This window comes from Martelella mediterranea DSM 17316, assembly GCF_002043005.1.
Taxonomy (GTDB): Bacteria; Pseudomonadota; Alphaproteobacteria; order Rhizobiales; family Rhizobiaceae; genus Martelella; species Martelella mediterranea.
Map to the genome: position 1 here is coordinate 343,742 of NZ_CP020330.1, position 230,686 is coordinate 574,427.

The following is a 230,686-nucleotide window of genomic DNA, read 5'->3' on the forward strand; positions in this document are numbered from 1 at the left end:
GATCACCTTGCCATCGCGCATGATCGTGACCCGGTCGCAATTGGCGAGGATGTGATCGAGAAAATGGCTGACATAGATCACGGTGACGTCGCGCGCCTTCAGCCGCGCGATCAACTGGTGCAGGCGCTCGGCCTCGTCTTCGGTCAGCGACGAGGTCGGCTCGTCCATGATGATCACCCGCGCCTCGCGGGCAATCGCGCGCATGATCTCGACCTTCTGGCGCTCGGCGATCCGCATGTCGGCGATCCGGCTATGCGGGTTGAGGCCGAAATCGCAGGTCTCCTCCAGCGCGTGGAAGCGGGCGAGATCGCCCTTGCGCAGAAAACCGGCGGTATTGCTCTCCAGCCCCAGGAACACGTTTTCCAGTACGGTGAGTTCCGGGACGAGCTGAAGCTCCTGATGGATCATCGCGATGCCGCGGCCAAGCGCGTCGCGCGGCGAAAACCGGGTGACGGCCTCGCCGAACACCTCGACGACGCCTTCGTCCGCCGAATAATAGCCGCCGATGATCTTGCCGACCGACGACTTGCCGGCGCCGTTTTCGCCGACAAGCGCGTGAACCGAACCTTTTTCAATGTCGATATTGATGTCATTCAGGATGCGCATGCCGCCAAAGCTCTTGGCGACGCCCCGAAGCCGGATGGCGATATCGGTCATGGCTTTCCTTTTCATCTGCAGCGCGCCGGCCAGGCAGGCGCGCTGTGTGAAGTCGGGTTCCGGCGCGTCAGATGCGCACCGGGAAGATTTGGATCAGCCCTGCCATTCCGGCTCGAAATCAGGATTGGCGTCGAGCCATTCCTTGGTGACGATCTTCGGGGTCTGACGCAGGGAGTATTCGTCAATCCAGGTCGGGACCGTTTCGCCGTTCAGCGCCTTGACGACGGCGTCGAGCGCGGCCTCGCCCTCGGATTTCGGAAACTGCGCCAGTGTGCCGCTCCAGGTGCCGGCCTTGATGGCGTCAACGGCGATCTGGTTCAGCCCGCCGCCGATGGTGTAGAGCTCGGACATGTCGAGGCCCGCATCCTCGATCGCGATCTCCGCGCCCATCAGGTGCTGGTCGGCATTGGAGAGAACGACGTCGATGTCCGGATGGGCCTGCAGGATGTCCTGCATGGCGACCATCGAGGTCTGGGGCGAGTAGTTGCCCTCGCCGGTGGCGACGATCTCGATATTGTCGTGTTCGCCGAGAATCTTCTTGTAGGTGTCGTTGCGCAGATTGTCGAAGGGGTAGATGAGCTGGCCGATCAGGACAACGACCTTGCAGGGGTCCTTGTCGGCGCAGTAATCGACCACGGCATCGGCCTGCGCGGTTGCACCGACGACCGGATCGGAGGCGACGGTGACGGTGAGGCCGGGCACCTGCGGTTCCATGTTCGACAGTTCGGGGCCGACCGGGAACAGCGTCGTGCCAACCTTGACGCCGGCCTTGATGGCCTCTTCGAGGGCGGTCGCGATACCCACTGTGTCGTTCGGCGTTATGATGATCGCATCGAACTTGCCGCCGGCGGCGATATCCTCGACCTGCGAGAACTGCGCGGTGGCCGAAAACTCGCCGTCGAAGATCTGGGTCTTGACGTTGTCGTATTTGGCGGCCGCTTCCTCGATGCCGGCATAGATCGCCTGGTTGAAGCCGTTCTGCGACGAGGCGGCGAGGAAGGCGATGTTGTAATCCTCGGCCTGCGCGGCCAGCGGCGCGGCGAGCGCCGAGGAGAGGATCGCTGCTGTAAGTGCTGTTTTCATGGATCGGTTTCTCCGGGTTGAGATATTTTCATCGGGTTTATGCGGCCCTTTGAGGGCCATTCAGCGGGACTCTCCGGCCCCTTGGACATCCTTGGTCGGGTTGTTTCCGTCATGCCGGGTGAAATGTCGCCGTTTCGATGTCTTCAAGATGCAAGAGAAGGAATGCCATGGTCACCGCCGGCTGCCAGGCGAGGGCCCTTGCGACAGTCTCGGGCGTGAAGTGGCCCCGCTTACCCAGCATGTTGACTGTTCCGATCACGCGTCCGTCGGCTATCGCCGGAAGGTTCATGTTGGATTCGAAGCCGAGATCACGGATCTTTTCCCAGTCGAAAAACACCTCCGCGATCTCATCTATGCTGGTCGTGCTGAAATGCCGGTTGCCGGCGATGACCGTGTCGAAATAACGGTTTTTCTCAAGCGGCTTGAAGCCGCCGGGCTCATAAGCCTCGACATCCTCGGAAAACACCCGGCGCGAGCGCATGCGCGGCAGATCGTAGACCGAGGCGGTGGTCAGGCCCTTGCCGACATCTTCGTTGAGGCCGTCGAGCAGATAGGCGAAGACCCGCCGCGCCGCATCCGGCGCCGCCGCAAGGCGGAAGACTTTTTCCGTATCGCACGGCATCAGCTTTCTCCCTTCATGGCAGGCCCAAAGCACTCCGGCCCGCTGCCGCCGCGCGGAGACTTGACCGCTGCAAGCGCGATCAGAGCGATTTTCATGCGGGCGGGTTTCATGTTGGTGCTGTCCGTTTCAGCTTGCGATCATCGTGGAACAGGTCGTCACATTAATGCCGAAAATTTATTATGTCGACAAAAAAAATTTAAAGCGCAAGATGGATTGTGTGCATGGAGTGTTGCATATTGACCAAAATTACCGGAGAGCGGAGCATTATGGCCAAGACATCGTTGGAAAGCAGCGGACTCCAGAGCCAGCAGGTCAGGCGCGGCGGCGGCGTGGCGCACGTCTATGAAACCCTGCGCAACGAAATCATCGAGCTGAAGCTCGCGCCCGGCAGCCCGATCGACGAGACCGAGCTTTCCGAGCGCTTTGCGATGTCGCGCACGCCCATCCGGGAGGCGCTCGTCCGGCTTGCGGCGGAGGGGCTGATCACCGCGCTGACCAATCGCACGACGATCGTTTCCAACATCGATTTCGTCCAGCTCGGCGCATTTTTCGATGCCCTGACGCTGATGTACCGCGTTACCGCGCGGCTTGCGGCGATCCATTACAACGAGGCCGATCTGGCCGGGATACGCGCCCACCAGAGGCGCTTTGCCGAGGCGGTCGAGGCTCGCGACGTGCTTGGCATGATCGCGGCCAACCGCGATTTTCACATCGCCATCGCCGAGGCCGGCCGCAACAAATACTATACCGACCTGTTCCGGCGCCTGCTCGATGACGGACGCCGGATTCTTCGCCTTTACTATCGCTCCTATGACGACGACCTGCCGCGCCAGTATGTGGCCGAGCACGAACACATCGTCAGCGCCATGATCGCGCGTGATCAAGACGCATGCGACCGGCTTGCTACGGCGCATGCCGACCAGATCGTGCGTCAAATCCGGGCCTATATCTCTGCGGATTCCCGCAGCGTTTCCTCAATCGCGCTCTAGATTTCACGGGTTTCCCGAAAGGCGGAGAGGTGCGCTTCGCTTTTAAGTATTTTATTTGTCGACAAGATAGATTATCGGTGGTACTGAAATTGCAACCGACCGGCTCCGGGCCGCAGCGCCAGAGATTGCCAGCAGATTGCCCCGCCGAGACCAATTCCTTGTGCCTATGAAAGGACCCCAGATGAGCGACACGATTTTCACCGGCTGCATTCCGGCTTTGATGACCCCCTGCAAGGCTGACCGCACGCCCGACTTCGCCGCGCTTGCGCGCAAGGGCCGGGAACTGGTCGAGGCGGGCATGTCGGCTGTCGTCTATTGCGGATCGATGGGCGACTGGCCGCTTCTGACCGACGAGCAGCGCATGCAGGGCGTCGAGGCGCTGGTCGAGGCCGGCGTTCCGGTGATCGTGGGCACCGGCGCGATCAACACCAAATCCGCCGTGGCGATCACGGCGCATGCCGCCCGCGTCGGCGCCGCTGGCCTGATGGTCATTCCGCGCGTTCTCTCGCGCGGCAGCTCTGTCTCGGCGCAGAAGGCGCATTTCTCGGCTATCCTCGAAGCCGCGAACGGCCTGCCGGCCGTCATCTACAACAGCCCGCATTACGGCTTTGAAACCCGCGCCGACCTGTTCTTCGCCCTGCGCGCCGACTATCCCAACCTGATCGGCTTCAAGGAATTCGGCGGCGCGGCCTCCCTCTCCTACGCAGCCGAGCACATCACCTCCGGCAATGACGATCTGACCCTGATGGTCGGCGTCGATACCCAGGTCTTCCACGGCTTCGTCAAATGCGGCGCCACCGGCGCGATCACCGGCATCGGCAACGCGCTCCCGAAGGAGGTCCTGCATCTCGTTTCGCTCTGCAAGACCGCCGCCGAGGGCGACAGCGAGGCTCGCGTCAAGGCGCGCGAACTCGAGGAAGCCCTGATGGTGCTGTCGAAATTCGACGAGGGCGTCGATCTCGTGCTGTTCTACAAATATTTGATGGTGCTGAATGGCGACGCGGAATATACCCTGCACTTCAACGAGACCGACGCCCTGACGGCACCGCAGCAGGCCTTTGTCGAAGAACAGTACCGGCAGTTCAAGACCTGGTACGCCAACTGGGCGGCCTGAAACCGGCGGAGCGGGCCTTGCCAGGGAGCAGCGCATGCATGTGATTGACAGCCACACCGCGGGCGAGCCGACGCGGGTCATCCTCGACGGCTTTCCCGATCTCGGTTCGGGCCCGCTTTCCGAACGCGCGGCGCTGCTTGCGACGCGCTTTTACGACGACTACCGCGCCGTGGTGCTGGAACCGCGCGGCCAGGTCGCCATGGTCGGCGCGCTGCTGGTGCCGCCGGTGGACCCGACCTGCGTCACCGGCGTCATCTATTTCGATGTCGGCGCGGTTCTCGGCATGTGCGGTCATGGCACGATTGGCCTCGCCGTCACGCTTTACCACATGGGCCGGATCGGCACGGGGCTGCATCGCATCGAAACGCCCGCCGGCGTCGTCACCGTCGATGTGCAGGATGAAAGCACGGTCACCGTCACCAATATCGAAAGCCGCCGGGTTGCGGTCGGCGTTACGGTCGAGGTGCCCGAATTCGGCCCCATGACCGGCGATGTCGCCTATGGCGGCAACTGGTTTTTCCTGGTCGATCCGAGCCCGATCCCGGTGATCCCGGAGAATATCCGCCAGCTTACCGATCTCGCCGTCGCCACCCGGACCGCGCTCAATGCACAGAAGATCGGCGGCGAGAACGGCGAACCGGTCGACCATGTCATCTTTTATGGTCCTGCCGGCGATGCGGCGGCGCACAGCCGCAATTTCGTGCTCTGCCCGGACGACGCCTATGACCGCTCCCCCTGCGGGACCGGCTGTTCGGCGCGGCTCGCCTGCCTTGCCGCAGCCGGTCAACTGGGAGAAGGACAGGAAATCGTGCAGGAGAGCATTATCGGCTCCACCTATCGGCTTTCCTACAGGGCCGGACACAAGGGCGGCGTGATCCCCTCGATCACCGGCCAAGCCTATGTCATGTCGGTGGCCGAACTGGTATTCCACCCCAACGACCCCTTCCGCAACGGCATCATCCTCTGATCCACGACGATGGCGCGGCATTGAAATGACAAAAGGCCGCCCCGTTTTCGGGAGCGGCCTTCAATGTTTCGCTGTGGTCGCAGACTTGTGTCAAAAAACTATTTCGTCACCAGCCGGTAATAGACGAAGTCAGAGGTCGCGCCGTTGACGTAACCTTCGACGTCATCCTGCATGGCAACCTCGTAGGCGGCCTGGAACATGATGATGATCGGCGAGGTTTCCTGCACCTTCTTCTGCAGGTCGACATACATCTCAAGACGCTTGTCCGGATCGGATTCCGAAAGCGCGGCCATGGTTTCCTTGTTCATGTCATCCGGCACGGCCCAGGCATTCCGCCAGGTGGTGGTTGCCTGATAATTGTCGTCGGAATTATCGGCATTGTAGGCGAAGGCCTTGGCGTTCGAATGCGGGTCCATGAAGTCTGGCCCCCAGTAGAGCAGCATCGCCTCATGGGTGCGGTCGCGATACTTGGTGATGACCTGCGCGCCGGTTCCCGGAATGATGTCGAAATTGATGCCGGCTTCGGCGAAGCTTGCCTGCAGCGACTGCGCCATGTCGGTGAACGGCGCCGAATTGATGACGTCGAGCGTCACGTTGATCGGGGTTTCGACGCCCGCATCGGCGAGGATCTGCTTGGCCTTCTCGGGGTCGTAGGTATAGGGGTTTTCATCATAGGAACCCGGAAAACCCTTCGGCCAGAACGCCTGATGGATTTCCATCTGGCCCTTTAGGAAGCTGTCGGTCATGCCCTCGTAATTGACGAGATAGCGCGCGGCTTCCCAGACGGCCTCGGGCTGGAGCGCCTCGTCCTTCTGGTTGAAGGACAGGAAGTGGACGGCGGCCTGCGGGAAGGTCTCGACCTTGATGCCGTCGCCTTCGATGGAGGCGATCTGGTCCGGCGTCAGGTTGCGGGCAAGGTCGACATCGCCGGAGGTCAGCAGCAATTGCTGCGTCGCCGATTCGGCGACATGACGGATGATGACCGATTCCATCGCCGGCGCGCCCTTGAAGTAGTCCGGGTTGGCGGTCAGCCGGATCAGTTCTGCGGGACGGTAATCGGCAAGGCTGAAGGGGCCGGAGCCGGCGGTATTGGAATTCAGCCAGGCATTGCCCATGTCGCCGTCGGTCTCGTGCGCCATCACTTCCTTTTCGTCGACGATCGAGGCCGGACGGGAGGCGAGCACGTTGAGCACGAAGGCGGAAGAGAAATCACCATCATATTTGATCGTGACGGTGTTGCCGTCGACGGTCACCATGTCGTCGACATTCTCCGGCGTCCAGCCGAGCTGGGCAAGGATGAAGGCGGGCGTCAGGTTCAGCTTGATGACGCGGCCGAGCGAAAACGCCACATCCTCGGCACGGACAGGATTGCCGGAGGAGAAGGTGGCATCGTCGCGCATCGTGAAGGTGATGGTCTTGGCCTCATCATCGGCCGTCCATTCGCTGGCAAGGCCGGCCGAAAGCACGGTCGGGTCCTCGGCGTCATACTGCACCAGCCGGTCATAGGTGTTGGTGACGAGCTCGCCGGATGTGAATTCATAGGCCTGGGCCGGGTCGATGGCGACGATATCGTCGATGTTCTGAGCGACGACCAGCATGTTTGCGGGCGTGTCGGCCATGGCAGACCCCGCGCCCATCGGCAGGGTCAGCGCTGCCGCGAGCAATGCGGCTTTGAAGAGTTTCATGGTCAGTTCTCCTCTTTCTGGTTCGGTTTCGCCGTCTGTGCGGCTGGTTTCGGGGCGGCATTGGATCGGAAGAGCGCCAGCGTTCCCGCCCAGAGAAGCTTTGCCGGCCTGTCCGTATGGTTCGACCATGCATGCGGCTGGCTGCCGCGGAAATGCAGGCTGTCGCCCGCCGACATGATCATTTCGTCGTTGTCGACGCGCTGGGTGATCGATCCCTCCAGCACGTAGATGATCTCTTCGCCTTCATGGCTGACCACTTCCGAGCGATAGCCCGGCGGCACGGTCATCAGAAAGGAGGAGAGTGTATTGCCGGGGAAATCGGCGCCGAGGCGCTCATAGGTCACCGAGGAGCCGTCGACGGAAAACTTGGTGCGTTCGCCTTCCCGCGTCAGCGCATCACGCGGCGCCGGAGTGGCTATGAAATAGTCGATGCCGACCTTCAGCGCCCGGGCGATCTGCGCCAGCGTGCCGAGCGAGGGCACGGCCTGGTCGCGTTCGACCTGGCTCAGATAGCCGACGGAGACGCCCGATGCCTGGCTGAGCGCCGTCAGCGTCATCTGCATCTGCTGCCGGCGGGCCCGGATGATCGATCCGACCCGGGGTTGTGTCGTGTCCCGCATGGCGGCGAGCGTTTCGCGCATATTCCATCCCGATCAAAATTTTTTTGATCTAAGCAAAAATACTTGTATTATCCAAGCGAAAATATTCATCGCGCCGCGCCTTGCGGCGGCAGAGCCTCCCGCCAGACAAGGGAAAGACCCGAATTGAGTTTTGAGCCAGCCGGCCCGACAAACGAAACGATGCCCGTGGCCGGACCGTCGCGCATCAGGCGCGGCGGACGCATGCTGGGCGCCATCGCCTCGGTGCTGGTCACCATCGCGTTCACCTTTCTCGGCCTCCTCGCCATCACCTTCTTCATCGGCCGGGTGATCCCGATCGATCCGGTGCTTGCGGTGGTCGGCGATCGCGCGACGCCGGAAGTCTACGAGGCCGCCCGCGTGCAGATGGGGCTCGACCAGCCGCTGCCGGTGCAGTTCTTTCATTATGTCGTCAACGTGCTTTCCGGCGATTTCGGCCGCTCGGTATCCACCGGAAGGCTGGTCTCCGACGATCTCGCCCGCTTCTTCCCGGCGACGCTGGAAATGGCGACGATCGGCATTATTATCGGCGTTCTGCTCGGTGTACCCATGGGGGTTTATGCCGCGGCCCATCGGGGCCGCCCGCTCGATCAGGTCATCCGCGTCATCGGCATGCTCGGCTATTCGGTGCCCGCCTTCTGGCTCGGCCTCGTCGGGTTAGCGCTGTTTTATGCCCGCTTCGGCCTCGTCGGCGGGCCGGGGCGGCTCGATATCTTCTATGACGGGCTGGTGCCGCCAGTGACCGGGCTCATTCTGGTGGACAGCCTGATCGCCGGCGAAACCGACATCTTCTTCAACGCCATCTCGCATATCATCCTGCCGGCCTCGGTGCTGGGCTTCTTCAGCCTCGCCTATATCGCCCGCATGACCCGCTCCTTCATGCTCGACCAGCTCGGCCAGGATTTCGTCACCACAGCGCGGGTCAAGGGCGTTGCCGAATGGCTGGTGATCTGGCGTCATGCCTTCCGTCCGATCCTGGTGCCGCTGATCACCGTGATCGGCCTGTCCTTTGCCGGCCTGCTCGAGGGCTCGGTGATGATCGAGACGGTGTTTTCCTGGCCCGGCATCGGCAATTACCTGACGACCGCGCTGCTGAACGCCGACATGAATGCCGTTCTCGGCGCGACGCTGGTGGTCGGCGCGGTTTTCATCCTGATCAACAAACTCTCCGACGTGCTCTATCGCGTCATCGACCCGAGGGCCCGCCGATGACAACACGCGACTGGCTCCTGGCCGATTCTCCCACATCGCTGCTGCAGGCGCGGCTTGGCGCATCCTATCGCGCCGGTCTTGCGCTGCTTGGCAATCCGCTCGCCGCCATCGGGCTCGCGATCGTGTTGCTGCTGATCGTCATGGCTGTCTTCGCCCCGTGGCTGGCGCCCTATTCGCCCTTCGGCCAGTCGCTTGGCGAACGTCTGCAGCCGCCGAGCCTGCAACACTGGATGGGCACGGACGAACTCGGCCGCGACATCCTCTCCCGCGTTATCTACGGCGCGCGGATCACGCTGATGATCGTGGCTCTGGTTGCGATCATCTCCGCGCCGATCGGCCTTCTCGCCGGCGCGGTCTCGGCCTATTTCGGCGGCTGGACCGACCGGATCATGATGGGCATTACCGATGTATTCCTGTCGATGCCGAAGCTGATCCTCGCGCTTGCCTTTGTCGCCGCCCTCGGGCCGGGCATCGAGAACGCGATCATCGCGATCGCGATCACCGCCTGGCCGGCCTATGCCCGCATCGCCCGCGCCGAGACCATGACCTTCCGCAATTCCGAATTCATCGATGCCGTCCGGATGCAGGGCGCATCCTCGTCGCGGATCATCTTCCGCCACATCCTGCCGCTCTGCACCTCCTCGATGATCATCCGCGTCACCCTCGACATGGCCGGCATCATCCTGACGGCGGCGGGCCTCGGCTTCATCGGGCTTGGCGCACAGCCGCCGCTTCCTGAATGGGGCGCGATGATCTCGCGCGGGCGCGCCTTCATCCTGGATCAGTGGTGGGTGGCGACTATGCCGGGCTTTGCGATCCTGGCCGTCAGCCTCGGCTTCTGCTTCCTCGGCGACGGCTTGCGCGACGTGCTCGATCCGAAACAGGGGGCGGGACGATGACGGCATTGCTCGATATCGAAAACCTCCGCGTTTCCTTCCCGACCCATAAGGGCCGTGTCGAGGTGGTGAAGGGGCTCTCCTTCACGCTTGGTCGCGAGCGGCTTGGCATCGTCGGCGAATCCGGCTCCGGCAAATCGATGACCGGCCGCTCGATCCTGAGACTGATCGCCCCGCCGGGCCGCGTCACAGCCGACCGGCTCGATTTCGACGGCATCGACATTCTGGCGCAATCGCCCCGGCAGATGCGGAAAATCCGGGGCGCGCGGATCTCGATGGTGATGCAGGACCCGAAATTCTCGCTCAACCCGGTGCTGACCATCGGCGCCCAGATCGGCGAAGCGCTGGCCGCGCATTTCTCGCTGTCGCGTCACGCAATCCGCGAACGCAGCATCGCCATGCTGGAATCGGTGCGGATCGACGATCCCGAACGGGTGATGGGCCTTTATCCGCACGAGGTCTCCGGCGGCATGGGCCAGCGGGTGATGATCGCGATGATGCTGATCCCCGAACCGGACCTCTTGATTGCCGACGAGCCGACCTCCGCACTCGACGTTTCGGTGCAGGGCCAGGTGCTCGACATCATGGACAGGCTGGTCCGCGACAAGGGCATGGGGCTGATCTTCATCAGCCACGATCTCGATCTCGTCTCACGCTATTGCGACCGCATTCTGGTGATGCGCTCCGGCGAGATCGTCGAGGAATGCGTGGCCTCCGAGCTTTCGCAGGCGCGCCATCCCTATACGCGCGGGCTCTTGGCGGCGATGCCGCGCATGGACGAGGACCGCGATTTCCTGCCGGTGCTGGAACGGGGAGACACGTGATGAGCGCGCTTTCCCTGAACAATGTCGATATTTCCTATGGCGACACCAAGGTCGTCTTCGGTGCTGGCCTCGCCGTTGCCGAGGGCGAGAGTTTCGCGCTTGTCGGCGAGAGCGGATCGGGCAAATCGACCATCCTGCGCGCCATCGCCGGGCTTGCGCCGGACTGGACCGGCGATATCGCCGTTCTAGGCAAACCGCGCGGCAAGAAACTCGACAAGGATTTCGCCCGCATTTGCCAGATGGTGTTCCAGGACCCCTACGGCTCGATCCATCCGCGCAAGACCATAGACGCCACGCTTTCCGAACCGCTTGCCATCCACGGGGTCGGCAACCGTTCCGAACGGGTGGAGGCGATGCTGGTCGCCGTCGGCCTCGACCGCCGTTTCCGGTTCCGCTTTCCGCACCAGCTTTCCGGCGGTCAGCGCCAGCGCGTGGCGATTGCCCGCGCCCTGATGCTGGAACCGAAAATCCTGCTTCTGGACGAACCGACATCGGCGCTCGACGTCTCGGTACAGGCTGAAATCCTCAACCTGCTGAAGCGTCTGCGCGCCGAGCAGAACCTCACCTTCCTGCTCGTCACCCACAACCTGCCGGTGGTCTCGTTTCTCTGCGACCGGCTGGCGGTGATGCGGCGCGGACAGATCGTCGAGATCGCCGGCGTCGACAAGCTCAAGGCCGGCACGCTTACCCACCCCTACGCCCGCGAGCTCTATGCGGCGAGCGGCGGACATACCGAAGGACACTGACATGACCACCGAAACGGCGCTCGCCCGCTTTGCCACCGACATCGCGGCCGCCACCACAGCCGACGCCGCCTTCGAAGCACTTCAGGCGCTGACCGAGGCCACCGTCGGCGTGAAGCTGTTCACGGTGATGACGGTGGACATGGAGGCGGGACTTGCGCGCCGGGCCTATACCAGCGACCCCAAATCCTATCCGGCGACCGGCACCAAGCCGATCCACCGCGACGCCTGGTTCGACATCGTCCATATCGAACGCCGCCCCTTCGTCGCCAACACGATCGAGGACATCGCCAAGGTGTTCTCGGACTATGAGTTGATCGACTCGCTCGGCTGCCAGTCGGTGGTCAACCTGCCGGTCATTCTCGGCGGCGAACTGGTCGCCACGGTCAATATGCTGCACGAGACGGATCATTATACGCCGGAGCGCGTTGCCGCGATCGTGCGCGACCTCACCATCCCCGCTCAGCTCAGCCTGAGCGTTGCCCGAGGTTGAAGCCGCTTCCGTTCGCGCTGGCTTTTATTTCAACCCGAAGGACTTAGTCACGCGACCGTAGAAGGATTGGGCCATCGTCCGGTCGCCTCGCAACGCTTTCGCGCCGAACGAGCGAACACGGAAGCCGGATGATGCCCTTGTCGACCGGCTCGTTCCGGGTCAGCTGCAGCATCGCGAGGCCGGCGCGGTGACCGATTTCCTTGAGCTCCATATCGATGGTCGTCAGCGGCGGACGGGTCTGACGCGACACGACTTCCCAGTTGTCGAAACCGACCACCGAGACATCGTCCGGCACCGAAATGCCGTGGTCGCGCAATCCATCGAGGGCGCCGCGGGCGATTTCGTCGCTGCCGCAGAAGATCCCGTCGGGGAGCTTTTCGCGCGTGGCCAGCACCTGCTCGATCGCCGCGTGGCCCCATTCCTCCGACCATTCTCCGAACATCACCGGTGAGGCCGGCCGGCATCGTGCACGATAGGCCGCCGCGCGATGTCGGGCCGCAAGCCAGGTTTCAGGCCCGGTGATGTGGAGAATGTCGCGGCAGCCGGCCTCCTCGAGACAGGCGATTGCCAGCATTGCGCCGTGGGCGTCGTCGGGAACGAAACTGGTGCTGTGCGGTGGCCCGGCCGCGAAGGCATAAACGACTGGAATGTTAAGGGCGGTGAGATCGATGGGGGGATCGACGTCGAGGCGCGTCGCCGTCAGGATGATGCCGTCGACCTGCTTGTCGAGCAGCGCCTGAAGATGGAGCTCGGCGAGCCGCTTGTCGCCACTGGTGGCGCAGAGGAACGCCGAGACGCCGTGATCGACCAGAATCTCCGAGACGCCGGAACTGATCGGCAGGGTCAACCGGCCATAGGTATCGTCCGTGATGATGCCGATGGTGAGGCTTCGGCGACTCAATAGGCTGCGGGCGAGCGCGTTCGGCCGGAAGCCGATTTCCGTTGCCACCCGCAGCACCCGCTCGCGTGTCTCGGCATTGACACGACCAACGCCGTTCAGCGCATTCGACGCCGTCGACAGGCTGACATCGGCCGCCTTGGCGACATCCCTGAGGGTGCATCGGCGATGCTGAATGGGCTTTATCATGACGGTTCCAATTCCCTGATAAAAGCTTTTATCAAACAAAAACAATGTTGCAAAAAGGTTTTTGCAAGCAGATGAACACAAATTGTCGACAACGAAATTTTTCTCCCATACCGTTATCAAACGTCAAGAGGAATGACGAAAACGAGAAGGGGAATGACATGCTGAAAACCAAACTCATGCTTGCCGCAGTCGCGCTGGCGGCATCCGCTTCATGGGCCCAGGCGGAGGAGGTAAACCTCTGGGTTCGCACCTCGTCGGCCGCCGTGCTGCAGGCGCTCGCCGAGAAGTACAACGCCGCCCATGACGATACCGTCAACGTCACCGCGGTCATCGCCGAACAGATGGTCCCGAAGCTCGGCGCCGCGATCGCCGGCGGCGCGCCGCCCGAAGGCGCGGTGCTTGACCTGATCTATCTGCCGACATTCGCAGCCAACGACACGCTGGAAGACATGACCGGCTTCGTCGAGAGCCTGCCCTATGCCGATGCGCTCAGCCCGTCCCATATCCGGCTGGCCACCTATGACGGCAAGATCTACGGCGTTCCCGCCCTGCCCGACGCCTCGATCATCGCCTATAATACCGACCTGTTCGAACAAGCCGGCCTCGATCCCGAGAAGGCCCCCGCATCACTCGACGAGATCGTCGAAGACGCCGAGAAGATCAGCGCGCTCGGCGACGACATCTACGGCTTCTACTTCGTCGCCAATTCGGGAAGCTGGCTGATCTACGACTTCCTGCCGCATATCTGGGCGGCCGATGCCGATATCCTGACCGATGACGGCCGCGAAGCGACGATCGACACGCCGGCCATGCGCGAAACGCTGGAAGACTACCGCACAATGTGGCAGGCCGGCACGATCCACCCGACGTCGCGCTCCGGCAACGGCAACAATGCCGTCGAGGCCTTTGCCTCGGGCAAGGTCGGCGTGCTGATGACCGGGTCCTACATCGTCAACCTGCTCGACAGCAATTATCCGGATGTCAACTTCGCCGTTGCCCCGATCCCCGGCCCGACGGGCGGCCAGTCGAGCTTTGCCGGCGGCGACACGCTCGCCATGATCAAGGGCATCGCGCCCGAAAAGAAGGCCGTGATCGAGGATTTCGTGAAGTTCTACATGGAGCCCGAACAGCAGGTGTTCATCACGCAGGAAGCCGGCATGCCCTCGCGCACCGATCTGGCGGAAGAGGCCTATGCCAATTTCGACCCGCGCAACCTCATCGCCTATGACATCCTGTCCAAGGCGCGCACGCCCTACACCTACGCTTCGGACGAGCTTTTCGTCAGCCGCACCGGACCGTTCCTGAACCTGATCCAGAGCGCGGTCTTCGGCGATGATGTGGATGGCGCGATCGCAACCGCGCAGGAGGATTTCACCAAGATCCTCGACCGCACCAATCCGTGACGCCCGGCTGCGGGCGGCCCGCGCCGCCCGCGTCCCTCCCCCCGCAGGGGATAGCAGAGCCTCGGGAAAGCCCCGCAGACATCACCAAACTCAGGGATTTGACGTCTTGTTTCTCAAGCGCGCGTTACAGAAACGCCGGCAGGCGGGCAGCGATGAGCCGCATGGCTGGCTGGGCCTCGCCTTCATCGCGCCGAGCATGGTGTTCATCATCGGCCTGTTCATCATTCCGCTGGTCATGACGGTGTGGATGAGCTTCTTCCGCTGGCCGCTGCTCGGCCGCCGTAAGTTCATCGGCCTCGAAAACTATGCCGAGCTTCTGGGCGATAGCCAGCTCTGGCAGTCCTTCGGCTTCACCCTGCTCTATACGGTGCTGGTCACCACCGCGATCATGGCCGTCGCCCTGCCGCTGGCGCTTCTGGTCGACCGACCGCTGCGCAGTGTCGGTTTCTTCCGCACGGTGTTCTTCATGCCGGTGGTCATCGGCTTTGGTGCGGCCTCCACGCTGTGGCTCTGGCTGCTGAACCCCGATAGCGGCGTGTTCGCGCGGCTTCTGACCGGGCTTGGCCTTGTCGATCAGGCGCCGCGGCCGCTCGAAAGTTTCTGGCCGGCGCTCGCCGTGATCATTCTCATGGTGGTTTGGAAAACCGCCGGCTTCACCATGGTCATCCTTCTGACCGGCCTGCAGAGCATCCCCAATGATGTGATCGAGGCCGCCCGGATCGATGGCGCGAGCCCCTTCAGTCGCTTCCGCCGTATCACCCTGCCGCTGATGCGCAATTCGGTTCTGCTGGCGCTGATCCTGAACGTGACCTCGTCCATGCTCGCCTTCGACCAGTTCTTCATCATCACCCAGGGCGGGCCGAACAACAGCACGATCTCGGCGGTGTTCACCATCTATCTCGCGTCGTTCTCGTCCTATCGGCTGGGCTACGGTTCCGCCCTTTCCTTCGCCCTGCTGGTCGTTCTCGTCGCCATCAGCTCGATCCAGCTTTCCTTCATGCGCCAGCGGCCGGAGGACGGACGATGAAAGTCAAAGACCTGTTCATGGAAGCAGATGAAGGCTATGGCGCGGTTGCCGGCCGTCTCCTCATGCTTCTGGCGATGATCATTCTGGCGGTGTTCTTCCTGATGCCGATCATCTGGTCATTCGCCAATTCCTTCAAGCCGGCGGCAGAGGCGCTGGCCCATCCGGTGGCGCTGTTTTCCAAGGCGTTTTCGCTGGAGAATTACCGCCGTCTCGAAAATGTCGGGGCCGGATGGTATGTCTACGCGACCAATTCGGTGCTGATCGCACTCGGCACCATCGCCTTCACCGTGGCCGTCGCGGTGCCTGCCGGTTACGGGTTTTCCAAGTTCCGTTTCCCCGGCCAGACGCTGATCTTCGTTCTCGTCATGGCGACGATGATGATCCCGTTCCAGTCGATCCTGACGCCGCTGTTCCTGATCCTGAAGTTCCTGCATCTGCAGAACAGCCTTCTGGGCCTGGTGCTGATCTACACCACGTTCCAACTGCCGTTTTCGATCTTCATGATGCGCAACGCTTTCGATGCGATCCCGAAGGCGCTGGTCGAGGCCGCGCGCATTGATGGCGCGTCGCAATGGACACTGGTACGCCGCATCCTGATGCCGTTGGCGCTGCCGGGCGTGGCCACCGTCGTGATGTTCGCCTTCCTCAATTCCTGGAACGAGTTCCTGGCGGCGCTGATCTTCCTGTCGGACCAGAACAAGTTCACCCTGCCGATCATGCTGGTGAACGTCTCCTCCGGCATTTACGGCATCATCGACTGGGGCGCGCTCCAGGCCGGCATTTCCCTCACCATGATCCCCTGCATCGTGATGTTCCTGGCGCTGCAGCGCTACTATGTGCGCGGGCTGACAGCCGGGGCCGTCAAATGAATACCATGTCCCAAGGAGTTTCCATGTCATCGTCCGCGTCTCGCCGCTTTGACCGCTACGTGCCCGTCGATCACACCCGCGTCGCCTTTGATGGCGGTTTCTGGAAAAGCTGGCAGGAGACGGTGCGCGACGTCACCATTCCCACCCAGCACAAGCGGTTGGAGGAGGACGGCTTTCTCGAGGTTCTGGATTTCGACAACCCGCCCGGCCCGCTGGCGCGGCCGATCCAGCCGAGCGGCTTGTCGATGCAGCATTTCTTCGATTCCGATTTCGGCAAGTGGATCGAGGCGGCGAGCTATACGCTGAAGAACCATCCGAACCCGGATATCGAGGCCAAGATCGACGCTATCGTCGAAAAGCTGGAACACGGCCAGATGCAGGACGGCTATCTCAATAGCTGGTTCATCCGCCGCGAACCGGAAAAGCGCTGGTCCAATCTGCGCGACCTGCACGAGATGTATTCGATGGGCCACCTGCTGGAAGGTGCGGTCGCCTATTACGAGGCGACCGGCAAGCGCCGCTTTCTCGATGTGATGATCCGCGCCGTCGACCACATCATCGACACCTTCGGCCCCGAACCCGGCAAGCTTCGCGGTTACGATGCGCATGAGGAAATCGAGCTGGCGCTGGTGAAGCTCTACCGGGTGACCGGCGATCCGCGTCATCTGAAGCTCGCGACATGGCTGGTCGACGAGCGCGGCCAGATGCCCTCCTATTTCGATGACGAAGCCCGCCGCCGCGGCGAGGACCCGGCCGACTATGTGTTCGAGACCTATGCCTACAGCCAGGCCCACAAGCCGGTGCGCGAGCAGACCGAGGTCGTCGGCCATGCGGTGCGCGCCATGTACCTGCTCTCGGCGATGACCGATCTCGCCTTTGAAAACGACGACCCGACCCTGAAGGACGCCGCCGACCGGCTGTTTGCCGATCTCACCGGTCGGCAGCTCTATGTCACCGGCGGGCTCGGCCCCTCGGGGGCAAATGAGGGCTTCACCCGCGCCTTCGACCTGCCAAACGAGACGGCCTATGCGGAAACCTGCGCGGCCATCGCCCTCGGTTTCTGGTGTTCGCGCATGGCCGAGATCGATCTCGACGGCAAATATACCGATCAGCTCGAAACCGTGCTGTTCAACGGCGCACTATCCGGCATCGCCCGCGACGGGGAGCATTATTTCTACGAGAACGTGCTGGAAAGCCACGGCCAGAACCGGCGCTGGAAATGGCACTACTGCCCCTGCTGCCCGACCAATATCGCCCGGTTCATCACCTCGCTCGGAAAATATTTCTATACCACAAAGGGCAATGAAATCGCGGTGCATCTCTATGGCGCCAATGTCGCCGAATTCGATCTCGACGGCACCTTCGTGCGGCTCAGGCAGGAGACGGCCTATCCCTGGGACGGCGATATCCGCATCGCGCTCGGTCTTTTCGAACCGACCGACCTCACGCTGAAACTGCGCATTCCCGGCTGGTGCCGCAATGCGCGGGCGACGCTCAACGGGCGCGATATTCCGCTCGTTCCGGTCAAGGGCTATGCCGAGGTCAGCGGCACTTTCAAGGATGGCGACGAACTGCGCTTGAGCTTCGACATGCCGGTTGAACGGCTCTACGCCCATCCGGCCGTTGGCGAGGATGCCGGGCGGGTGGCGCTGCGCCGCGGCCCGGTGGTCTACTGCGTCGAGGAGGCCGATATCGGCATCGAGCCGCAGCGCCTGCGGATTGCGCCCGATGCCCGGCTCGAGCCGCGCTATGACACCGACCTTCTCGGCGGCGCAGTGGTGCTGGAAGGCGAAGGTTATGAGGCGGCGGCGGACGGCTTTGACGGCAGGCTTTACCGGACCGCGCCCCCTGACCTCAAGCCGAAGCCGTTCCGCGCCATTCCATACCACCTCTGGGCCAATCGGGAAGCGGGCGCCATGCAGGTCTGGCTCGCGGAAGAATAGGAGACGGACATGGCACGGCTGACACTGAAGAATGTGGTCAAGTCCTACGGCATCTACGAGGCCGTCCGGGGCATCAATCTCGATATCGAGGACAAGGAATTCGTGGTCTTCGTCGGCCCGTCGGGCTGCGGCAAGTCGACGACGCTCCGGATGATCGCCGGGCTGGAACACATCTCCGGCGGAGAAATCCTCATCGGCGATCAGGTCGTCAACCGCCTCGGCCCCGGCAAGCGCGATATCGCCATGGTGTTCCAGAACTACGCGCTCTATCCGCATATGAGCGTGCGCGAGAACATCGCCTTCTGCCTCGAACAGCAGCGTCTGCCGAAGGCAGAAATCGAAAAACGCATCACCGAGGCGACCGATACGCTTCGGATATCGGAACTGCTGGATCGCCGCCCCGGCGCGCTTTCCGGCGGCCAGCGCCAGCGCGTGGCCATGGGGCGCGCCATCGTGCGCGATCCGAAAGTCTTCCTGTTCGACGAGCCTTTGTCCAACCTCGATGCCAAGCTTCGCGTCAGCATGCGCACCGAGATCAAGCGGCTGCACCAATTGCTGCCGACGACGACCGTCTACGTCACCCACGACCAGGTGGAAGCCATGACCATGGCCGACCGCGTGGTGGTGATGAACCAGGGCCTCGTCGAACAGATGGGCGCGCCGCAGGAACTCTATTCGCGGCCGGTCAGCAAGTTCGTCGCCGGCTTCATCGGTTCACCGTCGATGAATTTCCTGCCGGTGAGCCTCGAAGAGGCGGACGGCACGCTTTTCGTCGTCTTCGAGGACGGCAACCGCATGGCGATACCCGAAGCAAGGGCCGCCGGGTTTCGCTCTCATGCCGGTCGCGGCGCTACCTTCGGCATCCGCCCGGAAGCGATCACGCTTCGGCAGGAGCGCAGCGGCTTTATCCCCTTCGACGCCGAAATCGATCTGGTCGAGCCGCTCGGCGCCACCACCATGGCCTATTTCAGCATCGCGGGGACGGAAATCTGTGCCAGCGTCGAGCCCGAGGAGAGCCTGCGCGCCGGCACCACCGTGCCGCTGTCCTTCGACCTCAACCGCATGCACCTGTTCGATCTCGAAACCGAACAGGCGCTCGCTGCTCACTAGCGCAGGCGCGGTTCAGGACGCGTAACCGTCTAAATCTGGGCGGTCATGCCGGCGGCGATGCGGCTTGGCGGATGGCCCGTAATGCGCTTGAAGGCGCGGCTGAACGCAGCCTGCGAGCCGTAACCGAGGCGATGGGCGGCGGTTTCGATCGGCACGCCCTCGCGGCTTATCCAGTCGGCGGCAAGGCGCATGCGCATTTCGGTGAGATAACGCACCGGCGTAACGCCAGTGACATCGAGGAAGCGCTCGGCGAAGACCGAGCGCGAAACGCCCATCTCGCGCGCGAGTTCGGCCACGGACCAGTTGCGCCCGGGATCGCGGTGGAGCGCCAAAAGCACGCGGCCCAGACGCGGATCGCGTAGCGCGGCGATCCATCCGGTGGCATCGCCGCAGCCGCATTCGACCCATGCCCGGACGATGCAGGCAGCGACCACATCGGCAAGCCGGGCGAGAATGCCGGCATAGCCGGCGCGGCCGTCCCTGGCCTCTCTGGCCATCGCCTCCAGCATCGGCAGGATTTCCGGGTAGCGGTCGGTCAGCGTGCCGACGCGCATCACCTCCGGCATCATCGCCACCAGCGGGTGCATGCTGCCGAGGTCGAAATCCATGCATGCGGAAAACAGCACGACCCGCTCTTCCGGCGGCGTCGCCTCGCAGGTCCTGATCTCCTTGACGCTCGGGCAGATCGGGGAGGATGGCAGGGCCGTCAGGTCGGCGCAGGGCGCGGGATTGTCGGGCGATGACGCCAGCCGGTGCAATCCGCCATGCGGCAACAAAGCCGCATCGCCGGCGCCCATGACATGGACCTCGCCGCCCGACGCGATGAGCGCGGTCCGTCCGCGCGCGACGAAGATGAATTTCGCGCGCAGGTCGTCCTGAGCGCCGAAGGAATAGGAAAACGGTTCGGCAAGCTCGATGCGGCGATAATCGATGCCGACAAGCCGCATGCCGAGCAGGAGCTCGCTGACAAGATCGGCATCGCGTGAACGCGGCGATGTTTCGGACGGATAATCATGCATAGCGGATTTACTGGCATAGAAAGTCCGGACTGTCCAGCCTAACTTCAGCCCATCCTCCTCCACCTCCCATCGCGAAGGATATCGCAATGAACCCTGTTATGAACGAGACGGCGGACGGCGCGCCCGCATGGGGCGCCGTGACGGCGATGACGCTGGGCGTCTTCGGCCTTGTCACCGCCGAATTCCTGCCGGCGAGCCTGCTGACGCCGATTGCCGCCGATCTCGGCATCTCCGAAGGCGCCGCCGGCCAGGCGGTGACGATGACGGCGATGTTCGGCTTCGCCGCGAGCCTGCTGATCTCGGCGGCCGCGCGCGGCGCCGACCGGCGCCACATGATGATGATCTTCTCCGTCCTGCTGATCGTCTCCAATCTGATGGTCGCCTTCGCCCAGGGCGTCTATATGCTTCTGGCGGGCCGGGTTCTGTTAGGTGTCGCGCTCGGCGGCTTCTGGGCGATGTCGACGGCGGTCACCATGCGTCTCGTTCCGCCGGGCCTGGTTCCGCGGGCGCTCTCCATCCTGATGAGCGGCGTATCCGCCGCGACGGTTTTCGCCGCACCAGTCGGCAGCTATCTCGGCGAGATTATCGGGTGGCGCGGCGTTTTCCTGCTGGCATCGCTTCTCGGCGCGATTTCGCTATTCGCGCAGTGGCGCAGCCTGCCCAGCATGCGACCTGCCGGCATGGCCCGGTTGAGAACGCTTGGCGAGGTGCTGCTGCGCCCCGGCATCGGCATCGGCATGATGGCGGTCCTCCTGGTCTTTGGCGGCCACTTCGTGTTCTTCACCTATCTCAGGGCCTATCTGGAAACCCGGGGCGGGTTTTCGATCGAGGCGATTGCCATCATCCTGCTCGGTTTCGGCATCGCCAATTTCTTCGGCACCGTCCTGGCCGGCCGCATGGCCCAACTGAGCCTTCGCCTGACCCTGGTGCTTGTGCCGCTTTCGATGGGGACGCTGGCGATGGTCATGGTCGTCTTCGGCGGCAATCCGATGAGCGACACCGTCTCGGTCGTGCTGTGGGGCATGATCTTCGGCGGCGTTCCGGTGGCCTGGTCGAGCTGGATCGCGCGCACCGTGTCGGATGAGGCCGAAAGCGCCGGCGGCCTGTTCGTCGCCACCATCCAGCTCGCGATCGCGCTCGGAGCCGGCCTCGGCGGCATCGTCTTCGACGCGGCGGGCGGCACCGGGACGGTGTTCGCAAGCGGCGTCCTCCTGCTGCTCTCCGCCACCACGGTGATGTTCGGCGTGCGTATCCGCGCATCGGCCGCTGCCCCGGCCTGAGCGTAGACACGTCGAAAGTCGTGAAAGCCCGGTTTCGTCCGGGCTTTTTTTTGCGCTGTCAGTCGGTGTTAGTGGTCTTCGAAGGGTGCAAATTGCCGCTGTTGGGATCTCTCCTCATGGCGAACCGGGCGCAATATCCGTCAAATGCCGACGGGCTTTGTCATCTGGGTCGCCATTGAGAAGCCGAAAACAGGGCTCAGCGGACCGAGCGACTCAACGGATTTCTCGACGAAGCCCTCCCGTTCGTAGAGGGCACGGGCGCGCGGATTGGTGTCGATAACGTCGAGGCGAACATGGCGCAGGCCCATCGACGCGGCGCGGGTCTCGATGGCCTTCAACAGGGCTTTCCCGATTCCCCTTCCTCGTGCGTGCGGTTCAACGAATATGCCATCCATAAGCAGCGTGTCCGGCTCGCAGTCACGCTCCAGAATGCCGATCAACAGACCGCGGAATGTCGCGCCGATCCATCCGAACGTCACCGCCAAGTCTCTGAAACCACCGCCGATAAACGCCCCTTCCGGCGACTTGAAACCGGCCACGCCAAGAAAATCGCCGTTTTGCGAGACCGCGCTGATCGCATGGTCGGGATCGATTGCGCGTTCAATGAAAGTGACCGCCTTCGCCTCGGGGCCAAGCGGGTAGCGCAGCTTGCGCGAAAATGCCCGCCAATATCCCCGCGCGGCGAGATGGCGGTGTTGAAACCGCAAGCCGGCCTCGATCCGGAAAGGCGCTGAATTCCGATCTTCACTCAATCCGTTGTCTCCTTCGATATCCTATCAGATGGGGAGACCCGGGAGCAGGTTCAATCGAGATCGCGCCCGCTACCGACAGTCGTGGCAACCGGGCGCGGCAGTTCGCAGCCGTTACCGGCGCAAAGAGTCGGGAAGCAGGTCCGCCGGCATGTCCTGATAGGAGATCGGACGGAGGAAGCGGTCGATCGCGAGCGTGCCGACCGAGGTTGAGCGCACGTCCGAGGTCGCCGGATAGGGCCCGCCATGGACCATGGCAGGCGACACCTCGACGCCGGTGCCAAACCCGTTGACGAGCAGACGGCCGGCCAGCATTTCGAGCTTCGGCATCAGTTTCGCCGCCGCCGGATAGTCCGCTTCGTCGATGTGAAGCGCGACGGTCAACTGGCCTTCCAGACCATCGACCACGGTTTCGAGCTCCGCCATATCGCGGCATCTGACGATCAGGCCCGCACCGCCAAAGACTTCGTCATGCAGGCTCTTGTCCTTGAGGAACGAGGCGGCCGTCGTCTCAAAAAGCGCGGCCTGGCCGTGAAACTCGTCGCCCTCCTGCCCTTCGGCAAGCTGAGTGACATCACTGTGGCTGACCAGTTTTGCCACGCCGTCACGATAGGCCTTGCAGATGCCGGCGGTCAGCATCGTCTGGGCCGGCACGGCCTTCAGCGCCTCGACGGCGCTCGCCTTGAAGGCTTCGAGCCCCTCGCCTTCGACGGCCAGAATCAGCCCGGGATTGGTGCAGAACTGGCCGGCGCCGAGCGTCAGCGATGCCGCGAACGCCGCGCCGATCTTGCCGCCGCGCGCCTTCAGCGCTTCTGGAAACAAGAGGACCGGGTTGATCGCGCTCATTTCGGCATAGACCGGGATCGGCATGGCCCGTTTCGCGGCGATATCCACCAGCGCCAGACCGCCCCGGCGCGAGCCGGTGAAGCCGACCGCGCGGATCAGCGGATGAGCCACCAGCGCGCCGCCGATCTCATAGCCGGTGTCATGCAGCATCGAAAACGTGCCCGCCGGCATGCCGCAATCGATCACGGCCTGCTGCAGCGCGCGGGCAACCAGTTCCGAGGTGCCGGGATGGGCCGGATGGGCCTTGACCACGACCGGGCATCCGGCCGCCAGCGCCGAGGCGGTATCGCCACCGGCCACCGAAAACGCCAGCGGGAAATTCGATGCCCCGAAAACGGCAACCGGGCCGAGGCCGACCTTGCGCAGCCGGAGATCGGGCTTCGGCGGCGTGCGGGCGGCATCGGCGGGATCGAAACGCAGGTCCTGAAACGCGCCTTCGCGCACCACACCGGCGAAGAGACGCAACTGGTTGACGGTGCGCATGCGCTCGCCTTCAAGGCGCCCGCGCGGCAGCCCGCTTTCGGCCATGGCGCGCTCGATCAGCGGCTCGCCGATGGCCAGGATATTTGCGGCCGCCTTTTCAAGAAACGCCGCCCGGTCTTCCAGCGCCGTCTCGCGATAGGCGAAGAAAGCCTGCCAGGTAAGTTGCGCCGCCTCGTCCAGATCGGTAACGCTCGCGCCGCCGAACGCGCCCTCCAGCGCCTTTCCGGTGGCCGCTTCCACAGCCGTCAGCGTGCCGTTTTCGCCCATGCGGGTCTCGTTGCCGATCAGCAATTCGCCGGTGATCTTCATTGGTGCATCCTCAGTCTGGTTCTCAAATCGTCTTGTTTTGATGTTTTGCGGCACGCAACCGCAACTCGTCGAGCACGTTCTTGCGCACCGGCATAACGCCGGCCCTGGTGTTGCGGGCCCGCGCCCGGTAGCGTCTGGCAGAGGGAAGGCGCGCGCCCTGCCCTTCGATCGCGTCAAACAGCGTCTCGCCGCGCTTCAGATTGTCACGTGCCGCCTGCCCCATGAAGGAGGCCGGATCGAGCGCGATGATCAGTTCACCGTGAAACGGCGTGACCTTGGCGCCATCGTCGAAAGCCATGGATTCGGCGCTGGTGAGATCGCCGATCAGCGGCCCGGCCAAGAGTTCGATCATCGTCGAAAGCGCCGAGCCCTTGTGGGCGCCGAAGGTGAGCATCGCTCCGTCCACCGCTTTGTCCGGATCGGTCGTGGGCTTGCCATCGGCATTGATCGCGGTTCCTTCCGGCAGAGGCGTCTTCATGCGGCGGTGCAGTTCGATATCGCCGCGGGCGATCGCCGAGGTGGCGAAGTCGAACACGAAGGGATGTTTGCCGGGGCGCGGCCAGGCGAAGGCAAACGGATTGGTGCCGAACACCGGCCTGCTGCCGCCCGCCGGCGCGACCCATGCATGACTGACCGTGACGGCGATGGCGACAAGGCCCTGATCGGCGATCCTTTCCACCTCCGGCCAGAGTGCGGAGAAATGAAAGCAATTGTTGATCGCAAGCGCTGCGAGCCCGCAATGCCGCGCCTTTTCGGCGATAACGGGAAGCCCGGCCTCAAAGGCTGACAGCGAAACGCCTCTGCGGGCATCGACGCGGACGATCGCCGGCGCGCGGTCCTCGACGACCGGCGTCGCGGCCGGATCGACCTTGCCGCGCTCGATCAGCTCCAGGCAACTGATCAGCCGGTAGAGCCCGTGCGAATGGCATTCGTCCATCTGCGCGCGCACGACGCAATCGGTGATCGTGCGGGCATGGTCTTTGGAATAGCCGGCCGCCGAAAGCAGGCCCTCGCCCAGCGCCCGCGCCTCATCGATCGCAATCGTTTCGAAATCGTCGCTCATGCCGTCTCCCTTCAGGCGTGGTGTCGCATGCGCGCCATGCGGAAAGCGCGCCGGAAGCAATCTGCCCCATGGATGAAGTCGATGGGAAGCCCGGCGCTCAGGCGAAGGGCTCGGTCGGGCCCTTGCCGGGCGTGGTGAACCAGACCGGCCCGTCTTCACCCATGTGAATGATGTCCTCCAGCCGGACGCCGAATTTTTCGGGCACGACGATCATCGGTTCGTTGGAAAAGCACATGCCGGGCAGAAGCGGCGCGGCATTGCCCCGCACGATGAACGGCGCTTCGTGAATATCCATGCCGAGCCCGTGCCCCGCTCTGTGCGGCAGGCCGGGCAGGCGATAATCCGGGCCGAGGCCATGAGCGGCGATCACGCGGCGGGCCGCATCGTCGAGGGTTTCGGCCGCAACGCCCGGCTTCGCCGCGTCGAACACGGCCTGCTGCGCCTCGCGTTCGATCATCCAGATCCGCGAAAATTCTGCCGAAGGCTCCGCCTTCACATAGGTGCGCGTCATATCCGACTGGTAACCGCCGACAATCGTGCCGGTGTCGACGAGAATGATATCGCCCTCGGCATAGGTCTGGTCGTCATCGACGCCATGCGGCAGCGATGTCGCCGCGCCGAAGGAGCAGATCGCGAAGGTGCTGCCCGAGCCGCTGAGCGCGCGGTGGGTCTCGTCAATGAAGCGCACGACCTCGGAAGCGCGGATGCCCGGCTCGATCAGCGCGTGAACGCGCTTGTGCACCTCAAGAGTGGCATCCATCGCATACTGCATCAGCGCGATCTCGGCGGGCGATTTCACCGCTCGGAGCGAAGAGATCATCGGCCCGCCGTCAACGAGCCGCTCCGGCGCGAGCTGCCGGACAAGCGCCGAATAGATGGCGAACGGCAGCGCGTCGTCGAGCGCCAGCGTCCGGCCCTGGCCAAGCAGCTTCGCCGTCAGCGCCGCGGGGTCTTCGTGCTCGTCCCACGCCGCGATGTCGCCGTCGAGGCGATCGAGCGTTTCGATCTTCGAGACTTCGAAGGCGGGCGCGATATAGGTCAGGCTGTCGGCGGTGATCAGCGCCCCGACCAGACGCTCGCTCTGGTGCCATACAAGCCCGGTGAAGTAGGCAAGGCTGGTGGTCGAGCCCAGCAGCACGGCATCGGCGCCGGCGGCCTGCATGGCCGCGCGCAGCCATGCGATCCGGCCCTTGCGTTCGTCTTTGCTGATCGGTTCAGGGCGGTTGGTCATCGCAGCGGTCTCTCCGTCTTCACTCGATCCAAGATCGAGATTTTTTCATTCACCAAATCCGCCTACCATATTTGTCGTCAGTTTGTCGACAGTGCGATCGGCGAGCTTTTGCAATCAAGAAAACCGTACCGGCCCCCAGCAGACGCCGGCCCCGGAACGACCGCGCGCCCTACCGGCCGGAAAACCGGTCGAAACGCAGGTTTTCGAGGTTCACGGATGGCTTCTGCTGGCCGGCCAGTTCCGCGATCAGCCGACCCGTGGCGGCCGACTGGGTCAATCCCAGATGCCCGTGGCCGAAAGCGTAGAGCACGTTCGGCGCGGCCTTCGAGCGGTCGATCACCGGCAGGCAGTCGGGCATGGAGGGGCGGAACCCCATCCACCGCTCGCCGCCCTCGGTCTCAAGGCCGGGCAGGAACCGTTTGGCAAGTGTCAACAGCGCCTCGGCGCGCTTGAAATTGGCTGGCAGGTCGAGGCCGCCGAACTCCACCGCTCCGCCGACGCGGATACCCGCCTTCAGCGGCGTGACGACAAAGGAATGATCGTTGAAATAAAGCTGGCGCTTCAGCGGGAAGGCCGTTGCCGGCAAGGTGGTGTTGTAGCCGCGCTCGGTATCGAGCGGCACCGCCTCGCCCAGGCTTTTCGCAAGCGTTTTGGACCACGCGCCGCAGGCAACCACGACGGTGCGCGCCTCGAGGACGCTTCCATCGGCAAGGCGGATGCGCGCGCCCGCATCGGTCGGTTCGATGGCGGCGGCTTCACCGATGGTGATCGTGGCGCCGTCCTCCCGCAGGCTTTCGGCGAGCGCACGGGTAAAGCCGGCCGGATCGGAAACCTGCAGCCCGTCCTCGCTGTAGATCGCATGTTCGAACTGCGTCGCGAGACCGGGCTGAAGCCTCGCGATCTCGCTGCGGCCAACGCGGTGGAAATCGAAGCCGGCTTCGCGCTTTCTTGCCCAGCCGGGTGCTGCGGCGGCAAAACTCTTTTCGCTGTCGTAGAGGTCGAGCGTGCCGGTATTGACGATAAAGGAAGCCAGCCGTGCGTCCTTGCGGACCGTTTCATATTCGGCGACCGCCAGCCGCATCATCGCCGCCTGAACCTTGAGCCCGCGCTCGAAACTGGCCCTGGAGCTCGCCTGCCAGAAATGCCAGAGCCAGGGTGCCAGCCTTGCCGCATAGGCCGGGCGAATGGCAAGCGGCCCCAGCGGACCGAGCAGCCATCCGGGCGCTTTCCAGGTAATGCCAGGCGCGGGGATCGGCACGATCTCGGGGAAGGCGAGAATGCCGGCATTGCCGGCGCTGGCTCCCGCCGCGATCGCGCTGCGCTCCAGGATCGTGACCCTTCGGCCGGCCTCCACGAGGTAGCGCGCGGCCATGCAGCCGATAATCCCGCCGCCGATCACGACGACGTCTGCTTCGGATTGGTCTTTCATCAAGTCCTCATGTTGTGCGGGCAGGTGGCGGCAATGCGCCATAATCATGAACCATGGCTCACCCTAGCGGCAGCGCGCGCGCCTGATCGGCTTCCCGCGCCAGATATTCCTGGATCTGGCGCACGATCTGCCCGGCATGGGCGACTGCCAGCCGGTCGGCCCTGTCGACATCCCCGGCTTCGATCGCCGCGATGATATCCTCGTGCTCGTTCACATATTGACGCGGAAGCTGGTCCTCGAAGGTGGAATAGTAAAGCCTCAGGATACGGCGTCCCTCATCCAGCAGCCGGGAGAAGAAACCGGTGTAATAGGCATTGCCGGCCAGCTCGGCGATGGCGACGTGAAACTCGCGGTTGGCCTCGATCATGGCAAACGCGTCCTGCGCTTCCACGGCGGCGACGAACTCGTCCTGTCGGCTGCGGATGTTCGCCATCATCGCCCGCTCATGCGGCGCGCGCGCGGCCGCGCCTCTGGTGCTGATCCGGTACATCAGCGTCAGGGCTTCGAAGTAATGCGGCATGGCTGCGAAGTTGATGGCGGAAACGATGGTGTTGCGGTTGGGCAGCGTGGTCACCAGCGTATCGCTTGCAAGCCTGAGCAAGGCCTCGCGCACCGGCGTGCGCGACATGCCGAAGCGCTCCGACAGCCTGACCTCGTCGAGCGGGCTGCCCGGCGTCAGCTCCATCGCCAGAATTTCGCGGCGCAGCGTCTCGTAGACCTTCTGGGTGCCCGACCCGCGCGTTTTCGTTTTTGCCGCCTCTACCGCTGCCGCCATTACTGCCTCATTTCTGGTTCTCGGGCTTCCACACAATCCCGCAGATACTGTATGCTATCCGTTCAGCCGGCTTGATCCGACCAGGCCGGCGACGTCCGGGCTTTGAGCATACGTCGCCGCCGGCAGGTTGTCGACAATTTGTGTTCAGAAAAATGCGCCCGCCTTGCGGGCTGACAGCGGCATTCTCGGGACGGTGAAGAATGCGTTCGCATGGAGAAGAGTGAGTTTAACGCCTGAACGGCCTGACGCGCGGCAAGCGCGCTTTCGCCAGGACTTACGACCCCGCTTGGACGCCGGGCCGCCATGTCAAAAATCCGTGTGCCCGGCCAATCCGAGCCCGATGTTCCAGGCGCCGGCGTTCGGATAGCTGCGCCGTTCTCGCCAATATGGACGATGTCCAGGTGCGCCGCCTCGTCGTACCGGACAGCGACAAGCGCATGTGCGGGATCGTTTCGCTTGCGGATGCCGCCCGCGGCAGCCATATGGCCGGGAACACGGTCCGGAAGGGCTGAAAGCGTTCGTCAACATCAAGTCGATCCGGATCGGCTGATCGGCCAGGACGCCGAAAAGGGCCGGAAAGCCGGCCCTTTTCTTTGCGACGCACCCGTTTTTTTCTGGCTCGCTGTCAGAAGCTGAGGCTGGCCTTGGCGGAGAACATGTGGCTCTCGAGGTTTTCCCGGAACTCGCCCTCATAGGCGGCTTCGAAGGTGAAGCGGTCATCGGCGAAGGCCGTCACAGAAACCCGGCCGATAAAGGCATCGGCGCCGATATCCGCGCCTGCGACATCGAAATCGCTTCCGAAAATGCCGAGCGTCGATGAACGGCCGGTATCGCCGTAATCATGCCGCCAGCCGGCGCTGATCGCGGGCAGAAGCCGCACGCCATTATCGAAGCTGATATCCTTGGAAAGCGCGACCGCCAGCGTGGTCTGGGTTTCGTCGAACGTCTGTGAGGGGATGGCGAGCGCGAAGCTGCTGCCGCTTTCCTGCATGCTGTCACGGTGAAACGCGCGGTATCCGAGCGTCGCCGAGGGCGTCAGCGTAAACGCATCCATATCGAGGTCCGAGAACGCCGCGGCCTCGATGAACCCGCCGGTGCCATGGCCGCTGGCAGACGCCGTGGCCGAATAGGCGCCAAGCGCGGTGATCCGGCTGGTCGACAGGTCGCCGTAACCGAGGCCGGCGCGGCCGGCAAAGGTCATCATGCCGGCGTCAAAACTGCCGTAGAGCGCCGCCTGATAGGTGCCGACATCGCCGGAGCCGCTGGCGCTCGCCGAGACATCGGCATATTCATAGGAGGCGGCGACGCCGGCGACGCCCTGGCCGAACCGCCAGTCGTAGCCGAAGACGCCGTTGCCGCCGGAGACATCGTAACCTGAAAGTCCGTTTGCCGAACCGACGCTGGTCGAGAGCGAATTGCCGCTCGCCCAGAGCGTTCCCTCGCCGGCGGAGCGGTCGCCCGTTCCGGCAAGACCGTTCGTCAACTGCATCTGTCTCGTGCCAACGGCATCCGCAAACCGGCCGACGGCGCGCACCGCGGTCGTTCCGATCTCGGCATGCAATTGTCCGGTCATCGACGGAAGACCGGCCGCCAGCGCAGCAAGGTCGGCCGCATAGAGCGTGTTGTAGGCATCGTTATAGGCCGCGTCCGGACGCACGCCGGCCGATGGCCGCGCCATGTCGATCGCGGTGCCCAGCGCGGTCTCGTTTACCGTGCCAGTAATGCCGAGGGCTGCCAGATCGCCATAGCGTTCCGGCGTTGCCGCCAGCGACAATGCTTTGTCGAAATAGAGCACATCGAAACGCGTGTTTGCCGCAAGGCCAGAGGCCGGCTGGGCGAGGCCGTCGAAACTGCCAGCAACGCTGCCGTCCGGGGCCGAAACGAAGGTGAAGAGCTCGCCCGGCTGAGGCGTGAAGCTGTTGGTGGCGGAACCCGAAATGCCGCGCAACTGCGGGGCAAGCGTGCCGCCCGCGGTGAACACGTTGCCGCTGCCGGCAAGGATCAGGCGGTCATAATTGCCGGCGCCGTTGCCGGTTCCGGTTCCGTCGACTTCGATCGTCGCGACAGCAGAAGAATTGAGCGTGACATCGCCGTAGACGGTCAGCGTTCCGGGCGAATTGCCTGGGGCCAGTTCCCCGGAAACATCGATGTCGCCGCGCACGACGCCAACGCCGCCGAGCGTGCCCTTGCTGCCGACCGTCAGAACCGGCGTTGCCAACGCGCCATCCACCGACAAGAGGCCCCCGGTGACCGAACTACCCTTCTTGAAGGCCGCGGCGCTGGCGATCTCAAGCGTGCCGCTGCCCTGCTTTTCCAGACTGCCGTCACTTTCGAAGGAAACGAGCCAGGTCGTATCGGCATTGCCCGCGCCAACCGTGTAGACCCCGTCCCCGCTCATGCCCACCGGTCCGACGGAAAGCGCGCGATCGAGCCGGAGCAGGCCATGGCCAAAGACGGCATCGACGCCTTCAGCGCCGAGATCCTCGGCGGTCATGAACAGGATGTCGACGATCTTCGCCGGCGAGAAGGTCGGATAGGCCTCCGTCAGCACGGCCACGGCGCCCGAGACGTTCGGCGCGGCCATTGATGTTCCGCTGTAGTTGTCATATCCGCCCATATCCTCGGGAACCGTGGAATAGATGCCGCTGTCGACGTGATTGGCCTGCCCGCCGCCGGGTGCGGCGATACACCATTCCATGGCGACGCCACAGTGACTGGAATAGTCGGCAATATGGTTATAGGCATCGAGCGCCACGACGACGACGATGCGGCCGCGCTCAATCCCGTCGGCCTTCTCGGCCGCGGCCAGCGCTTCGGCGGTTGTGAAGCTCAGATCAAGCCCGGCGCCGTGATCGTCATAGATCAATGCGCCTGCCGAATTGGTCGCGCCCTCGTTTTTCGGCTGAATGAAGGGGTAAAGGCCGCCGCCCGACGGATTTTCCGCGTAGACAGGAGCTCTGAGCATCTCATTGCCCGCTGCCACGACCAGGATCTGGCCGGCATCCATATTGGCCCTCAGCGCCTTGGCTTCGGCCATCACTTCGTCCGGATCCTCGATGTCCCAGTTCAGCTCGCCAGGATCGGCCCCTGGACCGTAGCTCATATTGATGACGGCAATGTCTTCAAACTGGGCCAGGTAGCGGCTGGCATCGATTGCAGGCTCCTGCATGTTCCCGGACAGGGGATCGCATTCGTCGTAGAGCACGTTCGGACCGCAGCCTTCAAGGTCGTCGAAGTCGAACTCCTTGTAAACGCCGCCGCCGAGATCGACTCTCACGGGACCGTCGCCATGGGGGATGGCCTTGACGGCCAAAATCCGCGCATCCGGCGCGACGCCTTCCATGCCGAACCCGTTGTGACCGGCCCCGATAATGCCCGCGACATGGGTGCCATGCCCGTTGACGTCGTAGGAATCCGTCCAGCCCTGCTCAAACCCGGCTTTGAATTCCTCAAGCGTGATGGTCTCGCCCTCGAGATCCCTGTCGACCCAGTAAAGATAGGTCTTCGACCGATCATCGACGCGGCCTTCAAATTCCGGGTGCATCGTGCCGTCGGGCCGCACATCGAGACCGGTATCGATAACGCCGACGAGGACATCCTTGCCGGTAAAGCCGAGCTCGCGCGCCGTCCTGGCGTGGATGGCATCGAGCGAATAATTGCGCTGGAACTCACTGAGCGCGCTTTTGGGAATATCGGGATTGCCGCCGGGATACGGCAAAGCCCGTTCACCCGGCGCAGACGTCAGCGACCGCGACGGATAGACCTGCGCCAGATGGCGTCCGCTGTCGACCGCGCGCGCGATGTTCTGCGCCAGATCCGGGCGCAGGCCGATGGCTGTCGCCTTGATCTGGTCTGCGCGAGCCGGCGTCAGCCGGGTGTTTTCCACAATGCTGGCGAGGAAGGACGTGGTGCCGTAGCCGGCGGCCTGACCGAGCGCATCCTCGATGGCCGATGCCGAGAACCAGGATTGCGCGCCAGCCGTAACGCCGGCCTCCGCGGCCTGGGCCGGGCTGAAGGCGGGCGCGATCAACGCCGAGGCCATCAGCAGAGCAAGCGTGCGGCAGCGCAGAACCTTGCGGCCACGAGCGTGTGAAGCAGTACCAGAAAACATTTTTGACCCCCAGTTTTTTTTCGAAACCCCACCTTGAAGATGCCGGTTTCGCTTTTTCGCGCAAACAAGCGCAGTTTCCCTGGATCTGGCCACCCCTGTCGCCAGTCCCGGACACGATCTCTTTTTCGGGAAGCGGCGACGCGCGCTGCCCGGATTGATCGTTTTTGACTAAAGGAAGGCAGAACGCTTGTATCGCCCGCACGTCCCCAATGATGTGCAGGACGTACCGAAATGGATTTCTTCCAGCGGAAGCCTGCCCCGCGTCAGACGCCTGCAAACCATGCAGGCCAGGTATATCTTGTCGGAGCGCCGGAAGCGGCGGACATCGAGGCCACGTGGCGTTGCCGCCTGGCCTCGCCCGGCGTCATGCCATAGCGGCGGCGAAAGGCCCGGATAAAGGCGCTCTCGGACTGGAACCCGACCGAGGCAGCGATGGCGTTGTTGTTGAGCGGCAGTGCATACGGATCGGTGAGCTTGTGATAGGCCGCGGCGAGCCGCCGCTCCCGCACGAAGGCAGCAACGCCGCCATAGGGTTCGAAATGGCGATAGAGCTTCGTCCGCGAGATGCCGAAGCGGGCGGCGATATCCTCCACCGTCAGGCTTTCGCTTTCGAGATTGGCGTCGATATGCCGGCGCACCTCCTGCAGCACGCTTTGTTGCAGCAAAGTCGTCTGCTCGTCCGAAAGATCGCGGCTGTTATTGATGACGGCGGCAAGAAAATGGACCAGCGCCGAAAACACCTGGGGTCCGTCCTCCGCGCGGATTGCAGGGGCCATGCGATAGACATCCAGAACATGGGTGCGGAACAGGCGGGCAAGTGGCGTGTCGCGGCGCACACGCCGGTAATGCAGCCCATCGGGCTCGCGCAGCAGCGGCGCGAGCCGGTCGCGCGGCACGGCAAGCGCCATGAGGTCGAAATCCTCGTTGACGGTGTCGAGCGGCTCGGCATTGTCGAAGATACAGATATCGCCTGCATCGAGAATGACATCGCCGCGGGCGGTGCGCGCGTGACAGCGCCCCTTGAGGAATATCTGGATCATGTAGTTGTCGACGCCATCGCGGCCGATCTGCGTGCGGCTGCGCGAAAAAGCCTGCTGCACGCTCGCGCAGCGCCCCAGCGTGCCCGCGCCAAGCAGGAAACCGTTCACTTCCGCGTGAAACGGTTCATCCGCGGCGGCATCCAATGTGGGCAGGTAGAGCTGGCTCATGGCGTCGCGCCATTCCTGGTAGTCGGTGCTCGCAAAGACGTCGTTAGGGACGGCGTCCTCCTCCACTGGCTTGACTGTGGTCTCTTCCGGCAATTTGCGTCTCCCCCAAGGCGGCGGTATCACCGCCGCTTGCTCCTTTCCAATCAACTCAATAAAGACCCACCCGGGCGCGAGGCCTTTGATGATCGTCAGCTAAAATACTGTAAAGCATTCTGCCGCTGTCCTCAAATCGCGTCGGTTTCCGCCGGTTTTTGGAGGGAATGCGAGCGCTTCCGCTATCGCGACGCCAGCATCATCTCAGCGGCCTTCTCCGCGATCATCGTCACCGGCGCATGGGTGTTTCCGGAGGGAATGGTGGGCATGATCGAGGCGTCGGCGATGCGCAGATTGGCGAGGCCACGCAGTTTCAACTCCGGATCGACCACGCTTGCGGGGTCGCTGCCCATGCGGGCCGTGCCGACGGGGTGGAAGATGGTGGTGCCGAGCCTACCCGCCGCCTTCAGGAGGTCTTCGTCCGATTGCACATCCGGACCGGGTTTGATCTCGCACGGGTTGAGCCCGACCAGACCGGCGGCGGCCATCAGGCGTCGGGCGTGGCGGAGACTGTCGACGGCGACGATCTGGTCGGCGCGCGCGGAGAGATAGCAGGGCCGGATTTCGGGCGGGCGATCTGGCACGGGCGCGGTGATATGGATCGTGCCGCGACTTTCCGGCCGCAGATTGCAGACGGAAACCGTAACCCCCGGCTCCTTGTCGAGCGGCTGGCCGAAGGCTTCCAGCGAAAGCGGCTGGATATGATATTCGAGATTGGCCCGCTCATGCTCGGGCGAGGACCGGGTGAAGATGCCGAGCTGGCTCGGCGCCATCGACATCGGCCCGGTGCGGCGAAAGGCATATTCGAGGGCAATGCCGGCCTTGCCCGCAAGCGTCGCGAGCCGATCGTTCAGGGTGAGCGCGCCGGTGATGCGGAACACGGTGCGAATTTGCAGATGGTCCTGAAGGTTTGCACCCACGGCGGGAATATCGAGCGCGACCGGAAGACCAAGGGATTGCAGCAGGCCGCCATCGCCAATGCCGGAAAGCTCCAGAAGCTGCGGCGTGTTCACCGCGCCGGCGGAAAGCACGATCTCGCCCCGGCAGGCGGCCCGTCTGACCCGGCCGTTCTGGCGGTAGATCACCGCCTCCGCCCGCCCCTGCGAAAGGGCAATGCGCTCAACCTGGGCCTTCGTCTCGATGCGCAGATTGCGGCGTGACCGGGCGGGGTTCAGGAACGCCTTGCGGGCGTTCCAGCGCAACCCGCCGCGCTGGTTCACCGGAAAATAGCCGACGCCCTCATTGTCGCCATCGTTGAAGTCGTCGGTCGCGGGAATGCCGATCTCTTCGGCTGCAGCCGCCAGCGCATCAAGCACGGGCCAGTGCAGGCGCTGTTCGCAGACGTCCAGCTCGCCGCCCTTGCCGTGGACGGCGCTCTCCGGGCCATAGTGATTTTCGGATTTGCGAAAAAACGGCAGCACATCGTCCCACCCCCAGCCGGTGCAGCCGGCCTGCCGCCACTGGTCGTAATCCGCCGCCTGTCCGCGCATGTAGATCATGCCGTTGATGGAGGAACAGCCGCCCAGCACCTTGCCGCGCGGATAGGCAAGCGCGCGGCCGTTCAGCCCCGCCTCGGGCTCCGTGCGATAACACCAGTCGAGCCGGGGATTGCCCATGGCATAGAGATAGCCGACCGGGATGTGGACCCAATGGTGGTTGTCGTGCCCGCCCGCCTCCAGCAGCAGAACCCGGTTGGCCGGGTTGGCGCTCAGCCGGTTGGCCAGCACGCAGCCGGCAGACCCCGCCCCGACGACGATATAATCGAATTCGCCCTCGTCGACGATATCCGTTTCAACCATGCTCATCACTCCAGGCACGCACGCCCATGCCTTTAGGGCCGATGCCTTTGGAGCGGCTCCGCGTTTCATCGAACGCAAACCCGCTCCAACACCATGCTTTATCATCTTGACGGTCGGCGGAAGCTTCCGCCGACTGAGAGACGCCCTACAGCGCTTCCATCGTGCCGCCGGTCGGAATCTCAGGCGCCGCGCCGTTTTCGACGATCACCAGATCATAGCCGCCATCATCCTTGATCCGCCACTGGCCGCCGGTGAGCGGCGTCTTGCAGACGTTTTTCGCGGCAAACGGCGGCACGCCCTTGCCGTTCCAGGCGATCGGGCCGACGACGCATTCCATCTCGGTGGCGGCGATCGCCTCGGCAACGACCTCTCCGTCGGTGGGGTCTTCGGCCCTGCCCATGACATCGGCGGCGACCTCGAACAGCGAATGCACGAAGCCGATCGGCTGGGTCCACGGACGGCCGGTCTTGGCCGTGAAGTCCGCGGCAAGCTCGGCCGAACTCTGCCCGGTCACGGAGGACGAGAACGGATGGTTCGGCGTCCACCACACTTCCGAGGACAGGTTGTTGCCCGCCTCGCCGAGCGCTTCCACCGATTGCGGGAACAGCAGCGCCTTGGCGACCGTGACGGCCTTCGGCTGCATGCCCTGCTGGCGCAACTGGTTCCAGAAGGTGGTGAAATCCGGCGGAATGAGAACGCCGGTGATGATATCGGTGTTCGCCGCCTTGAACGCGTTGATCTGGGCCGAGAAATCATCCGACAGGTTCTGGAAGCTGCCGGGATTGGTCAGCGCATAGCCGCGTTCGGCTAGCCCCGGCTTCAGGCCGGTCTCGGGGTCGCCCCAGGCATTGCCGTCGGCATCGTTGGGGAACAGGCCGCCGACGGACTTGTTGGTCTGGAGCTGATCCCACATGGCGGTGTAGACCGCGATGATATCTTCCATGCCCCAGAAATAATGGAACGCGAACTCGAAAGGCTGCCAGCTTGCCGGATCGCGCGGATTGGCCTGCTGCCCAATAAACCAGGGCTGCCAAGGCGCGACCGTCGAAAGCACTGGAATGCCCTCGGATTCGCACACGCCTGAAACCGGATTGGTGGTTTCGGGCGTCGAGGCGACCAGCATCAGATTGACCTCGTCGCTCAGGATCAGTTCCTTGGCAACGTCGGCGGCGCGGTTGGGGTTGGACTGGCTGTCCTTGACAATCACCTCGAAATTCTTGCCCACCGACGATGCCAGGAAGGCCTCGATATTGTAATTGTCGCTTTCGGCAAAGCCGGCCAGCGGCCCGGTCTGGGGCGAGACATAGCCGAGCTTGATCTTCTTGCCCTGGGCGATCGCGGGCGCGGCAAGCCCGGGTGCTGCAAGCATCAGCCCCGTGGCTGCGGTGGAGCGCAGAAACTTACGTCTGTTGATCATTTTTCCTCTCCCTTGTGTAACGAACCCTCCGCCCCGACCGCTGCCATCCGCATCGCGAACGCCTCCGCAGCGGCGGCTCGGGAAAATATGCAGCTAGCGGGCCGCTGCCATGCCAATGGACCCTCCGGCGGTCAGATCCTGCAGCAGATTTTGCAGCATGGCCACTTCCGCGTCCGAGACCTCATGGCCGCGACCGGGAAAAATGTCCGCGCGCAACCGGCCCTTGCCCGCGCCAAGTTCGCATGCGGCCTCGGCGAAGGCAGTGACCGGGATCCACGGATCGGCATCCGAGCCCGTCAGGTAGACAGGCAATTCGGGGGCCAGAAGGCGGGGCCGGTCATCGGTCGCAACGCCCACGCGGCAGCCGGTAAAGGCTGCAAGCGCCTGCGGGGCGGCAAGCCCCGCAAAGGCATATTCCAGCGCGAGACAGGCCCCTTGCGAAAATCCGGCGAGCAGCAATGGCAGTGCGCCGAAGGCGGCGCGCGCCTCGGCGACATCACCGGCAAGCTGATCCAGCGCCGCCTGGAGCGCGGTGCGCGTCCCGGCGGTCAGGGGATCAATGGCCCGGGCGTCATACCACGAACCGCTTTCGGCCCGCGGTAGAGCGAAAGCGACATCCGGCGCATCAAGGCGGGCCAGAACATGGGATTGCATCTCCTCGGGCGATTGCCCGCGGCCATGCACAAACACACAGATCGCTCTGGCCTGTTTTTCCGCCGCAAGATGAAGCGCGCTTGATGCCATCAGGCGAACTCGGCCTCTTCCAGCCCGGCGCGCAGCTCTTCTTCCCGATCCTTGAACCATGGCGGGAACACAAGCGTCTTGCCGATCTGGCCGGGAGGCTCGTCGCGGGCCCAGCCCTCCGGCGTGGTCCAGGCCAGTTCGAACAGCGCGCCGCCCGGCGAGCGGACATAGCAGGACTTGAAGTAGTTGCGGTCCTTCTGCTCGGAAATGTCGGTGAAGCCGAGACCCTCGATATGGGCGCGCAAGTTCATCTGGTTTTCCTCATCGCCGGTGTTCAGCGCCAGATGATGGATCGTGCCGCCCGACAGCGTCCAGGTGCCCTGCGGGCTTTCCCGGTCGGTGATCACCTCGACGCGCTGGATGATGCCATTGGCGTCCGGCACGCGGTAGACCGTGCCTTCATCCGTGTCGGCCTCCTTGGTCAGAGGCAGGGCGATGGTCATGAAATCATCCATTGCGCTACGGTCGAAGCAGGCGACCAGTGCGCCGTAAATTCCCTTGATGCCGTGCTCGGCGCTTACGCCCTGCGCCTCGTTGGCAATCGGCGTGCGGTTGTCGCTGTCGCTTTCCACCAGCTCATGCGGAATGCCGCAAGGATGGGCGAAAACGACGCGGTCGGCGCCGAAACGGGTGATCTTCTCGGCCTTGATGCCGCGCTCGTTCAGCCGGTCGACCCAGAAGTTCGCGGCGCCCTTCGGGATCGCCTGCATGATGGTGCGCGACTGGTTCGTGCCGCGGCGGCCATAGACGCCGGGCTTGCGGAACGGGAAGGTGGTGATGATGGTCGAGGCGTCGCCATCGGGCGAGCCGTAATAGAGGTGATAGACCGGGATCACGCCGTCAAACAGCACCGTGCGCTTGACCGAGTGAAGCCCCAGGGTCTTGGTGTAGAAGTCGAAATCCTCCTGCGCGCCATCCGTGGAAAGCGTCAGATGATGATAGCCGCTGATTTGTGCCAAGATACAATCCTCCCAAAATGCAGTCTGTTTGTGCGGCGCCGCATGAAGAACACTCCCCGCAGCGCCGTTTTCGTAAACACAAGCTTACGAAACCGTTCCGGCAGCAGCCACGCGCAAACATGGATGCTTCCGCAAAGTCGTCATCGATCTGAAAATAACGGCGTCGCAACGCCTCATCCGTGTGCGACAGCGCCCAAGCCAAAACAGCGAAAGAATTGAACCATCATCTCCCGGCGTCTTTAACGTCGGGCGAAGCGTGTTCAATTCGCTCGCATCATCGGCGTTTCCTCCAAACCGATCCTCCTGAAATCAGACTAACCCATGGCGAAAGCGCCGGTTATGCGATGTTCGAAAACTTGCATGACTTTTTGTTATGAAGTTTTTCAGATCCCGGCTGGAGCTGCTTCACATCAAAACCGTTCGCTTTCCGCCTCGGATTTTCCCTTGCCTACCGGGCCAGGATGCGTTTCAGCGCCCGGTGCAGTTCAGCCTCCGGATCGTCGACGGGCGAGGACACGCGCCAGCAGACGTGGTGGTCCGGACGCACCAGCAGGCAGCCGCTGTCGCAGATTTCCGCCAGCCTTGCCCATTCGCCGCTGTGGTCGACATATTCCCGGCGCGGCCCGATCACATGGGTCACGATCTCGATGCCGAGCGCATCCCCGACCCGGGCGGTCGCCTCGACCCAGGCCTCGCCGCCGAGCCCGGTCAGAATGGTGAACCGGCCGTGGCCGCAGAGATCGAGCGTCGAGACCTCGGCCCCGTTGTCGTGGCGGTAAAGCCAGGCATGCGGCAGCCGCGCGCCGGGCCATGTAGTCGGCTGGTAGTGAAGGTCGGCATCGAGCTGGAAGGCCGGCTCGATCTGACCGTCCGTCACCACCGCGTCCGAGCTGTAGCGCTGGTTCATCTCGACGCCGTGGGCGTCGAACTCGTATTTCTTGAAGGCAATCGCCTTGCGGATCGCCTCGCGCTGCGCCTCGGCCTCCGGCGTGCCATTGGTGCGCGCCTCGAGGTTCTTCTGCATCTGCTCCGGGTTCACCCCTTCGGCCATGCCGAGGGCTGCGAAGATCGGGCCGGTTTCGGCGATCGACTGGTTTGCCCGGGTGACGATCTGCTTGGCGACGGGCGCCCGCTCGGTATCGTAGCTGTCGAGCAGATGCTCGCCCGCCTGCCCCTTCAGGACCATGGCCAGTTTCCAGGCCAGGTTGAAGGCATCCTGGATCGAGGTGTTTGAGCCGAGACCGTTCGACGGCGGATGGCGGTGGATGGCGTCGCCCATGCAGAACACCCGGCCATTGGATGTTTTGGTGGCGTAGAAATTGTTCACCGTCCAGGTGTTGGCCGACAGAAGCTCGATCTCGAGCTCCGGATCGCCGATCAACTGCCGGGCGACGCCGGTGGCGAATTCCGGGGTCACGACAGGCTCGGGCTCGTTGATATCGTAGCCCCAGACGATCAGCCATTCGTTCCAGGGCCGCACCATGCGCACCAGCCCCATGCCGATGCCGCCGACATCCGCGCCGGGCTGCATCACCCAGTAAAGCACGGACGGGCGGTGGGCGACGTATTTCGTGAGGTCGGCCTTGAACAGGATGTTCATCGATCCGCCGACGCCCATCTTGCCCTCGAAGGGCAGGTTTTCATTCTCCGCGACCAGCGATTTGCCGCCATCCGCGCCGATCAGATATTTCGAGCGGATCGTGAATTCCTTCTGCGTCAGCCGATCCAGACAGGTGGTGGTCACGCCATCGGCGTCCTGCTGGTGGCGCAGATATTCGGTCGACATCCGCGCCTGGGTGCCGCGCGAGCATGCGGTCTTGAACAGCAGCGGCTCCATGAAGGTCTGCGGCAGGTCGTTCATCTTCGTCGGCGACGACATCAGATGCTCGGCCTTGGAGAGCGGATGATTGCCCCAGGCCTTCATCCGGCCGATTTCCTCGCCGGCAAGGCTCTCGCAGAAGATGTTCTCGCCCATCAGCTCCTGATGGGTGGCGAACATATAGGCTTCGTCCTCGACCTCGCGGCCGAGGTCGCGCAGCACCTCCATGGCGCGCTGGTTGGTTATGTGCGCGCGCGGCGTATTGGCAAGCCAGCGGTAGCGGTTCACCGCCATGTTTTCGATGCCGTAGGTCGAAAGCAAGGCGGCCGTCGCCGAACCAGCAGGTCCGGTGCCAATGATCAATACATCGGTTGTGATGTCTGGCATAAGTTCTCCTCCCAGGAACAGTATAGTGCGGGCGCGATCGCCCGAAAATCAAAAGGCCGGCATGTCTCCGCTCCACGCCGCCTGCAGCAGCGTCCGGATCGCATCCCGTTCGATCGGGCGCGGATTCCAGTAGGGATTGGCGACGGCAAGGTCGGCCGCCTTGTCGAGATCGGCCTCGCTCACGCCAAGATCGCTGAGCGCCAGCGGCGCGCCGATCTCCTTGGCGAAACGGTAGAGCCCCCTGCCCGGATTGTCGTCGTCGAAGAGCTCGGCGACCGGCGCCAGCAGCTCCGGGACCGCGCCGGCATTATAGGCCAGGGCATGCGGCAGGATGATCGCGTGGGTCTCGGCATGGGGCAGGTTGAAACTTCCGCCCAGCGTGTGGCAGAGTTTGTGATGCAGCGCCATGCCAACCTGGCCCAGCACCGTACCGCATAGCCATGCGCCGTAAAGCGTCTCGCCGCGCGTCGCAACGTCTTCGGGCGAAGCCAGAACGCGCGGCAGGCTGTCGCGGAACGCGCGCAGCCCCTCGACGGCCATCAGAGAGGAAATGGGAGACCGGTCGCGGGCATAAAGCCCCTCGGCCGCATGCGCCATCGCGTTGAGCGCCGAGGTCACCGTCATTCCGACCGGCAGGGTCGCGACCAGTTCCGCATCATAGAGAATGGTGCCGGGCTGCACCTTGGGATTGGTCTGGGTGGTTTTCACCCCATTTTCGGTCTGGCCGAGAATCGGCGTCGCCTCAGATCCGGCATAGGTGGTGGGCACGGCGATCTGCGGCAGGCCGGTCCTGAGCGCGATGGCCTTGGCCAGTCCGGTCGTCGAGCCGCCGCCAACCGCGACCAGCACGTCCGCGCCCAGTTCTTCGGCGTGTCGGACGGCCTCTTCCGAGACGTCGACAGGCGTATGCATCGTCGCATTGGTGTAGGTGCCGGCGGCGCGCGCGCCACAATACCCGGCAAACTCTTCGGCCAGCTCAGCCTGTTGCGGCGTGGTCAGGATCAATGCCCGCTCGGCGCCGAGCGTTTCCAGTTCCTCTGCGATGTTCTTGCGCACCCCGGCGCCGAAACGGACCCTGACGGCAGCGCTACGTGCGGTGAATTCCTCGCGAAAAAAAGACAATCGACTCCCCCCTCATGCTGGACTGAAAATCACGTTACCCCATTCAAAGGGAGATATTGATCTGATGATTGAAATAAAATATTCCTTTGGGTTATGAAAATAGACAGCGAGCATCTCGAAATTCTGGCGCTGATCGTCGAGAAGGGCGGTTTAACCGAAGGGGCGGAAGCGCTCGGGAAGTCGCAGCCCTCCGTCTCGCGCAGCATGACATTGCTGGAAAAAAGGGTCGGCATGCCGCTGTTCGAACCGGGCCGCCGACCGTTGCGCCCGACGGAGCTCGGCGCAAGCCTTGCCCGGCTCGGCAACCGGATCCGCACCGCCAACCGCGAAGCCAGTCTTCTTGTGCGGCGCTTCCGCCAGGGGCTGGCCGGCCGGCTGAGGGTGGGCGGCTCGCCGATCTTCACCGACGGCGTCGTGGCCAAGCTGATCGCGGAATTCCAGTCGCGCTATTCTGACGTCTATATCGATCAGTCCTACGGCTATCTGGACACGCTCGAGGCCGGGCTGAGGAATGGCGGCCTCGATATCGCCATCCTGCCGCTTCATCCCCGGCAGGTGCCGTCCGACATGGAGTTTCTGCCGCTGCTTTCGGGCCGCAATGTCGTGGCGTGCCGGCAGGATCATCCGCTGACGCGGATCAAGGCGATCACCTCCGATGCGATCGCACCCTATCCGTGGATCGCGCCGCCCTCCAACAGCCCGCTCTACCGCGACCTTGAGCGCGCGCTGAAGTCCATGGGACAGGAGAGTTTCATGGTCAATTTCTCGGGCGGAACGCTGGCGTCCATCCAGTCGCTTTTGCTGGGGTCGGATTCGCTGACCGTGCTTCCCTATTCGGTGGTGTTCCTGAACCGCCGCACCATCCCGCTTGTCGCCCTGCCGTTGAAGATCGACCATCCGAACCGCCAGTTGGGCGTCATGACCAAGACCGATGGCAAGAGACCGCCGGCGGCCGAGCAGTTCATCACCTTCCTGCAGACCGAAGCCCAGCGGCTGCAGGCGCGCATGGAGCACGACGAGCAGGTGACCCAGCGCCGCGGCTGAGCCCTACTTCAGCGCGACATAGGTCTCCGGATCCAGCATCGCGATGCGCACGGCGACCGACTGCCCCGTGGCGTGACCGATCTGCTCGCGAAGCTGCCCGGCGACTTCTGTGACCATCGCGCGCGTGCGATCCGGCCGCTCCAGCAAGAAAAGCTCGACATTGATCTGCGGCTGATCCGGCATGCCGAGCACCGGGATTATGGCGAGCTGGAAGGCTTCATTGCCGACCGAGAGACTGGAACACAGCGATGTGCGCATATCCGGCAGAAACGCCGCGAGACCGTCCCGCGCCGCGCCATATTGCGCCTCATCGATGAAGATTTTGACGTTGGGCATTCTGACCTCATTATGAAACGAGAACGAAATCGAAGGGGGAGCGCCACAAGGTCGCGCCGTTCTCGACCCGTTCATAGGGCGCAATCAACGTGTCCTTGACGCCGAAAACAGCATCGGATTCCAAATATTTATCGCCGCCGACAAAGGTGTGGGTGACCAGTTTCTGATAGCCCGGCGCGGTGACGAGATAGTGCATATGCGCAGGCCGGTAGGGATGGCGGCCGAGATGGCCGAGCATCTGTCCCACCGGACCGTCATCAGGGATCGGGTAGCTGACCGGCTTGATGCCGACGAAGCTGTAGCGCCCGTCCGCCCCGGTGATGAACCGCCCGCGATTGTTCCATTTCGGTTGAATGCCCGGCTGCTGGACGTCGTAATAGCCGTCGGCATTGTCCGACCAGACATCCACCGTCGCGCCTTCGATTGGGTTGCCGTCAATGTCGAGAACACGGCCTTCGAACAGGCAGCTCTCGCCCTTGCCATCCAGCGAAATAGTGTCCCCCATCTGCCGGATTGGCGCGCCGTCGACATGGAAGGGGCCGAAGACGGTGTTTTCCGTCGCGCCTTCGGGCCGGCGGTTGTTGATCGCGTCGACCAGCATCGAGAACCCGAGAACGTCCGACAGCAGAATGAACTCCTGCCGCTCCTCGGAGCACATCTGGCCCGTCTTCGTCAAAAAACCGATCGCATAGTCCCACTCTTCCTGGGTCAGATGGATTTCCTTGGCGAAATCATGAAGATGGCGAACGAGACAGGACATGACCTCCGCCAGACGCGCGTCTGTTTCAGGACCCATGCGCTCATTGACGGTGCTGGCGGAATTGTCTTCGGTGAAATAGCTCATGAACTTCTGCTCCTCAAAGGGGTCATGTGATTTTGCGATTGCGCGGGCCGGTTTTCGGCGGAAGATGTTCGAGCGGCAGGAAGTCGAAGCCGGTTTTCTGCACGACGCCTCCCCACAGTCCTCGTCTTTCGAACAGCATGATGGCAATGCCGATTATTCCCAGAATGATCAGATAGACGGTTCCATAGTCCGACAGCAGGCGCTGAAGCCCGTAGAAGACCAGCACCCCGATGATCGGCCCCGGCAGGGTGCCGATCCCGCCGATCACGACTATGAAGATGACGAAGGCGGTCCAGTCGATCACCGAAAAGGCGGCGTCGGGCGCGATCCGGCCAGTCTGGAGAAAGATGAGGCCGCCGCAAAGCCCGGTGCCAAAGGCGGTCAGCATGAAAACCAGCGCCTTGAGCCGCAGCGGATCGACGCCGACGGAGCGCGCCGCGACCGTATTGTCGCGCATCGCCTGCAGGCCGAGCCCCATGCGCGAGCGCAGGAACAGCCAGCTTGCGGCGAGCATGATCACGACGAGCCCGAGGGCGAGCCAGTAGGTCAGCACATCCACGGCCGCCGCTCCCGAAATATCGAGAAGATCGCGCAAGGTCTGCACGCCCGGCATTTCGCGCGCGGCCCCCCTGGGCAGCGCGGTGCCCGTTCCCCCGCCAAGCGCCCGCCACTGGCTGAAGGACAGCCGGGCGATTTCGGCAACGGCCCATGTGCCGATCGCGAAATAGGCGCCGTAGAGACGGAAGGTGAAGAAGGCGACCGGGACCGAAAGCGCCATGGCCACCAGCCCGCCGATCAGAATGCCCGTCAGCGGATCGATGCCCCACAGGATCGCGGCCGCGAACATCGAATAGGCCCCGACGCCGACGAAAAGCTGCTGGCCGACCGAGACCAGCCCGGCAAAGCCCGCCAGCATGTTCCAGTTCAGCGCCAGAACCAGCAGGCACAGCACCATGAACAGGTCCTGCACCAGGGCGCGCATGCCGAACAGCGGTATGATCGCCAGGATGACGACGATGACGGCGGAGAAGAAAAGTTCAAACGCGTTTCTCATGGCCGGTCCTCAATCATAGGCGCGCGGGAACAGCCCGCGCGGCCGCACGAGCAGCACGACGACAAAGGCGACATGGCCCGCCAGAATTTGCCATTGCGGGTTGATGGCGGCGCCGAAGGCCTGCGCCACGCCGATAATCAACCCGCCGATCAGCGTTCCCCACAGGCTGCCGAGCCCGCCGATGATAACCGCCTCGAAGGCGTAGAGCAGACGCGCCGGCCCGATCGACGGATCAAAATTGGCCCTTGCGCCAAGGTAAAGCGCGGCGATCGTGGCCACCACCATCGCGATGCCGGTGGCGACCGCGAAAACCCGTTGCGGACGGATGCCCATGAGTTGCGCCGTCACCGGATCGTCCGAGGTGGCCCGGAAGGCCCGGCCAAGGGCGGTGCGGTAGAAGATCCAGTTCAGACCGAGGATGACGAGAATGGCGGAAGCAAAGGTAATCAGCGGCATGACGCCGATATTCATCGTTCCGAGATAAACCGACTCGGCCTCGATGGGTCCGACCGGCAGTTTGCGGCTGTCGGCGGTAAACTGCTGCAGCAGCGCGTTCTGGATGACGATCGACAGGCCGAAGGTGACCAGAAGCGGCGGCAGGATATCCTCGCCCAACACCCGGTTCAAAAGCGCGATCTGCAGCACATAGCCAAGCGCGAACATGATCGGCATGGCGATCAGCGCGGCGATGAACGGGTTCAGCCCCAACACAGTGCCGACGCCGAGGATCAGATAGGCGGCCAGCACGATCAGGTCGCCATGGGCCAGATTGACCAGCCGCATGATGCCGAAGACAAGGCTCAGCCCGGCGGCAAACAGGGCGTAAAGACCGCCAAGCAACAGGCCCTGAACAAGCGTATCCAACCAGATCATGCGTGACTTACTCCGAAATAGGCGTCGTGGATGGCCTCGCGCGACAGTTCCGAAGGATGCCCCGACAGGGTGATGCGGCCTTCCATCATGCAGTGGACGACGTCGGCGATCGCCAGCGCCTGGCCGATATCCTGCTCGACGACGATGATCGCCGTGCCGCTCTCGCGGATTTTCGGGAAGGAGGCGTAGATTTCGCGGATGACGACGGGGGCGAGCCCCAGGCTCAGTTCGTCGCACAGCAATACCGACGGGTTCGACATCAGCGCCCGCCCGAGCGCGACCATCTGTTGCTGGCCGCCCGAAAGCGCGGTCGCCGGCTGGCTGCGGCGTTCCGCCAGAACCGGAAACAGTTCGAAGACCCGCGACAGGTTCCAGTAGCCGTTGCCCTTGCGGGCGTGCGCCCCAATCTCGAGGTTTTCCTCGACGCTGAGGCTCGGAAACAGGCAGCGGCCCTCCGGCATCATGCTGATGCCGGCACGCAGAATGTCCGGCGCTGCCAGCCGGTCGATGCGTTTGCCCTCAAGAGCGACCGTGCCCGCCGTTACCTTTGCGATGCCGGTGATGGCGCGCATCAGCGTGGTCTTGCCGGCGCCGTTCGCGCCGATGATGGCCAGCGCCTCGCCGTGCCTCAGCGTCAGATCGACGCCGAACAGGGCCTGGAAGTCGCCGTAATGGGCCGTCAGGTCGCGGATTTCCAGAAGCGCGCTCATGCCTCGATCCCCAGATAGATTTCGCGCACCTTCGGCGCTGCCATGACCGCGTCCGGCTTGCCGTCCATCAGCACCTCTCCGAAATTGAGCACCATCAGCCGGGACACGACCGCGTTCAGCGCGTGCAGCACATGCTCGATCCAGATGATCGCCATGCCCTCGGCATGGATGGCGCGGATCGTCGACACCAGTTCGCCGCATTCGCCATCGGTCAGCCCGCCCGCGATCTCGTCCAGCAGGATCACATGCGCGCGGGTGGACAACGCGCGCGCCAGTTCCAGCCGCTTGCGGCTGAGAAGCGGCAGGGTGCCGGCCTTTTGCGTGGCCAGATGATCGAGCCCCGTTCGGGCGAGAAGCTCCATGCAGAAATCCGGCGCTTCGGAGGCCTTGACCGAACCGCCGAACCGGGCCGCCACAAGCAGGTTTTCATAGACGGAGAGATGGCCGAAAGGCTGCGGGATCTGGAACGAGCGGCCGATCCCGCTGGCACAGCGCTGCATCGGGCTTTCGCGGGTAACGTCGCGGCCGTCCAGCATCACCTGTCCGCTGTCCGGCTTGAGATTTCCGGTTATGAGATTGAAGAGCGTGGACTTTCCCGCGCCGTTCGGCCCGATGATGCCCAAGGCCTCGCCGGCGGCCAGATCGAAACTGACATTGTCAGCGACCTTCAGCGAGCCGAAGCTTTTCGACATTCCCTTGACTGAAAGGACTGCCATACTTGTTCTCTCCCCTTGCGGACCGCCTCCCCGGAATTCCCCGGAATTCCCCGGAACAGTCCGCCTCCTCGCAATTTTCGGCCTGCAGACCGGTTTTCCCGAACCGTTCCGCGTGACCAGCCTCCGACCCTATCTTAGCCCGGCATGACGGACAGCGTGATCGGATAGCTTCGTCAAAATATCGCTCCGGGTTATACTAACCGGCTTCCGGCGCTTCCGCCGCGAACGGATCAGCGGAAAACGTCGCGATATTCCTCATCCAGCAAGGCCAGACTGGCCACGCCGCTGCTGTCCTCGCGCAACCGGTGCCAGCGGCGATCCAGATAGACCAGCGATTCCCGTTCGGGTGCGGCAAGATCGGCGGTCGCCCCTTCGAGCAGTTCCGCGGCCACCAGCGTTGCCCCCTCGACCGCAAGCGTTCCGCTGATACGCGCCCGGAACCAGGTCGACACATTGGTGTAGCGCGGCTCGCCGGTCGGAAGCCGCGTCCAGGCGATGCCCGGACCGAAACGGTCGGCGCCGGGCGTGGCGCCGAGCCGCGCCAGTTCCAGATCCGGATAGCGCAGCATATGGATAACCACGGTTTCCGCCTGCAATACCGTTGCCGTGGAGCGCGAGCGCGCCGAAAGCGAAAAGGCGATGGTCGGCGGCGACCCGCTGACGGAAATCAGCGAGGACACGGTCATCGCCACCGGTTGATCGCCAGGATCGGCGGTGATCACCGCAACGCCCGCGGGATGGCAACGGAAAGCCTCGCGAAAGGCTTCGGCGACGGTATGGTGTTCAGGCATCAGGCATTACTCCGGCAGTCTGTTTTGGCGGGGGCGCAGTGTTGCGCCCCCGCCTTTGCTTATTTCTTCTCGATCAGGTCATAGAACTGCCAGGTCCGGTCGGACCAGAGCCCGCCGATGTCGCGGCCGGCAGATGTCACGATCGACGGCGCGATGGTGAAGTGGTTCGCCGCCACCATCATGTCGCGGAGGGTGCGCTGGATCACGCCGGCCCTGAGCCCAGCCCCGCCGGATGCGCGATAGGCGAAATTGCAGACATCGACGCCGACCTCGTGAATCTGGGCCTTGGCCAGATGGACAAGGCTGACCTGGCGGGTGGTCATCATCTTGCCCGCCTCGGCGCTGGCTTCGATATCGCCCCAGACCTCCATGACGAAGGCGCGCGCGGCGCGATAATTGGCCTCCGCGCGGCCATAATCGTACCAGAACTTCTCGCTTTCCCCGAGCATGCCGGCCCGGCCGGACTTGCTGCGGGCAAATTTGGCGATTTCGTCCAGCATGCGCCGGCCAGTGCCCATCGCCCAGCCGGTATGGCCGATCGATGCAAGACCGACAATGCCGAGGCTGAACAGTTCCTGCAGGCGCTGCGGCGGCGCGGTCAGGATCGGAAACACCAGATCATCGGGAATGAACACGTCCTTGGCGGAATAGTCGATCGAACCGGTGCCCTTGAGGCCGAGCACATCCCAGTTGCCGAGCTGTTCATGCTCGCCGATCGGGGCGTGGGCGCACATGACGATGACGTTGCCCTCGGCATCCTTGGCCGGCTTGCCGTTGCCGTCATCGATGAAGCAGGCCGAGTGCGACCAGGTCGCATGGCTGAAGCCCGAGCCGTAGCTCCACTTGCCGGTCAGCTCGTAACCGCCATCGACCTTCTTGAGCATGCCGAGCGGCGCGCCCTGGCCCGAGAAGCGATTGTCGCTGCCGGGTTCGAACAGCCGTTCGACCGCGCTGTCGGGCAGGAACGCCGCCGACATCGCGCCGATGCAGCAATGCACCATCGACACCCAGCCGGCCGATCCCGACCACCAGGTCACCGCCTCGATCAGCTGCAACACTTCGGTCGGGCGCATCTGCGCGCCGCCAAGTTCTTCGGTTGCCATCAGATGCGAGAAGCGCAGCGGTTTCAGCGCCTCGAAGCTTTCCTTCGTCAGTTCACCGGCTTCCTCGTCCGCCGGCGCATTGGCTTCGAGCGTCGGACCGATTTCCTCGATCTTTTTCAGGATGTCGCGATAGTCGACGCTGTCGCCCCAGTATCCGGGCTTTACATGTTTGTTCATGTCATCTCCTCCTACGGTGTTTGTCCGGCGAGAAAATCGCCGATTTTTGTCACGCTATCGGGCTGCTCCTGAAGCAGCAGATGGCCCGTGCCCTCGATCAACAGAGCCTGGCCGTTCGGTAATTGCTCCACCCACAAGGGCATTTGGCTTGCCGGCAGAAGCCTGTCCTCCTCGCCCCAGACCACCAGCGCCGGATTAGCTATCCGGGCGAGCATGCGGCTGAGATTGGGATGCCCCATGCCGAAGGGCGCGCAGATCCGCCCGACGGTTTCACCCTCGCGGGCGCGATCGGCGCCGAACTTTTCGGCGAAAGCCGGATCGGACCCGTCGGGGAAATATTGCAGCGCCACCTTGGGGTCATGCGCCAGAAAGCCGGGAAGATCCTGCGGCGCGATCGATCCGAGATCGGTCGCGGGATGGTCGGGATCATTGAGCCCGGCCGGCGCGAGCAGCACGACACGGTCGAACCGGTCGCCGGCGACGGCAGCCAGTTCCGTGGCGAGCCAGCCGCCCATCGAAAAGCCGATCAGATGCGGCTTTTCCGGAAAGTCCATCGCGTCGAGCAGGTTCAGGTAATGGATGATGATATCCATCGACCCTGAAACATGCGGTGCATCGCCAGAATAGCCCATGCCCGGATGGCTAGGGCAATAGACCCGAAACCGGTCGGAAAGCCCTTCGGCGAAATCGAAGCCTTCCAGCGTCGCCGCGCCATGCAGGAACAGCACCGGCTTGCCCTTGCCGATGGCTTTCACCACCGTATGAACGCCGCCGATCTCGTATTCTGATGTCTCAAACTGAACAGTCATATCCTCTCCTTCAGACAAGTTCGGGCTGGATCAGCACCTTGCATTGCGTGGTGCGTCGGCGCAGGCCTTCGAAGACCGGCGGCACGGGCGAAAGGCCGATGCGGTCGGTGATGATCACCTGCGGCGCGACCACGGCTCCCTTGGCAAGCGCATCGAGCGCGACGCCGAATTCATTGGCCTGATGGAAAAAGGCCGAAAAGATCAGGTCGATTTCCTTGGAGAGCGCCACGAACGGGTCCCATTCATCGCCGCCGATGCAAAGTCCGACGCCGATCACCTTGCCCTGCAGCCGGACAGCCTCGACGGCCGCCTGCAAAAGGCCGGGCTTGCCGACGCATTCGAAAACGATATCGGGCGGGCCGCCGCACTGATCGTTCAGATTTTCGGAAAGGCCCGCGCCTGAAAGCGCAAAGCCCGTCGCCCCTAGAGCCCGGGCGCGTTCGGCCTGATGATCGTAGAGATCGGCCATCACCACGCTGGAAGCGCCCAGCCGCCGCGCCCAGAAGGCGACCAGCAGACCGATCGGCCCGGCGCCGAGAATGGCGACGCGATCGCCCGGCTTCATGCCGGAGCGGATGATGCAGTGCAGCGCCACCGAAAGCGGCTCGGCGAGCGCGGCGTCGCTTGCCGCAACGCCGTCCGGAAGTACGCGGCACTGACGCGCGGCAACGCAGACATAGTCCGCATAACCGCCGCCGATCAGCGTCATGTCCGGGCAACGCGCCGGATCGCCGGCAAGACAACGCGGGCAATGGCCGCAGCCGCGCATCGGCACCACGGCAACCAGATCGCCCGCCTTCAGCGTGTCGACGCCGCCGCCGGTCGCCACCACCTCGCCCGCGATTTCATGGCCAAACACAAAGTCGCCGGCAATGCCGAAAGGCTCGGGATCGACGCTCATATGCAGGTCGCTGCCGCAGATGCCGCAGGCGGCCACCCTGAGCACGACTTCGTCGGGCGCCGGCGTCGGATCGGGCCTGTCGCTGACGCGCAGCGGCTGACCAACGGCGTCGAAGATGACGGCCTTCATGGGCTCTCCTCCTTCTCGACGATCAGATGGCGCCGGATCGGGAACCACGGCGCGTCCCAGCGTTTGGAGATCATCCCCCAGATGCCGGTGCGGGCATAGAGCGCGACCAGCACGGTCATCACGCCGAGAACGATGAAGTAGCTCGCGCCATATTCGCCGAAATAACGATCCGCGATGAAATAGATGAGTGCGCCGATCAGCACGCCTTCGATCGTGCCGATCCCGCCGATCATCACGATGAAGATCGCGACATTGGACCACATCGGGTCAAAGGCCGAGGCGGGATTGATACGCAATTGCGCCATGAAATAGACCGAGCCGGCAAGGCCGCATCCCACGGCGGCCGCGATATAGACCATGAAGCGCAGCCGGCGGACATTGACGCCCTGGCTTGCCGCCGCCACGGGGTTGTCCCGCATGGCGATCAGCGCGAGACCGAAGCGCGAGCGCAGGAACCAGTAGCCCCCGCCGATGGCGACGAAGATCATCAGCGCGCAGAGAAGCGACATGGCGATGTTGCGCTCAAAGGTGGAATAGTCGCGCATCACGCCCAGGGACATGCCGGCCCCGGCATTGACCCAGCCAAGATTGGACGCCACGAGGCGGAACACCTCGGCGACCACCCATGTGCCGATGGCAAAATAGGGGCCGTCCAGCCGGTGCAGCAGCATGTAGCAGGGAACGGCCAGCAGGGCGGGCGCCAGCAGCGAGAGACCGATGGCGAGGAACGGGTTGATGCCGAAGGTCTGCGCCATGACGAACAGCGCGTAGCCGGCCGCGCCCATGAACGCCTGCTGGCCGACCGAGACCAGCCCGGCATAGCCGGCGAGCAGGTTCCACATCTGCGCCGCCAGAATATAGCAGCACAGTTCGAGAACCATGCGGATCGTGCCGGTCTTGGCCCACCACGGCATGGCCGCGAGCGCCACCAGGGCGAACACGAACAGGCTCAACGCGATGATCCCGGAGAGGGTCTGACGCCGGACCTTGATGTTGATCTGCGCTGCATCCGCGCCGGGTGCGATAGAATGAGAAGTCATGGTTCACGCTCTCCCGAACAGGCCCTGAGGGCGCACGGCTAGTATCAGCAGGAAGACGAGATGGCCGGCCAGAACGCCGAAGCCGGGATCCAGTCGGAACCCGACAGCCTGGGCAATGCCCAGCACCATCGAACCGGCGAATGCGCCCCAGACCGAGCCCATGCCGCCGATGATCACGGCCTCGAAGGCATAGATCAGCTGCGCGCCGCCATCGGCGGGCGCAACCGTCGAACGCAGTGCCTGAAACACGGCCGCAAAGCCGAGAATGCCGACCGCGATCGCCGTTGCCGTGGCGTAGACGGTTTTGGCGTTGACCCCGGTCATCGACGCGGCCTCAACATCCGCGGCGGCGGCCCGGAGCGCCCGGCCGAAACGCATGCGCTTCAGCATCAGGTCGAGCGCCAGCGTCAGGCCGACAGCAACCAGCAAAACGAGCACCGGCAGAAGGCCGATATAGATGCCGCCGATCTGGATCGACTGGCTTTCAATCCCGCCGCCCGGCAAGGAGCGGCTGTTCGCCGACCAGATCTGCAGCATCAGGTTCTGCAGCGCCAGCGACAGGCCGAAGGTCGCGATCAGCGACGGCAGCGGGTCCTCGCCCACCACCCGGTTCAGCACCGCGCGCTGGAGAAGCCAACCCATCGCCACCGCCAGCGGTACCAGCGCCGCCATCACCGTGAACGGACCGAGCCCGAAGGCAGAAGCCAGCGAGATGCCGATCAGCGACAGCAGGATCACCAGATCGCCATGGCTGACATTCACGATCCGCATGACCCCGAACATCAAGGCCATTCCAAGCGCGTATTGCGCATACATCCCGCCCAGCAGGATGCCCTGTACAAGTGCGTCAAACCACTGCATGGCCACCCCCGAAATAAGCTTCGCTGATCTGTTCGCGCGTGACATCATTGGAGCGTCCGCTCAGCGTCACGCGCCCTTCAAGCATGCAATAGAGCCGGTCGGACGCGCTCTTCGCCAGTCCGACATCCTGCTCGACCAGCACGATCGACGTCCCCTGCGCCCTGATTTCGGGCAGGACGGCATAGATCTCGCGGATGACCTTGGGCGCAAGTCCGAGGCTGATCTCGTCGCACAGCAAAAGGCGCGGCTGGCACAGCAAGGCCCGGCCGATCGAAACCATCTGCTGCTGGCCGCCGGAGAGGTTTTGAACCGGCACGCGCCCCTTCTCCACCAATATGGGAAAAAGCTGCTGCACCCTTTCCAGCGTCCAACCGCCCTTGCGGCCCCTGCTGCCGACCTGATCGATCGCCACCCGCAGATTGTCATTGACGGACATGCCGGTGAATAGCCGCCGTCCCTCCGGAACGATGGCGACCCCTTTCTGCACCATCTGGTCGGTGGGCGTGCCGCCGATGGGCCGACCATCGAGGCTCACCATGTCCGGCTTCACCGGCAACAGCCCCATGACCGCCCGCAGGAAGGTGGACTTGCCGGCCCCGTTGGCGCCGATCAGCGCGATGATCTCGCCTTCGTCGATGGCGACATCGACGTCGTAAAGCGCCTGAAAATCGCCGTAGCGGGCGACCAGACCATGTGTTGACAACAATTCCGTCATGCCTCGACCCCCATGTAAACCCGCATGACATCGGGGTTGGCGATGACGGTCTTGGGGTCGCCTTCCGCGATCTTCTCGCCGAAGTTCAGCACCAGAAGCCGATCCGCCACCGCCATCAGCGCATGCAGAACATGCTCGATCCAGATGATGGTGACGCCGCGATCGCGGATCTGCGCAATCAGGGCGACGAGTTCCTTCGATTCCTCGTCGGTCAGACCGCCGGCGATTTCGTCCAGCAACAGAAGCTTGGGCCCCGAGGCGAGCGCCCGGGCAAGCTCCAGCCGCTTGCGGTCCAGAAGCGGCAGGGACCCGGCCAGAACATTGGCCTTGTTCAGCAATTCGCAATCACGCAGCACCTGCGCGCAAAATTCATAGCTTTCGGCCTCGGACCGGCCGCCGCCGAAGGCCGAGGCGACGAGCAGGTTTTCGAAGGTCGTCATTCCCGAATAGGGCTGCGGAATCTGGTAGGTCCGGCCGATCCCCATCTGGCAGCGGCGGTGGGGCGGCTCGCCTTTCAGCAGCACCTCCCCCAGCCTGATCTCTCCGCCGGTTGGCTTCAGATCGCCGCTGATCATGTTGAACAGCGTGGTCTTGCCGGCGCCGTTGGGGCCGAGGATTCCCAGCACTTCGCCGCGATAAACATCAAAGTCGACATCATGCAGCACCCGGAACGCGCCGAAGCTTTTCGATACGTTCCGGGCCTGAAGAAGCCGCTGGCGTTCGCCTTTTGGCTGTTGCATCTGCATCCTACCAGTTCAGCGCCACGATCTTCTGCTGCGGCTCGAACAATTGGTTGACGCTGTTGTCCACGATCTTGAGGTCGTAAGGCCATTTCTCGCCCTTGACCCACTGGCCGCCGAAGATCGGCGTGGTGCAGACATTCTTGTGCGGCTGGCCCGAAAAGTTGATATGGCCGACCACGGTTTCGAGATCGGTCGACGCCAGCGCCTCGCGGTTGGCCTCGCGATCCAGGGGATCGGCCGAACGCTTGAGCACGTCGATCGCCACTTCCAGAACGCTGTGCGAATAGCCGAGCGGCTGCGTCCACTGACGGTTCTGCTCGCTTTCCCACTGATCGGCGATTTCCCGGCTGGTCTGCCCGGTAATCGAGGACTTAAAGGGGAAGGCGGGCGTCCACCACACCTCGGTCGTCATGCCGTTGCCGAGCGGACCCATGGCCTCGACGCTGCCGGGAAACAGCAGCGCCGCCGCCACCGTCACCGCCTTCGGCTTGAACCCCTGCTGGTTGCACTGGGTCACGAAGGTCTTGAGATCGTCGGGATAGGTAATGCCGCCGACAATATCGCAGCCCGCCTGCTTGAACGTGGCAATCTGCGCCGAGAAGTCATTGGTGCGCGGCTGGAAATAGCCGGGGATGGTGACCTCGTAGCCCGCGGCGCGGGTCGGCACGGGCAGGCCGTATTCCTCGTTGCCCCAGGTCTCGCCGTCAATGTTCTGCGGAAACAGCATGCCGACCTTGCGGTTGGTCTCCAGCCCGTTCCACAGGCCGACAAACGTGTTCAGCGCCTCGTCCAGACCCCAGAAGAAATGGTAGGTCCAGTCGAATTCGCCGCCGCCGCGCGGCATGATCACCGCCTGCCACGGCGCGCCCGCGGAGATCGACGGCGTCTCGTATAGCTCGGCCTGCTCCATGGCCGGCAGGATGGTATCGGTCGTCGATGCCGGCACGAGAAGATGGACTTCGTCGTTCAGGATCAGGTCGCCGGCGATTTCGGCCGCCTTGTTCGGGTTCGACTGGCTGTCGCGCTCGAGAATTTCAATCTCATAGACGTCGCCATTGGCCGATTGCAGCTTTCCGCCCAGCGCCTCGCGGATTTTCTGGACGGTGTAGCCGTCGGTTTCCCCGAACAGGCCGAGCGGCCCGGTTTCGGGCGTAATATACCCCATGCGGATCTTGCCCGCCGTCTGGGCGCGCAGCACCGCCGGCGACCCCAGCACGCTCGCCGCAAGGCCCGCCCCCATGCCGCGCAGCACGCCGCGGCGGGTGGGCCGGATCAGTTTGTTGATGTAAGCCATTTCTGTTCTCCTCTCCGATATGTTTCTGGCGCATCGCCTGCCGCTCCCTGGCAGGCGCACGCCCATTTGCCTGTCAGGTCATGCGGATCAGCGAGCCGCCATCGATGACCACCAGCGAGCCGGTCATGTACGATCCGGCCGGCGAGGCCAGCAGCAGGGCCAGCCCCTTGATATCCTCGACATCGCCGATCCGGCCGATCAGGGACTGCGCCTCGAAGGCCGCACGGTCCTCCTTGTTGCGCAGGCGGCCGCCGGCGATATTGGTGATGAACGGGCCCGGCAGGATCGCGTTGACGCGGATGCCGTAGGCGCCGAGCTCCATCGCCATGTGACGGACGAAATGGTTCACGGCGGCCTTGGCCGGCATGTAGGACGTTCCGACGATGCTCTCGTTGATTTCCGAGGCGATCGAGGAGGTCACGATGATCTGCCCGCCGCCGTTCGGCTTCATGTGGCGCACGGCATTCTTGACCGTGCTGTAGACCGAGGTGAGGTTGATCTCGATGCCACGGTCCCACTGCTCGTCGGGGATGTTCTCGATCGCGCCGTCGGGATTGCGCTCGCCCGTGGGCGTCATGAAACCGGGCCCCGGATCGATGCCGGCATTGGCGTAGACCGTGTCGATGCGGCCGTGTTTTTCGGCCACTTCATCGAAGGCCGCCGCCAGACCGGGACGGTCGGCGACATCGACCGTCAGGCCCCAGACATCGCCGCCCGTGGCCTTGATTTCGCTGACGGTTTTCTCGGTGCCCGCCTGATCCAGATCGAAGATGCAGACCCGCGCGCCCTGGGCGGCCATGATCTCGGCATAGGCGCGGCCGATGCCACTGGCCCCGCCGGTCACAATCACGGATTGACCGCGCACGTCGAACATCTGTTCAAGCATCGTCAAGACCTCCCTGCCTGCTGATATGTCAACAGGAGACCGCCCTTCATGCAGGGGCAGTCATCATCGATCCGACACGCCGGACCAACCTCCTCCTGTTTTCGCGTCCGCCCTTCTCCCTGGGGCAGGATCGCGCTCCTGAGGCACATAACGCCGTCATAACCGGGTCAAGTCAAATGCGGAAAACAGCGGAAAATATAACTCGCCGCTATATTGATCGCCGTGACCCGCTTCTGTCGCGGTTTTCAGAGGCGGACGGGTTCAACGGGCGGCGACAAGCGTGTGGTTTTCGCCTTCGCTGTTGAGATAGCGTCGGACGGGAAGCGGCAGTCTTGGCGATTTTTCCGGGATCAGACCGCACGCTTCCAGCAGTCCGCGTTTGTCGGGGTTAGGCCCGACCGCCCGCCAGATGGCGCGCGTGGAATAGGGCAGGTTCTCCTCGCGCCAGGAGACGCCGGTCGTCACGCCGCGCAGATAGGTGCGCTGGTGCTCGGCGAATGGCATCAGCGTCGTCTGGCAGAGGAAGGAATGCTCGCTCATGCCGCGTTCAACGATAAACAGCCGATTGCGCCAATAGGCGGCCAGCCCGACATATTTCGAGAACTGCCGGATCTCCTGGTCCCCGTCATGGATCCGTTCGATCGATTTCACCGTGATCTGGCCGCCCAGTTCTTCGATCCTGGTGCAGCTTCGGACGATCTTCCCGGGCCATGACAGGCTTTTGTGGTAAAGCTCGTAGTAGCCGACATACTGGCGCAGTTCCTGCAGGTCGCCGGGGAAGCCCTCCCGCAACACAAAATCCGGGCCGACGGTTTCCGCCGGCGCCTCGAGTATGCTCTGGAAGCGTTTTTCCGACGCCAGAAAATCCTGCGGCCTCACACCGAAATAGCGCGCGATTTTCCCCGTATTATAAGGCGACGGACGGGATTGTCCCGCGAGATAGCGGTTGAACTGCTGCCGGTTGATGCCGATCTCGCGGCAGATTGCCGTTATTGACGGGCGGGTATTGCAGGCAAACCGCAGATTGGCCGCAAAGGGACTGTTATCGCTTGATGTCATCGGGTCTCGAGCCTGACCTTGATAGCGTCAAATAGCTTCAAACCGCTTCAATACGCGAAGTTGTCTGGCTTCCGCAACCTGCTTATGTCTTCGCCCATGATCTTTGACGGTCTCGTCAACTGCGCCTTCAGGCATTCCGCCACGGCATTTTTCGACTATCATGGCCGCTTTCTTGCGGCGGCACGCACGCAATGCTTACAAACAGGGGAAACCATATGAAAAACAAGAAAGCCTCCATTTTGCAGACCGGCCTCAACCGCCGCGTCTTTCTCGCATCCGCGGCTGCGGCCGGATTTGCGGCGACCGCTTCCGGCCTTCTGATCCCGCGCGAGAGCCTTGCGGCCGACGAGCCGCAGCGCGGCGGTCACCTCGTTCTCGGCCTCGACGGCGGCCAGACCACCGATATTCTCGATCCCGGCACCTATGCCGGCAGCACCATGTTCCTGGTCGGCTTCACCTGGGGCGACCGGCTGGTGACCACCGATCCGGTATCCGGTGAGGCGCTGCCGAGCCTTGCCGAAAGCTGGACCTCGTCCGACGACGCGAAGACCTGGACCTTCAAGCTGCGCAAGGATGTGCGCTTTCATGATGGCACGCCGTTCACCGTCAACGACGCCGTGCAGACGCTGCGCCGCCATTCTGACAAGGATTCCACCTCCGCGGCTCTCGGCCTTCTCGAAGAGATCGAGACCATCGAGGAAAGCGGCGGCGATCTGGTGATCACGCTGAAGAACGGCAATGCCGACCTGCCGTTGATGCTGACGGACTACCATCTGCAGGTCCAGAAGAACGGCGGCATGGACGATCCTAACAGCGCCATCGGCACGGGCCCCTACAAGCTGGAAAGCTTTGAGCCGGGCATCCGCATCACCTTCTCGAAGAATGAGGATGACTGGAACGAGGATCGCGGCTTCGTCGACAGCGTCGAGGTTCTCGTCATCAACGACAACACGGCCCGCATCGCCGCGCTCTCGTCCGGCAAGGTGCATTTCATCAACACGCTGAGCCCGAAGACGATGTCCTTGCTGTCGCGGGCGCCGAATATCGAAACCATCAGCACCAAGGGCAAGGGTTTCTACTCCTTCCTGATGCATGGCGACACCGCGCCCTTTGACAATAACGACCTCAGGATGGCGCTGAAGCTCGCCATCGACCGCGAGGCGATGCTGAACACCGTTCTTGGCGGCTACGGCACGCTCGGCAACGACTATCCGGTCAACGATGCCTATGCGCTGGCGCCGACGGATATTCCGCAGCGCGCCTACGACCCGGAGGAAGCGGCGCACTATTTCAAGAAGTCCGGCCATGAAGGCCCGATCCTGCTGCGCACCTCCGATGCCGCCTTTACCGGCGCGGTCGACGCCTCCGTCCTGTTCCAGGCCAATGCCAAGGAAGCGGGCATCGACATCCAGCTCCAGCGCGAGCCGGCCGACGGATACTGGTCGAATGTGTGGAACAAGAAGCCGTTCTGCGCCTCCTATTGGGGCGGCCGGGCGACGCAGGATATCCGCTACACCACGACCCAGCTTTCGACGTCGACGTGGAACGACACCCGTTTCAAGGACCCCGAATTCGACAAGATGCTGCTTGAGGCCCGCGCCGAGACCGACCAGGACAAGCGCCGCGCGCTCTACCGCCAGATGGCGATCATGGTGCGCGACAATAGCGGCCTCATCCTGCCGGTGTTCAACAACTACCTCAACGCCCGCTCGGTGAAGATGCAGGGCTGGATCGACGATGTCGGCAACGACCTGTCCAACGGACAGATCGCCAGCCGCGTCTGGCTCGTCTCCTGATCCGAAGAAAAGAGGAAGCCGCGGGATCAAGTCGCGGCTTTCACACCCCCATGACAGAAACGCAACCAACACCAGCCGCCCCTGTCGGCGCGCCGCCGCCGGGCCCCATCGTCGTCCTGCGCGCGCGCTTTCCTATGGCAAGCCGCATCTGCGAACGGATCATCCTCGGCATCGGCCTGCTTCTCGCCAGCTCGATCCTGATTTTCGCCGGGATCGAAATCCTGCCCGGCGATTTCGCCGAGACCTATCTCGGCCAGGCTGCAACCCCGCAGGCGATCGCCAATCTGCGCGCCGAATTCGGCCTCGACCAGCCACTCATGAGCCGCTATTTCGACTGGCTCGTCGGCATATTGCATGGCGATTTCGGAACGTCCTGGGCGAGCGGCCAGTCCGTCAGCGGCCAGATCGCCGACCGGCTCGGCAATTCGCTGCTTCTGGCGGGCGCTGCGGCGGTCATCGCCGTTCCGCTTGCCGTCGGCCTCGGCCTTCTCGCCGTGCTTTATCGCGACCGTCTGGTGGATCGGCTGATCAACCTCGTCTCGCTTTCCGCCGTGTCGCTGCCGGAATTCTTCGTTGCCTATCTGCTGATCATGGTGTTCGTGGTCCAGCATCCGGTCGCGGCCTTTCCGGCCACGGTCTATGACAGCATGGGCCTGTGGGAGAAGCTTCAGACCATCATCCTGCCGGTGGCGACGCTGGTTCTGGTGGTTATCGCGCACATGATGCGGATGACGCGGGCCGCGATCATCAACGTCATGGCGTCGGCCTATATGGAAACCGCCGAGCTGAAAGGCATCGGCGCAATGCGGGCGATCGTGAAGCACGCAGCCCCCAACGCGCTGGCGCCGATCATCAATGTCGTCGCGCTCAACCTCGCCTATCTGATCGTCGGCGTGGTCGTGGTCGAGGTGGTCTTCGTCTATCCGGGCATGGGGCAGTATATGGTGGATGCGGTGACGGTGCGCGACCTGCCGGTGGTGCAGGGCTGCGGGCTGGTCTTCGCCGCGATCTACATTCTCCTGAACATGACCGCCGACATTCTGTCGATTCTCGTCAATCCGCGTCTGAGGCATCCGCGATGAATATCCGTTCCGTTTCGCTGACGGCGTGGATCGGCATGGCCGGCATCGCCATCGCCCTCTTCGCCGCAGCCTTCGCCCCCTGGCTTGCGCCCTACGGCGAGAACCAGGTTGTCGGCACGCCCTGGGAGCCGGCGAGCGCGGCCTTTCCGCTCGGCCTCGACAATCTTGGCCGGGACCTCTTGTCGCGCATGATCTACGGCGCGCGCATGACGCTGTTCGTGTCATTCTGCGCCACCCTTCTTGCCTTCTCGCTGGGGGTCATTCTGAGCTTCGTGGCCGCCGTCACGCGCGGGATCGTCGATATGGGTCTGTCGCGGCTCAACGACCTGATGATGTCGATCCCGACGCTGATCTTCGCGCTGATCGTGCTGGCGGCGCTGCCGCAGAACCTGGCGGTGCTGATCGGCGTCATGGCGGTGCTCGATTCAACCCGCGTCTTCCGCCTCGGCCGGGCGCTGGCGCTCGATATCGCGGTGATGGACTTTGTCGAGGCGGCGCGACTGCGCGGCGAGAAGACGCTGTGGATCGTGTTCCGCGAAATCCTGCCGAATGCGATGACGCCGTTGCTTGCCGAATTCGGCCTGCGGCTTGCCTTCGCCGTGCTGTTCATCTCGACCCTGTCGTTTCTCGGGCTCGGCATCCAGCCGCCGACGGCCGACTGGGGCGGCATGGTCAAGGACAACAAGGACGGCATCATCTTCGGCGTGTCCGCGGCCCTTGTGCCGGGGGCCGCGATTGCCGCGCTCACCATCTCCATCAATCTCGTCGTCGACTGGCTGCTGAAACGCACGTCCAGCCTGAAAGGAGGCCGCGGTGGCTGAGCTTCAAACACCGGACGAAACACCTCTGCTTCAGGTCCGCAACCTGCAAATCGGCGCGATGGCCTATCCGCCGGGCGAACGTCCGCATCCGATCGAGATCGTCAAGGGCGTGAGCTTCACGCTGGAACGCGGCAAGGTGCTTGGTCTGATCGGTGAATCGGGCGCCGGCAAATCCACGATCGGGCTTTCGCCGCTCGCCTACGGGCGCGGCGGTGTCACCATCACCGGCGGCGAGGTGCTGCTGGATGGCGTCGACATCCTGAAGCTCGGCAAATCCGGCACGCGGGCGCTGCGCGGCGCGCGGGTCTGCTATGTCTCGCAATCGGCGGCGGCCTCGTTCAATCCCGCCCACAAACTCGGCGATCAGGTGATCGAGGCGACCGTGCGTCACGGGCTGATGAGCCGTGGCGAGGCCCGCCAAAGGGCCGTCGAACTTTTCGGCATACTCGGCCTGCCGGACCCGGAAAGCTTCGGCAACCGCTATCCCCATCAGGTCTCCGGCGGACAGTTGCAGCGGGCAATGACCGCGATGGCGCTCTGCAGCCGCCCGGAACTGATCGTCTTCGACGAGCCGACCACCGCGCTCGACGTCACCACCCAGATCGACGTACTGGCCGCGATCAAGACCGCGATCGAAAAAACCGGAACCGCCGCACTCTACATCACCCATGACCTCGCGGTCGTGGCGCAGGTGGCCGACGACATCATGGTGCTGCGCAATGGCGAGACCGTGGAATATGGCAGCGTCGAAAAGATCATCGAAAACCCGGATGCCGAATACACCCGCGAACTGGTGAATGTCCGCGCAATCCGGCACGAGGAAGCCGCCGACCAGTCCGACCGCTTCTTCGAGATGACCAACATTTCGGCCTCCTACGGAACCATGCCTGTGCTGTTCGATGTGTCGCTGCATGTTCCCAGGGGGCAGACGCTTGCCATTGTCGGCGAATCCGGCTCGGGCAAATCAACGCTTGCGCGGGTGGCGACGGGCCTTCTGCCGCCGACCGCCGGCAGCGTGCGCTTTGGCGGGCAGGACCTGCCGCCGGCGCTGAAGAACCGTAGCCGCGAGGAGCTGCGCCGGCTTCAGCTGATCTACCAGATGGCCGACACCGCGATGAACCCGCGCCAGACCGTGGGCGGCATTATCGGACGGGCGGTGACCTTCTATGAGAGGCTGCGCGGTTCCGCGCGCCGCGGCCGGGTCAACGAGCTGCTCGAACAGATCGAGATGGGCAGCGGCTATTACGATCGCTATCCCGCCGAGCTCTCCGGCGGACAGAAACAGCGCGTGGCGATTGCCCGCGCGCTGGCCGCCCGGCCGGAGCTGATTATCTGCGACGAGCCGACCTCGGCGCTCGATCCGCTGGTGGCCGACGGGATTTTGAAACTGCTGCTGCAGCTTCAGAAGGAAGAACAGCTTTCCTACATCTTCATCACCCACGATATCGCCATTGTCCGGGCGATTGCCGACAGCGTCGCGGTGATGCACCAGGGCAAGCTCGTCCGCTTCGGCCCCAAGGCGGAGGCGCTGTCCCCGCCCTTCGACGACTATACCGATCTGCTGCTGAAATCCGTGCCCGAAATGAAGATCGGCTGGCTGGAAGACGTGCTCGCCAGCCGCAGGACGGTGAGCGCCGGCAACTGACATTCCGGCCGGGCCGCCCCTCCGGCCCGCGCCCTTCACCGACAAGAACCCGAATACGAAAAGGTCAAAACCATGGCGACACAAGGTTTTACGACGTCCGAGGACCAGTGGATCACGCTCAAGGACGGCACCCGCCTGGCAACGCGAATCTGGATGCCGGACGGCGCGGCGGACAGGCCGGTTCCGACCGTGCTGGAATATCTGCCCTACCGCAAGCGCGGCGGAACCGACCCGCGCGACGAATCCACCTATCCGGTCTTCGCCGCCGCCGGCATTGCCGGCGTCCGGGTCGATATCCGCGGATCGGGCGAATCCGAAGGGGTCATCGACGGCGAATACACCCCGCGCGAACTCTCCGATGCCTGCGAAATCCTCGAATGGATCGCCGCCCAGCCCTGGTCGAACGGCAATGTCGGCATGATGGGCATTTCCTGGGGCGGCTTCAACTGCCTGCAGGTGGCCGCGCTGAAACCGCCGCAGCTGAAAGCCGTGATCTCGATCGCCTCCACCGTCGACCGTTACAATGACGACATCCACTACAAGAACGGCACCCATCTTTCCGCCCAGCTCTCCTGGGCGGGCACCATGCTCGCCTATCAGTCGCGCACGCCGGATATCGATCTGGTCGGCGATCGCTGGAAGGAAATGTGGCTGGAACGGCTGGAAGGCCAGCCCTTCTTCATGGAGGAATGGCTTGCGCATCAGCGTCGCGACGATTTCTGGAAACACGGCTCGATTTGCGAGGACTTCGACGGCTTTCCCGTTCCCGCGCTGGTCATCGCCGGCTGGGCGGACGGCTATCGCAACACACCGCTGAAGGCGATCGAGGGCCTGGGCGACAAAGGCAAGGCGATTGTCGGCCCGTGGATCCACAAATATCCGCATTTCGCCTGGCCGAAGCCGCGCATGGACTTCCACGCCGAAGCCATCGCATGGTGGAAGCGCTGGCTGGACGGTGAAACCAACGGCGCGGAAGACCTGCCGCAGATGCGCGCCTATATCCTCGATGGCCCGCGCCCGGCGCTGAGGCGCGAACGCGATCCCGGCTACTGGGTTGCGAAGCAGACCTGGGAAACGCCACAGACCGAAACGCTGACGGTCGCCGCCGACGGAATGCTCAACGCGACCGGCGCCAGCGAAGGCACGGGCGATATCTATCTGCGCTCGCCGCTCGACACCGGAACCAGCGGCGGCGAGTGGTTCACGCTGAAGCCCGATGCAGAAATCGCCGGCGATCAGCGCAGCGATAACGGCGGTTCGCTCACTTTCGAGACCGCGCCGCTTGGCGAAGAAGCCGTCTATCTCGGCGCGCCGGAGCTTTCCGTCGACGTTGCCTGTGAAGGCGACTGGGAAAACCTTGCCGTCCGCATCATCGATGTCCATCCCGACGGCACGGAAACCCGTGCCTGCTACGGTGTTTTGAACCTCGCCCATCGCGACGGCAACGAAACGCCGACCAAAATGCCCAAGGGCGAGAAGACGCGCATTACCATGCGGCTCGACGCCATGGGCTATCGCTTTGCGCCCGGCCATCGCATCAAGCTTGCGCTTTCGACAAGCTACTGGCCGACCATACTGCCGTCGCCCGAAGCACCGGGTCTCACGATCGATACGGCCAGCATCCGCCTTGCCTTGCCGCTTCTAGGCGATCACGAGCGCATCACCGTCGCAGAGCCGGAAAACCCAAATCCGCTGCCGCAATATGAAATGCGGTCGCCCGAGGAGACCCGGCGTTCGGTGGAAAAAAACCTGGTCACAGGCCTAACCCACTACCGCATCTACGAGGACACGGGGCTGGAAGTGCATCCGAAAAACGGGCTGCGCACCCAGGAAATCCGCAACGAGGACTGGTCGATCGACCCCAACGACCCGCTGTCGATGAAGGGCGACATCGACTGGACCATCCGGCTCGAACGCGATGGCTGGTCGGTCTCGACCAAGTCCACCACGACAATGCGCTGCACCGAAAAGGACTGGATCATCGCGGCAAGCGTGACGGCATTCGAAGACGATCGGGAAGTCTTCGCCAAGTCCTTCGAACAGCGCATCCCCCGCGACTTCATGTGATCCGCCGCGACGGCGGCCACTGCAAAACGGCTCCCCCAAAAGGGAGCCGTTGTCGGAGCGCGCTCTGGAGCATTTCGCAGTCAGGTAGTTCCACCTGACGTCCGCGAAAATGCGCCAAAACAAAGAAATAGAGCGCCGATCTGATCCAATCAGATAGAAATGCGCTCTAGTCAAAGACCTCGGCGAGGTCGGCATATCCGACGCCTTCCTTGATGTCGCGCAGCCGTGCATAGGCCACCGAAACCGCAATCGAAATCAGGGCCGTGGCGACGCCGTTGATCAGGCCGAGCACAATCGCGACAAGGAGCGTCGGGATCGGCAGCAGGCCCGCCGCGAGCGCGACCAGAAACGTGATGACGAAGATGATGATGTAGGCGACCACGACAAAGCCGATGATCGGCCACCGGTATTCCTTCGTCAGTTGACGGCTGCGCGCAAGGGCGCCGAAACCCATGCCCTCGATCATTACGACGGGAACGCATACGGCCCAGGCGCCGGCGAGCCAAAGTCCCGGAACGATGAACAGCATAAAGGCGATGGCAACGCCGAAGGACGCGACAAGCGTGACGAGAATGAGCGCCGGCAGCCGGCGGATCACGGCCTTCAGATACGCCTCCACCCGGACCGGACGGCCCGACTTCGTGTCATAGGCGGCCAGAACCATCATGCCGGTCATGATGGAATAAAGCAGCATCGGCAGGATCGCCGAAACGAGTATGATGATGAAAACAGACGGCGTCGCCTGACCCGGCGCGAACGGGTCGGCCTCAAACCCGGTGCCCAGACCCGTGGCATAAGAGGCGAGCTCAACGAGAATTCCGGGGACTGCGGACAGGATGACAAAGGTCATGAATCGCTGGCGCAAAACGGAGAATGTTTCTCCAATCCGCTCGTTTACGCCAAAGGCGGGCCTGGCGGCCGGGGCGTCGGTGGATGTCATGTGTGGCTTGCTCCTTCAGATTCGTCAAAACCTGGTGCTGACTAACCGATGAGACGAAAAAGTCCATGGTTTCAATGGAGAATGCGTCAGTCGGCACCCGAATGTTCGCTTCCATAGTGTTTGTCGGCGCGGGCGTCGCCGAACAGTTTCTTCTGTTCGAGATAGCCCCGCTGGGCGGTGTAGAACGCCTGCAGGAAGGCTTCTTCCTCATGCGGCGCGATGGTCTCTTCATAGCCGATCTTGTGGCGGATTCGCATGGCGACATCGGAAAGCCGCGGACGGTTGATCTCGTTTCTCTCGCCACGCAGCAGCTTCTCCAGAACCTGCAGCTCATAGGCGCCGTAAAGGTCCATCTGCGCCGGCGTGAAGACGAAACGCTCCGCCGATGGCGGCGCGGGCGCGCTGGCCAGATCGGGCAGAAGCGCCGCCGAGGGCGCTGCAATCACGGCCGTGCCGGCGATCAGGTCTCCGATGCGCTGGCTCTGGGCGGTGAATGCCGGAAAGGCGACCACGACGATCAGCCACGCCAGCGCGATCAAGGGGATCAGAAGATTATCGGGCGTTGCGCCGAGCAGGAGAAGGATCGGCGTGAAGATTTCGATTTCCTTGAGCAGATTGCGCACCACGATCTGATGCACCGAAAGGCCGCCGCCCTCTACGGAGACCGCGCGGATGCCCAGCAGCCGCTTGCCCGGCGTGCGCCCGTTGGCGAGCAGTTCGGCGAGGATATAGTAGGGCGTCCCGATGAACAGAAAGATCAGCGATGCGATTGCCGTGGCGGTCGCAAAATCCACCGATCCGATCAGCCCCACCGCCGCCAGCAACAGCAGGCTGACGCCTACCGTGATGATGATGTCGATGATTTGCGCGCCCGCGCGCGCGAACAGGCTGGCGATCCTGAGATCGAACGGCACGCCTTCGGGCGGGATGATGGTCAGCAGCCGGCCGCCCGCTTTCGCCTTCCCGCTGCGTCCGCCTTTGACGGTTCCGGATTTTACCGTGGCTGTTTCGGCGCTCATGATGTCGCCTCCGTGGCCACTGGTCGGCTCCTGACGAAGCCCTTCTGCCGCCCGGCACCCAGCAACCAGAAAAACCAGAGCGCGCCGATGCTCCAGCCGATCGCGATCCGCCACACCGGCGCAGTCACAAGCTGCCGGGCGAAGCCCTCCAGCAGCCCGGCGGCCACCAGCATCAGGGCCGCCAGCACGGCCAGCTTGACCGCATCATGCGCGGCATCGGCAAGCGCGGCCTTGCGCGTTTTCTCGCCGGGAAACAGAACCGCCCGCCCCAGTCGAAAGCCGCCGGCCGTGGCGATGGCGATCGCGGAAAGCTCCGTCACGCCATGGATCGAAAGCCAGGCGAAAAGGTCCAGTCCCAGGCCCTTGTCGGCATAGATCGCGCCCAGCGCGCCGATGACGCTGCCATTGTAGAGCATCAGCAGCGCGCTCGGCACGCAGGCGAGAATGCCGAGAACGAAGGAGAAGATGGCAACCCTTGTATTGTGTGAAAACAGATAGGTCGCGAAGGCGCCGAGTTCTTCGATCGCGCCCGGTTCGCTGTCGTAGATCACCCGGCGCAGCGCATCGGCGCTGGCCTGCGGTCCGCGCCCGGCCGCCAGCCCTTCCGGCACAAAGGCATAGAACCAGGTCGGGTCCGTTCGCGTCAGCGCAAAGGCGGCCACGCCGCCCAGAACCATCAGGACGAAGGCGAGTACGAGTTCGATACCCGAACGACGGAAAGCCAGCGGCGCGCCCTGGCGGAAGAAGCGGGAGACCACGCCGCGAATGCTGGCGCGCGGCGCATAGACCACCAGATAGGCCCGTGCGCACAGGCTCTCCAGATAGGCGACAATCGCGCTGTCGAGCGAGATCTCGCGCGCCACCGAAAGCGCGTTCACCGCCTGCCTGTAAAGCGTCACCAGATCGCGGGCATCCTCGAAGGCGAGGCTTTTCACGCCGCGCCTTTCCGCCTGGTCCAGAATGGCCTGCAGCCGCAGCCAGTCGCTTTCGCGCTCGAGACGAAAACGGCTTGAACGGATGGTTTCGCCGGATGTTTTCATATCAGCTCCCGGGAGCGGATGGAAAGATAGGTCGAGATCAGTTCCGGTCTCAACCCGCCCGGCGCGGTTTCGATGACGAATACCCCAAGCCGGGAAAGACTGTTCAGCACGCGCCGGCGCTCCCGCTCGAGATCGGCGGCGGCCGCCACCTCCGAGACCATGGCGAGGCTGTTCACCGATTTGTGGTGATAGGCCGCAAGCAGCGGATCGCGCAGGCTGACGAAGACGACCACATGATGTCGGTTCAGCATCTGCACGTTTTCAATCAGCAGTTCCGCCGTCGTGGTGTCAACGAAGTCGGAGAACACGACAACCAGGCTGCGCCGGGACAGGCGCTGGTGCAGATGGCTGAGCGCCAGCGTGTGGTTGGTCTCCACCAGCCGGTAGTCCAGCGCCGCCGTGTGCGAGCGCAGCTGCGCAAAGGCCCGCCGGCCCTCCATCGGCGGCACGAACAGGCGCGGCCTTGCATCAAAGGCGAACAGCCCGACCCTGTCGCCGCTCTGAATGCCGGCCCAGGCAAGCGCCAGCGAGGCGTTGATCATGTGGTCGATCTTGGCGAGCCCGTCGATCGGCTCGCGCATCAGATGCCCGTTGTCGAGCGCCAGCACGATCGCGTGGTTGCGCTCCGCCTGCATCTGGCGCGCCACCAGCCCGCCATGGCGCGCGCTGCGCTTGTAATCGATCATCCGGGTATCCATCCCGGCAACGAATTCGCGCAGTTGATGAAATTCCGAACCCTCGCCATGAATGCTGGCGGCCTTCGCGCCAAACTCCGTCGTCGCGAGTTGCGTGTCGATGGCGCCCGAGGTGATCGCGCGGATGCTCGGAACGACGGAAATTTCGCGGTCGAGCGGATGGTTGGCGATAAGATCGAGAAGGCCGAGACGACTCCTGCGCAGCGTCGAGACGGACGCGATCCGCCACTTGCCCCGTTTCAGCGCGCGGGCGGGAAGATCGACGGCGGCGATATGCGCCCCCGTGGGCATCAGCCTGAAGTCTCCAGGCCCGGCCAGCCCTTCCGGCCAGCGCAGACGGCCGGCGGTTGGCGCTACGGCGCGCGTTCCCTCCTTGCCCTTCAGCCGCAATGCAACGATCCCTTCCTCGCCCGCAAAGATTTCGGCAGGCGCGTCGATTTCCAGGGTGAAATGACGCGCGCCGGGGCTGAGAGCCCAGTCCGCGATGACGGCCGCGCCGAGCAGCAGCCATGCGCCGACGACGATCTCGACCGGAACCGCGGGCGCTGCGAGAACCGCGACCGTCAAGACCGCCAGAGCGCCGGCCAGAGCGAGGAGCAGGACGGAGGGGCGCATCAGCGGGGTGCTTCGGTTCTGTCGAGAATGCCCTCCAGCACCGCCCGCGGCGTGCGGCCCTCGATTTCGGCGGCCGGCCCCAGAACGATGCGATGGCGCATGACCGGAACGAACAGGCCCTTGACGTCATCGGGCAGCGCATAGTCGCGTCCGTCGAGCGCCGCGCGGGCGCGGACCGCGCCGCAGAGCGCATCCGCCGCGCGCGTCGATACGCCGTGCGCGATATCGCCATCCTCTCGGGTCGCCCGCGCCAGCGCCAGAACATAGCGCAATATCGTCTCGTCCAGGCGGATGTCGTCGATCAAAGCCTGTCCGGCGCGGATTTCTTCAAGGCCGGCCACGGGCGTAATCGCCGCCTGTCGCGCATGGGCATCGAGCCCCTGATTGGCATGGCGTTTGAGGATTTCGAACTCCGCCTCCTCCTCCGGATGATCGATGACCAGCTTGAACAGGAACCGGTCGAGCTGCGCTTCCGGCAGGGGATAGGTGCCCTGCTGCTCGATCGGGTTCTGGGTCGCGACCACGAAGAAGACGTCGCCGACGGAATGATCCACGCCGTCGATCGTCGCCTGACGCTCGCTCATGACCTGCAGGAGGGCGGCCTGCGTTTTCGGCGGCGCGCGGTTGATCTCGTCGGTCAGCAGGATATCGGTGAAGATCGGCCCCTTGATCAGTTCGAAGCGGCGGGCACCGAAATCGAAGATGTTCGAGCCGGTCACATCGCCCGGCATCAGGTCCGGCGTGAACTGGATGCGCTTGAAATCGAGGGTCAGCGATGCGGCGAGGCTGCGCGCCAGCAGGGTCTTGGCCGTACCGGGCGGCCCCTCCAGCAGGCAGTGGCCGCGCGCGAACAGCGAAATCAGCAGGAGTTCTACAATCGCCTCCTGCCCCTGAACCGCCTTTTCAATCTCACCGGTCAGCCGGTCGCGTAGGTCGCGCAGCGTATCCAAATGCATCGAGGGTCTCCTGAAATGCTTCTTCAAAGGGAATGAGCGCCGCAAGGCGCTGATGGGTCTCGGGTCCGTCTCCGGCCAGTTGGCCATAGGCCTCCGCCAGACGCTGGGCGGTTTCGGGAACGCGGTGTCTGACGCGGCGGATGATCTCGGAGGCGACCGCGTCCGCGGCCATCGGCCGGCGCGCGGCGCCAAGCACGATGCCGTCCAGCGTCTCCATGCGGGCCCGGATATAGGCCGACACGAGATCGCTCTGGCTGCCCGCAAGCCGCAACAGCCGCGCCGAGGCCGCGATGGTGCGCGCCTTGGAGGCCATGTCGAGCGCAGTCGCTTCGCCGAGCGGCGCGCCGAACCGGCGGCTTCCACGCCACAGCGCCAGCCCAGAGGCGATGACAATGCCGATCCAGAACAGCGAAAACGGGTATTCGAAAAACCGACCGAGATCGGCGAGCGAGCGCGTCCGCGGGTCCTGGCCGCTTGTGTCGGTGATATTGGCGTAGGTGGTGGTGTCGATATAGACCGGACGGCCCGCGGCAAGCGGCGCGATCATCGCAACCGCGAGCTCCGCATTGTCGCCATTGGCAAGCCCGTGATTGTCCACCAGATCGGGGTCGGATAGCAGGTAAAAGCTGCTGCCCTCGCCCCAGAGATCATCGCAGCGGGCAAGCAGCGTGCCTCTGCCGGAAAGCGAAAGGACCGGCATGCAGGCATCGTCGACGATATCGCTGAGCACGCGCGGCGCATAAAGCGCCGCCTCGCCCGCAAGCATTTCGTCCGTCAGATCCTTCGTGACGGGCGCTTGCACGAAGCCATCGCCGGCGGCCGCGACCGTGGGGCCGCGCCAGAGGCCGAAGATCGTCATCTGTCCCGGCGGAATAAGGACATCGGGATCGGCGGTTGCGCTGGTGATCATGTCGCTGCGCCATTTGGGCAGGATCACAAGCGTGTCCGCGCTGTCGATCTTGGACCGGAACGCCGCGAGCGAGAGGTTTCGAAGCGTCGCGCGCGGGCTTCCTGCCTCTAGTTCCTCGGTTTCCCGACGTCCTACCGTCAGATCGGTATCGTAGAGCGGCAGGATACGCAGAATCGGCGTCTTTTGCCCGACGATCTCCTCCGGCGCGGTCTTTTCAACCGCGATTCCCTGATCCTGCAGCCAGATCGCAAGCCCGTCCGTACCGATGGCGCTGCGCTCGATGCGGCTCGAAGAGGATGATAGGAACATCAGCGCGAGCCCGGCGATCACAACCACGGCCAGGATGACGAGGGGGAAGGCATTGCCGGACGCGTCGTTCTGCGCTCGCTCGCTCATGGCCTGATCCTCCTGAGGAAAGGCGCCGCAAGGTCCAGGCAGTGCTGGTACTGCGCGGGCTCGATCGGGTGACCGCCGAAAACGACGCGCTCGACTTCCAGGGCCAGCGTCTCAAGCGCGTCGCGCTGCGCGAACCCGCCGGGCAGGCGCTGCATGATTTCCCGTGTGGTCAGGCTGCGCTTGACCGGAATGCTGTTTTCCTCAGCCGCAAGCGCGAGAAAACGCCGAAGCACGGTTCTCAGGCCTTCTCGGTGATCCGGTTCGCCGCGCAGCCGTTCGATAAGATCATGGTCGACCGCGGAGGGCGCCGGCTGGTCCGGTCGCGACGCGGCGGAAAAGGCTCGCCCGCCATTGGAGCCGGCAAGTTCCGCAAACGTATTGCGGGAGCGGTAGGCAAGAACCGCCAGAGCCAGCACCAGAAACGCGATCAGCGCCCAGCCGGCCGATTTGCCGATGTCGAAATTGCCATTCTCCGGCCTGTCGGGAAGCGCGGGAGCCTCCTTCTCACCGGAACTGTAGCTTATGCCGGTCTGCAGACCCTTGCCCTCGACCGCTTCGAGATAGGCCTCGCCCGAGGGGCCGCGGGGCGGATCGAGCGGACGGTCGGTCACCTCCGTACAACCGACCGCAAGACTTGCGACGACCAGCAACAAAGCCGCATAAATGGCTGACAATATGCGGCTTTCCGGCTTCATCGAATCTGTCCCCGAGAACATCCGTCCGGCTTTAGCACGTGTGCGGGGCGGCTTCAAACGCGTTACAACGGAGGGGGCTTGCTCACTGCGGATATGGATGCCGGTCTGGTTCAGTCCTGCGACAGGAATGCGATGAGCGCGTCGTTGAACGCCGTCGCCGATTCCACGTTCACGATGTGACGGCCGGGCAGCACGCAGAGCTTTCCGTCCTGAACATTGTCGGCGATCGTTGCGAGATCCGCGGGCGGGCAGACGGCGTCATCGGCGCCTGCGACGGCGAGAACGGGATTGGAAATATTGCCCAGCGCATCCCGGAAATCCGCGCGCGCGAGCGCGGCGCAGCAGCCGGCATAGCCCTCGGCGTCTGTTGCGGCAAACCGATCGAGGATCGCATCGACGGCGGCGGGGTTCCGTGCCGCAAATTCCGGCGAGAACCAGCGCTCCCTCGTCGCCCCGGTCATGCTGGCAAGGCCGTTGACCCGGACGGCTTCGATGCGGTCTCTCCAGCTTTCCGCGCTGCCGATCCGGGCGGCGGTTGCGCATAGCGCCACGCGGTCGAAGCGCTCTGGCGCGTTCAGCGCCAGCCATTGTCCGGTCAGTCCGCCGATGGAAAGACCGCAGAAATGCGCGCGGTCGATCTCGAGCGCATCCATCAGCGCCAGCACATCGCCGCCGAGATCATCCATCGCGTACGGGCCGGCGGGCGCGCCGGAGCCGCCATGGCCGCGCCGATCATAGCGTAGGATGCGGAAACGGTCGCTCAGATCGACCACCAGCCCATCCCACATCGTCAGATCCGCGCCAAGGGAATTGCAGAACACCAGCCAGGGGCCTGCATGACCGTCGATGCGATAGTGCAGGCGGTGGGAGGGCAGATCGATATGCGGCATGGACAGGCTCCGGGTTGTCGTCAGGCAAGGCGCGCTCAAACCGCAACGTACCTCCGCTTCGGCGAGGCCAACGCAGCGCCTTTGAAAGGCAGGATAACAGATTCACGTCGACGCCGCCCGGGAGAACACGGCGCTTTCTTCGCAGAGTTTGACAATGACACGGGAGCCGTTCGCCGCTGGCGGAAAACGTCCAGGCCGCTGCCCGGCAGGCGGGCCGGGGTAGCCCCCCCGAAACACATCGGGGTCACGGGAATGCGTTCGTCCGGCGCGGTCGGCGGCTTGATGTCTATCAACAGGCTGGGGCCCGATCCAATCATAAAGGAGCGGTTTGCGATAACCTGAATTGATCGCTTTTTCGGGCGGCTTCAGCCTGAATGGCACGCTTGCTTGTCGGCGGCGTTGAAGGGCCCGCGGCTATCCTTAGCCGCCTCAAGTCCCTGCCACGCATAGGCCTCGGCCGGCGCGTCATGGGCCAGCATGTAGTCCCGCAATCCGGCATAAAGGCGCGCCTCGACAGCCGCATCCCGGATTGGCTCCTGCTGCTCCGGGTCGCTTTCGAGATCGAACAACAGGAAGCCCTGGTCTTCGAAAGTGCCGTTGATGTTCGGTGGCCGTTTGGCGGTGGCGAGCGCGTCAATCTTCAGGAGCGGCATGTCGCGGCAGAAGTTGAACGGCGGCGAGAGCGTGGCCGTCCGGATTTCCGCATCGCTGAACGGAGCGGTCATGTGCTGCGGCATCAGCGTATATTCTTGGAGCCCCTCGGCGAGAACGTCCGGCGGATAATGCAGCATGACGTAACGCCCGTCGGTCACGCCCACCGGCCCGCCAAACAGGCCGAAGGCGACCACGCGTTCCGGTTCAGGCGGCGCGAGCAGGGAGCGACCGGTGACGGGCGAAGGCGCCTCGATGCCGAAAAGGTCCAGGATCGTCGGCATGATGTCCATGGTCTGGGTGAGCGCGCCCACCCGCTCGCCGGCACGCTCCGGCATTTTCGGGTGGCAGAGCATCAACGGCGTGTGGACGATCTCCTCGTAATAGGGCATCCGGCCCTTGCCCCACCAGCCATGTTCGCCGAGCAGGAAGCCGTGATCCGTGCCGAGCACGATCGCCGTGTCCTTCCACATGTCGTGTTCGTCCATGTAGTCGAGAAGGCGGCCGAGATAGTCGTCGCACATGCGCAGAAGCGCCGCGTAATTCGCCCGGATTTCGGCAACTTCATCGTCGGTTTCGTTGACGCGCTTGTAGTTCGGCCAGTTGAACACCGCGCCCTGCCATGCGCTGTCGCCTTCGCGACGGAAGCGTTCCGGCGCACGGAAGGGTTCGTGCGGATCGAACAACTCGAGTTGCAGCAGCCAGTCGTCGGCGGCACGGTTGGCGTCGAGGAAATCGAAGGCCGAGGCAAAGCACTGCGCGATCGGAAAATCCTCCTCGCGCGGCTGGTACATGTTGTTGATCATGTGTTGCATCCGGCCCGGCTTTTTCGCCGGATCGTAATGGCGCGCGTCATAGTCGCGCCGGAAGGTCTCAAGCGGCGGCTTAGCCAGCCCCTTCCAGGCGTCATATTCCTGGCCGCGAATGAATTCCCAGCTATTGTATTTCGTGTGGTAGCCGGTTCCGCCATCCTGGAAATAGTGGAAGTGGTCGGTCACCAGATGGGTGTAGACACCTCTTTCGCGCAACAGGTCGCAGAAGGAAATATCATAGGGCTCCATCGGCCCCCAGCTTCGGTGAAAGAAGTTCGCCCGACCGGTCTGCAGGTCGCGCCGCGCCGGAATGCAGGGAAGGCTTCCCACGTAATTGCGGTCGAAAGTCACGCCGCGGGCGGCGAGCCGGTCGAAATTCGGCGTTTCGATGCCGCCGCCATAGGCGCCGAGAGCCAGGCGGTTGAGCGAGTCGAACAGAACGAAGATAAGCCTCACGGGCGCCTCCTTTCATGCAGTCTGCGGCAGGGCAAATGGGTCGCGCCGAAGAGACCGCTTTACAAAGTTGACCGGTCGCGCGGGGCAATGCAAAGCCGCCCCGGTCGCAAGGGCGAAACCGGTTTGCGTGTTTTCCAAAGACCGGGGCGGACTGCCCCGGCCGACGGTTTCATCGGTCAGGCAGCCGCGCTGTCATGCTCCGGCACGTCGCCGATATCGGCCTGCTTGGCATCGAGCTTTTCGAGCATCGCCTTGAAGATTTCGCCATGGGCCGAAGCGGCCCGCGCGGCATGATCGTCGGACTTGATGAAGATGATGTCGGGGCGGGACATGGTTTCACTCCGCGGTGTTTGTGGGATCCGATGCCGGACGGCGTGGCGAAAACCGGCCGAACATCCGGCTCTTCCAGGTGCGCGGCAGGCAGAGCCAGAGGATCAGCAGCGCATTGATGGCAAGGATCGTGCCGGAGATCGGACGATCGGTGAAAATGCTCCAGTCGCCGCCGGAAATCGTCAGCGAGCGGCGCAGGTTCTGCTCGCAGATCGGGCCGAGGACGAGGCCGATGACGATCGGCGGCAGGGGATAGTTGAAGACCCTGAGAGCAAGGCCGATCGCGCCGAAGGCAAGGGCGGTCCAGAGGTCGAAGATCGACGATGAAATCGAGTAGACGCCAAGCACGCACAGAAGGGCCACGACCGGCAGCAGCATGAACTTCCGCACCCGGATGAACAGGATGAAGACGGGCGTCAGGAGCACGCCCGCCACCAGCAGGTAGATATTCGCCGACATGTAGGACAGGAAAATACCGCCGACCACATCGAGATTGTTCTCGAACAGGCCCGGTCCGGGGAAGAAGCCGAGGATGATCAGCGCACCCATCAGCACGGCCGAGGATGCGTCTCCCGGAATGCCGAGCGCGAGCGTCGGGATCAGGGTGCCGCCGACCGTGGCATTGTTCGACGCTTCCGTCGCCACCACGCCCTGCGGGTTGCCCGTGCCGAAGGTTTCAGGCCGTTTCGACTGGGCGCGCGCCATGGCATAGGCCATGAACGAGGACGAGCCGCCGCCAAGCCCCGGCAGCGCGCCGAAGAACGTGCCGAGCAGTGACGAGCGGAGCAGGTTCCACCAGTCCCGCAGCGTGTGGAGGATCGCCCCGAAGGACGGCCGCGTGATCGCGATATCCGGCTTGACGTTGAAATTGCCCTGCCGCGCCTGCGACACGATCTCGGAGATCGCGAAAATGCCGATCACCACCGCCACCATGTTGACGCCGCCCAGAAGCCCGTCAAGGCCGAACTGGAACCGTTCGATATCGGTGAACTGGTCGTAGCCGATCGTTGACAGCAGCACGCCGAAGACACCGGTGATCAGGCCCTTGATCGTCGCCTCGTGGCTGACGACGGCGATGGTCAACAGACCCGTCACGCCGAGCGCGAAATATTCCGGCGGGGCGAAGCCGAGGGCGAATTCCGCGAGCACCGGCGAAAAGAACACCAGCACGATGCCGCCGATGATGCCGCCGAACGCGGAGGCCGCGATGGCGAGGCCCAGGGCTTCCCTGGCCTCCCCCTTCTGGGCCATCGGATAGCCGTCCAGAAGCGTGGCGGCGGCAAGCGGCGTTCCCGGAATCCTGAGCAGGATCGCGGAGATCGCGCCGCCGCAGGAGCCGGCGACGAAGATCGAGATCAGCAGGCCCATGCCCGCGACCGGTTCGAGGTGATAGGCGACCGGCAGCAGCAGGATGATGCCCATCAGTGGCCCGAGCCCGGGCAGCACGCCGATGATAAGGCCGATCAGTGTTCCCGCGAGAATGGCCAGGAGCGACGAGGCGGTAAAGAACAGGCCGAAACCGGCAATGAGAGGTTCGAATGTCATGTCATAGCACCTAAAGCCGGGCAACTAAGGCCGGACGCCGATTACCAGATGGTCAGTTCGAACATGCCGACGGGCAGCCGGACATTCAGGAGCGCGCCGAAAACATAGCCGGCGGCCAGGGTGGTCAGCAGCGACGCGGCGACCAGCGTGACCGGCGAACGGTTTCCGAGGATCAGCATCAGCACGAACATCAGCGCCGGCATGGCGAGGTAGAAGCCGATCACCGGCAGCATCGCGGTAAAGGCGACCAGAGCGGCGAAACTCATCGCCGCCCTCAAAAGCAGGAAGCTCTCTTCCGGTCCGGGCGAACCGTCGGGCGCCGGAACCGAGCCATCGCTGAAACGCTCCTGGCCGATCAGAATCCGCACCGCCTGGACGACGCCGAAGATCACCAAGAGCCAAGCGAGGCCATCCGGCACGAGGGCGGCATTGTATTGCGGCGGCCCGCCGGCCGCATCCATCTCCACGAAGACGGTGCTGGTCTGCCAGAACACGATGCCCGCGATCGCGAAGAAGAATGCGACCGGCAGGAACAACAGGGCCTTTTCACGCGATGACGACATGATGTCTCCAATGAAATCCCGCCGGGCCGTGACCGGGCCCGGCGGGCGTTCGATCAGTTGGCGGCACGGATGGCCTTGGTTTCCCACTCGACCGCCTTGACGCCGCTCTCGAGCTGGGAGCGGACGCTGTCGCAGGTCTGAAGATATTCATCCGGCGCGTAGCCGAGCGGCTGGAAACCCACCGCCTTGATGCTCTTCAGAACCTCGGGGTCGGCCATGGCCGACTTCATGGCGTTGCGCAATACCTCCACCCGGTCGGCGGGCGTGTCGGAGCGCACCAGCCACCAGTCCCAGCCCGCCGGCGCCAGACCGGTGACGCCGATATCGAGACCAAAGTCGGAGGGCCGCGGCGCGCCGCCATAGGTCTCGCTCGCATCCTCGGTGTCGGAGAGCGTCATCAGCACCTTGAGCTGATCCTTGTTGGCCTCGTAGACGCCCGGGTTGATGATGATCCAGTCGAGAATGCCGTTGCGCAGATCCTTCACGCCGAGCGCCAGATCGTCATAGGGTACGGCGCGCGAGACGGTGTCCATCTTCTGCATGACGCTGGCGGCGATTAGGTGCGGAAGCGAGGTGCCCGAGCCGTTATAGGCGGTCTTTGCCGGATTGGCCTTCAGATATTCGATGAATGACGGGAAATCCGACCAGCGGGTCTCGTCGGGCCGCATGGCGATCGCGAACCCGTTGGCCGTGGCCGCATAGAGCGGGGTGAAATCGGCGCAGGTCCAGTCAGCCTTGCCGAAGATCGGAGAGATGACGAGCGGCGCGACATAACCGTCCATGATCGTGTAGCCGTCAGCCGGTTCGTCGAGAAACGACTTCATGGCGAGAACCCCGTTCGCGCCCGGCTTGGCAACCACCGGCATGGCCTGGCCGAGCTGCTTGGACATGGCCTCGGCGATCAGCTGACTGACGCCATAGGTCGGCGTCCCCGCCGCCCAGGGGTAGACCACCTGCACCTTGCGGTCCGGAAAATCGGCCAGGGCCGAGCCGCTCATCAAGGCGATGGCGGAAACAACGAGCAGGCTCTTCTTGAGCAAAGACATTCAAATTCCTCCCTTGGTAACGAACCGGCGAGCGCAGACCCCGTCGCGCTGCGCCGGTCGAGCTTAGGAAGATGACGTTAATCAAGGCGATATCAATTTTCTAATTCCAATTCGGAAATCATCGTTTACTTTTATTGATGAGGTGGGTTCGCCATGCTAGCCGAAACCGCTGCCAACCGGAGTCTTTGCCGCACCATGCGTTTTCTGCTTTCCCGCCAGTATCAGCATTTCGCCGCGGTTTACCGCCAGGGCAACCTGCGCAAGGCGAGCCAGGTCGCCGGCGTGACCCAGCCGGCGCTGACCAAGAGCATCCGCCAGATCGAGGCATCCGTCGGCGCCAAATTGTTCGAGCGGACGCCCCAGGGCATGGTTGCGACCCCGGCCGCTGAAAAGCTCTACACGCTTTACGAATCCTTCGATCAGCAATCCCGCTATGCCCAGCTGGAGCTCGTGGAATTCCTGTCCGACACCGGCCCGCAGATCAGAATCGGCGCCGGCTTCGTCTGGGCCTGGCACCGCCTGTCGGATGTGATCGGCGACTATGTCAAGGCGCAGCCCTCCGTGCGGGTGAAGCTCACCACGGGCATCACCGACACGCTGATACCGCAGCTCGAGAACCACGAAATCGACATCGCGGTCTGCGATCTTCAGGGCATCATCCCGCCCCCCGGCTATGCGTGCCGCATGCTCTGGTCGACCGGGCGGCGGCTATGGGCGAATGCGAACCATCCCCTGGCAGGCAAGATGAACCTCACGCTCAAAGACCTCTCGGCCTGCGTCTGGATCGGCTACACGACGGATACGCGAATGATGGCAATGCTGGAGCGTCAGTTTCGAGACGTGGACCTGAAAAAGCCGATCCAACTCGTCGAGACTTCCTCGCTGATGGCGCAGCTCAATGTGATGGCGAATTCCGAGTTCGTCGGCGTGATCGCCGACGATATCGCGGAGGAAGCGGCGCGGCGCGGGCTGGTTCCGCTGGATTTCACGTCGGAGGACTGGGTGCTGCATGCCGGCGCGATGTATCCGCGCGAGGTCGAAAGCCACCCCGCATTCCGCCATCTGCTGGAACTGCTCCAGAAGCGCTGAGAGCCACCCATCTTTTCGGATCGAGGCGTTTTCAGACGCGGCCCACCGGATGCCCGCCGGGATCGAATGTCATATGGAGCCTGAAGACCCGCGTGGCGCCGCGTCCGGATGGTTCGAGAAGCCCGGCCTCGCGGAGTGCTGCGCGCGGCTGCTTTTCGTGGGTTGCTGGCTCGATGCAGAACAGATTGGTGCCGTCGGTCGCGTTGCGCAGCGTCTGGAGGCAGGGAAGCGCGTCGCCGTCATAGTCGAGAGCGAAGCGCGGCGGCGCCTCGCCGCCGCCTGAAAGAACGACCTGCACCGGTCCGGCACCGGACGGCCGGGTGCGGACGCCATCGGGCGACAGCGCGTCGGGGACATTCTTGCCGGCAAGCGTCAGGCGCGAACCGGGGCCCGCGAGCGGAAAGCCGAAATTGATATGGTACATCGCCATCAGCGGCAGCGACCCCGCTACCACCGTCACGCGGTCGGTGAGCGTCAGGGACCGGCCGCCGAGGGGAACGTCGATCTCGCGGTCGAGCCTGACGGTCGCGAGCCCGAGAACGAACTGGGTCGCCTCCGCCACCACCCGGAAAGTGCAGTCATCGCCGTCCCAGAGGGAGGCGCAGGAGACGATCCGCGCCGGCATGCGCGCCATCCTGCCATGCAGGGGATAGGCGCGGCCCTCATCCGTGTCGGGCTGGCGAATGTGGTCGAAACCGCAGGTCGACATCAAGCCGGAGAGCGTGGTGTTGTCGCCGACAGAGGCCGTTCCGCTCATGCCGATCGGCCCCGCCCAGCCGAACGGCACGTCATTGCACCAGACCTGACCGATATCGCAGCACCGGTCCGGCAGCAGTTCGACCCTGAGGCCCGCGCCGCTGTCGATCTGGATCAGGCGGGCGCCGCTTGCCGGACCATCCGTCTCCGCAAGCTGCCTGATGCCAGCCACCTTGGCGATGTCGGGGACAAAGGCGGCGAGTTCGTCGCGCTTCCAGTTCTTGCCGTAAAGCTTCATCCTCGGCCTCAGTTCAGCAGATTGCGCCCGTCATCGGCATCGAAGAGATGCCAGCTATCCTGAGAGGGCTGTATCGTGATGGTATCGCCCTCCTTCGGCAGGTGCTGGCCGCCGGCGTCGCCTTCCGCCGCACGCACCGCGATCTCGGTTTCGCCAAGCCGGCCAAACACGAAGATCTCGTGGCCCAGCCACTCGATCGCATCGACGACGATGCTCGCGCCGGTGTCATCGCCCGCGGGGAGGACGGAGAAATGCTCGGGGCGGATGCCCAGATCGACGCTCTGCCCGGTACCGACCCGTTCCTTCAGCAGGGCGAGGCGTTCAGGCGAGACCGCCAGCGTCATCGCTTCAGGTCCGTCGAAATTCACCGTCCCGTCTTCCACGGAAAGCGTGCCGCGGAAAATGTTCATTTCCGGCGTGCCGAGGAAGCCGGCGACGAAGCGGTTTGCGGGATTGAGATAGAGCTCTTTCGGCGAGCCCACCTGCTGGATCCTGCCCTCGCTCAGCAATGCGATGCGATCGGCCATCGTCATCGCCTCGACCTGGTCGTGGGTGACGAAAATCGATGTCGCGCCGAGCTTGCCATGCAGGCGGCGGATTTCGAGCCGCGTCTGGGCGCGCAGCTTGGCATCGAGGTTCGACAGCGGCTCGTCGAAAAGGAAGAGCTTGGGATTGCGCACGATGCAGCGCCCCATCGCGACGCGCTGGCGCTGGCCGCCGGAAAGCTGCGCGGGCTTGCGCTTTTGCAGACCTTCCAGACCGAGCATGCTCACGGCTTCCGCGACACGGCGATCGATCAGCGCCCGGTCCTCGCCGCGCATTCTCAGCGCGAAGGACATGTTCTGCTCCACCGTCATGTGCGGATAGAGCGCGTAGGTCTGGAACACCATCGCCATGTCGCGGTCGGAGGGGTCCGTATTGGTGATATCCTCGCCATCGACGCTGATGGTGCCGCCGGTGATGTCCTCCAGGCCGGCGATCATCCTGAGCAGCGTCGATTTCCCGCTGCCCGAAGGACCGACGAGGCAGACGAATTCGCCGGACGAAATGGTGAGATCAAGGTTTGGAATGACGGTGACGTTGCCGTAGCTCTTGCGGACGTTCTGAAGTTCGACGTGTGCCATGATTCACCTATTTGACCGCGCCGGCCAGAAGGCCGCGCACAACGAAACGTTGACCGAACATGATGAGAACGAGAGCCGGCAACATGGAAATGACCGAAGCCGCAGCCATTTCGCCATACCGGATCTGGTGCTCCTGGGCGAAGGTGGCGATGGCGACAGGCGCCGTCATCGTATGCTGGTCGGAGAGGTTGAGCGAAATCGCGAAATCGCTCCAGGACTGGATGAAGGCGAGCGCGCCCGCAGCCGCCATGCCGCCCAAGGAAAGCGGCAGGATGATGCGCCGGAAGACCTGGCCATAGCTGCAGCCATCAAGCCGGGCGGCCTCGACGAGTTCACGCGGGATCGCCAGCATGAAGCCCGTCATCAGGAACATGGTCTGCGGCAGGATATGCACCGTATGGGTGAGGATCAGCGCCAGATAGGTGCCATGCAGGTTCGCCTGCGAGAACATCACATACCACGAGCCCACGAATGTCAGCGTCGGCAGCATGTGAAAAACCAGCGCCCAGCCGAGCACCAGGAACGAAACCCAGCGCGGCGGGTTCAGCCGGACGATCGTGAACGCGGCGACCGTGGCGATCAGAAGCGCCAGCGCCGTGGCCGAAACGGCGACGATCGCGCTGTTGAGCAGGTTGGCCAAGAAATCCGACTGCCGCGAGAACAGGATCGAAACGTAGTTGGCATCGGTCACCGGCGCGACCATCTTGCCCATCAGAATGTCGATCGGTCGCTTGAACGAGTTCGACAGGATCCAGACCAGCGGCCCCACGATCAGCAGCGCGTAGCCCCAGGCGACCATATCGCCGCCGGTAACCCTTCTGGATTGTGTTCTCATGGCTTGCTCCTGCGCATGCGGCGGCTGCGAATGACGAGGTTGACCACGACCGTCAGGATCGCGACGGCCAGAAGGGTCAGCAGCGACATAGCCGATCCCATGCCGACCCGGTCCTGACCGAAGAATGTCCGGTAGATCGAGAAATTGATGACCTCGGTCGAGGTGCCGGGACCGCCGCCCGTCAGCAGGAAAATCTCGTCGAAAACCTTGAATGACAGCACCAGCCTGAGGCCGAGCGTGATCAGGATGGTCGGCATCATCATGGGTATGATGATGTGGATCAGCTCCTGCCACTTCGATTTCACGTCGAGCCGCGCGGCCTCGAGGATCTCGTCATCGAGGGTTTCAAGCCCGGTCAGCAACAGCAGGAAGACGAAGGGCGTCCAGTGCCAGACATCGACCCCGATGACCGAGGCAAGCGCGAACCGCTGGTCGCCGAGGAAATCGACCGGCCCCAGCCCGAACAAGCCGAGAAGTCCGTTCACGATACCGAAGTCGCGGCCGAGCATCAGCCGCCACATGGCGCCGATCACGATCGGCGGGATGACGATGGGCAGCAGGAAAATCGCCGTCAGCAGGCCCCGGCCGAAGCCCGAAGACCGCCGCACGGCCAGCGCCATGAAAAACCCTGCGATCATCTGTATCGTGACCGCGGCGACCGCGAAGATGATCGTGTTCTTCACCCCGGCCCAGTAGACCGGCTCGCCGGCGAAGAGTTCGCGGAAATTCTTCAGGCCGATGAAACTGATCTCCGGCTGACCGCCGCTCCATTCGACGTTCGACAGGCTGAGGCCCGCGAGGTTGAATACCGGATAGACCGTGAGCACGACCAGCAGGATCACCGCAGGCACGAGCGAGGATACGATCCAGATGCGGTTGGCCTTTCCGGTTCGGCCGACTTCAGACTTGCGTTTCTGCATGGCGATATCCCGAAGGCCCGGCCCTTGCGAAGATGCAAGGGCCGGATCCAGCGCATTTACAGGTGGTTGGGTTCTTTGACGTCGTAACCGGCGCCTGTCAGGATCTTGTACATGTCGTCGGCCGAAGCATTGAGCGCTTCGGTCGCCGTGATCTCGCCAATGACCGCACGGTTGAGATGGACGGAGATCGCATCACTGATCTGCGTGCCCTGGACCAGAGGCATGTTCATCCGCGCATTCGCCGCATTTTCCGAGAAGGCCGGAATGAAGGCAAAGGCTGGCTCGCTCGCCTGCTTCGTGTCGCCGAGGTCGCCTCGTACCGGAACGCCGCCGTCAAGCACGTAATTGGCCTGGTTCTCCTTTTCGAGGAACCACTTGAAGAAATCCAGAGCGGCCTTTTGCTGGTTTTCCGGAACATTGCCCGCAATCCCGCCGACCCATTGGCCGGCGGCCGACGCGTGCATGCCGCCGGGTCCTGCCGGTATGAGGGCGGTTCCGATCTTGTCAGCCACGATCGAGCTGTTCGGATCGGTGAGCGAGGAATAGGCGGCAACCACCGCGATCGCCTGCGCCGCCTTGCCGGTCGACATAAGCTGGATCAGTTCGGCCTGCGCGATCGCGCCCGGATTGGGCGGCCCTGCTTCCTTCCCAAGCTTGATGTATTGCTCCAGCGCCGCAAGACCCTCCTGGCTTGCAATGGTCGGCGTGAAGTCGCCCTTGGCCGGGTCGGCGAAGAAACTCGCCCCGTAGCTGAACAAATAGGGCGTGAAATTGTAGAGGATCGAATCGCGCGAGGCGCGCGGCACGAAGCCATAGATGTTCGGCGGATCGTTCAGGGCCTTGGCATTGGCAAGCAGATCGTCCCAGGTCGCGGGCACCTCGAGACCGGCCTTTTCATAGAGATCCTTGCGATAGTAGAAAATCTGGACGTTGCCGTTGGTCGGGACGGACAGCAGCGTCCCATCCGGGTCGAAGCTGTGGGTTTCGGTATTCCAGTAGGTCGAGCTACCGAAGGTCAGCACGCTTTCGGGCAGGCTGAAGTCCGGATCGATCTCCTTGAGCGGCTTCAGGAAGCCGCCATCGTAAATCTCGGCCATGCCGGCCGCGTTCAGATTGACGATGTCATAATCGCCCTCGGCCGCGCGCAACGAGTTGCGGGTCTTTTCCATCATGCCGCCGAATGGCGTCACGTCGAGGTCGAAGCGCGTGCCGGTCTCCTCTTCGTAGGCATCCACCATGGCGATGAAACCGTCGAGCCAGGGCGACTGGTTGATGAGCACCCGCAGCGTCGTTCCGTCCTGCGCCTGCGCGGCTGCCACCATTGCGAGCGTCATCGCGGCCGTCGCTGAAAGCACCATCATGCGTTTGCGTATGCGTTGAACTGTATGCATTGTCATTCTCCTCCCGTTTTATCTGCGAACGAACGCGCCGGCGCGGTGAGCCCCAGCCACGCGTAGAAGTCATCGGTGGTGTCGTGCTCCTTCAGGATGCCCCTCAAGCCATCCTCGAGACGCGCCACAACCGCCGGATCAACGACAGGCGTCGACTGACCCGGATCGTTGGTCAGGTCATAAAGAGATGTTCCGAACCGCCCGAAGGGATCGCTGTAAAGGCCGGGCCCGCGCTTTGCCGGAACAAGGCCCGGAACGCGTAGCACGGGCGCGCCCTTGGTGAAATCAAGCGGCGGATGCAGCGTCGCGTCCGCGAGTTCCTCCACCGAGAACAGCGATTTCAGATGGGTCGGCATCAGCGTGTATTCCGCGGGCGCCGGGCCATCGCGATCCGGCGGATAGCGGAAATAGGTATGATGCCCATCGGTCACGCCGACCGGGCCGCCATGCATGCCGAAGGCGATGACCCGCTCCCCGTCATCCCCGTCCAGCCGATCGAGGATCGGCTGGCCGCGCGTCTCCGGCGGCGCTTCAAGGCCGAAAATATCGAGCATTGTCGGCATCAGGTCCGGCGTCTGGGTCAGGGCGTCGATGCGGGTTCCGGCGCGATCGGCATGCGCCGGATGATGCATGATCAGCGGGATATGTGACAGTTCCTCGAAATAGGGCGGAATGTTCTTGCCCCACCATTCATGCTCGGACAGCAGGAAACCGTGATCCGTCGACAGAACGAGACAGGTGTCCTTCCAGAGATCGTGCGCATCGAAATAATCGAGCAGCCGGCCGAAATGATGGTCGCACATGGCGACGAGGGCGTTATAGTTCGCCCTGATCTCGGCGATCTCTTCAGACGTGTTGGTGCACGGCCCGTAGCGCGGCCAATCCAGGATTGGGCCGTCGTAATCGGTCGGCAGCGCCTTGCGGTATTTCTCGGGAACGTGAAACGGCTCGTGCGGATCGAAGCATTCGATCTGCAGCATCCAGTTGTCGGCGTCGCGGTTGCACTCGAGGAATTCGAGCCCCTTGGTAATGCATTGCGGGCCCGGGAATTCGTCCTCGTCGCGGATGAAAGACCGGTTGATCTGGTGCTGCAGCCGGTTTCGTTCGCCCGGCTTGTTGTAATGAAGATCGGAATAGTCTTGGGCGAAGCGCTCAAGCGGCGGATCAACCATCGCTTTCCACGGGTCGAATTCCTGACCGCGAACCAGATCCCAGGTCCGGTAGCGGTTGTGATAGGTCGCGCCGCCATCCTCGAAATAGTGGAAATGGTCGGTGATCAAATGGGTGTAGACATTCGCTTTGTTCAAAATCGCCGGCAGCGAATTGTCGAAGGGCTCGAGCGGTCCCCAGGAGCGGTGCATGAAATTGAGCCTGCCGGTGTGCATGTCGCGGCGGGCCGGCATGCAGGGGAGACTGCCGACATAATGGTTGTCGAAGGTCATCGCCCGCCTGGCGAAGCGATCGAAATTCGGCGTCGCAACCTCGCGACCGCCATAGGCGCCCAAAGCCAACCGGTTCAGCGTGTCGAACAGGACGAATACAAGCTTCATGAATGATCTCCCTGCCCGGATACTAGACATTTGCCAATTTTTGAAAAATACCTTCGGAGCGAATAGCGATAACCCTGAGATATCGCTATTCGCGCGGCGGCGCCGTCTCCATCGGTGGGAGCGAGAACATTCCGGCAATGAGGCTTCGTCTTGATAGCGTCAGGAACGTATGCGGGGAGCTGGTAATTCCTCTCGTTCCCGCAGCGGCTCCGTCACCGCCTTCAGGGAACGGATCATCTGGGTGATCGGCGCGAAATCCGCGAAACTCCGGTGAAACGTGATCCCGGTCGGGATGCTCCAGCGAAAGCCGTCAAGCGCAACTTCTTTCAGGTCGCGCCCTTCCGAGGTCGCGCTGAGAGGCACCGGCATGCAGCCGATGAATTGGTGCTCCGCGATCATCTTGAAGGCGATCTGCAAGGAATGGGATTCCAGCGCAACGCGGGGCTCGGGCAGGCCGCGGGCCTCGAAATAGTCGCGGATCTGGATGTTCGCCTGCTGGCCGCTGAAAAGGCACAGCCATGGATAATCCAGCGTATCGGCCGGCTCGACGCGATCCTTTTGAAACAGCGGATGCTGGCTGGAAGCGAAGATCGCGTTCTGCTGCTGGTAGAGTTCGATGGTCCTGAACGCGGCTCCGAGATTGAGGGTGCCGCCCTCCGTGCGCGGAATGCCACCAGCATAAACGCGGATGTCGCCCGATTTCAGCATCGGCAGCAATTCGCTGCCCACGCCGGTGGAGACCTGCACCTTCAGATGCGAGAAACGCCGGCGGAGGTCGGCGAGCATGTTGGGAAAGTGAACGGACGAGTAGACGGGCCCGCCGCCGATGCGCATCGTTCCGCCGAGCCCATTCGACTGCGCGCCAACCTCGACAATGGCCGCGTTCCAGGCGGCTTCGACCTCGCGGGCGCGGATATGCATCATCTCACCTGCTTCCGTCAGCCGGACGCCGCGCGGCAGGCGCAGGAACAACTCGGTCCCGAACGCCTCCTCCAGAAGCCGGATCGATTTCGTCAGGGCGGGCTGGCTGATATTCATCGCCCGCGCGGCGCCATGAAAGCTGCCGGCATCGACCACGCCGAGAAAATGCTGAAACCGCCAGATGTCGTGCATTACCGCTCCTCCTCTTTGCGGATCGAGGATAGACTGCGGCAGAAAGGATAACCAGAGGATATCGCAGGAACCGGTTTGAACAAACCGAGCCGGTTCCGCTGAAGGATCAAACAACTGGGCCCGCCATCGAATCGGCGGCGCACCCTTGAGCCGCGCATACCGAAGCTTCGCGCCGGCTGCCATTTCCCGAGCTTCCTCGAACCGCATCGCATAGCCGAGAAGGTCCTGACGGCGGTGATCCAGAAAGCCTTATGGACGGTCCGCGAACGGCTTTCCGAATTCGGCCTCGAATTCCTGTTCGTCCCAGAAGCCGATCAGAATGCCGGGCGGTTCCCTGCCCGTCATTGCCTCGATCCGATCGGGCGACAGGGTGATGCGGTTGTGGTGCTGCCGTGACCAGGCGAACAGGGCCTGCGCCATGATCGCCCGCTGCAAGACGTGCTCCTCCTGGTCGCTCGCGCCCAGGTCGTTCAGTTCCAGCGGGTCCGCCTCAAGGTCGAACAGCATCGGCCGGAAGCCTTCGGCATGGACATATTTCCAGCGCTGGTCCCGGATCATGATCAGCCGCGCATCTTCCTGCGGATTGCCGATGATCTTTCGTGCCTCGCGTGTCGCGTAGTCATATTCGGAGATCGCGTAGCGACGCCAAGTCTCGGCCGGCCCCCTCTTGTGGAGCAGCGGATCGAGGAACTGGCAAGAGACGCAGCCGCAGTCGCGAGCCGGTTCTGAGCGGTGTTTGCGGCTCTCGGACAGAGCCTGACCATCCGGTCGCTAGTCTCCAGGCGCCGTTGCGGCTTTATCAAGCAAAGACATCGCCGCCTGATGCCGGCGTCTTTCGCGATAGGCGGAAAATTGCGTGTCGGCGATCACGCCTGCCAGAATGACGCTGCCCATGACCGCGAAATTCAGGGATGAGGGAATGCCGAGAAGGTTGACGAGGTTCTGCAGCACCTGAAGCAGGATGACGCCAAGCACCACGCCGATGATCGACCCCTCCCCGCCGCGCAGCGAAAACCCGCCAAGCACGGCGGCGGCAATCCCGTAAAGCTCGTAGAAATTACCGTGCGATGCCGGCTGCACCGAGCGTGTGTACATCGCAAAGAACACCGCGGACAGACCGGTCAGCAGCATGCACAGCACATAGGCCGAGACGATCACCCGGCGCGTATTGATCCCGGAATAGCGCGCCGCCTCCTCGTTCTTGCCGACGGCGAAGAGATGACGGCCGAATACGGTGCGATGCAGGACAAACCACGAGACGACGGCGACGAGGGCGAAGGCGATCACGGAGTGCGGGATGCCGAAGCTGCGCCCGGCGACGAGATATTCGAGCGCCGGAAAATCGGTTCCGAAGGTGAAGCCGGCGGTGCCGTCGCGGGTGTAGAAACGGGCAATGCCGCGATAGATCAGCAGCCCGCAAAGGGTCACCACGAAGGGCTGGAGCTTCAGCCTGGTCACCAGCAGGCCATGCAGCAGGCCTATGAAAACGGCGAGCACCAGAACAATCGCGAGGGCAACCGGCCATGCCACGCCATGGGTCGCGATCAGATCGATGAAGATCACCCCAAGAAGCGCGATCACCGAGCCGACCGAAAGCTCGATCCCGCCGGTCACGATGACGAAGGCTTCGGCGATGGAAAACAGGCCGAAAAGACCGATCAGGTTGGCCGTGTTCGCAAGGTTGATCGGCGACAGGAAGCGCGGGTTGACCAGCGCCACGATCGCTCCGACGCAGATCACCAGAACCGCGAGCCCGATATCTTTTCTATGCATTGTCATGCCCCCTATCCGACGGCAAGGCGCAGGATGTTTTCCTCCGACAGCGCCTCATGTTCCAGGATTCCGGCGATCCGGCCGTGGTTCATCACGGCGACGCGGCTCGAGACGCCGATCACCTCCTCCATGTCCGAGGAGATCATCAGCAGCGCCGCGCCGTCTGCGGCCAGTTCGCGCATCAGGCGGTAGACCTCCGCCTTGGCGCCGACATCGATCCCCCGCGTGGGCTCATCCAGGATGATGACCTTCGGCCGTGTGGCCAGCCATTTCGCCAGCACGATCTTTTGCTGGTTGCCGCCCGAGAGTTCTGCTACGGGCCGGTCGAGCCGGCGGGCCTTGATCGCCAGGTTTTCGCGCGCGTCGACCGCCAGAGCGAGCTCGGCCCGCCGGTCGACAAAACCGCGTCGCGACAATGCGGCAAGGTTCGGCATCGCGATATTCCCGGCGATCGTAAAGTCGAGAAACAGGCCTTCCGACTTGCGGTCCTCCGGCACGAGACAGATACCGGCCCTGATCGCGTCCGGCACCGAGCCGGGCGTGACCGGCTCTCGCTCGACGGTCACCGTCCCCGCTTCGATCGGATCGATGCCGAAGATGGCGCGGGCAAGCTCCGTGCGCCCCGCGCCCACAAGCCCCGCAAGCCCGAGGATTTCCCCGCCGCGCAACGCAAGATCGATGCTTTCATGCGGATAGGCGGCGGTGCGCAGGCCCCGCGCCTCCAGCACGATGGGCCCGCGCCTGTCGTCGGGCTGTTCGTAGAATTCCGAGACCGGACGGCCAATCATCAAGTGCAACATGGCATCCTTGCGAATATCGGCGCCGACGAGGTCGCCGGCATTCCTGCCATCGCGCAGACCGACGACCCGGTTGGCGACCTGCTCTATCTCGCCAAGACGATGGGTAATGAACAGGACGGCAACGCCCTGGTCGCGCAGAAGCCGGATGACGTCCAGCAGGCGCTGCGTCTCCGAAACGGTCAGGCTCGATGTCGGCTCGTCCAGGATCAGCAGGCGCACATTGGTCGAAAGCGCCCGCGCGATTTCCAGCAATTGCTGTTCGGCAAGCGAAAGCTCCGCGACCGGATCCGACGGGCCGAAGCGCGTGCCGAGCAGGGCGAGCAACGGTCGGACGCGATCTTCCATCGCCGCGCGGTCGATGAAGCCGAACAGGCCCTTGCGCATTTCCCGACCCAGCATCACGTTGCCGGTCACATCGAGATTTGAGAACGGGTTCAGCTCCTGATGCACTAAGGCTATGCCATGCGAAAGCGCGCGGGCGGGCGTCAGGCTTTCCATGCGGAGGCCGTCAATGACGATTGCGCCGTTGTCCGGCCGGATCGCGCCGCCGAGCACCTTCATCAGCGTGGACTTGCCGGCGCCGTTCTCGCCGATCAGGCCGACCACCTCGCCGCCGGCGATCTCCAGCGAAACGTCGTTGAGGGCAATGGCGCTGGAATAGACCTTGGTGATGCCGCTCAACGTCAGGGAAATGGGAGTGCCGATCCGTGCCATCGCTTCCTCAACTGCGTCCGATTGACCCGTGCGGACGACGATGTCCGCACGGGCGGGAAATGCCTGTGGCGACAGGAGGGACGCCGCATTTCCCGTGCTAGCCGTTGATGCGCTTCTTGAGCTCGGCCTCGAAGGCATCGACATTGTCCTGGTCGATGATCTTGGTCGGCACGATGATCAGCCCGTCCGCCGGGATTTCCGATCGGTCGCCCTCCAGATAGGACGCCATCAGCTTCATGCCCTGATAGCCCCATTGGTAGGGGTCCTGCACGACGGTGCCCGCAAACGAGCCTTCGCGAACGGCGCCAAGCGTGATCGGGTCCTCGTCGAAGGCGACGACGGTGATGTCGCCCAACTTGCCCGCCGCCTGCAAAGCCTCGTAGATCTTGGGCGGATTATAGGAATAAAAACCCACCATGCAGTTGATATCCGGGCTTGCGGCCAGCACGTCATCGACATTGGAGCGGGCGCGGGCGAAATCGACATCGTCGCCGCGTACATCCACCAGTTCTATGCCCTTGCCTTCGACCGCCTGGCGGAAGCCCGCGATGCGTTCCTTGGCATTGTCCGCGCCGAGAAAGCCGACAAAGCCCATGCACTTGCCGCCATCCGGCATCGCGCCGACCGCGATTTCACCGGCTTGCACGCCGGCTGCGGTGTTCGACGAGCCGAGATAGGCGATCCGGTCGGACTGCGGCGCGTCGCTGTCGGTGGTGAACAGCGGCACCTGCGCGGCGATCCGGTTGAAGGCGTCGATCGAGTTCTTCGGATCGGCCGACGAGATCATGATGGCATCCGTGCCGGCGGCGACCAGATCGTCCATCAGCGCGTTCTGCAGGGCGGCGGTGCCCTGCGCCGGATAGCGGAACTGCAGCTCGTAGCCCGGAAGCTCGGCCTGCGCCGCGTTGACACCGGCCTCGGCCAGTTTCCAGAAGTCCGATGCGGCATTGACGACAAACGCCAGTTGCGGTTTGTCGTCGGCCATTGCGGTTGTTGTGGTTACAGCGAAGCCCGCTGCAGCCAGGAGTATGGATGTCTTGTTCATGATGTCCTCCCGCGACCCTCTCCTCCAGGATCGCTCTTACCAGGTTGAAAATCGCGCACGGCAACGCCGCAACGGGCCTTGCCCGACGCCGTGGCATGCGACGGTGCGGACGGGCGACCGCGTGAAGAGCAAGCCGCCCGCCGGGGTCTCAGTTGTTCTCGCAGAAGCCGGGTTCGTCCGCGGTGCAGACGTCGAGCCCGGTGAACAGCGGATCGTCGACCTTTTCGCCATTGATCAGCTGGATCATGACGTCGGGCGCGCGATAGCCCATCTCGAAGGGACGCTGGCCGACCTGCACATGGCTGCGGCCCTCGCGGAAGGCCTTGGTCTGCGGCGGCAAAGTGTCGCCGGCGATGATGATCAGGTCCTTGGATTTCAGCCTGTCCATCACCTGATCCGTCACCTGGGTATAGGCCTGCGGGGCGAACTGCGCCCAGCCGCCGATCAGGATGAAGGCGTCGAGATCCGGATTGGCGGTGAACACGTCCGACATCTGCTGGTTGGCGAGATCGGCCTGGTCATTTGTGAAGACCGGGCAACCCTCGATCTCCGTCCAGCCGTTCTGCCCGGTGAGCCGGTCGACATTCTTCTCGCCCGCGATCGTGTCGCGGAAGCCCTGGGCGCGGGCATTGATATTGTCGGCGGCGACATTGCCGAGCTGGAGGCAGACCGTGCCGCCGTCAGCGCGGAGCTTTTTGGCCTCTTCCGCCATCTTGGCGCCCATCAGGTAGTTGTCCGTGCCGAGATAGGTCTTGCGCAGATCGCGATCCTGCTCAAGGAAATCGGCGTCGATGGTCATGACCGGAACGTCCGGCGCGATCTCGCGAATGCGGTTTGCCATGGCCGGCGCGTTTGATGGCGAAATCGCGATCGCCGCAACGCCGCGGGTCAAGAGATCATCGACGATCTGCACCTCGCCGGCTTCGTCGGAGGACGAGGCGGGCCCGGTGTAGAGGCACTCGTATTCGCTGTCCTTGTTTTCCGAAAGCCACTTCTTGCAGCCGAGATTGATCTGCTCGAAGAACGGGTTGTCGAGCCCCTTGACCACGATCGCCAGCGTCTTCTTGTCCTGAGCCCCCGCCTGACCGGCAAGAAGCATCGCCGCCGACAGGGCGGTTATAGCCAGATACTTGATTTTCATTGCATTTCTCCTCCTCTTTGCAATCGCCGGCAAAGGCTCCTTCCTCAGCCGGGATACCAGACAATGCGCGGGTCGTTTTCGCCGCGCCTGTAGTTCCATGCACGTTCAACGAGTTCCTCGAGGCCGACCGACGGCTTCCAGCCCAGCACCTTGCGGGCCTTGGCATTGTCCAGCCAGTTGCTGTGAAACGGCGTCGCTATCTCGGCCCGGTCCCTGCCGTTGGTCTCCATCAGCGCGGCGACCGCGCCGTAATCGACCGGTTCGTCCATCGCGATATTGAAGAGCTCGCCATGGGCGGCAGGGTTGTCGATCGAAAGCAGGATCGCGCGCACCAGATCCTCGACATGAATGAAGTTGCGCTTCAGAAACCCGCCTTCGGAGTCGCGCATGGCGGGAAAGACGTCGCTGTTGCGCATTTTCGCAAGATCATCCGCCTCGACCAGCGTTTCCCAGGGCGGCCCGCCGAACTGGGTGTCGTCAAGGGCGAAGGCATATCTGAAATCGTCCTTTTCCATGATCCACGGCGCCCGCAGGATCGTGTAGCCGAGGTCATACTGGATGCCGAACTGTTCCAGCATCACCTCTTCCATCACCTTGGTCAGCGCATAGACGCCCGGATAGGCGCGGCGCGGCGCGGCTTCGGTGATCGGCGCGGCGTAGCCCTGAAAGATATGGCCGACGACGCAATCGCCGCTGAGCAGCAGGAACTGGCGGCCTGCATCAGACCGGCGGAACCGGTCGAGCAGCAGGTAAAGCCCCTTCAACGCGACATCGATTGCGAGATCGGGCGATTCCTTCACCGCGGCCAGATGAACAACATGGCTGACGCCGTCCAGCGCCCGCGCGACCACCTGTTCGTCGGCCATCGAGCCGCGGATCACGGTGACCCGGCGATCGTCGGTTTCGATGGCGCGGTTGTTGCAAAGCGCGACCACCTCGAAATCCGAAAAACGCCGCTCGGCCAGAAAGGCGGGCAAGAACGCCTGTCCCACTTTCCCGGCCGCACCGGTCACCAGCAGCTTCATCCGCAACCCCCTCGATATTTCCTTGTGTCGGTCGTGATAATTATTTACTAATAATATTAAGTCAAGTTATTATTGATTTAGTAATGGCGCTGAAGGAGGCGGCCGGACAAGCGCTCGGCTTTTCCGGGTCGGCGCTGGACAAGAAGGAGGGGACCTGTGTCGAGACTTGTTTTGTCGGGAATATCGAAAAACTTCGGGGCCATTCAGGCCCTGTCATCAGTGTCGCTTTCCGTGGCGCCGGGCGAGGTGCTGGGCCTGATGGGCGATAACGGCGCGGGCAAGAGCACGCTGGTGAAGATCATCGCCGGCAATTTCCCGCCCTCGGCGGGCGAGATCCGCATCGACGACAAGCCCGTGACCTTCCACCGGCCGCGCGATGCGCAGGAGGAAGGCATCGAGGTCGTCTATCAGGACCTGGCGCTTTGCGACAATCTGTCGGCCGCCTCGAATGTCTTTCTAGGTCGCGAGGCCATGCGCCGGGTCGGGCTCGTCAGATATCTGAACTATCGCCAGATGAACGAGACCGCGGCAGACCTCTTCCGGCAGCTCAAGTCCGAAACCCATCCGCGCGATCTCGTGCGAAAAATGTCGGGCGGGCAGCGTCAGGCGGTCGCCATCGCGCGCACGCTGCTGTCGAAGCCGAAGATCGTGATGATGGACGAGCCGACGGCGGCGATCTCGGTCCGGCAGGTCAAGGAGGTGCTGGACCTGATCCTGCGCCTCAGGGATCAGGGCATCAGCGTCATCCTGATCAGCCACCGGATGCCGGATGTCTTCGGCGTCGCCGACAGGATCGCCGTTTTGCGGCGCGGCGAACTCGTCGCCAGCAAGCCTGCTTCAGGCTCTTCTCCCGAAGAAGTCACCGGTCTCATCACCGGCGCAATCGACGCGGCATAGAAAGGCGGACCGATGACCACCATGGACCATGTGATATCAAGAAGTCAGCACCGCAACTGGGTATCGAAGCTCGCCACCCAGCAGCTTTTCTGGGTGTTCGTCGCCGCGATCGCGGCCTGCCTGGCGCTGAGCCTCATGACCGATACCTTCGCCAGCGAAAGAAACCTGTTCAACGTCGCCCGCAACTTCGCCTTTGTCGGCATCATCGCGATCGGCATGACGGTGGTGATCGCCTCGGGCGGGATCGATCTGTCGGTCGGCTCGAGCGTGGTTTTGAGCGCGATGGTGATCAGCGTGCTGATGGCCGGCGGCATGTCGTTCTGGCTGGCCGCCCCGATGGCGATCGGCGCAGCACTTCTGGTGGGGCTCGTGAACGGCGTGCTGATCGCCTATGGCGGGATGCCGCCCTTCGTGATCACGCTCGGCACGCTTTCCGCCGCGCGCTCTCTCGCCATGGTGCTTTCCGACAACAAGATGATCTGGGAATTCGGGCCCGACCATGATCTCCTGCTATGGATCGGCGGCGGGTCGACGCTTGGCATTCCGCACCCGCTCTACGCGCTCGCATTGCTGACGGTCGTCATGTCGCTTGCGCTCAAATGGACGCGTTGGGGCCAGCATGTCTATGCGATCGGCAGCAATGAGAGCGCCGTGCGCCTGACCGGCATTCCGGTCAAGCGGCTCAAGGTCAGCATCTACATGTTCTCCGCCTTCACCGCGGGCGTGGCGGGTATCCTGATGGCCGGATGGCTCGGTAGCGTGACCACCAATCTCGGCCAGGCGCTGGAACTGACCGTGATCGCCGCCGCGGTGATCGGCGGCGCCAATCTTGCCGGCGGCGAGGGCACGGCAATCGGCGCGGTCGTGGGCGCGCTGCTGATCGAGGTCATTCGCAACTCGCTGATCCTCCTCGGCATCTCGACATTCTGGCAAGGAATGTTCATAGGTACATTCATAATTATTGCGGTGGCCTTCGACCGAATCAGGCATTTCAGATCGTGAGGCCTGCAAGCGGTGACCGCGCCGATCGTCTTGGAGAATGCATTGAAACCGACAATGATGGATGTCGCCGCCCGCGCCGGCGTCTCCCAGGCCACCGTCTCCCTCATTCTCAACGGCAGTTCCGGCGCCCGCTTCAGCGAAGCGACGCGCAAAAGGGTGTTCGATGCCGCCGAGGCGCTCGGCTATCGCCTGTCCAACAGGTCGGCAACCGCCGGCCACGCTGCCGCCAAGGTCATCGTCTTCCTCGTCGATGAGCTCACCACCGACCCCTGGATGGCGCTCGCCTTCGAGGGCGCGCGGGAAAAGGCGCTGGAGAGCGGGATCATCGTCACGCTTGGCGTGTTCCGCAAGGGCGAGGATCCGGATGATGGGGTATTGTCCATCTGCGAAAGCCAAACGCTGGTGGGCTATATCTTCGGCACGATCCTGACTCGCAAGGTCGACCCGCCCCAGGCGCTTCTCGATGCCCCTTCCGTGCTGGTCAATTGCTACGACCAGCAGCGCCGCCTGCCCTCGATCGTGCCCGGCGACGTGGCTGGCGGACGCGCCGCGACGGAGCGGCTGATTGCCGGCGGGCGCAAGCGCATCGCGCTGATCAACGGCCAGGAGGGGCTCGACAACCCGCGCGACCGGCTGCGCGGCTACAAGCAGGCGCTTGCCAGCAACGACCTCGCCTATGACCCCAAGCTCGTGCACTACGGCAATTGGGAGCCGTCCTCCGGCTATGAGAAGACCCACGAACTGATGAAGCTTCCCGACCCGCCCGACGGCATTTTCTGCGCCAACGACCTGATGGCGATCGGTTGCCTTGAGGCGCTCAAGGAGCTCGGAAAATCCATCCCCGGTGATGTCGCCGTCGTCGGCTTCGACAATCGCGATATCGCCCAGTTCACCATGCCGCCGCTGACGACCTACCATCTCCCGATGTTCGAAATGGGCGCGATGGCCGTCGAATTGCTCGAGGACATGATGGGCGGACTGACCAGCGCGCATGATCAGCTCAAGGTCGAGTGCACCCTGATCGAGCGGGTCTCGGGCTAGAGCATCGGGCGTTCATCTGCGGCCCGTGCCCTTGTACTTCATGACTGCCATCGAGTATCATTCGGCCGTCTTGCCCGTGTAGGAATCCGCGAGCGGCGTTTCGATCTTGGAAATCACCTTGCGGATACATTCTTCGGCACGCGTCACTGCTGTGTCGAGCGTGCTGTCCTTGCGGCGACCGAGCCTCAGTTCGTGGCTTGCAATGTCGCGGCCATGGATCGGAACATAGACGAGATAGCCCTCCTTCAGGTCTTCCTCGACATCGATGCGGCTGAGGAAAGTGATCGCCTCGCCGGTGCGCGCGATCGATTTCAGAAGCTCGATCGAGTTCGAGAGCACCGTCGTGCGCAATGGAAAACCGGCCACGGCAAAAGCCTCGGTGACGAGATGGTTGATGGTGACGGACTCATCCGGCAGGACGATCGGCCATTTCGCGATTTCGGCAAGCCGCAGATGCGGCCGGCTTGCGAGCGGATGTTCCCTGCTCACCACCACGCCAAGCCGGGTCGGAAATGCCAGGTTGGCGGTGATGCCCGTTCCGTTCGCCCAGGCATAGGCCAGCCCCAGATCGCATTCGCCATTGACGAGATCGCTTTCGACGCCGGCCTCGGTCTGACTACGCACGGTTATCGCGATGCCCGGATTCTCGGAACGGAACACGCGAAGGATCAGCGGAATGATGCCGGCGGCGAGGCCATGCATCGCCGAGATGCGGACCCGTGGGCCGTCCGCGCCGGCAAGCTCGCCAAGGCGTTTCTTCATTCGCTCGCTGTCGCGCAGCGTCTGGCGAATATGGGCGACGACCACCTCACCGGCGGCCGTCACCTTCATGCCTCCGGAATGGCGGATGAACAGCGGCGTTCCCATTTCCTCCTCGAGCTGGATGATCCGACGGTTGATCGAGGAGGCGGAAACATTGAGGACATCGGCCGCCGCGCGGATGGAACCGCGACGCGCAACCTCGTCAATCTGTGCCAGAAGTGTCGAATGAAGCATAAGCTGATGTTTTTCAGTAGGTTGTTGCGTATGGAGTGTGAGCGTACGCTTTTTGTGCACGCTGGTCTCACAAAAAAACGCTCGCCTCGCAGGAAACTTCGCCGTTAAGTTTCAATTCAGATCCCGGCTGTCCGAACGGTCGGATAAAGGGGAATTGCAAGCCATCGCCGAACGCGCATGGAACCGGGGCAATGCATTGCCCGGACCGAAAGAGCTGCGCGGCTTCGGCGAAAGGAGAACCGGATTTGAGAGAGTTGGCCGGTACGCTTTCAGCAGCGCTGAACAGGGTGGTTGACGCCGTCGTCGTGATCCTGCTCGCCGCGCTCGTGCTCGACGTGTGGATCGGGGTGCTGGATCGCTATATTTTCCACTGGCAGTTCAACTGGCCGGAAATCATGGCCCGCTACCTGATGATCTGGGTGGCTCTGCTTGCCATTTCCTGCGGCATTGCCCGCCGCGATCACATCGGCCTGACGATCCTGATCGACCGCTTTCCGGTAACCTTGCGTCGAGCCATCCTGATCGGCTGCGATCTCCTGGCGCTGGCGCTGTTTGTCTGGACCTTCATTTACGGTCTGCAGTTCGCCATCAGCGGCGCCTCACGCTTTGCCCTGATCTTCGGCATGTCCATGGCGCCGGCCTTTGCCGCAGTGCCAACGGCGGCGGCCCTGGCCTCGGTACAGCTGCTTTTGTGTCTGGTGCGCGATGCCGGGCAGTACACCGTGCAGGACCAGGCGGCGGAGGTCTGACCATGGCAGTCGGTTTCCTCTTCTTCGCGCTGCTTCTGCTTGGCATGCCGATCGCCTTTGCCATCGGCCTTGCCGGCCTGACCGGACTGATCCAGCTCGACAATCAGCGCTTTCTTCTGACCGGCGTTTCGAAGCTCTTCACCGGCATGGATTCCTTCACCTTCCTCGCCATGCCGTTCTTCATCCTCGCTGGCGAGATCATGAACCATATCGGCATCACCAATCAGCTGATGCGGCTGGCGCATGTCATGGTCGGCCATTTCCGCGGCGGGCTCGCCCATGCCAATATGGTGGCTTCGGTGTTGTTCTCGGGGCTAACCGGTGCGGCAACCGCCGACGCCGCCGCCTTCGGCAAGACGCTGGTGCCGGAAATGGTGCGTAACGGCTATAGGCGCGATTATGCCGCTGCCGTCACGGCGGCTGGCTCGATCATCGGTCCGACCATCCCGCCATCCGGACTGATGGTCGTCTACGGATCGTTGATGGGCGTTTCGATCGGCGGCCTGTTTGCCGCCGGCATTCTGCCCGGCCTGATGATCTGTGCGGTCTGCATGGCGATCATCGCGCTCGGCGCGGCGCGCAACAACCTGCCGCGGGCGGAACGCCGGTCCACGATGAAGGAACTGGCCAGAGCCATCTGGAGCGCCGGTCTTGCCCTGATGATGCCGGTCATCATTCTCGGTGGTATTCTTGGCGGCATCGTCACGCCGACGGAAGCGGCCTCGGTGGCTGTTGCCTATGCGCTGTTCGTCGGTGTTGTCATCTATCGCAACCTGACCCTCTCCGACCTCTACCGGATGCTGCTGACGACGGCGCGCACGACCGGCGTCATCTTCGCCATCATCGCCTTTGCCTCGATGCTCGGCTGGTGGATGAGCTTCGAACGCATACCGCAGGCGATTGCGGGAGCGGTATTGTCGATTTCCTCGAATCCGGCCGTGATAATCTTCCTGGTGGTGCTGATCCTGCTCGCCGTCGGCATGGTCATGGATATCACCGCCATCCTGATCATTCTTGCGCCGGTGCTGGTGCCGCTCGCCAATGATATCGGCCTGCAGCCGATCCATTCGGGCATCATCTTCGTGCTGGCCCTGAACATTTCGCTGATGACGCCGCCGGTGGGCGCCTGCCTGTTCGTGCTCTCCTCGGTCACCGGCGAGAAGCTCGAGCGCATCGCGGCCAAGCTCTGGCCGTTCCTGATCGCCGAAATCGGCGTGCTCTTCGTCTTTGCCTACTGGGAGTGGCTAGCTCTTCTGGTGCCGCGCCTGCTGGGCTTTGCGAACTAGCCATGACGGCAACCCATTCTGCCTACCGGTCCGGCGGTCTTCGCCGGAACGATCCCCTGTCGCGCCCGCCGCGGCATGCATCAACCACGATAAAAGAGGACGAACATGAAAAAGACTTTGATTGCAGCCCTGACGCTCACCCTCCTGGGCAGTGCCCAGGCCTTTGCCCAGGAAAAGGTCATCCGCTTTGCCCATGACAGCAACGGCGACATCTACGACAACCCCAATCATGCCTGCGCTTCGGTGTTCGCCAGCATCGTCAACACCGGCAGCAATGGCGAGCTGAAGGTGGAAATCTATCCCGGCGGCCAGCTCGGCACCATCGGCGAGGCGGTGCAGATGGTTCGTGACGGCGTTATCGAGGTGACCAACGCCTCGACCGGGGCGCTCGCGCCCTATTACCAGAACATCGACGTGCTCAACCTGCCTTTCGCCTTCGACAGCAATGGCGCCGCCGATACAGTGTTCAACGGTCCGTTCGGCCATGCGCTGAAGAAGGACATCGAAGAGAAACTCGGTGACGTCGTGGTGCTCGGCTACCCGGATACCGGCGGCCTCTTCGTTATCTCGAACTCGGAAAAGCCGATCAGCTCGCTCGACGACATGGAGGGCATCCGGCTGCGCACCATGACGCTGCCCTCGCACCAGGCGATCATGAATGCGCTCGGCATGGAGGCCTACCCGCTGGCCTTTTCCGAGGTCTATTCCGGTCTGCAGACCGGCGTCATCGACGGTCAGATGAACCCGATCCCGATCCTGGTTTCGGCCAAGCTCGATGAGGTTCAGCAGTATCTGACGCTGACCAACCACCTCTACTCACCCTTCACCATGCTGTTCAACAAGGCCTTCTATGACGACCTGACCGAAGACCAGAAGAACCTGATCCACACCGCTGCCCAGTCCTGCGAAAACGCCGCGCGCGGGATCTCGCGTATCATCGAAGCCTCCGATCGCGGTCTCGCAGGCCTCGCCGGCAAGATGACGATCACCGCGCTTTCGCCCGAGGATCGCGCCCAGATGCGCGAAGTGACCGATGCGGCCTTCGACAAGTACATGGCAGAAAACCACGGTGAGGATGCGATCGCGCTGGTCGACCTGCTGAAGCAAGAAAGCCAGCAGGCGAATGCGACCCGCTATTTCGGCGACGAGTAATGCCCTGGCCGGGGCAGGGCAAGCGCCTTTCCCCGGCCTTCCGGGCTCGATCGCCCGGTCCATGTTGATCTGTCTCGGAAGGATAAAACGTGCGTTCGAGCCTTGGTGAAACGAGATCGCGCATCAAGCGCTCGCATGCGCTTGTTTGCGCGGATAGTCATGAGATCATCGGCCTGCCTCACTGGCCGGACACCGATGTTGTCTCATATGTGACGCCGGGCCTCGGCGCCGGCTTTTCACTTTTCAGGATCGTCGCCAGGCGTGACACGCTTGTTGCGCCGCCACCCCATGGCGGCATCCGCTTCGTTCTGATCCGTTCGGGCGAGGTGCGCGTGACGGATGGCACCGAGACACGCCTGCTGCGCCCGGACGATTATGCCTATCTTCCATCGTCGGCCCCGTTCACTCTGGGACTTTCGGCAGATGCCGAAATCCTCTGTCTGGAGCATGCCTACAAGCCGCTTTCCGGCTGCGAGCCGCCGGGCGCGTTCTTCGGCGCGATTCCCGCCGTCGATCCTGTGCCTCTCAAAGGCAACGAGCAGCTCCACGTTCAGAAGCTCCTTCCGGAGGCGCCGGGCTTCGATATGGAGGTCAACGTCATGACCTTCGCTCCGGGTGGTTCGCTGCCATATGTCGAAACCCATTTCATGGAGCACGGGCTCGTCATGCTTGACGGCGGGGGCATCTACCGCCTTGACGATAGCTGGTACCCGGTTGCGCAGGGCGACGTCATCTGGATGGCGCCGTTCTGCCCGCAATGGTTCGGCGCACTCGGGCGGGAAGACGCGCGCTATCTGATCTACAAGAACTGGAATCGTGACCCGCTGGCCTGATACCGGTCGTTATCTGCCGGTCGCAGGCCGCGTTCGAGATGGTTTGCTGCTGCCGGAACGCCAGGCCGGACGCCTGAAACGGGCTTAAAGGCAAGTCCTTCTCCCTTTTCGGCCTCGCCTCCAAAGGTCATCGATCCGCGGGATCAACCGACGCGTCGCCAAACACCTTGAAAATCCATAACTCCCTGGTTATAAATTAATCATAACTGGAGAGCTATGAATTGCCCTTGACCCAACCCGACGACATCCTGTTTCGAACGCTGGCGGACCCGACACGCCGGGCGATCTTCGAGCGCCTGTGTCGAAAGGGGGACCAGACGGTCAAAGCGCTGACGGAACACGCAGGGATTTCCCAGCCGGCCGTCTCCAAACATCTCGGCGTGCTCAAGCGCGCCGGGCTCGTCGTCGACCGCCAGGATGGCCGCCAGACACATTACAGCCCGCAACTTGACGCCCTGGGGCCGTTGACGGACTGGACGGAACGGATGGCAAGCTTCTGGGAGCGCCGCTTCGACGACCTTGAAGACCTGCTGAAGAGGATGGACAATTGACCGAGACCCGCACCGTTGTCGTCGAACGCGACCTGCCGCATCCGCCGGAGAAGATCTGGCGCGCCCTCACCCAATCGCACCTGATCGGGGAATGGCTGATGAAGACCGCCTTCACGCCTGAAGTGGGGCATCGCTTCGGATTCAGCGCGGATTGGGGCGAGGTCGCCTGCGAGGTTCGGGCGGTCGAGGAACAGAAGGCTCTGGAATACAGCTGGGATGCCGGCGATCTGCGGTCTGTGGTCAGATGGACTCTTACGCCGACCGGCACGGGAACGCGCCTGCGCATGGAGCAGACCGGCTTCCGGACGGATCAGCCGAACTATTATGGCGGCGCGAAACTGGGCTGGCCGCGCTTCTTCGACAGGCTGGAGCAGGTACTGGCCGAGATGGATTGAAGCAAGCGCGGGCCATGCACCACGGAACCGAGAGACAAGAGGACCATGCCATGAAGGATGCGCAACAGGAGCAAAACCCATCGCGGAAGATCGATGAACGGATTGCGGAACTAGGCGACTGGCGGGGCGACATGCTCTCCCGCATCAGGGTTTTGATCAGGGAAACCGCGCCCGATATCGTCGAGGAATGGAAATGGCGCGGCGTCCCGACCTGGTATCGCGACGGCATGATCTGCACCGGCGAGACCTACAAGGACAAGGTCAAGATGACCTTCGCCAAGGGCGCGTCCCTGCCCGACCCGACCGGGCTTTTCAATTCCAGTCTCGATGGCAATGTCCGGCGGGCCATCGATTTCCGCGAGGGCGACGCGATCGACGAAGAGGCGCTGTCGGCGCTCATCCGAGCCGCCGTGGCACGAAACGCTTCATGATCCCTCGGGCCCGCCCCTTTTCGCATCCAACGAATTTGGAAGGACGTACAATTGAACTGGAGCAAGCTAATAAGACAATGTCATCGCTGGCTGTCGATCATATTCACACTGATCGTGATCGGTATCTTCGGTGCCCAGGGGCTTGGCAGGGAACCCGCCGAATGGGTGTATTTCCTGCCCCTGTTCCACTTGTTCCTGATGCTGGTCACCGGCCTCTATCTGTTCGCACTGCCTTATTTCAGCGGCCGGCGCAACAAGTCTGTCGAGTGACGCCGGCGACAGTGAATATCGCGGACAGAGAGGCGAGATCGGCTGGCCAAGGCCTCGCCAGAGATATGGAACCAGGGCTCACGGCCCGCCGAACGCATTCTCGCCTGGGTCGGGTTGTTGAACGCCAACTCGACCAGGCAAAGAGCTTGGCAAACGCCGGTCTCGCTGCAAGGCACCAAGAGCGGCATCTACTGCAAGCGGCTGATGACGGAGAAATATGCGTGTTTCGTCTGGAAGGAAAGCAAGTGGGCGCGACAGTCGATGACGCTCGACAATTACAAGAGCGCACAACACATCATCGCGCAACCGGCACCCGAGTGGCAACCTTATTTCCTTCCGACGCTCGATGCCATGAACATAACGATCAAGCCGCATATCGAGATTTCAGGCCTCGGCGCCATTGACCGTGTCATTGCGCAGACGGATCTGGTGCTGACTGCTTCGGAAGGCTTTTCCCGGATTTTCTCGCCGGATATCATCTCGATTCCAGCCCCGTTCAAATGTGAATTTCCGTTCTATATGACCTGGGGGAAGAGAACGCATTCCTCCCAGGCGCATCAATGGTTTCGCAACCAGATCACCGAAACCGCCCGAGAGCTGAAATAGCGACCTTGCGACGACGCCAGTTGTGTTCGTGTCATGGGCGCCCCGTTTGACCTGGTTTTCCCTAAGGCCGGTCCGGTGAGGGCGGGCTCCAGCCTTGCCCTGAGGCAAAGCGTGAAATAGCGTTCCGGCAACAACATCCTGCCATGAACGCCGGCGCCGGGTGGCGCGAACTTCCATAAAGATTAAAAAGTCATATTTAAGATTTTTTGATTGCGCAAACTTCGTCGCGCTGGCATTTTCCCCTCCGGAATGGAAAGGGAGGATACGCCATGGCCGGATGTCTGGATCATATCAGGGTTATCGACCTCAGCCGCGTCTTCGCCGGCCCCTGGGCCGGGCAGATGCTGGCCGATTTCGGGGCCGACGTGATCAAGCTGGAACACGTCAAGGGCGGCGACGACGTCAGGCGCATGGGCGTCCCTCACCTGAATGCCGATGGCGCGCCGACGGGCGAAACGTCGAGCTTTCTCGCGATGAACCGCGGAAAGCGCTCGGTCGCGCTGGACCTGAAATCGCCGGAGGGGCGGGAGATCGCGCGAGAGCTGATCGAGAATGCCGATGTGCTGATCGAGAACTTCAAGACCGGCACGCTGGCGCGCATGGGGCTGGACTATGAAACGGTCGCCAGGCTCAACCCCCGCCTGGTCTATTGCTCGATCACCGGCTTCGGACAGACGGGACCGATGGCGCATCTTCCCGGTTATGACCCGATCTTCCAGGCGATGAGCGGACTTCTGTCGATCACCGGCTCGTCCGAGGACGAACCGGCGCTGGTCGGCTACTCGATCTCGGATATCACGGCGGGGCAATATGCGGTCGCCGCGATCCTTGCGGCGCTGAACCATCGCGATGCCGTTTCGGGCGAAGGGCAGTTCATCGATATCGCGCTTCTGGACACGCAGATCCACGCCGCATCCCATATGGCGATGAACTACCTGTCCTCGGGCAAGCTGCCGCGCCGGAACGGCACCGCCTCACAGATCACCTGCCCCTGGCAGGCCTTCGACTGCGCCGACCGGCCGATCATGATCGCCATCGGCAATGATCCGCAGTTCCGCCGCTTCGCGGATTATCTGGGACTTGAGGGCGTTGCCGATGACGAACGCTACGCCACCAACCTCGCAAGGGTGCAGAACGCCGACACGCTGGTCCCGCTGATCGCGGAAAAACTGGCCGCCAGGAACGCCGACGCCACCTATGCCGAGTTGGAGGCGATCGGCATTCCGGCGGGGCCGCTCAACAGCTTCGAGGACACACTGCAGATGCCGCAGGTCAAGGCGCGCGAGCTGGTGCGCCAACTCGACCATCCGAACGCGGGCCGCGTCAATTACATCGCGAACCCGGTACGGTTTTCGGGCGATCAGGCGACAGCCACAAGGCCTCCGCCGCTGCTTGCCGAACATACAGACGAGGTGCTGCGGGAGATCGGATTGACCGAGGAGCGCATCGCCGAACTGCGCGGCACGGGCGCGATTGCTTGAGGGGAGCCTGACAATGGAAGACTGGATGGAAAACGCCCGCATGATCGTGGACAGCGCGCGCGCCATCGTGCCCGCCGACGGCGATCTCAGCCGTGTCCGCGCCGCGCGCGGCAAGGGGATAGACCGCGCCATGGTGGCAAAGGCGGGCGAACTGGGCCTGTTCCTCATGCGCGTTCCGGAGGAAGCCGGCGGACTGGGGTTGGGCATGCGCGAGGCCTGCGAACTGATGCAGGTCCTGGGCGGCGGGCTCACGCCTGAACCCATCGGCTCTAAGATCATGGCGGCAGCGCTTCTGGGCGAGGCCTTCCCCGAAGAGGCCACAACCGGCGCGAAAGTTATGGTAACGGCGTGGCAGGACGATGCGGCTTCGCTGCGGTTCGAGGGCGGCGCGTCCGACGGACGGCTGCACGGCGTCAAGATCGCCGTGCCGGATGATGCGGATTTCTTCGCCGTGCTGACCGGGGCGGGCGTCGCCGTCGTGGCGCGCGATGCACCGGGCGTCACGATCACCGCCGCCGACACGCTGGATGGCGGACGGATTGCCATGCTCCGCCTCGAGAATGTGGCCGCCGAGCTGGTTCCCTGTCCGCAGGCTGCGGCAGTTATTCAGGACGCGGTGCTGATGCATTCGGCCTATCTGCTCGGCCTGTCGGACCGAGCCTTCAACATCACGCTGGACTATCTGAAGGTGCGCGAGCAGTTCGGACGCCCGATCGGCAGCTTCCAGGCCCTGCAGCATCGCGCCACCGAGATCAAGATCCGGATCGAGCTGTTGCGCGCCGCCGTGATGGCGACGGCCGCCCGCTTCGATACCGGCGCGGATATCGCCAGCCGTGCCCGCGATGCCGACCGCTGCAAGCTGCGCGCGGCCGAAACCGCGATGCTGGTCGCGCGCGAGGCGGTGCAGATGCACGGCGCCATGGGCATTACCGACGAGGCCGATATCGGCCTGTTCGTCCGCCGCGCCATGACCGACGCCAATCTTTTCGGCGCGCCCATTGCGGTGCGCGCCCGGCTCGCCCGCACTCTGGAGGATGCCGCATGAGCACCGATTACAACGCCATGTCGGACGGCGATTTCCGCGCCATGATCCGCGATTTCGTCGAGAGCGAATATCCCGACATCCCCCGCTTTCCGCTGGAACGCCTGCACTGGGACGAGGTGAAGCCGTGGTACATGGCCCTGTCCCGGCGCGGCTTCCTGTGCCCGACATGGCCTGTCGAACATGGCGGCATGGGCCTTTCCGCCGGCAAGCACCTGATCATGATCGAGGAACTGGAGCGCTTCGGCGCGGCCCGCGTCCACGATATCGGCCCGGTCATGCTCGGGCCGCTGCTGCTGAAATACGGAACCGAAGAGCAGAAGACGCACTACCTGCCGCGCATCCTCTCGGGCCAGGACATCTGGGCGCAGGGTTATTCCGAGCCGGGCGCGGGTTCGGACCTTGCAGCCGTGCGCTGCGAGGCGGTGCGCGACGGCGATGAATGGGTCATCAACGGCCAGAAGACCTGGACCACGCTCGGCATGGACGCCAACTGGATCTTCATTCTCGCCCGCACCGACAAGACCGTGAAGAAACAGGCCGGAATCAGCTTTCTTCTGGTGCCGATGGACGCGCCCGGCGTCACCACCCGCAATATCGAGAACCTCGCCGGCGAGGCCGAATTCTGCGAGGTATTCTTCGACGATGTCCGCGTGCCGCTGGACCACATCGTCGGCGGCGTCAACGAAGGATGGACCGCCGCCAAGGCGCTGCTCGGACACGAGCGGGTCTTCATCGGCGCGCCCCGTCTTTCGGCAAGCGCGCTGGCAAGGCTTGCCCATCTGGCGAAGCGCAACGGCATCTGGAACGATCCGGTTTTTCGCGACCGCTATGTCGCGCTGGAATGCGACACGCGCGATCTGGGCGACCTGTTCCAGACCTATATGGACCGCCTGAAAGACGGACAGGAGATCGGCGCGGACGTCGCCATGCTGAAGATATTCCAGTCCGAGCTGTACCAGCGCATCTCGGAGCTGATCATGGAGATCGCCGGCCCCGAGGCTGGCCTGTCGCACCCGCCCGAAGGCGATCGTCGTCTGCATGCGGCGGCCACTTATCTCTCGGCGCGCCCGATCACGATCTTCGGCGGCTCGACCGAAATCATGCGCAATGTTCTGTCAAAGGCCGTACTGGGCCTGCCGAACTGAACCGTACGGCTTCATTAAATCATAGAATTGACTTTTAAACTCATAAGAGCCATGGTGGACATTATCGGGGCGTGGAGGCCGCGGTTATTTTTCCGGAAACGGATACCAAGGGAGGATTTCGCTTGTTTCATTCTAACCTCATGAAGGGCACGGTCGTGGCCGTTGCCATGCTGACCGCCCCGGCGGCCTTTGCCCAGGACGATGTAACGCTGCCGAAGACGATGATCTGGACGTCCTACGATCTCGGCTCGACCGGCTATGTCGAAGCCTCGGCCATGGCCGACGCGCTGGACAAGAAATTCGGCACCGCCGTGCGGCTGACGCCCTCGGGAACGGCCATTGGTCGCTTGCTGCCGCTGGTGCGCGGCCGCGCGAATTTCGGTTTCATGGGCAATGAGATTCTGTTCGCTTCGGATGGGACCTATGAGTTCGCGGCCGCCGATTGGGGCCCGCAGGACCTGCGGGTGCTGATGGGCCGCCCCGCCGCCGTCGGCCTTGTCGCCGGCAACGACACCGATGTCGAAACCATGGCTGACCTCAAGGGCGCCAGCGTCGGCTTCGTCGAGGCCAGCCCCTCGACCACGATGAATACCGAGGCCGCACTGGCCTTCGCCGGCCTGACGCCGGACGATGTGGAGAAGGTGATGTATCCCGGCTACGGCGCGATGATGTCGGCCTTCGTCGCTGGCGAGGTTGACGTCGTTCCGGTCACCACCACCGTGGCGGCACTACGTGAAGCCGAAGCCGGGCGCGGGTTCCACTGGCTGGACATGTCCGCCGACGATGCCGAGGGCTGGAAGCGCGTGACCGGGCGGGCAAGCCTGTTCCAGCCGATCACCATGACCAAGGGCGCCGGCATTTCCGAGGAAAACCCGGCCGAACTCTTGGGCTACAGCTATCCGCAGCTGACGACGCTGGCGACCACTGACGAGGACGAGGTCTACAACCTTCTGAAAGCGCTGGACCAGGCCTATCCGGACTACAAGGACGCCAATGCCGTGATGGCCAACTGGAAGCTGGAAGAGTCCGGCCGGACGCCGTCCGGCGCGCCTTTCCACCCCGGCGCGATCAAGTATCTCAAGGAACGCGGCATCTGGACGGAAGCCGACCAGGCCTGGAACGACCAGCGCATTGCCGAGATCGAAAAGAACAAGGAAATGTGGGCCGCCGCGACCAAAGCCGCCAAGGAGCAGGGTATCTCTTCGGACGGTTGGGTTGCTTTCTGGGAACAGTATCGTACTGAAAACGCACAGTAATCCTGCTCGGGCGCGGCCGTTTGCGCCGCGCCCGGCAATTCAGCCTCGCGCCCTGCCGACAGGATAAGGCCCATGTCTTCTCAGATCATTCCGAACGCTCCCGGCGCGGCCAGGTTCTGGCAGCAGGAGGCCCAGCGCATCTCGGGCGCTGCATGGTTCGCCGTCATGGCGCTGTCCACCGTGGGCATCGCCATCATCGTCAACCAGATCTTCAACCTGCAGATCCTCGGCTGGCGGCCGATCAGCACGGCCTATTACTACATCGTGCTGGGCCTGTTCATGCCGGTGGCCTTTCTCGGCACGCCGGCGCGCCAGGCCGATGCGAGCCGGGTGCGCTGGTATGACTGGGTGCTGGCGGTGGCGGCCTTCGGCATCTGCATCTTCTTCTCGACCCGGACCGACGCCATCCTCTACCAGGGCTGGGAATTCGAAGCCCCGCCTTATGTGGTCGTGATGGCCACGTGCCTCGTTCTTCTATCATTGGAAGCCGTGCGCCGCTGCGCCGGCCTGCCGCTGCTCATCATCTGCGCGATCTTCGCGACATTCCCCCTTTATACCGGCCATATGCCGGGCTTCCTGTGGGGCGCGCAGATGAGCTTCAGCGAGACGGTGCTCAGCCATTCGCTGGGCGTGGAAAGCATTATCGGCATCCCTCTGCGGGTGATCGCCGACCTTCTGATCGGCTTCATCCTGTTCGGTGTGGCGCTTACCGTTTCGGGCGGCGGCGCGTTTTTCATGGATCTCGCAAGCGCGCTCATGGGCCATGCGCGCGGCGGGCCGGCGAAGGTCGCGATCCTGTCCTCCGGCTTCTTCGGGTCGCTGTCGGGCAGCGTGATCTCCAACGTGATCTCGACCGGTTCGATGACCATCCCCACCATGAAGAAATGCGGCTATCCGGCGACCTATGCTGGCGCGGTGGAATCCTGCGCCTCGACGGGCGGCGCGCTGATGCCGCCGGTCATGGGCTCGGTCGCCTTCGTCATGGCGTCGTTCATGAACGTGCCCTATGCCGATATCATGGTCGCGGCGACCGTGCCCGCGCTGCTGTTCTATCTTGTGCTGCTGATCCAGACCGACTGCTATGCGGCGCGCAACGGGCTGAAGGGCCTCCCGCGCGACCAGTTGCCGAAGCTGTGGCTGGTGCTGCGCTCGGGCTGGATTTACCTCGTCTCGCTCGTTGCGCTGGTCTGGCTGCTGCTCGCCACCAATGCCGAGGCGAAAGCTCCCTTCTACATCACCGTGCTGCTGGTCCTGACCGCGCTGTGGCGCGCCCGCAAGGATGGCATCGGCAAGCCGATCGTCACCATGATCCTCGAGGTCGGGACGACCATCGGCATGCTGGTCGGGGTGCTCGCGGGCGTCGGCATGGTCGTCGGATCGCTGGCGATCACCGGCGTCGGCAATGCCTTCAGCCGCGAACTGCTGCAATATGCCGGCGGCAATCCCTATCTGCTGCTGCTCTTCGGCGCGGCCACCAGCTTTATCCTCGGCATGGGGATGACGGTTTCGGCCTGCTATATTTTCCTGGCGGTGGTCCTCGCGCCGGCGCTGACGGAGGCGGGATTCAGCCAAATGGCCGCTCACCTCTTCATCCTCTACTGGGCGATGCTGTCCTACATCACGCCGCCGGTGGCGATGGCTGCCGTCGCCGCCGCCTCGATCGCCAAGGCACCCGCCATGCAGACCGGCGTGACCGCGATGCGGCTTGGCGCGCTGCTGTTCGTGCTGCCCTTCCTGTTCGTGCTGAACCCGAACCTGATCCTCGAAGGCGACGCGCTGCATGTCACGATGGCGGTCGGCACGGCCATCGTCTCGATCCTGATGCTGTCGGCCGCGTCGGAACGCTGGATCTATATCCTCAACCGCTCCGCCAGGGGCTGGGAGGCGGTGGTCCTGCTTATCGGCGGGTTGTGCCTGCTGGTGCCGGAACGCATGTCCGACCTGATCGGGTTCGCCGCACTGGCGCTGGTCATGGGCCACGGCCTGCTGACGCGCAAGAAGGAGATTGCCGCATGACCGCTCTATCCGTTCCCCTGCCCGATGGCATCACGCTTCATGCCCGCATCGACGGCCCCGAGGGCGCGCCCTGCGTCGTCTTCGCAAACTCGGTCCTCACCGACATGTCGATCTGGGACGCACAGGCCGATGCGCTTTCGGACCGGTATCGCGTGCTGCGCTACGACCAGCGCGGGCATGGCGCGTCGGAGGCGAGCGCGGGCGCGATGGATTTCGCCCGCTACGGCGCCGACCTGCTGGCGGTCATGGATGCGGCGGGCGTGGACCGCTGCGCCGTGGCCGGCCTGTCCATGGGCTGCCCCACGGCGCTTGCGGCACTTGCCGCGGCACCCGACCGCTTCGCCGCCTTCATCGCCGTTGATGGCGTGATGCGCAGCGCCCCCGGCCGCGCGGCCTTCTGGACCGAGCGGCGCGAAACGGCGCTAAGCGACGGCATGGAAGCGATCGCCGCCTCTACCGCGCCGCGCTGGCTGCCGGGCGAGGCCGAGGACAACGCACTCAGCGCCCGTCTTCGCGCGATGATCGCGGGAACCAGCGTCGAGGGCTTTGCCGCCGCGACCTATGCGCTTTCGGATTATGACCAGACCACCGCGATCACCTGCCCGGTGCTGGGCATCGCCGGCGCCGAGGACGGCGCCATGCCCGACGCGGTGTCGAAACAGTTCGGCGGCATCCCCGGCGCGCGGATCGCGATCATACCCGGCGCGGGCCATCTGCCCAACTTCCAGAAACCCGAGGCCTTCAACGACGCCCTGCTGGCCTTTCTCGACCAGAACTACCCGACCACGAAGGAGCAAGCCTGATGCCAGGACCGCTGTCCCATATCCGCGTCCTCGATCTCAGCCGTATCATGGCGGGGCCGTGGAGCGGCCAGATCCTGGCCGATCTGGGCGCCGACGTCATCAAAATCGAGCGCGCGGGCGAAGGCGACGACACCCGCCGCTGGGGCCCTCCCTTCCTGAAGGACAAGGACGGAAAGCCGACCAAGGAATCGGGCTATTACCTTTCGGTCAATCGGGGAAAGCGCTCGGTCGCGCTGGACCTGAAATCGGAAGAGGGCCGCGCTGCCGTGCGCGCGCTCGCCGCCCAGTCCGATATCGTGCTTGAGAATTTCAAGGCCGGAACACTGGAGCGGATGGGGCTTGGCTATGAGGATCTGCGGCAGGTAAACCCGCGCCTGATCTATTGCTCGATCACCGGATTCGGCCTTACCGGACCGATGAAGGACGACGCTGCCTACGACTTCATGATCCAGGCCATGGGCGGGCTGATGAGCGTAACCGGCGCGCCCGACGATGCGCCTGGCGGCGGCCCGCAGAAGGTGGGCGTCCCGATCGTCGACATCATGACCGGCATGTATGCCACGATCGGGGTGCTGGCGGCGCTCGCCAATCGCGAGAAAACCGGCAAGGGCGATCATATCGACCTCGCCATGCTGGACGTCTCGGTCGCGATGCTCGCCAATCAGGCGATGAACTATCTGGTCTCGGGCACCCCGCCGGTCAGGCGCGGCAACCGGCATCCGAACATCCAGCCCCAGAATGTCTATCCGGTGGCCGACGGCCACATCGTGCTGGCCGTTGGCAATGACGGACAATTCCGCAAATTCGCCGAGGTGATCGGCATGCCGGAACTGGCCGACAATCCCGATTTCGCCACCAATCCCGGCCGGGTGGAGAATCTGCCCGCGCTGGAGGCGATCCTGTTTGAGGCGCTGGCGAAGAATGGCGTTGACCACTGGGTTGCGGCCTTCGCAAGGGCCGGCGTCCCCTCCGGGCCGATCAACACCGTGGATCGCGTCTTCGAGGAACCGCAGGTTCAGCACCGAAAGATGCTGCGCGACATCCCGCATCCATTGAGCGGAGATCTGAAACAGGTCGTCAGCCCCCTGAATTTCCGCAACGCGCCTCTGTCCTTCGACAAGGCCCCACCGCTCCTCGGCGAACACACGGACGACGTTCTGCGCGCGCTGGGACTGGAGACAACAGCATGAACGACCAGACCACGCCTGCCCGCCCGAACGGAGGCCGGATCAGCTTCCCCACGCCCGATACGATGACGGCAGAACAGCGCCAGGTCTACGAGCAGATCGTCTCCGGCCCAAGGGGGACGCTGGTTGGGCCGCTGCGCGCGGCGCTGCACAATCCGGCGCTCGCCGACCGCTGGCAACGCCTGGGCCAGGTGCTCCGGTTCGAGACGTCTATCCCCACGCATCTCAACGAACTGGCGATCCTGGTAACCGCGCGGCGCTGGAACAGCGATCTGGAATGGGGCATTCACGCCGGCGACGCCGAACGCGCCGGACTACCCCAGGCTTACATGCAGGCGATCCGCGATGGGGATTCCCCCGATTTCGGCAACGACGACGCGGCCCGCGAGGTCTATGAATTCGCCCGCCAGCTGCTGCAGACCGGCAATGTCGAGGACACGGCCTATGACGCCATTCTTGTCCGCTGGGGAGAGATGGGCGCGGTCGAACTGACGGCGGTGATCGGTTACTATTCGATGGTGGCAATGACGCTGAACGTCCATCGGGTTCCCCTGCCCGCCGGCATGGACGCGCCCCTTGACGGTCCCCGCGGCCAGCTCTTCACCATGCCTCCGGCGAAGGAGAGCTGATGTTCTACGATCCCCGCCATCAGCCCCACGGCCTGCCGCACAATCCGTGGCTGGCCCTGATCGTGCCGCGGCCCATCGGCTGGATCTCGACCCTGTCGCCATCGGGCGTGGCCAACCTTTCGCCTTATAGCTGCTTCAACGCGATTTCAGGCAAGCCGCCCTTCGTGATGTTCTCCTCCGACAGCCCCAAGCACAGCTATACCAACGCGGAGGCGACGGGCTATTTCTGCGTCAATATCGCAACCTACTCGCTGCGCGAGGCGATGAACCTGAGCTCCGCCTCATGGCCGGAGGGCGTGGACGAATTCGCCGAGGCCGGGCTGACGGCCGTGCCCTGCGAAAACATCCCCTGCCCCCGCGTGGCGGAATCGCCCGTGGCCGTGGAATGCATCGTGTCGCAGACGCTGACGCTGACGCCCTCGACCGGAGCCGAATGCACCAACCGCATCGTCATCGGCGAGGTGGTCGGCATCCATATCGATGAAAGCGTGCTCAGCGATGACGGGCTTGTCGATGTCGAACTGCTGCAGCCGCTCGGTCGGATGGGCTATATGGAATACACGGTCCCGCCGCGTTCGTTTACAATGACACGACCCCTCCTGGGCCCTGACGGAAAGATCAAGCCATGAGCCATGAAACCCTGAGGCTGACGGTGGCGGACCACATCGCCACCATCACCATCGCCCGCCCGCCGGTGAATGCCCAGAACAACCGCTTTCGCGAGGAACTGGCCGGGGTGGTGGACAGCCTTGGCGACCGGCCCGACGTGCGCGTCATTGTGCTTACCGGCGAGGGCAAGGCTTTTTCCGCCGGCGCGGACCTCGCCGAGCGTCCGACCCAGGAGCCGGGACATTACACCGCCCACAACCGCCGCGTCCGGGCGAGCTTCGACTGCCTGCTGGAATGCCCCAAGCCGATCATCGCCGCCGTCAACGGCGCGGCCATCGGCGCCGGCTGCGTGACCGCGCTCTGCTGCGATATCATCGTGGCCTCGGAAAAGGGCTTCCTGCAGATGACCGAGGTGAATGTCGGCCTTGCGGGCGGGGTCGCCCACGTACGCCGCCATTTCGGCGAGAGCGACGCGCGGCTGCTGATCATGACAGCACGGCGCATTTATGGACCCGACCTGCTGCGCATGAACGTCGCCTCGGCATGCACCGCGCCCGAGGAGTTAATGGAGACTGCCATGGGCATCGCCGCCGACATCGCGAAGGCCAGCCCCTCCGCCGTGCGCGCAGCGAAGAAGTCTTTTCAGGTGACCGAAGGTATGTCGATCTACGACGCCTACCGGTTCGAGCAGTCCCAGACCAAGGCTCTGTCCACTTCGGAAGACACCGCCGAGGCGATGGCCGCCTTTCGCGAAAAGCGCACGCCGGTCTTCAAGGGCTCTTAGCGCAGCTTGACCTCGATCTTCATCATGTCGCCGCGATAGATGCCGTTGGCCAGGAGGACAATATCGCCGTGCTGGTCGACGGCGATGCGCTGGACCTTGGCGATGGGGTCGCCGATCGAAACGTTCAGCTCCGTCGCGGTCTCGAGATCGGCGGAGCCGATGGTGACGATCTGGACGGCATCCTCGATCGTGTGGCCCGGAAGGTCGTGGGCGATCCGCATGGCGGTGATGCGCGAGTAGGATTCATCCGGTATCAGCGGCGAAATGCGCTCGTCGACATAGACGTCGCCGATCATGAAGGGCGCGCCGGCGCGACTGTGGCGTCGCTTCAAATGCCGGTATGACGGCGCCGGCCTGCCGATATCGCTTTCCCGCCGGGGCAGCATGACGCCGCGCTCATCGCCCAGAATGTCGATCGTCGCGTTATCGCGCGCGATCAGCAGACCGGACCAGTCGGTCTTGACCTCGCACCACAGGTCGCGGTTCGGACGCTCGACGACGAAGGTGCCCTTGGCGCGATAGCGCTCGATCAGGCCCTCGCCCTCGATGATATCCAGCGCCTGCCTGATGGTCATGGTCGCGACGCCGCATTGCTCGGCCAGTTCCTTGACGGTCGGAATTTTCGCGCCGATGTCCCATTCGCCCGTCTCGATCCGTCGCCGGAACAGGCCGGCCAATTGGATGTAGCGCGAGACATTGCTCTTCTGCAGCGCTATTGCCGTCGCGTTCGTCATCGAAGTCATAGTCTGCACCTTCGTCCTTTTTTCGTTTTTCACCTTAGCCGTCCGGCGCAGTGTCATAAAGGGCTGAGCTAGGCTTTTGATACAAGTTGCGATCGCAGGGCCTCAGCCATTGAAGCGCAGTTTCCCGGCGGTCACGTCGGCCCCGTCCGGCGCGTCATCCACGATCGCGGTGGCTGCGACCGACGGACGCGCGGCCCAACCCGCCTCCAGCTTCGCAAGTTGCGGGAAATGATCGCGCCAGTTGGCGTCGCTCCAGCGGAAATCGAGCTGCCCCAGGGCACAAACGATTGCGACATGGCCAAGGCCGAAGGGCGTTGCCGCCAGCGCCGGGGTCTCGGCCTCCAGCGTGGCCATGACGGCACGCGCCTTGGCGCGCCAGCCCTCGGTCACGGCATCCCAGGGACCGGAGGGACGGGAAAGTTCCGTGCGCCACAGGAGCAGCAGATCGATCAGCCCGTCGCCGAGCGCCTGCCAGCGCAATTGCACAAAGCGCCTGTCCCCCAGGAGGCTGCCGCCCGCACGGTGATCGAGATATTCGCAGATCACGCGGCTGTCGAACAGCGCGGTGCCATCCTCGACGACCAGCGTCGGGATCTTGCCGAGAGGATTGTCGGCCATGACTGCGGCATTGGGCGGCAGATGCATGGCGACGACGGAGCGGACCTGTTCGACCTGGTCCAACTGCCCCGTTTCGTGCAGCACGATCATGACCTTGCGCACGAATGGCGAGCGCGGCGACCAATGCAATTTCATCGCATGCTTCATGAAGGTCAGCCTTTCCGTTCTTCAACGATATCGTTCAGCACCTTGTCAACGGGGCCGGCGGCGAAACCGTGGCCGATCGCCTCCGCCAGCCGCGCCTGATCGCCGGCGATGACGGCGCGATCCTGATGGGCGGCCCACCAAAGCGGACCGCCGCGAAAGCGCGGAAATCCATAACCGTTGCAGAGCGTCACATCCACATCCGATGGGCGCTGCGCCACGCCCTCGGCCAGAAGAAGCGCAGCCTCGTTGACGATGGCGGCGAGCAACTGGCGCTGAATGACGTCTTCCTCGATTTCGGCGGGCGCGATACCGGCTGCCTGCCGCGCCTTGTCTATCACGTCTGCAACCTGATCGGAGGGCACGGGCTTGCCTTCGGGATAATCATACCACCCGCCTTTGGTCTTGCGGCCAAGCCGCCCCATCTCGCAGAGCGTATCGGGAATCGTGACATAGCGCGCGGCGGGGTCGCGCGTCGGCGCCTGCCGCTTGCGCATGGCCCAGGCGATGTCGAGACCCGACATATCGGAGACGGCAAACGGGCCCATGGCGAAGCCGAAGGCGGTCGCGGCCCGATCCACCTGCTGCGGCGTTGCGCCATCCAGCACCAGCAATTCGGCGCGACGCCGATAGGCGGCGTAGATGCGGTTGCCGATGAACCCCTCGGCCACGCGCGCGACCACAGGCTGCTTGCCGAGCTTGCGCGCAAGCTTCAGCGCGGTCGCAAGCGTGGCGTCGTCGGTGGCATTCGCGCGCACCACCTCGATGAGCGGCATCACATCGGCGGGACTGAAGAAATGCAGCCCCGCCACGCGGCCCTTGTGTGCGAGCCCTTCGGCCATCGCGTTGATATCCAGATAGGAGGTGTTGGTGGCAAGCATTGCGTCCTGGGCCAGCACGCGCTCGAGCCGCCCAAGCACGTCGCGCTTGACCGCCATGTCCTCGAACACGGCCTCGATGGCAAGGTCGCAACCCGACAGCGCCGCAAAATCCGTCGCGCCGGTGAGGGCGGCGTTGCGGCGGGCGGCCTCGTCAGGCGCCAGCCGGCCCTTTTCGACCGCCGCGTCAAGGCTGGCCCGAACCGCGGACACGGCATTGGCCAGACTATCTTCATCGCGTTCGATGAGAATGACCGGCAGGCCGGCGGCGAGGAAGCAGCGGACAATCCCCTGCCCCATCGTGCCGCCGCCGATCACGCCGACCGACCCGATCGCGCGCGCAAGCCCCATGTCCAGACCATCCACCACGCCGGCACGACGCTCGGAGAAGAACAGATGCCTGAGCGCGGTCGCATCCTCGGCCACGCGCAGACGCTGGAAGACCGCACGCTCGTCCGCCAGTGCGTCACGTCCATCCGCCTCGGCGGCGCGGCGTATGAGTCGGATCACTTCGGCGACGTTGGGACGGCCCTTGCCGCGACTGAGCGCCTTGTCCGCCGCCGCGTCCACCGCGGCCGGGTCGTCCGTCGGCGGCGACAGCGCCAAAGCTGCGCGCTTCGGCCGGGCGGCTTCGGCCAGAAAGGCCAGCGCGCCTGCCAGAAGATCACCCTCGACCACACGATCGACGAGACCGATGGCCAAAGCCTCGCCCGCCGGAATGCGGCGGGCGGCGCAGATCAGATCGATCGCGCGGGCAAGCCCCGTCAGCCGCGGCAGGCGCTGCGTGCCGCCCGCGCCCGGCACGAAACCGAGGCCGACTTCCGGCAGGCCGACCATCGTGTGCGGCGCGGCCAGCCGGTAATCGCAGCCGAGCGCCAGCTCCAGCCCGCCGCCCAGCGCAACGCCATGCATGGCCGCCACGACGGGAAAGGGCGCATCCTCGACCAGCCGGATCACGTCGGGCAGTTCGGGCCATTCCAGCTTGCTGTCGAATTCCTTCAGATCGGAACCGGCGATGAAGCAGCGCCCGTCGCCGATGATCACCACGCCGCTCGCGCCGTTGCGCGCCGCTTCGGCAAGTCCGTCCGCCAGACCCTTGCGAACGGCGTGAGACCCAGCATTGACCGGCGGATTGCGGATCGTCAGAACGGCCACGCCATCGACCATCCGCATCTCCACGCACGCCTTGTCCTGCTGATCTGTCGGCATGGCGTTTCTCCCTGTTCATTTCATCGAAACCGAACCTAAATTACATTAAGCTAGTTGTATAGCTCTAATCGATGAGGCAAGCTGTCGCCGGCAAACAGGAGGAGACCGGGATGATGCCCTTCGAAAGACTGCGGGTGATCGACGCCACCCATGTGCTGGCAGGTCCGTTCGCGGCCTATCAGATGGCCGTCATGGGCGCCGATGTGATCAAGATAGACCGGCCCGGCGACCCCGATCAGGTTCGTCTGCAGGGGCCTGACAGGGAATTGAGCGCGGCCGGAATGGGCACGACCTACCTGGCCCAGGGCGCCAACAAGCGGTCCGCCGCCCTGGATCTGAAGACCGCCGGCGGCCAGGAGGCGCTCAAGGCGCTTTTGAAGGATGCGGACGTCTTCATCGAGAACTATCGACCAGGCGCGCTCGCCGCGCTTGGCCTAGGCTATCAGGATATTGCGCGGATCAATCCGCGCATCGTCTATTGCTCCGTCTCGGCCTTTGGCCAGACCGGGCCGCGCGGGCCGGAAACCGGCTATGATTTCGTGTTCCAGGCCGTCGCCGGGCTGATGGCCCTCACCGGAACGGAGGAAAGCGGGCCGCTGAGGGCCGGGGCGCCCGTGGTCGATTACGCCACCGGCTACATGACCGCCTTTGCCATCACCGCCGCACTCTATCATCGCGAGCGCACGGGACGCGGCCAGCATATCGATCTTGCCATGTTCGACGCCACGCTGATGCTGATGAGCACGCATGTCACGGCGCTGACGGCGGGCGGCAAACCCCCTCACCCCGAAGGCAACCGCTTCAACGTGGCCGGCGTCGGCGCCTATGACACGGCCGATGGATTGCTGATGCTGGGCGCCGCGAACATGCGCCAGCAGAAGCGCCTCTGGCTGGCTCTTGGCCGTCCCGATATGGTCAAGACCGCCCATGCCGATCGCATCGACGCCCATGCCGAGGAGGCCGCCGTGCTGCGCGAAGCGATGCTGACCCGAACGGCGTCCGACTGGGAGGCCTTCTTCCGCCACCATGGCGTGCCGGCGGGCAAGGTGCGGCCGATGGAGGAGGCCCTCGCCGACCCGCAACTGAACCATCGCGGCGTGCTGCAACCGCTGCCGCAACCCCTTGGCCGCGCCGGGGAATACCGCGTGCCGGTGGCGCCCTTCCTGATGTCCGAAAGCAATCCGACAGTGCGAAGCCCGCCGCCGGCTCTCGGCCAGCATACAAGGGAAGTCCTGGCCGAGGCGGGCATTGATGACGGCCGGATCGCCGCGCTGATTTCCGAGGGCGCGGCTGTCCAGGCTTTATAAAGTTGTAAAATCATGTTTTTGATTTATTGTGTGACTGCCGCGCCGTGCGGCTGAAACCCTTGGAGGAGGAAACATGAAGACCATACTCGCAGCGATGGGACTGACCCTCGCGCTGACAGGAGCCGCGATGGCCGCCGGGATGCAGGAAAAGACCGTCATGAAAGGGGATCACCAGGTCGGCTATTCGGTCAGGGGCGATGGACCGCTGGTGGTGATGATTGCCTCGACCGGCCGAGGCTCGGCCGAGTTCGCCCCGCTCGCCGACCGTCTGGCCGAACGCGGCTACAAGGTAGCCCTGCCCGAACCGCGCGGCATCGGCCAGAGCAACGGCAAGATGGAGGACGTCAGCTTCCACGATTTCGGCGATGATTTCGCCGCCGTGATCGAACAGGAGGGCGGACCGGCCATCGTCGCGGGCCATGCCTATGGCCAGTGGATCGCCAAGACCGTGGCCGCCGATCACCCTGACCTGGTCAGCGGCGTCGTTCTGCTGGCGGGCGGCGCCAAGTCGTGGCCGCCGGAACTGTCGGACGCGATCACCATGATCAACGACCCGAACTCGACCCGCGATCAGAAGATGCAGGGGCTGATGCTGGCCTTCTTCACCGACGAGGAAACCGCCGAGCCATGGCTGGAGGGTTGGCATCAGGACGTCACCCAGAGCCAGCGCGCGGCGCGCAAGCAGACCGATCGCGACAGCTACTGGTCGGGCGGCACCGCACCGATCCTCGACCTGCAGGGCGGTTCCGACCCGTTCCGCCCCGAGGAATCGCGCAACGAGGTGCGCGACGAACTGGGCGCCGACCGCGTGACGGTCGTGGTGATCGACGGGGCGAGCCACGCCCTGCCCGCCGCCAAACCCGTCGAGACGGCGGACGCCATCGCCGACTGGGCGGACGGCATCGTCAAGCAGTAGGCCCTTGGATCGGACCATCGGGCGCGCGAAGACAGCGCCCGATGGCCGCATACCTTGTTGCGACGCGACAGATCAACAGGACCATCATCGTTGCAGGGCCCGCGGCCGGGCACCCCTGCTGGCCCAAATAATACTTGACTATAATATTCATATTTGATTTCTCAAGGCAGGATTTTCGAGCCTTCGAACGAAGGCCTGCCAGAGGAGTCGCGAATGTCAAATCGTCTTGGAATGGTGTCGGCGGTTATCGGGTTGCTTTGCCTTTCCGCACCGGCCGCCGCTCTGGCGGAAAGCGCGTTCACCGATCATCGCGGAAAGACGATCACGTTCCAGACGCCGCCGGAGCGGGTCGTCACGATTGTCCGTTCCGCACCGATCATCTATCGGGCGGTCGACGGGACGGCCGACCACATTGTCGGGATGAACAAGGACTCCCTCGACCGCTATTTCACCGAGGGCATCTACACCGAAATCATCCCGGAAATGTCGAAGATCAGCACGAGTGCCGCGCAGGAGGGCTTCGTGCCGAACGTCGAGGCGATCCTGGCCGAAAAGCCGGATGCGGTGATCCAGTGGACCCACGACGAGAAGCTGATCGAGCCGCTTGAACGGGTCGGCCTGACCGTTGTCGGCTGGCAGTGCTGCACGGAGCAGGACAGGCTCGATTACCTGACGCTGACCGGCTACATGACCGGCCGCAACGACCGGGCGCAGGCCATTCTCAAGTCCCAGTCCGATGCTCTCGAAGCGCTCGGCGACAAGGTGTCAGACCTTGAGGAAGCCGATATGCCGTCCGTCCTGCATATCGACCAGATCGGCGATCAGTTCCGCGTCATCGCCAACGGCTCGCAGGACCTATCCCTCAGCGGCGTGACCAACCCGGCGGCCGATGGCAGCGGCGAGTGGTGGCGCACGGTCGACATGGAGCAGCTCCTGGTCTGGAATCCGGACATCATCGTCATTCCGGCCTATGCCGCCGAGCTCAACCCGCAGGATTTCTTCGACGATCCGCTGCTCGCGAACATGGCGGCGGTCAAGGCCAGGCGCGTCTACAAGCAGCCGGTCTTCGCCAGAACCCCGGACGCGCCGGAAATCTTCCTGACCTCGGTCTGGCTCGCGGCGATCGCCCACGGCACCGACTATGCGCCGGAATTCAAGACCCAGATCGGGGATGTCTACAGGCTTATCTACGGCGCCGATCTCTCCGGCGCCCAGATCGAGGCCATTCTCGAAAGCGACAGCAACGCGCCTGCATCCGACTATGCCGAAACCTTCGGCTGAGGCTGCGCCCGAAAACAGGTCTACCGTCCCGGCGGGACGAAAACTGACGACAATTGCCGTGCTGCCGGGCCTTATCGTGCTGCTGGTAGTGGCAGTCCTGTATTCCGTGACGATTGGCCGCTATGATCTCTCGATCAGGGAGGTCGCCCTGATCCTGATCGAAAACATCCATCCGCTTGTCGTGCCCTATTGGGATCCGGTCAAGGAGGTCGTCGTCGAGCAGGTGCGTCTGCCGAGAATACTCGCCGCCGTTCTCATCGGCTTCGGCCTGTCCATTTCAGGGGCGTCGCTGCAGGGGTTGTTCCGCAATCCGCTCGTCGATCCGGGCATCATCGGCGTCACGGCAGGCGCTGGTTTCGGCGGTACGCTTGCCATTCTTCTCGGCCTCCAGGGCTATGGCCTGATGCTGACGGCCTTTCTGTTCGGCCTCGGCAGCGTGCTTCTGGTCAAGCTTCTCTCGACGGTACGCGGGCGCACCAGCATGCTGACGCTGGTGCTTGCCGGCGTGGTGATCTCGGCGTTCTTCTCGGCGGCGATTTCGATCGCCAAGCTTCTGGCCGACCCGTTCCAGAAACTGCCTTCAATAACGTACTGGCTCATGGGCAGCATCGCATCCAGCAGCTATTCGGACGTGCTGCTGATCCTTGTTTCCGTGGCGCCGGCCTCCATCGCGATCTATCTGCTGCGGTTTCAGATCAACATCATGTCGCTCGGCGAGGAGAAGGCACGGGCGCTCGGCGTCCGCGTCGTTCTCGTGCAATGGATCATCCTTTTGACCTCCGCGCTGATATCGGCCGGGGTTGTCGCGACCTCGGGCATCATCGGCTGGGTCGGTCTTGTCATTCCCCACGTCGCCCGCGCCCTCGTTGGCGCGGACCACCAGCGCATGCTGCCGGTTGCCGGCGTTCTCGGCGCAATCTACCTGCTGATGGTCGACAATCTGGCGCGCACCCTGACCACCGCCGAAATTCCGCTTGGCATCATCACGGCGCTCATCGGTGTGCCGGTCTTCGCGGTCATTCTGCGCCGCCTGCACGCGAAAGGAGGCTGGGCCGGTGATTGAAGCCCGTGACCTCACCGTGGAGAGAGGCGGCCGGACGATTCTGGAGGGATACAACCTCCGCCTCGACAAGGGCCGCACCCTCGCCATCCTCGGCGCAAACGGGGTCGGAAAGACGACTCTGATCAGCGTCCTGACGGGGCTCATCCAGCCAAGATCCGGAAGGCTTATGGTCCACGGACAGGTCGGTTTCGTGCCGCAACTCTTCGAAGTGTCGTTTGCCTATTCCGCCCTGGACATCGCCCTGATGGGACGCGCGCGGCATCTCGGGCTCTTCGGCGCGCCGGGACGCAGGGACTACGAGATCGTCCGTCACTTCCTCTCCATGCTCGGCATCGAGGCTCTGGAGACGCAGGCCTTCAATGCGTTGAGCGGCGGTCAGCGGCAATTGGTGATGATCGCCCAGGCCCTTGCTTCGGAATGCGATCTTCTGGTGCTGGACGAACCCTGCGCGGCGCTGGATTACAAGAACCAGGACAAGGTTCTGGAACTCCTTCACCGGCTGCAGGTCGAGCGTGGCATGACGATCGTCTTTTCCACCCACATGCCGCAGCATGCCGTCGAAATCGCAACGGACGTGCTGCTGATGACCAGCGGGAGCCGCTATGTCTGCGGCCCGACTGAACAGGCCCTCGACGCCAACAATCTGAGCGAACTCTACGATCTGCCGATCGCGCGGGCGGATTTTTCCGGCACGAAAAAACATACCTATGCGCCGCTGTTCCGTCACCGGGGAGAGAAAACCGATGCCTGACCTCCGTGCCCCCACAAAGGGAATTGCCTACATCCACTGGGGCAATAGCTGGCAGATTCGCAGCTTCCGGGATTTCCGCCACCATCTCGACGATCTCATCTACATAGATGACCTGCCGAAGGTGGATCTTTCGGCCTACAAGGCCGTTGTCATGCCCGATGCGATGGATGCCGAGGCAGCCCGGCCCCATGCCGGGCAGCTCAATGCCTACCTGCACAATGGCGGCTTCCTCGTCGTCATGCTCCAGGGCCACGCCGACTGGCTGGACATTCCCGGCCTGAAGTGGTCACCAGGCAATTGTCGCGACTGGCTGTGGTGGACGAAGGGGGACAAGCTCGAAATCCGGCTGAGCGAGCCGCGCCATCCGATCACCGAGGCGATGCCGCTTGCCCACATGAGCTGGCATTGGGGCGGATCCTACAACGTGCCGGACGGCGCGCGCTCGATCCTGGAGATCGAGGACGACGGCGGCAGCCTCTTCCTTGATTTTCCGGCACTTCCCGGCGGCGGTCGGCTGTTGCTGGCCTCCCTCGATCCGCATTCGCACAATGGCCAGCGGTTCATGCCGGCAACGACCCGGTTCCTACAGTCCTTCTACCCCTGGCTGAACCGGGAACTCGGGATCGAAAGGCGAAAGCCGAACCGCTTTACCTATCTCCAGTGCAGCCATGTCCCGAGCGAATGGCAACCCGACTGGATCGGCCCAAACCTGGAAGCGGAAGGGTTTGAAGTGAGGTTCGCGCCCCTCTACGAACTCGGCCCCGACCTGCTGGCGGCAACCGACACGCTCTATCTGCCAAGCAGCCATGACGAGATCTTCCTGAAGCGCAGGGCGGACGACCTGCTCGGCTTTCTTGCGCAAGGCGGCAACCTGATCATCTGCGCCGAGCCCTGCCAGCCCTGGCTTCCGTTCATGGCCCCGTTCCGGGCCGTCCCGCCCCGCCCTTTCGCCAATATCAAGGTCCGGGTGCGCGACGATCGCTTCGGAATATTCGGCAATTTCGGCGAGGGCTTCGACGGCTGGAAGGGCATTTACGGCCAATATGCGCGCGGCTGGACGGATGCACCGCCAGGCGCGATCTGGCTGACGGATGTGGGCACGGAGATGGACCCGAAACCGGCGGACTGGCTCTGGCAGTATCCAGCGGACGACGAGCGGGGCGGCTACGTCTTCATGCACAATGGAGACAACATGACCCGCTATCCGGATCACGGACCCGAGAAGGAAGCCCTTGTCGCCAACATCGCCAAGGCACTCCAGAGACTTTCGATCGGCGACCTGCTGATGTGAGGATTGCATCAAGCCGGCCTCGCGACTCTTGCCCCGTGCGGCGGATTTTCGTGTCCGTCATCTCAACGGAATTCTCCGTGTAGATCAGTCCGCGCACCCGCAACCCGACCCAAAAGCTGCGGATCGATAATATCTAGTCCGCGTCTGCTTCTGGATATTCGACCGGCTCCTTTTGCAGAGCGGGTGGGCTGGTTTCCGTATTCATTGTCATAATGCTGGCGGCGAGGCCGATCTTCCTGAACTCCGTGGGACTGACGCGGAAGTAGCGGCGGAACACTTTGGCAAAATAGTTTGGGTCGGCGAAACCGGCCATGCCGGAGACTTCCTTGACGGTATGGTCGCCGCTTGCCAAAAGCCGGGTCGATTGTTTCAGGCGGCGCAGAAGTACATATTCTGCGGGCGGCATGCCCTCCGACTGTGCAAAGAGCCGTGAGAAATGCGAGCGGCTGAAGCCCGAGATTTCCGCCAGCCTGTCCACCGGCAACGGCTTATCGAGATTGGCATCGATGTAATGGATGACCCGCTGCATCGCCCGGCTTTCCACCGGCGGCATGGTGTGAACGCCGAAAACGTCATCATAAAGCAGCATGGTCACCTCATAGGCGACGGCGGAGGCCCGGGCCGGGGTGTCGGTTTCCGATGAAAGCAGGCGTGCGAGACAATCGGCAAGCTGGTTGACTGTCTCCTCCTTGAGTTTCAGCACCGGGCCGGTGGTCGCCAGAACCGCTCTTTGGATGCGCATCGCCTCCTCGCCGTTGAGCGAAATCCAGAAGAATTCCCAGTAACCGTCCTCCTCCAGCCAGTAACGGTGGTTGTGTGGGATGAGGGTGAGCATGGTTTCACCCGGACGGATACGATAGGTCTGGTTCTCGAAACGCAGGTTTCCCGCACCGGCAATCGTGTACTGGATCACCGAGAACGGGCTCTGGCCGCGACGCCTTCCATCCCACTGATAGTCCGGCTTGGTTCGGATTTCATAGCCGGCGCTGACCGGCATGGCATGCAGGTCCTGATGGCCGCGAGGCAGGGAAATCAGCCGCCCGATCGGCGCTTTTGCCCGCAATTCCTGCAGCACAAAATTACCCATGAAAGCACAATCCCTCTCTGTAATGTTCTCCTGTCTGCTGCATAATGCGCGTCAGGAGTTTGAAAACAAGCGCTACAGCCAATACATTTCGGCCTGGGCCACGCCTTTCGGTGCGGCCCGGTGGACCGGTATCTGTTGCGTTGGATTTTACCCTGCATGTTGGTCTTAGTTCAGGGAGGCGGCTATGAGCGCTTTCAAAATAGCCATTATCGGCGCTGGCAGCGTCGGTTTCACCAAGACGCTGTTCAAGGATATTCTGTGCGTTCCGGAGTTCGCGGACATCGAAGTGGCGCTGACGGATATCAGCGAGAAAAATCTGACGATGGTGAAAACCATCCTCGAGAAGATCGTCGAGGCCAACGGCCTGCCGACCACCATCACCGCGACCACAGACCGCCGCAAGGCAATCGAGGGCGCGCGCTATGTGATTTCCTGCGTGCGCGTCGGCGGGCTTGAGGCTTACGCCGACGATATCCGCATTCCGCTGAAATACGGCGTCGACCAGTGCGTTGGCGATACGATCTGCGCCGGCGGCATTCTCTATGGCCAGCGCAACATCCCGGTCATTCTGGATTTCTGCAAGGACATCCGCGAAGTGGCCGAGCCCGGCGCCCGCTTCCTCAACTATGCCAATCCGATGGCGATGAACACCTGGGCAGCCAATGAATACGGCAAGGTCGAGACGATCGGCCTGTGCCACGGCGTCCAGCACGGCGCGGAGCAGATCGCGGAAGTGCTCGGCGTAAAACAGGACGAACTCGACTATATCTGCTCCGGCATCAACCATCAGACCTGGTTCACCGATCTGCGCGTCAACGGCCGCAAAATCGGTAAAGACGAGTTGATCGCGGCCTTCGAGGCGCATCCGGTGATCTCGAAGCAGGAAAAGGTCCGCATCGACGTACTGAAGCGCTTCGGGGTCTACTCGACCGAAAGCAACGGCCACCTGTCCGAATACCTGCCCTGGTATCGCAAGCGCCCGGAGGAAATCACCCGCTGGATCGACATGTCAGACTGGATCCATGGCGAAACCGGCGGCTATCTGCGCTACACGGCGGAAAACCGCAACTGGTTCGAGACGGAATATGACGGATTCCTTGAAGATGCGGCAAAACCCATCGACCCGAGGAAGCGCTCGAGCGAACATGCCAGCTACATCCTCGAAGGGCTGGAGACCGGCCGGGTCTATCGCGGCCATTTCAACCGCAAGAACAACGGCGTGATCACCAATCTGCCGGATGACTGCATCATTGAATCGCCCGGCTTCGTCGACCGCTTCGGCCTCAACATGGTTGCCGGCATCACGCTGCCGGAGGCATGTGCTGCAACCTGCATGGCCTCGATCAACGTTCAGCGCATGTCGGTTCATGCGGCCGTGACCGGCGACCTCGATCTTCTGAAACTGGCCGTCCTGCACGATCCGCTGGTCGGCGCCGTCTGCACGCCGGAGGAGGTCTGGCAGATGGTGGACGAGATGGTCGTCGCCCAGGCCGAATGGCTGCCGCAATATGCCCATGCCATCGACGGTGCGAAAGAGCGGCTTGCAAAGGCAACGGTCAGGACGCGCGAATGGGAAGGGGCGGCCCGCCGCCACATTCGCTCGGTCGATGAAATGCGCGCGGAAAAGGAAGCCGAGCGCGCGGCGGCCAACGCCTGACGTTTTTAATCTCGACCGGTCCGGCGGCATGCCGGTCCGGTCTTTCCTGTTCCGGCGGCCTTGTGGGTAGGAGCCTTGCCGACGGAACAACCGGCGAAAGGCCAGAAGCCTTCGCATTCAGTGTCAACACGGGAGGACGACACGATGACATCTCACCTTTCTGCCCGGCATCTGGCCAGTGTCCTGGCCGCCGGAATTTCAACCCTTGCCCTTGTTTCCGGGACGCTCGCTTCGGAAATGACCGTGGTGCCGCCGCAGCCGGATTTCCCGGCCCAGGCCAAGATCACCTATGTGCCGCGCAACGCGATCGAGGAATTTAGATCGCTGCCATCCTATTTAGAACCGGAATGGGTGACGGAGCAATTTGTCGAGACCGGCGCGCTGCCGCCGGTCGAGGAACGGCTGCCGAAGGAGCCGCTGGTCTTCAAGACCGGCAACATGCCTGACGGCATCGGCGTTTATGGCGGCACGTTGCGCCATGTGGTCGGCGGCCGTCCGGAAGGCTGGAACTACCAGGCCGGCCAGGCGCAGGGCTGGGGCGGCATCGATATCGCCATGTATGAATGCCTGACCCGCACCGCCCAGCTTTATCAGGTCGAGGCCAGCGACATGGAGCCGCTGCCGAACCTTGCGAAAAGCTGGGAATGGTCGGAAGACGGACACACGCTGACCATGCATCTGATCGAGGGTGCGAAATGGTCCGACGGCGTGCCGTTCACGTCCGAAGACGTGATCTTCATGTGGGAAGACAATATCGTCGACCCCAACGTATCGCCGCTCAATGGCGCATCGCGCGAAACCTTCGGCTCCGACACGACGCTGAAGGCCGTGGACGACTACACGGTCGAATGGACCTTTGCGGAAGCCTTCCCGCGCCAATATCTGTTCAACATGGCCTATGGCGATTTCTGCCCCGGCCCGGCGCATATCCTGAAGACCAAGCATCCGAAATATGCCGATACGACCTATGACGAGTATCGCAATGGCTTTCCGCCGGAAATGCTGAACTGGCCGGTCATGGGCGCCTGGGCGCCGGTCGAGTATCGACCCGAGGATATCGTCGTTCTGCGCCGCAATCCCTATTACTGGAAAGTCGATGAGGACGGCCACCAGCTGCCCTACATCGATGAACTGCAATACAAGCTCTCGACCTGGGCCGACCGCGACATCCAGACGATCGCGGGCTCCGCCGACCTTTCCAATCTCGAACAGCCGGAAAACTTCGTCGTGGCGCTGCGCCGCGCCGCCGAGGCGGATGCGCCCGCAAGGCTAGCCTTCGGTCCGCGCCTCATCGGCTACAATATGCGCATGAACCTTTCCGGCAATGGCTGGGGCGAGCCGGACGAACGCGAAGAGGCCGTGCGCGAACTCAACCGCAACCCGGACTTCCGCAAGGCGGTGACGATGGCGATCGACCGTCAGGCGCTTGGCGATTCACTGGTCCGCGGCCCCTTCACCGCCATCTATCCCGGCGGCCTGAATTCCGGCACCAGCTTCTATGACCGGGAATCGACCTATTACTACCCCTATGATCCCGAAGGGGCGAAGGAACTGCTTGCCTCGATCGGCCTTGAGGACACGGACGGCAATGGCTTCGTCAATTGGCCGGAAGGCACGCTTGGCGGGCAGGATGTCGATATCGTGGTCTCGCTGAGTTCCAACTACACGACCGACCTCAGCCTCGCCGAGGGTCTGATCGGCCAGTTGCAGCAGGTGGGCCTCAGGGTGGTGCAGAACGCCATCGAGAACAATCAGTTCGACAACCAGCGCCGGGCCGGCAAGTTCGACTGGATGATCCTGCGCAATCCGCCGGCTCTGGCATCCGTGATGCAGGGAACCACCGGCCTTGCGCCCGTGGGACCGCGCACCAGCGAACATCACCGCGCCGGCCCCGACGGCACGCTCGACCTGATGCCCTATGAGGAACAGATGGTCGATATCATAGACCGGTTCATCGCCACCGACGACAATGCCGAGCGGGCCGAGCTGATGAAGCAGTATCAGACCGTCGTGACGCAGAATGTCGATATGGTCGGGTTGACGGAATATCCAGGCGCGCTGATCGTCAACAAGCGGTTCGACAATGTCGCCCCCGGCGCGCCGATCTTCATGTTCAACTGGGCGGAAGACGCCATTATCCGCGAGCGCATGTTCGTTCCGGCTGACGAGCAGCAGGACTATCAGCTGTTTCCGGAAACGCTTCCCGGCAAGCTGGGCGGTGACGGCCCGGTCAGCGGCTGACACCCGAAAGCGTCGCGGCGGCTCTTGCGAAAGCGCCGCCGCCAACCGCGCGGACCGGCAACCCTGTTCTCCTCCAGTTGCCGGTCCGCACAGACAAGGGACGCAAGGATAAAATGGCACGATTTCTGTTCAACCGGATCATGTCGGGGCTGATGCTGCTGTTCGTGCTCAGCATCGTGACCTTCGTCATCATCCAGGCCCCGCCGGGTGATTACAGCGATTACATCCGCTCGCAGGCGATCAACCAGGGCGGTGCCTCCTTCGAGCAGGCGGACCGGCAGGCCGAGGCCTATCGCGAGACCCACGGCCTCAACGATCCGCTTCCCGTGCAGTATCTCAACTGGGTGAAAGGCATCGTCTTCCACGGCGATTTCGGCCAGAGCCTGTACTATAACAAACCCGTCTCCGACGTCGTCGCGCAACGATTGCCACGCACGCTGGCGCTGGCGCTGACCTGCCACATCCTGGCTTCCATTCTCGGTATCGGCTTCGGCATCGTCGCGGCCACGCGCCAATATAGCTGGATCGACACGGCGCTGTCGGGGGTCGCCTTTCTCGGCATGACGGTGCCGCGCTTTTTGATGGCGCTGATCATCGTCTATGTCCTCGTCTTCCATTTCGACGTCAATGAAGTGGGAAGTTTCTTCTCGCCGCAATATGGCGGCGCGCCCTGGTCCTGGGGCAAGTTCGTCAATCTCGTGCAGCATATCTGGCCGGTCGTCGCGATCGCGACATTCGGCGGGCTCGCCTATAATATGCGGGTCATGCGCGGCAACCTGCTCGACACGCTGAACATGCAATATGTCGAGACCGCGCGCGCCAAGGGGCTTTCAGAGCGCAAGGTGATCATGCGCCATGCCGTGCCCAATGCGCTGCATCCGCTCGTCATGTATCAGGGCGTTGTCCTGCCCTACATGCTGACCGGCGAAATCGAGGTCGCCATCATCTTCGCGCTGCCGACCGTCGGTCCGGCCATCGTCGGCTCGATGCAGGTGGGCGACGTCTATGTCACGGCGACCTTCATGCTGCTGCTCTCGGCCATGCTGCTAATCGGCAACATCATCGCCGACCTTCTGCTCGTGGCCCTTGATCCGCGCGTCAGACAGACCGGGAGGGCCGCGGCATGACCGACAACATCCTGCAAACCGTCGATACCGTCAAAGAACCGGAAGCCAACAAGAACGAAACCTATCTGGCGCTGGTCTGGCGCAGGCTGAAACGCTCCTTTTCCGGCATGATGGGCCTGATCCTGGTGGTCTTCCTGCTGTTCGTCGCCGTGTTCGCCGATTTCCTGTCGCCCGCCGATCCGCGCGTCACCGGGGCCTCCTACCAGCCGCCGCAGATGGTCACTGTGTTTGGCAAGGACGGCGAATTCGTGTTTCCGCCGCGCGTCTACCCGCTCGGCGATACCGGCGAACTGGACCCGATCACCTTCCAGCCGCTTGTCGGCAAGGATTACGACAACCCGCAGATCATCGGTCTGTTCGTGAAGGGCGCACCCTACAAGCTGCTCGGCTTCATTCCCGCCGGCCGCCATTTCATCGGCGCGACCGATGGCTCGGTGATCCATTTTCTCGGCACCGACAAGCTCGGCCGGGACGTGCTGTCGCGCATTCTCTACGGCTCGCGGATTTCGCTTCTGATCGCGCTCACCGTGGTGACCGTCGTTACCATCGTCGGAACATCCGTCGGCATGACCTCGGGATATTTCGGCGGGCCGGTGGATTCGTGGATCCAGCGCTTCGTCGAACTGGTGCTCGCCTTTCCGCAACTGCCTTTCTATCTGGCGCTGGCCTCGCTCATTCCCGTGACCGCGCCGACCAAGGTGTTCTTGGGCTTCGTCATCGCGGTGATGTCGGCGCTCGGCTGGGCGCAGATGTCGCGCGAGGTGCGCGGCAAGACGATGGGGCTGGTGCGCATGGATTATGTGCGCGCGGCCATCGCCGTCGGCGCCACCGACAAGCGCATCATCTTCCGCCATATCCTGCCCAACGTGATGAGCCATGTGATCGTAGCGGTCACACTTGCAATCCCCACGGTCGTGCTGCTCGAGGCTTTCCTTGGCTTCCTCGGCTTTGCTGTGAAGCCGCCGATGATTTCCTGGGGGCTGATGCTGCGCGACACCTCCAATTATGCGGTGATCGGCGCCTATCCCTGGCTGTTGTCGCCCGTCGCCTTCGTGCTTTTGACCGTCTTCGCCTTCAACGCGTTCGGCGACGGGTTGCGCGATGCCATCGACCCCTATTGAGAAGGAGACGCTTTCGATGACTGACGACCTCAGACATGACACGGCGCCTTCCACCCGGCGCGACCATGGCGCACAGCAGGGCGAGCCGATCATCGACGCCCGCAATGTCGCCGTCGATATCGCGGTCGAGGACGGCACGGTGAATGCAGTGCGCGATGTCTCGTTCCAGCTCTTTCGCGGCGAGACCATCGCCATCGTCGGCGAGTCCGGCTCTGGCAAGTCCGTCACGGCCCGGACGGTGATGGGGCTTCTTCCCAAGCGCGCAAGCGTCGGCAAGGGAGCCACGATAAATTATAACGGAGAGGACGTTCTCAAATTCTCTGAACGCCGGCGTCGAGACATGCGCGGATCGCGGATTTCGATGATCTTTCAGGAGCCGATGAGTTCGCTGAACCCGATCTACACGATCGGATCGCAGATTATTGAAGCCATCCAGACCCATCGCCGCGTGAGCCGCAAAGATGCGGAAGCCGAAACCCTGGAGCTTCTGAAACAGGTTCAGATCCCAGAACCGGAGGCGCGCCTAAAACAATATCCGCACCAGCTTTCCGGCGGGCAGCGCCAGCGCGTGATGATCGCCATGGCGCTTGCCAACAAGCCGGACGTACTGATCGCCGACGAACCGACCACGGCGCTGGACGTGACGGTGCAGGCGCAGATCCTCGGCCTGATCCGGGACTTGCAATTGGAACTCGGCATGGCCGTCATCCTGATCACCCACGACCTGACCGTGGTCCAGCATTTCTCGGATTATGTCTATGTGATGAGCGAAGGCGTGGTGCGCGAGCACAACGCGACCAGGGCGCTTTTCGCCGACCCGCAGCACCCCTACACGAAAAAGCTCCTCAGTTCCGAGCCCTCCGGCGAGGCCAATCCGCTGCCGGAAGGATCGCAGACCATCCTGGAGGGCCGGGACGTTCGGGTCGCCTTCACGCTGAAGACCGGCACCTTCTTCAAATCCAGCTACAGCCAGCTTGTCGCGGTCAACGATCTGTCGATTACACTCAAGAAGCATGAAACGCTGGGACTTGTGGGCGAAAGCGGATCGGGAAAAACCACCTTCGGCCAGGCATTGCTGAGGCTGATCCATACAGATGGCGGCACGGTGCTTTTCGACGAGAAGCACATCGAGGGGCTCTCCCGCGAGCAGCTCAGGCCATTGCGCTCGCGCATGCAGGTGGTGTTTCAGGATCCGTTTTCCTCGCTCAATCCGCGCATGACGATCGGCCAGATCATCGAGGAAGGGCTGATCGTCAACAATATCGGCTCGTCCGGCAAGGACCGCAACGAACGGGTGCGCGATGCCCTCGTCGATGCCGGCCTGCCGGGCTCGATCACCCACCGGTTTCCGCACGAGTTTTCCGGCGGCCAGCGCCAGCGCATCGCCATTGCCCGCGCCGTGGCGCTGGAGCCGGAGTTCATCCTGCTCGACGAGCCGACCTCGGCGCTCGATCTCTCCGTGCAGGCGCAGATCATCGAACTCCTGCGCAAGCTCCAGAGCGAGCGCGGCTTGAGCTACCTCTTCATCTCGCATGACCTCAAGGTCGTGCGGGCGCTATGCCACCGTGTCTGCGTCATGCAGCACGGCAAAATCGTTGAACAGGGTCCAGTGCGCGATGTGCTGGAAAACCCGCAGACAGACTATACGAAGCGGCTGGTCAAGGCCGCCTTCGAAGTTGCCGCCTGAATTTGAGGAATTACACAATGGCAAGACAACCCAAGATCACCTTTATCGGCGCCGGCTCCACGGTTTTCATGAAAAACATCATCGGCGACGCCTTGCAGCGTCCGGCCCTGAAGGATGCGTCCATCGCCCTGATGGACCTCAATCCGGAGCGGCTTGCCGAAAGCGAGATCGTTGCCGGCAAGCTCGCGCGCACGCTCGGCTCGAAATCGGTGATCACCACCCACACCAGTCAGCGCGAGGCGCTGGATGGTGCCGATTTCGTCGTCGTGGCCTTCCAGATCGGCGGCTATGAACCGGCCACCGTGACCGATTTCGAGGTGCCGAAGAAATATGGCCTGCGCCAGACGATCGCCGATACGCTCGGTGTCGGCGGCATCATGCGGGGCCTCAGAACCGTGCCGCATCTCTGGTCGATCTGCGAGGACATGACGCAAATCTGCCCCGACGCCATTCTGCTGCAATATGTGAACCCGATGGCGATCAACACCTGGGCGATTGCGGAAAAATACCCGAACATCAAGCAGGTCGGCCTCTGCCATTCGGTGCAGGGCACGGCGGGCGAACTGGCGCACGACCTCGACATTCCCTATGAGGAAATCCGTTACCGCTCGGCCGGCATCAACCACATGGCGTTCTTCCTGAAATTCGAACATCGCCAGGCCGATGGCAGCTACCGCGACCTCTATCCGGATCTGGTGCGCGGCTACCGCGAGGGCCGGTTCCCGAAACCGTCAAGCTGGAACCCCCGCTGCCCCAACAAGGTGCGTTACGAGATGCTGACGCGGCTCGGCTATTTCGTCACGGAAAGCTCCGAGCATTTTGCCGAATATACGCCCTATTTCATCAAGGAAGGCCGCGAGGACCTGATCGAGACATTCGGCATTCCGCTCGATGAGTATCCCGTCCGCTGCGTCGAGCAGATCGCCAAATGGAAGGATCAGGCGGAGGAATACAGGAAGGCCGATGAAATCAAGGTCGAGCAGAGCAAGGAATATGCCTCGTCGATCATGAATTCGGTGTGGACCGGCGAGCCTTCGGTCATTTACGGCAATGTCCGCAACAATGGTTGCATCACCTCGCTGCCGGAAAACTGCGCGGCGGAAGTGCCCTGCCTCGTCGATGCCTCCGGCATTCAGCCGACCTATGTCGGCGACCTGCCGCCGCAACTGACGGCCCTCGTCCGCACCAATATCAATGTGCAGGAACTGACGGTGGCGGCGCTCATCAACGAAAACCGCGAACATCTCTATCACGCCGCGATGATGGACCCGCACACGGCCGCCGAACTCGACCTCGACCAGATCTGGTCGCTGGTCGACGACCTGCTGATCGCCCATCACGACTGGATACCGGAATGGGCGCGCCTTGCCCGGCAGGCGCGCTCGGCCTGAGGCGGCACGGCGACGACGACCGCGACGGATACGATGCGTCCGCCACAACGCGACGTCAGGAAGCCGGCGAGGGCAGGAGGCAAGCGCGGGCGTCTCAAACGGCGTGCATCATCCTCGAGCGCAGACGCTGCGTCCCGGCCTCATCGAGAGACATGTCCTCTCGTAGCGCGACCCCAAAAAGCCGGGCGGCCTGCTCGCATGTGAAGTAACCGAGCAGGACATCCTTCCTGACCGCCTGCGGGTCGCGCTCGAAGGCGGGGCCGTAGCCGCCACCACCGGGCGTGTCGACGCGCACGCGGTTGCCGGCCTTCAGCGGCAGGTCCTGCTCCTTGGTGATGTGTTCGGGGCGATGGACAACGCCGTCGCGGATGACCTCGATGCTGCCGGTGCCGCCATCGCTGCCGCCGAGCGCGCCTTGCGGGCCGAATCGGCCATGATCCATGGCGAAGGAAGCGCGCGCATCGCCGCGCAGAAGCTCGACCTCGTAGGAAAGGCCGAAGCCACCGCGCTGCCTGCCGGCGCCGCCGGAACCTTCATGCAAGGCATATTTGCGGAACAGAACCGGAAACACCTGTTCGGTGATTTCAACCGGCGCGGATTTCGAGATGCCGATCGTCGAACAGCCATTGTTGCTCAATGTCGTCAGTTGTTTCCCAGGAGGTCCTTCAGCACGACATTGTCGAGCATCGTGTCAGCCAGTAGCCGCTTGAGCTTGGCGTTCTCGTCTTCCAAAGCCTTGAGACGGGCGGCTTCAGAAACCTCCATGCCACCATACTTGGCCTTGAACTTATAACAACTTGCCGGGCTGAGACCGTGCTTGCGGCAGATCGAACGTCGGAAGACCGGCTTCCTGTTGCTTGATTATCCCAATAATCTGCGCCTCGGTGAAACGGCTCTTTCGCATAAATCTGCTCCATATGATTGAGCGAACTCTACATCAAAACGCGGGACCATGCGGGTGCAGGTAAGTCGGCCGGGATGCGATCTCCGCCGCACTCCAAACGGTGTATGGGGCCTCCCTGGCGGCGGGCGAGAGGTTCAGCCGCCGTCTGGGCTGCCCCATAATTGGCGGAAGGCCTCCGCGCCGAAACATGGCCAGCCCGGGTCGCCGTTGCGCGCATAGCTGAGAAGGGCGCCGGACATGGAGCGGGCGAGAGCGGGGGCATCCCCGTTCCCACGGACAAGAGGGAAACGATCCGTGCTGTCGAAGACGAAGGGTTCGTCGAAACCGTGGGCGGCGCCGAGGCAGGCGTTTTCGCCGGGCGGGGACCAGCGGAATTCGTAGCCATAGCCGGTTCCGCCAGTGTCGCGATGGACGGCGAGCATGGCGATGGCCGGATCGCGGTAAATGGTGCGCGACAGGAAGATTTCCTCGTATTCGCTGAAGCCTGCGCCCGGCCGTTCGTTTTCCAGCATGACGAGCCTCTGCTCGGCATCGTCGGGAAAGAACAGCCCGATGGTGCGCAGCACGCCGGCGCGATCCTTCACCGCCGGCATCACGCCCATGGCATACCACATCCGCGCCTCGTCGCGGGTCCAGCCGGCCACGATGCCGTGATCCTTGAAACGGCCCGAGGCGAGGCCTTCCATCGGGTGGCGGGCGAGGCTTGCGCCATCGAGCACGATGCCGAATGTCCGCCCGCCCGGCGCATTGCGCTCGCCGAGATGGGTTGCCAGCACCGCGCCCTGCAGCCGGAGAATGTCGTCGATGCCGATCGCCTCAAGGGCGGCCTCATCGCCCGGCGCAATGCCGGCGCGGGCGAGAAAATCGGCGGCCATGTCGGTCGCCGTGTCGGGGTCGATGATCCGGCTCGCCGGCCCGCTCATTACCCAGACGCGGCGAAACAGGTCGGCCACGCCATCGACGCCGAACAGCGCCGAAATGGTGAACGCCCCGGACGACATGCCCGCGAGCGTGACATTGTCCGGATCGCCGCCGAAGGCCGCAATATTGTCGCGCACCCATTCAAGCGCCGCGATGAAATCGAGCATGCCGCGATTGGCGGTGGCGTAGTCCGGGCCGAAGGCTTTTGCGAGATGCAGGAAGCCGGGCGCGCCAACGCGCATATTGGGGCGCACCAGCACGACATCACCGCGGGCGACGAAGCCGGGCTCATCGTGGAACGTCCCCTGCCCTGCCCCCGACTGAAATCCGCCGCCAAAGGCATGGACGATGACAGGCCGCTTTGCCCCATCGATCGCCGGCGTCCAGACGTTGAGATTGAGGCAATCCTCGCCGGTCTGAAAACCAGCGCCGCGCGGCGCCCATGCGGGCCGTTCGTGCAGCTGTTGCGGCGGGGCGAAGCCGGGTTGGCGGGCATCGATATCGCCCTCGTTTTCGATCCCTTGCGGCGGGCGGAAGCGCAATGGGCCGAGCGGCGGCGCGGCGTAGCGGATATTCATAAACCGCGCGGCGCTGCCGTCGTCAAGCCCATGATAGGTCGCCTTTCGGCTGACTGCTGAAATTGCCCTGTCGGTGCTCATGCCGCCCTCTCTTCCAGAAGATGACAGGCCGCGCGCTGGCCGCCGCCGGTCTCGTGCATCGCCGGCGCTTCGCGGGTGCAGCGGTCGAAGGCGAGCGGACAGCGGGTGCGAAACGCGCAGCCCGAGGGAATGGCATGCGCGCTCGGGATCTCGCCGGAAAGCCGCGCACGCTTTTCCTGACCCTTGCCGGGCACGGAATCGAGCAGCGCTTTCGTATAGGGATGTGCCGGCGCGCCGTAGACGCGCGCGCTCGGGCCCTGTTCGACGATCTCGCCGAGATACATCACCGCGATCTCGTCGCACATGAACCGGACCACCCGCAAATCGTGGGAGATGAACAGCATGGTGGTATTGTGGCGATCCTGAAGGTCGCGCATCAGGTTCAGCACCTGCGCCTGAACCGAGACGTCGAGGGCCGAGACCGGCTCGTCGGCAACGATCAGTTCGGGATTGGTGGCAAGAGCGCGGGCAATCGCGATGCGCTGGCGCTGACCGCCGGAAAACTCGTGCGGAAACCGGTCGAGTGCGGCCTGCGGCAGGCTGACCTCGTCGAGCAGCCGGGCTGCGGTACGCACGCGCTCATCCGGCGTGCCGACGCCGTGGACGAGCTGCGGCTCAACCAGCGTCTCGCGCACCGACATGCGCGGATTGAGCGAGCCGAACGGGTCCTGGAAGATCATCTGCATATGCCGCCGTTCGGCGCGCAGCGCGGCCGCGCCGAGTTTCGACAGGTCGCGCCCGCGAAAGCGGATTTCGCCCGATGTCGGCTCGATCAGCCGCAGCACCAGCCGGGCGGTGGTCGACTTGCCGGAGCCGGATTCGCCGACAAGGCCGAAAGTGCTGCCCTTGGGAATCGCAAGGTCGACGCCGCGCACGGCCTGGACCGCGCTGAAACTTTTCGAAAGGCCGGTGACGTTCAGGAGAGGTTCGCTCATGCCTGTTCCTCCATCGGATGCCAGCACCGGGCTTCGGTCGCACGTTTCGGTTCAAGCCGCGGCCGTTCGAGACAGGCCGCGTCGGCGCGCGCGCAGCGTGGCGCGAACCGGCAGCCTTCCGGCCACTGGCCGACCGGCGGCACGGTTCCGGGAATCGGCGTCAGCCGGTCGCGGAGATCGTCATCGGCGGGCACGGCGGCGAGCAGGCCACTGGTATAGGGATGCTCGGGTTTGCGGACGATGTCCGCCGCCCTGCCCCGCTCGGCCACGTCGCCGGCATACATCACCACCGCCCGGTCGCAGAAATCGCCGACGACTTCGAGGTCATGGGTGATGAACAGCATGCCGAGCGATAGCTCGCGGCGCATGTCGTCGAGAAGGTCCAGCACCTGCGCCTGAATGGTGACGTCGAGCGCCGTCGTCGGCTCGTCGGCGATGACAAGCGAGGGGCCGCAGGAGATCGCCAGCGCGATCATCACCCGCTGGCGCATGCCGCCGGAAAGCTGGTGGACATAGCCCTTCAGGATGTCGCGCGGGCGCGGAATGCCGACGCGGTCCAGCAGTTCGGCGGCGCGATCCGTCGCCGCCGCGCGGCCAAGGCCGAGATTGTGGCGGATGGAATCCGTCATCTGCCGGCCGATGGTAAGCGTCGGGTGCAGGGCCGTCATCGGCTCCTGAAAGATGAAGCCCATATGCCGGCCGCAGAGCGCGCGGCGCTTTTTCGGCGGCAGGTCGGAAATCACCTGACCGTTGAGCGTGATCCGGCCGCTGATCTCGGCATTGTCGGGCGCAATTCCCATCACCGCGCTGGCGGTGACAGATTTGCCGCAGCCGGATTCGCCGACCAGCGCCACGGCCTCACCCTGGCGCACGTCAAATGAGACGTCGGTGATGATCGGCAGCAGGCCGTTCGGGGTGCGGAAGGACAGGTTGAGGCCCTCGACATCGAGGACGACGGGAAGTGTTGTCTCGGTCATTGGTAGCGTATCCGCGGGTCGAGCCAGGCATAGACGATATCGATCGCCAGATTGAGAACGGCGAGCACCAGCGAGATCGTCAGCACGCCCCCCTCCACCAGCGGATAGTCGCGGCGGCCGACGGCCTCGACCAGCATGCGGCCAAGGCCCGGCAGGGCGAAGATGATCTCGATCGCCACCGCGCCGCCGAGCATATAGCCCGCCGAAAGGCCGGCCACGGTCACCACCGGGATCGATGCCGTGCGCATCGCATACTGGCCGATGACCTTGCTTTCCGGCAGGCCCTGGGCGCGGGCGGTGGTGATATAGGGCTCGTTCAGCACGTCGAGCATGGAGGAGCGCATCATCCGGGTCATCAGCGCGGACTGCCGGATGCCGAGCGCCAATGCCGGCAGGAAGATGGTCGAGGCGAAGGCGATCAGCCCGGCGGACGGCGGATTGTAGCCCGCGACCGGAAACCAGCGCAGCGTCACCGCGAAGACGAAGATCAACAGCAGAGCGAACCAGAATTCCGGCAGCGAGATGCCGAGCACCGCCGAGGTGACGACGGCCCGGTCCACCGGCCTGTTGCGCTTCATCGCCGAGATCGTGCCAAGCGTGACGCCGAAGACGATGGCGAGCACCAGCCCGACGGCGGCAAGCTGGATGGTGACGGCGGCATAGGGCGGGATCACCTCCATCACCGGTTTGCGGAAGAAGATGGAATCGCCGAGATTGAGCGTCAGGATATCCTTCAGCCAGATGATGAACTGGGTCCAGATCGGCTGGTCGAGCCCGAGTTCGGCCCTGAGCGCGGCGATCTGCTCCGGCGTTGCCTGATCACCGAGCATCATGCCCGCCGGATCGCCCGGTGACAGCCGCAGCAGGAGGAAGACCAGGAGAAGCGGCACGAAGATGGTCGGCAGGATCATCAGGAAACGTTTTGCAAGATATCGCAGCATGTCAGCGCCTCCGTGCCAGGCGTGGATCGAGAATATCGCGCAGGCTGTCGCCGAGAAGATTGAGCGCGAGGATCGTCAGCATCAGCGCCAGCCCCGGAAACACCACGATCCAGGGCGCGGCGGCGATATAGTTGCGGGCCTCCGTCAGCGCGTTGCCCCAACTCAGTTCGCGCGGACCGATGCCGACGCCGATGAAGCTGAGCGCCGCCTCGCCGAGCACGGCGGCGGAAAAGATGAAGGACGCCTGCACCAGGATCGGCGAACTGACGGCCGGCAGGATGTAGCGGGTGAACAGCCGCAATGTGGGAACGCCGACGGCCCGCGCGGCCTCGATCATCTGCAGTTCGCGCACCACCAGAACCTGGCCGCGCACCACCCTGAGCGACGGCGCGATCAGCACGATCGACAGCGAGATGATGACGGTGCGGCTGGAGGGCCCGAGGATTGCGGCGGCCGCCGTTGCCAGCACGATGCCCGGAAACGCCATCAGCCCGTCGACGAACCGCATCAGCACCATGTCGACCTTTTGATAGAAGCCGGAGATCGCGCCGAAGATCACCGCGACGCTCATCGAGATCGCGGTGACGATCAGCCCCACGAGGAGCGATGTCCGCCCCCCGTAGAGAACCATCTTGAACATGTCGCGGCCGAGATTGTCGGTACCGAAGGGATGGGCGAAACCCGGCGGCTGGAACCGGTCCACCGGATTGATGCGCATCGGATTGCCGGGCGCGATTACAGGCGCGAGGATGGCACTGAGGCTGATGATGACCAGCAGCGCGATCGAGATCACCGCCGTTGGATTGGTTATCAGCCTGTGCCAGACGCTCCTGTTGGCGCTGGCGAACGTCTCGCGTTCGCCAATCTCCGGCTTTTCGATATCTGTCCCGGTCACGCTCATCTTAGCTCTGCGGCGGTGCGACGTTGTAGAGGTCGTAACCCCGGCTCGGCACGTTCGGCGCATTGCCGACGCCGCTGCGGATGCCGTACATATTGGCTTCCGTGCCGTATTTGATGAACGGGAACTGATCGTAGATCAGGGCATGGATCTTTTCGAAGATCGCCTTGCGCTCCTCGGGGTCGATGGTCGAGGCGATCTGCTGCATCAGTTCCATCTTTTCCGGATCGGTCCAGAAGCCCGGATAGCTCGGATTGAGATAGGCAATCGAGGTCGGGTCGACATAGGTCGGCAGGAAGCTCGAGAAAGCGTCCATGTCTTCCGGGTTGGCACGCGACTGGATGTAATTGGCCATCGGGCTTTCCACGAGTTCGACATTGATGCCGAAATCGGCGAGCTGCTGCTGGGCGACGACAGCGGTCAGATAATGTTTCTGATACTGCTCGGCCGCGACCAGCCAGCGGATCGGCTCGCCGTTATAGTCGGATGCGTCGAGATATTTCTTGACCAGATCCGACTTCGGTGTGCCGAAACCGTCGGGAACGCCAGCCTTGGTGTACCAGAACGAATTCGGGTCCGGGATCCAGCTCGGATCGAGCGTGTAGAATTCCGGATTGCCGACCGAGGCCAGCATGATCGGGTCCATTTCCAGCGCATAATAGATCGCGCGGCGCAGATTGACGTCGGCTGCCGGGCCCTGCTTGGTGTTGAACACCGCGGTGAGCGACTGGTTGTTTGGCACCACCACGGCCTCAGTGCCGGGATCGGCCTGCAGCGCGTCGTAGAAATCGGTCGGCAGTTCATAGGCGATGTCGATCTGGCCGGTCAGCAGCGCATCGCGGCGCACGGACGGCTCCGGCATCAGCATCAGGTCGATTTCATCGGCATAGGCGTGCTTCTTGCCGGTAAAGGCCGAGGACGGCTCCTCGCGGGCCTGGTAATCGTCCCAGCGGGTCAGCACCGCGCCGCGATCGGGCTGGTAGCTCGTCAACTGGTAGGGGCCGGTGCAATCGAGCCCGGTGGTCGCCTGTGTCGCGGACGCGCCTTCGAGCGACTTGGCGGACATGATTGCCGCCTGGGCGCTGGCAATCAGGCCGGGCACGATCGCGGTCGGCGTGTTGAGATTAAAGCGGATGGTTGTGTCGTCGACCGCTTCGATCGATGCGGTGGCGTTCTTCAGGGCGGCGCCGATGCCGGCGGAGTCCCTGTAGCGATTGAGCGAGGCGACGACATCCGCCGAGGTCAGCGGCGCGCCGGAGTGGAACTTCAGGTCCGGGCGCAGCGTGACCGTCAGTGTCTTGCCGTCGTCGCTATATTCGAAACTGTCGGCCAGCATCGGCTGGGGCGTCCAGCTCTCGTCAATCGCGAACAGCCCTTCGCAGGCGATGGTGGCGGTCATCCAGTTGACGCCGAATGTGGTCACCACCGGGTCCGGCGACGGCGCCATCTGCGAGATCGCGGCGCGCAGCGTCCCGCCCTGCGGGTAATCCTGAGCTTTAGCGCCGGCAACGCCGACGCCGGCGGCGACGCCGCACAGCAGCAGCGTCTTGGTGGTTTTTGTCCAGAATGCCATTTCGGTTCTCCTCCCTTTGCCCTTCACGGGCCGTTAAATTGCTATGCCGGCACCGTTTCGGTCGGCAGCCGGATCTCAAGCCCCAGCACCAGAAACGACAGGCATTTTCCATGCGTGTCTGTCGAAAGGCTTGCATTGACGCCGCCTTCCAGCGCGTCGTCGATGACGAAGTTCAGCGCGTTGAGGCGCGGCAGTTCGTAACGCTTTACCCGGGTTGCGCCGCGATGGGCGAAAAGGGCCGCAACCCGTTCCTCGGTGACCTGTTCCAGCAGCACGTCCCAGTGCCGCGCCTCATAGGCGATCACATTGACGTTCAACCGGTTGCCCTTGTCGCCGGAGCGGCCGTGCGCGATCTGGTGAAGCGTGACGGTTTGGCTCATGCGGTTTCCTCGCCGAGAAAGAAAAACGACGGCGTCACCAGCGCGCGCGGGGCCAGATAGGAAAGCGTGCGCACGCGCGGGCGCACGCTCTGGCGGACGCCCCCGCCCCCGGCCGGCCCGCAGCAGTAAAGCGCGTTGACGTCGGCGACGGCGCGTTCAACCGCCTTGCGGTCCTCGCCGTCAAAGGCAAAGCGGACGCGGTAATCGCCGTCCGGCCCGCCGGTGAACTGCGACAGCATGACGCCGGAATCGGCGTCGAACACGCTGACCGTGCCGAAAATATCCGAGCGCATCCGCACATCGAGCCCCAGGAGAGCGATCCGCTCGCGGATCGTCTGTTGCGCGAGGCGCGCGCGATTGAGCGCATTCGGCCCGGCATAGGAAATCTCGGCCTCGCCGAAGAAATCGCCGTGATAGCTGACCGTGACCTTGAGCTTTTCCGGCGCCGCCCTGCCCCGCGCGCCTTCGACCCGGACCCGGTCCTCGCCGATCTGGCGCACGGTGACATCACTGATATCGAGCGTCACATCGGGCGTGAGGTAGGCCGACGGATCATGGATCTCGTAAAGAAGCTGTTCCTTGACCGTGCGTTCGCTGACGAGACCGCCAGTGCCGGCGGGCTTGGTGATTACGAAACTGCCGTCGGTCTCGACCTCGGCGATCGGAAAGCCGATCTCGGCCGGGCGCGGCACGTCCTTGAACCCCGGATCGGCGAAATAGCCGCCGGTGACCTGCGCGCCGCATTCCAACAGGTGGCCGGCGAGCGTGCCGGCTGCGATCCGGTCGAGATCGTTCCAGTCCCAGCCATAATGGGCAACGAGGGGGCCCAGCGCCAGCGCGGGATCGGCCACCCGGCCGGTGACCACGACATCGGCGCCGGAGGCAATCGCCTCGGCGATGGCGCGGGCGCCGATATAGGCGTTGACGGCGACGATCTCGCCGGAGAATTCAGCCAGGCGACCGTCACCATCCCAACGTTCGGCGGTGGCGATGTCCATCCGGCCGTGAAGGTCGTCGCCGGTGACGATGGCGATCTTCAGCCCGGCAATGCCCTGCCTGTCGGCCAGCGCGCGGATGGCGGCGGCTGCGGCCGGGGGATTGGCGGCGCCGAAATTGCCGACGATGGTAATGCCGGCTTCGTGGGCCGGGCGCAGGATCGGGGTGAGGATATCTTCAAGCAGCGGCTCGTAGCCGCGCGTGGCGTCCTGGCCTCTGGCGATCTGGCCGAGCGCGAGGGTGCGTTCGCCCAGCGTCTCGAACATGATCGCGCCACCCTCCCCTGCCGCGGCGATTTCCGCGACGACGGCGATGGCCGCATCCGCCCGATCGCCTGAAAAGCCCGCTCCACTGCCTATCCGATACACATCGTCCTCCCGTTTCCGGCGTTATCGTCATTATTATCGATAATGTCAACGATAATTGTGTTCCCTTGGGAATATGCTAATGTCGCCAGAGATTTGTGAATCGGGACTGGAGTGCGCGATACGTGTCTGAACAACCGAAAAACTGGGAGGATGTGCATCGCGAGTTGCAGCGCGAGATCATTTCCGGGCAGCGCCATCCGCGCGAGCGGCTGGTGGAGGATGAGATCATCGCGCGCACCGGCGCCACCCGGCACGCCGTCCGCCTCGCCTTTGCCGAACTGGAGAAAACCGGCCTCGTGGTGCGCGAGCGCAACAAGGGCGTCCATGTCCGCGATTATTCGATCCGCGAGATCGAGGAGCTATACGAAATCCGCGAATGCCTTGAATGCCAGGCGGCCCGGCACTTTACCCGCCCGGTTCCAGGCGAGACGATCGAAGCGCTCACCGAGATCGCCGGCCGTCACCGCGAGGCATCCCGCAAGCAGCAGTTCGGCGCGGTCTTCGAACTCAACAACAGATTTCACGAGACGCTCTACCGCGCATGCGGCAACCGCCAGCTTGCCGATGCCATCCAGCATTACACCTTCGCCACCCATCCCATCCGCACACGCGCCTTCACCAGCGGCGAAATCCGCGAGGTTGCGATCGCCGAGCATTTCGAAATGATCGATGCACTCGCCGTCGGCGATGCCGATCGGCTGTGGCGCATCATCGAAAGCCACATCCGCCGCCCGAAGGACTTCTATCTGAAAGCCAACGCCATCGGCGAATATGCCAGCATAGCCTGAGCCCTGCGTGGCAAGGATCTGCGCCGCAGCGGACCGCAGGAAAGCGTGGCCGGCGACCAAAAGCGGTCCGGGAAATTACGTCTCGCGTACAGCGCTTCGCGCCATCGCGGCGATAAGGTCTGTCCTTGTCACAATGCCGATGATGCGATCGTTCTCCAGCACCGGAACCGCGTCGACTTCTCCATCGGCCATCATTGGCAGCAGGGCGCTCAACGGGGTCGTTGCCGCCGCGCGCGGACCGCGCACCTGCATGACGTCCCGGGCAATTGTCGGCTTGATCTGTTCGCGACCGAGCATGTGCCGGAACGCGGGAATGAAGCTGCGATCGTGCTTCAAGCCCTCTCTCGCAGCCTGACTGATGAGGTGGATCTGAAAGATCACGCCCACGAATTCCCCGCCCGGTCCGACCACCGGAAGTGACGTGAACCTGTGGCGTTCGAACAGATCCGCAACCTCGAACAGCGTGGTGTCCGGACCGACCGTAATCAGATTGCGCGACATGATGTCGGTGACGGTCATGGCGCCGGTCTGATGGCTGGCTGCCTGCAGCTCTGCCGCTCCGATGAGCCTTGCCAGGTCTTCCACGCCCAGGTTCAGGGACTGCCGATACCGTTGCAGGATATCGACCAGCTCGGCCTCGCTCAGACCGAGGCGCTCGGCAGGCGGCTGATCGCTCGTTCCCTGGACATTCTGCTCCTCGAACTGCCGGAATGGGTATCGCCGTCCGGTCGTGCGCGCGTAGATCCAGGCGATGAGGACGAGAAGCGTTGTTCCGGTTGCCACGGGCGTGATGGCGAAACGAAACCCCAGTTCGTGGATGGCGTCGGGGCTCATGGCCGCGGTCATGGCGACAGCCCCGGCCGGCGGATGGACGGCGCGGGCGAGGCTCATGAGCGCGATTGCAATGCCCACAGCCAGGGCGATGCGGAGCGACGGCTCCGAAACGGTGAGACACACGGCAACGCCGACAATTGCGGCAAGCGTATTGCCGACGATTGCGGACCATGGCTGGGCCAACGGGCTGTTGGGCACCGCGAAGATCAGAACCGAAGTCGCGCCGAAGGGCGCCACGAGATAGAGCCCGAGCCTGAGATCCACCGTCGGCGCCAGAACGAACAGTCCCACGATGACAAGACCGAGCGTGGCGCCGAGACCCGCCCGGATGGATTCCCGCAGGGAAATGGGCGCCATCGCGGGCCCCATGGCCCGGATCAGACGCCCTGTGATTGTCATTGATTTCGTCATCGCAACCGAGCTTCATTCTACCGCGATCTGGACCAGATCGGTCTGGTCGTGCGATCGTTCTCCTCGTTATGGCGATGCAAACGGGTGTGCAACAGACCATGCCCAGCAAGTATCCCAACCACTGCACCTTCGGCTATGGTTCTGGCGCAAATTCCTTGTAACGACCGACATTTCAAATGAGGCCTGAACTTTTTCGACCAAAATGGGACCCGGGTCGATCGGCTGGAGATTTGAGTCAGCGGCTGGAGCGCAAAATCGAACAAAACAAGGCGAAAGCCGCGCCATCTGTTCATCTATCAGCTCCGCCCGTATCAGCGGCGGGAACGGCCGCTCAAGCTTGCGCTTCGAGCAGACGCTCGGCGGTGAACCTGTCGGTAATCAGAAGGTCGATGACGCCGGTTCTGAGCGCGCCGCGAATGGCTTCTGTCTTGGAGCGGCCGCCGGCAAGCGCGATGACGCGGTCGACCTTGGACAGTTCCTCGAGCGTCATGCCGATCACGCGATCGTGCAGCGGCGTCTTGACGAAACCGCCTTCGGCATTGAAGAAACGCAGGCTGATATCGCCGACGCCGCCGGCTTCGGCGACTTCGGCAAGCTCGCGCGAGGAGAACACGTTGCCGCTGCGCGCCAGCATGCCGGACGGCTCCATGGCGCCGATGCCGACGATCGCCAGCGTGATCCTGGAGAACAGCTCCATGGTCTGGCGCACATAGGTATCGCCGAGCAGCACCAGCTTGGCCTCCCGCGATTGCGCCACGCCCGGCGCGCTCAGAAGATGCGCCTCGGCGCCCGTCAGCCGCGCCAGCCGGGTCGTGAGCTGGTTGGCATGGATCTGGACCGTCGGATCGCCCATGCCGCCGAGCGTCTGCACCACGTAGCGGGCCTTGCCGGATTTCATGGGGTGAATATTGTCCACCATTCGTAGAATGGTTTCCGACCAGCTCGAAACCCCGATGATTTCGCCGGCCTGCAGCGTCGCTTCGAGAAAATGTGCCGCCGCCTCGCCGATCCGCGCCATGATCGCGCCATCGCGATCCTCCGAACACTCGACCACGATCGCCTCGGACAGGCCGAACCGGCTCCTGAGGCCGGATTCGAGTTCGGCATAGGTGCCGGAGGGGGCAACCACCGTTGTGCGGACGATCTCTTCTTCCTGCGCGCGCTTCAGCATGCGCGACACCGTCGCCTGCGAAATCCTGAGGTGTTTGGCGATTTCCGACTGACGCTGTCCCTCGATATGATACATCTGCGCCACGCGGGCGATCATCCGTAATTCGTTGAGGCGGGACATGGTCTCTGCTAGCTCGTCGTGGCTTGTGTGAATATTTATTCTCTACACGGCGAATGTGGTCCGGGCAATCGCTTTTGTCCATTCTCCAATAGAACGATCGCGCCTGTCGGCCGGCATGGAAGGCGCAATCTCAGGCTCGCGCCGGGCAAGGGCCGACAGTGCCTCCAGATCGGGCCAGAAGCCGACGGCGAGCCCTGCAAGATGCGCCGCGCCGATCGCCGACGCCTCGGCATTGCGGCACGGCGTGACCGGGCGATCGAGATAATCCGCGACGAGTTGCATCAGGAAGCGGTTGCGGCTCGGCCCGCCATCAACGGAAATCCGGCCGGCATGGCCGGCAGCCTCCGCCATGATTGCGTAGACGTCGCGCACCTGGAAGGCGAGGCTTTCGGCCGCGGCGCGGGCGATATGCGCCGGCCTGGAGGCGAACGAAAGGCCGCAGACGAGACCGCGCGCATCGGCATCCCAGTGCGGCGAGCCGAGCCCGACATGGGCGGGTACCAGCGCGACGCCGCCGGTATCCTCGACCGTTTCGGCAAGCACAAGCAACGCCTCGACGCTTTCGAGACCGAGCAACTCCGCCGTCCATGGAAAGATCGAGGCGCTGACCAGAATATTGCCCTCGAAGGCGAAGGTCGGGCGACCGGCGATCGACCAGGCGATGGTGGTGGTGATCCCGTCCGGCGGCACGATGTAGTCGGCAAGCGTCGTCATCACCGATGAGCCGGTCCCGAATGTCATCTTGCCGTCGCCGGTGGCAAAGGCGGCATGGCTGAACAGCGCCGCATGGCTGTCGCCGATGGCCGACGCTATTGGAAGGCCATCGGGAAGTACGCCGGCGTCTTTTGTGGCGGCAAAGATATGGGCGCTGTCGAACACGGAAGGCAGCATCTCGGGATCGACGCCGAAGAGCCTGCAGAGATCATCGTCCCAGCAACCTTCGGCGAGGTTGAAAAGCTGGGTGCGTGCGGCATTCGCTCGGTCGGTGGCATGGACACTGCCGCCGGAGAGCTTCCAGATCAGCCAGCTATCGACCGTGCCGATGCAGATGTCTCTTGCCGCACGTCCGTGATTGTCGAGCAGCCACGCGACCTTGGTTGCGGAAAACATCGGGTCGAGCGGCAGGCCGGTGCGGGCGATGACATCGGCCTCGTGGCCGGCCTCGCGCAACGCCCTGCAGGCGTCGGCCGTGCGGCGGCACTGCCAGCTGATGACAGGACCAAGAGGGCGGCCGGTATTGCGGTCCCAGATCAGGATCGATTCCCGCTGATTGGAAATGCCGAGCGCGACGATTTCGGTCTCCGGCGCCTTCTTGAGGCATTCGGCAATCGCGGTGGCGGTTGCCTGCCAGATAGCCTCGGCATCCTGTTCGACCCAGCCGGATTTCGGATGGCTGATGGGCACGGGGGCCGAGGCGCTGGCGATGATGTCGCCGGCATGGGAGACCAGCACCGCCTTGGAATTGGTGGTGCCCTCGTCGATCGCCAGGATCGCCTTGCCCGTCATGTCATCCCTTCCGTGCGATCAGAGCTTCGGCGCTTTCGGCGATCGCTTCAGGCGCCATGCCGAAATCGTCCAGCAGCGTGTTGGCCGAACCGGTATGGGCGAAAACGCCCGGCACGCCAAGCCGTTTCATCGGCACGGGCGCGGCGTCGACCACCACTTCGGCGACGGCGCTGCCCAGCCCGCCGAAGATCGTATGCTCCTCGCAGGTCAGGATCGCGCCGGTCTCACGGGCCGCGGCGATGATTGCATCCTCGTCGATCGGACGCACGCTTGCCATGTTAAGCACGCGGGCGGCAATGCCGCGCTCTTCAAGGAGTGCGGCGGCCAGCACCGCCCGGTGAGTCAGAACCCCGTTGGCAATGATAGTGAGGGCCTCGCCGTCGCGCAGCATGTCGGCCTGGCCGAGTTTGAACTGATGGCCTTCCGGAAGCAGGTCCGGCACGCCGACGCGGCTCAGTCGCAGGAAGCAACCGCCCTGGTGTTCGGCAGCCCAGCGAATGACGGCGGCAGTCTCGATGCGGTCGGCGGGCGCAATCACCGGAACGTTGGGAAGCGCGCGGATCCAGGCGAAATCCTCGATCGAATGGTGGGTCGGGCCGAGTTCGCCATAGGCCATGCCGGAGGAGATGCCAACAAGCTTCACATTTGTCTCGGAATAGGCGACATCGGCCTTGATCTGCTCCAGCGCGCGCCCGGTCAGGAACGGGGCTGCGGCGCAGACGAACGGGATCTTGCCGCCATTGGCGAGACCCGCGCCGACGCCGACCATGTTCTGCTCGGCAATGCCGACATTGATCAACCGTTCGGGAAATTTCTCGCCGAAGCCGCCGAGCTTGGAGGAGCCGACGGAATCATTGCAGACGGCGACGATGTTGCCGTCCTTTGCCGCCAGTTGCTCCAGCGTCTCGGTAAAGGCGTTGCGGCAGTCGTGCAGTTTCGCGGTTTCGAACGGCATGTTCATCGGATGGCCTCCTCGAGTTCGGCCATGGCCTGGCGGTATTGTTCTTCATTCGGCACCTTGTGGTGCCAGGCGACATTGTCGGACATGAAGGAGATGCCATGTCCCTTGTTGGTGTGGGCGACGATGCATTTCGGTCTACCGGGGGTGACGGCATCGGCAGAAAGCGCGCGGCAGATCGCCTCCATGTCATGGCCGTCGATTTCTTCAACAGCCCAGCCGAAAGCTTCGAGCTTCGGCGCAAACGGCGCGATATTATTGGTGTCGGCCAGCCGCGCACCTTGCTGCAGGCGGTTGTGGTCGATGATCAGCGTCAGGTTGTCGAGGCTAAAATGGGCGCCGGCCATGATCGCCTCCCAGTTGGAGCCCTCCTGCATTTCGCCGTCGCCGGTGATGACGAAGGTGCGCCAGCTGGCCCTGTCGAGCTTTGCCGCCTTCGCCATGCCGACGGCGACCGGAAGACCATGGCCGAGCGGCCCTGTATTGGTTTCGACGCCCGGAACCTTGACCCGGTTGGGGTGCCCGTTGAGCCGCGAGCGATGCTCCAGGAAGGTCGAAATCTCGTCCTTCGCGATGAAGCCCTTTTCAGAGAGCACAATGTAGAGCGCGAGCGCCGTATGGCCCTTTGAAAGAACCAGCCGGTCGCGCGCGGGATCGAGCGGGGCCGCGGGATCAACCTTCATTGTGTTGAAGTAGAGCGCGGTCAGGAGATCGGTGACGGACATTTCGCCGCCGACATGGCCGGCGCCGGCTTCGTAGACGGCCGTAACATCGCGGCGTCGGATGCGATTGGCGATAACGCGCAGTTCCTGGGGGTCCATATGTCACCTATGCATAATTATTCTCATACCATTAAACATGCGTAATTGGTCTTTGTCAAGATGGACTAGGGCCGCAAAGCCATGGCTGTCAGTTCAATCTCGCGGATACAATAAAGGAAAGAAAGGCCTCGCGAAGGCGATTTGCAATCCAGCCGCTGCTTGACAGGCCTAAATGCATCCGTTATGGATTTTCCATCAAGTGTGAATACATATGCGCATGGAGGAGGAAAACATGGCGATGACACAGGAGTCTCCTGCGCAGAAGCCGCGCCTTTCGGAGGTGGTATCGCTGTCGGGCGCGACCGGGCCGCTGATCGGTCTGGTGCTGCTGTGCATCTTCCTGACCTTCGCGACCGACTCGTTTCTGTCCTTCCGCAATTTCCTGAACATTCTCGACCAGATCACCGTGCTCGGCATCATGGCCGTGGGCATGACCTTCGTCATCCTGATCGGCGGCATCGATCTCTCCGTCGGTTCCGTGCTGGCGCTGGCGATGATGGTACTCGGCTATCTCAATGTCGAAGCCGGCATGCCGATGATCGTCGCCATCGCGGGCGCGCTCGCCGCGGCCGCGGTCTGCGGCATCGTTTCCGGGCTGATGATCACCGAATTCAAGGTGCCCGCCTTCATTGCCACGCTGGCGATGATGTCGGTCGCGCGCGGGCTCGCCAACATGATCACCAACGGCTCGCAGATCATCGGTTTCGCGCCCTGGTTCAACATGAGCGCGATCATCCGCTATGGCGGGTTCCTGACCATGACGGTCGCCGTCATGCTGGTGGTATTCGCGGTCGCGATCCTTTTCCTGCGCTATCGCCAGGGCGGCCGCGTGCTCTATGCGATCGGGGGCAATGCTGAAGTCGCGCGTCTTGCCGGCATCAATGTCCGCAGAACCACGATCCTGGTCTATACGAGCTGCGCGGCTCTGGCGGGCCTTGCCGGCGTACTTCTGGCCGCAAGGCTCGATTCCGTGCAGCCAAGCTCCGGCGTTTCCTACGAGCTCGATGCGATCGCGGCCGTGGTCATCGGCGGCACCAGCCTTTCGGGCGGATCGGGCGGCGTCGTCGGCACGATCATCGGCGTGCTGATCATCGGCGTGTTGCGCAACGGCCTCAACCTTCTGTCGGTCTCGCCGTTCCTGCAGGCCGTCATCATCGGCGCGGTCATCGTGCTGGCCGTCGCCGCCGAAACCTTCAAGCACAGGAGCAGGTAGATTTCGGCCGGTTCAGGCCGGCCAGACAATGGGCCCGAAACCGGGCTTCAACAGGGTTGAAAACCCAAACACCAGGAGGAGAATATCGTGAGAACCTACAAGAAAATCATCGCGGCTGCGCTTGCATCCGCAGCACTGGCCGGACCGGCGCTCGCCGACGACGTCAACAAGATCGGCCTGGCCGTGCCGAACCTGCAGGCCGACTTCTTCAACCAGATCAAGCTTGGCGTTGAAAACTACGGCAAGGAAAAGGGTATCGAGGTCATCGTGGTCGATGCCAAGAACGATACCGCGACCCAGGTCAGCCAGGTTCAGGACCTGATGACCCAGGGCATCGAAGCATTCATCTACATCCCCGCCGGCGCGGCAGCGGCCGCCGTCCCGACCCGCCTTGCCCGCGCTGAAGGCATTCCGGTGATCAATGTCGACCGCACGCCCGAAGGCGCGCCGGGCGATACCTTCATCGCCGGCGAAAGCGTCGAATCCGCCTATCAGGTCTGCAAGCACATCATCGATCTCGCCGGCGGCGAAGGCAAGATGGCGATGATCCACGGCCAGAAGGGCACGACGCCGGAAGTCGACCGCACCAAGGGCTGCATGCGCGCGATCGAGGAAAATCCGAACGTCGAGCTGGTCACCGAGCAGTGGAGCCAGATGTGGTCGCCGGATGAAGGCTTCTCAATCGCCCAGAACATGCTGCAGGCCCATCCGGATCTGAAGCTGATCTTCGGTCAGGCCGATGGTCTCGCCATGGGCGCGGCCAAGGCTGTCGACGTTGCAGGCCTCTCCGACCAGGTCATCATCGGCGGCTATGACGGCGACGTCGCGGCGCTCGAATATCTTGCCAAATGCGAAGGTCCGTTCGTGGCGACCGCCACCCAGAGCACCCAGATGATGGGCCGTCTTGCAGTCGATTCCGCGATCAAGGTTGCCGCCGGCGAGAGCGTGCCGGAGCGCCAGACGCCGAATGCGGTTCTGACCACCTGCGAGAATGCACCGCAGTTCGTCGAGAACCATCCGTAATCCTGCGGACGACGCGACATAGATAAAGGGCGGCGCCATGACGGAAAACGGCAAATCTCCAATCCTGTCCCTGAGGGGCATTCGCAAGTCCTATGGACCTGTCGAGGTGCTGCACGGGATCGATCTGGATATCCATGCCGGCGAAGTCGTGGCGCTGCTCGGCGAAAACGGCGCCGGTAAATCCACCGTTTCAAACGTCATCTCCGGAACGGTCCTCCCCTCGTCCGGCGCGATGACCTGGCAGGGCGCGGCCTACGCGCCCGCCAACCCGCGCGAGGCGATCGACGCCGGCGTCGGCATGATCCATCAGGAACTGCTGCTGCTGCCGCATCTGACGATCGCGGAAAACATTTTTGTCGGCCGCTATCCGATGAGGAACGGACGCGTCGACCGCGCCGAGATGAACCGGCGCGCCGAGCACGGCCTGCAACGGCTCGGCCTCAACATTTCGCCGCGCCGCAAGGTCGAGAACCTGTCGACGGCGAGCCAGCAGCTCATCGAGATCGCCAAGGCGCTGACGCTCAACGCGAAGCTCCTCATCCTCGACGAGCCGACCGCCGCGCTTGGCGGCGAGGAAACCCGGCTCCTGTTCAAGCAGATTGAGCGGCTGAAGGCCGAGGGCGTCGGGATCATCTATATTTCCCACCGGCTGGAAGAGATCAGGCAGATCGCCGACCGCATCGTGGTCATGCGCGACGGCGACAAGGTTCAGGAATTCGATACCGCCGACCTGCCGGTGCGCACCATTGTCGAAGCGATGGTTGGTCGCAGCATGGAACAGATGTTTCCGCCCCTGCACCAGCCCAGTGACGAGACCGTGCTGGAGGTCAAGGGCCTTTCGGGGCCGAGCGGACGGTTCAACGATGTGAGTTTCTCGGTCCGGCGCGGCGAAATCTTCGGCATAGCCGGCCTCGTCGGCGCGGGGCGCACCGAACTGGTGCGCGCCATTGCCGGCGCCGACCCGATCGCCGCCGGCACGATCACGCTGAACGGCGAGGACATCACCCCCGCCTCGCCGGCAGAGGCGATCGCCAACGGCATCGTGCTTGTGCCCGAGGACCGCAAGCTACAGGGCGTGATCCTCGATCATACGATCGCCGAGAATATCGCTTATTCGAATTTCGAGACGGTCGGCCGCGGCGGCTGGCTGAGCAGGAACCGTATCCGCGCCTTTGCCGACGACAATATCGCGAAGTTCGGGGTCAAGGGCAAAGGCCACCAGAAGGCCGGCGAGATGTCTGGCGGCAACCAGCAGAAGGTGGTGATCGCCAAATGGCTCGCGCGCAATCCGCGCGTCGTGCTGCTCGACGAGCCGACCCGGGGCATCGATGTCGGCGCGCGATCCTCGATCTATGAAATCATTCACGATCTTGCCGAAAACGGCGTCGCCGTGATCGTCGTCAGTTCCGATCTCGAGGAGGTGCTCGGCGTCTCCAACCGCATCCTCGTGATGGCGGCCGGACGGCAGACGGGTATTCTGGACCACAGCGAGGCCAATGACGTCTCGGTGATGGAACTGGCTACGGCCTGAAACATACAGGGAGTTCACCATGAACCGCTTCAAGGGCAAGACCGTTGTCGTTACCGGCGGCAACAAGGGGATCGGGCTTGCGATCGCCACCCGGTTTGCGCAGGAGGGCGCCAATCTCGTGATCGCCTCCGTCGAGGCCGAGGTCGAGCAGGCAGCGAAATCGCTTGCTGAAGCGACCGGCGCGAAGACGGCCGGCGTCGTCTGCGACGTCACCGACCCGGAAGCCGTCAAGGCGCTTTATGACCGCGCCGAAAAAGCCTTCGGCGGCGTGGATATCTCCGTGCAGAACGCCGGCATCATCACCATTGCCAAGGTCGAGGATCTGACGGTTACCGAGTGGGATGCCACGATGGCGGTCAACACCAAGGGCGCGTTCCTGTGCTGCCAGCAGGCGATCCGCCACATGCGCGCTTCGGGCAAGGGCGGGCGACTGATCAATATCGCCTCCGGCCAGGCGCGCGACGGCTTCATCTACACCCCGCATTATGCCGCCTCGAAATTCGGCGTTATGGGCATGACCCAGAGCCTTGCCAAGGAAGTTGCGCTCGACAACATCACCGTCAACGCCATCTGCCCCGGCATCATCAAGACCGATATGTGGGATTATAACGACCGCGTTTGGGGCAAGATGCTCGGCGATTTCGGCCCCGGCGAACTGATGGCGAGCTGGGTGGAGAACATTCCGATGAAGCGCGCAGGCGAGGGCAAGGATGTCGCCGGCCTGATCGCCTTTCTCGCCAGCGATGACGCGGAATACATCACCGGCCAGACCATCAATGTCGACGGCGGCCTGATCATGTCATAACGCGCCCGGAAGAAGCTTCCCGACGCCAGATCAAAAAAGCCGGCTTTCAACGGGCGCATCCGTTGCCGCCGGACGAGAAGAAGGTCACCATCATGAATGACGCCGCAATCAGTTTGAACGCTCCGGCCCTGTTCGACCTTTCGGGTCGGGTGGCTCTGGTCACGGGTGCGGGCAGCGGCATCGGCCAGCGCATCGCCATGGGGCTTGCCCAGTGCGGCGCCGACGTCGCGCTTGTCGACCGGCGCACCGATGACGGGCTTGCGAACACCGCCGCCTTCATAGCGCAAACCGGTCGCCGGTCATTGCAGATCGCCGCCGACGTCACGTCCGGCGAGGCTCTCGAGGAAGCCGTCACCCGCACGGAAGCCGAACTCGGACCGCTGCGCATGGCCGTGAACGCGGCCGGCATCGCCAATGCCGAACGCTGCGAGGATATGCCGGAAGATCAGTATCAGACGCTGATGGACATCAACATGAAGGGCGTGTGGCTGTCCTGCAAGGCCGAGGCGCGCGCCATGCTTTCCCACGGCAAGGGCGGCTCGATCGTCAACATCGCCTCCATGTCCGGCGTGATCGTCAATCGCGGTCTCAACCAGGTCCACTACAACGCGTCCAAGGCCGGCGTGATCCACATGTCGAAATCGATGGCGATGGAATGGGTCGATCGCGGCATCCGCGTCAATTCGATCAGCCCCGGCTATACCGCCACGCCGATGAACACCCGCCCCGAAATGGTGCACCAGACCAGGGAATTCGAAAGCCAGACGCCGATGCAGCGCATGGCAAGCGTCGACGAAATGGTCGGCCCCGCCGTCTTCCTGCTGTCCGACGCATCCTCCTACTGCACCGGCGTCGACCTGCTGGTCGATGGCGGCTTCTGCTGCTGGTAAACCTTGAGCCTGAGACCGGCGACCGCCGGCTCAAGATGTCGCTGTAGTTCGGCACAGTCGTTCGACGATGCCGAGCGGCTCTATACGTCTTTGAAAGATCAGAAGCAGGTGGGTGCCGGTACCGTCCCGAATGACAAGTTGATTCTGCTGCAGAAAAGCAACCTTGATTGACACAGGCGGACACAATCGTCGACAAACGCTATATTGCGGCGACAAACTCGCAATGCATTGAAGGTCATTGCAACGGCATGACCCCGATTGTGAGCGCCGCCCGGCGCTGGCTTCGCAATTGAAAGCAAGGTGGATATGGACGGCGCGATGGCGAATGTGGCTCACATCGACATGCTCGCAGAGCGGGTGAGCGCCAGCGCCCGCAAGTTCATCGTCATCACCGCCGTCGCCGGCATGGGCAAGAGCCTGCTTCTGAGGAAACTCTCAAAGGCCTTTGATGTCCCCGTGTGTACGACCCCGGAAGCGGATGGAACGGCGACCGGGCGGGCATTCCTGTGGGATATCCCTTCCCGGGCTGAAACCATCGCCTTCGACGAAGCATTCTTCGAACACTTCGAGCGGGTGGTCATCGCCCGCCGACCCGAAACGGAAGTGCCGGGGATCGAGCGCTTGATCGTCCATGGCGAAGCCCTTTTTCTCGACGAGCATGACCTGCTGCTGCCGGAAGGCGATCCCGCGCGTCGCTGTCAATGCGGCTGGCCGGTTCTTCTTGGCGTCGATCTTGAAGATCGCGCAAGGCGGGATCAGTTCAAAGCCTATATCGGTTTTGAAATCCTGCGCCCGCTGACAGCCATGCAACTCGCCGCCCTCTGGCGGATGTTCAACGGCCACGCGATTGCTGGGAGCGCCGCCGAGCTGCCATTCCTGCCTTTCGTCGAGAGGACGGCCGACGGCATCCTCTCGGCCTGCGCCAGCGGCGAACTGCGCGGGATCGTGCGCGATGCGGCCAATGAGGAGATCGGGCGGCGCATGGAGCGCTTCGAGGCGGCGACGCCGCTTGCCCGCGCGCTGCATCGGTCCGGCCACACTGAAAAGGCAATATCCGCGCTTCAGTCCGCCGGGATGGAGGAGCCGGCCGTCCGTCTTTTTGCCGAGGCGGGCGGGGTTTTCTATATCCATATCGATGGCCCTGAGGCGTATGCCCGTGTGCTTTCGGGTTTCAGTCCGGAAATTTCGGCCGATAACGAGACCGTCGTGATCGCAAATGCCATGCGCGCACTCAAGTTCGGTGAGACGGGACGGGCGAAGAAGCTGATCGCGGACCGTTTCGGCCGGCAGAGCCTCGATCCGATGGCCGTCTTTGCGAGCGTTGCGCCCTACTCCCTGTCGTTCAAAGGCTTTCGGCTGGTGATGATGATCTATGAGGATATCGTCATCACCGACGCCATGTTCGAGCGGCTCTATGACTATCTCGACGAGTTGCCGCTGGAAGCGGCGCTGCTGCGCGGGTCATTCTATAATGCCGTGCTTGAATTCTATATCCGCCAGCGCCGCTTCAACGAGGCCGAAATGGCCGCCGCACAGGCGTTTTCGAGCTATCGCGCGGCCGGCGTCCCGCTGCTTGTCTTCTATATCTGCGTCCATCAGGCGGTGATCCGGTTGCTTTCGGGCGACGCCACCGGCGCCGGCAGCCGCATCGCCGAAGCCCGGAGGCACATGGCAGAGGTCGGCTTCGAAAGCCCTGCCGACGCGCGGATCCTGCGGCTGATCGAAGCCTGCCACGCCTATGAGGATGGCCGCCCGCAGGTGCTGATCGCCTTCATCAACCATGAATTCGATACGTTTTCACAGGCCGAAACCTGGCCAAGCCTCGTCGAATTCGCGCTCCACTACGGCAGCCAGGCGCTCAGTGAACATTTCTCGACGCTCTCGGCGCTCGGTTTTCTGGATCGCTGGCGCCTCCACCAGACGCATGACCGCCAGCTGCGGTTCATGATCGAAATCCGCGCCGCGCTGGTGATGCAGAACGGCAACCGCTGGAACGATGCCGCCGCGACCCTTTCCGCCATGCAGATGCGGATCAACCGTACCTGGGTCGAGGCAGCACTTGACGATCTCGCCCGGCTTTCGATGCACGATGAAATCGAGGTGGCCTTCGCCTGGCTCCGGCAGATCGTCCATGAGCGACCAGACCGCGCCTATCTGGACCGCCAGATCAGCGCCATGATTGCCAATGAAAGGGTGACCGGCCGCCAGCGGCGTGCGCTGCAGATATGGCTGGCCTTCGTGCTGAAACGGACCGGCCGGGCGACGGAAGCCCGCGCGGTGCTGCAGCGCATGTTCGATGATGCCGCCCGCACCGGCACGATCGCGCCACTTCAGGAGGAACGCCGGTTTCTCGGCGAGCTGATGGGCGACAGCCGTATCGAAGGCTTTGTCTCGGCCGCAGGCCCCGCCCGCCGGATCATGAAACGGTTGTCCGAAACCGGCATCAAGGGACGCACGATCGAGCAGGAATCCGGGTTGTCGCGTCGCGAGGTTCGCATTCTGCTGATGATCTGCGAGGGCGCGTCCAACAAGTTCATTGCCGGCCGGCTCGGCATTTCGGAATCGACGGTCAAATTCCACGTGACCAATCTTTACCGCAAGCTCGGCTGCACAAGACGTCGCGAGGCCATCGCGGTGGCGCGGGCGCGCAACTGGCTGCACTGAACGGCCGCCGAGGCGGTCGCGCATCGCAAAACCTGTCCCTTATTCTGAAAAACCTAGACCTTTTCTATCTTGTCGCGTCTTTTACCGCCCTTCAGACTGAACCCATAAGATCACTGCCGGCACTCTCAGGATTGTCGGCGGCATAAAGGGAACAGTGGCCCCCGACAGGGCCGAGGCTATGGAGCGGCGCATTCGATGCACCTGCGCTATCTGGAGATTTTTGTCAGGCGGCTTGCCGGCTTCGTGCTGGTTCTTTTCGTATTGTCGCTGATGATCTTCGTGCTCGCCCGCGTGGTGCCCGGCGATCCGGCCCGCATGACGCTCGGCCCGAGCGCGACGCAGGACCAGGTCGACCAGCTTCGCGCGCGCATGGGGCTCGACCAGCCCATCCTCGTGCAATATGGCCGCTATATCGGTAAGGCGCTCCAGGGCGATCTCGGGGACTCGATCGTCTCCGGCAACCCGGTGAGCCGCGATATCCGGGAATTCCTGCCGGCGACGCTCGAGCTGATCATCGCCACGGTGATCATCGAGCTTGTCTTCGCCATCCCCCTCGGCGTCATCACGGCCCGCTATCGCAATAGCTGGATCGACAATGCCGGGCGGCTGTTTTCGCTTGTCGGCGTCACCATTCCGGCCTTTCTGTTCGCCATCACGCTTCAGCTCGTCGCGGCTCGTTTCTTTCCGTCATGGCCCATTCTCGGCCGGGTCGACTACAATCTCGGCGCGCCCTCGGGGCCGACCGGCTTTCTGCTGGTCGACGCCGTGCTCGCCGGCCGCGGCGATGTGTTTCTGAGCGCGCTCGCCCATCTTGCACTGCCCGCCACCGCGCTGGCCATGGCCGGTATCGGCCAGATCACCCGCATCACCCGTTCGGCCATGATCGACAACCTCAGGCGCGACCATGTGCTGACGCTGAAATCCTTCGGCGTGCCCGAGCCGGTGATCGTGTTCCGCTATCTGCTGAAGCTGTCGTCGATCGCACCGCTGACGATCATGGGGCTCGAATTCGCCTCGCTGATCGGCAATGCCTTCGTGGTCGAGATGGTGTTTTCCTGGGGTGGCTTCGCCTCCTACGGCCTGACGGCCATCCTGCAGAAGGATCTGAATGCGCTGATGGCCGTGGTCCTGGTCTCCGGCGTGTTCTTCATCGTCGCCAATCTCGTCATCGACATCGTCGTCAGCATCATCGACCCGCGCCTGCGCTTTGGGGAGGCTGGACAATGAGCGAGCAGACAGGCCTGACGGCGGGCTACATGACCTGGTATCGCTTCAGCCGCAATCCGGCTGCCGTCATCGGCGGGCTGATCGTGCTTTCGGTGCTGCTGATGGCAGCCGCAGCCCCCTGGATCACGCCGTTTCCCGACCATGTCGGCGCCGTCGTCGATTTCCGCAACCGCCATGTGGCGCCGAATGCCGTCAACTGGTTCGGCACCGATAAGGCCGGGCGCGACATCTTCTCGCGCACGATCTTCGGTTTCCGCGTCTCGCTGCTGCTGGTCGTCGGCGTCCTCGGCATCTCCGTGCCGGTCGGCGCGGTGCTCGGCATGGTGTCCGGCTATTTCGGCGGCTGGTGGGAGCGCATCATCACCGGGCTCACCAATGTCATGCTCGCCATGCCGCCGCTGGTCATGGCGCTTGCCATCGGCAATATCCTCCAGCCGAACCTGATCAACGCGATGATTGCGATCACCCTGCTCTGGTGGACCTGGCACGCCCGCCTCGTCTATCGCGTCACCCGCTCGATCGCGACCGAGGATTTCATCGAGGCCGCACGGCTTGCCGGCGCCGGCCCGCTGCATATCCTGTTTCGCGAAATCCTGCCCAACTGCGTCTCGGTCATCTCGGTCAAGACGACGCTCGATGCCGCCTTCGTCATCCTGTTCGGCGCGACGCTTTCCTTCCTCGGCTTCGGGGTGAAGCCGCCGACGCCCGACCTCGGCTCCATGGTCGCCGACGGACGCCAGTTCCTGCCGGAGAAATGGTGGGAGGTGCTCGCCCCCGGCTTTGCCATCTTCTACGCCACGCTCGGCTTCAACCTTCTGGGCGACGGGCTGCGCGACATGTTCGACGTGGAGGCCTAACAACATGGCCATCCCCCTCCTCAAGGTCGAGAACCTCAATATCGCCTTCACCGGCTATGGCCGTCGCAGCCATGTGCTGAAGAATGTCGGCTTCGAGATCGCCGCCGGCGAGCGCGTGGCGCTGATCGGCGAGACCGGCTCCGGCAAGTCGGTAACCTCGAAGGCGATCCTCGGCACGCTTCCCGACAATGCCGTGATCGAAAGCGGCGATATCGCCTATCGCGGCGCGAGCGTGTTTACGATGCCGCCCCGGGAGCGGGAGGGGCTGAAGGGCACCGCCTTCTCGATCATCATGCAGGACCCGTTGTCCTCGTTCAATCCGGTCTTCAAGGTCGGCCGCCTGCTGGATGACGTGCTCTATTATGCCGACCGGCGCAACGCCGTCGTCAGCAATGCGGGAGATCGCAGAAAGCGGATCTTCGACGTGCTTCGCCGGGTTCAGCTTGCCGATCCGGAGCGGATTTTCGCGGCCTGGCCGAACGAGCTATCCGGCGGTATGCGCCAGCGCGTGCTGATCGCGCTTTCGCTGCTGCACCAGCCGGAGCTTCTGATCGCCGACGAGCCGGGAACCGCGCTCGACGTCACCACCCAGGACGAAATTCTCAAGCTCATCAATCGCCTTGTCGACGACGAGGGGCTGTCGCTGCTGATGATCACCCACAATCTCGGCGTTGTCCGCCAGACCGCCGACCGGGTGCTGGTGATGCGCCACGGCGAGATCGTCGAACAGGGAACGCTGTCGGAGGTCTTCACCGCCCCGCGGCAGGCCTACACCCGCGACCTGATGGATGCCGTCCCGCCGCTTTACGGGCCACGCGTTGTCAATCAGCCGGCGAGCGCAAAGGTGCCGATCGTCACGCTCGAAAATGTCGACAAGGTCTACCAGTCGAAGGGCCTGCTGTTTTCCCGCGGACCGGGGCACCATGCCGCAAAATCGGTCAATCTCGCGGTCGCCGAAGGCGAGGTTTTCGGCCTTGCGGGCGAAAGCGGCTCGGGCAAGACCACCGTTGCGCGCATGGTCATGCGTCTCGTCAAGCCGACGTCCGGAACCATCCGTGTCGGTTCGGCGGCAGACGGGACCGATCCCCGCCGGCTGACCCAGATCGTCTATCAGAACCCCGGAACCTCGCTCAATCCGAAGCGCACCGTGTCGCAGACGCTCTCCGTGCCACTGCGTTATGGCGGCCACGACCGCACGGCGGCGGAGGCGCGCAAGAAGGAACTGATGGCGCTGGTGCGGCTGCCGGAGAACTTTCTCTCCAAATATCCGCACGAGCTTTCGGGCGGCCAGAAACAGCGTGTCGCCATCGCCCGCGCGCTGGCCGCCGATCCGCGCATCATCATCCTCGACGAACCGACATCGGCGCTCGACGTTTCGGTGCAGAAGACGGTGATCGACCTGCTTCTGACGCTGCGGGAAGAACTCGGCCTCACCTATGTGATCATCAGTCATGATCTTTCGCTGATGCGCAATTTCTGTTCGCGCATCGCCATCATGCTGAAGGGCGAAATCATCGAGCAGGGCCTGACGGCAGACGTCTTCGCCCGCCCCGAACACCCCTATACCCGCGCGCTGATCGCGGCCATTCCGGTCTTAAGTGACGCGGAAGAGGCCGAAAAACCAAAGGTCAGCGCCGAGGAACGCGCCCGCTTTCTGGTGCAGAGCACCGGTGAGCAGGACGGATAAGACAATGGCAGGACCGCGCGCCCGAGGCGCCGGCAAGACAAGGAGACGACCCCGTGTATCGACTGGGAATTGATGTCGGCGGCACGAATACCGACGCCGTGGTGATGGAAGGCAACAAGGTGCTCTCGGGCGTCAAGGCGGCGACCACGGAGGATGTGACGAGCGGCGTCATCGAGGCTCTGGAGGGCGCGATCGGCAAGGCGGGCATCGACCGCGCGAAGATCGGCAACGTCATGATCGGCACCACCCATTTCACCAATGCCGTGATCGAACGGCGGCACCTCAACAAGGTGGCCGCCATCCGCCTCGGCCTGCCGGCAACCGCCTGCCTGCCGCCGATGGTCGACTGGCCGGAAGACCTGAAGGGCGTCGTCGGCAATCTCGGCTATCTCGTCAAGGGCGGCTATGAGTTCGACGGGCGCGAGATCTCCCCGCTCGACGAGGCCGAGATCGCCCGCATTGCCGGCGAAATCCGCGACAACGACATCAAGGCCGCCGCCATCACCTGCGTCTTCGCGCCGATCAACGACACGATGGAAAAGCAGGCCAAGGCGCTGATCGAGAAGCATTGCCCCGGCCTGCCTGTGGTGCTTTCGACCGATATCGGCCGCATCGGTCTTCTTGAACGCGAAAGCGCGGCGATCATGAATGCCAGCCTGCTGTCGCTTGCCGACCGCACCGTCAGCGCCTTTGCGAAGGCGCTCGCCGATGCCGGGCTCACCTGCCCGTTCTTCATCACCCAGAACGACGGCACGCTGATGGCCGCCGACACCGTGCGCAACTTCCCCGTCCTCACCTTCGCCTCCGGACCGACCAATTCGATGCGGGGTGCTGCCTTTCTCACCGGCGTGCGCGAAGCGATCGTGGTCGATATCGGCGGCACCACCAGCGATGTCGGGTCGCTGCATCTCGGCTTCCCGCGTCAGGCGGCGACCGTTGTCGATGTCGGCGGGGTCCGCACCAATTTCCGCATGCCGGATGTGTTCTCGATCGGTCTTGGCGGCGGCTCGCTCGTCAGAAAGGATCACACCGGCAAGGCCACGGTCGGCCCGCAATCGACCGGCTACCGCATCACCAAGGAGGCAAAGGTGTTCGGCGGCGAGACGCTGACGGCCACCGATATCGCGGTTGCGCTCGGCAAGGCCAGCGTCGGCGATGCCGCGAAGGTCAAGGACGTCGACCCCACCTTCGCGAAGGCCGCCGAGGCCGAAATCATCGCGCTTCTCGAAAACGCCGTCGAGCGCAGCCGCATGTCGCCGGAACCGATCCCGGTGATCGCGGTGGGCGGTGGCTCGATCCTGATGCCCGACCGGCTCGGCGACCTCGAGGTCATCCGGCCGGAAAACTTCGCCGTCGCCAATGCCGTCGGCGCGGCCATCGCCCAGATCTCCGGCGAGGTCGACCGCGTCTATGCGCTCGAAAACGGCCTGACCCGCGAGCTCTGCCTCGCCGAGGCCGAGAAGGAGGCGACCGAAAAGGCCATTGCCGCAGGCGCCGTCGCCGACACCATCGAGGTGATCGAACGCGAGGACGTGCCGCTTGCCTATTTGCCGGGCAATGCCACGCGCATTCACGTCAAGGTCGTTGGAGAGATGGGAGGCATGGATGCCTGAGACCGTCACACGCTCGAAATTCGAATACGATCCCGCCGACATCTGGGTCCTGGACCGCGAGGATATCGACGCGCTGGAAATCGGCTCGGCCATTCTCGGCACGGGCGGCGGCGGCAATCCCTATGTCGGCAAGCTCAGGGCGCGTCAGGCTATCGATGACGGGTTCACGCTCTCCGTACTGCCGCTCGACAAGGTTCCGGACGAGGCCTGCTGCGTGTCGCTCGGCGGCATCGGCGCGCCGGTTGTTGGCTATGAGCGTATCCGCGAGGGCCGCGAGGGCCTGCGCTGCGTGCGGGCGATCGAGGAGATGCAGGGCTTTCCGGTCGACCTGATCGTCTGCGAGGAAATCGGCGGCTCCAATGCCATGGAACCGCTGATCGTCGGCGGCATGACCGGGCTTCCGGTGGTCGATTGCGACGGCATGGGCCGCGCCTTTCCCGAAATGCAGATGACCACCTATTCAATCTACGGCCACACCTCGACGCCGAGCGTGATGTGCGACGTGCATGGCAATATCGTGATCTTCCAGCATGCCGTGACGGAACTCTTCCACGAGCGCATGGCGCGGGCCTGCGTGGTGGCCCAGGGTGGCGGATCGGACCTTGCCTCCGCGCCGATGACCGGCACGTTCCTGAAGAAGTTCGCGATTCCCAATTCCTACACCCAGGCGGTCTCGCTCGGCCGCGCGGTCATCGACGCCAAGCGCCGCCACGCCGATCCGATTGCCGCCATCTGCGAACGGGAGAACGGCCGGCATGCATTCTCGGGCAAGATCACCGACCTGAAGCGCCATCTGCGCGGCGGTTTCGTGGTCGGCGAAGCCATGCTGTCCGGCATCGACAACCATCATGGCGAGGATGCCTCCGTCCTGATCCAGAACGAGAACCTCGTCTTTACCCGTGAGGGCGAGGTGGCGGTTTCGGTTCCCGATCTGATCGTTGTGCTCGATATCGACAGCGGCCACGCCATCACCACCGAAATGCTGCGCTACGGCCAGCGCGTGGCAATCCTTGCCCTACCGTGCCATCCGCTGCTGCAGTCTCCGGCAGCGCTCGAAGTCGTCGGCCCGAAGGCCTTCGGATTTCCCGACATCGTCTATCGACCGGTCGCGGGAGGCTGAAGACATGGCGAAAACAGTGATAACAGTCGACGATCTCGACGCCATCGCGCTCGGCGGCGCCTTTCTCGGCACGGGCGGCGGCGGCGATCCCTATATCGGCAAGCTGATGGCGCGCGCGGCGCTCGCCGCAAACGGCCCGGTGACGCTGATCGACCCGGCCGATGTCGGTGACGACGACCTGTGCGTGCCGGTATTCATGATGGGCGCGCCGACCGTGATGCTGGAAAAACTGCCGAGCGGCACGGAAATCATGGCCGCCCTGGATCAGCTCGAGACCTATCTTGGCAAAAAGGCGACCGCGCTGATGTGCGTGGAAGCGGGCGGGCTCAACTCGACGATCCCCTTCGCCGTGGCCGCCGCGACCGGCCTGCCGCTGATCGACGGCGATGGCATGGGCCGCGCCTTTCCGGAACTGCAAATGGTATCCTTCACCATGTCCGGCATCAGCGCGACGCCGCTGGTGCTGGCCGACGACAAGGGCAATTCCGTCCTGATCAACGCCGTCGACAATCTCTGGACCGAGCGGCTGGCCCGCGCCGATGCCGTGCAGATGGGCGGCGCGGCGCTGGTCGCCGCCTATTCGATGACCGGCGCGCAAATGCGTGACAGCATCCTGCCCGGCACGATGACGATGATCCGCGAGATCGGCGAAACGCTGATGGCCGAGCGCAAGGCCCATCGCCATCCGGGCGCTGCGCTCCGTGCCCGGTTTTCAGGCCATCATCTGTTCACCGGCCGCGTGAACGACATCGAGCGCAAGACGGTCGGCGGCTTTGCCCGCGGCCGCGCTGTCATCAAGGGCACGGACGCCTTTGCGGGGCGTGAGTTCAGCATCGATTTCCAGAACGAGTTTCTCGTCGCCCGCGATGACACCGGCGCTGTTCTGGCAACGACGCCGGACCTGATCTGCGCGCTCGATGCCGATGCCGGCATGCCGGTCACCACCGAACAGATGCGCTACGGCCTGCTGATCGAAATCACCGGCCTGCCGGCCGATCCGAAATGGCGCAGCGACGCGGGGCTGAACCTCGTTGGGCCTTCCTATTTCGGCTACGACCATGCTTACGCACCTGTAGAAGAGATCAACAATAACAAAAACCTAAACCAGGACTGAACAAAGCTCAAAAAAGAGAGGAACTTGCAATGACACGGAAAATGCTTGCAATCGCAGGGCTGGCTTTGGCGGCCTCGGCAACGACGGCCCTGACGCCCGCCCGCGCCCAAGACGACAAGGTCTCGATCGTGGTGAACGCCACCCAGGTGTTCGGCACCATCGATCCCGCCCGCATCAACGACTACACCGAATACATGGCGGCCGTGAACCTCTATGACGGGCTGACGACGGTGGCCGGCGACGGCTCGATCATTCCCCAGCTCGCCGAAAGCTGGACCGTTTCCGACGACAATCTCACCTACACCTTCAAGCTGAAGGACGACGCCACCTTCCAGGACGGCTCGCCGGTCGAGGCTTCAGACGTCGTTTACACGCTGAAGCGCCTGCTCGCCATCAACGAGGGTCCGTCCTACCTTTTCTCCAAGCTCATCGATCCGGAAAAGCTGAAGGCGATCGACAGCCATACCGTCGAAATCGGGCTGACAAAGATCTACGCGCCGTTTCTGACCACAACCCCACTCATTCTTGTCGTCAACGAGGAAGCGGCGAAGGCCAACAGCGACGACGAATGGGCAAGCGACTACATCGCCAACCACAGCATCGGCGCCGGACCCTACATGCTGGCCTCGTGGAACCGCGGCTCGCAGATGGTGATCGACCGCTATGACGACTATCATGCCGGCTGGGAGCGCGGCCGCCCGATCGACGAAATCCGCTTCGTCATCACCAATGACGAAGCCACGGTGAAGGCGCTTGCAACCAAGGGCGAACTTGGAATGTCGGCCGACTCGCAGGCAACGGAGACATACGAAGCAATCGCCGCGATGGACGGCTACAAGATCATCGAAACGCCGACGGCGACCGCCCTCTACATCAAGATGAACACCAAGCTTCCGCCGACCGACGATATCCATGTCCGCCGGGCAATCGCCTATGCCACGGATTACGACACGATCCGCGAAGCCATCTATCCCGGCTCGCCGCTGTCCGGCCCGATGGCACCGGCCTTTGCCGATGCTTATCCCGACGACCTTCCCGCACCGGAATACAATCTCGAAAAGGCAAAGGAAGAGCTCGCCAAGTCGAAATATGCCGGGCAGGACATCACGCTGACCCATTCCTATGTGGCCGGCCTCTCCTTCGAGGAAGACATTGCGCTTTTGATGCAGGCCAATCTCGAGCAGATCGGCATCACGCTCGATGTCCGTCCCGAGCCGTGGAACCGGATCACCGAGCTTGCCAGCCAGCCGGAAACGACGCCGAACACGACCCAGGTCTTCAACGGCCCGAGCTATCCCTCGCCCGACAGCGTGTTCTACGTCCAGTATGATTCCGCGGCCGCCGGTACATGGGCGTCGATGGAGTGGTTGCAGAACCCGGAGATCGACACGCTCATCGACAATGCCCGGACCACGACGGATGTCGACAAGCAGAACGACATCTACAAGGAGCTTCAGCGCAAGATCGTGGACCTTCAGCCCGACGTCTTCCTGCTCGTCGAAAACCGCCGCTATGCCGCAAGCGACTGCCTCCAGGGCTATGAATTCGTGCCGATGATGAGCTGGGACACCGACTTCTCGCGCTTCACCTGGGACTGCAGCGCCGAATAGCCTGAATGCATGGAGAACGTTACCTCCGCAGTCCGAACCGGCCGTATCGAGCGGGGCTGGCCAGATGGCTGGCCCCGCGTGGCTTTGTCAAAAGCCTTTCGTTCTTCAGCGAAGTGGTTCGCGCTCAAAATGGTTGCCGGGAGGCGACGCCCGGAAATCGCAAAGCCCCCCCGCTTCGAACGGCCGGTTTGTTCCGCCGCTGTCCTTTCCTCAGCTGCCCACCGGCAGTATACCGCCTCTTGAGGAGTGAGGTAATGGTAGGCCATGCCGAGCGCGCCAGCTCCCTCGCATAACCCTCGCCGAACCCGTCACCGCCAAATAGGGGGGCAATCCTGAGCCTGCCGGCGAGGGCGACCTCGCCGATCACAAAGGACTGAGGAGGCGCGGATAGCCCGTCTCCTTCTGCCCGGTCGCAAGCGGCGCGCCCTTGGCCACAGCCTCATCCAGCCTGCCGCAGGACTTCGGGCACCGGCTCTTCCGGTGTGCCCAGCCAGACCCCGAGATCGCGCAGGCGCGCCTGCACCTCGGCGACGGGTATTTGCGAGGTTGGCACGCGCCGGCCGGCCGCCATGGCCGCCGCGATCGCCGCCGCCTCGCCCGTCATGGTGCAGGCCGGCACGTTCCGCGTAGAGCCGAAGGCATTTTCATCGACCGAAATGCAGCGGCCTGCGAGCAGCAGATTGTCGATCTTGTGCGGCACGAGGCAACGGAAGGGGATGCCGTAGCCGATGCCGACATGGTCCATGATCGCCCGGCTGCCGCCCGGCTCGTGCACATCGACGGGCGAATTGCAAAGGCCGATCGCATCCTCGAAGCGGCGATTGCCGCGGACCTCCGCCTCGGTGAGAACATACTCGCCCCTGACGCGGCGGGTCTCCCTGATGCCGAGCTTCGGCGCGACCTCCAGAAAGATCGCGTTTTCGAAACCCCTGACATAGCGCTGCAGGAAATCGAATGCGCAATAGGCCTGTTTGCGGATCTCGATCTCCGCGCGGCTCAAATCCCGGTCATCGAGGCCGTTTCCCTGGAACCGGGTGACATTCACGCTGATCTCACCCGGGATCAGCCCGGTTTTCATGGTGATGTGGTCCTTGGGGATGATCCAGTCGAAGCCTTCCGCGACCTTGTCCTTGATGCGTTGCTGGAAGCCCGTCAGCAACACAGCCATGGCATAATCCTCGTTGCGGTCGCCGGCCTCCTTCGGGTAGACCACCTCCCACATATCGCCGCGATTTTCCTCGCAATCGGCGATCAGCGCCGGAACGTTGACGTTCAGCACGCGGAAATAGGACGTGATCGGCTGGGTCAGGCCGTCGCTTTCCCGGCCGAGCATGAAATCTGCGCCGGCGAGGGCCGCGACATCCCCGTCGCCGGATGCATCGATGAAGGCATGGGCGAGGACGAGGCTTTCGCCGGACTTCGTGCGGATCAGGAGGCCGTGCATCGCGCCGCCCTTCATCACCGTCTGGACGACATTGGCGCGCAGCAGCACCTCAATGCCCGCCTCCTCGACCATCTCGATGATGACGCGCTGCATCACCTCGGCGTCGAACGTGCCGGTATACTTGCCCCAGTAGGATTCCCGAATCCGACCATCGGCCCCGCGATAGCCGACGCAACGGTCCAGCATTTCCTCGAATATCTTCGAGTTGATGAGCCCGGTGGGCTTGGTCAGCCGGCCGCCCGTGATCAGCCCGCCGAGAAAACCGGTGCCTTCGAGCAGGAGCACCTTCGCGCCTTCCCTGGCCGCGCGGATTGCCGCGACGATGCCGGAAGAGCCGGCGCCGGTCACCACCACGTCATAAGAGCCAAACAGGTTCATCGTCATTCCTTTCAAGCAAGCGGCGCGGGATCAGCCGGTATATTCCATGATGTAGAGACCGGCATTGTAATCGGTCACATAGGCGAGCCCCGTCTTGTCGACGAAGATGTCGCAGGACTGGATGATCGGCTTCTTGCCGGGTCGTTTGTCCATGAGGCCTTCGGGCGCGGGCGGCACCAGCGCGCCGACCTCCTTCGGCTGGTAGGCGTTCGAGATGTCGTAGACGCGCACCCCGGCATTCTGCCAGGTCGAGAAGATCAACGACGAGCTCTGGAAGCTGCCCGGCCGGTTCTCGTGAATGTTGTGCGGCCCGTAATGGGCGCCCTTGTGGGTATAATCCTGGTCGGCGGGCGGCGGCATGGTCGCGATCGGAACCGGGTTTTCCGGGTTCGCGACATTGAAGATCCAGATATTCTTCAACCCGTCTTCGAAATCATCGAGCACCGCCTCGTCGACGACAACCAGCAGATCCCGACCGCTGATCGGCAGGCAGTTATGGGTTCCGCCCTGGAAAGGCGGCGACCAGTTGGTGTGGCGGATGAGCTTCGGCTGCGTGCGGTCGGCCACGTCCATCACCACCAGGCCGGCATCGCGCCACGCGCCCCAGGCGATATCGCCATCGACGATCGCATGGTGAAGCCCGAACTTGGCGTTCGGCGACCAGGACGGCGTCTCCCCCGCCGCCTGATGCATGCCCGGCAGGGCGTAGCGGCCCGCCTCCCTCGGATTGGCGGGGTCCGACATGTCGACCGTCATGAAGATGAAATCGGTATAGCCATCCAGCAGCGCGGAGACATAGGCCCATCTGCCGCCAACCCACCAGATGCGGTGGATCCCGCCGGACACTGGCATGAAGCCGATGCGCCGGGGACGGCCGGGCTCGGTGGCGATATCGTAAACCGCAAGCCCCGCGTCCCAGTCCCGCCCCTTCTTCGGCTCTGCCGTTCCGAGCGCGGTCCCCGCCGCGGCCTTGTAGTAGGACGCTTCGTCGGCGAAAGCGGCGTCGGCGAAAACGTCCTTGCCGTGAATGACGAGCAACAGGCCGTCGGCCGCCTGAAGGTGCACGTTCCAGGTATTTTCCGGCGCCTGAACATAGCCCGCCGGCTTCGGATTGGCGGGATCGCGCACGTCGACCACCGAAAATCCCCGGCTGAACAGATGCCCGATATAGGCGAACCCGTCCTCCACCATCACCTGGATGCCGTCCCTGCGGCCGCCCTGGTCCGAATGGCCCACCAGGCGCATGTTGCGGGCGTGGTCGGGTTTCATGAGGTCTCTCATCATGCGTCATTCCGTCGGTTGGCGTGTGAAATTGTGCGGGGCGCGCACGAAGAACCGCGCGCCCCGCTTCGGCATCAAAAGGTCAACTCTTGACCATGTTGCCCCAGTTCTCCGGGCTGTCGACATTGTCCTTCCAGATCATCACAGGCTGGATCAACGTGGTTTTCTGCACCGGCTTGCCGCTGAAGTAATTCTCCATCTGCTCGACGATGGATGAGCCCATGGAGAACGGGTTCTGCCCGACATCGGCAGTCTGCGTTCCCTCGCGGATGCGCTCGAGGCCAAGTGGGGTGCCGTCGAAACCGATCACCGGAATGTAACCTTCCTCGCCTTCCGGCTTCAGCCGGTCGATCTGGCGCAGAGCCGAAACCACGCCCCGGATCATCTCGTCATTATGCGCCCAGATGGCATCGACGTTCGGATCGCGGGTGAAGGCGTCAACCGTCAGCGTATGCGCATTATCGGCCGTCCATTCCGCCTTCAACGTCTCGATCTTGATGTCCGGATATTTTGCCGCCATCTGCTCGTGAAAGCCCTGATAGCGCTTCTCGGACTGGCCGGAGCCGATCGCGCCGCGCACTTCGAGGACGCGCCCCTTGCCGCCGGTCAGTTCGGCGACTGCATCGGCCGCGGCCCTGCCGCCGGCCACATCGTCGAAGGTATTGTAGGCAACCCACTCGCCTTCGGGCGGCAGGTTTTCGAGCATGAACAGCGGAATGTCCGACTGGTTGGCCTTGCGAACCCCGCCCTGCAGCAGTTTCGCGTCAACCGGATTGAGCAGGATGATGTCCGGCTGCTTGGAGAGCACGTCCAGCATCTGCGTCGTCTGGGTCGACGGATCGCCCTTGCCGTCATAGACGGAAATGTTCATTCCCTTTTCGGCGGCGAGCTTCTTGATGTGATCGACAAGCGTCACCTGGTACTCGTATTGCAGGCCGAACGCGATATAGGCGAGGTTCTTGCCCTTGAGCGCGCTGTCCTCGGCCTGAGCATGCTGCGGCAGGGCAATGGCGCCCGTCACGAGCAGGGCCGCGCCTGCAAAAAACTGTAAAAGCGTGCGACGTTTCGTTGGCATTCCGGTCTTCATGTCCATCATGTTTCCTCCCAGTTGGACCTTCGAGACACCCTTTTCGGGGTGGTATTGCCATTCCCGTTTGCCGACCTTTCAGGCAAGCGGATCCCGTTCGCCCCGAGGGGCGTTGAATTTTCGACCGACAGGTTTGCATTTCCCCTCGCCGCGGATCGCTTCGCGGCGGCGCTACGTCCGCGCGCTTTAGGACGACTTGCTTGCGATGACTTTCCTGCGCATGCCCGCCTCCAGATAATTGCGGCGATAGACATCGAGCGCGGCGGCGGCGGCAATCACCAGTCCCGAGACGACCGAGTCCCAGTTCGGCGGCACGTTGAGCAGGTTGACCGCGTTCTGGACCAGCCCGAGCAGCAGCACGCCGAGCAGCATGCTGCCCATGTTCCCCTCACCGCCGAACAGGCTGACCCCGCCAATCACCACCGCCGCGATGACGGCAAGCTCCATCCCCTGGGCCGCGGTGGCGGCGCCGGCCTCGAACCGGGCCGTGATCAGAAGTCCCGCAATCGCCGCCATCAGGCCTGAGATCATGAAGGCGATGATGACAACGCGTTCGGTGTTGATCCCGGCCAGTCGCGCGGCAAGCGGATTTCCGCCGGTCGCATAGACCGAGCGCCCGAAGGCCGTTCGCGACAGCACGATCTGGGCGATCAGCGCCAGCGCCAGCGTGAGGACGATGACCGCCGGTATGCCGAAGATGCGCGCGGCCTGGAGTTCGACGAAAAAGGATGGAACAGGGGCGATATTCGTGCCTCCCGAATAGATATAGGCAAGGCCGCGACCGATGGTCATGGTCGCAAGCGTCGCGATCAAGGCCGGGATGCGCAGCTTGGTTACGGCGAGACCGTTGATCAGCCCGAGACCGAGACCCGCTCCCAGCGCCACCGTGACGCCAAACACCGGCGAGAAGCCCTGGAACTCGACAAGCCCCACCGACAGAACCGATGACAGCACCAGCACGGAGGCGACCGAAAGGTCGATCCCGGCCACCAGGATAACGAAGGTCTGGCCGATCGCGACGACCGCGATGATGGTGGCCGCCTGCAGCACGTTCTCGATATTGCGCACCGTGGCAAAGACCGGGCTCAGGACGCTCATGATGGCGCTGCCGAGCAGGATTACGGCAAGCAGCCCCACACTCTGCATCAGGTCGATAAAGGATATGCGTCCGCGCCAGGTGGAAAGCTTGCTATCGCCGTTCGGTGCAATACCGCTCATCGGTGTGTTCTCCAGTGCCATTCAAATTTCTCCCCGACGTCAACCCGTCGTCGCATAGCTCATGATGGTTTCGCTGGAGATTTCCGCACGGGTGAGCGAGGCGGAGATCCGCCCCGAACGCATCACCAGCACACGGTCCGACAGCGACAGGATTTCAGGCAATTCCGAACTGATCAGCAATATCGCCATTCCGCTTTCGGCCAGGCGAAGGACAAGTTCGCTGATTTCCGACTTGGCGCCGACATCGATGCCCTTGGTCGGCTCATCGAGGATCAGAAGCTTCGGCTGGCGGGCCAGCCACCGGCCGAGCACGACCTTCTGCTGATTGCCGCCGGACAGCGTCGAGACCCGCACCTTGGAGGACGGCGCCTTTACCGCCAGGCCGCGCATTTCGCGTCCGACGATCTCCTCCTCCAGCGCGTTCGACAGGAAGCCGTTGCGGGATATCCTGTCGAACATGCCGAGCGTCATGTTGTTGCGCACGCTCATCAGCCCGACCAGGGCCTGCCGTCGCCGGTCCTCGGGCACGAGGCCTATGCCGGCGTCGATCGCCGCCTTGGGCTTGTTCGGACGCACCCGGCGGCCGGAGACCTCGACGCTGCCCTCGTCATAGGGATCGATACCGAATATACAGGCCGCAAGCTCGCTTCGCCCGGCGCCGACAAGTCCCGACATGCCGACGATTTCCCCGGCCCTGACATCGAAGGATATATCGTCCAGAACGCCCTCGCGCTTGAGATTGCTGACCTTGAGGACGACATCGCCGATCGGGCGGGGTTTGTGCTCTGTCTTGCGAACCTCGCGGCCGACCATCATGTGGATGACCTTTTCATGATCGAGCTGATCGATCGGCCTGGTTCCCACCAACCGGCCATCGCGCAACACCGTGACCCGGTCTGCGATGGCGAACACTTCTTCGAGCCAGTGCGACACGAACACGATGCCGAGCCCATGCGCCCTCAGGTCATCGACCACGCGGAACAGGCGTTCGATCTCCGGTGGCGAGAGAGAGGTCGTGGGCTCGTCCATCACCAGAACCTTGGAATCCTCGGAAATGGCGCGGGCGATCTCCACCAGTTGCTGATCCGCCGGCGACAGCCGGCCGGCCGGCGTGGCGATATTGAGATGCGGCGCCACTCGGGCGACCGCGGCACGCGCCTTCTGCTTCTGCTGCTGTTTGGAGAGCCAGCCGTACCGTCCGGGCCAGCGGCCGAGCATGATATTTTCAGCAACCGATACCGCGGGAACCAGATGGGCATCCTGATGGATCGTGGCGACGCCGATGCGGTGCGCGGCGGCCGGATCGGCCTGCAGGGCGACCCCGTCGACCGTGATCTCGCCGCGATCGGGCGTATAAAAGCCGGCCATGAGCTTGATGAGCGTCGATTTACCCGCTCCGTTTTCGCCCAGAAGCGCCGTCACTTCTCCAGCGCGCACATCGAAATCGACATTGTCGAGCGCCAGAACGCCCGGAAACGATTTGGTCACGCCCCGGGCCACCAGAACGCTGCGCCGATCGCCCGCCTGCCCTGCCGCGGCGCTTGCCTCGGCGACACTCATGGCAACGGTCCCGTGGCGTCGGGCCGATTGCAGACCAATAACCATTTCTGATTCCTCCCCGCCGCTCCCCGGCGTGTCGGCGTGAAGTTCAAGCTTCCTGTCCGACGATCTGCACGCTAGTGGGGACCGAACCACTTGTCAACTGGCCGTAACACCGGTCCAGTTGAAATTCTCCGAACGACAGAGCAATCCGTGACCACGGGTCTTTCAGACCCGAAACTGCGGGAGCTCGTTGACAAATTTTTCACGCGGGAAACTTCGCAACCGCGAAAAGTGTCTCGATTTCCTATTATATTATTGATTTTAAAGAAATTATTAGCAATCCATCTCAAAATCAGAACTGGTACGTTGTGGCGCGCGCCATGCACTCGCCGTGCGGCGGCCAGACGCTTTTTTGCCGAAAGGGAGGTGACAGCTATCCCAGAATGGTTTAACTGGTCTGTTAAGCAGTCCATTTCAGGGGTCCCAATGTCCAATCTTCCGCTCTCGCCTCTCCACGAGGCGATCCACAAGCAGACAGCCAAGGAAATGATCCGGGACAAGATCGTCTCGATGATCGCCTCCGGCATTCTGCAACGCGGCGATGAGCTTCCAAGCGAGCGGGAACTTTCCACAATGCTGGCGGTCAGCAGGGAGACGGTGCGCGGCGCGATACAATTGCTCGCCGGCCAGGGCGTGGTTCAGGTCTCGCAGGGCGCGCGGACCCGGGTCGCGCGCGTCGACGTCGAGGTCGGCACGCACCGCATCGGCGTAACGGACCCCTCCTCGATCAACGGCTACAGCCTCGACGCGGTGCACGCCGCGCGTCTCCTGGTCGAGACAGCAGTGGCGGCGGACGCGGCGCGCCACCTGGGGCCGGAGGATATCCAGCGCCTCGAGGCCTCGATCGCGGCGCAGGAGCAGGCCATCGACGATCCGGTCCGCTTTCTGATCTGCGACAGGGAATTTCACCTGACGATCTACTACGCCTCGGCAAACCGGCTTCTCGCCGACTTCGTCGTCGACCTCTACACCTATATGCTTGATCACCGCCGCATCGCCATGGCCCAGCCGGGCGCGATCGAGAAAAGCCTCGAAGATCACCGTTTCATCGTGCGGGCCCTGAAGATGCACAATCCCGAAGCGGTGGCGGCGGCGTTTTCCGAGCACATACTTCGCATTCATGACACATCGCGCGCCGTCGACGAAAGCGGTATCGCGCGGGCGGGCAGCTCCGCCAATGGCGCACCGGCGTTGCGCGCCAGCGGCGGAAAATAGGGAGCGGGCAGCATGAAAATCCTCATAACCGGCGCGGCCGGAATGATCGGCCGCAAGCTGGTGCGCGCCCTGATGCGCTCCGGGAAGGTGCGCGGCCAGCCGATACGCCGCCTGATCCTCGCCGATATCGTCGCGCCGGAGGCGCCCGATTTCGACGTGGAGATCGAGACCCTGGCGACAGACCTTTCGCAGCCCGGCGCGGCTGAAAGCCTCATCGCGCAAAGGCCTGATCTCATCTTTCACCTGGCGGCCATCGTTTCCGGCGAGGCGGAAGCCGATTTCGAGAAGGGCTATCGCGTCAATCTCGATGGCACGCGCGCCCTGTTCGAGGCCATTCGGCTGGCCGGCCGTGAACGGCCTTATGTGCCGCGCCTGGTCTTCACGTCCTCGATCGTCGTGTTCGGCAATCCGCTGCCGCCTGTCATCAGCGACAGCCACTGCCTGACCCCGCTAACGAGCTACGGCACGCAGAAAGCCATTTGCGAACTGCTGCTCGCCGACTATTCGCGCCATGGCTTTTTCGACGGTATCGGCATCCGGTTGCCGACGATTTCGATCCGGCCCGGCAAGCCCAACAAGGCCGCTTCGGGGTTCTTTTCCTCGATCCTGCGGGAACCGCTGATCGGCGAGGAAGCGATCCTTCCGGTGAGCGAGACCGTTCGCCACTGGTTTGCAAGCCCGCGCGCGGCGATCGGCTTTCTGCTTCATGCCGCCGAGATCGATACCCGTCCGCTCGGTCAGTTGCGCACGCTGACCATGCCCGGTCTTTCTGCAACGGTCGGCGACCAGATCGAGGCGCTGCGCCGCGTCGCCGGCGACGAAGCTGTGCGACTGATCCGCCGCGAGCCCGACAGCGACATCGCGGCGATCATCGCTGGCTGGCCGCAGGGCTTCGACGCCCGCCGCGCCGAGGAACTCGGCTTCCGCGGCGAGACCTCGTTCGAGGACATCATCCGGGTCCATCTCGAAGATGAACCCGAAAGCCGGATAGCGGAGCACAACTGAAATGCTGCTCGGTGCGATAGCAGATGATTTTACCGGCGCCAGCGATCTCGCGAACACGCTTGCCAAGGGCGGCATGGCCACTTTGCAGTTTTCCGGGCAACTCTCCGGCATCGCCCACGACCCGCCTGCCTGCGAGGCCGGCGTCGTTGCGTTGAAGACCCGATCCGCCCCGGTTTCAGAGGCGGTTTCGCAGTCTCTTGCGGCGGCGCGCTGGCTGCTCGACCAGGGCTGTGAACAGATCATCTTCAAATATTGCTCAACCTTCGATTCCACGCAGGACGGCAATATCGGGCCGGTGGCCGAAGCCCTACTCGACCTGCTGCAGACCGATATCGCCGTCGTGTGCCCGGCATTTCCGGCGACCGGCCGACGGGTTTTCATGGGCCATCTCTTTGTCGCAGACCGCCTGCTTTCCGAAACCGGCATGCGGCACCACCCGCTGACGCCGATGAACGATCCGGATATCCGCCGCTGGCTTGGACATCAGACCAGGGGCGCCGTCGGAAGCATTGCCCTCGACACGGTGCGCGCCGGAAGCGCTTCGCTGGCTGCGGCATTTGCCGCCGAGAAAAAGGCCGGCCGGCGCCTTGTCGTGACCGACGCCAGCAGTGACGAAGACCTCATCGCGATTGGTCGCGCCGTGGCCGATCACAGGCTTGTCACCGGAGCATCCGGCATCGCCCTCGGTCTTCCGCGGAACTTCAGGGCCAGGGGCAAGCTCGCCGACGCGGCGGAGACCTTGCCCCCGGTGACCGGCCCCGGCGTCGTGCTGTGCGGCTCCTGCTCGACCAATTCGCAGCAACAGGTGGCCCGCTATGCGGCGGCCAATCCTTCCCTGGCCGTCGATCCCGGCGCGCTTGCAAGCGGCGAGATGACCCCGGAGGGCGTCGCCGCATGGATTGCCGAGCAGGGCGACAACGCGCCGATCATCTTCTCCACCGCCGCGCCGGATGCGGTTGCCGAGGCGCAGCGGCAGTTCGGACGGGAAGCGGTCGCCGGAAAGATCGAAAGCTTCTTCGCCGCGCTGGCCATCTGCCTCGCCGACGCCGGCATCCGCCGCATCGTCGTCGGCGGCGGCGAGACATCGGGTTCGGTGGTGGAGGCGCTGGGCCTTGCCAGCATGCACGTCGGCCGTGAAATCGATCCCGGCGTTCCGGTGCTCATCGGCGAAAGAAACGGGCCGCTCGGCCTGGCGCTGAAGAGCGGAAATTTCGGCGGTCCCGACTTTTTCAGCAAGGCCTTGCAGGAGCTTGGACGACCATGAATGAGGAAAAGATACGTGCGGACATCGTCAAATGGGGCCGCTCGCTTTTCGAGCGGGGCCTGACGGCGGGTTCCTCCGGCAATATTTCCGCGCGCATCGATGGCGGCTATATCGCGACGCCTACGAATTCATGCCTCGGCTTTCTCGAGCCCGACCGCCTTTCGAAACTCGATCTCGACGGGAACCATATTTCCGGCGACAAGCCGACCAAGGAACTGCCGCTGCATTTCGCCTTCTACGAAGGCCGTTCATGCGCCGCCGTCGTTCATCTGCACTCCTCCTATGCCACCGCGCTCGCCTGTCTTTCGGACACCGACCCGGCCGACGCCATCCCGCCGATCACGCCTTACGTGGTGATGCGGGTGGGCACCGTGCCCGTCGTGCCCTACACGCGGCCGGGGTCGGCGGACGTCAAGGCGCGGATCGCCGCAATCGTCGCCGATCACAGCGCGGCCCTTCTCGAAAACCACGGACCGATCGTCTGCGGAGCAAGCCTCGACGCAGCGGTCTTCGCCATCGAGGAGCTGGAAGAGGCGGCAAAGCTTGCGATCATCACCCGCGGCATGCAGGTCAGGCATCTGACGCCTTCGATGATCGCCGATCTCAACGCGACATTCAGGCTGCGGTGAGCCATGGCCAGATTTTCCGCCAATCTCGGCTTTCTCTGGCCAGACCGCCCGCTGCTGGACCGCATCGATGCCGCCGCCGCCGCGGGTTTTCGCGCGATCGAACTGCATTGGCCCTATGATTTCCCGCCGCAGTACGTGCGCGCGCGTTGCGAGGCGCTCGGCCTCACACTGCTGGGCATCAACACGTCGCCCGGCGATACCGGCAAGGGCGAGTTCGGACGGGCGGCGCTCGCCGGTTGCCGGCAGGCCTTCGAAGCCGATTTCGAACAGGCGCTCGACTGGGCGAGACTTGCCGGTGCATCCGCGATCCATGTCATGGCCGGCGTCGTCGAGCCGGCGCGGAAGGACGAGGCGCAAGCGGTGTTGGTCGAGAACCTCAAGCAGGCCGCCGCCCGCGCACCGGACATGACGCTGCTGCTGGAGGGCATCAACCAGAGAGACAAGCCGGGCTATTTCTATTCCACGATCGCGAAGAAGGCTGACATCATCCGGCAAATCGGCGCCTCCAATGTGAAGATCATGTTCGATGCCTATCATGTCGGCATCGCGGAGGGCGACATCTTCGCGCGGCTGAAAACCCATCTGCCGCTCATCGCGCATGTTCAGATCGCGGCGGTCCCGAGCCGGGCCGAACCCGATGAGGGCGAGATTCACTATGGCAATCTCATCGGCGAGCTCGATCGCCTCGGCTACCACGGCTGGATCGGTTGCGAATACAAACCGCGCGCCGGAACGGACGAGGGCCTTCACTGGGTGCAAGACCTCGGAGCCCGGCTTTATTGATTGGAGGAAAACAAATGCTCGCCACGAAAACCGCACTCACGCTCGAGGCCGCCAGGACCATAGCCGCAGCCTGCGACAAGGAAGCCCGCAGCCGGGGCCTGAAGCTGGTGATCGCGATCGTCGATGATGGCGGTCATCTCGTGCTGTTGCATCGAGACGACAACGCCCAGGTCGGCAGCGTCGAGATCGCAACGCTGAAGGCGCGTACCGCCGTGCTCTTCAGGCGCGACACGCTCGATTTCCAGAAGGTCGTCGAGGGCGAAGGTCGTTTTGCATTGCTCTGCATACCCAACGGGGTGCCGCTTGACGGCGGCGTGCTGCTGCGCTCCGGTTCCGAGATCATCGGCGCTATCGGCGTTTCGGGCGCAAGCGACGAGGAGGACGGCGACATCGGCCGCATCGGCGCGGCCGCTCTGGCAACGGCATGCGCCATCGATTGATCTTGTCTTTCGCTGATGCTCTGGAGCGCGTTTCGGTCTGATTGGATCAGATCTGCGCTCTATGCATTTGTTTGAGATCTTGTCGATCTTCGCTTCGCTCCGGTCGGATTAACTCTAGCTATCGCGCCACAGCACCCTGACAGCCATGGTCGCCGCTGATGTTCGCTTGTCGACCATGAGCTTGTTGAAGATCTGCTCCAGATGCTTGTTGACGGTGCGCGGCGACATGACGAGGATGTCGGCGATCTCCTTGTTGGTCTTGCCGTGGGCGATCCAGAGCAGCACCTCTGCTTCCCTGAGCGTCACGCCGAAGGCCTTGGCGAGTTGCTCCTCGTCAGTGCCGCGCTGGCGGTCGACCAGCCGCAGCAGGACCTCCTCGTTGTCGTCGTCGGAGAGCAGGCGGAACTCCATGTCGTGGCCGTTGCGGGAAAAGCGCGTGCTCTCGTTGCCGGCGGCATTCTGCCCCTCGGTTTCCGACAACCACGCGACGATCTCCCAGGGCAGGTATGCATTCTGGTCGGCGCGGATGCCGGCGCGCTGCATCAGCTCCGCGGCCTGAGGCGTGGACCAGAAGATCTTGCCGTTGCGGTCGCAGGCAACAATCCAGCGCCCGGTGGAATCGAGCGCCTTGCGGGCGGAGCGGGCGCGCCTGGCATTGCCAAGATGCACCCGCATGCGGGCAAACAGCTGGTCGAGCATGATCGGCTTGCTGATAAAATCGACCCCGCCCGCCGTCAGCGCTCTCACCACATGTTCACTCTCGTTGAAGCCGGTCATGAAAATCACCGGCGTATCCTCAAAACCCTGCTCCGCCTTCAGGATCTGGCAGGTCTCGAAACCGTCCAGCCCCGGCATGATCGCGTCCATCAGCACGATATCGGGGGCGGTGCTGTTGGCCAGCGAGATTGCCTGCCGGCCGCTGTTGCAGGTCAGGACATCCATCCCCTCAAGCTTCAGAGCATCCGAGAGCATGAACAGGGCGTCGGCGGAATCATCGACCACCAGAACCCGGCTTGTTTCCGTTTTCTCAGGCATGGTTCACCTCATCAAGGACAGACAAAAAATCGTGCAACCTGTGATCATCGAGCAGTTGGCGCATATGGCCGCAGAAGGTTGCCGTGGCAGGCGTGGAAATCTCGATCTCGCTCAGCATCGCCTCGATCGAGCGGATGAACCCCATCCGGGCGAGTGTGTGGAGCTGCTTGAGCTTGCTCGCCTCCGGCAGTTCCTCGGACGAAAACGCCGTTCGCACCTCGAGCAGGTCCGCCCTGTGGTCATCATCCGTCCAGGTCAGCGGGATCAGCGTGGAGAAGTGCTCGAACAGTTCCTCGAAGCTGAACGGCTTGACCAGATAGGCGTCGCACAGGCCGGAATATTCCGGGCGCGTGCGCTCGTTGCCGGCATCGGCGGAGACCATCAGGATCGGCAGGTCACGGTCGAAACGCTTGCGCACCTGGCGCGCCACCTCCCAGCCCGTCATGGTCGGCATGGCGACATCGAGGATAACGAGGTCGGGTGCATAAAGCGCCAGCGCCGAAAGGCAGGCCGGTCCGTCGGAGACCGTGATCACGCTGAAGCCGAGTGGCCGCAGCACGTCTTCCAGCAGCGCGCGCTGGGCCGGGTCGTCGTCAGCGACCAGAATGGTGCGCCGCGGCCCCTCATAACCGCTGATCGCGGAGATTGACGAGGAGTTCTCGACCGGCTCCTTGGCCGACGACAACATCAGCCGGATCGCCACATAGGTGCCCTTGCCGACGGTCGAGCGCACCACCAGCTCCCCGCCCATGATGTCGACGAGAAGCTTGGTGATCGTGAGCCCGAGACCCGTGCCCGGCGGGCGCGAGGAATTGGCTGGCTGCTCGGCGCGCTCGAACGGCAGAAACACGCGCTCGATATCGCTATCGGAGATGCCGATCCCGGTATCCTCGATCTCGAAGGTCGCCACCTGGCCGCGATAGGACAGCGTCAGGCGCACCTCGCCGTGATCGGTGAATTTGATGGCGTTCGACAGGAGGTTGATCAGCACCTGCCTCAGCCGTTTGTCGTCGGTGAAGACGTAATCCGGCACGTTTGAGGTAGCGTGGAATTCAAAGCCGATGCCCTTGGCCTGCGCCTGCAGCGAGAACATGTCGACGATCTGGTCGAGGAAGGGACGGAGTGCGATCTTGTGGCGGAATATCTCGAGCCTTCCGGCCTCGATCTTCGAAATGTCGAGCAGGCCCTCGATCATGTCGGCCAGATGCTCGCCGCTCCTCTTGATGGTGCGCGCCGCATTGTGGATGTAGACCGGCAGGCCTTTCTGCCGCTCCAGCAATTGCGCATAGCCGAGGATTGCCGAAAGCGGCGTGCGCAGTTCGTGGCTAAGGCCGACGACATATTTGCTCTTTGCCTGATTGGCGGATTCGGCCTGTTCCTTGGCCTTCTGCAGCAATTTTCCGGTCTCGTCATGGGCGATGATTTCGTCCATCAGCATGCGCGTGTGCTTGCGGGATTCGTCCTCGGCGAAATTGCGGCTCTCCTGCGCCAGCACGAACAGCCAGACGATGATGCCGGAGATGATGAACAGGATGACGAACAGCTTCCACATCACTGCCGCGATATGCTGGGCGGGCAGTGCCGGATCGAAGGTCGACTGGAAATAGATCAGCCAGAACACGGTTCCAATCAGCGCCGTGACGATGGTCTGGACCGCGATGTAGCGCGCCAGCCGGCTTTCGACGAAGGCGGCAAGGCTCTGCGGCAGGAAGGCGGTCGCGAACGAACGGACCTGATCCTTCAGCCGCGCATTGGTCTTGCAGGCATCGCCGCAGCGGGCATCGAGCGTGCAGCACAGCGAGCAGATCGGCCCGGAATAGACAGGGCAGCGCGCCATGTCCTCGCTGTCGAAATGGTGCTCGCACAGGCAGCACTGGATCATCGCGCCGCTTTGCCAGTCGGATGGCGGCTTGCGGGCAATGTAGTAGCGGCTGCCTGTGGCAAGCGCGATCGCGGGCGAGAGCACGAAGGCGGAGATCAGCGCGACGTAGATGTAGACATGGGCAAGCGTTTCGCCGAAGAAACCGAAATAGGCCGCGAGCCCGGCAAGGACGGCCATGCACATCGATCCGAAACCGACCGGGTTGATGTCGTAGAGATGGGCGCGTTTGAATTCGATGCCCTGGGGCGAAAGCCCGAGCGGCTTGTTGATCACCAGATCGGCGACGATCGCGGCCATCCAGGCGACCGCGACGATCGAATAAAGGCCGAGCGTCTGTTCCAGCGCCTTGTAGACGCCGAACTCCATCAGCAGCAGGCCGAGCATGACGTTGAACACCAGCCACACCACGCGGCCGGGATGGCTATGGGTCAGCCGCGAGAAGAAATTCGACCAGGCGATCGAGCCGGCATAGGAATTGGTGACGTTGATCTTCATCTGGCAGATCACCACGAAGATGCCGGCAAGGCCGAGCGCCAGTTCCGGCGAGCCCAGCATTTCGCGGAACACGCTCAGATACATCTGCGTCGGGTCGGAGGCCTCGTGGAACAACACGCCCTGCTGGAAGGCGAAGAAGGCCAGGAACGAGCCGCCGAGGATCTTGAGCCCGCCGATCACGATCCAGCCGGGCCCGGCCGCGAAAAGCGCTGCCCACCAGCGCAGAGGATTGTCCTTCGTACGGCGCGGAAGGAAGCGCAGGAAGTCGACCTGCTCGCCGATCTGCGCCACCAGCGAGAACAGCACCGCGGAGGCCGCGCCGAAATGGACGATGTCCGGGCTGCCATCCGAATTGCCCCACAGCCCCGAATAGCCGGTCCATTGGCGAACCGCAGAGTGACTTTGGGTGGCGATGAAGATGAAGGGCGCCAATTGCAGCACCACCCAGAAGGGCTGGGTCCACGCCTGGAACCGGCTGATGAAGGTGACGCCATGGGTGACGAGGGGAATGATCACCAGCGCGCTGAGGATATAGCCGATCGATAACGGCAGGCCGGTGCAGAGCTGCAACGCGGTCGCGACGATAGCAGCCTCGATGGCGAAGAAGATGAAGGTAAAGGTCGCGTAGATCAGCGAGGTGACGGTCGAGCCGATATAGCCGAAACCCGCACCGCGCGTCAGAAGGTCGATATCGACGCCGTATTTGGCGGCATTATAGGCAATCGGCACGCCCATCAGGAAGATGATCACGCAGCTCACCACGATCGCGGTCACGGCATTGGCAAAACCGTAGTTCAGCGTGATCGCGCCGCCGATTGCCTCCAGCGCCAGAAACGAGATCGCACCGATCGCCGTATTGGCGATCCGCCAGCTCGAAAACCGCCTGACCTTGTAGGCGGTGAAGCGGAGCGCATAGTCTTCCAGCGTCTGGTTGGCGACCCACTTGTTATAGGTCCGGCGATTGCGCGGTATGCGCTCGGCGGTGGTCAAGCTCCGGTATCCCCCGTCATCAGATCCCCTTCATCGGCACGGCCCCACGTCGTCCAGGACGCAATTTCCGTTCCATCTGCGCGCTCTGCGATTGACCAAAAAAATTCGCGGTATCCGATCGGCGGTCCGGTCATTTGCCCCATTCCCAATATCGCCGCCGTTTCAGGCCGATAATCGCATCGCTCGCTTATCTGCCCTGACGCTACGGGCAAAACGCTCCAGGGCCAATACGTCAAACGCTCCATTGTTGCGCCGCATCATTCCTGACGACACTCGCGACAGTTGGCGATGAGCCAGCGCGAGTTCCGAAACCTAGAGACACGAAGAGGCTCTGCCATGAGGGATGAACTTCACAAACATACGCTATCGATAGCGCGACGGGCCCTGCTCGCCGGGCTAGCGGCGCTGCCGTTGATCGCCACTTCGGCGTTCCCGATCGCGGCGCAGGAATACCCCACCGCCGAGGTCAACACGACCGGGCTTGCCGTCACCGACGATACCGTAACGGTCGGCATCCTCCACTCCGTCACCGGCACGATGGCGATCAGCGAGACCGGCTCCGTTCAGGCGGAGAAGCTTGCCATCGAACAGATCAACGCCATGGGCGGCGTTCTGGGCCGCCAGATCGAATACATCCAGGAAGACGGCGCTTCGGACTGGCCGACCTTTGCGGAAAAGGCCAAGAAGCTTCTGGTGCAGGACAAGGTCGCCGCCGTGTTCGGCTGCTGGACCTCGGCCTCCCGCAAGGCCGTGCTGCCGGTGTTCGAGCAATATAACGGCATGCTCTACTACCCGACCTTCTACGAGGGTCTCGAAGAAAGCCCGAACGTGATCTACACCGGTCAGGAAGCGACCCAGCAGATCATCGCCGGCATCGACTGGGTCACGAAGGAAAAGGGCGCCAAGAGCTTCTACCTGCTCGGCTCCGACTATATCTGGCCGCGCACCTCCAACAAGATCGCCCGCAAGCATATCGAAAAGCTCGGTCTGGAAGTCGTCGGCGAGGAATATTATCCGCTCGGCCACACCCAGTTCAACTCGGTCATCAACAAGATCAAGCTGAAGAAGCCTGATGTGATCTATGCGATCGTCGTCGGCGGCTCCAACGTTGCCTTCTACAAGCAGCTCAAGGCTGCCGGCATCGACCTCACCGAGGAAGATCCACTGCTGCTCACCATCTCGGTGACCGAAGACGAGATCCTCGGCATTGGCGGCGAGAACATCACCGGCGCCTACGCCACGATGAAGTATTTCCAGAGCCTCGACAACGACAACAACGCCGAATTCGTCTCCGCCTTCAAGGAAATGTGGGGCGACGACATCGTCATCGGCGATGTGACCCAGGCTGCCTATCTCGGACCCTGGCTGTGGAAGGCCGCGGTTGAAAAGGCCGGCTCCTTCGACATCGACAAGATCAAGGAAGCCTCGCCCGGCATCGAGCTGACCTCCGCGCCGGAAGGCTATGTGAAGATCCATGACAATCATCACCTGTGGTCCAAGACCCGCGTCGGCCACGCCCTGGCGGACGGTCAGTATGAAGTGGTCTACGAGACCGAAGAGCTGATGGAACCGAACCCGTTCCCCGAAGGCTACCAATAAGCCTTGCCTGCGCTGCCCGGAAAATCGGGCAGCGCCCTTCCACCGACCTAAAGACCCAAGCTTCCAACCCGTGAGGCCACGATGATTGGCGACTATACGATTGGCGAATTTTCTTCCATCCTGGCCATGCAGGGATTTGCGGGCCTCAGCCTGTTCTCCGTTTTCGTGCTCATGGCGCTGGGCCTTGCCATCATCTTCGGCCAGATGGGCGTCATCAACATGGCCCATGGCGAGTTCATGATCCTCGGCGCCTATGTCACCTACATGTGCTCGCATGTGGTGACGGCATATGCGCCGGCGCTGTTTCCGATCTACTTCTTCATCGCAATGATCCTTGCCTTCATGGCCACCTTTGCGCTCGGCGTTCTGGTGGAATGGGCAATGATCCGCCATCTCTACCGACGGCCGCTCGATACGCTGCTCGCCACCTGGGGCCTGTCGCTGATCCTGCAGCAGATCTACCGCTCCGTTTTCGGCGCGCGCGAAGTCGGCGTCACGCTTCCCGACTGGATGATGGGTTCGCTGGCGCTCACCGGCATCATCGAGATTCCGATCAACGGTCTGTTCGTCATGGTGCTGACCTTCATCGTCGCCTTCGTCGTCTATTTCATCATGTTCCGCTCGTCCTGGGGCAAGCAGGTGCGCGCCGTTCTGCAGAACCGCGTCATGGCCGGCGCCGTCGGCATCAACACCAAGCGCGCCGACCGCATGACCTTCGGTCTCGGCTGCGGCATTGCCGGCATTGCGGGCGCGGCCTTCACCATGATCGGCTCGACCGGCCCGACCGCCGGACAGCTCTATATCGTCGATACCTTCCTCGTGGTCGTGTTCGGCGGCGCGGGCAGCCTGATCGGCACCATCGCTTCCGCCTTCACCATCAGCCAGGCCCAGTCGACGCTCGAATTCTTCCTGTCGGGATCGATGGCCAAGGTCCTCACCCTGCTCACCGTGGTCTGCATCCTGATGATCCGTCCGCAGGGCCTGTTCACCCTCAAGATCCGCCGCTGAGGAGTAAAGTCATGAAAGCCTTTGACGTGTTGTTTTCCAAGCGCGAGTGGGTGGCCTTCTTCATCCTCGCCGCCCTCATCCTCGTGGTGTTGCCAAGCCTGCTCGATGTGTTCCGCCTGAACCTGATCGGTAAGTATCTCACCTATGCCTTCGTCGCGCTCGGCCTTGTGCTGTGCTGGGGCATGGGCGGCATTCTGAGCCTCGGCCAGGGCATCTTCTTCGGCCTTGGCGGCTACTGCATGGCGATGTTCCTGAAGCTCGAGGCCTCGACGCCGGAGGCAACCGCCATCCAGTCCACGCCCGGCATTCCGGATTTCATGGACTGGAACCAGATAACGCAATTGCCGTTCTGGTGGCAGCCCTTCCACTCGCTCGCCTTCACCCTGGTCGCGATCATCGCCGTGCCGATGATCTTCGCCTTCATCATCGGCGCCGCCATGTTCAAGCGGCGCGTCGGCGGGGTCTATTTCGCGATCATAACGCAGGCGATCGCGGCGATCCTGACGATCCTGATCATCGGCCAGCAGGGCTATACCGGCGGCGTCAACGGCATCACCGACCTTCGCACCCTGCTTGGCTGGGATATCCGCACCGACGATGCCAAGGTGGTGCTCTATTTCGTCAATGCCTTTCTTCTTCTCGCCTGCCTGATCCTGGCCCAAGGCGTGCGAATCTCGAAATTCGGCCGGCTGCTGGTCGCCATGCGCGACCGGGAGGACCGGGTGCGGTTCTCCGGCTATTCGGTCGCCAATTTCAAGATCTTCATTTTCTGCCTGTCCGCCGGTCTCGCGGCGATCGGGGGGGCGATGTTCACGCTTCAGGTCGGCTTCATGTCGCCCTCCTTTGTCGGCATCGTGCCCTCGATCGAAATGGTGATCTTCTGCGCGGTCGGCGGTCGTCTGTCGCTGTTCGGCGCGATCTACGGCGCGCTGATCGTCAACTATGCCAAGACCACGTTTTCCGAGAGCTTCCCCGAACTCTGGCTGTTTGCCATGGGCGGTCTGTTCATCGGCGTCGTCATGGCCTTCCCCAACGGTCTCGCCGGTCTCTTCCATGACCATGTGGAGCCCGCGCTCGGCCGCACCTTCGGAAGGTTCCGCTCCTCCCGTTCCGACGACACACCCGCCACCGAACCGGCCCAGTGAGGACGACGATCATGAACGCCCCTACAGCCCAGAAAGACTTTCTCCTGAGCGTCGAACGCCTCACCGTCTCCTTCGACGGATTCAAGGCGGTCAACGACCTCTCCTTCTATGTCGATGAAAGCGAAATCCGCGTGATCATCGGCCCCAACGGCGCCGGCAAGACCACCGTGCTCGACCTGATCTGCGGCCGCACCAGGGCGACCGAAGGCAGCATCAACTTCGACGGCCATGAACTGACCGGCATGGCCGAGCACCGGATCGTCCACGCCGGCGTCGGTCGCAAGTTCCAGAACCCGTCGATCTACGAGGACCTGACGGTGTTCGAGAATCTGGAGCTTTCCTTCCCGCGCGGCCGCAACGTGTTCGGCGCGCTGTTCTTCCGTCGCGACGCTGAAGTGGTCGACCGAGTGGAGGATGTTGCCGAGATGATCTTCCTCAAGGATCACCTCGACACCGAGGCCGCGATCCTCAGCCACGGCCAGAAACAGTGGCTGGAGATCGGCATGCTGCTGATCCAGAGCCCGAAGCTCCTGATGCTCGACGAACCCGTCGCCGGCATGAGCGTCGCCGAGCGCATCAAGACCGCCGAGCTTTTGAACACCATCATCCGGAACCAGTCGGTGATCGTGATCGAGCACGACATGAAGTTCGTCGAGGACATCGCCCACCGGGTGACGGTGATGCACCAGGGCAAGGTACTGTCGGAAGGCTCGATGGCGCATGTGAAGAACGACCCCAAGGTCATCGAAGTCTATCTCGGCCATTAGGAGACAAAGTCATGCTCGCAATCGAGAACCTGCATGTCGGCTACGGCCAGAGCGAAGTCATCCACGGCATGAATTTCGCGCTCCGGCCCGGCGAGATCGTGGCCATCATGGGCCGCAACGGCATGGGCAAGACCACGCTGATGAAATCGCTGATGGGGGTTGTGCCCTCGTCTTCGGGCGTCATCCGCATCGGCGAGACGCCGGTGGAGAAGATGGAAAGCTATCAGCGCGTCGCCGCCGGCCTTGCCTACGTTCCGCAGGGGCGGATGATCTTCTCGTCGATGACGGTGAAGGAAAACATCGAGACCGGGCTGACCGTGACCGACGAACGCACCGTGCCAGACCATATCTACGAGCTGTTTCCGGTGCTGCTCGAAATGAAGGGCCGCCGCGGCGGCAACCTTTCCGGCGGCCAGCAGCAGCAGCTCGCCATCGCCCGCGCGCTCGCCTCCAAGCCGAAGGTGCTGCTGCTCGACGAGCCGACCGAGGGCATTCAGCCATCCATCATCAAGGAAATGGCCCGCACGCTCTGCCGCATCCGCGACGAGATGGGCCTTTCCATTCTCGTTTCCGAACAGGTGCTGAGCTTCGCCCTCGACATGGCCGACCGCGTGCTCGTCATCGAGAAGGGCGAGATCGTCCACGAAAGCCCGCGCGCGGGCATCGATGAAGCCCGCGTTGCCGGCTTCCTTTCCGTCTGACCCCAACCACTGCCCAAAACATCGAAGGAGTAGCGAACATGACCGATACGCTGATCAAGGTCGATCTCAGCCAATCGCCCCACACCAACGAACAGATCCACAACCGCTGGCATCCCGATATCCCGATGGCGTGCTGGGTCGAACCCGGCGACGACTTCAAGGTCGAAACCTATGACTGGACCGGCGGCCAGATCAAGAACGACGACGATGCCGCCGACGTGCGCGATGTCGAACTGGAACAGGTCCACTATCTCTCCGGCCCGATCGGCGTGAAGGGCGCCGAGCCCGGCGATCTTCTGGTGGTCGATATTCTCGATATCGGCACCAAGGAAGACATGCTCTGGGGCTTCAACGGTTTCTTCTCCAAGCAGAACGGCGGCGGTTTCCTGACCGAGCATTTCCCCGAGGCGCAGAAATCGATCTGGGATTTCGAGGGCATGTTCACCAGGTCGCGCCACGTGCCGGGCGTGCGCTATGCCGGCCTTATCCATCCCGGCCTGATCGGCTGCCTTCCCGACCGGCCGATGCTGGACATGTGGAACTCCCGCGAAAAGGCGCTGAAGGATACCGACCCGAACCGGGTGCCCGCGCTTTGCGAACTGCCCAACACCAAGTCCGCGCATATGGGCAAGCTCAAGGGCGAGGAACGTGACAAGGCGGCAGCCGAAGGTGCCCGCACCGTGCCGCCGCGCGAACATGGCGGCAATTGCGACATCAAGGATCTGTCGCGCGGATCGAAGATCTATTTTCCGGTCTATGTCGATGGCGCCGGCCTTTCCATGGGCGACCTGCACTTCAGCCAGGGCGATGGCGAAATCACCTTCTGCGGCGCCATCGAAATGGCCGGCTGGCTGCATATCAAGGTCAACCTGATCAAGGGCGGCATGGCGAAATACGGCATCAAGAACCCGATCTTCAAGCCATCGCCGATCGTGCCGAAATATGACGACTACCTGATCTTCGAGGGCATCTCCGTCGATGAAAGCGGCAAGCAGCATTATCTCGACGTCAATGTCGCCTATCGCCAGGCCTGCCTCAACGCGATCGAATACATGACCAAGTTCGGCTTCACCCGCGCCCAGGCCTATGCGATTCTGGGAACCGCGCCGGTGCAGGGGCATATCTCCGGCGTGGTCGATATTCCGAACTCATGCGCCACGCTCTGGCTGCCGCTCGATATCTTCGAATTCGACATGTCGCCGGGCTCCGACGGACCGAAGAAGTTCCTCGACAGCTCGATCGACGTGCCGCTCGCGCCGGATCTGTGATGAGGAGGACGGGGGCGGCCGTCATGGCTGCCCCCGGTTGTTTTGTCCGCCTGTCATTCTCACGGAAGACCCTGACGGCTGAATATAGGCGTCGAAGCTTGCACCCAATACTCTCTCCCGCTTGCGGGAGAGATGCCCCGAAAGGGGCAGTGAGGGTGAAGCAGCATATCGAATTGCGAGGGCGTTGGTAGGGATGGACTCCTCCCTCACTGTCGCTTTCGAGACATCTCTCCTCTCCAGGGCGAGAAGATTTGGAGGCTGTGCAGCAAGACTTTCGTCTTCATTGGATTGCCCCATGACCTAAACAGAAGCGCAAGGACCAGAAAATGCCGAACTACGATTACAACTGCCCCGATTGCGGCTCCTTCACCGAAACCCGGCCAATGGCGCTTTCGGGCGAGCCGTGCGATTGCCCGCAATGCGGAACGGCATCGCCGCGCGCCTTCTTCACCACCCCGTTCTTCGCGATGATGGATGGCGCAACACGCTCGGCGCTTGCCACCAATGAACGCTCGGCCAACGCGCCCAAGACCTCGAAATCGCTCGGGCACGGTCCTGGGTGCGGGTGTTGCTCCGGCGGCGGCAAAAATCCAAAAACCGTCTATCGCGCCGACGGCTCCAAGACGTTCCCCTCAGCCAGACCATGGATGATCGGACACTAACGCATCGGCCCGAAACCCCGACTCTTCCATTGTTGTGCTCAGGAAGCACCACGCTGAAATCATAGTCGCGCACATAGGAGGAGAAACTATTGCCGACGAGGCCTTCTATTCGCTGCGCGGTGCAGGCCGCTTCGCCTGCTCCAACCACATCAGCAAAGGCACCTGCTCCAATAGCCGCACCATCCGGCAGGATGAACTGGAGAGCCGTGTGCTCTCTGGTATCAGGGACCGCATGATGGCGCCCGAGATCACGGCAATGCGCGCCTATGCGGAAGAGACAAACCGTCTAAACCGCGAGCGGCGCTCCAATACGGATATTTGGAAAGTGGAGCGCAAGCGGCAAGCCGAGGCCGTTCAGGCGTGGTAGTTCCACGGCACACGCGCGTCGATTTCACTGCTTGGCCAACCGTTGGCGATGCGCTCGAGGGTCTGGGTAAGCCAGGCATTCGGATCAACATTGTTCATTTTTGCCGTCTGCAGCAGCGTAGCGATCGTTGCCCAGCTCTTTCCGCCGCCGTCGCTGCCGGCAAACAGCGCGTTCTTTCGCGTTATGACCTGGGGCCGGATTGCCCGTTCAACGATGTTCGAGTCGAGCTCGATGCGGCCATCGCTCAGGAAGTGCTCAAAGATGGCGCGGCGCGCGGCCGCGGCGGACGCTTGCCACCGGCACGCTCGTGGCCCTTGTTGAGCCCGGCCTTGATCGCAGCAATGCCGGTCTCGATTTCCTCGAAGACGAAAGCCTGCTGCTCGTTGTCAGTGACGGGGGAGCCCAGCTTTTTTCCGATCGCCGGCCGAAGCGGGCACGATCGAACGCTTTCAGGATCTGCATCAGCCGCCCAATGCGCTCATCGGCATCGGCGTTTTGCGCCTTGAGATTGGCAACCTCGGCTTCCAGAGCGTCGGCGCGCGCCGCCTTTTCTGCCATGGAAAGCGCAACGCTTTCAGCGATTCAATGTTATCAGGAAGCTGGAAGGCGGGCGGTGTCATGGGGCTACCAAAGCACAGTTTTCGCCGGTTTCCTGCCTTTTCAGCCCGGTGTTTCACTTCGCAGCAGGGCCTTTTGTTTCGGCGCAATCCCGGACGATGAACCGGTGTCCACTTCACCTGGAATTGCTCTAGCCAACGATCTCCGGCGGCTTGACAGGCCGAGATCGAACCCGCTTCCAGTCCATGCCATCAATGAGCGCCGGAAGCTGGGCGTGGTTGAGATGAATCCGGTTATGGCCCATGCGGGGCCAGCAGAACTGCTCTTTCTCAAGCCGCTTGGCGTAAAGGCAAACGCCGGACCCGTCCCATCAGACGATCTTGATCCTGTCCGCGCGTTTGGCCCGGAAGACATACAGCGCGCCGTTGAACGGATCGCTGCCGGCATCCCGCACCAGAGACAGCAAACCGTCCGGTCCCTTGCGGAAGTCGACGGGATGGCTGGCAAGGAAGACCTTCGCACTCGCGGGGATCATGCCGAACGCACCGCACGGATAACCCGACGCAAGTGCGCTTCGCTGACATCTGCCCGAGCACGTATGATTACCTCGCCGATGACAACTTCGATCAATGTGCCGCTGGCTTCTGTCACTACAGCTTCACGACGTGTCGGTTCCTTCAGACCCGCCCGGGCATTCAGGACTGCACGACGCCAGTCAAAGAGTTAGGATGGATGTCCAGTCGACGCGAGATTGCCGAAACATTTGCTCCTGGCTCGAGCGCCTCCGCCACCGCTCGGGCCTTAAAATCATCAGAGCAGCGTCGGCGTAGCTGCCGAGGCACACCCTCGAAGCGGCCAGCGACAGCTTCAATCATATGGAAAGTTCTAGTTTCAGGACCAGGCGCAGACATAGAAGCTCACTGCAGTTCAATATGTCCGACACTGTTATCCCAACGCTAAACCACTCGGCCAGATGGGACCCGCTTGTCGCTTACAGTGGAAATCGCGAAAGTCGAGAAACATATCGCCCAGATTGTCGAAGCCATTGCCGACGGAATGTATCACCCTTCGATGAAGGAGAAGATGACCGGCCTGGAAACCCGGAAGTCCGAATTGACTTCACTCTTGGCGGATGCGCCGGAGGACAAACCAGACCTGTTGCCGACGGCAGCGGCGATCTATGCGAAGAAGGTCGCAAAGCTCACACAAGCCCTGAACCGCCCTGCCGAGCGCCAGGAAGCGGCTGAGGCTTTGCGGATGCTGATCGAGAAGATCGTGCTCACTCCCGGTCCAGGACTTGGGGAGATCAATGCCACGCTTTACGGCGAACTGGGTCAGATTCTGGCGTGGACGGAACGGCAAGCCATTGGGAAGGCTGCAAAAACAAACACTCCCGGAGGAACTTCCTCGGGAGTGTTGGTATCGCCGGGGGCAGGAATTGGACACTGTCTTATAGCCGATGTTGAACCGAGAAAATAAGCTCCTCACTTCTTCCGGCTGGCGAAGAAGGCGGCAATTCCGGCCTTAGCTTCATCGGTTTCCCAGCGGTCGGCAAGCGCTTCGGCGGAAAAGGTCATCGCCTCGGACGGATCCATGCCGGAGATCGAAAGGCAGAGTGACTTTGCCGCGGCAACGGCGCCGGGCGCGCATTGCAGGCAGGCGTCCACCTCTTCCGCGACCGCGGCCTCGACGTCGCCCGCCGGACACACCCGGGCAACGGCCCCGGCGCGGTGCATGAAGTCCGCACCGAAAGGCCGGGCGCTGAAGAACACCTGACGGGCGAAGGCCTCGCCGAACTTGCGGACGACGAAGGGGCCGATCGTGGCCGGGATCAGGCCAAGGCGGGTTTCGGTCAGCGCGAAGCGGGCGTTTTCCGCCGCCACGACGATGTCGCTGACGGCGATCAGGCCAAGCCCGCCGCCATAGGCCGAACCCTCCACCCGGGCGATGACCGGTTTCGGCAGATCGTTCCAGAGCTTCAGCATGCGCGCCAGCGTCATCGCTTCGGCAATTTTGCCGGCCCGGTCCTTTTCCCTTTGCGCGCGCATCCAGTTGAGGTCGCCGCCGGCGCAGAAGGTACGGCCCTCGGCGGCCAGCACGACGACCCTGATATCGCTGCGCTCGGCAAGGTCTGCTGCAACCTCGGCAAGCTCGGCGATCATGGTCGCGTTCATGGCGTTGTGCTTGTCGGGCCGGGCCAGCGTGACGGTGGCGACCTGCCGTTCATCGACGCTGAGGGAGATGGTTTCGAACTGATCTGACATGGCGGTCCCCCTCAGGCAGATGCGGTGATTGAACGAAGATATTGCTCGGCTTTGGCAAGCGCCTCGCGGTCGATGCCGGTGCTGAAGCCGGATTGTTCCAGAAGCGCGACAAGCGGCCCTGTGGCCAGATTGCCCTTCGCGCCCGGCGCATAGGGGCAGCCGCCGAGCCCGCCAACGGCGCTGTCGAAGACCCGCAGGCCCAGAGCAAGCGCGGCCATGACATTGTCGAGCGCATTGTCGCGGGTATCGTGGAAATGGCCTGCCAGCCGCTCGGCCGGCAGTCTTGGGAGGACCGTTTCCAGCATGGTCGCAACGCTCTCGGGCGTTCCCGCGCCGATCGTGTCGCCGAGCGAAACCTCGTAGCAACCCATGTCGAACAGCGCTTGCGCGACATCGCGCACCGCTTCCGAGGCAACCGGCCCGTCATAGGGGCAGGCGATCACGCAGGAGACATAGCCGCGTACGGGCACGCCATCCGATTTCGCCGCGTCCAGCAATGGTGCAAAGCGCACGAGGCTTTCGGCAATCGAGCAGTTGATGTTCTTCCGGCTGAAGCCTTCCGACGCGGAGGCAAAGACCGCGACTTCATCCACGCCCGCGGCCAGCGCCCGTTCATAACCCTTCATGTTGGGGGTCAGCGCGGCATAGTCCGTTCCGGGCTTTCGCGTAATCCCGGCGAGCACCGCTTCGGCATCGGCGAGCTGCGGCACCCATTTCGGCGACACGAAGCTGGTGGCCTCGATCTTTTCGAAGCCCGCCTGTGACAGCAGGTCGATCAGCGCGACCTTGCGCTCGGCCGGGATCAGCATGTCCTCGTTTTGCAGGCCGTCGCGCGGCCCGACCTCGTAGATGCGGACGTGGTCGCTCACGATGCCTCCTCCTCGAAGGTCACCAGCACCGCGCCATCCGAGACCGTTGCGCCCTCGGCGCAGTCGACGGTTGCGACGCGCCCGGAAAGCGGCGCGACCAGCGCCGTCTCCATCTTCATCGCCTCCATCACGCCGAGCTTCTGCCCCGCCTCGACCACATCGCCGGCCGAGACCGAAAGCTGCACGATCGTCCCCGTCATCGGCGCGATCACGGCGCGACTCTCATCCGCCTCGGCAGCAGCGCCGGAGCGCTGATCGGCAAGCACAAAGTCCTCGGTGCGGCCATTCATGTGAACGGAGACCAGCAGGCCTGATGCCTGAGGCACGCGCACGAACCGCGCCGAGATCTGTTTTCGCGCGGGCCCAAGCCGGGCGGAGATCTCCGCCTTGCCGATGGCGACGTTCTCCAGCACAACGGGCTCAGCCCCGCCGGAAAGGGTCATGCCGCCGTTCTTGCCGAGCGACAGGCAGCGCTCATAGGCCCGATCGCGCGCCGACAGCCGGACATCGTGAAAGGCCTCGCCATAAGCGCGCCAGCCGAGATGCGGCATGTCGGGATCAATGCCGAGCGCCAGAATGGCGGCAAGCGCCACATGCTCTTCCGGCACGGCCGCCGCTGCAGTCAGGTCCGCCAGTTCGCGTTCGATCAGCCCGGTATCGAACGCCCCGGCGACAAAACCCGGCTGCCGGGAAAGCGCGGAGAGAAAGGCCGCATTCGTGGCCGTTCCGGCGACATGGGTGCCATCGAGCATCGTGCTCAGCCTGACAAGCGCGGTTTCGCGATCCGGGCCATGGGTGATCACCTTGGCGATCATCGGATCGTAAAACGGCGTGATGGCATCGCCCGTGCGCACGCCGGTGTCGAAACGCCCCTCTGGCGGAAACTCCAGATGCTCCAGCCGGCCGGTCACGGGGATGAAGTCCCTTGCCGGATCCTCGGCATAAAGCCGCGCCTCGAAGGCGTGGCCCGTGATGGCGATGTCCGGCTGCGCAAACGGCAGCGGCGCGCCGGCGGCAACCAGCAACTGCCACTCGACCAGATCGATGCCGGTGATCATTTCGGTGACCGGATGCTCGACCTGCAGCCGCGTGTTCATTTCCATGAACCAGAAGCCATCGGGCCTGAGCGGCCCCGAGCCGTCGGCGATGAACTCGATCGTACCGGCTCCCCGATAGGCGATCGCCTCGGCGGCCTTCACCGCGGCCCCGGTCATTGCCGCGCGCATCTCCGCGCTCATGCCCGGCGCGGGCGCCTCCTCGATCACCTTCTGGTGGCGACGCTGGAGCGAGCAGTCGCGCTCGAACAGATGAACCACATTGCCGTGGCTGTCGCCGAAGACCTGCACCTCGATATGGCGCGGCGCGGTGATGAATTTCTCGATCAGCACATGCGGGTCGCCGAAGGCGGCGGAAGCCTCGCGGGCGGCGGATCTCAGCGCATCGGCAAAATCCTGTGCCCGCTCGACCTTGCGCATGCCCTTGCCGCCGCCGCCGGCGCGCGCCTTGATCAGCACCGGATAGCCGATCCGTTCGGCCTCCTCCGCCAGGAATTCCGGCTCCTGCCGGTTTCCCTGATAGCCCGGCACCACAGGAACGCCCGCCTTTTGCATCAGATCCTTGGCGGCATCCTTCAGCCCCATGGCCCGGATCGCATCGGCTGACGGACCTATGAAGGTGAGACCGGCAGCTTCGACCGCATCGACGAAGCCAGGATTCTCGGAGAGAAAGCCATAACCCGGATGGATCGCCTCGGCGCCCGTCTCCAGCGCTGCGGCGATGATCCGTTCGCCGACAAGATAGCTTTCCCCGACTGGCGAAGGCCCGATATGAACCGCCTCGTCCGCCATCTCGACGTGAAGGCTGTTGCGGTCCGCATCCGAGTAGACGGCAACCGTCTCGATGCCCATGCGGCGGGCGGTACGGATAACGCGGCAAGCGATCTCGCCGCGATTGGCAATCAGTATCTTCTTGAAACAAGCGTGCATCATCACATCCTGAACAGGCCGAATTTGGTATCCTCAACGGGCGTGTTGAGCGTGGCGCGCAGCGAAAGGGCCACGACATCACGGGTCGAACGCGGGTCGATGATGCCGTCATCCCAAAGGCGGGATGAGGCATAGAGCGGCCGCGCCTGGCGATCGAACATTTCAAGCGTCGGGCGCTTGAATTCCGCCTCCTCCGCCTCGGACCATTCGCCGCCGCGCGCCTCGATCCCGGCGCGCTTGACATTGGCCAGCACGCCGGCGGCCTGCGCGCCGCCCATCACCGCGATGCGGGCATTCGGCCACATCCAGACGAAGCGCGGACCGAAGGCGCGCCCGCACATGCCGTAATTGCCGGCGCCATAGGAGCCGCCGATGATCACCGTGACCTTCGGCACGGCAGCGGTCGAAACCGCCGTGACCAGCTTGGCGCCGTCTCTCGCAATGCCGCCCGCCTCATATTTCGAGCCCACCATGAAACCGTTGATGTTCTGCAGGAACAGAAGCGGAATCCTGCGCTGGCAGCAAAGTTCGATGAAATGCGCCCCCTTGATCGAGCTTTCGGAAAACAGCACGCCATTATTGGCGATGATGCCCACCGGCACGCCATCGATATGGGCAAAGCCGGTCACAAGCGTCGTGCCGTAGCGCGGTTTGAACTCTGCAAAATCGGACCCGTCGACGATGCGGGCGATGATCTCGCGCACGTCATAGGGCGTCTTCTCGTTGGCCGGCACCACGCCCATGATCTCGTCTGCCGGATAAAGCGGCGCGAGGGGCGTGCGCAGGTCAACGCCGGATGCCGGCACGGGCGCCAGATGCGAGACGATCTCGCGGGCGAGCGCCAGCGCATGGCGGTCGTCATCGGCCAGATAATCGGCCACGCCGGAAAGACGGGTATGGGTGTCCCCGCCGCCCAGCGTCTCCGCATCGATCTCCTCGCCGGTCGCAACCTTCACCAGCGGCGGGCCGGCCAGAAAGATCGTGCCCTGATTGCGGACGATGATGGTCTGGTCGCTCATCGCCGGCACATAGGCGCCGCCCGCCGTGCACGAGCCCATCACCACGGCGATCTGGGCAATGCCCTTCGCGCTCATGCGCGCCTGATTGTAGAAGATGCGGCCGAAGTGATCCCGGTCGGGAAACACCTCGTCCTGATTGTTGAGATTGGCGCCGCCGCTATCGACAAGATAGAGGCAAGGCAGCGCGTTCTCCTCGGCGATTTCCTGAGCCCGCAAATGCTTCTTCACGGTCAGCGGAAAATAGGTCCCGCCCTTCACCGTCGCGTCATTGCACAGGATCACGCAGTCGCGTCCGGCGACCTTGCCGATCCCGGCGATCGCGCCGGCGGCGGGCACTTCGTCATTGTAGTGGCCACTGGCCGCAAACAGGCCGACCTCGAGAAACGGCGAACCGGGGTCCAGCAACACGGCAATGCGTTCGCGCGGCAAAAGCTTCCCGCGGGCATGGTGGCGCGCGCGCGATGCCTCGCTGCCGCCCTGCATGATCCGGTCGGCTTCCACGCGGATCACTTCGGCCTGCGCCTCCATGGCGGCGTGGTTTTCAGCAAATTCAGGCGACGCGGCGTTCACGGCGCTTTTCAGTATCGTCATTCATTCAACTCCTGTCTGAGAGACAGACATTTTCGGTAGGCGCTGCGCCCGTTCATCGCACCATCAGGCTTGGCAGCCAGAGCGTGATTGCGGGGAAGAACAGCAAAAGCAGCAGAACCAGGATTTCCATGGCGAGAAACGGCGTGACGCCCAGGAAGACCTTGCGCAGCGGCACACCCGTCTGGGCCGCGGCCACATAGGCATTAAGCCCGAGCGGTGGGGTCAGAAGGCCGATCTCGACCGTCTTGGTCACCACGATCCCGAACCAGACCGGGTCGAAATCGAGCGCAAGCGCGATCGGGAAGGCAAGCGGCATGGCCAGCGAAAGGATCGCGAGCTGATCCATGAACATGCCCATGACGAGCAGCGTGATGATGATGATCGCCATGATCACCCCGCGCGGCATATCCGTCGTCGCGACGAAATCCAGAAGCGTGTGGGTGATGCGCGTAAACGCCAGATAATTGGAGAAGATTGCCGAACAGGCGACGATGGCAACGATCATGACCGTGGCCTTGACCGCGCGCGACACGGAACTGGAGAAGCCCGCAACGCTGATCGTGCGCTGGGCGATCACGATGATCAGTGAGCCCATGACGCCAAGGGCCGCCGCCTCCGAGGGAGAGGCAAGCCCGCCATAGATCGCTCCGATCACCAGTATCAGAAGCGCGCCCATGGGCAGGACGTGGCGGCTGTCCTTTGCCGCTTTCTTCAGATTGAACGCGTCGCCGCGCGGCGCCTGATCGGTCAGATGGGCGATCAGCTTGATGACGATGACAAAGCCCGTCGCCGTCAGAAGACCGGGAATGATGCCGGCGATGAAAAGCTTACCGATCGAGGTTTCGGTGAGCACGCCATAGACCACGAGCACGATCGAGGGCGGCACCACGACGGCGAGCGTGCCGCCGACCGAGACGACGGCTGCGGCCAGACGCTGCGAATAATTGTGGTTGCGCATTTCCGGAAAGGCGGAAGCCGCCATGGCCGCCGTCGATGCGGTGGAACTGCCAACAAGCGCCGCCAGAATGACCGAGGCGGCAATCGTCGCCATGGCAAGCCCGCCCTTCACATGACCGATCCAGCTCTGGCAGGCGATGATCGCGCGCCGCGTCACCTGTCCCGCCGTCAGAAGCTCCGCCATCAGGATGAACAGCGGGATCGCCACCAGAATGAATGACGACGTGCTGTCGAAAAAGGTCCGTTCCAGAACCGAAAGCGCCGGCCGGGGGCCGAGTTGCACGGCAAGTCCCAGAAAGCCTGCAAGCCCCATGGCGAAGGCGACCGGCATACGGAAGACCATGAACAGGGCCAGAAGAATGGAGATGACAAGAAAGGTCAGCATCGTGCGGGCGGAAGCTCCCTGTGGCCTGCAACCGCGAAAGAGACGGCTGCAGGCCGGGTTATAGGCGGATGAAGGATGCTTACTGGCTTGTCAGCTCTTTGTAGGTTGCAAGCACATTCTGGGTTTGCTCCCCGTCGATCCGACTTACCCAGTCTTCCGTCACCAGCGCCATCTCTTCGCGCAGCGCGGCAAGCTCCTCGTCGGTGAAGCTGTAGGTGTCGATGCCCTCGGCCTTCCACTGCGCCACCAGTTCATCAACGCTGTCGTCCTGGGCCTTGGCCACATGCAGGGCGATATCGTTGCCGGTCGAGATCATCGCTTCCTGGACATCGGCGTCGAGGCTGTCGAACAGGTCGCTGCGCACGACCATGATGAAGCTGTAGCCGCCGAAAGAGCCATTGGTGGAAATATGGCTCACCACCTCGTTCAGCTTGTAGCCGGGGACCGAGGCGAGCGGAAACAGCACGGCGTCGAGCCGGCCGCGCTCGATGGCGGTGTAGACTTCCGGCCCGGGGATCGAAATGCCGACGCCGCCGAGGCTGCGCGCCGTCATCGCCTGGGTCGCGCCGGAGGTGCGAACGTCAAGTGCCTCCCAGTCGGCCGGACCGCCGAGGCGCTCCTTGGCAAGCACCTGATAGGGCGGCAGCACGAAACCGAAGATCGGCGTGACGCCGGCGGCCAGGATCTCCTCGCGGAGCGGACCTTCCGCCAGCATCGCCTGCAGCGCCTTCGTGCCCTGCACGGCCGAACCGTAATAGCCGGGCAGCCCGACGACGGAATTCAGAGGCAGGGTTTCGGCATGATAGGACGCCCCGATGAGCGCGGCATCGAGAATGCCGTTGTTCACCGCATCGAGCTGGGCCTTGGCCTTTGCGGCCTGTTCGGAGGGAAAGTGGTTGAAGTCGATCTTGCCGCCGGTCGCCTCCTCGACCGCCTGCATCCACGTGGTCGTTCCCTCCACGGAAACGATGTGATTGGTGGACTGAAAGTCCCCGAGACTGAGGGTCTCGGCCTGGGCAGCGGCGCCGCCCAGAACCAGCATGCTCGCCATGCCGGCAAAAATCTTGGCTGCTATCGTCATTTCATTCTCCTCCCTTGAATGAAGTTACACTTGCATCGGCTCCGGCGCCCGCGCTGAGCAGGCGTCATAAAGCAGCCGCAGGACCAGGACGCCGCATCCCAGCGGGACAACGGCATAGGCCCAGCCGAGCGGCCAGTCATACACGCCATATTCGACGTCTTTCCCCGCGAAGGCATGAAAGGCGAAGATCCCCGACATGACGGTAACGGCGGCAAAGAACGCCGCCGGGAGCAGCAACCGCAATCTTGCGATCACCGCGCCCGTCAGACCGGGCAGGTGCTCGGGCATGAAATCGAGCGCCAGATGCCCGCCCTCGCGAAAGACGCGCGAGAGCGACAAGGTGGCCAGAGCGGGCATCAGGTAGAGTTCGGTGAACTCGAACTGGAACTGCACCGGCGTCTTGAAGAACAGCCTGAGCAGAATGTCCGCATTGATCAGAACGACCACGGTAACAAGGCCGAGACATCCCAGAAAATGCAGGATGTCTTCGAATGTCTTCAGGATTTTCCCCAAAACGTTCAACCTTACCTCCCAGATGGTTGACGGCCGGCCCTGCCTTTCACGATGGCGCTTCAGCGCTTGGGCAGTTCGACGATTGCCGATCCGATGGCGGAAAGTTCGCCATCCTGCTGCTCCGCCCGCTGCTTGATCTCGACAAGGTGACGGCCGTCCTCCTCGAATTTCCGCTCCACCTTTGCGTGGATCAGAATGATGTCGCCTTCCGGATTATGCCGGCGAACCTGGCTTTTCGCCTGACGCAGGAACCCGTCATCGCCCATCCAGTTGGTCACCTGATGGGTGAGCCACGACGCGCGTTCAGGCCCGTAGTCATAGGCACCGGGGGCGCCGACCTCGAGCGCGAACTCCTCTTCCCAGTGGACGCGCTCCGGGCAATCGGGAATGCCGAAGCGGTTCTTGATGCCGGCCGACGGATGCTTCTGCTGCAATTGCCAGGCCAGCTTGTTGGCGCGGATATAGAGCCCGCCCCAGCCCTGCGCATAGGCAATGAAGCCGGTTGCCGTCATCGGCCCCTTGACCATGACGGGCAGTTCGTCGCCCTCGTTGACATCGTCGAAATAGCGGGTGTTGCTGCCTCGGATTTCTTCCGCCTCGTAATATTTGTAGTAGGAGTCGAGTTCCTCCTGGGTGTAGACGCGGCGTCCGCGCTCGCGGGCCTCGGTATATTTCGTACCGTTTTCGCGCGCCTGGTCACGATCGGTGCGAAAGCACCAGCTGTCGGCATCGGCCAGAAGATCGCCGGTCTTCGCGTCGTAGAAGTCGACGTGATAGATCTGCTGGATCGCCTTGCCGGCAAAACGGGTGTCGTGCTCGATCAGGTCCTTCAGATAGGCCTCGGTGCGCAATTCGGTGTTGCGCGGAATGACCTTGTGCCAGTTCCAGTCGGCGCCCGACCACATGGCATGAACGCCGGGCAGGCCGCCGACATAGCCGGAAATGATCCGGCTGGTGGCAAACAGGAAGCTCGGCAGAGCGATGACATCGCCATAGCGCGTGGTCTTGGCGTATTCGGGATCGCACCACAGCGGGTTGTCGTCGCCGATGCCATGGGCATAGTGGCGGATATTGTCGCGGGTCGCCTCGTAGCACCAGGGCTCGACCGTCTTGCCGATCTTGACGCCGATGCGGCCGCGAAGATCATCAAGGCCCTCCTCGGTGATCTTCGGAAATTTCCTTACCATCTCATTCATCTCGTTCCTCCTTGGACGATGACTGCGCGCTGCCGCCTAACGGGCGGAGGCCAGATTTTCCTGGTCCTGCGTGCGCAGGATCTTGCGGTTCACCTTGCCGGCCTGTGTCTTCGGCAGTTCGGAGACGAAGGCGATCTGGCGCGGATATTCGTGGCGGGCGAGGCGGGCGCGGACATGATCCTGAATGCTCTGCTTCAGCCCCTCTTCCTCTTTTCCCTTCAAAATGATGTAGGCCTTGACGACCTGGCCGCGCACGGGATCGGGCGTGCCGATCACACCGCATTCGGCAACGGCGGGATGGCTGAGGATCGCGTCTTCGACCTCGACCGCGCCAATTGTCCAGCCGGCGGAAATGATGACATCGTCGGCGCGGCCGCCATGATAGAAATAGCCGTCCTCATCGACGCGACCGAGATCCTTGGTCGGGAACCACTGCCCGCCCTTGAGCACCATCAATTCGCCGGTCTCGCCGGGATCGCAATCGGAACCATCGGGCCGGTGCACGGCCACCTCGACGCCGGGGACCGGCTTGCCCATGGCCCCGTCGCGCACCTCCAGATCGTCGGCGCCGGGATAGTTGGCGATGATCACGCCGATCTCGGTGGTGCCGTACATGGAGCGCACCTTGGTGCCGAACACGCGCTCGACATAGGCCGCCGTCTCGCTGTCGATGGGCTCGCCGGTGAAGGACAGCTTGTCGAAACAGTAGTCGTAGTTCTCCGCTGCGCCGGAATTGCGCATCATCCGGTAATGGGTGGCAGCCGCCGTCAGATTGGTGATCCGGAAATCATGCAGTGCCTTCAAAAGACGGACCGGATCGAACTTGCCGGAAAAAGTGCCGGTCGACACGCCCATGGCCAGCGGCGCAAGCGTGCCGTGCCACAGACCGTGCCCCCAGGCGGGCGATGACGGGCAGAAGAAGCGATCGCCGGGGCGAATGCCGGTGGCGTAGAGAGCGGCGACCATCAGCGTAACGATCGAACGATGGCTGTGCTCGACGGCCGCCGGCAGAAGCCGGGTCGTGCCGGATGTATATTGCAGGACCGCAAGATCATTGCCCGCCGTGTCGCATTCGAACCGGACGGGAAGATCATCGAGGCTTGCTAGCAGGTCGCTGTCGGCAACCGTCACGTTCTCAGCCCCCGCCTCGCGGGCAACGTCGGCCTTTTCGGCATTGGTGAAAAAGAGCTTCGGCTTGCAGTCATTGACGCGCAGGCGAATGCCGTCCGGACCGAAAAGCGTGAACAGCGGCACGGCCACCGCGCCGACCTTCATTGCCCCGAAGATTGCCGCATAGAACGGCAGGGACGGCTCGATCATCACCGCGATGCGATCGCCCTTGCCGATACCCTTGCCTTTCAGGAAATGCGCGATCTGCGAAGACCGGCGGGCGATTTCCTCGAAGCTGATGATCTCGTCATGGCCGTCGGCATGCGCGATCCGGAGCGCGACCCGGTCGGCCTCGGCATGCCGGTCGATACATTCATGCGCGATGTTGAAATGCGCCCGGTCGCCGTCGAACAGCTCCCAGAGCGCTTCCTTGCTGTAGTGCTTCTGCGCATCCGCATAGGACGTGAAATCCGTCAACCGGACCATGCAGCTTTCCTCCCAGTTCCTCCACCGCGGTTTGTGGCCCGCCGTGCTCATTGACAAAGGTAGAGAAACAATTAGCCTATTGTCAATATGTTATTCTTATTGTATATATACAATGAAATAACGCTTCCGAGGAGGGCACATGGCTGAAGATGACAGCGGCCAGACGAGCAAGAGACAGGTGCCGGCCGTCACCCGCGCCATCGCGATCCTGCGTTTTCTGGCGCGTAGCAACGAACCCATGGGCGTGAACCCGATCGCCCGTGAACTGGGCCTGATCCCGAGCACATGCCTGCATATCCTGCGGGTGCTCCAGGATGAGGGGCTGGTGGAATTCGACACGCAGACCAAGCGCTACGCGATCGGCATCGGCATCCTGCCGCTTGCCCGCTCGGCGCTGCAGAAGAACACCTTCTCGACGCTGGTGCAGCCGCATCTGTCGGCGCTTTCGACCACGTTCGGCGTTACCGCGATTGCGACCCAACTTGCCGGGCCCGGGCAGATGGTGGTCGTCGCGCTATCGCAGTCGACCCTGCCCTTCCGCCTGCAGGTCGATCTCGGTTCGCGGTTTCCGGCCCTGATCTCGGCCACGGGTCGGCTTTTTGCCGCCTTCGGTGCGCTCGATGAGGAAACGCTCAGACAGAGATTTGAAAAGCTGATCTGGGATCATCCGCCGGCATTCGAGGATTGGCTCACGCAAATCGACGAGGCGAAGAGGCGCGGCTATGCCGTGGATCGCGGCATCTATATTTCCGGCGTTACCGTGGTCGCCGTGCCGATGTTCAACGCCAGGGGAGAGATGATCCGCTCGCTCGTAGCCATCGGCATCAGCGAGCGGCTGGAGGAGCACGACATACCGAAACTCGCCGAGGCGCTTGTGGCCGTGCGCGGCGAGATCGAGAAACTGGAATTTTCGACAGGGAGTTGAACTTGACGGAGTTACGGGAGGAGAACGGCTGGAAGCCCCTGAATGCGGGCGGCTTCATGGCCGGCATCGGGCCGCTATATGCGCGGCGTCGCGACGACGGGGTTTTTACCTATGCGCTTGAGACCGGCGAGGCGCATGCCAACGCTCTCGGCCTGATCCATGGCGGCGTGATCGCCGGTCTCGCCGACCAGGCGATCGCGCTCGTCGCCTGGCAGGCAGCGGGCCGGGCGCCGGTGGTGACGGTCGAGATGAGCACGCGCTTCACCGACAGCGCCCGACCCGGCGCCCGCCTTGAGGCCGAAGCGGCGGTGCGGCAGACGTCGGGCTCGATGATGTTCGTCGACGCCGCAGTGCGAGAAGGCGAGAGAACCGTCGCGCTGGCGACGGCGGTGATGAAGATCACGCGCAAAGGGGGCGGGCGATGACAGACAATAGCCAAAGCAAGGGGCCGCTTTCGGGCATCAGGGTCCTCGATTTCTCGCGCATCCTCTCCGGTCCCTATGCCTCCATGGTGCTGGCCGATCTCGGCGCGGAGGTCATCAAGGTCGAGCCGATCGAGAAGGGCGACGAGACGCGCGGCTTTCCGCCGTTCAAGGGCGGGATGAGCCACTATTACATCGCCCTCAACCGCTCCAAGAAAAGCGTCGCCCTAGACCTGAAAACGCCGGAGGGAGCGAAGATCGCCCGTGAATTGTCGGCCAAAAGCGATATCGTTCTGGAAAACTTCCGGCCCGGCGTGATGGATCGTCTCGGCCTCGGCTATGAGAGCCTGAAGGCGGAAAACCCGGGCCTGATCTATTGTTCCATTTCGGGCTTCGGCGCCGAAAGTCCGCATCGCGACAGGCCCGCCTTCGATATTGTGGCGCAGGCGCTTTCCGGCGTGATGAGCGTCAACCGCGAACCGGGCCAGCCGCCGAACAAGCTCGGTCTACCGCTCGGCGACATGGCGGGCAGTATTTTCTCCGTCTTCGGCATTCTCGCCGCCTTGCACGAACGCGATGTGAAAGGGCATGGTCGGCATGTCGAAGTGGCCATGCTCGACAGCCTGATCGCGATGCAGGGCTATCTCTCTCAGATCTATTTCCTGACCGGCGAAAGTCCGAAGCCGGTTGGCACGCAGCATCAAAGCATCGTGCCCTATGGCTCGTTTCCGACATCGGATGGCTATGTCATCGTCGCCTGCCTGACCGAGCGCTTCTGGCACAACTTCGCCCGCTGTCTCGGACGCGAAGACCTGATTAAGGATCCGCGCTTTGCCCTTTACCAGTGTCGACTTGAAAACCGCGCTCTTCTCGAGCCGATCATCAATGAACGGATGATGAAGAACGACACGGCCTACTGGCTGGCAAAACTGTCAGAGTTCGACGTGCCCAACGCGCCGATTCTTTCAATCGGAGAGGCGCTGGAGCAGGAACATGTGAAGGCGAACGAACTTATCGAGACGGTTCACCATCCCGAAATCGGCGACCTCCGCATCGTTCGCGGACCGATCCGGTTTGACGGCAGTGGCTCCCGCCCCGCAGACGCGCCCTCGCAGCTCGGAGAGGATACGCAGGCCGTGCTGATGGAAACCCTCGGTTATACGCGTGAACAGGTCGATGACTTGATCACCAGCGCTGCCATCGGCGCGCGTATACGACGCTGCACCCAGGATGGCTGATGCGTAAAAGGGAGCCCCCTGAGGAACGCGGGCTGCTGCCCCTGGGGTGGTGGTCTATGGGAGCCAGCCGGCAACAGATCGAGGTCTCTGCCCGCCGGAGCGCGGCACCGGCCCGCCTTCCCATGCCCGCACTTGCCGTTTCCCTGCCCTGGCGACCCAGGTTGAGGGCCCGCCCTTCATGGTTCGAATCAGGGCTGGCGGATGGACCATAAATTGAGTAAAGGTATTACTCTGTAGTAAGGTAATTGGATTGGAGGATCGAATGACGATGGCCGGTGTCTTTCTGCTTGGCGCGGCACGCACGCCCATGGGCGGTTTTCAGGGGACGCTTGCCCATCTCTCCGCGACCGAACTGGGTGCCGCCGCGATAAAGGCTGCATTGGATCGCAGCGGGACTGAAGCCGGAGACGTCGACGAGGTCCTCATGGGCAATGTCCTGCCTGCGGGCCTCGGTCAGGCGCCGGCGCGACAGGCGGCGGTGGGGGCCGGCCTGCCGTTTGCGACGCCGTGCACCACGGTCTCCAAGGTCTGTGGCTCGGGCATGAAGGCCACAATGTTGGCGCGCGATCTCCTCGTTGCCGGCAGCGCCGATATTGTGGTCGCGGGCGGCATGGAAAGCATGACGAATGCCCCCTATTTGCTGGACAGGGCGCGCGCGGGCTACCGGATCGGCCATGGCAAGGTCATCGACCACATGTTTCTCGACGGGCTGGAGGACGCCTACGACAAGGGCCGTTCGATGGGTACTTTTGCCGAGGAATGCGCCGAAGCCTATAGCTTCAGCCGCGAGGCGCAGGACGCCTTCGCCCTCGAGAGCCTGGCGCGCGCCAGCCGCGCGATCGCTGACGGCGATTTCGTCGACGAGATCGTCGCCGTTGACGGCGTGACCACGGACGAGCAGCCCGGCCGGGCGAAACCCGAGAAGATACCGAAACTGCGGCCGGCCTTCCGCGAGGGCGGCACGGTGACGGCGGCGACCTCGTCATCGATCTCCGACGGCGCGGCGGCCCTCGTGCTTGCCGGCGCCAAAGCGGTCGAGGCAAGGGGCCTCTCGCCTATCGCCCGCCTCGTCGCGCAGGCGAGCCATGCCCAGGAGCCCAATCTCTTCACCACCGCCCCGGTCTCCGCCATTCGCAAGGTGCTGGACAAGGCCGGCTGGAGCATTGGCGATGTCGACCTTTTCGAGGTGAACGAGGCTTTCGCCGTGGTCACCATGGCCGCGATGCGCGATCTCGACATCCCGCATGACAGGATGAACGTGAATGGCGGGGCCTGCGCGCTCGGCCACCCGATCGGCTGTTCGGGCGCGCGGATCATCGTGACGCTGCTTGCGGCCCTTCGCGCACGGGGGCTGAAACGGGGCGTCGCCGCGCTCTGCATCGGCGGCGGCGAGGCCACAGCCGTTGCCGTCGAACTTGTGTGAGGAATTGGCATGCTGCTGAACGAAGACCAACGCATGATCGAGGACATGGCGCGCCGCTTCGCGCGCGAGCGGCTCCTGCCCAACACGGCCGAATGGGACCGCACCGCGCATTTCCCCCGCGACGTGATCCGTGAGATGGGCGAACTCGGCCTGATGGGCATGACGGTGCCGGAGGAATATGGCGGCGCGATGCTCGATGCCGTCAGCTATGCCGTGGCGCTGGAGGAAATCGCCGCCGGCGACGGGGCGCTGTCGACGATCATGTCGGTGCACAACTCGGTCGGCTGCACGCCGATCGTGAAGTTCGGCGCGGAGGAGCAGAAGCGCGCCTTTCTGCCAAAAATGGCAACCGGCGAGCATATCGGGGCATTCTGCCTGACCGAGCCGCATGCGGGCTCCGATGCCTCCGCACTCAACACCCGCGCGCGGCGGACGGATGAGGGCTATGTGCTGAACGGCACCAAGCAGTTCATCACGTCGGGCGCAAACGGCGATATCGCCATCGTCTTCGCGGTGACCGATCCGGAGGCGGGAAAGCGCGGCATTTCCGCCTTCATCGTGCCCACCGATACCCCCGGCTACCGCGTGGCGGCGACCGAGAAGAAGCTTGGCCAGCGCCTCTCCGACACCTGCCAGATCGCCTTTGACGACATGGTCGTGCCCGCCGGCAACCTTCTGGGCGAAGAAGGCCAGGGATACCGCATCGCGCTTTCAAATCTCGAAGGCGGGCGGATCGGGATCGCCTCGCAATCCGTCGGCATGGCCCGCGCCGCGCTCGACCATGCGATTGCCTATTCCAGGGAACGGAGCAGCATGGGCAAGCGGCTCTGCGAGCATCAGGCGGTTTCGTTCCGGCTGGCGGACATGGCGACCCGCATCGAGGCGGCGCGCCATCTTGTGCGCCACGCCGCCGCGATCCGGGAGACCGGCGCGCCGGCGCTGCAGGAGGCCTCGATGGCCAAACTGTTTGCCTCGGAAATGGCGGAACGCGTCGTCTCCGACGCGATGCAGATTTTCGGCGGCTACGGCTATGTCGAGGATTATCCGGTCGAGAAGATCTATCGCGACGTGCGGGTGTGCCAGATCTACGAAGGCACCAGCGACATCCAGAAAATGGTGATCGGCCGGGCGCTGACAGCCTGACCGATAAACCGGAAAGGATCGCGCGCGGCCGATGCATATGCGGCCGCGCTTTGCGCCTCAGAGCGCCTCGAGAACGGTCACGTTGGCGATGCCGCCGCCCTCGCACATGGTCTGAAGACCGTAGCGCTTGCCGCGCCTGCGCAAGCCGTGGATCAGCGTCGTCATGAGCTTGGCGCCGGTGGCGCCCAGCGGGTGGCCGAGCGCGATCGCGCCGCCATTGACGTTCATCCTGTCTGGGTCGGCGCCGGTATGCTTGAGCCAGGCCAGCGGAATGGAGGCAAAGGCCTCGTTGACCTCGAAGAGATCGATGTCATCGATCCGCATCCCGGCCTTCTTCAGCGCGATGTCGGTGGCCCGCAGCGGCTCTTCCAGCATGATGATCGGATCGCCCGCCGTCACGCAAAGTGTGTGAATGCGGGCGAGCGGCGTCAAGTCGTGCGCCTTCAGCGCGCGCTCCGAGACCACCATGATGCCCGAAGCCCCGTCGCACATCTGGCTCGCCGTGGCGGCGGTGATCAGGTTCTTTTCCGTGAGCGGCCGGACGCCGGCAATGCCCTCGAGGGTCACGTCGAAACGGATGCCCTCGTCGGTGTCGTGGGCAACGGCATCGCCGTTCTCATCAACCCCGTCCAGCGGGATGATTTCGTCGGCGAAGGCGCCCGCGCGCGTCGCGGCGATTGCACGCTGGTGGCTCTGCAGCGCGAATGCGTCCATTGCTTCCTTGGTGAGGCCGTGCTTCTCGGCCACCATCTCGGCGCCGACGAATTGCGAGATATCACGCGTGCCGTAGCGCGCGACCACTTCGTCGGCATGAGGGCCAATCCCCAGCCCGACATCTGCATAGAGCTTGACGGGCGAGCCCATGGGAACCCGCGTCATGCTCTCGACGCCCGCGGCGATCACGATATCCTGGGTGCCGGACATCACCACCTGCGCGGCGAACTGCACCGCCTGCTGGGACGAACCGCATTGCCGGTCGATGGTCACCGCGGGAATACTGTCGGGCAGCGAGGAGGCGAGAATCGCATTGCGGCCGACCTGGGTCGACTGTTCGCCGCCCTGGCTGACGCAGCCCATGATGACATCCTCGATCAGCGCCGGGTCTATGCCGGTCTGCGACACGAGGTCCTCCAGCACCACGGCGGCAAGGCGCGCCGGATGCCATTCCCTGAGCCGCCCCTTGCGGCGGCCGCCGGCGGTGCGCCGCGCGGCGACGATATAGGCTTCAGCCATGCCCTTCCTCCTCAGTTCTTCAAGGGTTTGCCGGTCTTGAGCATGTGCTCCATCCGGGCCGCGGTGGTTTCGGTGCGGGCAAGAGCGAGCAGGGCCGCGCGCTCTTCGGCCATCATGGCGGCCTCATCGATCGCGTCGACGCTTTCGCCACAGACCACGCGGGCAAGCGCGCGCGCAATCGCGATATCGGCCTCGCTCGCCGTCCCCTCAAGGCCCGCGATCAGCTGATCGCCGGTCGCGGGACCGGGGCGGGCGATGCGGGCGCGATCGGGCGGCGCGTATCCGGCCTCGGCGAGAGCGATCGCCCGCGCCTTCGCGGCATCGAGCAGCAGGCTGCGGGCCATGACATGCCGGTCGCCGGGGCGCAGAATACCCATGGCGCGTGCCTCCTCGGCCGAGGTCGAGGGCCTTGCGGCGTGGATGGCGGCGAAGGTCCTGCGTGCCGCGCCATCAGCATCCAGCCCCAGCGCAAAGTTGCGCAGCGCAAGCTGGGTGCAGCCGCCCCAGCCCGGGATCAGGCCGACATTCCCCTCGGGCAGGCCGGCGTTCAGTTCGGCATGGGCGACGATCGCATCGGCATGCAGGGCGAACTCGCAGCCGCCGCCCAGCGCATAGCCATGCATTGCCGCTACCACGGGCAGGTTTTCGTATTTCAGCGCGAGATAGAGCTCCTGGCCGCGCCGGATATAACGCTCGAGCGCCGCGAAATCCCCCGCACGCGTCATGCCGAGGATGAAGGTCAGGTCGGCCCCGACCGAGAAGGCGCGCAGATCGTCATTGCCGATGACCAGTGCACGGAACCGGTCCGACGCTTCCTTCAGCGTCCGTTCCAGCGCATCGAACACGGTCGGGTGCAGGGCGTTCATCTTGGTGTGCACCTCGAAACAGCCGACGCCGTCGCCCATGTCCCATAGGCTCGCCCCCTCGGTTGCGATCACCGGAGCGGCTGATTTCGCGTCGGAAAGGGCGGGACGCGCCACCACCGGCGCGGCAATGCGGCCGCCGGCAACCGACAGCGCAAGGCCATCACGATAGAACCCGCCTTCCTCCTCCGCTCGCGCGACAAGCGCCGGCGTTTCGCCGAGAACCAACTTCACCACCTCGGCGGTCCGCGAAGCGCCCACCCGGTCGGCGAGCGCGAACGGCCCCTGTCGCCAGCCATAGCCGAGCGCCATGGCGGCATCGATCGCCTCGACATCGCCGGCGATCTCGGCGCCATTTTCGGCCGTATAGCAAAGCACATTGGCAAAGACCGCACGGGCGTAATCGCCGAGCCTGCCTTCCGCCGCGAGCATCGCGCCGGCGTCGCGCCCGCCGGCGGGCAGGGAAGCGGGGTTTACGGGCTGAAGCGCGCGATATTCGCGGGTAACGAGGTCCAGCGCCTCCATGCCCGCGTCCCCCTTTCGGTAGAAGCCGGCCCCCGACTTGCGGCCGAAACGCCCGGCGGCGATCAGCGCGGTCATGGTTTCGTCGGCGGGCAGGTTGAAGCGATGCAGCCGGTCGGACGGCGGAAGCGCCGCCAAGAGGCTCGCCCATACCTGCGGCACCAGATCAATGCCGACCAGATCGAACAGGCCGAAGACGCCGGTGCGCGGCACGCCGAAGGCCCCGTGAACGGCATCGGCCTCCTCGACGGTCAGGCCCATTCGCACCGCCTCGATCGCGGCGGCGGCCATCCAGAAACAGCCGATCCGGTTGGCGATGAAGCCCGGCGTGTCGCGGCACTCCACCACGGTCTTGCCGAGCACCGCTTGGGCCGCGGCGCGCACCCGCGCAGTGATGGCGGGATCGGTTTCCGGCGTCGTCACGAACTCGAACAATTGCATCACGCGCGGCGGGTTGAAGAAGTGGCTGATGACGAAATCGCGGGCGAAGCTGGCCGGCAATCCGCCGATCAGTTCGGCATGCGGAATGGTCGAGGTGTTTGACGACACGATGGCCCCCGGACGACGCACCTGCTCTATTTTGTGGTAGAGCGCCCGCTTCAGGTCCAGCCGCTCGACAATCGCCTCGACGATCCAATCGCAATCGGCCAGGCGATCGAGATTGTCCTCGACATTGCCCGCCCGCACCAGCGCGGGACCCGCCTCGCCCATGAAGCCGCGCGTCTTGATCTGCCGCGCGATCCCCGCCTCGGCCGGCCCGTTGCGGTTATCCTCGCCCGCAATATCGAGCAGTTCGACGGGAATGCCCGCATTGGCGAATTGCGCCGCGATGCCTGCGCCCATGCTGCCCGCGCCGATGACGGCCGCCCGGCGGATGCCGGTCTCGGCGGCATAAAGCGCGATGGGGTGGTGCTGTGTGTCCAAAGTCATGTCAGCCTGCCGTAAAGTTCGGTTTACGTTTATTGAAGAAGGCCTCCAGCGCCTCGTCGAAATCCGGTTCCGCCGCCGAGGCGGCGAAGGCTGTGCGTTCGGCATCGAGGTGGGCGGCATAATGGGCGCGCGGTCTGCGGATCAGATCCCTGATCCGCGCCATTGCGCCTGCAGGGCCGGCTGCAAGCCGCGCGGCCAGTTGGTCCGTTTCCGTCGCGAGCGCCTCATCGGCGACGACGCGGTTCACGAGCCCCAGCCGCAGCGCTTCGTCCGCGTCGATGGTGGGCGAAAGCAGCATCAGTTCCAGCGCCTTGCGCGGCCCCACCAATTGCGGAAGGGCCCAGGTGATGCCGCAGTCGCCGGGTCCGGCGACCCGCACATAGGCCGTGGAGAGGGATGCGGACTGCCCCGCCAGACACAGGTCGGCGGCAAGCGCGACGCTCATCCCGGCGCCCGCCGCAACACCCTGGACCGCGGCGATCGAGACCGCCCGGCATTCGGAAAGGAGCGCCAGTCCCTCATGGATCGGCGCAATCAGTTCATGGGCAAAGCCGCTCCGGTCTTGGGCCTTGCGAAAGCTTGCAAGGTCGCCCCCGGCCATGAAGGCGCGGCCCGCTCCGGAAAGCACGATGACCCGCAGAGCGGGTTCGGCCGCGAGCGCGCGAACGCCGTCGCGAAACGCAACCGCCGTCGCGACATCCGCGGCGTTCATGGCCTCGGGACGGTTGAAGGTGATGCGCCCGACCCCGTCCGCGAAGGAGACCTCGACCGGCGCGTCGCTCACGACGCATCCTCCAGGAAAGGATCGCGCGCCGCCTGGCGCATCGCCTCGCGATATTCCGCAACCAGCGCCTCGGCGAGTTCGGCGGCGGGGCGCACATCATGGATGGCGCCGACGCCCTGGCCCGCCGACCAGACATTCTTCCAGGCTCTCGCCTCGTTGCGCATGTCGAGTTCCTGATGGTCCGGCAGATTGTCCGGATCGAGCCCGGCGGCAACGACGGAAGGCCGCAGGAAATTCGCGTGAACGCCGGAAATGTTCTTGGTATACAGCACGTCGGCGGCGCTTGAAGAGACCATCATCTGCTTTTGCGCGTCGCTAACCATGGCTTCCTCGGTGGCCATGAACCGCGTGCCCATATAGGCGAAATCGGCCCCCATCATCCGCGCGGCGGCGACATCGCGGCCGTTGCTGATCGCGCCCGCGAGGGCGACGATGCCATCGAAGAACGACCGGATCTCGCCGACCAGCGCGAACGGGCTCATCAGCCCGGCATGCCCGCCGGCGCCGGCGGCGACCGCGACGATCCCGTCCACCCCGGCCTCCACCGCCTTTTCGGCGTGGCGGGTGCGGATCACATCATGCATGATGATCCCGCCATAGGAATGGACCGCATCCACCACATCCGGCACGGCGCCGAGCGAGGTGATGACCAGCGGCACCTTGTGCTTCACCACGACTTCGAGATCGGCCGCAAGGCGGGGATTGGTCTTGTGCACGATCAGGTTGACGCCATAGACCGCCGCGCGCCCGACGGCGGCGCGGCGCTCCTCGATCATGGTGAGCCAGTCGGAAAACCCCTCGACGGTCCTCTGGTTCAAGGCCGGAAACGTGCCAATGAGGCCCTTGCCGCAACAGGCCGAGACGAGGTCAGGCCCGGAGGTCAGGAACATCGGCGATACGATGACGGGCGCACGCAGCCCCGCCGCGAACTTGTCGGGAACAGGCAGTTTGATATCCTCCTCAGGCTTCAAGGCCGGCCAGCAGCGTTGCCACCACGCCGTCCACCACGTCCCTGGCGGGCACGGCGCCGTCGGGATCGTACCAGCGGCCGATCCAGTTCAGCGCTCCTGTGATGGTAAAGGTGATCATCCGCGCATCCGTGCCCTTGATCGACCCGTCGTCGATCCCCTCCTGCACCAGCGAGCGCATGGTGAGATCGATCTCGCGCTTGAGCGCGCGAAAGGTCGCGCGGCTTTCATCGGAAAGCTCGAAATCGCCGGTGCGCGTGATGATCCGGCCGAAATCCTGGGTCATGATCATGCCGTAGCGGCGCATGACCTGCGCCAGCCGCCACAGGCCGGGACCGCGCTCTCGGGACGCCTCTACGGCGGCCTCGCTGAGAGCCTCGAGGCCCCGCCGCACGCAGGCGAACAGGACTTCGTCCTTGTTCCTGAAATAGTGATAGATCGTCGGCTTGGTGACGTTGAGTTCGGCCGCCACATCGTCCATCGAGGTCGCCACGAAGCCCCGCGCGTTGAAATGGCGCACGGCCGTTTCAAGCACAGCCTCACGCTTGCGCTTTTGAATGTTCGCCCTGTCCTTGAGGCTCCCCCACGGGGACGGGTTTGGTCGATCCTGCGCGCTCATGGGCTCTCCAACCTTGCTTGGAACCTATGGTTACTCTTGAGTATATTTCTCGTCAATCCCTAAAGCTCTAATTACCACCCTTTACGAGCCTCCTCGTTGCGGACACATCGTGAGCAGAAATATTCTTGTCAGAAACAATCTTACTCTATAGTAATATTTCCAGAGTTATGGCCGAACAGGGAGGGTCGCATATGGAAATCCAGGGACAATCGGCAATCGTGACCGGGGGCGGCTCCGGGCTCGGCGCGGCGACGGCGCGGATGCTGGCCGATGCCGGGGCCAAGGTGGCTCTTCTCGACTTCAACATCGAAGCGGCGGAGCAGCACGCGGCAACCATTGGCGGGCTCGCGCTGCGTTGCGACGTATCCGATGGCGCCTCGGTCGAGGCTGCGTTCAACGCCGCCATAGCAGCCCACGGCGCGCCTCGCATTCTGGTGAACTGCGCCGGCATCGCCCCGGCACAGAAGATCGTTTCGAGCAAGGGCACGATGCCGCTCGATGCCTTCGTCAGGGCGATCAACGTGAACCTGATCGGGACCTTCGCCACACTGCGCATGCTGTTTGAAGCAGCCGCCGGCGAGACCCCGCTGGAGACCGGGGAACGCGCGGTCGCGGTCAACACCGCGTCGATCGCGGCCTATGAGGGCCAGATCGGTCAGACCGCCTATGCTGCCTCGAAAGGCGGGGTGGTGGGGTTGACGCTGCCCGCCGCGCGCGAGGGCGCATCACTCGGCATTCGCGTCTGCACCATCGCGCCCGGTATCTTCGAGACGGCGATGCTGAAGAGCCTGCCACAGGCGGCGCAGGAGAGTCTGGGGCAGTCGGTCCCCTTCCCCTCGCGGCTCGGCCAGCCGGAGGAATATGCAAGGCTCGCGCGCTTCATTATCGAAAATCCGATGCTGAACGGCGAGGTCATCCGCCTCGACGGCGCGCTGCGGATGGGCCCGAAATAGGCCGGACGGACCGGGCGAGAGCCCGGCCCTTCACGGGAGGGGCTGCGATGCCCCTCAGAGTTTCTCGATCAGTTCGGGAACGGCGGTAAAGAGATCCGCGCACAGGCCGTAATCGGCGACCTGAAAGATCGGCGCTTCCTCATCCTTGTTGATCGCGACGATGATCTTCGAATCCTTCATGCCCGCAAGATGCTGGATCGCACCCGAGATGCCGACGGCAAGGTAGAGATCGGGCGCGACAATCTTGCCGGTCTGGCCCACCTGGAGATCGTTCGGGGCAAATCCGGAATCGACGGCGGCGCGCGAAGCGCCAACGGCGGCGCCCAGTCTGTCCGCCAGTTCGCCGACCAGGGCGAAGTTCTCTTCCGAGCCAAGACCGCGGCCGCCCGAGACCACGATACCGGCCGAGGCCAGTTCCGGACGGTCGCTTTTGGCGACCTCATCGCCAACCCAGGAGGACAGTTCAGAAGCTACAGGCACGTTGACCTCGGACACCGCCGCCGAACCGCCGTCGCCTGCCGGATCGAAGGCGGCGGTGCGAATCGTCATCACCTTCTTTTCGTCCCTGGACCGTACGGTCTGGATCGCGTTACCCGCATAAACGGGACGCTCGAACGTATCGGCATCGACGATGCGGGAAACGTCCGGGATCACCATCACGTCCAGCAGCGCCGCCACGCGCGGCATGATGTTCTTCGCATCGCTGGTGGATGGCGCGACGATGTGGGTGAAATCGCCGGCGAGCGACGCGATCAGGTCGGCGACAGGCTCGGCCAGGCGATGGGCGAGGCTGTCGCCATCGGCCACGATGACGCTCGTCACGCCGGCAATCCCTCCCGCCGCCTTGCCCGCTGCGCCATCAGTGCAGAGCACCGTAATGTCTCCGAGCGGCTTTACCGCATTCACCGCCCTAGCGGTCGCGCCAACGTCCAGTTTGCCGTCTTTCACTTCCGCAACAACAAGAACAGCCATCAGATAACCCCCGTTTCCTTGAGTTTCGCCGCCAGTTCATCGACATTGGCGACCCTTATGCCCGCCGAACGCGCGGCCGGCTCGGCCGTTTTCACAATCTCGAGCCGCGGCGTGACATCGACGCCGTAATCGGCGGCGGTCTTCTCCGTAAGCGGCTTCTTCTTGGCTTTCATGATGTTGGGCAGGGAGGCGTAGCGCGGCTCGTTCAGCCGCAGATCCGCGGTGACGATCGCCGGCAGCCTGACCTCGACGACCTGAAGTCCGCCATCGACCTCACGCGTGACCCTGGCGGCAGCGCCGTCGAGTTCGAGCTTCGAGGCGAAGGTCGCCTGTCCCCAGCCGAGCAGCGCCGCCAGCATCTGGCCGGTCGCATTCATGTCGTTGTCGATCGCCTGCTTGCCGGCGATGACCAGCATGGGCTGTTCTTCGTCGATCACGGCCTTCAGGATCTTGGCCACCGCCAGCGGCTCGATGTCGGCGTGCACGTCATCGGCGGCTACGACCAGTATCGCCCGGTCCGCCCCCATGGCCAGAGCGGTGCGCAGGGTTTCCTGCGCCTGCTTCACGCCGACGGAGACCGCAACGACTTCCTCGGCTTGCCCAGCTTCCTTGAGACGGATCGCCTCTTCCAGGGCAATTTCGTCGAACGGATTCATCGACATCTTGACATTGGCAAGATCAACGCCAGACCCATCGGCTTTTACCCTGGCCTTGACGTTATAGTCGATCACGCGCTTCACGGGCACGACGACTTTCATGGCATTTCCTCATTCGTTTCCGGTGGATTGAAATTCAGCTCCCGTCGCCGGAGCGCCGAAGCATCACTTTGACAGGGCAGGACGGCTCGCCCACGGCGGCCGCAATCATGGGCCGCCGCCGGGATCAGGTCCGGCGCGGCTTGCCCGAATGCGTCCAGTCCGGCGTGTTGATGACGCGCTCGGCCGTCAGCGCTTCCTCGGACAGATATTTCGTGGTCGTCCAGCCGCCATCCACCGCCAGCACCTGGCCGTTGATCCAGCCGGAGGCGGGCGAGGACAGGAAATACACCGCCTCGGCAACATCCTCGGCCCGGCCCATGCGATTGTGAGGCGTCATGTCGCGGTTCATTCTCAGGAAGCCCTCATCTTCCAGCCGGTGATTGGTCATCGGCGTCGGGATCACGCCTGGCGCGACCGAATTGGTGCGAACGCCGGACGATCCGTACTGTGCGGCCAGATGCCGGGTGAGCCCGTCGAGCCCGGTCTTGGCGGCGCTGTAGGCCCCGCCGCGCAGCCCGCCGAGGATGGCATAGGTGGACGAGATGTTGACGATCGTCGCCTCATCGCCGAAGGCCTTCAGCGCCTCGCGGCACAGGCGGAACGGCGCGCGCAGCATCAGGCCCAGGAAATAGTCGAGGGTCTCGTCATCCGTTTCGTGGACCGGTTTCGGGCTTCCGATCCCGGCATTGTTGACCAGATGGTCGAGCCGGCCGAACCGGTCGAGCGCTGTCGCCACCGCCTTTTGCGGCGCATCGTCCGCCATCACATCGAGCGAAACGGTTGCGAGCCGCTCGCCGTATTCGGCGCAGGCGGCCTCGAGTTCCCCAAGCTTTTCGGCGCTGCGGCCGACGCCGACGACGGCGCACCCGTCTTGAAGAAAGCGGCGGGCCGTCGCAAGTCCGATGCCGCTCGAGGCGCCGGTAATCAAGGCTACACGCATGAAGTCCTCCCTAAGCTCTGGAAAATGCCACCAGCGGGGCCGGCAGGTCGAGAAGCGGCTGCCCCTCCCCGAGGCGGCCGAGAATATGGGCCTGCTTCACGAAACGATGGGCGTCCGCCTCGTCCGAAAAGCCGATGCCGCCGTGAATCTGGACGCAGAGCGAGGCGTTGGCGAGCGCGGTCTTCGGCGCCAGACGCCTCAACGCCGCCACCTGGAAGGCCGCGTCCTCGCGCCCGTCCGAAAGCGCGAGCGCGGCCATGTCCAGTAGCGCGGAGATACGCTCGGTCCCGACCGCCATATTGGCGCAATGGTGCTTGATGGCCTGAAAACTGCCGATCACGCTGCCGAACTGGCGTCTGATCCCGGCATATTCGACCGCCATGTCGCGGGCGGCCTCGGCTACGCCCAGGAGCTGTGCGCTGACCAAGAGTGACGACAACAGGAGAAGCCCGGCCTCGTCGGTTTCCGCGATCGCCTGTCCGTCATTCGCGGGCATGCGCGCGATGGAAAGGTCGTGCCCCAGCCCCGCCTCCGGCGCGGCGTCGGCGATCCGAACGAGTTCAAGACGTTCCGCCCCGAACACCAGCGCCATCCCGGCCTGCGCCGGATCGATCAACAGATAGCCGTTGCCGCTGCGCACGGCCGGCGCGACCGCCGTCTCACCCGCTGCGATCGCCGCCATCAGCGCATCGTCTCCGCTGGACGCGGCAAGCCGTACGGCAAGTGCTGCGGCAAGGCTGCGGGGCGTAAGCAGGTGCCGCCCGAAGAGGACATGCACCAGCGCCTCCTCGACGATCCCGAACCCCGCCCCGCCCTGCTCTTCCGGCAGTCCAAGCAGAAAAGCGCCGAAACCGGACGCTTCGGCAAGATTGTCCGAAGCGCCTTCGCGCAGTCGCGCGAGCGGATAGCTGCCGGCGAGCATGGCTTCAGCGGCATCAAGGATCTGGCGCTGGTCAGCGTTCCGGTTCAGATCATAGCTCATGCGCGCTTCTCCCGGGGCAGGCCAAGCAGGCGTTCCGCGATAATGTTGCGCTGGATTTCGGCCGTGCCGCCGGCGATGGTCTCGCTGAAGGATTCCAGATAGAGATGGCTCCAGTCGCTGTCGGCCAGCGCCTCGGCGCCGAGGCATTCCATCGCGGTCTCGCTGATTTCCCGCGCCAGTTCGGCAAAGCGCAGCCGCATGAGCGAACCCTCCGACGGATTGGCCTGATCGCGAAACAGGGTGCGATAGGTGATCGCCCGAAGCGCAGCGGCCTCGGCGCGAAGGTCGGCAAGCCGCTCCGCCATGGCGCTGCCGGGCTTCGGCGCGGCCATCGCGATCAGGTCCTCCAGCCGCACCGACAGGTCGAGCTGCATCCCCATCGCCGCCGTCTTCCGCTCGAAACCGAGCGTGGTCATGGCCGTGGCCCAGCCATTGTGCAGACCGCCGACCACGCTGGAAAGCGGGATGCGCACATCGTCATAGAACACTTCCGCGAAATGCACCGTTCCCGCCATGTTGCGGATCGGGCGCACGGTGATGCCGGGGCTTTTCATGTCGCAGATCACCCAGGACAGCCCCTTGTGCCGCTTCGACCCCGGTTCAGTGCGGATCAACAGTTCCTGATAGTCAGCAATATCGGCAAAGCTGGTCCAGATCTTCTGGCCGTTCACGACGAGATCGTCGCCATCCACGACCCCGGTCGTCGACAGCGATGCGAGATCGGAGCCGGCGTTCGGCTCGGAAAAACCCTGACACCAGATTGAGCGACCTTCCAGAATCTGCGGCAGATGAAACGCCTTCTGCTCTTCCGTGCCGCAGGCAATCAGCGTCGGCCCGGCATGGTTGAGCGCGACAAAGGTGCAGTCATGCACCGAGGGCGCGCGGGCGCGGACATATTCCTCGTACCAGATCACCAGCTTGTCGGGACCAAGCCCCCGCCCGCCATAGTCCGCCGGCCAGCCGATCCCCGACCAGCCGCCGGAATGGCATTTCGCGACCCAGTCCAACGCATATTGGCGCGAGGCCGCACCATCGCGCGGGGCCGGGCCCGCCGGCACGTTTTCGGAAAGCCAGGCGCGCGCCGCCGCGCGGAAACTGATATGATCTTCGGTATCTTTCAGATGCATTTCATCCTCACGTGATCCATCCTCCGTTCACGCTGACATCGGTACCGGTCATGTAGCTTGCGCCGTCCGATGCGACAAAGGCGACTACACGCGCGATCTCCGCCGGCTCCGCCCATCGTTTCATAGCCACATTTTCCATCTGGCGCGCCATCTGCGCCGGATCGACATCGCGGGCGATGGCCGTGTCGGTGATCCCCGGCGAGACCGCATTCACGCGGATGCCATGGGGCGCCAGCGCCCGCGCCAGGCTCTTGGTCAGGCCGACCACGGCGGCCTTGCTCGTGCCGTAGCTGATCAACGGGCTGCCGATCGTCGCCGCCAGCGAGGCGACGTTGACGATCACCCCGCCGCCGCGCTCGGCCATGCCCCGCGCCAGATATTGCGACAGAACGAACGGCGCGCGAACATTGACCGCCATGGCCCGGTCGAAATCGGCAAGCGTCGTGTCGAACACGCCGCGCTTTTCATAAAGCCCGGCGCAGTTAACCAGACAGGCCACCGGCCCGTCGCGATCGAGTTCCGGCAGCAGACGCTGGAGCGCATCCATGTCCGTCAGATCGCAGGCGAGGAACCGATCCGAGGAAGGCCAGTCCTTCGGGGTCGTGCCCTGGCCGAGCCCGATGATCCGGTCGCCCCCGGCCCGGAGCGCCTCGCAAATCGCACGGCCGATGCCTCCCGCACAGCCGGTTACGACGCTGGTCCGCATGTCGCCCTCTCTCTTAAAATCCACATTATGGAACGATACTTGAAAGCGTTCATCTCGTTTTCTTTCACGCTAGTGAATGATTTCATGGTTTTCAACATATTCCGCCACTTGACACCAAAAATCTTTCAAATCACTATTCCCGCAATACGGAACGTCTGCTGTCCGCAGGGAGGAAGCTTTGGATTTTGATTGGAGCGACGACAATCGCCGCTACCGGGCGCGTGTCCGCCATTTTCTTGAACAGGAACTCCCGGCGGAATGGCCGGAGATCGCCCGGCATGGCCCGGGTTCCAAGGAACAGACCGAATTCAGTCTCGACTTCTGCCCGAAGCTGGCAGAGGCGGGATTTCTCGTGCCGCATTGGCCCGAAGCGCTTGGCGGCGCGAACGGCACCGCATGGGAACATCTGATTCTCGGCGAGGAAATGTGGGCGGTTGGCGAGCCGCGCGGCGGACAGTACATGAATGTGAACTGGATCGGCCCGACGCTGATGCGTTACGGCAGCGAGGCGCAGAAGGACCGCTATCTTCCGCCGATGGCCGCGGGCAAGGCGATCTGGTGCCAGGGCTTCTCCGAGCCCAATGCCGGCTCCGACCTCGCTTCGCTGCGCACCCGCGCGGAACGGGATGGCGATCACTATGTGATCAACGGCACGAAGATCTGGACATCCTATGCCAGCCTTGCCGAAACCTGCTTCCTGCTGGTGCGCACCGGGCCGCTTTCAGCGGGGAAATCCGCGATCGCGATCCTGCTTGTTCCGATGGATACGCCCGGCATCGAGGTGCGCGCGATCCCGAGCCTTGTCGGACATGGCGATATCCACGAGGTGTTCTTCACCGACGTGCGCGTGCCGGTTTCAACGCGGCTCGGCGAGGAAGGCCAGGCCTGGGAAATCATCAACTATTCGCTGACCAACGAACGGGTCGGCATTCCCCGCTACGCGATGTCGTCACGGGTGCTCGGCCATATCGTTGCCGACCTGAAGCGACAGGACCGCTTCAACGACGGCGTGGTGCGCATGCGGGCGGGCGAAGCCGCGGCGGCCTGCGAGGCGGCCCGGCTTCTGGTCTACCGGCTCGTGGACATGCGCGCGCGGGGACAGACGCCCGGGCCAGACGCCAGCCTTGCCCGCGTGGCGACGGTGGCGGCCGATAACGCGGTGCTCGATTTCGCGCTCGATTTCCTGCCCGAATTCACCACCGGCAACGTCTATCCCGAATATCTGGCGCATCATGAACGGGCGATCGTCGCGGGCATCGCCTCGGGTGCGACCGAGATCCAGCTCAACCTGATTGCCCAGCGCCATCTAGAACTGCCGAGGGGGCCACGCTGATGTATTTCGAACCGAACGAGGACATGACCGCGCTCCTGTCCGGCCTTGAACAGATCGCCCTTGGCGAGGGCACCGAATGGGAGCCCTCGGGCGACTGGAGCCGGCAGGTCTGGTCGCACACGCTGGACCGGACGCTGGATGAGAACGGCTATTATGACGCCGGCGCGGAGGAAAGCCTTGGCGCCATCGCCGCCGCCGCGATGATATGGCGGCTGTCGCGGCTGTCGGTGAATATCGAGGCCGCCGCCTCGGCCATGCTGCGGCCGGCGCTTGGCGAGGACCTGCCGCGCCCGATCGCGGTGATGACCGACCGACGCGGCGGGGCCGTGCGCTTCCTGCCGATGGCGAAGGCTGTGCTGCGCATCGATGACGATGGCGTCCATGCCGCCCTGCTATCCGATGGCGATGTGCGCGAGCTGCCGACCATCAACGCCTATCCCATGGGCGAGATCGTCAACGATGCGCTGGAATGGCGCCGCCTCGACGCCGATGCCGGGCGGATCCGCGACCTGTGGCGGATTGCCGTTGCCGCCGAACTGGCGGGCGCGATGCGGGGCGGGCTCGATGCCGTCATCGCTCACGTCAAGGACCGCGAACAGTTCGGCCGGCCGCTCGGAGCCTTCCAGGGCGTTCAGCACCGCCTCGCCATGGCCTCGGCGCGGCTCGAACCCACCTACTGGCTGACCCTCAAGGCCGCGCAGGAGCTCGACAGTGCCGACGCCGCGATCGCGCTCGGCTATACCGCGTCAATTTCCACGCAGATCGTCTATGATCTCCACCAGTTCATGGGCGCGATGGGTCTGACGCTGGAACATCCGCTCCACCGCTGGACCTACCGGCTCCGCCACCTGCGCTCCGAACTGGGCGGCGCATCGACGAATTTGCAACTGGCCGCCGATCGGCTCTGGAGGAATGCATGACGAAACTGCCCGAATTCGAGGCCCTGCTGCTGGAGCGCAAGGGCCGCCGGCTGACGATTAGCTTCAACCGTCCCGATGTGCTCAACGCCTTCGGCCAGGTCATGCATCAGGAATTCGTCGAAGCCCTGCAATTCGCCGGGCGCGATCCGGGTTCCGACGTCATCGTGCTCACCGGCGCCGGACGGGCGTTTTCCGCCGGCGGCGACCTCAACCGGATGGAAGAGTTGATCGCCGACCCCAGCGAATTCGACCGTGAGGCCGCCGATGCCAAGCGGATCGTGTTTTCACTCCTCGACATCGAAAAGCCGGTAATCGCGCGCGTCAATGGCGCAGCCGTCGGGCTGGGCGCGACCATCGCGCTGTTCTGCGACCTGATCTTCATCGACGAGAAGGCCAAGATCGGTGACCCCCATGTCAAGGTTGGCCTTGTGGCCGGCGATGGCGGCGCGATCATCTGGCCGCAACTCTTGGGCTTTCCGCGGGCCAAGGAATTCCTGATGACCGGGCGTCTCCTGACCGGGGCCGAGGCCGCAAACCTCGGGCTGGTGAACTACGCCCTGCCCGCCGAGGAGCTCGACGCGCGCGTCGATGAACTGTGCGAGGAGCTCCTTTCGGGCAATACCGAGGCAATCCGCTGGACCAAGGTGACGGTGAACCTCGAACTAAAGCGCATCGCCCATGCGCTGATGGACCCCGGCATCGCCTACGAATCCGTTTCCGTGCGCACCGAGGCGCATCGCCGCGCCGTTCACGACATGAAGGCCCGGATAGCCGCCAAGGCCAAGGAATAGGCGCGGTTGCGACCAGAAAGGCAAGACATGAACGTTCTGGACAAAAGACTAGCCGAGCTGAAAGCGGCGGGACGGATCCTGCCGGCCGACGGCGAAAGCCTGGGGGCCATCGCGCTCGCCAAGGCCGAGGCCGATCCCGAACGGATCGTCGTGATCGACAGCGAACGCACGCTTTCTCGCGGCGAGATAGTGGATCTGGCGCTTCGGCTTGGCGGCGGATTGCTGGCGCGCGGCCTGCGGCCCGGCGACGCAATCGGCTTCCAGTTGCCCAATTGGTGGGAGGCCTGCGTCATCAACATGGCGGCGGCGCTGTTCGGTTTCCGGATCGTGCCGCTCATGACGATCTACCGCGCGGCAGAGCTGCGGCATATGCTGCCGACCTGCGGCATTCGCGCCGTGTTCATACCGGAAATGCTGGGCCGGACGGACTTTCCCGCGCTTCATGCCGGGCTGGACGGGCTCGATCACATGGTGCTCACGGTGCGCGCCGGCGAAGCATCGCCCGACAGTTTCGAGGCACTGATTGCGACGCCGCCCGCCGAGCCGAGCCTGCCCGATTTCAACGACATCAAGACCGTGTTCTTCACATCGGGCAGCACGGGCATGCCGAAAGCGGTGCTGCACAGCCATGCCTCGATGGACTCCTTCGTGCGCTCGACCAGCGCGTTCTGGGGCATCACCGGGCAGGACCGGTTCTACATCCCTTCGCCCATCGGACATATCGGCGGATCGATCTATGCCTTCGAGTTTCCGTGGATTTCGGATATCACCGCGATCCTGACGACGCGCTGGGACCCCGATCTTGCGGTCGCCGAGATCGACGCCCACCGCGCGACCTTCATGGCAGGAGCCACCCCCTTCCTCGTCAATCTCATCGCGGCTTCCGAGCGCGCCGATACCCGCCTGCCCAGCCTGCGCCGCTTCATCTGCGGCGGGGCGAGCGTACCGCCGCAACTGATCCGGCGCGGGCTCGAGCGGTTTGCCAACGCAGTGGTCTCGCGGGCTTACGGATCGAGCGAGGTTCCGGTTGCCTGTCCCGGCATCAGGACCCGCGCCGAGGCCGAGGCTTTCGCCGAGACCGATGGCGAGATCGAGGCCGAGATGCTGATCCTCGACCCCGAAGGCCGAGTCGTGGCCGACGGCGAGATCGGCGAGATCGCCGCCCGCGCGCCGCGCATGCTGATCGGCTATCTCGACCCTGCCCATGAGGAGGGCAATTTCCGACCGGACGGCTATTTCATGATGGGCGATCTGGGTCGCCGGATCGAAGGACGTTTTCTGGAAATCACCGGACGGACCAAGGACATCATCATCCGCAAGGGCGAGAACCTCAGCCCGCTCGAAATCGAGAATGCGCTGATGCAGCATCCCGCCGTCCGGCAATGCGCGATCGTCGGCATACCGGACGAGGAACGTGGGGAGATGGTCGTGGCCTTCGTGGTGCCGCAGGCTGGCTACCATTTCGACTTCGCTATCATGGATGCGCATCTGACGGAATTCGGCCTTGCCCGCCAGAAATTTCCCGAACGGCTCCATGTCGTGGAGGAGTTGCCGACCACCGCGATCGGCAAGGTCAGGAAATCCGACCTGCGCGAGATCGCGATCGGCGAGGCCGATACGGTCGAAAGCTGAGGTGCGGCTCTCGTCCGGCTTGTGGCGGCGAAGCCGGGCGTCTAGAACATGGACCGATCCGCGCAACATGGAGGACCGAACCATTGTCACAGGAGGGAACACAGGCGATCCGCCGCGCCGTCGCGATACTGACGCGCATCGCCCGCGCGACCGAGGACGCTCCCGCCACGCTGAGCGCGATCGCCACGAGTTTCGACCTGCCGAAATCGACGGTGCACCGGATCCTCAAATCGCTGACCGACACCGATCTCGCCACCTACGACCCGGTCACGCGGCGCTACGGGATCGGCCTTCTGTGCTACGAACTCGGGCTTGCGGTGACGGACCGTGTCGTCGATATCGCCGGACTGCGCTCGCTGCCCGAGCGGCTTGCCAGGAAGACCGGCATCACCGCCTATCTGATGCGCCGCTCCGGGCTCGAAGCGGTCTGTCTCGCCAAGGCGGAAGGCACGTCGGTGATCCGCGTCATGCCCGTGGATGTGGGGCAGCGACGGCTGCTGGGCGCGGGTGCGGGCGCGACCGCGCTGCTTTCGGAACTCGGCGATGCGGATGTCGAGCGGGTGCTGGCCGCCATCAAGCCGGAACTCGGCCAGTATGCCGACCTCACGGTCGAGAACATCCGGCAGAACGTTGCGAAGGCCCGGGCCGCCGGTTATGCGATCAGTGACCGTCAGGTCTATTCCTCGACCTTCGGCCTCGGCATGTGCATTCCCGCGAGCGTTGGGCCGCCGGGCTTTGCCGTATCGCTTGCGGCTTACGGGCCAGACGCGACCCCGGAGAATGTGCGCGAATGGATCTCGGTCATGTCAAGCGAGATCGCACGGTTTCGCGACGAGCGGGCCTGACACAATGTCTTCGAGGGCGTCATGACCGGCTGGCATTTCAGGCGCGACGCGCTGGGCCGGGAAGTCGGCCCCTATTCCTGGACAATTGAGGCCTGCCGCATTGCCGCGCTCTGCGAGGCAATCGGCGAAAGCTCGGAGATTCACTTCGATGAGGAGGCCGCGCGCCGGGCCGGTTACGCCGGCATCGTGGCGCCGCCGACCTTCGCCCATGTAATCGACGAGGAAACCGCCCGGCAGGCGCGGGAGCAGGGAAACCCGACCGTTCTGGACCTCATCGGCGCCGATCTGCGCCACATCGTGCACGGATCCGAAACCTATGATCTGTTCGCACCGATGCTTTCCGGCGACACCGTGACGATACGCCACCGGATCGACGGTTTCGAGCTGAAGAAGGGCGGCGCTCTCGACCTTGC

General features: G+C 63.5%; 205 protein-coding genes and 6 pseudogenes (2 of these 211 cut by a window edge). 95 read left to right on the forward strand and 116 right to left on the reverse strand.

Annotation, left to right across the window (positions count from 1 at the left end):
• The 3 genes from Mame_RS01595 to Mame_RS01605 form a co-directional block, all read right to left on the reverse strand.
• Nucleotides 1–657 carry the 5' portion of a sugar ABC transporter ATP-binding protein gene (locus Mame_RS01595; RefSeq protein ID WP_018064686.1) on the reverse strand. 876 nt of this gene lie to the left of the window's left edge, so 657 of the gene's 1,533 nt are visible here — the first part of the coding sequence; its start codon is at nucleotides 655–657; its stop codon lies off the left edge, out of view.
• A 93-nt stretch (nucleotides 658–750) separates the two neighbouring features.
• Entirely contained in the window at nucleotides 751–1,740 is a 990-nt protein-coding gene (locus Mame_RS01600; RefSeq protein WP_018064685.1) for a sugar ABC transporter substrate-binding protein, read from the reverse strand.
• Between the two features lie 109 nt (nucleotides 1,741–1,849).
• Nucleotides 1,850–2,362, reverse strand: coding sequence for a hypothetical protein (locus Mame_RS01605; protein ID WP_018064684.1), 513 nt, complete (start codon nucleotides 2,360–2,362; stop codon nucleotides 1,850–1,852).
• A gap of 266 nt (nucleotides 2,363–2,628) precedes the next feature.
• On the opposite strand from Mame_RS01605, the gene Mame_RS01610 reads away from it, so the two are divergent.
• The 3 genes from Mame_RS01610 to Mame_RS01620 all read left to right on the forward strand — a co-directional run bounded on the left by Mame_RS01610 (nucleotide 2,629) and on the right by Mame_RS01620 (nucleotide 5,432).
• Nucleotides 2,629–3,351, forward strand: a complete 723-nt coding sequence (locus Mame_RS01610) for a GntR family transcriptional regulator (protein ID WP_018064682.1) — start codon at nucleotides 2,629–2,631, stop codon at nucleotides 3,349–3,351.
• A gap of 181 nt (nucleotides 3,352–3,532) precedes the next feature.
• Nucleotides 3,533–4,465, forward strand: a complete 933-nt coding sequence (locus Mame_RS01615) for a dihydrodipicolinate synthase family protein (RefSeq protein WP_018064681.1) — start codon at nucleotides 3,533–3,535, stop codon at nucleotides 4,463–4,465.
• A 34-nt stretch (nucleotides 4,466–4,499) separates the two neighbouring features.
• Nucleotides 4,500–5,432: a 4-hydroxyproline epimerase gene (locus Mame_RS01620; protein WP_018064680.1), complete on the forward strand. Its 933-nt coding sequence runs from the start codon at nucleotides 4,500–4,502 to the stop codon at nucleotides 5,430–5,432.
• Nucleotides 5,433–5,530: 98 nt separating this feature from the next.
• Here Mame_RS01620 and Mame_RS01625 read toward each other — a convergent pair whose 3' ends face one another.
• Both Mame_RS01625 and Mame_RS01630 read right to left on the reverse strand, forming a co-directional pair.
• The gene (locus Mame_RS01625; RefSeq protein ID WP_018064679.1) at nucleotides 5,531–7,117 is read right to left on the reverse strand and encodes an ABC transporter substrate-binding protein; all 1,587 of its coding nucleotides are present in this window, start codon (nucleotides 7,115–7,117) and stop codon (nucleotides 5,531–5,533) included.
• A gap of 2 nt (nucleotides 7,118–7,119) precedes the next feature.
• Nucleotides 7,120–7,758, reverse strand: a complete 639-nt coding sequence (locus Mame_RS01630; RefSeq protein WP_018064678.1) for a helix-turn-helix domain-containing protein — start codon at nucleotides 7,756–7,758, stop codon at nucleotides 7,120–7,122.
• Between the two features lie 123 nt (nucleotides 7,759–7,881).
• Between Mame_RS01630 and Mame_RS01635 the strand changes: the two genes are divergently transcribed.
• Genes Mame_RS01635 through Mame_RS01655 form a run of 5 tightly spaced genes read left to right on the forward strand, consistent with a single transcriptional unit; the run spans nucleotide 7,882 to nucleotide 11,923 of the window.
• Nucleotides 7,882–8,967 carry an ABC transporter permease gene (locus tag Mame_RS01635; protein ID WP_018064677.1) on the forward strand — a complete coding sequence of 362 codons (1,086 nt, stop codon included), beginning with the start codon at nucleotides 7,882–7,884 and terminating at the stop codon, nucleotides 8,965–8,967.
• Nucleotides 8,964–9,866 (forward strand): ABC transporter permease, encoded by a 903-nt coding sequence (locus Mame_RS01640; protein ID WP_018064676.1) that lies wholly within the window; start codon nucleotides 8,964–8,966, stop codon nucleotides 9,864–9,866. The genes Mame_RS01635 and Mame_RS01640 overlap by 4 nt, the downstream gene beginning before the upstream one ends.
• On the forward strand, nucleotides 9,863–10,687 hold the full coding sequence (locus Mame_RS01645) for an ABC transporter ATP-binding protein (RefSeq protein ID WP_018064675.1): 825 nt from the start codon (nucleotides 9,863–9,865) through the stop codon (nucleotides 10,685–10,687). Before Mame_RS01640 ends, Mame_RS01645 begins: the two co-directional genes overlap by 4 nt.
• Complete coding sequence (locus Mame_RS01650; protein ID WP_018064674.1) at nucleotides 10,687–11,433, forward strand: ABC transporter ATP-binding protein; 747 nt, start codon at nucleotides 10,687–10,689, stop codon at nucleotides 11,431–11,433. Before Mame_RS01645 ends, Mame_RS01650 begins: the two co-directional genes overlap by 1 nt.
• 1 nt (nucleotide 11,434) lies before the next feature.
• Entirely contained in the window at nucleotides 11,435–11,923 is a 489-nt protein-coding gene (locus Mame_RS01655; RefSeq protein ID WP_018064673.1) for a hypothetical protein, read from the forward strand.
• Between the two features lie 43 nt (nucleotides 11,924–11,966).
• Here the strand turns inward: Mame_RS01655 and Mame_RS01660 are convergent, their stop codons facing one another.
• On the reverse strand, nucleotides 11,967–13,007 hold the full coding sequence (locus tag Mame_RS01660) for a LacI family DNA-binding transcriptional regulator (RefSeq protein ID WP_412768646.1): 1,041 nt from the start codon (nucleotides 13,005–13,007) through the stop codon (nucleotides 11,967–11,969).
• 161 nt (nucleotides 13,008–13,168) lie between these two features.
• Between Mame_RS01660 and Mame_RS01665 the strand changes: the two genes are divergently transcribed.
• The 5 genes from Mame_RS01665 (at nucleotide 13,169) to Mame_RS01685 (ending at nucleotide 19,362) form a co-directional block, all read left to right on the forward strand.
• Nucleotides 13,169–14,413, forward strand: a complete 1,245-nt coding sequence (locus Mame_RS01665; RefSeq protein WP_018064671.1) for an ABC transporter substrate-binding protein — start codon at nucleotides 13,169–13,171, stop codon at nucleotides 14,411–14,413.
• Nucleotides 14,414–14,519: 106 nt separating this feature from the next.
• On the forward strand, nucleotides 14,520–15,440 hold the full coding sequence (locus Mame_RS01670) for a carbohydrate ABC transporter permease (RefSeq protein ID WP_018064670.1): 921 nt from the start codon (nucleotides 14,520–14,522) through the stop codon (nucleotides 15,438–15,440).
• A 62-nt stretch (nucleotides 15,441–15,502) separates the two neighbouring features.
• A complete protein-coding gene (locus tag Mame_RS01675) occupies nucleotides 15,503–16,309 on the forward strand; it encodes a carbohydrate ABC transporter permease (RefSeq protein ID WP_328286106.1) in 807 nt (268 codons plus the stop codon).
• A gap of 23 nt (nucleotides 16,310–16,332) precedes the next feature.
• Complete coding sequence (locus tag Mame_RS01680) at nucleotides 16,333–18,252, forward strand: glycoside hydrolase family 127 protein (protein ID WP_018064668.1); 1,920 nt, start codon at nucleotides 16,333–16,335, stop codon at nucleotides 18,250–18,252.
• Between the two features lie 9 nt (nucleotides 18,253–18,261).
• A complete protein-coding gene (locus tag Mame_RS01685; protein WP_018064667.1) occupies nucleotides 18,262–19,362 on the forward strand; it encodes an ABC transporter ATP-binding protein in 1,101 nt (366 codons plus the stop codon).
• Nucleotides 19,363–19,391: 29 nt separating this feature from the next.
• Here Mame_RS01685 and Mame_RS01690 read toward each other — a convergent pair whose 3' ends face one another.
• A complete protein-coding gene (locus tag Mame_RS01690; RefSeq protein ID WP_018064666.1) occupies nucleotides 19,392–20,381 on the reverse strand; it encodes an AraC family transcriptional regulator in 990 nt (329 codons plus the stop codon).
• Nucleotides 20,382–20,467: 86 nt separating this feature from the next.
• Here Mame_RS01690 and Mame_RS01695 point away from each other — a divergent pair, with 86 nt between their 5' ends.
• Complete coding sequence (locus tag Mame_RS01695; RefSeq protein ID WP_026173444.1) at nucleotides 20,468–21,661, forward strand: MFS transporter; 1,194 nt, start codon at nucleotides 20,468–20,470, stop codon at nucleotides 21,659–21,661.
• A gap of 140 nt (nucleotides 21,662–21,801) precedes the next feature.
• Here the strand turns inward: Mame_RS01695 and Mame_RS01700 are convergent, their stop codons facing one another.
• From Mame_RS01700 to Mame_RS01765, 14 genes are all read right to left on the reverse strand, one after another.
• Nucleotides 21,802–22,413, reverse strand: coding sequence for a GNAT family N-acetyltransferase (locus Mame_RS01700; RefSeq protein ID WP_018064664.1), 612 nt, complete (start codon nucleotides 22,411–22,413; stop codon nucleotides 21,802–21,804).
• Between the two features lie 111 nt (nucleotides 22,414–22,524).
• Nucleotides 22,525–24,048: an aldehyde dehydrogenase (NADP(+)) gene (locus Mame_RS01705; protein ID WP_018064663.1), complete on the reverse strand. Its 1,524-nt coding sequence runs from the start codon at nucleotides 24,046–24,048 to the stop codon at nucleotides 22,525–22,527.
• A 22-nt stretch (nucleotides 24,049–24,070) separates the two neighbouring features.
• Nucleotides 24,071–25,111 carry an Ldh family oxidoreductase gene (locus tag Mame_RS01710; RefSeq protein WP_018064662.1) on the reverse strand — a complete coding sequence of 347 codons (1,041 nt, stop codon included), beginning with the start codon at nucleotides 25,109–25,111 and terminating at the stop codon, nucleotides 24,071–24,073.
• A gap of 97 nt (nucleotides 25,112–25,208) precedes the next feature.
• On the reverse strand, nucleotides 25,209–26,342 hold the full coding sequence (locus Mame_RS01715; RefSeq protein WP_018064661.1) for a M24 family metallopeptidase: 1,134 nt from the start codon (nucleotides 26,340–26,342) through the stop codon (nucleotides 25,209–25,211).
• Between the two features lie 169 nt (nucleotides 26,343–26,511).
• Nucleotides 26,512–27,771, reverse strand: a complete 1,260-nt coding sequence (locus Mame_RS01720) for an NAD(P)/FAD-dependent oxidoreductase (RefSeq protein WP_018064660.1) — start codon at nucleotides 27,769–27,771, stop codon at nucleotides 26,512–26,514.
• A gap of 58 nt (nucleotides 27,772–27,829) precedes the next feature.
• The gene (locus Mame_RS01725) at nucleotides 27,830–28,546 is read right to left on the reverse strand and encodes a GntR family transcriptional regulator (RefSeq protein ID WP_018064659.1); all 717 of its coding nucleotides are present in this window, start codon (nucleotides 28,544–28,546) and stop codon (nucleotides 27,830–27,832) included.
• A gap of 625 nt (nucleotides 28,547–29,171) precedes the next feature.
• Nucleotides 29,172–32,657, reverse strand: coding sequence for a S8 family serine peptidase (locus Mame_RS27570; protein WP_269466904.1), 3,486 nt, complete (start codon nucleotides 32,655–32,657; stop codon nucleotides 29,172–29,174).
• A 263-nt stretch (nucleotides 32,658–32,920) separates the two neighbouring features.
• Entirely contained in the window at nucleotides 32,921–33,958 is a 1,038-nt protein-coding gene (locus Mame_RS01735) for a helix-turn-helix domain-containing protein (RefSeq protein ID WP_155121999.1), read from the reverse strand.
• A 182-nt stretch (nucleotides 33,959–34,140) separates the two neighbouring features.
• Nucleotides 34,141–35,757: a GMC family oxidoreductase gene (locus Mame_RS01740; RefSeq protein WP_018064655.1), complete on the reverse strand. Its 1,617-nt coding sequence runs from the start codon at nucleotides 35,755–35,757 to the stop codon at nucleotides 34,141–34,143.
• Between the two features lie 145 nt (nucleotides 35,758–35,902).
• A complete protein-coding gene (locus Mame_RS01745) occupies nucleotides 35,903–37,174 on the reverse strand; it encodes an ABC transporter substrate-binding protein (RefSeq protein WP_018064654.1) in 1,272 nt (423 codons plus the stop codon).
• Nucleotides 37,175–37,267: 93 nt separating this feature from the next.
• Complete coding sequence (locus Mame_RS01750) at nucleotides 37,268–37,918, reverse strand: alpha/beta hydrolase (RefSeq protein WP_018064653.1); 651 nt, start codon at nucleotides 37,916–37,918, stop codon at nucleotides 37,268–37,270.
• On the reverse strand, nucleotides 37,918–38,877 hold the full coding sequence (locus Mame_RS01755) for a VOC family protein (protein ID WP_018064652.1): 960 nt from the start codon (nucleotides 38,875–38,877) through the stop codon (nucleotides 37,918–37,920). Before Mame_RS01755 ends, Mame_RS01750 begins: the two co-directional genes overlap by 1 nt.
• A gap of 448 nt (nucleotides 38,878–39,325) precedes the next feature.
• Entirely contained in the window at nucleotides 39,326–41,083 is a 1,758-nt protein-coding gene (locus Mame_RS01760) for an FAD-dependent oxidoreductase (protein ID WP_018064651.1), read from the reverse strand.
• Between the two features lie 48 nt (nucleotides 41,084–41,131).
• Nucleotides 41,132–42,205 (reverse strand): maleylacetate reductase, encoded by a 1,074-nt coding sequence (locus Mame_RS01765; protein ID WP_018064650.1) that lies wholly within the window; start codon nucleotides 42,203–42,205, stop codon nucleotides 41,132–41,134.
• Nucleotides 42,206–42,298: 93 nt separating this feature from the next.
• Between Mame_RS01765 and Mame_RS01770 the strand changes: the two genes are divergently transcribed.
• Nucleotides 42,299–43,249: a LysR family transcriptional regulator gene (locus Mame_RS01770; protein ID WP_018064649.1), complete on the forward strand. Its 951-nt coding sequence runs from the start codon at nucleotides 42,299–42,301 to the stop codon at nucleotides 43,247–43,249.
• 3 nt (nucleotides 43,250–43,252) lie between these two features.
• Here the strand turns inward: Mame_RS01770 and Mame_RS01775 are convergent, their stop codons facing one another.
• The 17 genes from Mame_RS01775 to Mame_RS01855 form a co-directional block, all read right to left on the reverse strand.
• Nucleotides 43,253–43,585 (reverse strand): hypothetical protein, encoded by a 333-nt coding sequence (locus Mame_RS01775; RefSeq protein ID WP_018064648.1) that lies wholly within the window; start codon nucleotides 43,583–43,585, stop codon nucleotides 43,253–43,255.
• 10 nt (nucleotides 43,586–43,595) lie between these two features.
• Nucleotides 43,596–44,429: an intradiol ring-cleavage dioxygenase gene (locus tag Mame_RS01780; protein ID WP_018064647.1), complete on the reverse strand. Its 834-nt coding sequence runs from the start codon at nucleotides 44,427–44,429 to the stop codon at nucleotides 43,596–43,598.
• Between the two features lie 22 nt (nucleotides 44,430–44,451).
• Entirely contained in the window at nucleotides 44,452–45,483 is a 1,032-nt protein-coding gene (locus tag Mame_RS01785; RefSeq protein ID WP_018064646.1) for a branched-chain amino acid ABC transporter permease, read from the reverse strand.
• 9 nt (nucleotides 45,484–45,492) lie between these two features.
• Nucleotides 45,493–46,356, reverse strand: coding sequence for a branched-chain amino acid ABC transporter permease (locus Mame_RS01790; RefSeq protein ID WP_018064645.1), 864 nt, complete (start codon nucleotides 46,354–46,356; stop codon nucleotides 45,493–45,495).
• The gene (locus tag Mame_RS01795; protein ID WP_018064644.1) at nucleotides 46,353–47,066 is read right to left on the reverse strand and encodes an ABC transporter ATP-binding protein; all 714 of its coding nucleotides are present in this window, start codon (nucleotides 47,064–47,066) and stop codon (nucleotides 46,353–46,355) included. Before Mame_RS01795 ends, Mame_RS01790 begins: the two co-directional genes overlap by 4 nt.
• Nucleotides 47,063–47,782: an ABC transporter ATP-binding protein gene (locus tag Mame_RS01800; RefSeq protein ID WP_026173443.1), complete on the reverse strand. Its 720-nt coding sequence runs from the start codon at nucleotides 47,780–47,782 to the stop codon at nucleotides 47,063–47,065. Before Mame_RS01800 ends, Mame_RS01795 begins: the two co-directional genes overlap by 4 nt.
• 230 nt (nucleotides 47,783–48,012) lie before the next feature.
• The gene (locus Mame_RS01805; RefSeq protein ID WP_018064642.1) at nucleotides 48,013–48,573 is read right to left on the reverse strand and encodes a flavin reductase family protein; all 561 of its coding nucleotides are present in this window, start codon (nucleotides 48,571–48,573) and stop codon (nucleotides 48,013–48,015) included.
• Between the two features lie 59 nt (nucleotides 48,574–48,632).
• The gene (locus Mame_RS01810) at nucleotides 48,633–49,853 is read right to left on the reverse strand and encodes an acyl-CoA dehydrogenase family protein (protein WP_018064641.1); all 1,221 of its coding nucleotides are present in this window, start codon (nucleotides 49,851–49,853) and stop codon (nucleotides 48,633–48,635) included.
• 11 nt (nucleotides 49,854–49,864) lie between these two features.
• A complete protein-coding gene (locus tag Mame_RS01815; RefSeq protein WP_018064640.1) occupies nucleotides 49,865–50,662 on the reverse strand; it encodes an alpha/beta fold hydrolase in 798 nt (265 codons plus the stop codon).
• Between the two features lie 10 nt (nucleotides 50,663–50,672).
• Nucleotides 50,673–51,692 carry a zinc-dependent alcohol dehydrogenase gene (locus tag Mame_RS01820; protein ID WP_018064639.1) on the reverse strand — a complete coding sequence of 340 codons (1,020 nt, stop codon included), beginning with the start codon at nucleotides 51,690–51,692 and terminating at the stop codon, nucleotides 50,673–50,675.
• Nucleotides 51,689–52,732 carry a branched-chain amino acid ABC transporter permease gene (locus tag Mame_RS01825; protein WP_018064638.1) on the reverse strand — a complete coding sequence of 348 codons (1,044 nt, stop codon included), beginning with the start codon at nucleotides 52,730–52,732 and terminating at the stop codon, nucleotides 51,689–51,691. Before Mame_RS01825 ends, Mame_RS01820 begins: the two co-directional genes overlap by 4 nt.
• Nucleotides 52,733–52,735: 3 nt before the next feature.
• Entirely contained in the window at nucleotides 52,736–53,593 is an 858-nt protein-coding gene (locus Mame_RS01830; protein WP_018064637.1) for a branched-chain amino acid ABC transporter permease, read from the reverse strand.
• Nucleotides 53,580–54,308 (reverse strand): ABC transporter ATP-binding protein, encoded by a 729-nt coding sequence (locus Mame_RS01835; protein WP_018064636.1) that lies wholly within the window; start codon nucleotides 54,306–54,308, stop codon nucleotides 53,580–53,582. Before Mame_RS01835 ends, Mame_RS01830 begins: the two co-directional genes overlap by 14 nt.
• Nucleotides 54,305–55,054 (reverse strand): ABC transporter ATP-binding protein, encoded by a 750-nt coding sequence (locus Mame_RS01840; protein WP_018064635.1) that lies wholly within the window; start codon nucleotides 55,052–55,054, stop codon nucleotides 54,305–54,307. The genes Mame_RS01835 and Mame_RS01840 overlap by 4 nt, the downstream gene beginning before the upstream one ends.
• A 1-nt stretch (nucleotide 55,055) precedes the next feature.
• The gene (locus Mame_RS01845) at nucleotides 55,056–56,345 is read right to left on the reverse strand and encodes an ABC transporter substrate-binding protein (RefSeq protein ID WP_018064634.1); all 1,290 of its coding nucleotides are present in this window, start codon (nucleotides 56,343–56,345) and stop codon (nucleotides 55,056–55,058) included.
• 73 nt (nucleotides 56,346–56,418) lie between these two features.
• The gene (locus tag Mame_RS01850) at nucleotides 56,419–57,231 is read right to left on the reverse strand and encodes an SDR family NAD(P)-dependent oxidoreductase (protein WP_018064633.1); all 813 of its coding nucleotides are present in this window, start codon (nucleotides 57,229–57,231) and stop codon (nucleotides 56,419–56,421) included.
• 261 nt (nucleotides 57,232–57,492) lie between these two features.
• Complete coding sequence (locus Mame_RS01855) at nucleotides 57,493–58,290, reverse strand: helix-turn-helix domain-containing protein (protein ID WP_018064632.1); 798 nt, start codon at nucleotides 58,288–58,290, stop codon at nucleotides 57,493–57,495.
• 215 nt (nucleotides 58,291–58,505) lie between these two features.
• Here Mame_RS01855 and Mame_RS01860 point away from each other — a divergent pair, with 215 nt between their 5' ends.
• From Mame_RS01860 to Mame_RS01880, 5 genes are all read left to right on the forward strand, one after another.
• Nucleotides 58,506–60,086 carry an ABC transporter substrate-binding protein gene (locus Mame_RS01860; RefSeq protein ID WP_018064631.1) on the forward strand — a complete coding sequence of 527 codons (1,581 nt, stop codon included), beginning with the start codon at nucleotides 58,506–58,508 and terminating at the stop codon, nucleotides 60,084–60,086.
• Between the two features lie 50 nt (nucleotides 60,087–60,136).
• Complete coding sequence (locus Mame_RS01865; protein WP_018064630.1) at nucleotides 60,137–61,168, forward strand: ABC transporter permease; 1,032 nt, start codon at nucleotides 60,137–60,139, stop codon at nucleotides 61,166–61,168.
• On the forward strand, nucleotides 61,165–61,989 hold the full coding sequence (locus Mame_RS01870) for an ABC transporter permease (protein ID WP_018064629.1): 825 nt from the start codon (nucleotides 61,165–61,167) through the stop codon (nucleotides 61,987–61,989). Before Mame_RS01865 ends, Mame_RS01870 begins: the two co-directional genes overlap by 4 nt.
• 58 nt (nucleotides 61,990–62,047) lie before the next feature.
• Nucleotides 62,048–63,634, forward strand: coding sequence for an ABC transporter ATP-binding protein (locus Mame_RS01875; RefSeq protein WP_051085102.1), 1,587 nt, complete (start codon nucleotides 62,048–62,050; stop codon nucleotides 63,632–63,634).
• A gap of 72 nt (nucleotides 63,635–63,706) precedes the next feature.
• Nucleotides 63,707–65,701 carry a CocE/NonD family hydrolase gene (locus tag Mame_RS01880; protein ID WP_018064627.1) on the forward strand — a complete coding sequence of 665 codons (1,995 nt, stop codon included), beginning with the start codon at nucleotides 63,707–63,709 and terminating at the stop codon, nucleotides 65,699–65,701.
• Nucleotides 65,702–65,867: 166 nt separating this feature from the next.
• Here the strand turns inward: Mame_RS01880 and Mame_RS01885 are convergent, their stop codons facing one another.
• From Mame_RS01885 to Mame_RS01940, 13 genes are all read right to left on the reverse strand, one after another.
• Nucleotides 65,868–66,641 carry a YciC family protein gene (locus Mame_RS01885; protein ID WP_155122000.1) on the reverse strand — a complete coding sequence of 258 codons (774 nt, stop codon included), beginning with the start codon at nucleotides 66,639–66,641 and terminating at the stop codon, nucleotides 65,868–65,870.
• A gap of 86 nt (nucleotides 66,642–66,727) precedes the next feature.
• A complete protein-coding gene (locus Mame_RS01890) occupies nucleotides 66,728–67,660 on the reverse strand; it encodes an RDD family protein (protein ID WP_018064625.1) in 933 nt (310 codons plus the stop codon).
• A complete protein-coding gene (locus tag Mame_RS01895; protein WP_018064624.1) occupies nucleotides 67,657–68,700 on the reverse strand; it encodes a stage II sporulation protein M in 1,044 nt (347 codons plus the stop codon). Before Mame_RS01895 ends, Mame_RS01890 begins: the two co-directional genes overlap by 4 nt.
• On the reverse strand, nucleotides 68,697–70,010 hold the full coding sequence (locus Mame_RS01900; RefSeq protein WP_018064623.1) for a DUF58 domain-containing protein: 1,314 nt from the start codon (nucleotides 70,008–70,010) through the stop codon (nucleotides 68,697–68,699). Before Mame_RS01900 ends, Mame_RS01895 begins: the two co-directional genes overlap by 4 nt.
• Entirely contained in the window at nucleotides 70,010–70,966 is a 957-nt protein-coding gene (locus Mame_RS01905; protein WP_026173438.1) for an AAA family ATPase, read from the reverse strand. The genes Mame_RS01900 and Mame_RS01905 overlap by 1 nt, the downstream gene beginning before the upstream one ends.
• Nucleotides 70,920–72,272, reverse strand: a complete 1,353-nt coding sequence (locus Mame_RS01910) for a hypothetical protein (RefSeq protein WP_018064621.1) — start codon at nucleotides 72,270–72,272, stop codon at nucleotides 70,920–70,922. The genes Mame_RS01905 and Mame_RS01910 overlap by 47 nt, the downstream gene beginning before the upstream one ends.
• A complete protein-coding gene (locus tag Mame_RS01915; protein WP_157624537.1) occupies nucleotides 72,269–72,946 on the reverse strand; it encodes a DUF4129 domain-containing protein in 678 nt (225 codons plus the stop codon). The genes Mame_RS01910 and Mame_RS01915 overlap by 4 nt, the downstream gene beginning before the upstream one ends.
• Nucleotides 72,947–73,077: 131 nt before the next feature.
• Complete coding sequence (pcaD, locus tag Mame_RS01920) at nucleotides 73,078–73,857, reverse strand: 3-oxoadipate enol-lactonase (protein ID WP_018064619.1); 780 nt, start codon at nucleotides 73,855–73,857, stop codon at nucleotides 73,078–73,080.
• A gap of 365 nt (nucleotides 73,858–74,222) precedes the next feature.
• Nucleotides 74,223–75,776, reverse strand: coding sequence for a sulfatase (locus tag Mame_RS01925; RefSeq protein ID WP_018064618.1), 1,554 nt, complete (start codon nucleotides 75,774–75,776; stop codon nucleotides 74,223–74,225).
• Nucleotides 75,777–75,952: 176 nt separating this feature from the next.
• The gene (locus tag Mame_RS26485) at nucleotides 75,953–76,108 is read right to left on the reverse strand and encodes a hypothetical protein (protein ID WP_018064617.1); all 156 of its coding nucleotides are present in this window, start codon (nucleotides 76,106–76,108) and stop codon (nucleotides 75,953–75,955) included.
• A 4-nt stretch (nucleotides 76,109–76,112) separates the two neighbouring features.
• On the reverse strand, nucleotides 76,113–77,651 hold the full coding sequence (locus Mame_RS01930) for a tripartite tricarboxylate transporter permease (RefSeq protein WP_018064616.1): 1,539 nt from the start codon (nucleotides 77,649–77,651) through the stop codon (nucleotides 76,113–76,115).
• Nucleotides 77,652–77,692: 41 nt separating this feature from the next.
• A complete protein-coding gene (locus tag Mame_RS01935) occupies nucleotides 77,693–78,214 on the reverse strand; it encodes a tripartite tricarboxylate transporter TctB family protein (protein WP_079920665.1) in 522 nt (173 codons plus the stop codon).
• A gap of 53 nt (nucleotides 78,215–78,267) precedes the next feature.
• Complete coding sequence (locus Mame_RS01940) at nucleotides 78,268–79,260, reverse strand: Bug family tripartite tricarboxylate transporter substrate binding protein (protein WP_018064614.1); 993 nt, start codon at nucleotides 79,258–79,260, stop codon at nucleotides 78,268–78,270.
• A 153-nt stretch (nucleotides 79,261–79,413) separates the two neighbouring features.
• Here Mame_RS01940 and Mame_RS01945 point away from each other — a divergent pair, with 153 nt between their 5' ends.
• Nucleotides 79,414–80,349, forward strand: a complete 936-nt coding sequence (locus Mame_RS01945; RefSeq protein WP_018064613.1) for a LysR family transcriptional regulator — start codon at nucleotides 79,414–79,416, stop codon at nucleotides 80,347–80,349.
• Nucleotides 80,350–80,380: 31 nt separating this feature from the next.
• Here the strand turns inward: Mame_RS01945 and Mame_RS01950 are convergent, their stop codons facing one another.
• From Mame_RS01950 to Mame_RS02010, 13 genes are all read right to left on the reverse strand, one after another.
• Entirely contained in the window at nucleotides 80,381–81,343 is a 963-nt protein-coding gene (locus Mame_RS01950; RefSeq protein ID WP_018064612.1) for a DUF4432 family protein, read from the reverse strand.
• 8 nt (nucleotides 81,344–81,351) lie between these two features.
• Entirely contained in the window at nucleotides 81,352–82,467 is a 1,116-nt protein-coding gene (locus tag Mame_RS01955) for an ABC transporter ATP-binding protein (RefSeq protein WP_018064611.1), read from the reverse strand.
• 7 nt (nucleotides 82,468–82,474) lie between these two features.
• The gene (locus tag Mame_RS01960) at nucleotides 82,475–83,302 is read right to left on the reverse strand and encodes a carbohydrate ABC transporter permease (RefSeq protein WP_155122001.1); all 828 of its coding nucleotides are present in this window, start codon (nucleotides 83,300–83,302) and stop codon (nucleotides 82,475–82,477) included.
• Nucleotides 83,299–84,222 carry a carbohydrate ABC transporter permease gene (locus Mame_RS01965; RefSeq protein WP_018064609.1) on the reverse strand — a complete coding sequence of 308 codons (924 nt, stop codon included), beginning with the start codon at nucleotides 84,220–84,222 and terminating at the stop codon, nucleotides 83,299–83,301. The genes Mame_RS01960 and Mame_RS01965 overlap by 4 nt, the downstream gene beginning before the upstream one ends.
• Nucleotides 84,223–84,278: 56 nt before the next feature.
• On the reverse strand, nucleotides 84,279–85,613 hold the full coding sequence (locus Mame_RS01970) for an ABC transporter substrate-binding protein (RefSeq protein ID WP_235726810.1): 1,335 nt from the start codon (nucleotides 85,611–85,613) through the stop codon (nucleotides 84,279–84,281).
• Between the two features lie 2 nt (nucleotides 85,614–85,615).
• Complete coding sequence (locus Mame_RS01975; protein ID WP_018064607.1) at nucleotides 85,616–87,163, reverse strand: sulfatase; 1,548 nt, start codon at nucleotides 87,161–87,163, stop codon at nucleotides 85,616–85,618.
• A 159-nt stretch (nucleotides 87,164–87,322) separates the two neighbouring features.
• Nucleotides 87,323–88,276 (reverse strand): LysR family transcriptional regulator, encoded by a 954-nt coding sequence (locus tag Mame_RS01980; RefSeq protein ID WP_018064606.1) that lies wholly within the window; start codon nucleotides 88,274–88,276, stop codon nucleotides 87,323–87,325.
• 249 nt (nucleotides 88,277–88,525) lie between these two features.
• Nucleotides 88,526–88,834 carry a hypothetical protein gene (locus Mame_RS26490; RefSeq protein ID WP_018064605.1) on the reverse strand — a complete coding sequence of 103 codons (309 nt, stop codon included), beginning with the start codon at nucleotides 88,832–88,834 and terminating at the stop codon, nucleotides 88,526–88,528.
• 213 nt (nucleotides 88,835–89,047) lie between these two features.
• Nucleotides 89,048–90,049: an ABC transporter permease gene (locus Mame_RS01990; RefSeq protein ID WP_033410071.1), complete on the reverse strand. Its 1,002-nt coding sequence runs from the start codon at nucleotides 90,047–90,049 to the stop codon at nucleotides 89,048–89,050.
• 11 nt (nucleotides 90,050–90,060) lie between these two features.
• Nucleotides 90,061–91,563, reverse strand: coding sequence for a sugar ABC transporter ATP-binding protein (locus Mame_RS01995; protein ID WP_018064603.1), 1,503 nt, complete (start codon nucleotides 91,561–91,563; stop codon nucleotides 90,061–90,063).
• Between the two features lie 97 nt (nucleotides 91,564–91,660).
• Nucleotides 91,661–92,608, reverse strand: coding sequence for a sugar-binding protein (locus Mame_RS02000; RefSeq protein ID WP_018064602.1), 948 nt, complete (start codon nucleotides 92,606–92,608; stop codon nucleotides 91,661–91,663).
• A 148-nt stretch (nucleotides 92,609–92,756) separates the two neighbouring features.
• Entirely contained in the window at nucleotides 92,757–93,749 is a 993-nt protein-coding gene (locus tag Mame_RS02005; protein ID WP_018064601.1) for a sugar-binding protein, read from the reverse strand.
• 44 nt (nucleotides 93,750–93,793) lie between these two features.
• Nucleotides 93,794–94,774 (reverse strand): NAD-dependent epimerase/dehydratase family protein, encoded by a 981-nt coding sequence (locus Mame_RS02010; RefSeq protein ID WP_018064600.1) that lies wholly within the window; start codon nucleotides 94,772–94,774, stop codon nucleotides 93,794–93,796.
• Nucleotides 94,775–94,930: 156 nt separating this feature from the next.
• Here Mame_RS02010 and Mame_RS02015 point away from each other — a divergent pair, with 156 nt between their 5' ends.
• The 3 genes from Mame_RS02015 to Mame_RS02025 are packed head-to-tail and all read left to right on the forward strand — an operon-like array spanning nucleotide 94,931 to nucleotide 97,714.
• Complete coding sequence (locus Mame_RS02015; protein ID WP_026173436.1) at nucleotides 94,931–95,671, forward strand: ATP-binding cassette domain-containing protein; 741 nt, start codon at nucleotides 94,931–94,933, stop codon at nucleotides 95,669–95,671.
• Between the two features lie 12 nt (nucleotides 95,672–95,683).
• Entirely contained in the window at nucleotides 95,684–96,673 is a 990-nt protein-coding gene (locus Mame_RS02020) for an ABC transporter permease (protein WP_018064598.1), read from the forward strand.
• A 42-nt stretch (nucleotides 96,674–96,715) separates the two neighbouring features.
• Nucleotides 96,716–97,714 (forward strand): LacI family DNA-binding transcriptional regulator, encoded by a 999-nt coding sequence (locus tag Mame_RS02025; RefSeq protein ID WP_155122002.1) that lies wholly within the window; start codon nucleotides 96,716–96,718, stop codon nucleotides 97,712–97,714.
• A gap of 57 nt (nucleotides 97,715–97,771) precedes the next feature.
• Here Mame_RS02025 and Mame_RS02030 read toward each other — a convergent pair whose 3' ends face one another.
• Nucleotides 97,772–98,710: a LysR family transcriptional regulator gene (locus tag Mame_RS02030; protein ID WP_018064596.1), complete on the reverse strand. Its 939-nt coding sequence runs from the start codon at nucleotides 98,708–98,710 to the stop codon at nucleotides 97,772–97,774.
• Nucleotides 98,711–98,955: 245 nt separating this feature from the next.
• On the opposite strand from Mame_RS02030, the gene Mame_RS02035 reads away from it, so the two are divergent.
• From Mame_RS02035 to Mame_RS02125, 19 genes are all read left to right on the forward strand, one after another.
• The gene (locus Mame_RS02035; protein WP_033410037.1) at nucleotides 98,956–99,459 is read left to right on the forward strand and encodes a TRAP transporter small permease; all 504 of its coding nucleotides are present in this window, start codon (nucleotides 98,956–98,958) and stop codon (nucleotides 99,457–99,459) included.
• A gap of 2 nt (nucleotides 99,460–99,461) precedes the next feature.
• Nucleotides 99,462–100,745, forward strand: coding sequence for a TRAP transporter large permease (locus Mame_RS02040; protein WP_018064594.1), 1,284 nt, complete (start codon nucleotides 99,462–99,464; stop codon nucleotides 100,743–100,745).
• A 105-nt stretch (nucleotides 100,746–100,850) separates the two neighbouring features.
• The gene (locus tag Mame_RS02045; protein WP_033410035.1) at nucleotides 100,851–101,897 is read left to right on the forward strand and encodes a TRAP transporter substrate-binding protein; all 1,047 of its coding nucleotides are present in this window, start codon (nucleotides 100,851–100,853) and stop codon (nucleotides 101,895–101,897) included.
• 89 nt (nucleotides 101,898–101,986) lie between these two features.
• On the forward strand, nucleotides 101,987–102,730 hold the full coding sequence (allE, locus tag Mame_RS02050; RefSeq protein ID WP_018064592.1) for a (S)-ureidoglycine aminohydrolase: 744 nt from the start codon (nucleotides 101,987–101,989) through the stop codon (nucleotides 102,728–102,730).
• 227 nt (nucleotides 102,731–102,957) lie between these two features.
• Complete coding sequence (locus Mame_RS02055) at nucleotides 102,958–103,281, forward strand: ArsR/SmtB family transcription factor (protein ID WP_026173435.1); 324 nt, start codon at nucleotides 102,958–102,960, stop codon at nucleotides 103,279–103,281.
• Nucleotides 103,278–103,676 (forward strand): SRPBCC family protein, encoded by a 399-nt coding sequence (locus Mame_RS02060; protein ID WP_018064590.1) that lies wholly within the window; start codon nucleotides 103,278–103,280, stop codon nucleotides 103,674–103,676. Before Mame_RS02055 ends, Mame_RS02060 begins: the two co-directional genes overlap by 4 nt.
• Nucleotides 103,677–103,726: 50 nt before the next feature.
• Nucleotides 103,727–104,107, forward strand: coding sequence for a DUF1801 domain-containing protein (locus Mame_RS02065; RefSeq protein ID WP_026173434.1), 381 nt, complete (start codon nucleotides 103,727–103,729; stop codon nucleotides 104,105–104,107).
• Between the two features lie 51 nt (nucleotides 104,108–104,158).
• Nucleotides 104,159–104,377 (forward strand): hypothetical protein, encoded by a 219-nt coding sequence (locus tag Mame_RS02070; protein WP_018064588.1) that lies wholly within the window; start codon nucleotides 104,159–104,161, stop codon nucleotides 104,375–104,377.
• Nucleotides 104,378–104,494: 117 nt separating this feature from the next.
• The gene (locus Mame_RS02075; RefSeq protein WP_018064587.1) at nucleotides 104,495–104,983 is read left to right on the forward strand and encodes a LysR substrate-binding domain-containing protein; all 489 of its coding nucleotides are present in this window, start codon (nucleotides 104,495–104,497) and stop codon (nucleotides 104,981–104,983) included.
• Between the two features lie 269 nt (nucleotides 104,984–105,252).
• Nucleotides 105,253–106,464 carry a CaiB/BaiF CoA transferase family protein gene (locus Mame_RS02080; protein ID WP_018064586.1) on the forward strand — a complete coding sequence of 404 codons (1,212 nt, stop codon included), beginning with the start codon at nucleotides 105,253–105,255 and terminating at the stop codon, nucleotides 106,462–106,464.
• Nucleotides 106,465–106,477: 13 nt separating this feature from the next.
• Nucleotides 106,478–107,509 carry an acyl-CoA dehydrogenase family protein gene (locus Mame_RS02085; protein ID WP_033410031.1) on the forward strand — a complete coding sequence of 344 codons (1,032 nt, stop codon included), beginning with the start codon at nucleotides 106,478–106,480 and terminating at the stop codon, nucleotides 107,507–107,509.
• Nucleotides 107,506–108,654, forward strand: coding sequence for an acyl-CoA dehydrogenase family protein (locus tag Mame_RS02090; protein ID WP_018064584.1), 1,149 nt, complete (start codon nucleotides 107,506–107,508; stop codon nucleotides 108,652–108,654). Before Mame_RS02085 ends, Mame_RS02090 begins: the two co-directional genes overlap by 4 nt.
• Before the next feature lie 122 nt (nucleotides 108,655–108,776).
• Nucleotides 108,777–109,910, forward strand: a complete 1,134-nt coding sequence (locus Mame_RS02095; RefSeq protein WP_210162245.1) for a TAXI family TRAP transporter solute-binding subunit — start codon at nucleotides 108,777–108,779, stop codon at nucleotides 109,908–109,910.
• Nucleotides 109,911–109,982: 72 nt separating this feature from the next.
• A complete protein-coding gene (locus Mame_RS02100; RefSeq protein WP_018064582.1) occupies nucleotides 109,983–111,926 on the forward strand; it encodes a TRAP transporter permease in 1,944 nt (647 codons plus the stop codon).
• Complete coding sequence (locus Mame_RS02105) at nucleotides 111,923–112,729, forward strand: alpha/beta fold hydrolase (RefSeq protein WP_018064581.1); 807 nt, start codon at nucleotides 111,923–111,925, stop codon at nucleotides 112,727–112,729. The genes Mame_RS02100 and Mame_RS02105 overlap by 4 nt, the downstream gene beginning before the upstream one ends.
• Entirely contained in the window at nucleotides 112,729–113,919 is a 1,191-nt protein-coding gene (locus Mame_RS02110; RefSeq protein WP_018064580.1) for a CaiB/BaiF CoA transferase family protein, read from the forward strand. Before Mame_RS02105 ends, Mame_RS02110 begins: the two co-directional genes overlap by 1 nt.
• Nucleotides 113,916–114,545: a carboxymuconolactone decarboxylase family protein gene (locus Mame_RS02115; RefSeq protein ID WP_018064579.1), complete on the forward strand. Its 630-nt coding sequence runs from the start codon at nucleotides 113,916–113,918 to the stop codon at nucleotides 114,543–114,545. Before Mame_RS02110 ends, Mame_RS02115 begins: the two co-directional genes overlap by 4 nt.
• Nucleotides 114,545–115,174 (forward strand): flavin reductase family protein, encoded by a 630-nt coding sequence (locus Mame_RS02120; RefSeq protein ID WP_018064578.1) that lies wholly within the window; start codon nucleotides 114,545–114,547, stop codon nucleotides 115,172–115,174. The genes Mame_RS02115 and Mame_RS02120 overlap by 1 nt, the downstream gene beginning before the upstream one ends.
• Nucleotides 115,171–115,938 (forward strand): enoyl-CoA hydratase/isomerase family protein, encoded by a 768-nt coding sequence (locus tag Mame_RS02125; protein WP_018064577.1) that lies wholly within the window; start codon nucleotides 115,171–115,173, stop codon nucleotides 115,936–115,938. The genes Mame_RS02120 and Mame_RS02125 overlap by 4 nt, the downstream gene beginning before the upstream one ends.
• Here Mame_RS02125 and Mame_RS02130 read toward each other — a convergent pair.
• The 3 genes from Mame_RS02130 to Mame_RS02140 all read right to left on the reverse strand — a co-directional run bounded on the left by Mame_RS02130 (nucleotide 115,935) and on the right by Mame_RS02140 (nucleotide 119,530).
• A complete protein-coding gene (locus Mame_RS02130; protein WP_018064576.1) occupies nucleotides 115,935–116,681 on the reverse strand; it encodes a GntR family transcriptional regulator in 747 nt (248 codons plus the stop codon). The two genes, Mame_RS02125 and Mame_RS02130, sit on opposite strands and share 4 nt — an antisense overlap.
• Nucleotides 116,682–116,783: 102 nt before the next feature.
• Nucleotides 116,784–117,434 (reverse strand): glutathione S-transferase, encoded by a 651-nt coding sequence (locus tag Mame_RS02135; RefSeq protein WP_033410061.1) that lies wholly within the window; start codon nucleotides 117,432–117,434, stop codon nucleotides 116,784–116,786.
• A 17-nt stretch (nucleotides 117,435–117,451) separates the two neighbouring features.
• Entirely contained in the window at nucleotides 117,452–119,530 is a 2,079-nt protein-coding gene (locus Mame_RS02140; protein WP_018064574.1) for a 3-hydroxyacyl-CoA dehydrogenase NAD-binding domain-containing protein, read from the reverse strand.
• Nucleotides 119,531–119,640: 110 nt separating this feature from the next.
• Here Mame_RS02140 and Mame_RS02145 point away from each other — a divergent pair, with 110 nt between their 5' ends.
• From Mame_RS02145 to Mame_RS02170, 6 genes are all read left to right on the forward strand, one after another.
• Complete coding sequence (locus tag Mame_RS02145) at nucleotides 119,641–120,837, forward strand: CaiB/BaiF CoA transferase family protein (RefSeq protein ID WP_018064573.1); 1,197 nt, start codon at nucleotides 119,641–119,643, stop codon at nucleotides 120,835–120,837.
• A 73-nt stretch (nucleotides 120,838–120,910) separates the two neighbouring features.
• Nucleotides 120,911–121,753: an alpha/beta fold hydrolase gene (locus Mame_RS02150; protein ID WP_018064572.1), complete on the forward strand. Its 843-nt coding sequence runs from the start codon at nucleotides 120,911–120,913 to the stop codon at nucleotides 121,751–121,753.
• A 213-nt stretch (nucleotides 121,754–121,966) separates the two neighbouring features.
• Nucleotides 121,967–123,034, forward strand: a complete 1,068-nt coding sequence (locus tag Mame_RS02155) for an ABC transporter substrate-binding protein (RefSeq protein ID WP_026173431.1) — start codon at nucleotides 121,967–121,969, stop codon at nucleotides 123,032–123,034.
• A 58-nt stretch (nucleotides 123,035–123,092) separates the two neighbouring features.
• Nucleotides 123,093–124,097, forward strand: coding sequence for a FecCD family ABC transporter permease (locus Mame_RS02160; RefSeq protein WP_018064570.1), 1,005 nt, complete (start codon nucleotides 123,093–123,095; stop codon nucleotides 124,095–124,097).
• Complete coding sequence (locus tag Mame_RS02165; RefSeq protein ID WP_018064569.1) at nucleotides 124,090–124,848, forward strand: ABC transporter ATP-binding protein; 759 nt, start codon at nucleotides 124,090–124,092, stop codon at nucleotides 124,846–124,848. Before Mame_RS02160 ends, Mame_RS02165 begins: the two co-directional genes overlap by 8 nt.
• Nucleotides 124,841–126,139 carry a hypothetical protein gene (locus Mame_RS02170; RefSeq protein WP_018064568.1) on the forward strand — a complete coding sequence of 433 codons (1,299 nt, stop codon included), beginning with the start codon at nucleotides 124,841–124,843 and terminating at the stop codon, nucleotides 126,137–126,139. Before Mame_RS02165 ends, Mame_RS02170 begins: the two co-directional genes overlap by 8 nt.
• Before the next feature lie 133 nt (nucleotides 126,140–126,272).
• Here Mame_RS02170 and Mame_RS02175 read toward each other — a convergent pair whose 3' ends face one another.
• Complete coding sequence (locus Mame_RS02175; RefSeq protein WP_018064567.1) at nucleotides 126,273–127,226, reverse strand: AraC family transcriptional regulator; 954 nt, start codon at nucleotides 127,224–127,226, stop codon at nucleotides 126,273–126,275.
• Nucleotides 127,227–127,410: 184 nt separating this feature from the next.
• On the opposite strand from Mame_RS02175, the gene melA (Mame_RS02180) reads away from it, so the two are divergent.
• The 6 genes from melA (Mame_RS02180) (at nucleotide 127,411) to melA (Mame_RS02205) (ending at nucleotide 136,450) form a co-directional block, all read left to right on the forward strand.
• Nucleotides 127,411–128,883 (forward strand): alpha-glucosidase/alpha-galactosidase, encoded by a 1,473-nt coding sequence (melA, locus tag Mame_RS02180; protein WP_018064566.1) that lies wholly within the window; start codon nucleotides 127,411–127,413, stop codon nucleotides 128,881–128,883.
• Nucleotides 128,884–129,027: 144 nt separating this feature from the next.
• Entirely contained in the window at nucleotides 129,028–131,124 is a 2,097-nt protein-coding gene (locus tag Mame_RS02185; protein WP_018064565.1) for an ABC transporter substrate-binding protein, read from the forward strand.
• Between the two features lie 113 nt (nucleotides 131,125–131,237).
• Nucleotides 131,238–132,251, forward strand: a complete 1,014-nt coding sequence (locus Mame_RS02190) for an ABC transporter permease (protein ID WP_018064564.1) — start codon at nucleotides 131,238–131,240, stop codon at nucleotides 132,249–132,251.
• Nucleotides 132,248–133,372: an ABC transporter permease gene (locus Mame_RS02195; RefSeq protein WP_018064563.1), complete on the forward strand. Its 1,125-nt coding sequence runs from the start codon at nucleotides 132,248–132,250 to the stop codon at nucleotides 133,370–133,372. The genes Mame_RS02190 and Mame_RS02195 overlap by 4 nt, the downstream gene beginning before the upstream one ends.
• 16 nt (nucleotides 133,373–133,388) lie before the next feature.
• A complete protein-coding gene (locus Mame_RS02200) occupies nucleotides 133,389–135,059 on the forward strand; it encodes an ABC transporter ATP-binding protein (protein WP_018064562.1) in 1,671 nt (556 codons plus the stop codon).
• A gap of 17 nt (nucleotides 135,060–135,076) precedes the next feature.
• A complete protein-coding gene (gene melA / locus Mame_RS02205) occupies nucleotides 135,077–136,450 on the forward strand; it encodes an alpha-glucosidase/alpha-galactosidase (protein ID WP_018064561.1) in 1,374 nt (457 codons plus the stop codon).
• Nucleotides 136,451–136,544: 94 nt separating this feature from the next.
• Here the strand turns inward: melA (Mame_RS02205) and Mame_RS02210 are convergent.
• The 10 genes and pseudogenes from Mame_RS02210 to Mame_RS02255 all read right to left on the reverse strand — a co-directional run.
• Nucleotides 136,545–137,078, reverse strand: a pseudogene (locus Mame_RS02210) (hydantoinase B/oxoprolinase family protein); the annotation flags it as partial.
• Between the two features lie 23 nt (nucleotides 137,079–137,101).
• Nucleotides 137,102–137,354, reverse strand: a pseudogene (locus tag Mame_RS02215) (transposase); the annotation flags it as partial.
• A 134-nt stretch (nucleotides 137,355–137,488) separates the two neighbouring features.
• Nucleotides 137,489–138,934, reverse strand: coding sequence for a carboxylesterase family protein (locus Mame_RS02220; protein WP_018064559.1), 1,446 nt, complete (start codon nucleotides 138,932–138,934; stop codon nucleotides 137,489–137,491).
• Nucleotides 138,931–139,869, reverse strand: a complete 939-nt coding sequence (locus Mame_RS02225; protein WP_018064558.1) for an ABC transporter ATP-binding protein — start codon at nucleotides 139,867–139,869, stop codon at nucleotides 138,931–138,933. The genes Mame_RS02220 and Mame_RS02225 overlap by 4 nt, the downstream gene beginning before the upstream one ends.
• Nucleotides 139,866–140,846 (reverse strand): ABC transporter ATP-binding protein, encoded by a 981-nt coding sequence (locus Mame_RS02230; RefSeq protein ID WP_018064557.1) that lies wholly within the window; start codon nucleotides 140,844–140,846, stop codon nucleotides 139,866–139,868. The genes Mame_RS02225 and Mame_RS02230 overlap by 4 nt, the downstream gene beginning before the upstream one ends.
• Nucleotides 140,843–141,787 carry an ABC transporter permease gene (locus Mame_RS02235; protein WP_018064556.1) on the reverse strand — a complete coding sequence of 315 codons (945 nt, stop codon included), beginning with the start codon at nucleotides 141,785–141,787 and terminating at the stop codon, nucleotides 140,843–140,845. The genes Mame_RS02230 and Mame_RS02235 overlap by 4 nt, the downstream gene beginning before the upstream one ends.
• A gap of 1 nt (nucleotide 141,788) precedes the next feature.
• Nucleotides 141,789–142,688 (reverse strand): ABC transporter permease, encoded by a 900-nt coding sequence (locus Mame_RS02240; RefSeq protein WP_018064555.1) that lies wholly within the window; start codon nucleotides 142,686–142,688, stop codon nucleotides 141,789–141,791.
• 1 nt (nucleotide 142,689) lies between these two features.
• Entirely contained in the window at nucleotides 142,690–144,258 is a 1,569-nt protein-coding gene (locus Mame_RS02245) for an ABC transporter substrate-binding protein (protein WP_018064554.1), read from the reverse strand.
• A gap of 41 nt (nucleotides 144,259–144,299) precedes the next feature.
• A complete protein-coding gene (locus Mame_RS02250; protein WP_018064553.1) occupies nucleotides 144,300–144,638 on the reverse strand; it encodes an AtuA-related protein in 339 nt (112 codons plus the stop codon).
• Entirely contained in the window at nucleotides 144,635–146,002 is a 1,368-nt protein-coding gene (locus Mame_RS02255; RefSeq protein ID WP_018064552.1) for an acyclic terpene utilization AtuA family protein, read from the reverse strand. The genes Mame_RS02250 and Mame_RS02255 overlap by 4 nt, the downstream gene beginning before the upstream one ends.
• Before the next feature lie 122 nt (nucleotides 146,003–146,124).
• Here Mame_RS02255 and Mame_RS02260 point away from each other — a divergent pair, with 122 nt between their 5' ends.
• Nucleotides 146,125–146,790 (forward strand): GntR family transcriptional regulator, encoded by a 666-nt coding sequence (locus Mame_RS02260; RefSeq protein ID WP_162141084.1) that lies wholly within the window; start codon nucleotides 146,125–146,127, stop codon nucleotides 146,788–146,790.
• A gap of 75 nt (nucleotides 146,791–146,865) precedes the next feature.
• Here Mame_RS02260 and Mame_RS02265 read toward each other — a convergent pair whose 3' ends face one another.
• The 5 genes from Mame_RS02265 to Mame_RS02285 form a co-directional block, all read right to left on the reverse strand.
• Nucleotides 146,866–147,981: an HPP family protein gene (locus Mame_RS02265; protein WP_236953508.1), complete on the reverse strand. Its 1,116-nt coding sequence runs from the start codon at nucleotides 147,979–147,981 to the stop codon at nucleotides 146,866–146,868.
• A 385-nt stretch (nucleotides 147,982–148,366) separates the two neighbouring features.
• Nucleotides 148,367–149,326 carry a sugar-binding transcriptional regulator gene (locus Mame_RS02270; protein WP_026173895.1) on the reverse strand — a complete coding sequence of 320 codons (960 nt, stop codon included), beginning with the start codon at nucleotides 149,324–149,326 and terminating at the stop codon, nucleotides 148,367–148,369.
• A gap of 42 nt (nucleotides 149,327–149,368) precedes the next feature.
• Nucleotides 149,369–150,832: an FGGY family carbohydrate kinase gene (locus tag Mame_RS02275; protein ID WP_018067218.1), complete on the reverse strand. Its 1,464-nt coding sequence runs from the start codon at nucleotides 150,830–150,832 to the stop codon at nucleotides 149,369–149,371.
• Nucleotide 150,833: 1 nt separating this feature from the next.
• Nucleotides 150,834–151,793 (reverse strand): transketolase family protein, encoded by a 960-nt coding sequence (locus Mame_RS02280; protein WP_018067217.1) that lies wholly within the window; start codon nucleotides 151,791–151,793, stop codon nucleotides 150,834–150,836.
• Nucleotides 151,790–152,611, reverse strand: coding sequence for a transketolase (locus tag Mame_RS02285; RefSeq protein WP_018067216.1), 822 nt, complete (start codon nucleotides 152,609–152,611; stop codon nucleotides 151,790–151,792). The genes Mame_RS02280 and Mame_RS02285 overlap by 4 nt, the downstream gene beginning before the upstream one ends.
• Before the next feature lie 238 nt (nucleotides 152,612–152,849).
• On the opposite strand from Mame_RS02285, the gene Mame_RS02290 reads away from it, so the two are divergent.
• The 13 genes from Mame_RS02290 (at nucleotide 152,850) to Mame_RS02350 (ending at nucleotide 169,965) form a co-directional block, all read left to right on the forward strand.
• Nucleotides 152,850–153,824 (forward strand): ABC transporter permease, encoded by a 975-nt coding sequence (locus Mame_RS02290; protein ID WP_412768653.1) that lies wholly within the window; start codon nucleotides 152,850–152,852, stop codon nucleotides 153,822–153,824.
• An 87-nt stretch (nucleotides 153,825–153,911) separates the two neighbouring features.
• Nucleotides 153,912–154,847 carry a substrate-binding domain-containing protein gene (locus Mame_RS02295; protein ID WP_018067214.1) on the forward strand — a complete coding sequence of 312 codons (936 nt, stop codon included), beginning with the start codon at nucleotides 153,912–153,914 and terminating at the stop codon, nucleotides 154,845–154,847.
• 37 nt (nucleotides 154,848–154,884) lie between these two features.
• Nucleotides 154,885–156,378 (forward strand): sugar ABC transporter ATP-binding protein, encoded by a 1,494-nt coding sequence (locus tag Mame_RS02300; RefSeq protein WP_018067213.1) that lies wholly within the window; start codon nucleotides 154,885–154,887, stop codon nucleotides 156,376–156,378.
• A 19-nt stretch (nucleotides 156,379–156,397) separates the two neighbouring features.
• On the forward strand, nucleotides 156,398–157,183 hold the full coding sequence (locus tag Mame_RS02305; RefSeq protein WP_018067212.1) for an SDR family NAD(P)-dependent oxidoreductase: 786 nt from the start codon (nucleotides 156,398–156,400) through the stop codon (nucleotides 157,181–157,183).
• A gap of 92 nt (nucleotides 157,184–157,275) precedes the next feature.
• Nucleotides 157,276–158,073, forward strand: coding sequence for an SDR family oxidoreductase (locus tag Mame_RS02310; protein WP_026173893.1), 798 nt, complete (start codon nucleotides 157,276–157,278; stop codon nucleotides 158,071–158,073).
• A 318-nt stretch (nucleotides 158,074–158,391) separates the two neighbouring features.
• A complete protein-coding gene (locus Mame_RS02315) occupies nucleotides 158,392–160,737 on the forward strand; it encodes a helix-turn-helix domain-containing protein (RefSeq protein WP_157624591.1) in 2,346 nt (781 codons plus the stop codon).
• 195 nt (nucleotides 160,738–160,932) lie between these two features.
• Nucleotides 160,933–161,964, forward strand: a complete 1,032-nt coding sequence (locus tag Mame_RS02320; protein ID WP_018067209.1) for an ABC transporter permease — start codon at nucleotides 160,933–160,935, stop codon at nucleotides 161,962–161,964.
• The gene (locus tag Mame_RS02325; RefSeq protein WP_018067208.1) at nucleotides 161,961–162,821 is read left to right on the forward strand and encodes an ABC transporter permease; all 861 of its coding nucleotides are present in this window, start codon (nucleotides 161,961–161,963) and stop codon (nucleotides 162,819–162,821) included. Before Mame_RS02320 ends, Mame_RS02325 begins: the two co-directional genes overlap by 4 nt.
• 4 nt (nucleotides 162,822–162,825) lie before the next feature.
• Complete coding sequence (locus Mame_RS02330) at nucleotides 162,826–164,508, forward strand: ATP-binding cassette domain-containing protein (RefSeq protein WP_018067207.1); 1,683 nt, start codon at nucleotides 162,826–162,828, stop codon at nucleotides 164,506–164,508.
• 53 nt (nucleotides 164,509–164,561) lie between these two features.
• The gene (locus tag Mame_RS02335; protein ID WP_018067206.1) at nucleotides 164,562–166,121 is read left to right on the forward strand and encodes a hydantoinase/oxoprolinase N-terminal domain-containing protein; all 1,560 of its coding nucleotides are present in this window, start codon (nucleotides 164,562–164,564) and stop codon (nucleotides 166,119–166,121) included.
• Nucleotides 166,114–167,241 carry a DUF917 domain-containing protein gene (locus Mame_RS02340; protein WP_018067205.1) on the forward strand — a complete coding sequence of 376 codons (1,128 nt, stop codon included), beginning with the start codon at nucleotides 166,114–166,116 and terminating at the stop codon, nucleotides 167,239–167,241. The genes Mame_RS02335 and Mame_RS02340 overlap by 8 nt, the downstream gene beginning before the upstream one ends.
• 4 nt (nucleotides 167,242–167,245) lie before the next feature.
• Nucleotides 167,246–168,355, forward strand: coding sequence for a DUF917 domain-containing protein (locus Mame_RS02345; protein WP_018067204.1), 1,110 nt, complete (start codon nucleotides 167,246–167,248; stop codon nucleotides 168,353–168,355).
• Between the two features lie 29 nt (nucleotides 168,356–168,384).
• Nucleotides 168,385–169,965, forward strand: a complete 1,581-nt coding sequence (locus Mame_RS02350) for an ABC transporter substrate-binding protein (RefSeq protein WP_033411114.1) — start codon at nucleotides 168,385–168,387, stop codon at nucleotides 169,963–169,965.
• 439 nt (nucleotides 169,966–170,404) lie between these two features.
• Here the strand turns inward: Mame_RS02350 and Mame_RS02355 are convergent, their stop codons facing one another.
• The 5 genes from Mame_RS02355 to Mame_RS02375 form a co-directional block, all read right to left on the reverse strand.
• Entirely contained in the window at nucleotides 170,405–171,787 is a 1,383-nt protein-coding gene (locus tag Mame_RS02355) for an FAD-dependent oxidoreductase (RefSeq protein ID WP_155122006.1), read from the reverse strand.
• Nucleotides 171,788–171,817: 30 nt separating this feature from the next.
• Nucleotides 171,818–173,056 carry an LVIVD repeat-containing protein gene (locus Mame_RS02360; RefSeq protein ID WP_018067201.1) on the reverse strand — a complete coding sequence of 413 codons (1,239 nt, stop codon included), beginning with the start codon at nucleotides 173,054–173,056 and terminating at the stop codon, nucleotides 171,818–171,820.
• Between the two features lie 94 nt (nucleotides 173,057–173,150).
• Nucleotides 173,151–174,143: a sugar ABC transporter substrate-binding protein gene (locus Mame_RS02365; protein WP_235726875.1), complete on the reverse strand. Its 993-nt coding sequence runs from the start codon at nucleotides 174,141–174,143 to the stop codon at nucleotides 173,151–173,153.
• Nucleotides 174,144–174,341: 198 nt separating this feature from the next.
• Entirely contained in the window at nucleotides 174,342–175,394 is a 1,053-nt protein-coding gene (locus Mame_RS02370) for an ABC transporter permease (protein ID WP_235726874.1), read from the reverse strand.
• Nucleotides 175,395–175,412: 18 nt separating this feature from the next.
• Nucleotides 175,413–176,978, reverse strand: coding sequence for a sugar ABC transporter ATP-binding protein (locus tag Mame_RS02375; protein WP_018067198.1), 1,566 nt, complete (start codon nucleotides 176,976–176,978; stop codon nucleotides 175,413–175,415).
• A 423-nt stretch (nucleotides 176,979–177,401) separates the two neighbouring features.
• On the opposite strand from Mame_RS02375, the gene Mame_RS02380 reads away from it, so the two are divergent.
• Genes Mame_RS02380 through Mame_RS02405 form a run of 6 tightly spaced genes read left to right on the forward strand, consistent with a single transcriptional unit; the run spans nucleotide 177,402 to nucleotide 182,311 of the window.
• Nucleotides 177,402–178,190: a FadR/GntR family transcriptional regulator gene (locus Mame_RS02380; RefSeq protein ID WP_018067197.1), complete on the forward strand. Its 789-nt coding sequence runs from the start codon at nucleotides 177,402–177,404 to the stop codon at nucleotides 178,188–178,190.
• A 12-nt stretch (nucleotides 178,191–178,202) separates the two neighbouring features.
• Nucleotides 178,203–179,195: a D-erythronate dehydrogenase gene (denD, locus tag Mame_RS02385; protein WP_018067196.1), complete on the forward strand. Its 993-nt coding sequence runs from the start codon at nucleotides 178,203–178,205 to the stop codon at nucleotides 179,193–179,195.
• A gap of 1 nt (nucleotide 179,196) precedes the next feature.
• Nucleotides 179,197–180,459, forward strand: a complete 1,263-nt coding sequence (gene otnK, locus Mame_RS02390; protein ID WP_018067195.1) for a 3-oxo-tetronate kinase — start codon at nucleotides 179,197–179,199, stop codon at nucleotides 180,457–180,459.
• The gene (gene otnC, locus Mame_RS02395) at nucleotides 180,456–181,088 is read left to right on the forward strand and encodes a 3-oxo-tetronate 4-phosphate decarboxylase (RefSeq protein WP_018067194.1); all 633 of its coding nucleotides are present in this window, start codon (nucleotides 180,456–180,458) and stop codon (nucleotides 181,086–181,088) included. The genes otnK and otnC overlap by 4 nt, the downstream gene beginning before the upstream one ends.
• A 3-nt stretch (nucleotides 181,089–181,091) precedes the next feature.
• Nucleotides 181,092–181,871 (forward strand): hydroxypyruvate isomerase family protein, encoded by a 780-nt coding sequence (locus Mame_RS02400; RefSeq protein ID WP_018067193.1) that lies wholly within the window; start codon nucleotides 181,092–181,094, stop codon nucleotides 181,869–181,871.
• 14 nt (nucleotides 181,872–181,885) lie between these two features.
• Entirely contained in the window at nucleotides 181,886–182,311 is a 426-nt protein-coding gene (locus Mame_RS02405) for a GlcG/HbpS family heme-binding protein (RefSeq protein ID WP_018067192.1), read from the forward strand.
• A gap of 114 nt (nucleotides 182,312–182,425) precedes the next feature.
• Here the strand turns inward: Mame_RS02405 and Mame_RS02410 are convergent, their stop codons facing one another.
• Both Mame_RS02410 and Mame_RS02415 read right to left on the reverse strand, forming a co-directional pair.
• Nucleotides 182,426–183,346, reverse strand: a complete 921-nt coding sequence (locus tag Mame_RS02410) for a response regulator transcription factor (RefSeq protein WP_018067191.1) — start codon at nucleotides 183,344–183,346, stop codon at nucleotides 182,426–182,428.
• Entirely contained in the window at nucleotides 183,339–186,713 is a 3,375-nt protein-coding gene (locus tag Mame_RS02415) for an ATP-binding protein (protein ID WP_018067190.1), read from the reverse strand. Before Mame_RS02415 ends, Mame_RS02410 begins: the two co-directional genes overlap by 8 nt.
• 336 nt (nucleotides 186,714–187,049) lie before the next feature.
• Here Mame_RS02415 and urtA point away from each other — a divergent pair, with 336 nt between their 5' ends.
• From urtA to Mame_RS02450, 7 genes are all read left to right on the forward strand, one after another.
• Nucleotides 187,050–188,312, forward strand: a complete 1,263-nt coding sequence (urtA, locus tag Mame_RS02420) for an urea ABC transporter substrate-binding protein (RefSeq protein WP_018067189.1) — start codon at nucleotides 187,050–187,052, stop codon at nucleotides 188,310–188,312.
• Between the two features lie 81 nt (nucleotides 188,313–188,393).
• Nucleotides 188,394–189,320 (forward strand): urea ABC transporter permease subunit UrtB, encoded by a 927-nt coding sequence (gene urtB / locus Mame_RS02425; RefSeq protein ID WP_018067188.1) that lies wholly within the window; start codon nucleotides 188,394–188,396, stop codon nucleotides 189,318–189,320.
• An 11-nt stretch (nucleotides 189,321–189,331) separates the two neighbouring features.
• Nucleotides 189,332–190,465 carry an urea ABC transporter permease subunit UrtC gene (gene urtC, locus Mame_RS02430; protein ID WP_018067187.1) on the forward strand — a complete coding sequence of 378 codons (1,134 nt, stop codon included), beginning with the start codon at nucleotides 189,332–189,334 and terminating at the stop codon, nucleotides 190,463–190,465.
• An 11-nt stretch (nucleotides 190,466–190,476) separates the two neighbouring features.
• Nucleotides 190,477–191,232 carry an urea ABC transporter ATP-binding protein UrtD gene (gene urtD, locus Mame_RS02435; protein WP_018067186.1) on the forward strand — a complete coding sequence of 252 codons (756 nt, stop codon included), beginning with the start codon at nucleotides 190,477–190,479 and terminating at the stop codon, nucleotides 191,230–191,232.
• 11 nt (nucleotides 191,233–191,243) lie between these two features.
• A complete protein-coding gene (gene urtE / locus Mame_RS02440) occupies nucleotides 191,244–191,933 on the forward strand; it encodes an urea ABC transporter ATP-binding subunit UrtE (RefSeq protein WP_018067185.1) in 690 nt (229 codons plus the stop codon).
• A 38-nt stretch (nucleotides 191,934–191,971) separates the two neighbouring features.
• Nucleotides 191,972–193,201 carry a formamidase gene (gene fmdA, locus Mame_RS02445; protein ID WP_018067184.1) on the forward strand — a complete coding sequence of 410 codons (1,230 nt, stop codon included), beginning with the start codon at nucleotides 191,972–191,974 and terminating at the stop codon, nucleotides 193,199–193,201.
• A gap of 326 nt (nucleotides 193,202–193,527) precedes the next feature.
• On the forward strand, nucleotides 193,528–193,863 hold the full coding sequence (locus Mame_RS02450; RefSeq protein WP_018067183.1) for an FmdB family zinc ribbon protein: 336 nt from the start codon (nucleotides 193,528–193,530) through the stop codon (nucleotides 193,861–193,863).
• 64 nt (nucleotides 193,864–193,927) lie between these two features.
• Here the strand turns inward: Mame_RS02450 and Mame_RS27650 are convergent.
• The 5 genes and pseudogenes from Mame_RS27650 to Mame_RS27660 form a co-directional block, all read right to left on the reverse strand.
• Nucleotides 193,928–194,011 (reverse strand): annotated as a pseudogene (locus Mame_RS27650) (hypothetical protein); the annotation flags it as partial.
• 206 nt (nucleotides 194,012–194,217) lie between these two features.
• Nucleotides 194,218–194,511: pseudogene (locus Mame_RS27655) on the reverse strand (transposase domain-containing protein); the annotation flags it as partial.
• Nucleotides 194,502–194,850: pseudogene (locus Mame_RS27765) on the reverse strand (transposase domain-containing protein); the annotation flags it as partial. The pseudogenes Mame_RS27765 and Mame_RS27655, both read right to left, overlap by 10 nt.
• Nucleotides 194,851–194,978: 128 nt before the next feature.
• A pseudogene (gene tnpB, locus Mame_RS27220) lies at nucleotides 194,979–195,323 on the reverse strand (IS66 family insertion sequence element accessory protein TnpB).
• A 160-nt stretch (nucleotides 195,324–195,483) separates the two neighbouring features.
• On the reverse strand, nucleotides 195,484–195,699 hold the full coding sequence (locus Mame_RS27660) for a transposase (protein ID WP_079920673.1): 216 nt from the start codon (nucleotides 195,697–195,699) through the stop codon (nucleotides 195,484–195,486).
• Between the two features lie 73 nt (nucleotides 195,700–195,772).
• Between Mame_RS27660 and Mame_RS02480 the strand changes: the two genes are divergently transcribed.
• A complete protein-coding gene (locus Mame_RS02480; protein ID WP_018066307.1) occupies nucleotides 195,773–196,267 on the forward strand; it encodes a hypothetical protein in 495 nt (164 codons plus the stop codon).
• 5 nt (nucleotides 196,268–196,272) lie between these two features.
• Here the strand turns inward: Mame_RS02480 and Mame_RS02485 are convergent, their stop codons facing one another.
• The 9 genes from Mame_RS02485 to Mame_RS02525 form a co-directional block, all read right to left on the reverse strand.
• The gene (locus tag Mame_RS02485) at nucleotides 196,273–197,052 is read right to left on the reverse strand and encodes an enoyl-CoA hydratase-related protein (RefSeq protein ID WP_018066306.1); all 780 of its coding nucleotides are present in this window, start codon (nucleotides 197,050–197,052) and stop codon (nucleotides 196,273–196,275) included.
• 11 nt (nucleotides 197,053–197,063) lie between these two features.
• The gene (locus Mame_RS02490) at nucleotides 197,064–197,921 is read right to left on the reverse strand and encodes a hydroxymethylglutaryl-CoA lyase (protein WP_018066305.1); all 858 of its coding nucleotides are present in this window, start codon (nucleotides 197,919–197,921) and stop codon (nucleotides 197,064–197,066) included.
• The gene (locus Mame_RS02495) at nucleotides 197,918–199,909 is read right to left on the reverse strand and encodes an acetyl/propionyl/methylcrotonyl-CoA carboxylase subunit alpha (protein WP_018066304.1); all 1,992 of its coding nucleotides are present in this window, start codon (nucleotides 199,907–199,909) and stop codon (nucleotides 197,918–197,920) included. The genes Mame_RS02490 and Mame_RS02495 overlap by 4 nt, the downstream gene beginning before the upstream one ends.
• Nucleotides 199,909–201,516: a carboxyl transferase domain-containing protein gene (locus Mame_RS02500; RefSeq protein ID WP_018066303.1), complete on the reverse strand. Its 1,608-nt coding sequence runs from the start codon at nucleotides 201,514–201,516 to the stop codon at nucleotides 199,909–199,911. Before Mame_RS02500 ends, Mame_RS02495 begins: the two co-directional genes overlap by 1 nt.
• Nucleotides 201,517–201,568: 52 nt before the next feature.
• Nucleotides 201,569–202,858 carry a TRAP transporter large permease gene (locus Mame_RS02505; RefSeq protein WP_018066302.1) on the reverse strand — a complete coding sequence of 430 codons (1,290 nt, stop codon included), beginning with the start codon at nucleotides 202,856–202,858 and terminating at the stop codon, nucleotides 201,569–201,571.
• Nucleotides 202,859–202,937: 79 nt separating this feature from the next.
• Nucleotides 202,938–203,939: a TRAP transporter substrate-binding protein gene (locus tag Mame_RS02510; protein WP_018066301.1), complete on the reverse strand. Its 1,002-nt coding sequence runs from the start codon at nucleotides 203,937–203,939 to the stop codon at nucleotides 202,938–202,940.
• A gap of 24 nt (nucleotides 203,940–203,963) precedes the next feature.
• Entirely contained in the window at nucleotides 203,964–204,461 is a 498-nt protein-coding gene (locus tag Mame_RS02515) for a TRAP transporter small permease (protein WP_155122007.1), read from the reverse strand.
• Nucleotides 204,462–204,511: 50 nt separating this feature from the next.
• Nucleotides 204,512–205,648: an FAS1-like dehydratase domain-containing protein gene (locus Mame_RS02520; RefSeq protein WP_018066299.1), complete on the reverse strand. Its 1,137-nt coding sequence runs from the start codon at nucleotides 205,646–205,648 to the stop codon at nucleotides 204,512–204,514.
• A gap of 36 nt (nucleotides 205,649–205,684) precedes the next feature.
• Complete coding sequence (locus tag Mame_RS02525) at nucleotides 205,685–207,244, reverse strand: acyl-CoA synthetase (RefSeq protein WP_018066298.1); 1,560 nt, start codon at nucleotides 207,242–207,244, stop codon at nucleotides 205,685–205,687.
• A gap of 139 nt (nucleotides 207,245–207,383) precedes the next feature.
• Here Mame_RS02525 and Mame_RS02530 point away from each other — a divergent pair, with 139 nt between their 5' ends.
• From Mame_RS02530 to Mame_RS02550, 5 genes are all read left to right on the forward strand, one after another.
• Nucleotides 207,384–208,169 (forward strand): IclR family transcriptional regulator, encoded by a 786-nt coding sequence (locus Mame_RS02530; protein WP_018066297.1) that lies wholly within the window; start codon nucleotides 207,384–207,386, stop codon nucleotides 208,167–208,169.
• A 2-nt stretch (nucleotides 208,170–208,171) separates the two neighbouring features.
• Nucleotides 208,172–208,594 (forward strand): PaaI family thioesterase, encoded by a 423-nt coding sequence (locus Mame_RS02535; RefSeq protein WP_210162275.1) that lies wholly within the window; start codon nucleotides 208,172–208,174, stop codon nucleotides 208,592–208,594.
• Entirely contained in the window at nucleotides 208,591–209,829 is a 1,239-nt protein-coding gene (locus Mame_RS02540; protein ID WP_018066295.1) for a CaiB/BaiF CoA transferase family protein, read from the forward strand. The genes Mame_RS02535 and Mame_RS02540 overlap by 4 nt, the downstream gene beginning before the upstream one ends.
• 262 nt (nucleotides 209,830–210,091) lie before the next feature.
• Complete coding sequence (locus tag Mame_RS02545; RefSeq protein ID WP_018066294.1) at nucleotides 210,092–211,252, forward strand: acetyl-CoA C-acyltransferase; 1,161 nt, start codon at nucleotides 210,092–210,094, stop codon at nucleotides 211,250–211,252.
• Nucleotides 211,253–211,261: 9 nt separating this feature from the next.
• Nucleotides 211,262–212,395: an acyl-CoA dehydrogenase family protein gene (locus tag Mame_RS02550; protein ID WP_018066293.1), complete on the forward strand. Its 1,134-nt coding sequence runs from the start codon at nucleotides 211,262–211,264 to the stop codon at nucleotides 212,393–212,395.
• Nucleotides 212,396–212,452: 57 nt separating this feature from the next.
• On the opposite strand, the gene Mame_RS02555 is transcribed toward Mame_RS02550, so the two are convergent.
• The 5 genes from Mame_RS02555 to Mame_RS02575 are packed head-to-tail and all read right to left on the reverse strand — an operon-like array spanning nucleotide 212,453 to nucleotide 218,314.
• A complete protein-coding gene (locus Mame_RS02555; RefSeq protein WP_018066292.1) occupies nucleotides 212,453–213,628 on the reverse strand; it encodes an acetyl-CoA C-acetyltransferase in 1,176 nt (391 codons plus the stop codon).
• A gap of 11 nt (nucleotides 213,629–213,639) precedes the next feature.
• Complete coding sequence (locus tag Mame_RS02560; RefSeq protein WP_051085146.1) at nucleotides 213,640–215,943, reverse strand: 3-hydroxyacyl-CoA dehydrogenase/enoyl-CoA hydratase family protein; 2,304 nt, start codon at nucleotides 215,941–215,943, stop codon at nucleotides 213,640–213,642.
• Nucleotide 215,944: 1 nt separating this feature from the next.
• Entirely contained in the window at nucleotides 215,945–216,727 is a 783-nt protein-coding gene (locus Mame_RS02565; RefSeq protein ID WP_018066290.1) for an enoyl-CoA hydratase/isomerase family protein, read from the reverse strand.
• Nucleotides 216,724–217,698: an NAD(P)H-dependent flavin oxidoreductase gene (locus Mame_RS02570; protein WP_018066289.1), complete on the reverse strand. Its 975-nt coding sequence runs from the start codon at nucleotides 217,696–217,698 to the stop codon at nucleotides 216,724–216,726. The genes Mame_RS02565 and Mame_RS02570 overlap by 4 nt, the downstream gene beginning before the upstream one ends.
• On the reverse strand, nucleotides 217,688–218,314 hold the full coding sequence (locus tag Mame_RS02575) for a TetR/AcrR family transcriptional regulator (protein ID WP_026173729.1): 627 nt from the start codon (nucleotides 218,312–218,314) through the stop codon (nucleotides 217,688–217,690). Before Mame_RS02575 ends, Mame_RS02570 begins: the two co-directional genes overlap by 11 nt.
• A gap of 191 nt (nucleotides 218,315–218,505) precedes the next feature.
• Between Mame_RS02575 and Mame_RS02580 the strand changes: the two genes are divergently transcribed.
• Nucleotides 218,506–219,267: an SDR family NAD(P)-dependent oxidoreductase gene (locus tag Mame_RS02580; RefSeq protein ID WP_018066287.1), complete on the forward strand. Its 762-nt coding sequence runs from the start codon at nucleotides 218,506–218,508 to the stop codon at nucleotides 219,265–219,267.
• 54 nt (nucleotides 219,268–219,321) lie between these two features.
• Here the strand turns inward: Mame_RS02580 and Mame_RS02585 are convergent, their stop codons facing one another.
• The 6 genes from Mame_RS02585 to Mame_RS02610 all read right to left on the reverse strand — a co-directional run bounded on the left by Mame_RS02585 (nucleotide 219,322) and on the right by Mame_RS02610 (nucleotide 224,752).
• On the reverse strand, nucleotides 219,322–220,239 hold the full coding sequence (locus tag Mame_RS02585; protein WP_018066286.1) for an electron transfer flavoprotein subunit alpha/FixB family protein: 918 nt from the start codon (nucleotides 220,237–220,239) through the stop codon (nucleotides 219,322–219,324).
• Nucleotides 220,239–220,997, reverse strand: a complete 759-nt coding sequence (locus tag Mame_RS02590; protein WP_018066285.1) for an electron transfer flavoprotein subunit beta/FixA family protein — start codon at nucleotides 220,995–220,997, stop codon at nucleotides 220,239–220,241. Before Mame_RS02590 ends, Mame_RS02585 begins: the two co-directional genes overlap by 1 nt.
• 124 nt (nucleotides 220,998–221,121) lie before the next feature.
• Nucleotides 221,122–221,937, reverse strand: coding sequence for an SDR family NAD(P)-dependent oxidoreductase (locus tag Mame_RS02595; RefSeq protein WP_026173728.1), 816 nt, complete (start codon nucleotides 221,935–221,937; stop codon nucleotides 221,122–221,124).
• Between the two features lie 10 nt (nucleotides 221,938–221,947).
• Nucleotides 221,948–222,919: an acyl-CoA dehydrogenase family protein gene (locus Mame_RS02600; protein ID WP_018066283.1), complete on the reverse strand. Its 972-nt coding sequence runs from the start codon at nucleotides 222,917–222,919 to the stop codon at nucleotides 221,948–221,950.
• Nucleotides 222,916–224,046 (reverse strand): acyl-CoA dehydrogenase family protein, encoded by a 1,131-nt coding sequence (locus Mame_RS02605; protein ID WP_018066282.1) that lies wholly within the window; start codon nucleotides 224,044–224,046, stop codon nucleotides 222,916–222,918. The genes Mame_RS02600 and Mame_RS02605 overlap by 4 nt, the downstream gene beginning before the upstream one ends.
• Nucleotides 224,047–224,053: 7 nt before the next feature.
• Nucleotides 224,054–224,752, reverse strand: a complete 699-nt coding sequence (locus tag Mame_RS02610) for an SDR family NAD(P)-dependent oxidoreductase (RefSeq protein ID WP_018066281.1) — start codon at nucleotides 224,750–224,752, stop codon at nucleotides 224,054–224,056.
• Between the two features lie 178 nt (nucleotides 224,753–224,930).
• Between Mame_RS02610 and Mame_RS02615 the strand changes: the two genes are divergently transcribed.
• From Mame_RS02615 to Mame_RS02640, 6 genes are all read left to right on the forward strand, one after another.
• Nucleotides 224,931–226,085 (forward strand): acyl-CoA dehydrogenase family protein, encoded by a 1,155-nt coding sequence (locus tag Mame_RS02615; RefSeq protein WP_018066280.1) that lies wholly within the window; start codon nucleotides 224,931–224,933, stop codon nucleotides 226,083–226,085.
• Nucleotides 226,085–227,005 (forward strand): acyl-CoA dehydrogenase family protein, encoded by a 921-nt coding sequence (locus tag Mame_RS02620; RefSeq protein ID WP_018066279.1) that lies wholly within the window; start codon nucleotides 226,085–226,087, stop codon nucleotides 227,003–227,005. Before Mame_RS02615 ends, Mame_RS02620 begins: the two co-directional genes overlap by 1 nt.
• Nucleotides 227,002–227,796 carry an enoyl-CoA hydratase/isomerase family protein gene (locus tag Mame_RS02625; RefSeq protein WP_018066278.1) on the forward strand — a complete coding sequence of 265 codons (795 nt, stop codon included), beginning with the start codon at nucleotides 227,002–227,004 and terminating at the stop codon, nucleotides 227,794–227,796. The genes Mame_RS02620 and Mame_RS02625 overlap by 4 nt, the downstream gene beginning before the upstream one ends.
• Before the next feature lie 27 nt (nucleotides 227,797–227,823).
• The gene (locus tag Mame_RS02630) at nucleotides 227,824–229,428 is read left to right on the forward strand and encodes an AMP-binding protein (RefSeq protein WP_018066277.1); all 1,605 of its coding nucleotides are present in this window, start codon (nucleotides 227,824–227,826) and stop codon (nucleotides 229,426–229,428) included.
• Nucleotides 229,429–229,511: 83 nt separating this feature from the next.
• Nucleotides 229,512–230,273 carry an IclR family transcriptional regulator gene (locus Mame_RS02635; protein WP_018066276.1) on the forward strand — a complete coding sequence of 254 codons (762 nt, stop codon included), beginning with the start codon at nucleotides 229,512–229,514 and terminating at the stop codon, nucleotides 230,271–230,273.
• A 21-nt stretch (nucleotides 230,274–230,294) separates the two neighbouring features.
• Nucleotides 230,295–230,686: the 5' portion of an FAS1-like dehydratase domain-containing protein gene (locus Mame_RS02640; RefSeq protein ID WP_018066275.1), read on the forward strand. The gene runs 94 nt beyond the window's last position; 392 of the gene's 486 nt are visible here — the first part of the coding sequence; its start codon is at nucleotides 230,295–230,297; the stop codon falls past the right edge of the window.

Coding starts and splice junctions, on each gene's coding strand:
- Mame_RS02400 (WP_018067193.1), top strand. CDS start 181,092: ATGGCCAGATTTTCCGCCAATCTCGGCTTTCTCTGGCCAGACCGCCCG.
- Mame_RS01835 (WP_018064636.1), bottom strand. CDS start 54,308: ATGACGGAATTGTTGTCAACACATGGTCTGGTCGCCCGCTACGGCGAT.
- Mame_RS01850 (WP_018064633.1), bottom strand. CDS start 57,231: ATGCTTGAACAGATGTTCGACGTGCGCGGTCAATCCGTGATTGTGACC.
- Mame_RS02220 (WP_018064559.1), bottom strand. CDS start 138,934: ATGAGCACCGACAGGGCAATTTCAGCAGTCAGCCGAAAGGCGACCTAT.
- Mame_RS01605 (WP_018064684.1), bottom strand. CDS start 2,362: ATGCCGTGCGATACGGAAAAAGTCTTCCGCCTTGCGGCGGCGCCGGAT.
- Mame_RS27660 (WP_079920673.1), bottom strand. CDS start 195,699: ATGTCTGCGCCTGGTCCTGAAACTAGAACTTTCCATATGATTGAAGCT.
- Mame_RS01675 (WP_328286106.1), top strand. CDS start 15,503: ATGCTTCTGGCGATGATCATTCTGGCGGTGTTCTTCCTGATGCCGATC.
- Mame_RS01600 (WP_018064685.1), bottom strand. CDS start 1,740: ATGAAAACAGCACTTACAGCAGCGATCCTCTCCTCGGCGCTCGCCGCG.
- Mame_RS02120 (WP_018064578.1), top strand. CDS start 114,545: ATGTTCTACGATCCCCGCCATCAGCCCCACGGCCTGCCGCACAATCCG.
- Mame_RS01620 (WP_018064680.1), top strand. CDS start 4,500: ATGCATGTGATTGACAGCCACACCGCGGGCGAGCCGACGCGGGTCATC.
- Mame_RS01785 (WP_018064646.1), bottom strand. CDS start 45,483: ATGAGAAACGCGTTTGAACTTTTCTTCTCCGCCGTCATCGTCGTCATC.
- Mame_RS02310 (WP_026173893.1), top strand. CDS start 157,276: ATGAATGACGCCGCAATCAGTTTGAACGCTCCGGCCCTGTTCGACCTT.
- Mame_RS01640 (WP_018064676.1), top strand. CDS start 8,964: ATGACAACACGCGACTGGCTCCTGGCCGATTCTCCCACATCGCTGCTG.
- Mame_RS01840 (WP_018064635.1), bottom strand. CDS start 55,054: ATGCAGATGCAACAGCCAAAAGGCGAACGCCAGCGGCTTCTTCAGGCC.
- Mame_RS01645 (WP_018064675.1), top strand. CDS start 9,863: ATGACGGCATTGCTCGATATCGAAAACCTCCGCGTTTCCTTCCCGACC.
- Mame_RS01630 (WP_018064678.1), bottom strand. CDS start 7,758: ATGCGCGAAACGCTCGCCGCCATGCGGGACACGACACAACCCCGGGTC.
- denD (WP_018067196.1), top strand. CDS start 178,203: ATGAAAATCCTCATAACCGGCGCGGCCGGAATGATCGGCCGCAAGCTG.
- Mame_RS02000 (WP_018064602.1), bottom strand. CDS start 92,608: ATGAACAAGACATCCATACTCCTGGCTGCAGCGGGCTTCGCTGTAACC.
- Mame_RS02320 (WP_018067209.1), top strand. CDS start 160,933: ATGCACCTGCGCTATCTGGAGATTTTTGTCAGGCGGCTTGCCGGCTTC.
- Mame_RS01685 (WP_018064667.1), top strand. CDS start 18,262: ATGGCACGGCTGACACTGAAGAATGTGGTCAAGTCCTACGGCATCTAC.
- Mame_RS02495 (WP_018066304.1), bottom strand. CDS start 199,909: ATGATGCACGCTTGTTTCAAGAAGATACTGATTGCCAATCGCGGCGAG.
- Mame_RS02595 (WP_026173728.1), bottom strand. CDS start 221,937: ATGCGTGTAGCCTTGATTACCGGCGCCTCGAGCGGCATCGGACTTGCG.
- Mame_RS02520 (WP_018066299.1), bottom strand. CDS start 205,648: ATGAATGAGATGGTAAGGAAATTTCCGAAGATCACCGAGGAGGGCCTT.
- Mame_RS01935 (WP_079920665.1), bottom strand. CDS start 78,214: ATGTCGTCATCGCGTGAAAAGGCCCTGTTGTTCCTGCCGGTCGCATTC.
- Mame_RS01995 (WP_018064603.1), bottom strand. CDS start 91,563: ATGGCACGGATCGGCACTCCCATTTCCCTGACGTTGAGCGGCATCACC.
- Mame_RS02605 (WP_018066282.1), bottom strand. CDS start 224,046: ATGCATCTGAAAGATACCGAAGATCATATCAGTTTCCGCGCGGCGGCG.
- Mame_RS02270 (WP_026173895.1), bottom strand. CDS start 149,326: ATGTCCCGCCTCAACGAATTACGGATGATCGCCCGCGTGGCGCAGATG.
- Mame_RS02360 (WP_018067201.1), bottom strand. CDS start 173,056: ATGAAACCCGACCACGCCCGCAACATGCGCCTGGTGGGCCATTCGGAC.
- Mame_RS02325 (WP_018067208.1), top strand. CDS start 161,961: ATGAGCGAGCAGACAGGCCTGACGGCGGGCTACATGACCTGGTATCGC.
- Mame_RS01615 (WP_018064681.1), top strand. CDS start 3,533: ATGAGCGACACGATTTTCACCGGCTGCATTCCGGCTTTGATGACCCCC.
- Mame_RS02500 (WP_018066303.1), bottom strand. CDS start 201,516: ATGACGATACTGAAAAGCGCCGTGAACGCCGCGTCGCCTGAATTTGCT.
- Mame_RS02030 (WP_018064596.1), bottom strand. CDS start 98,710: ATGCTTCATTCGACACTTCTGGCACAGATTGACGAGGTTGCGCGTCGC.
- Mame_RS02150 (WP_018064572.1), top strand. CDS start 120,911: ATGAAGACCATACTCGCAGCGATGGGACTGACCCTCGCGCTGACAGGA.
- pcaD (WP_018064619.1), bottom strand. CDS start 73,857: ATGCCGCATATCGATCTGCCCTCCCACCGCCTGCACTATCGCATCGAC.
- Mame_RS02600 (WP_018066283.1), bottom strand. CDS start 222,919: ATGAGCTATGATCTGAACCGGAACGCTGACCAGCGCCAGATCCTTGAT.
- Mame_RS02245 (WP_018064554.1), bottom strand. CDS start 144,258: ATGGCATTCTGGACAAAAACCACCAAGACGCTGCTGCTGTGCGGCGTC.
- Mame_RS01980 (WP_018064606.1), bottom strand. CDS start 88,276: ATGCACGACATCTGGCGGTTTCAGCATTTTCTCGGCGTGGTCGATGCC.
- urtC (WP_018067187.1), top strand. CDS start 189,332: ATGAAAGCCTTTGACGTGTTGTTTTCCAAGCGCGAGTGGGTGGCCTTC.
- Mame_RS02145 (WP_018064573.1), top strand. CDS start 119,641: ATGATGCCCTTCGAAAGACTGCGGGTGATCGACGCCACCCATGTGCTG.
- Mame_RS01900 (WP_018064623.1), bottom strand. CDS start 70,010: ATGCGCCCCTCCGTCCTGCTCCTCGCTCTGGCCGGCGCTCTGGCGGTC.
- Mame_RS01895 (WP_018064624.1), bottom strand. CDS start 68,700: ATGAAAACATCCGGCGAAACCATCCGTTCAAGCCGTTTTCGTCTCGAG.
- Mame_RS01705 (WP_018064663.1), bottom strand. CDS start 24,048: ATGAAGATCACCGGCGAATTGCTGATCGGCAACGAGACCCGCATGGGC.
- urtD (WP_018067186.1), top strand. CDS start 190,477: ATGAACGCCCCTACAGCCCAGAAAGACTTTCTCCTGAGCGTCGAACGC.
- Mame_RS01625 (WP_018064679.1), bottom strand. CDS start 7,117: ATGAAACTCTTCAAAGCCGCATTGCTCGCGGCAGCGCTGACCCTGCCG.
- Mame_RS02300 (WP_018067213.1), top strand. CDS start 154,885: ATGACGGAAAACGGCAAATCTCCAATCCTGTCCCTGAGGGGCATTCGC.
- Mame_RS01790 (WP_018064645.1), bottom strand. CDS start 46,356: ATGATCTGGTTGGATACGCTTGTTCAGGGCCTGTTGCTTGGCGGTCTT.
- Mame_RS02265 (WP_236953508.1), bottom strand. CDS start 147,981: ATGGCGCCCATTTCCCTGCGGGAATCCATCCGGGCGGGTCTCGGCGCC.
- Mame_RS01740 (WP_018064655.1), bottom strand. CDS start 35,757: ATGGTTGAAACGGATATCGTCGACGAGGGCGAATTCGATTATATCGTC.
- Mame_RS02110 (WP_018064580.1), top strand. CDS start 112,729: ATGCCAGGACCGCTGTCCCATATCCGCGTCCTCGATCTCAGCCGTATC.
- Mame_RS02610 (WP_018066281.1), bottom strand. CDS start 224,752: ATGCGGACCAGCGTCGTAACCGGCTGTGCGGGAGGCATCGGCCGTGCG.
- Mame_RS02625 (WP_018066278.1), top strand. CDS start 227,002: ATGACGAAACTGCCCGAATTCGAGGCCCTGCTGCTGGAGCGCAAGGGC.
- Mame_RS02370 (WP_235726874.1), bottom strand. CDS start 175,394: ATGGCACTGGAGAACACACCGATGAGCGGTATTGCACCGAACGGCGAT.
- Mame_RS26490 (WP_018064605.1), bottom strand. CDS start 88,834: ATGATCCGGGACCAGCGCTGGAAATATGTCCATGCCGAAGGCTTCCGG.
- Mame_RS01890 (WP_018064625.1), bottom strand. CDS start 67,660: ATGAGCGCCGAAACAGCCACGGTAAAATCCGGAACCGTCAAAGGCGGA.
- urtB (WP_018067188.1), top strand. CDS start 188,394: ATGATTGGCGACTATACGATTGGCGAATTTTCTTCCATCCTGGCCATG.
- Mame_RS01860 (WP_018064631.1), top strand. CDS start 58,506: ATGAAAAACAAGAAAGCCTCCATTTTGCAGACCGGCCTCAACCGCCGC.
- Mame_RS02200 (WP_018064562.1), top strand. CDS start 133,389: ATGACTGACGACCTCAGACATGACACGGCGCCTTCCACCCGGCGCGAC.
- Mame_RS02135 (WP_033410061.1), bottom strand. CDS start 117,434: ATGAAATTGCATTGGTCGCCGCGCTCGCCATTCGTGCGCAAGGTCATG.
- Mame_RS02100 (WP_018064582.1), top strand. CDS start 109,983: ATGTCTTCTCAGATCATTCCGAACGCTCCCGGCGCGGCCAGGTTCTGG.
- Mame_RS02630 (WP_018066277.1), top strand. CDS start 227,824: ATGAACGTTCTGGACAAAAGACTAGCCGAGCTGAAAGCGGCGGGACGG.
- Mame_RS01655 (WP_018064673.1), top strand. CDS start 11,435: ATGACCACCGAAACGGCGCTCGCCCGCTTTGCCACCGACATCGCGGCC.
- Mame_RS01880 (WP_018064627.1), top strand. CDS start 63,707: ATGGCGACACAAGGTTTTACGACGTCCGAGGACCAGTGGATCACGCTC.
- Mame_RS02195 (WP_018064563.1), top strand. CDS start 132,248: ATGACCGACAACATCCTGCAAACCGTCGATACCGTCAAAGAACCGGAA.
- Mame_RS02020 (WP_018064598.1), top strand. CDS start 95,684: ATGACCACCATGGACCATGTGATATCAAGAAGTCAGCACCGCAACTGG.
- Mame_RS02115 (WP_018064579.1), top strand. CDS start 113,916: ATGAACGACCAGACCACGCCTGCCCGCCCGAACGGAGGCCGGATCAGC.
- Mame_RS02545 (WP_018066294.1), top strand. CDS start 210,092: ATGACGATGGCCGGTGTCTTTCTGCTTGGCGCGGCACGCACGCCCATG.
- Mame_RS01845 (WP_018064634.1), bottom strand. CDS start 56,345: ATGGCTTACATCAACAAACTGATCCGGCCCACCCGCCGCGGCGTGCTG.
- Mame_RS02085 (WP_033410031.1), top strand. CDS start 106,478: ATGGAAGACTGGATGGAAAACGCCCGCATGATCGTGGACAGCGCGCGC.
- Mame_RS01910 (WP_018064621.1), bottom strand. CDS start 72,272: ATGAGCGAGCGAGCGCAGAACGACGCGTCCGGCAATGCCTTCCCCCTC.
- Mame_RS27570 (WP_269466904.1), bottom strand. CDS start 32,657: ATGTTTTCTGGTACTGCTTCACACGCTCGTGGCCGCAAGGTTCTGCGC.
- Mame_RS02485 (WP_018066306.1), bottom strand. CDS start 197,052: ATGTCAGATCAGTTCGAAACCATCTCCCTCAGCGTCGATGAACGGCAG.
- Mame_RS01815 (WP_018064640.1), bottom strand. CDS start 50,662: ATGACTGTTCAGTTTGAGACATCAGAATACGAGATCGGCGGCGTTCAT.
- Mame_RS02190 (WP_018064564.1), top strand. CDS start 131,238: ATGGCACGATTTCTGTTCAACCGGATCATGTCGGGGCTGATGCTGCTG.
- Mame_RS01610 (WP_018064682.1), top strand. CDS start 2,629: ATGGCCAAGACATCGTTGGAAAGCAGCGGACTCCAGAGCCAGCAGGTC.
- Mame_RS02405 (WP_018067192.1), top strand. CDS start 181,886: ATGCTCGCCACGAAAACCGCACTCACGCTCGAGGCCGCCAGGACCATA.
- Mame_RS01830 (WP_018064637.1), bottom strand. CDS start 53,593: ATGCAGTGGTTTGACGCACTTGTACAGGGCATCCTGCTGGGCGGGATG.
- Mame_RS01870 (WP_018064629.1), top strand. CDS start 61,165: ATGAATATCCGTTCCGTTTCGCTGACGGCGTGGATCGGCATGGCCGGC.
- Mame_RS01770 (WP_018064649.1), top strand. CDS start 42,299: ATGAAAATAGACAGCGAGCATCTCGAAATTCTGGCGCTGATCGTCGAG.
- Mame_RS02155 (WP_026173431.1), top strand. CDS start 121,967: ATGTCAAATCGTCTTGGAATGGTGTCGGCGGTTATCGGGTTGCTTTGC.
- Mame_RS01690 (WP_018064666.1), bottom strand. CDS start 20,381: ATGCATGATTATCCGTCCGAAACATCGCCGCGTTCACGCGATGCCGAT.
- Mame_RS02290 (WP_412768653.1), top strand. CDS start 152,850: ATGACACAGGAGTCTCCTGCGCAGAAGCCGCGCCTTTCGGAGGTGGTA.
- melA (WP_018064566.1), top strand. CDS start 127,411: ATGAGCGCTTTCAAAATAGCCATTATCGGCGCTGGCAGCGTCGGTTTC.
- Mame_RS02530 (WP_018066297.1), top strand. CDS start 207,384: ATGGCTGAAGATGACAGCGGCCAGACGAGCAAGAGACAGGTGCCGGCC.
- Mame_RS01965 (WP_018064609.1), bottom strand. CDS start 84,222: ATGCAGAAACGCAAGTCTGAAGTCGGCCGAACCGGAAAGGCCAACCGC.
- Mame_RS01805 (WP_018064642.1), bottom strand. CDS start 48,573: ATGCCTGAACACCATACCGTCGCCGAAGCCTTTCGCGAGGCTTTCCGT.
- Mame_RS02240 (WP_018064555.1), bottom strand. CDS start 142,688: ATGAGCGTGACCGGGACAGATATCGAAAAGCCGGAGATTGGCGAACGC.
- Mame_RS02065 (WP_026173434.1), top strand. CDS start 103,727: ATGAAGGATGCGCAACAGGAGCAAAACCCATCGCGGAAGATCGATGAA.
- Mame_RS01720 (WP_018064660.1), bottom strand. CDS start 27,771: ATGAAAGACCAATCCGAAGCAGACGTCGTCGTGATCGGCGGCGGGATT.
- Mame_RS02185 (WP_018064565.1), top strand. CDS start 129,028: ATGACATCTCACCTTTCTGCCCGGCATCTGGCCAGTGTCCTGGCCGCC.
- Mame_RS01745 (WP_018064654.1), bottom strand. CDS start 37,174: ATGATCAACAGACGTAAGTTTCTGCGCTCCACCGCAGCCACGGGGCTG.
- Mame_RS01800 (WP_026173443.1), bottom strand. CDS start 47,782: ATGGCAGTCCTTTCAGTCAAGGGAATGTCGAAAAGCTTCGGCTCGCTG.
- Mame_RS01710 (WP_018064662.1), bottom strand. CDS start 25,111: ATGAGCGACGATTTCGAAACGATTGCGATCGATGAGGCGCGGGCGCTG.
- otnC (WP_018067194.1), top strand. CDS start 180,456: ATGAATGAGGAAAAGATACGTGCGGACATCGTCAAATGGGGCCGCTCG.
- Mame_RS02090 (WP_018064584.1), top strand. CDS start 107,506: ATGAGCACCGATTACAACGCCATGTCGGACGGCGATTTCCGCGCCATG.
- Mame_RS02080 (WP_018064586.1), top strand. CDS start 105,253: ATGGCCGGATGTCTGGATCATATCAGGGTTATCGACCTCAGCCGCGTC.
- Mame_RS02355 (WP_155122006.1), bottom strand. CDS start 171,787: ATGAACCTGTTTGGCTCTTATGACGTGGTGGTGACCGGCGCCGGCTCT.
- Mame_RS02225 (WP_018064558.1), bottom strand. CDS start 139,869: ATGAGCGAACCTCTCCTGAACGTCACCGGCCTTTCGAAAAGTTTCAGC.
- otnK (WP_018067195.1), top strand. CDS start 179,197: ATGCTGCTCGGTGCGATAGCAGATGATTTTACCGGCGCCAGCGATCTC.
- urtE (WP_018067185.1), top strand. CDS start 191,244: ATGCTCGCAATCGAGAACCTGCATGTCGGCTACGGCCAGAGCGAAGTC.
- Mame_RS02130 (WP_018064576.1), bottom strand. CDS start 116,681: ATGACTTCGATGACGAACGCGACGGCAATAGCGCTGCAGAAGAGCAAT.
- Mame_RS02525 (WP_018066298.1), bottom strand. CDS start 207,244: ATGGTCCGGTTGACGGATTTCACGTCCTATGCGGATGCGCAGAAGCAC.
- Mame_RS02340 (WP_018067205.1), top strand. CDS start 166,114: ATGCCTGAGACCGTCACACGCTCGAAATTCGAATACGATCCCGCCGAC.
- Mame_RS02550 (WP_018066293.1), top strand. CDS start 211,262: ATGCTGCTGAACGAAGACCAACGCATGATCGAGGACATGGCGCGCCGC.
- Mame_RS02410 (WP_018067191.1), bottom strand. CDS start 183,346: ATGCCTGAGAAAACGGAAACAAGCCGGGTTCTGGTGGTCGATGATTCC.
- Mame_RS01680 (WP_018064668.1), top strand. CDS start 16,333: ATGTCATCGTCCGCGTCTCGCCGCTTTGACCGCTACGTGCCCGTCGAT.
- Mame_RS02105 (WP_018064581.1), top strand. CDS start 111,923: ATGACCGCTCTATCCGTTCCCCTGCCCGATGGCATCACGCTTCATGCC.
- Mame_RS01855 (WP_018064632.1), bottom strand. CDS start 58,290: ATGACATCAAGCGATAACAGTCCCTTTGCGGCCAATCTGCGGTTTGCC.
- melA (WP_018064561.1), top strand. CDS start 135,077: ATGGCAAGACAACCCAAGATCACCTTTATCGGCGCCGGCTCCACGGTT.
- Mame_RS02140 (WP_018064574.1), bottom strand. CDS start 119,530: ATGCCGACAGATCAGCAGGACAAGGCGTGCGTGGAGATGCGGATGGTC.
- Mame_RS01905 (WP_026173438.1), bottom strand. CDS start 70,966: ATGCATTTGGATACGCTGCGCGACCTACGCGACCGGCTGACCGGTGAG.
- Mame_RS02230 (WP_018064557.1), bottom strand. CDS start 140,846: ATGACCGAGACAACACTTCCCGTCGTCCTCGATGTCGAGGGCCTCAAC.
- Mame_RS01825 (WP_018064638.1), bottom strand. CDS start 52,732: ATGACTTCTCATTCTATCGCACCCGGCGCGGATGCAGCGCAGATCAAC.
- Mame_RS02540 (WP_018066295.1), top strand. CDS start 208,591: ATGACAGACAATAGCCAAAGCAAGGGGCCGCTTTCGGGCATCAGGGTC.
- Mame_RS26485 (WP_018064617.1), bottom strand. CDS start 76,108: ATGTCCCGCCCCGACATCATCTTCATCAAGTCCGACGATCATGCCGCG.
- Mame_RS01970 (WP_235726810.1), bottom strand. CDS start 85,613: ATGCATACAGTTCAACGCATACGCAAACGCATGATGGTGCTTTCAGCG.
- Mame_RS01820 (WP_018064639.1), bottom strand. CDS start 51,692: ATGAAGGCCGTCATCTTCGACGCCGTTGGTCAGCCGCTGCGCGTCAGC.
- Mame_RS02345 (WP_018067204.1), top strand. CDS start 167,246: ATGGCGAAAACAGTGATAACAGTCGACGATCTCGACGCCATCGCGCTC.
- fmdA (WP_018067184.1), top strand. CDS start 191,972: ATGACCGATACGCTGATCAAGGTCGATCTCAGCCAATCGCCCCACACC.
- Mame_RS02350 (WP_033411114.1), top strand. CDS start 168,385: ATGACACGGAAAATGCTTGCAATCGCAGGGCTGGCTTTGGCGGCCTCG.
- Mame_RS01760 (WP_018064651.1), bottom strand. CDS start 41,083: ATGCCAGACATCACAACCGATGTATTGATCATTGGCACCGGACCTGCT.
- Mame_RS02315 (WP_157624591.1), top strand. CDS start 158,392: ATGGCGAATGTGGCTCACATCGACATGCTCGCAGAGCGGGTGAGCGCC.
- Mame_RS01930 (WP_018064616.1), bottom strand. CDS start 77,651: ATGACATTCGAACCTCTCATTGCCGGTTTCGGCCTGTTCTTTACCGCC.
- Mame_RS02005 (WP_018064601.1), bottom strand. CDS start 93,749: ATGAAAATCAAGTATCTGGCTATAACCGCCCTGTCGGCGGCGATGCTT.
- Mame_RS02620 (WP_018066279.1), top strand. CDS start 226,085: ATGTATTTCGAACCGAACGAGGACATGACCGCGCTCCTGTCCGGCCTT.
- urtA (WP_018067189.1), top strand. CDS start 187,050: ATGAGGGATGAACTTCACAAACATACGCTATCGATAGCGCGACGGGCC.
- Mame_RS01795 (WP_018064644.1), bottom strand. CDS start 47,066: ATGAGCGCGCTTCTGGAAATCCGCGACCTGACGGCCCATTACGGCGAC.
- Mame_RS02125 (WP_018064577.1), top strand. CDS start 115,171: ATGAGCCATGAAACCCTGAGGCTGACGGTGGCGGACCACATCGCCACC.
- Mame_RS02575 (WP_026173729.1), bottom strand. CDS start 218,314: ATGAGCGCGCAGGATCGACCAAACCCGTCCCCGTGGGGGAGCCTCAAG.
- Mame_RS02175 (WP_018064567.1), bottom strand. CDS start 127,226: ATGGGTAATTTTGTGCTGCAGGAATTGCGGGCAAAAGCGCCGATCGGG.
- Mame_RS01875 (WP_051085102.1), top strand. CDS start 62,048: ATGGCCTATCCGCCGGGCGAACGTCCGCATCCGATCGAGATCGTCAAG.
- Mame_RS02275 (WP_018067218.1), bottom strand. CDS start 150,832: ATGACGGGCAAGGCGATCCTGGCGATCGACGAGGGCACCACCAATTCC.
- Mame_RS02330 (WP_018067207.1), top strand. CDS start 162,826: ATGGCCATCCCCCTCCTCAAGGTCGAGAACCTCAATATCGCCTTCACC.
- Mame_RS01990 (WP_033410071.1), bottom strand. CDS start 90,049: ATGCATAGAAAAGATATCGGGCTCGCGGTTCTGGTGATCTGCGTCGGA.
- Mame_RS01885 (WP_155122000.1), bottom strand. CDS start 66,641: ATGACATCCACCGACGCCCCGGCCGCCAGGCCCGCCTTTGGCGTAAAC.
- Mame_RS01945 (WP_018064613.1), top strand. CDS start 79,414: ATGCTAGCCGAAACCGCTGCCAACCGGAGTCTTTGCCGCACCATGCGT.
- Mame_RS02280 (WP_018067217.1), bottom strand. CDS start 151,793: ATGAACATGCCGTTCGAAACCGCGAAACTGCACGACTGCCGCAACGCC.
- Mame_RS01960 (WP_155122001.1), bottom strand. CDS start 83,302: ATGAGAACACAATCCAGAAGGGTTACCGGCGGCGATATGGTCGCCTGG.
- Mame_RS02235 (WP_018064556.1), bottom strand. CDS start 141,787: ATGCTGCGATATCTTGCAAAACGTTTCCTGATGATCCTGCCGACCATC.
- Mame_RS01865 (WP_018064630.1), top strand. CDS start 60,137: ATGACAGAAACGCAACCAACACCAGCCGCCCCTGTCGGCGCGCCGCCG.
- Mame_RS02010 (WP_018064600.1), bottom strand. CDS start 94,774: ATGAAGCTGCTGGTGACCGGTGCGGCCGGGAAAGTGGGACAGGCGTTC.
- Mame_RS01750 (WP_018064653.1), bottom strand. CDS start 37,918: ATGGCATCAAGCGCGCTTCATCTTGCGGCGGAAAAACAGGCCAGAGCG.
- Mame_RS01975 (WP_018064607.1), bottom strand. CDS start 87,163: ATGAAGCTTGTATTCGTCCTGTTCGACACGCTGAACCGGTTGGCTTTG.
- Mame_RS01940 (WP_018064614.1), bottom strand. CDS start 79,260: ATGTCTTTGCTCAAGAAGAGCCTGCTCGTTGTTTCCGCCATCGCCTTG.
- Mame_RS02505 (WP_018066302.1), bottom strand. CDS start 202,858: ATGCTGACCTTTCTTGTCATCTCCATTCTTCTGGCCCTGTTCATGGTC.
- Mame_RS02585 (WP_018066286.1), bottom strand. CDS start 220,239: ATGGCTGTTCTTGTTGTTGCGGAAGTGAAAGACGGCAAACTGGACGTT.
- Mame_RS02380 (WP_018067197.1), top strand. CDS start 177,402: ATGTCCAATCTTCCGCTCTCGCCTCTCCACGAGGCGATCCACAAGCAG.
- Mame_RS02365 (WP_235726875.1), bottom strand. CDS start 174,143: ATGCCAACGAAACGTCGCACGCTTTTACAGTTTTTTGCAGGCGCGGCC.
- Mame_RS01810 (WP_018064641.1), bottom strand. CDS start 49,853: ATGAACAAACATGTAAAGCCCGGATACTGGGGCGACAGCGTCGACTAT.
- Mame_RS02555 (WP_018066292.1), bottom strand. CDS start 213,628: ATGGCTGAAGCCTATATCGTCGCCGCGCGGCGCACCGCCGGCGGCCGC.
- Mame_RS01725 (WP_018064659.1), bottom strand. CDS start 28,546: ATGGCGGCAGCGGTAGAGGCGGCAAAAACGAAAACGCGCGGGTCGGGC.
- Mame_RS02305 (WP_018067212.1), top strand. CDS start 156,398: ATGAACCGCTTCAAGGGCAAGACCGTTGTCGTTACCGGCGGCAACAAG.
- Mame_RS02375 (WP_018067198.1), bottom strand. CDS start 176,978: ATGGTTATTGGTCTGCAATCGGCCCGACGCCACGGGACCGTTGCCATG.
- Mame_RS01695 (WP_026173444.1), top strand. CDS start 20,468: ATGAACCCTGTTATGAACGAGACGGCGGACGGCGCGCCCGCATGGGGC.
- Mame_RS02170 (WP_018064568.1), top strand. CDS start 124,841: ATGCCTGACCTCCGTGCCCCCACAAAGGGAATTGCCTACATCCACTGG.
- Mame_RS01955 (WP_018064611.1), bottom strand. CDS start 82,467: ATGGCACACGTCGAACTTCAGAACGTCCGCAAGAGCTACGGCAACGTC.
- Mame_RS02560 (WP_051085146.1), bottom strand. CDS start 215,943: ATGACTTTGGACACACAGCACCACCCCATCGCGCTTTATGCCGCCGAG.
- Mame_RS02250 (WP_018064553.1), bottom strand. CDS start 144,638: ATGAGCCAAACCGTCACGCTTCACCAGATCGCGCACGGCCGCTCCGGC.
- Mame_RS01950 (WP_018064612.1), bottom strand. CDS start 81,343: ATGAAGCTTTACGGCAAGAACTGGAAGCGCGACGAACTCGCCGCCTTT.
- Mame_RS02580 (WP_018066287.1), top strand. CDS start 218,506: ATGGAAATCCAGGGACAATCGGCAATCGTGACCGGGGGCGGCTCCGGG.
- Mame_RS02450 (WP_018067183.1), top strand. CDS start 193,528: ATGCCGAACTACGATTACAACTGCCCCGATTGCGGCTCCTTCACCGAA.
- Mame_RS02590 (WP_018066285.1), bottom strand. CDS start 220,997: ATGAAAGTCGTCGTGCCCGTGAAGCGCGTGATCGACTATAACGTCAAG.
- Mame_RS02285 (WP_018067216.1), bottom strand. CDS start 152,611: ATGGACCCCCAGGAACTGCGCGTTATCGCCAATCGCATCCGACGCCGC.
- Mame_RS01650 (WP_018064674.1), top strand. CDS start 10,687: ATGAGCGCGCTTTCCCTGAACAATGTCGATATTTCCTATGGCGACACC.
- Mame_RS02045 (WP_033410035.1), top strand. CDS start 100,851: ATGAAAAAGACTTTGATTGCAGCCCTGACGCTCACCCTCCTGGGCAGT.
- Mame_RS01665 (WP_018064671.1), top strand. CDS start 13,169: ATGCTGAAAACCAAACTCATGCTTGCCGCAGTCGCGCTGGCGGCATCC.
- Mame_RS01780 (WP_018064647.1), bottom strand. CDS start 44,429: ATGAGCTATTTCACCGAAGACAATTCCGCCAGCACCGTCAATGAGCGC.
- Mame_RS01775 (WP_018064648.1), bottom strand. CDS start 43,585: ATGCCCAACGTCAAAATCTTCATCGATGAGGCGCAATATGGCGCGGCG.
- Mame_RS01715 (WP_018064661.1), bottom strand. CDS start 26,342: ATGACCAACCGCCCTGAACCGATCAGCAAAGACGAACGCAAGGGCCGG.
- Mame_RS02040 (WP_018064594.1), top strand. CDS start 99,462: ATGGCAGTCGGTTTCCTCTTCTTCGCGCTGCTTCTGCTTGGCATGCCG.
- Mame_RS02510 (WP_018066301.1), bottom strand. CDS start 203,939: ATGACGATAGCAGCCAAGATTTTTGCCGGCATGGCGAGCATGCTGGTT.